Raw genomic sequence first — 184,734 nt, 5'->3', positions numbered from 1 at the left:
CGCGGCTCGCGGCTTACCAACCAATCATCAGGAGCGACATATGCACGCCAAACAACAACTGCTGATCGACGGCCGCTGGATCGAGGGCGCGGCGGCGTGTTTCGACAAGCGCGATCCCGTTTCGGGCGACTCGCTGTGGCAGGCCGCGGCGGCGTCGCCCGAGCAGGTCGACGAGGCGATCTCGGCCGCGCGGCGTGCGTTTCCTGGCTGGGCGCGCCGTCCCTTTGCCGAACGTCAGGTGATCGTCGAGCGTTTCCGCGATGAGCTGGAAAATCACCGCGAGCCGTTGGCCCGCAGCATTGCCCACGAGACCGGCAAGCCGATCTGGGAGGCGCGCACCGAAGTAGGCGCGATGATCGGCAAGGTGGCGATCTCGTTGACGGCCTATCACGAACGGACCGGCGAGCGCGCCCGGGACGCCGGTGGCACACGCGCCGTGCTGCGTCATCGTCCGCATGGCGTGCTGGCGGTCTTCGGCCCCTACAACTTTCCGGGCCATCTGCCCAACGGCCACATCGTGCCGGCGCTGCTGGCGGGCAACTGCGTGGTGTTCAAGCCCAGCGAACAGACGCCGATGACCGCCGATCTGACTCTGCAGTGCTGGGAGCGGGCGGGCCTGCCTGCCGGCGTGATCAACCTGGTCCAGGGTGCGGCGGAAGTGGGGCAGGCGCTGGCGGGCAACGCCGATATCGACGGGCTGCTGTTCACCGGCAGCGCCAAGGTCGGCGGGCTGTTGCACCGCCAGTTCGGCGGCCAGGTCGGCAAGATCCTGGCGCTGGAGCTGGGCGGCAACAACCCGCTGGTGGTGAAGGACGTGCGCGATCTCGACGCGGCGGTGCTGACCATCGTCCAGTCGGCGTTCCTCTCCGGCGGCCAGCGCTGTACCTGTGCGCGTCGCCTGATCGTGCCGGAAGGGGAAGCCGGTGATCGACTGATCGAGAAGCTGGCGCAGGTGCTGGCTGAACTGCGGGTGGCCGAGCCGTTCAGCGAGCCGGCGCCGTTCTATGCCGGGCTGGTCAGCCCGCAGGCGGCGGAAGGCCTGCTCGTGGCGCAGCGCGATCTCGAAACCCGTGGCGGACGCGTGCTGGTACGCATGCAGTCGCTGCAGGACGGCACCAGCCTGCTCTCGCCCGGGCTGGTCGATGTCACCGGCTGCGACGTGCCTGACGAAGAGCACTTCGGCCCGCTGCTCAAGGTCCATCGCTACCAGAACTGGGACGAGGCGATCAAGCTGGCCAACGACACCCGCTACGGCCTTTCCGCCGGCCTGATCGGTGGCGACCAGGCTGACTGGGACGACTTCCTGCTGCGGATTCGCGCCGGTATCGTCAACTGGAACCGCCAGACCACCGGCGCTTCCAGCGACGCGCCGTTCGGCGGCATCGGCGACAGCGGCAACCATCGCCCCAGCGCCTATTACGCGGCGGACTACTGCGCCTATCCGGTCGCCTCCATGGAGGCCGATACGCTGGCGATGCCCACGGAGCTGCCGCCGGGGGTGACCCTGTGAGCAGCGCAGCGGACATGACGGCCGAACAGGACGTGCGCGAGGTCAATTTCGACGGTCTGGTCGGCCCGACCCATAACTACGCCGGACTGGCCCACGGCAACGTGGCCTCGATGCGCCACGGCGGGCTCGCGTCCAACCCGCGCGAGGCCGCGCTGCAGGGTCTGGCCAAGATGAAGTCGCTGATGGACGCCGGCTACGCCCAGGGCGTGCTGCCACCACAGCAGCGCCCGGACCTGGGCGCCTTGCGGGCGCTTGGTTTCCAGGGGGACAACACCCAGGTGCTGGCGCGGGCCGCCAGGGAAGCGCCGCAGATCCTGCGGGCGGTGTGTTCGGCCTCGTCGATGTGGACCGCCAACGCCGCCACCATCACGCCGAGTCTCGATGCGCCCGACGGTCGCGTTCACTTCACGCCCGCCAACCTGCAGTCGAGCTTCCATCGCTATCTCGAGCCGGAAACCACGGGCCGCGTGCTCGCCTCGATCTTTCGCGACGAACGCCATTTCGCCCATCATCCCGTGCTGCCGGCGACGCCGGCGTTCTCCGACGAGGGTGCCGCCAATCACACGCGCCTTTGTGGCGAATACGGCGATGCCGGCGTGCATCTGTTCGTCTATGGCCGTCAGGCCTTCGGCGGCGAGCGCGCCCCCAGGCGCTATCCGGCCCGCCAGACGCTGGAAGCGAGTCAGGCGATCGCACGCCAGCATGGCCTCGAGGATGCCCGGGTCGTCTTCGCCCAGCAGCATCCCGACGCCATCGACGCCGGTGTCTTTCACAACGACGTGATCGCCGTAGGCAACGGGCCGGTGCTGCTCTATCACGAGATGGCGTTTCTCGACGAGGAGAAGACGCTGGACGCGCTGCGCGAACGAATGACGACGCCACTCATCCCGGTGCGGGTGCCCAGCGAAGCGATCAGTCTCGAAGACGCGGTATCGACCTACCTGTTCAACTCGCAGTTGCTGTCGAATCCGGATGGCAGCATGACGCTGGTGGTACCGGGGGAGTGTCAGGAAAACGAATCCGTCTGGCGGACGATTCAGGACCTGCTGCTGGCGGGCTACAACCCGATCAGCGAGGTAATGGTCAAGGACGTCAAGCAGAGCATGCGCAACGGCGGCGGCCCCGCCTGCCTGCGTCTGCGGATCGTGCTGTCCGCGGCCGAGCGTCAGGCGCTGAGCGGGCGGGTGCTGTTGAACGACGCGCTCCATGCCGATCTGGTGGGCTGGGTCGAGCGGCACTACCGCGACAGCCTGACTCCGGACGACCTGGCCGACCCCCGGCTCGCCGACGAGACGCTCACGGCGCTCGACGAGCTGACTCGGCTGCTCGGCATCGGCAACGTCTATCCGTTTCAGCGCGAGTCGACAGAACGCGCGTAACGAGACGCCTGCCTGGTCAGAACCGTCGACGCCGGCTCAGCGCCGCGAGGCCGAGCAGTGCCCCCGCAATGACCGTCGTGGTGATGACAGGGTGCATCGAGGCCTCGGTGTAGAGGCTGGTCTTGGAAACATGATGCGGGTAGTTCCCGCGCTCGCGCATCTCGGTGCCGGGTTCATGTAGCGCAAATGACTGGCGATGCTCCGTACGCCCGGACTTCTGCTGATCGATCATCATGCCGCCCATGAGGCGATCGGTCAGGCGCGGCGCGAAGTAGTCGAGCATTGCGATCGCCTTGCTGCCGCCCCCGGCACGAATGTCGCGTCGGGGATGAACGGCGCAGTGCAGGATCGCCTTGGCGACGATGCTCGGCTCGTAAAGCGGCGGCGGCAGGCTGGGCTCCTGCTCGAGCAGGTTGTGGGCATGTTCGGCATAGGGCGTGGCGATGCTGCCGGGTTTGACCAGGGTGACCGAAACCGGGGCGCCCAAGGCTTCCAGCTCCACGCGCAGCGAATCGGTGAAGCCCTTGACGGCATGCTTGGAGGCGGAATACATGCCCTGAATCGGAATCGCGCGATCGGACACCAGCGAACCCAGATTGATGATCGCGCCGCCATGGCCCGCAGTGCGTGTGGAGAGATAACGCGCCGCCTCCAGCGAGCCGTGAACGACGCCCCAGAAGTTGGTCTCGAACAGCTTGCGATGGTCTTCCAGCGGCACATCGAGCATATAGCCGTAAAGCGACGCGCCCGCATTGTTGATCCAGGTATCGAAGCCTCCGAAATGGTTGAAGGCGGTCTCGGCGATGCCGTGTACCTGAGCGGGATCGCCCACGTCAGCCACGGCATGAACCGCCTCCGCGCCACGTTGGCGAAGCTCCTCCACCAGTCGAACCAGCGTATTCTCGTTACGTGCCGATACCACGAGGCGCGCCCCCCGATCGGCGGCCATGCGCGCCGTGGAAAGCCCAATGCCGGAGGTCGCGCCGGTAATCACGACGACCTGATCTTCGAGCTGCTTCAGCCTGATACCCATGTCGCTCTCCTTGCCGGCCCTTGACGCATCGCGCTCGTGCCTGAGCGAAGTCCGTTTCGGGACCTGTTCCGAGGTCTGTTCCAGGGTCTATTTCGGGGTCTGTTCTGGAAAATAACTCTCTACAGCATAGAAGGCGGCAGGGGATTGCAAAGCCAAGGCATGCCCCGGCTTTACCGAGAGCAATGAAAGGGAGAAACCGTGCGTCAGTCGTCCGTCAGCTTGACCATCTTCGGCCGGCCGATCAGCACGCCGGCCACGCTCTGGCCGGCCAGCAGCACGATCAGGAAGATCAGCGACAGCTGCCAGTCGCCGCTCAGCCCGTGCAGCGCGCCGAACAGCAGCGGCCCGCTGGCGCCCATCAGGTAGCCGATACTCTGGGACATGCCCGACAGCATCGCGGCGTGCTGGGGCTGACGGGTGCGCAGCACGATCATGGTCAGCGCGAAGCTGAAACAGCCGCCCTGGCCGGCGCCCAGCAGCAGCGCCCACAGCAGCGGCGAGGCCGTGGGCGCAAGCAGCAGGCCGAACAGCGCCAGCGCCACCAGCGAGCAGAGCCCCAGCACCAGCAGGCTGTGATGGGTCAGCCGCGATGCCAGGCGAGCAACGATGTAGCTGCCCGGAATGCTGGTGAGGTTGATCAGCGACAGCATGATCCCGGCGGTCGCCACGGGAACGCCGGCCTGGATCGCCACCGCCGGTACCCAGGTCTGCAGCGTGTAGAAGCTGAGCGACTGGGCGCCCATGAACAGCGTCAACATCCACGCCACCGGACTTCTGAACAGCCGCGACATCGGCGGCCGGCGCGTGGCGGCCGGTTCTTCGGGCGCCAGCGTGAGCGCCACCCGCCACCACACGATGGCGGAGCCGATGCCGAAGGCGGCCCATAGCCAGATCGGCGTGGACCAGCTTCCGGAGAGATTCATCAGCGGAATGGCGCTACCGGCACTGATCGTGGCGCCGACGCCCATCATCACCGTGTAGAGCCCCATGGTGCGGCCCAGGCGGTCGCCGCGATCGCGCTTGACCAGGCTCGGCATGAACACATTGCCGAAGGCGATGCCCAGCCCCGCGCACAATGTCCCCAGCAGCATGACCGTCAGACTCTCGACGCCACGCAGCACGCCGCCGAGGGCGATCAGCGTGATCGCGCAGGCGATGGCGCGGTCGAGGCCGACGCGATCGGCGAAGCCCGGCGCCAACGGCGAGAGCAACCCGAAGCAGAGAATCATCCCGGTGGTGAACAGGCTCGCCGTTCCCGCGCCGATGGAGAGCGTCGACATGATCGGATCGAGTACCGGCCCGATGACGACGATCGGCGCACGCAGATTGATCGCCGCCAGACCGAAGGCGACGAGCCACAGCCAGGCCGGTAGCGGGGGACGAGAGATCGAGGCTGACGACACGGGGAATGATCCTTCGCTGAATGGGCCGGCATTTTACCATCGTTGATCGGCGTATCGGTGCTGACGAGGTTCACCACCCGTTGGCTGCGCGAGGCACGTCAAAGTCGAAGCGATTGGTGCTTGCGCGTGTAAAGTGATCGTTTTACATTGGGTGTCATGGATATTCGCACACGACTCATCTCGACTGCCGAGCAGCTGTTCGACCGGTACGGCTTCACCGCCACCGGGATGGACCGGCTGACGCAGGCCGCCGGGATCTCCAGCCGCACGCTCTACAAGCACGTCGGCAGCAAGAACGGCCTGATGGCCGTCGTCCTGAACGAGCGGGACCGTCGCTTCCATCGGCTCGTCGGCGCGGACAATATCGACGCGCTGTTCGATGCGCTGGAAATCTGGTTCGCCCAGGAGGGGGCGCGGGGCTGCCTGTTCCTGCGAGCCTGGGGCGAAACCGGCGGTAGCGTACCGGAGATCGCCGAGGCGATGGCGCGACACAAGCAGCGACTGCGGCAGCGAATCGACGAGATCGTGGTGGCGGAGATCGGCCGGCGCGACGACGAGCTGGCCGAAGCGATTCTGCTGCTTTTCGAGGGCGCGACCCATGCAGCGACCTATCGCGGCGGCGCGGCCGTCGACGGTGCGCGGCGTGCCGCCCATCGATTGGTCGAGACCGCACGGGCGCCTAGACGCCGCTAGCTGGTCATGTCGTTCGACGAACGGGCCGACGCCAGGGTCGGCGAATTTTTTACGCCCGTAATGAAAACGACCGTTTTACATCTGTTCGGACTTCGACTCCGGCAAGCCGGCTTCCCAGTCTCGCGACGGTGAATGCTCGAATGGAGAATGCCTCATGAATCGCTCGGAAATGCGCCTGGTCCTCGCCGGCACACTGCTGACCGGCGTCAGTTATGGTTTGGCTCGCTTTGCCTACGGACTCTTTCTGCCCAGCATGCGCGAGGATGTCGGTCTCGGTCCGGCCATTGCCGGGATCATCGGTAGCGGTGCCTACGTCGGCTACTGTCTCGCCATCGTGGCAAGCGCGCTGCTGGTGGAACGTCTCGGGGCGCGCCGGGTGGCGATCGCCGCGGCTCTGGTTGCCGCAGGTGGCATGACGATCGTCGCCATCAGCACCAGCGCGCTCTGGCTGGCCGGCGGCATCCTGTTCGCGGGGCTGAGCACCGGGCTGGCATCGCCGCCCATGGCCCAGGCCGTCTCGGCGTCGATCGCGCCCGCTCGGCAGGGGCGTGCCAATACCGTCATCAATGCCGGCACCAGCCTGGGTGTTGCCGTTTCCGGGCCGGTGGCCTTCATCGCCACGGGGCAGTGGCGACTCGCCTACGCTGCGTTCGTCGTCGCCGCACTGCTCAATGCGCTGCTGCTATTGATGACCATGCCGCGAGCGAATGCTGGCACCGGCCGCCAAGCCGATTCACCACAAGAAGAGCCTCGTGGCGGTCTCTGGCGCCCGCGTGCGCTGATGCTCGTGGTCGCGGCCACCAGTACGGGCCTGGCCAGCGCCGCCTACTGGACCTTCTCGAGCGAAGCCGTGGTCATGCTGGGCCACTTCGATCAAGCGATGACCAATATCGTCTGGATCCTGATCGGTGTCGCCGGGCTGATCGGTAGTTTGGCGGGGGATTTGGTCAAGCGCCTCGGCCTCAACGTCACTCATCGTGCAACGCTGGCCGCGCTTGCGCTCTCGCTGGGTTTGCTTGCGCTGATCCCATCCAGCCTGCCGGCGGTGCTCTTCTCGGCCGCACTTTTCGGTGGCGCCTACATCATGCTCACCGGTGTCTACCTGGTGTGGGGAATCCGGCTCTACGCGGACCGACCCGCCATCGGTCTTGGCCTGCCGTTTCTGATGATCGCCGTGGGCCAGATCGTCGGCTCGCCGCTGGCCGGCTATCTGATCGGCAGCCGGGGGTACGCCTTCTGCTTCATCGTCTTTGCGCTGATCGCTCTGGCGACGATGCTGGTCGGATATCGCCCGCACGAAAAGCAGGACAAGCGACAGGAGGAAGTCGTGGTTGCTCCAGGCGCTTGCCGGAAGCCCGTTTCGTCAGCAATGTCGGGCTCTCCGGTCCCTCGCTTCTACATGCCGGCCATGCCGCCGCTGGGGTTGATGGACAGGATCGGCCGCAGCGTCGGCGACTGGCTCCGTTCGGTCAGGCGCTGATGCCATCGCGGGAAGCCCGGGGGCTCCCCGAGGCGACTCACCCTTCCAGCATCGCCTCCACGATGCAGGCGTGCTGCAGCAGCGCCTCGTCGCCGCCCTGGGGGCGAGACAGCATCAGGCCGATAGGGAATTCCGCGCCTGAAGGGAAGTAGGGCAGCGAGATCGAGGTGGCGTCGAGATAGTTGAAGACGCTGGTGTTGCGCAGCGCCAGCCGATTCGCGCGCTGAAAAGCGGCGGCATCGTTCTCGAGTTCGGCTCGCTTGGGCGGCAGCGTCGCGACGGTGGGCAGCAGCACCGCGTCGAAGCCGGCCATCTCGACTTCGAAGCGGCGCTGCCAGCCCGCTCTCGGCCACAGGCGTTGGAGATAATCTGCGGCGCTGATGTCCCGACCGCCGTTCAGGCGCTCGGCGATCAGCGGATCGTAGTCCGCCTCGGCACGCGCGAGCTGTTCGCGGTGCAGCGCTGCCGCTTCCGGCACCACCAGACCGCCCTGCTGATTGATCGCCAGCGCGCCGTCGACGGCCGCGAACGGCAGGCGCTCGACGTGGCATCCCTTGGCTTCGAGGGCAGCCACGGCTGCCTCGAGACCGTCACGGACCGCATCGTCCAGTTCGCCAAGCAGGCCGCCTTCGGCAATCGCCAGCCGCAACGGTCGCGGCGTGGCATCCAGCGCCGGCATCGGCCGGTCGGCGAGTATCGACCACAGCCGCGCGCAGCAGTCGACGCTGGGCGCGATCGGGCCGACGCAATCGAGGCTCGGGGCGAGCGGGTAGGCGCCTTCGCCGGGAATGCTTTCCTGACTTGGCTTGAATCCGGTCAGGCCGCAGAACGCGGCAGGAATGCGCAGCGAACCGCCGGTATCGCTGCCCAGTGTCGCCGCGGCCAGGCCGAACGCCACCGACGCGGCGCCACCGGAGGTCGACCCACCGGTAATGCGCTCGGCATCGAAAGGATTGGGCGGCGTGCCATAGTGCTGATTGAGCCCGAGCCCCGAGAACGCGAACTCGCTCATGTTGGTGCGTCCGGTTAGCAGCGCCCCGGCGCGACGCAGACGGGCAACCGAGGGCGCGTCCCTCTCGGCCGGTGCGCTGTCACCCAGCACCCGTGAAGCGGCCATGGTCACCTCGCCGCGAACATCGAACAGATCCTTAATGCTGATCGGAGCGCCGCCCAGCGACTCGCTCGGGTCGACTCGCGTCAGCCGGTCGCGCAGCTTGTTGGCATCGAACTCGATGAAGGCAGAAGTGGCGACGTCGGTCTGCGACTGCGCCCGCTCGATCAACGCCTCGAGCGCCTGGGCGGGCGTGAAATCGCCAGCATCGACTGCCGCCTGCCAGTCATTCAAGCGGCGCTGATGCGGCGGGCGGGCCCAAAACGCGCTGGCGGCATCGAGCTGGCTCATTGCGCCACCTCGAGTTCGATGACGGTGTAGCTGTGGCCCAGACGACGATTCAGGACCGGATCGTTGAGCATCATCGAGAAGCGCGGGCTGGGTCGAATGCCACCGATGGCCGGCACCGTGCCGCACAGCAGCAGGGTGTTGGGCGCCAGCGACTGCCCCTGCTTGAGCGCGTCGGGCAGTTTGGCCAGCAGCGTATCGACATCCAGCAGCTCGGCGAGCGTGCCTTGTTGATAGGTGACGGTCTGGCCGTTTTCTTCGATCTCGCTTGCCAGTTCCAGCGAATCCCAATGATCGCGGACCTCGTCCAGTGCCCAGGCCTGTCTGGCGACCGGCTTGGCGCAGAGCTGCTTGGATTCGGCCACGCCGACGGCTTCCAGCTTGCGGTCGGTGTGATCGGAGGCGAGCGTTACCCACAGGCGGCCGTTGCTATCGCTGACCAGACAGACTTCGGCTTCACCGGAGCCTTCGCCGCCCAGCATCTCGACGTTCTCGGCCTGGGTCAGTAATTGCGCGCTGGCGCGGTAGAACAGCGGCACGCTCGACGGCGGCTTGACGCCGAGCTCGGCCAGCTCCTCGATGTGGTGCTGGACGCCGGCCTGGTCGCGGCCGGCCCAGCCGGCGATCGCCAGACGTTGTGGAGTGACGGTGAGCGTGTCTTCAGGCGTTTCGAAAGTCAGCATGAGATAGGTTTCCGGATTCGATGAATAAGGTTTACAGCGCGCGGATCATAGTGAGTCGGGCAGCCACAGCGCGATACTGGGGAAAGCCACCAGCAGGGCGGCCATCAGCAACATGGCACCGATGAACGGCAGGGTGCCGACGATCACGTCCGAGAACGGCTTGCCGCGCCGGGCGGCCTGGACGATATAGAGGTTGAGTCCCACCGGCGGCGTGATCAGCGCCATCTCGACGAACAGAATCATGACGATGCCGAACCACACCTTGTCGAAACCGGCGGCGGCGATCAGCGGCGTCACGATCGGAATGGTGATGACCATCAGCGACAGCGTTTCGATGAAGAAGCCCAGTACGATGAACAGCGCAATGACCGCCAGTAGCAGCCCATAGGGCGAGAGGTCGTAGGTGTTCAGCAGTGTCGTCAGTTTCTGGACCAGCCCCGACGAAGTCAGTGCGAAATTCAGAAACGAGGCCGCCAGAATGATGAATAGCAGCATCGAAGTCGTCTTGACCGTGCCGTCCAGCGCGGCCACCAGCATTCGACGATCCAGACGACGATTGGCCGCCGCCAGCCCCAGCGAGACGATGACGCCGACGGCGGCCGCTTCGGTGGGCGTGGCCCAGCCCAGGTAGATCGAGCCGACGATTACGATGAATAGAATCAGCAGCGGCGCCAGGAAGGCTAGGCTGCGCAGCCGTGCGTCCCAACTGGCGACGTTGCGCGGGCCGCCGAGGCTCGGCTTCCACCAGCACATTACCAGTGCCACGGCCATGAACAGCAGCGACAGGCCGAGGCCGGGAACCAGCCCCGCCATGAACAGCTTGGGAATCGACGTTTCGGTCAGGAACCCATAGACGATCAGGTTGATCGACGGTGGAATCAGAATTCCCAGCGTACCGCCGGCGGCGATGCTGCCGCAGAACAGACGGGGATCGTAGTTAAGCTTGTCGCCCTGTGGCAGCGCCACGGTGGAGATCGTCGCGGCGGTGGCGACCGAGGAACCCGAGGTGGCCGAGAACAGCGCGGCGGTGGTGATGTTGGCGTGGATCAGCCCGCCCGGCAGCCACGAAAGCCAGTGATCCATGGCGCGATAGGCCTTCTCGGCGATGCCGGCGCGGACGATGATCTCGCCCATCAGCACGAACAGCGGAATCGCGATCAGCAGGAATGAGTCCGCCGCCGACCACAGGTTCTGTCCCAGCGCCTTGGTCAGCGGAAAGAACGAGAAGAACTGGTCGACACCGAAGGCGAGCAGGAACAGCGTGACCGCGACCGGAATGCCGGCCAGCAGCAGCATCAGAATGCCGACCGAGAGAAATCCGAGCATCAGCGTGACTCCTCTGAAAGTGGCGCTTCGGAAAGTTCGCCGTTATCCATGCCGGCCAGCGCATCGAGCGTCGCCGTGTCCCGCTGGAACAGCGCGACCAGCACTCTCAGGCCCATGACGCTGGTGGTGAAGGCGAACCAGCAATAGCCCGCGGCCCACAGCAGTTGAGGAATCCACAGTGGTGTGGCCAGTGGGGTGTTGGCGGTCGAACCGTTGGCGAGGGACTTGGCCAGCACCGGATAGGCGTTCAGCGCGATCATCCAGGCCACCAGATTGAGTGCCAGCAGCGACACGATGTTGAGAGTGTGCTGCGACAATGGCGGCAACCGGCCGTGAACGACATCGATGCGGATGTGCGCCCGCTCGAGCAGCGTGTGGGAAATCCCCCAGGCCGAGAGCACGGCCAGCACGTAGCCCGAATACTCGTGGACGCCGGAGAGCGAATGGCCGGCCAGCTTGCGCAGCAGGATCTCCACACCAATGAAGATGACCACCGCCAGCAGCGCGAAGCCGATCACGCGGGCGGCGAGCCGCGACAGGCCGCGAGTGAAACGCACCAGCCCGTCCAGCCCCTGAATCAATGCAGACATGGGAAGTTCCTGTCCATCGAAGGTAACGATTCACACACACCGGCNNCGGTGTGTGTGAAAGCGGTCGTCAGGGCGTCTCGGCCTGCAGGCCGACGATCTTGCCGACGCCGGCGTTCCACTGCTCGAGCGTTTCGGCATCGACGCGACCGGCCCAGGCGGGCAGCACGACGTCTTCGAGAGCCTGGTGAGCACGATCGATATCGGCCTGGGTCGGCTTGACCAGCGTCATGCTGGCCGGCTTGCCGGATGCGCACTGGCCCTGTCCCGTCAGGCAGGCAATGCCACGTTGGGTTTCGGTCTTGGAATTCGCCCACACCGGCGCGGTGAACTGCTTGTCGACCTGCTCCTGGATCAGCTGCTGTTCGTCCGCGCTCAGGCTGTTCCACTTGTCCTGGTTGACCGCGGTGATGACGTAGTCCCAGCCGCCAATGGGCAGCGGCAGCATGTGGCTCGAGACGTCGTACCAGCCGGCGCTGTAGCCTGACATCGAACCGGTCACGGCGCAGTCGATCACGCCGCGCTCGAGCGATCCCGGCACTTCGTTGAACGCAATGTTCAGGCTCTGAGCGCCGAGGGCTTCGAGGAATTCACCGGTGGAGCGGCCGCTGCCACGTACCTTCTTGCCTTCGAGATCGGCAAGGCCCGAAATCGGCGTGTTGCAGAACAGGACCTGGGCGGGGTAGGGAACGATGGCCAACACGTGGCTGTTGAAACGCTCGTTCATCGTCTTCTCGGCGATGGGGCGGAAGGCATCCGCCACCGCCCGGGCCTTGTCGGTTTCGGTCGCCATCATCGGCAGGTCGAGACCTTCGAGCTCCGGCGCATCGCTGACGGTGTAATCGCCCACCGTCATGCCGACATCGAACAGTCCGTCGCCGAGATAACGGAAGACGTCGCCGCTGGCGATGCCCATCTGGTCGAAGCTGGTGACCTGGGTGGTGATATCGCCATCGCTGGCTTCCGGCAGCGTCTCGCTCCAGAACGGCTGCTCGAACTTCTGGTGCAGCTCCAGGCTGCCCCAGCTGCCGACGACATTGAGTGACGTTTCCGCCACTGCCGAGGTGGCAACGCTGGCGCTGAGTGCGGCGGCAATCACTGCGGCCGCGGTGCGGGTTCGACGGAGAGGTTTTGCAGGGTTGCAGATCATGATGGTGAGCCTCGCTATTGGCATTCGTTGTTGATGTTGTGTCGTACTATCGACGTTGCGTCGAGAATCGCCCGTTTGGCTCGGGCTAGCCGTACTTCCAGTTCTAGCCGTACTTCAGTCGATGGTTGGGAATGTCGGTGATCAGCATGTGTCCCGGGCTGTGCGTTATCACCAGCGGGAGTCTTGCCGCTTCGATGGCGGCCTGGGGCGTGACGCCGCAGGCCCAGAAAACCGGCAGCTCGTCGTCGTTGACGACCGGGGCGTCGCCGAAATCCGGCCGGGCAAGATCTGCGATCCCCAGCGATGCCGGCAGACCGATGTGAACCGGTGCCCCGTGAACCCGCGGCATGTCGGTCGTGATCTGGATGGCACGGATGGCATCGGCCGGCTTGAACGGACGCATCGAGACGACCAGGTTGCCGCCGAATGGACCGCTGGGCGCGAGCGGGACTCGTGTGCGGTACATCGGCACGTTGCGATCGAGCTGAATATGGCGGACTTCGAGCCCGTCGGCGATCAGGGCATCCTCGAACGAGAAGGAGCAGCCGATCGAAAAGGTGACCAGATCGTCCTGCCATAGATCGGCGATATCCGTGGGCTCTTCGCTCAACACCCCGTCGCGGTAAAGACGGTAACGCGGTACGTCGTGGCGCAGATCGATATCGTCACCCAGTGATCGCGGATGTGGATCGCCGGGATCGGTAACGTCGAGCAGCGGGCAGGCGCGCGGGTTGCGCTGACAGAAGCGGAGAAAATCTTCGGCGTAACGAGCGGGCAGGATTACCAAGTTGGCCTGGGCGTAACCTGGCGCGAGCCCGCTGGTATGACGTTGCCACTGGCCTTGGCGAATGGCCTGGCGGGCGGCGAACGGTCGGGATAAATCGGTCGAGGCGATCATGTCGATGACTCGGTTGTGATTATGGTCTCGACAATAAAAAGCGGCAATCGATAAGGCAAATCGATTTTTTTGATGTTAACGGATAGGAATAACCTTTCATTTGCTGGAATTGGCACCCGGAAGCGAGGATTGCTGATCGAGCCGAGCGATCTCGATCGCCAGTTCCGTGACGCCCTCGGCCAGCGATTTATCCAGATGTTGTGGCCAGGAGGCGGTGAATTCGAGTTCGGGCAATTCGATGGGCAGTTCGATCAGCTTGCCCTCGGCCAGCTCCTCCCGAACCAGCCGTGGGGGAATGGCACCGAGCCCGAGGCCATCCAGCGTCATTCGCACGATTGTCCATAGCGAACTCGAGCAGTGCAGCTTTAAGTGTTCGAGTTTCTGCTGGTGGAGCAGCGAGCCCAGTTCGCGATAGGGCCGGCTATCACGGGCGAAGGTGATCAGCGGCAGTCCGCGCACCCGATGAAGGGAGAAGTGCGCGGGATCGAGCCCGAGTCGCGGGCTCGCGATCAGGCCCATGGTGTAGTGGCAGAGAAACCGGTTGAACACTTCCTGGACGTTGACCGGCCCCATCAGGAAGGCCATGTCGACATCCCGGTTGTGCAGCTTGGCGGCCAGCCCCGGTGAGCTGTCCACCTCGAGTTCCAATGTCATCTCCGGAAAGCGCCGCGACAGTTCGGCCAGAAACTCGGGCAGCCAGCTGTGGGCGATCGACTCGACAACCCCCAGGCGCAGCGTGCCCTGGAACGGCGTTGCCAGTTCCAGCATGGTCATGGCTTCCTGGCGCGCTTCCATCAGCCGTAAGGCGTGACGGTGGAACTGGCGTCCCTTCGGCGTCGGCTTGATGGGACGCTGGGTTCGCTCCAGCAGCGGCTCGCCGACGATGGACTCGAGCCGCGCGATCCGATCGGAAACCGAGGGCTGGGTCAGGTGCAGGTGGCGCGCCGCGAGGCGGAACGATCCCAGCCGCACGATCCAGACGAAGGCTTCGATTTCCTTGAAGTCGAACATGACAGGCTCGCTCGGGTTGCGGTGGGGAACGGTGGCACAGGGCGCCCGCCAGTATTGCATAGACGATCGCGCAGGAGATGGGCGATTTCCGCCATGGTCGGATGTCCGTGCGCGCTTCGGGCCGCTACAATGGGTCACCCTTTCTGTATCGGACGCGGCCGATTCGCTTCACGAGAGCCGCTTCACAAGAGCCATCGCGTCCGTGCATTGTCATCTGACCGTGACACCACGACACAAGCCGACCGTCACCTTTCGCTGCATCATCCAGCCGGCCTGTGTCGCTCAACCTCTGCCCGACGTGGCAGCCAGACTGCCCTCGCGGCGAACAGACGAAAATGAGGAGTGCTTGATGAGCCAGGATTTCCCGGACGACAATTTTCCCGGCAATACGGACCACCGCCGTCGCCATTCCGCCAATGTGGTCGATGGTCCCGGCAAGGCGGCCAGCCGTGCGATGCTGCGCGCCGTCGGTTTCACCGATGAAGATTTCAAGAAGCCTCAGGTCGGTATCGCTTCGACCTGGAGCCGCGTCACCCCGTGCAACAGCCATATCAACGTCCTGGCGGAAGCGGCCAGCGACGGCGCCGATGCCGCTGGCGGCAAGGGCGTGATCTTCAACACCATCACGATTTCCGACGGCATCGCCAACGGCACCGAGGGCATGAAGTACTCGATGGCCTCGCGCGAGATCATCGCCGATTCCATCGAGGCGGTAGCCGGCTGCGAAGGATTCGACGGCGTGGTCGCCATCGGCGGCTGCGACAAGAACATGCCCGGCTGCATGATCGGCCTGGCGCGCCTCGACCGCCCCGGCATCTTCGTCTATGGCGGCACCATCCAGCCCGGCGCCGGCCACACCGATATCGTCTCGGTGTTCGAGGCGATGGGCGCCTACTCCCAGGGCAACAAGTCGCTGATCGAGGTCAAGCAGATCGAGGAGACCGCGATCCCCGGGCCGGGTTCCTGCGGCGGCATGTACACCGCCAACACCATGGCTTCGGCGATCGAGGCGATGGGCATGAGCCTGCCCAACTCCTCGGCCCAGGAAGCCGTCTCGCAGACCAAGCACGACGATTGCCGCGCCGCCGGCGAGGCCGTGCTCAAGCTGCTCGAGCTGGACCTGAAGCCGTCCGACATCATGACCCGCAAGGCGTTCGAGAACGCCATCACCGTAGTCATCGCCCTCGGCGGTTCCACCAATGCCGTGCTGCACCTGCTGGCGATCGCCAATACCGTCGGTGTCGAGCTCTCCCTCGATGACTTCACCGAGATCGGCAAGCGCGTTCCGGTACTGGCGGACGTGCGCCCCAGCGGCCACTACATGATGAGCGAGCTGGTGGCGATCGGCGGTATCCAGCCGCTGATGAAGATCCTGCTCGATGCCGGCATGCTGCATGGCGACTGCATCACCGTCACCGGCAAGACGCTGGCCGAGAACCTGGCGGACGTGAAGCCGTATCCGGTCGATCAGCAGATCATCAAGCCGCTGGACAAGCCGGTCAAGGCGACCAGCCACCTGCGCATTCTCTACGGCAATCTGGCGCCGGAAGGGGCGGTGGCGAAGATCACCGGCAAGGAAGGCACCCGCTTCACCGGCCGCGCTCGGGTATTCAATTCCGAAGAGGAAGCGCAGGCGCGGATCAACGATTTGACCGTGGTCGCCGGCGATGTCGTGGTGATTCGTTACGAAGGGCCGAAGGGCGGTCCCGGCATGCGCGAGATGCTGACGCCGACCTCGGCGATCATGGGCCGCGGCCTCGGCGACAAGGTGGCGTTGATCACCGACGGTCGCTTCTCCGGCGGCAGCCACGGCTTCGTGGTCGGCCATATCACGCCGGAAGCCTTCGTCGGCGGCCCGATCGGGCTGATCGAGGACGGCGACGAGATCACCATCGACGCCGAGAACGACGTGATGACGCTGCATATCGACGACGCCGAGATGGAGCGCCGCCGCGCGGCCTGGAAGCGTCCGGCACCGCGCTACACCCGTGGCACGCTGGCCAAGTACGCGCGTACGGTCAGCTCGGCGTCCAAGGGGGCGGTCACCGACCTGCCCGAAGCGCTGGACGACTGAACCGGCACCGGGCGATCGATGCCGTTTCGCATCGACGCTAGCCGTACGAACGCCTCGAGGTTTCGACCTCGGGGCGTTTTCGTTCGCGTACCGATTTTTTCCGCATGCTAATGAATTCAGTTCATGAAGTGGCTGCATAACTTTCATGCCGTCATGCGCTATCCTCATCGCCGCTTGGGTATCCTTGGCGGCCTGTGTTTTCGGCGGCGCTGCGCCTGCCAACCCTCTCGCCGCCTTCGAGCCGGCCAACAACGCCAAGGAAAGATCATGAAGACCAGTCGCGATCGCATCATCACCACGCATACCGGCAGCCTGCCGCGAACGCTCGAACTATCGAAGCTGCTGGTCATGCGCGAGCAGGGGAAGCCGGTGGACACCGCGGCTTTCGATAGCGAGGTCGCCCGCTGCCTGGACGGGGTGATCGCCGCGCAGCTCGACGCCGGGCTCGACAGCATCAACAACGGCGAGGCGCCGCGGGTCGGCTTCTCGACCTACGTCACCGAGCGCATGACCGGCTTCGGCGGGGAAGGGCGGCGCAAGCCGACGCTGGATATCCAGCGCTTCCCCGGCTACGCCGAGCACATGGCGCGTCAGATCGGGGTCTCCGACGATCTCGCCAAGGTCTGGAACACGCCGCTGGCCCAGCGCGCCGTCCAGTACGACCCGACGCTGGCCGGGGTCAAGGCGGAGCTCGCCTCGTTCGATGCCGCGCTCGCCAATCGCCCGCAACCGCTGGAAACCTTCATGACGGCGGCGTCTCCCGGCGTCGTGACCACGACCATGCTGCGGGCGGAGAACAACCCGGACTATCCCACCGACCGCGACTACGTACTGGCGGTGGCGCGGGAAATGAAGCAGGAGTACGAGGCCATCGTCGCGGCCGGTCACGTGCTGCAGCTCGATGCGCCGGATCTGGCCATGGAGCGGGTGATCATGTTCGGCGATGACGATCTGGGCACGTTCCTCGAACGGGTCGAGCTGCACATCGAAGCGATCAACCTGGCACTGGAAAACATTCCCGCTGACAAGGTGCGGCTGCACGTCTGCTGGGGCAACTGGCAGGGGCCGCACCAGGATGATGTGCCCGTGGCCGAGCTGCTGCCGATCCTCTACCGGGCCAAGGTCGGGGCGCTGAGCATTCCGCTGGGCAACCCGCGCCACGAGCACGAGACGGTGTCGTTCAAGACGCATCCGCTGCCGGATCACATGCTGCTGATGCCGGGCGTGATCGACGTTACCACCAACTATCTCGAGCACCCGGAGGTCGTCGCCAACCGTATCTGCGCCTCGGTGGCGGCCATCGGCGACCGTGAGCGTGTCGTCGCTGGCACCGACTGCGGCTTCGGCACCTTCGCCAGCTATGAGTTCGTCGCCCAGGACGTGGCCTGGGCCAAGCTCAAGGCGCTGAGCGAGGGCGCGGCGATCGCCACCCGTCGGCTGTGGGGCTGAGCGTTCATTGCAAAACGTAACCTTGCAGGCTGTGGCCTTCTCCTATACTGCGTGGGCAAGCGGCACAACAGGGAGAAGTGCAATGTCGATGAAAGGGATGAAGAATGCCGGTGTGGGGTTGGCGCTCGGCGCGCTGCTGTTCGGCGGCGGGGCAATGGCACAGGACAAGACGAGTGATCAGCCCAATCTGGACAAGCAGTCGGGAGATCAGACCAACGAGCAGGAGGACGCCCGCGAGACGGGGGTTCAGAAGAATGGGGTCCCCAAGCTCGCGCAGGAGTGCCGTGATCTTGCTGTGCAGAAGGATGAACAGTCCGAGGAGATAGATGGCAAGTCCATCTACGAGACCAACGCCAAGAATTACAAACAGGGAGAGGAGTTCGAGCTGCTCGTCGATCTGCTTGGCGCGGGTAACGCCAAGTACAACCTCACCTGCAAGATCGACGCCGACGGCAACATGAGTTACGAGGGTATGGAAAAAACCGCGACCGTCAAATCCAGCCCGGGTGGCGCTTGAGTCTATTCCTTTGGCTACGCCATGGCTTCGCTGCGACGCCATGGCGCGGTTGTTTTGTCCACACATCTGACGGGTTCGGACCAGGGTAGCGATGGCAGAGGCGATTCCCTCGGCAACGTTCGAGACCGACGCTCCTGTCGGCGTCATTTCGGATACTCACGGGCTGCTGCGAGACGAAGCGCTGGCGCTGCTGGCCGGTTGCTACCCGCTGTTCCACCTGGGTGACGTGGGCGATCCGGCCATTCTCGAGCGACTGGCCGAGCTCGCGCCCGTTCATGCCGTCCGCGGCAATATCGATATCGAAGGCGAATGTGCTTCCTTGCCGTTGCACCGGCGCCTGGTGATCAATGGCCGGGCCCTGCAGCTGGTTCACGATATCGCAGATATCGATCCCGGGATGAGCTGTGAGGCCGTGCTGCACGGCCATTCCCACAAGCCGCGCAACGAGTGGCGGGAGAGCGCCAGCGCACGCCAGCTGTGGTTCAACCCCGGCGCGGCGGGAAAGCGCCGCTTTCGCCTGCCCATCACGCTCGGCAAGCTATGGATCGACGAACGCGGCATTCGCGGCGCTATCGTTCACCTGCCGTTATGAACGGAATCACTCGTCTTCGGGCGTGATTCGAATCAGCGCGCCGTTGCTGGCATCCGTCAGCACCCATAGCGCGCCGTCCGGCCCTTCCGTCACGGCGCGCACGCGGCCGAGAGATTGTGCGAGACGCTGCTCGCCACTCACCCGTTCCCCATCGAGCGCGAGCCGAACCAGGCCGCCCGGCGAGAGCGAGGCGATGATAAGATTGCCCTGCCAGCCGGGGAAGCGTTCTCCCTGGTAGAAGGTCATGTCGCCCGGAGCAATGACCGGGTCCCAGTAGTAGATCGGCTGCTCCATGCCTTCCTTGGCGGTCAGACCCTCGCCGATGGGCGCGCCGTTGTAGTCCTCGCCGTAGGTGATGATCGGCCAGCCATAGTTCTTGCCGGGTTCCGGGACGTTGAGCTCGTCGCCGCCCTTCGGGCCGTGCTCGATCGTCCATAGTTTGCCGCTTTCCGGAGATAGCGCGGCACCTTGCACATTGCGATGGCCGTAGGACCAGATCTCGGCCAGCCCGTCTTTTGCGACACTGGCGTTCTGACCATCGGCGAACGGGTTGCCATCGGGAATGGAGCCGTCGGCGTGGATCCTCACGATCTTGCCGAGATGGGTGCTCAGATCCTGTGCCAGTTGCCGGGATTCGGGTAGCGAGCGCTCTCCCAGGGTCACGTAGAGCCTGCCTTCGTTGTCCCACACCAGCACGGAGCCGAAATGCTTGGTGGAGTCCCACGCCGGCGTCTGGCGGAAGATGACTTCCACGTCTTCCAGGCGGCCGTGGTCCTGGCCGAGAACGCCGCGAGCGACGGCAGTGCCGTTCTTGCCATCGCCTCGGGGCTCGGCGTAGCTGAAGTAGATCCGACGGTTATCGGCGAAGTCGGGATCGAGACTCACGTCGAACAGCCCGCCCTGGCCGCGGGCGTCGATCTCCGGCAACCCCTCGATCGGCTCGGACAGCGTGCCGCTCTGCAGGTCGACGGCGCGCAGGCGTCCGGAGCGCTCGGTCACCAGCGCCAGGTCGTTGTCGACAAAAGCCAGCCCCCACGGGTGGACCAGCCCCTCGGCCACGGGCGTCGTGGTCAGTGCGACATCATCCTCGAGCGCGGGGGCGCGGGTCTGGCGTTCGAATGCCGGCGTCTGATCCGGTGCGTTGGGCGGGCCGCCCTGTACCGGCTGCTGGGCCAGCGTCTCGCCGCAGAGCGATAGCAGCAGGGCAGTGCCGGACGAGGTCACGAGGCTTCGTATCATGTCAGTCTCCATGGGGTTGGCATCGCGCTTCCTTTCTGACTGTAGCAGCCTTCCGCGCGAGCGGGCGGCATGGCGAGTCGCATCGTGGCGCTAAGCGACATCCGAACGTGAGATTGTCGACAAACCCTGCCCGGTATTAGCCAAAGTTGATATCATTAGCCTTTTACCGGAGCTTGACCTTGTCTGCTGATTCCTCTCCGCCGCGCTTGTCTCCCCCGACATGGATGCGTTGGCTGCTGCTCGTCCTCGGCTGTGTCATCGCCAACCGCGCATTGAATGCGATCCATATGCCGGCTGGCGGCTTCATCGGGCCGATGGCGGTCTCGATCACCTATGGCGTCATGGTCGGTGGCCTGAGGCTGCCCCGCATCGGCTTCAAGCTCAGTCAGGGCGTCATCGGAGTGCTGATCGCCCAGACGCTGACCCTGTCGGTGCTGTTCAAGATTCTCGATGCCTGGCCGGTCATGCTGATCGCCACGGCGATTACCCTGCTGTTGAGCCTGATCGTGGGGATCGGGCTGGTTCGCTACGGCGGGCTTCCGGGATCGACGGCAGCCTGGGGCACGACGCCTGGCGCCGCCGCCGCCATGGTCGCGATGGCCGAGGAGAGCGATGCCGATCCGCGAATCGTGGCGGCGATGCAGTACGTGCGCGTGGTCTGCGTGGTACTGGTGGGAGCGCTGGTCAGTCATTATCTGGGTGTGACGGATAGCGGCAACGCTGGCCATGCGGCGGCTCTTCCCGTCGACCTGGGCTATCTGGGCAACCTCGTCGCGACGCTGGCGGTGGTTGCCATCGGCGTGTGGATCTTCGATCGACGGATGCCCGCCGGTGCGCTGCTGGGGCCGGTGGTGGTGGGGAGCGTGCTGCATCTGACCGGGGTGATCACCATCGTGTTGCCGCAGCCGCTGCTCGAACTGGCTTACGGCGTCATCGGTACCTACGTGGGGCTGCGCTTCGACCGCGAGACGGTCCACAACATTGCCCGTGCGTTGAGCAAGATGATCTTCGCCTCGCTGATGCTGATTGCGCTATGCGCCCTGTCCGCCTGGCTGATGACCCTTTTGATGCATACCGAGTTCATCACCGCTTATCTCGGCACCAGCCCCGGTGGCCTCGACTCGATGACGATCATCGCCATCGATACTCATGCCGATGTCGGACTGGTGGTAGCGTTGCAGACGCTGCGACTGTTCACGGTCGTGCTGGTGGGGCCGGGGATGGCGAGACTGGTGGCGCGTTTTGCCAGACCTTCGACGGCGTAGAACCGGTGTTGGTTTCGAGTGTTGGTTTCGAGTGTTGGTTTCGAGCCATTCGAGCCGCTCCGGCCCGGCTAATCGAAGCTCCACTGCCAGCGCTTGTGAGTGCGCTTCGAAGGCTTGGCCGGGGTATGGCTGCGTACCCGGCTGACCCAGGCCTGGCGCGCCTCCCAGCGGATCAGGTAGACGGTCTCGCCGTCGCGTAGCGGCGGGTTGGCGGGATCGATCAGCACCGCCTCGAACCAGCGCGACAGATGGTAGACCTGCAGTTTTCCACTAACCGGATGGGCGGCCACCTGAACGGCAATTTCCGCCCCTCTGCCATCGGTGGGAAGCATTGAGGTGGCGAGCCAAGCTGACAGGCCCGGGCGGGAGAGACGCCGATAAACCAGTACGAGAGAGGCCAGGCCCAGGCACAGTGCTATCTCTTCCGGCGTTTGATTGAACCATTGATCCATGGGGTCTCCCCTGCTTCTTGACGCGATAGCCTCTATCGGTGGGCAAAGTCGTTATTTCTTACGGTGCCTGCTTGGGCTCCTTTCTCTCTCAAATCCAGCATTGCTGGCAGACCCGACATGCCTAGCAGAATACGGATCGCCACTACCGCTCTCCACATTAGAACGGTAAACAATTGCTGTCTTACGTAGCGATCGATAAGGATTGCTATTGCCGATGCAGCGGGGAGGCCGTGCTGGCAAACCAGTCGTATCGGTGCGCATGAAGGCGGGCATGAAAACGCAAGGCCCCGATCNNGATCGGGGCCTTGCGCCTTGACGCGGCGAGTCTCGAAAGAAACCGCGCCTCGTCGGGCGTGCGGAATCACGCCCGGCGGGTGGTGACGATTACTTGACCTTGAAGTACTTGTCGTAGATCTCGTCGTAGGTGCCGTTCTGCTTCAGCGTGGCGAGGGCGTCGTCAAAGCGGTTGGCGAGCTCCTTGTCGCGCGGGCGGAAGGCGATACCGAAGCCTTCACCGAAATACTTCTCCGGCTCGCTGATCATGTCGCCGACAGTGACGTAGTTGCCCTCTTTGCTGTCCAGCAGGGTGGACTTGCCGACCGGGAAGTCGAGGAAGGCAATGTCGACGCGTCCGGCGTCCATGTCCAGCACCAGATCGTCGGCGGTGGAATAGCGGCTGATATCGGCATCGTCACCGTACATGTCGGTCACGTAGTTGTCCTGCAGCGTGCCGCGCTGGACGCCGATGGTCTTGCCTTTCAGCGACTCGGGATAGACCGTGTCGATACCGCTGTCGGCGGCGGCGAACCATGCAGAGGGCGGCTTGATGTACGGATCGGAGAACAGCACGGTCTGGCGGCGCTCGTCGTTGATCGTCATCGACGACATGATGGCGTCGTACTTGCGTGCCAGCAGGCCGGGGATGATGCCGTCCCAGGCTTGAACGACCCATTCGCACTCGGCCTTGATCTGCGCGCACAGGGCGTTGCCGAGTTCGATGTCGAAGCCGGTCAGCTCGCCTTCCGGGGTACGGTATTCCATCGGCTCGTAGGGAACGTCGACGCCGATGCGCAGCTGTTCGGTATCCTGGGCCTGGGCGACACCCGCGATCAGCGCGGCGCCGAGCAGGCTGGTAGTCAGCAGTTTCTTCATGGATCGCTTCTCTCTTGTGATGCGTGAGTTCTTGTGTGTTGCGACTCGGTCCCGGTCCGCTCACCGCCTTTTGAACGGTGAACGCTCCCTGACACTCGATGGGCGACAACCGCAGCATAACCAATGCTTGTACGGTTGAATATCGCCGCAATCAACGCCTGGTTCACGGCGCCAGCAGGTAGCCGCTCCGGTGGCTGTGATGGCCGGCGATATCGGCGACGATCATGCCGGCAGTGGCCATCCGACGCTGGCTGCGGGCGTAGAACATGCCGGCCTGAGTGGCATGGACCGGCTCGACGCGATCGCTGATCGGATCGATGATCTCGGCGATGAGCTGGCCGGCTTCCACTTCGATGCCGGGTTCGGCGTGGAATACCAGCAGGCCGCCGATCGGCGCATGCAGAAAGTCCATCGCCGCCAGTTCGGTGGCCGGATAGGCCAGCTCGGGCAATGCCGGGGCCTCGCCCGCGACGAGCCCTAGATGCCGCAGCCAGTCTATGATCGCCTGGGCATCGTGGCCGGCCAGAGCATGGTCGACGTCACACTGGCCGCGCAGCTCCAGCGTTACCGATTGGCAGCCGTAGTCGAGCGGGAAGCGCGCGCCGAACGTCTGCTGCAGCTGTTCCCACACCAGCGTGAAGCACTCGTCGAACGACTGCCCACCGGAATCGGTGGCCAGCATGCTGGCCTTGGCGCCGAAGTAGCGCGCCAGCGGCTCGAACACCGGCCAGGCCGCCGGCGTGGTGTAGAGATGTTCGACGGCATCGAAATCGCAGTGGAGGTCGAGCACGAAGTCGGCGCGGCAGGCCAGGCGCTGCAGCGTCAACCGCATCGACTCCAGCGTGGTGGTCGGTGTGATCGACGCCAGCGCGGCTTCGAAACGATCGCGAATCACCTGGCGATTGTGGGCGATGTCGTCGGTCAGCACTGTTTCCAGTCCGTCGGCAATGTTACCGGCGACGTTCACGTAGCGACGGTTGAAGTTGGTCAGACTCTCGAAATCGTAGCGCCCCAGCGGCGTATCCATCAGTTGCTGGTCCAGCCCCACCGGGTTGGCGACGGGCACGAGCGTCACGCGGCAGGCCAGCTGCCCCTGGGCCTCGAGCTCGGCGAGGCGCTGCTTGAGCGTCCAGGCGACCAGCATGCCCGGCAGTTCGTCGGCATGCAGCGCGCCCTGTACGTACAGATGCCGCTCGGCATCCGCCGGGCCGAAATGAAAGCTGTCGATGTAGCGTTCGGTGCCCGGCACCGGGCTGATCAAAGGGTGCTTCTGGTGTTCCACGACACTTCCTCGACTCGAGAATCATGAGCCCGGTCGCTGGCACTACGACCAGCGACCGGACAGGGCGGGTTTATTCGGCGCAGTCCTGCTCGCTCGGGCGTACCGACAGATCGTAGTCGAAGTACTTTTCCATCAGCTCGTCGAAGGTGCCATCGGCGTAAACCTCGCAGATCGCCTTGTCGAACTTGGCGGCCAGCGCCTTGTCACGCTGGCGGAACGCCATCGCCGCGCCTTCCCCGAAGATCGAGGTGGGCGTCTTGATGCTGTCGCCGAGCTGCTTGTAGGGGCTGTCGTCCTTACGGAAATCGATGGCGTCGTTGGCGATCGGGAAGTCTTCGAAGGTCAGGTCGAGCCGGCCGGACTTGAGGTCGTTGACCACATCCTGGGAAGAGCCGTAGCGGTGGATATCGAGAACGTCGCCGTATTCCTGGGTGACGTAGACGTCACGGATGGTGCCGCGCTGTACGCCGACGGAGAGCCCTTTCAGGGAGTCCTTGTCGCTGATATCGATATCGCGATCGCGTGCGGTAATCCAGACGCTGGGCGTGTTGTAGTAGGGCAGCGAGAACATCACTTGGCGCTCACGCTCCGGCGTGATCGCCATCGACGACAGGATGGCGTCGTACTTGCGCGCCAGCAGACCCGGAATGATGCCGTCCCAGCCCTGTTCCACCCAGCTGCACTCGAGGTTGGCGCGGGCGCACAGCTCGTTGCCGAGATCGATCTCGAAGCCTTCGAGATCGCCATCCGCGTTACGCACGACGAAGGGTTCGTAGGGCACGTCGATACCCAGGCGAATGGCATCCTGGCTTTCCTGGGCCATGGCCTGACTGAATGCCTGGCCCGAGACGAGGGCGCCCGCGATAAGCGCACTGGTGATCCACTTGTTCATGAGAAGCTCTCTTTTGTGTATGTGGTGGCTTGTGTGTGATGGCTCGTGATGGGTGGCGGATGACGTCGAGCGATGACTCGGTCTGCGGTCAGGCGCCGCGCGGGCGCAGGTGCGCCAGCAAGCGTTTTTCCAGCCTTCGGAACAAGAACATGATACTGAAGGTCAGGCAGAGGTAGATCAGCGCGACGAAGATGAAGGCATCGAACGGCGCGTAGAAGCGCGCGTAGACATAATAGGCCGCGCCGGTCAGATCCATGATCGTCACCACGCTGGCCACGGCGCTGGCATGCAGCATGAAGATCACCTCGTTGCCGTAGGCCGGCAGGGCACGGCGAAAGGCGCTGGGCAGAATGATGCGGCGCATCATCAACTTGCGCGACATGCCGTAGGCGCGGGCCGCCTCGATCTCGCCCTTGGCGGTGTTCTTGATCGCGCCGTGGAAGATCTCGGTGGTGTAGGCCGCCGTGTTGAGCGTGAACGCGATCAGCGCCGGGAAGAACGCCTCCTTGAACACCACCCAGAAGATGCTGTCTTGGATGCCGTCGAAGAAGACCACGCCATAGTAGACCAGGTAGAGCTGGATCAGCAGCGGCGTGCCCCGGAAGACATAGGTGTAGGCGTAGATCGGCAGCTTGATCCAGCGTCGCTTCGAACCGCGGCCGATGGCCAGCGGCACCGCCAGGATCACGCCGATCAGCAGCGACAGGAAGACCAGCTGTACCGTGGTGACGAGCCCGTCCCAGTAGAAGCCCAGCGTATTGGCGGTGAAGATCGCGTTGTTGGACAACAGGTCGGTGAACCAGCCGTTCAATTGTTCCATTCGCTGGACTCCCCGAAGCCGGTGTTGTAGCGCTTGGTCAATTTGGCGAAGCCCCACTCGGACAACGTCGCGATCAGCAGGTAGATCATCGCCACCGGAATCATGAACAGAAACGGTTCATGGGTTGCCTTGGTCGCTTCGGCAGCGACACGGACCATGTCGGTCAGGCCGATGATCGAGACCAGCGCGGTGGTCTTGAGCAGCACCATCCAGTTGTTGCCGATCCCCGGCAGGGCGTGACGCATCATCAGCGGGAAGCGAACGCGTCTGAACGCGAGCAGGGGGCTCATGCCATAGGCGCGCGCGGCCTCCATCTGGCCCTCTTCCACTGCCTGGAAGGCACCGCGGAAGGTTTCGCCCATATAGGCACCGAAGATCAGCCCGATGGTGATGACGCCCGCGACGAAGGCGTTGATGTTGATGAAGATATCGATGTCGAAGGCGTAATAGAGCTGATCGGTGAGCATGTTGATGCCGATCTGGCCGCCGTAGAACAGCAGCATCATCAGCACCAGATCCGGCACGCCGCGCACCAGCGTGGTGTAGAGCGTACCGATACCGTGGATCAGCCGATTGCGCGACAGCTTGGCGCTGGCGGTCAGCAATCCCAGGATGACTGCCAGTATCAGCGATAGCACGGCCAGTTCGATGGTGACCATGGCCCCCTCGAGCAGCCGCGGGCCGTAGCCTTGCAGGTCGATCATGATGGAGTCCGCCTCAGTGCTTGGGCGCCAGAAACTGGCGCAGGCGCTCGGAGCGCGGGTTGTCGAGGACGTCGGCCGGCGTGCCGGACTCTTCGACCACGCCCTGGTGCAGGTAGATCACCTGGCTGGAAACGTCCCGGGCAAAGGCGATCTCGTGAGTCACCAGGATCATGGTGCGGCCTTCGTCGGCGAGGCCGCGCATGACCTGAAGCACGTCGCCGACCAGTTCCGGATCGAGCGCCGAGGTCGGTTCGTCGAACAGCATTACTTCAGGATCCATCGCCAGGGCGCGGGCGATGGCGCCGCGCTGCTGCTGGCCGCCGGACATCTGGGTCGGAAAGTAGTCGGCACGATCGAGCAGGCCGACCCGATCGAGCAGGGCGCGGGCTTCGTCGATCGCCTGTTTCCTGGGCTTGCCGAGTACATGAACCGGCGCTTCGATGACGTTCTCGAGCAACGTCATGTGCGACCAGAGATTGAAGTTCTGGAACACCATCGAGAGCTTGGCACGAATCCGCTCGACCTGTTTCCAGTCCGCCGGCTCACGGCCGTGTTTGGTCTCGCGGAAATTGATCGTTTCGTTGTGAACGATCAGCTCGCCTTCGTCGGGCTGCTCCAGCAGGTTCATGCAGCGAAGAAAGGTACTTTTCCCGGAACCGGAAGCACCGATCAGGGTGATGACGTCACCCTTGTGTGCCTGGAGAGAGATCCCCTTGAGCACCTCATGATCGCCGAAGCGCTTCTTGATGCCCTTCGCTTCCAGGGGGATGGGGGTCGCGGCCATGATGTTGTCCACCGAGTGGGTTGGCTGGCGGGAAGCGGCACGGCGTCAGATGGCCCGTCATGCTGTCGATCGTGCCATCGTCGGATGGCATGGGCGACGCCGACTCCCCGGCGAAAAATCCGGCGATTCTAGCAGTTTCGCCGTTAGGTTCCAGACAACGCCTGCTCGGAGCGAGGGCGCGACGCGGCAAAAACCGGGTAAGCTAGCGGTAACTCATTGTTCATTTGGGAAAACTCCTGGTAAGTGTTGTCGTTGTTGGTTGAATCAAAAATCGCTGTGAACTGAGTCCAAGATCGTTGTAGTCGTGCCCCGGGGCGTCGTGGTCGAACCCCCGAGACGTAGTCGAGGGACGCAAAAGCACTACGACGAACCGGGGGGCGCGCAGGGGCGGACCAGCAAGGCCGCGCGCGCATGCAATTCTACCTGGGCGTTGGGGAAGACCACCGACAGCGGTGCCTCTTGCACGGTAAAGGCCCCGGTCGCGTCATCCTCGGCCAATGTCTCGCCGACCGCGAACTCGGTGAAGTTGGCGACGTCTTCGGCAAAGGTGAGACGGAAGGACTCGCTCGTACGCATCAATTCGTGGGCGACCTGAAAGAAGCGCAGGCCATCGAGGCTGTCCGCCGAAAACGGGCGACCTTCCGCGAGGGCGGCCAGCCAGGCCCGCATGCCGCCGAGGGCGTTTAGATCGTTTTCACCGAAGGGACGCACCTTGCCGAGTTCCAGCGTATAGGCTTCGGCCGCGTGGTAGTGACGCGAATAGTGGGAAAAGGTCCAGCTGTGCTGATGCTGCAGCAGTACGGCCTGCATGCCGGCCGCGGCCAACCCCGGCCAACGGGATTCGGGCTGCGTCTCCGTATAGGGAACGACGGCGAAGCGCGGGTAACGGCTGTCGCGAATGGCGGTATGCAGATCGAGATGCAGCGGTTGGTCGGGATGTTTCGCAAAGAAATCATCGACTGCGTGCATCAGCTCGCGCGCCCGCTGGGGCTCGTCGCCCGCCTGATCGAGATCGCGCCTGAACAGGCGGTTGAGATTGGTGGTGACGAAACGGGTCCGGGCGCGGATCGAGGGAATGTTGCCGAGAATGACCAGCAGCGGTGCGCCCAGCGCGAGGCGGCCGACCTCGAGTGCCGCGAGCAGCTCGCCGACCAGCTCGATCGGCGCCGTCTCGTTGCCGTGAATGCCGGCGGAAATCACCACGCTACGGGCGTCCGGCGCGGCGGTATCCGGCGTCAGTTCGAGGATGCCCTCGCCGAGGATTCGATAGCGCCCGCCGGGCAGGCGGCCTTGTTCTGCTGCGTTGCGGTCGGTGGAACCCGAGGCGCCGTCGCCCGGCTTCGATGCCTCGTCCAGTGTCGCCGAGAGCCACTTATCCAGCATGGCGCGACAGTCCAGCATGGCGCGCTCGCCACGGCGTAAGCATTCGAAGGGTGTCGGGCAGGGCGGGTATCGAGATCGGCACGGACATGGGCAGGATAGGCTCTCTCGCCAGCTTCGGCTGTTATCACGGTGAGATCAGCTTACCCCGTTCGCGATCTCCGGCAAGCCGCCGCGTCGATACGCTGAAAAAACGCGGCTCGATCATGAAAGCGCGGTTCTTGATAGTCTGGGCTGGAAAGCCCTCGTTCTCGTCGTCGCGCTGCCACGCTCCTGCAATGGAATCCAGAAGGCCCGCTTGCCGCGTGCCGTTCCGGATTCGTGTCCTGCGTCGCCAGACCGCACTCAGACCGCACTCAGACCGCGCCCAGGCCGCGCCCAGGCTACGCCCAGGTCTTCTACGCCAGGCTACGCCCAAGTCTACGCCAGACGCCGGTCGGGTCTTATACCAGCCCTCGGGTTCCGGTGTAGAGGGTGTAGATCGAACGGCTGGCGGTCATCAACAGCCGGTTGCGATGCTCGCCGACGAAGCAGAGGTTGGCGCAAACCTCCGGCAGCAGGATCCGGCCGATCCGGTCCCCGTTCGGGGCGAAGATCGATACGCCGTCATGCCCTTTGCCGCCGGATGTCGCCGCCCACAGGTTGTCGTCCTGGTCCAGCGTGATGCCATCGTAGGTTTCCGTATCCTGGCTCGATACCACGGTTTCGCGGCCGCTGAGCGACTGGCCATCCTGGGAGATCGCCCAGCGCGACACCGTTGCCGGTCGGTCGGGGAAGTGGGAGGGCGCGGTGTCGCTGACGTAGAGGCGGCGCTTGTCGCCGGACAGCGCGATGCCGTTGGGTTTGCCCAGCTCGTCGGTCAGCAGTTTGGGCGTGTCCATGGTGTCGTCGATGTAATAGATCGCCGGCTTGAGCGCCAGCGGCCGCTTCTCGCCTTCATAATCGACGTGGGCGCCGTAGCCGGGATCGGTGAAGATCACGCCATCGTTGTCCAGGATCACCAGGTCGTTGGGGGCATTCAGCGGTTTGCCCTGAAAACGGCTGGCCAACACGGTGGTGGTGCCATCCCACTCGTAACGCACGACCCGCGCCGGGGAATGCTCGCAGGCGACGAGGCGACCCTGATGGTCGAAGGCGTTGCCGTTGGAGTGGCCGACGCCTTCGCGCAGCACGCTGACCTGGCCGGTCACTTCGTCCCAGCGCATCTGCCGAGCGCGGGGGATATCGCTGAATACGGCGTAACGCCCGACCGCGTTCCAGGCCGGGCCTTCCAGCCACAGCCCGTCCGACCAGTGGCGTTCGAGCGGCGTGTTGAAGACGTAGTAGGGCTTGAAGCGATCGTCCAGCACCTGCCACGCTTCGTCCGGGTAGCGGGCGGGCGGTGCGCCGGTCGTCTGGGCCAGCAGGCCGGGGGAGAAGGCGAGGGAAGCACCGAGCAGCGCCGAATTGCGCAACAGCTGACGACGATCGAGGGTCATGGCAGGCTCCAGGTCGGAAGGGTGACTTCCACTATAGGACCTCAGCCGGATGGGGCGAGAAAGAGACCTTCGAACGTCGACCAAAGCATGAGCTTCAAGGCGGATGCGCCTCGAGGTGAGGGCTTCGGAACGGATCAGCCGGGCGCTTCGCCGACATCTCCGGTTCGCTGGCAGGCTTGCGGGTCCTGCGAGACCTGGATCAGCTCGTCGACCGGGAACTCCAGCTCACGCGCCCGGGATACCAGGGCGGTGTAGGTGGGGGCATCCAGGACCGGGTCCCGCGAAAGTATCCACAGGTAGTCTCGGTCCGGACCGGCGACGAGGGCATGTTGATAACTGTCGTCCAGCGCCAGCACGCTGTAGCCGGCATAGAACGGGCCGAAGAAACTGACCTTGAGATGGCCGACATCGGGGTCGCCGACAAAACTGGCCCGGCCCTCGGCGCTTTCCCAGCGCTGTTCGGCCGGATCGTAGCCACGATTGATGACCCGGATATCGCCATCGTCACGGCGGCTGTACTCCGCCGTGACGCATTCGAGCCCTTCCTCGAAGCCGTGATCGAGTCGAGCGATCTCGTACCACTGGCCCAGGTAGTGATCGATCCGGAAGTCGCTGACCGGCTGGGTGCCTTCGGGCACGCCCGTGCAACCGGCCAGCAACGTGAACGGCGCCAGCCAGGTCAGGCGCGGGTAATGCGGGAGTCTCGATGGCAACAACATGAAGGTCCTTCCTTTTTCGGCTGTTGCTGAGAGTTACCCGATGAGAAAAAGTTGCATTTGCTGTCGGTGTGACAGCGTCACGGCTTTCAAGTCTCGTCACGCGGTGGCGTCGGTCGAATCAGGATCTCGTTGACGTCGACGCGTTCCGGCTGGCTCAGCGCATAGAGCACGGCGTTGGCGATATCCTGGTCCTCGAGCACCTGCTCGGGCGGCGAGTCGAAGAACGGGGTGTCCACCATGCCGGGCTCGATCAGCGTGACGCGAATCCCCGAACCGCGCAGCTCCTCTCTGAGATTGTGGCCGATACCGGTGACTGCCCACTTGGTGGCGCTGTACATCGAGCCGGCGATGGTGGTGCGGCCAGCGGCCGAGCCCGTCAGCAGCACATGGCCGTGGCTTTTGCGCAGGGCCGGCAGCGCTGCCTGGATCGACAGGCCGACGCCGTAGATGTTGGTCAGTATCATCGACTTCCACACCTCCGCATCGGCCCCGCTGAATCCGCCCGGCGTGCCGCCCATGCCGGCATTGGCGAACAGCCCGTCGAGACGCCCGAAACGGGCAAGGGTCTGTTCGACGGCTCGGTGCTGATCCTCGACGGAGGTGACGTCGCAGCTCAGCGCCAGGGCGCGCTCCTCGCCGAGAGAAGCCACAAGGGTCTCGAGCTTGTCCGTACTACGCGCTGCCAGCGCAACGCGATATCCCGCCTCGACTGCCAGCCTGGCGGTCGCTGCGCCGATACCGCTCGAGGCGCCCGTGATCAAAATGACCTTGTCGTGAGACATCGTCGAATCCTTTCGTCCTGATCGAGAATGACCGCCCACCGATGGCCGAGGGGCGGTCGCGCTGGTTTGGTTGATACAGGTTGGTCGAGAAAGGCTGATTGAGAAAGATTGGCCGAGGAAGATTGGTCGAAATAGGGTAGTCGAGACAGGTTGGTCAAGACAGGTTCGAGACAGGCCGACCGACCTGCCGCGACGTCAGCTGGCTTCCCGGCTTTCCATTTCCTGGCGATAGGTCTTGGCCAGGGAGGCCTTTTCCGAATCCCCCAGGGCGCGCCCCGCCAGCTGGAAGACTTCCTGTTCTTCCTCGTCGAGATGGTGCGTGACCAGGTGCTGCAGCTTCTTGGCGCTGGCCAGCCAGCCGGGAGAGTCGTACTCGGTCGCTTCCAGCGTCTCCAGCAGCTCGTCGATCTCGTGATGCTCGGCCACGCTGTGGCGTGCCTTTTCCTGCGTCATGTCGTGCTCCATCATCGGAATGTAGAGCGCGCGCTCTTCCGCAGCGGCGTGGTTCTCCAGCTCGGCACGCAGACGTTTGTAAAGCTCATCGCGGCCTTCACTGTCGCCATGGGTCTTGACCAGCAGGTCGAGCAGGCGGCGCTGCTTGTCATGGCTTGCACGCAGGTCTTCGAAAAGCGTCATGGTTCTCATCCTTGTGTCACGGTCCTGTTAGCGTCGGCGAATGGACGTTGCATTAGCCTGGGTAAAGACTAGGCGATAAAAGCGGCATCTGCTAAATCCCTCCCCCTGCTGCCGGGCTCGTCCGCTTGTTGCCGCGCGACGATAGCCTGCGGCTTAAGTCGGATGTCATTACTTCGTCAACTGTGGTTACTTACGTCAATAATATTATCAATAATTATGGCGACGAGGACGACATGGCTAACGGCTCTCATGACGACAACCAGCACGGCAATCAACCCGACAATCGAAACGAAGGGCCGGACGACGAACGGCAGACGGGGCTCAACCAGGGGCTGGTGAACTACGGCGATGCCGGCTTCTCGCTGTTCCTGCGCAAGGCGTTCATCAAGGGCGCGGGCTACAGCGACGATGCGCTCAATCGCACCATCGTCGGTATCGTCAACACCGGCAGCGGTTACAACCCTTGCCACGGCAACGCGCCGCAGCTGATCGAAGCGGTCAAGCGCGGGGTGATGCTGGAAGGCGGGTTGCCGATCGAGTTTCCCACCATCTCGATCGCCGAGAGCTTCTCCACTCCGACGAGCATGTACCTGCGTAACCTGATGTCGATGGATACGGAGGAGATGATCCGCGCCCAGCCGATGGATTCGGTGGTGCTCATCGGCGGATGCGACAAGACGGTGCCTGCCCAGCTGATGGGCGCGGCCTCCGCCAACCTGCCCATGCTCGAGCTGGTGACCGGCGCCATGCTGACCAGCGGTCACCGTGGCGTCCGGGTGGGGGCGTGCACCGACTGTCGTCGCTACTGGGGTATGTATCGCGGCCAGGAGATCGACGACCAGGAGATCGAGGAGGTCAACGCCAAGCTGGTGGGCAGCGTCGGTACCTGTTCGGTGATGGGGACGGCCAGCACCATGGCGTGTATCAGCGAAGCGCTAGGTATCGCGTTGCCGGGCAGCGCCTCGCCGCCGGCGGTGACCGCGGATCGCATGCGCGTCGCCGAGGCGACGGGGCGTCAGGCCGTGATCAACGCGCGGGCAGGCGTGACCCCGGACAAGATCCTGACCGAGAAGGCATTCGAGAATGCCTTGCGGGTGCTGCTGGCGATCGGCGGCTCGACCAACGGCATCATTCATCTGACTGCCATCGCCGGGCGCATGGGTATCGACATCGATCTGGCCGCCTTCGATCGCATGAGCCGCGAGACGCCGGTGCTGGTCGATCTCAAGCCTTCGGGTCAGCACTACATGGAAGACCTGCATCGTGCCGGCGGGCTGCCGACCGTGCTGCGCGAGCTGAAGCCGCTGCTGCACCTGGATGCCATGACCGTGACCGGGCGCACGCTGGGGGAGGAGATCGACGCGGTGCCGGCGTTCGAGCAGCAGGTCGTGCACCGCTTCGATTCGCCGCTCTATCACGCCGGCGGGATCGCGTTCGTGCGCGGCAATCTGGCCCCCGATGGCGCGATCATCAAGCAGTCGGCCGCGGATGCCCGTCTGATGGAGCATGAAGGGCGCGCCGTCGTGTTCGAGGACGCCGAAGACATGGCGGCACGGATCGACGACCCGGAGCTGGACGTGACGGCGGAGGACGTTCTCGTGCTCAAGCGGATCGGCCCCGTCGGGGCGCCGGGGATGCCCGAGGCGGGCTACCTGCCGATCCCGCGCAAGCTGGCGCGGCAAGGCGTGCGGGACATGCTGCGAATCTCGGACGGGCGCATGAGCGGCACGGCGGCGGGCTCCATCGTGCTGCACGTGACGCCGGAAGCCGCCCTCGGCGGGCCGCTGGCGCTGGTCGAGAACGGCGACCGGATTCGCCTGAGCGTCAGCGAACGCCGGCTGGAACTGCTGGTCGACGACGAAGAGCTCGCCCGGCGCCGGGAAGGCTGGCGGCCGGTGGCGCTGACCGCCGAGCGCGGCTACCGCAAGCTGTTTCTCGAGCAGATTACCCAGGCGGACCAGGGCTGCGATTTCACCTTTCTGCGGCCGCCGAACATTCAGCGGCGCGTGCCGAAGTGACACCGGGCCGCTTCGCGGCCCCGTCGTGCCTATTGCCTGCGGTCATCGCGGCCGACTACCCGCCTCAGCCGCCTTCCCGGAGCCGGTAGAGGTGCAGGTAGCGCTCCTTGGACGGCTGCAGGTGCTGGTAGCAGAGGCGGTGTAGTTCGGCGCGGTCCTGCCGTTCGAGCGCGTCGATCATGGCGAGATGTTCGTCGCGGGCCAGCAGGATGGACTGGCGGTCGGTGGTGCCGATGAAACGGATGGCATGCGCCTTCTGGGCGAATTCGTTGATGGTGTCGGAGAGATACTCGTTGCCGCAGGCGGCGAACAGCGTGCGGTGAAAAGCGATGTTCTGATGGAACACCGCACGCAGGTCGCCGCTCTCCACGGCAGCGCTGTGTCGCGACTGGATGGCGGTCAGCGCCTCGATCAGCGCGGGCGGCGCCGGCATCGGGATGCGATCCGCGGCGGCCTCTTCCAGCAGTTCGCGCATGACGTAGATCCCTTCCACCTCTTCCGGCGTATAGGATTTGACGAAAGCGCCGCGATTCTTGATGCGTTCCACCAGGCCGGCATTCTCGAGCTGAAACAGCGCCTGGCGCACCACGTGGCGCTTGCCGGCGAAGCGCTGCATCAGGTCTTCCTCGACCAGCCGCTCCTTCGGATGCACGCGATTCAGCACGATGTCCTCTTCGATGGCCGACACGATATCGGTCACGCTGGCCGTTTCGGCGACCGTCTCAGCTTGCTCGTCGACGAGGTATCGGTCCGTGTCGGCGCTGCTCGGTTTGGCGTTGTCCCGTTTTGGCATGAATGTGTTCCCGTCACGATGTAGTTCCCGTCACCCGGTTGGCCATTGTCTTCAGCAGGGCAGGCATGGAGCAAGCGCCGCCGCTGGTCGGTCCGCCGGTTGCAGAATCGATTCTGCCACGCCTGTTCGCCGGATGATGGCGATTTCGCGGCCTTTAGGACCATTTTGTACGCCGTTACTGCTTTAGTCTCTATTGGCGGTAATATTATTGACAATCTGATCGATAAATTAATACGTTCTCTTTGGCACGACAAGAGTAGGTAAGACAAGAGTAGGCAAGACAAGGCTAGGTAAGACAACGACAAACAGACTCCGTCAGAGAGGAATCGATCATGCACGCCAAAGCCCTTCGCCACTGGCTGACGGCCACCGCCGTCGCCATCAGTCTGTCTCCCCTGGCGCAAGCCGCCGATTATGTGGGAGGCGATGAAGTCACCGTTCTGCAAGGATTCAAGCCGGGAGGCGGGAGTGATGCCCTGGCTCAGTTGGTGCAGCCGCGCCTGAGCGAGATCCTCGGCGTCGATTTCGTCAACGAATACATGCCCGGCGCCACCGGGGCCGTCGCCTGGACGCGGCTGGCCAAGCAGTCGCCCAACGATGGCAGCATCATCAGCATCACCAACACGCCGATGCTGATGACCAACTACATCATGAACGACGCCATCACCTACAACACCGACGAGATGACGCCGATCGCCAACGTAGTGACCGATCCGGGCATCGTCGTCGTCAATGCCGACAGCCCCTACCAGACCATCGAGGATCTCTTCGAAGCCGCCGAGCAGAGCCCGGGTACGGTGACCATCGGCAATTCCGGCGTCGGTGGTGACGATTTCTTCACTACCATCCTGCTCGAGCAGGCCAAGGGTCTCTCCTTCAAGAAGGTGCCTTTCCAGGGCGATGGCCCGTCCGCGACAGCGGCCATGGGCGGCAAGATCGATGCCAGCTTCAACAACGTGGGCAACGTCTACGGCCAGATCGAGTCCGGCAACCTTCGGGCGCTGGCGGTGTTCGCCGAGAAGCGGCTGCCCAGCCTGCCGGACGTGCCCACCATGAAGGAGAAGGGGGTCGACGTGGTGGCGGGTTCCTCGCGGGGTTACAGCGCGCCGGCGGGCATTCCGGATGAGGCCCGTCAGCAATTGATCGAGGCATTCGAGACGCTGGCGCAGGAGCCCGACTTCCAGGCCCAGGCGGAAAAGCGCGCCATGAACCTCGATGTCGTCACTGGCGATGACTACCGCGCCATGATCGACCAGATGGAGAGCGATTACCGCGACATCTGGGAATCGGTCAAGGACGAGGTCGGCCGCTGAGTGGCCGATCGATACCCGACGAGGAGGACGCCATGAACGTCAGTCGTTTGCTGCTGGGAGTGTTTGGCATCGTCGTGGCCGGCGTCTTCTTCTTCGACGCCAGCGATTACCCCCGCGCCGCCGCTCAGATGCCGATGATCTACGCAGTCGCCGTCGGGCTGCTGTCGCTGGCGATGGTGGCCAGCGAACTGCGGCTGCAGCGTCGCGCGCCGGCCACTGGCGGCACCGCCGCCGAGCCAGCCGGCCGGGAAGCGGACGAGGCATCACCGGCGCCCAAGCGCTGGGGGGCGGTCGTCGCCATCTTCCTGCTGGCGGTGGGGTATGTCGCGTCGATGACGACGCTCGGCTACGTGCTGGCCACGGCACTGTTCATGACCCTGGCGCTGGCGATCCTGCGCACCGTGAAGTGGACCTTCGCGCTGATCGCCGGTGCGATCCTGATCGCCATGGTGTGCCTGGTGTTCGTGCAGTTCCTGGGTCTGCCGATCCCGCTGCTGCCGAGCTTTCTTTAAGCCTTCGCCAGCACTGGTAAGCCCTCGCCAGCACTGGCGGCCACGACGCTCGGTTCGAGCGCAGGAGAGTAGACGCGCATGGATTCCTCTTTGGTAATGATCGGGCTGACCAATGTGCTCAGCTTCAACAACATTGCCTGCATTCTCGGCGGCACGCTGCTGGGGCTTTTCGTCGGGGCGATGCCGGGGCTGTCGGCGACAATGGCGCTGGCGCTGCTTTTGCCGCTGACGTTCAGCTTCGACCCGGCGACCGGGCTGAGCATGCTGGCTTCGCTCTACGTGGGGGCGTCCTACGGCGGCTCCATCGCCGCGATTCTGCTGCGTACTCCCGGCACGCCCTCGGCGGCGGCGACCGTTCTCGACGGCTTCCCGCTCTCGCAGCAGGGCAAGGCGGGCCAGGCGCTGGGGGTCTCGCTGTTCGCCTCGTTCTTCGGCGGGCTGATGAGCGGCATCGCGCTGCTGACGGCGGCACCGCTGCTCGGCACGCTGGTGCTCGAGTTCGGCCCGGTCGAGCTGTTCGCGATTGCCGTGCTGGGCATCACCATCATCGGTTCGCTGGCGCAGGGATCGGTGATCAGCGGTCTGCTTTCCGGCGGGCTGGGGCTGCTGCTCAGCACCGTGGGGATGGATCTGACCACCGGCACGCCACGCATGACCTTCGATCAGATCAACCTGTTCGCCGGGATCGATTTCACGGTGGCGCTGATCGGGCTGTTCTCGGTGCCCCAGGCGCTGACGCTGATCGAGAACTCCCATCGCGGCAACAAGGTGGCGAGCCGTATCACCGACCGCTTGATGCCACGTTGGAGCACCATCAAGCAGCTGATGCCCAATATCCTGCGTTCCAGTGGCATCGGCATCGTCGTGGGGCTGATCCCCGGCACCGGTGGCGATACCGCCAGCTGGTTCGCCTACAACGAGGCCAAGCGCTTCGCCAAGGACAAGAGCCGCTTCGGCAAGGGAGAGATCGCCGGCGTTGCCGCGCCGGAGGCCGCCAACAATGCGGTCGTCGGCGGTGCGTTGATTCCCACCATCGCCCTCGGGATTCCGGGGAGCTCTTCCACGGCGATCCTGCTGGGCGCGCTGATGGTGCAGGGCATCCTGCCCGGCCCCAATCTGCTCACCGACTACGGCGATGTCACCTATACCCTGATCTGGGCGGTAATTCTCGCCAACATCGCGCTGCTGGTGGTGGGGCTGGCGTTCACCAAGATGAGCGTCTCGGTGACCAAGATCCCCGACGGCTTCATCGCCTGCGCGATTCTGACGCTCTGCATCATCGGTGCCTTCGCGATCAATAACAGCCTGTTCGATGTGGGGCTGATGCTGGGCTTCGGGTTGTTCGGCTACTGGATGAGCAAGGCCGGCGTCTCCCCGGCGCCGATGGTGATCGGCCTGATCCTGGGGCCGGTGATGGAGACCAGCTTCCAGCAGTCGATGCTGATCGGCAACGACAGCTTCGGCGTTTTCCTGGAAAGCCCGATTGCCACCGTGCTGCTGATCCTGGCGCTGCTTTCGATCCTGCAGGCGACCCCGTTCTTCCGCTGGCTGCGTCTGCCGCTCAAGCGCCGCCTGAAACAGAGTTGATTCAGGACGCATGGATTCAAGACGCGTGGATTGATCACACCTGGGTTAGCCCCCTTTCTGGAGAGATGAACGATGACGAGAATTACCGATGTGCAGGCGCGAACGGTCAACGTCGCGCTGGATAATCCGACCAGCTTTTCCAACCGGCAGGTGCTCAAGCGCGACTACGCGCTGGTCAAGGTGACCGGCGACGACGGTATCAGCGGTATTGGCTTCTGCTACGGCGGCAACAACGCCGGCCATCTGGTGACGCAGGCGGTACGCGACCTGCTCAAGCCGGTGCTGATGGGGCAGGACGCGCATCGCGTCGAGGGGCTGTGGCAGGAGATGTACCAGGAAGGGCTGCTGCATGGCCGCACCGGCTCGGTGATGCGAGCGCTGAGTATCCTCGACGTGGCGCTGTGGGACCGCAACGCCCGCGCCGCCAACCTGCCGCTCTACAAGTTTCTCGGCGCCAGCGACGAGCACAGCGTGGCGGCCTACGCCAGCGGCGGCTATTACCTCGACGGCAAGACGCCGGCCAGGCTGGCGGAAGAGATGACCGGCTACGTCGAGAAGGGCTTCAAGGCGGTCAAGATGAAGGTGGGGCGCGAAGATCTGGCCGGCGAAGAGGCACGGCTGGCGGCGGTTCGCGAGGCGATCGGCCCCGACGTGCTGTTGATGATGGACGCCAACAACGCCTGGCGCGATCTTCCTTCGGCCCTGGCGTTCGCGCGCATGGCCGAGCCCTATTCGCCCTATTGGATCGAGGAGCCGTTCAGCCCCGACGATATCGACAACCATCGTCGCCTGGCCGAGCGCACGCCGATCCCGGTGGCAACCGGCGAGATCGAAGCCGGTCGCTGGCGCTTCAAGGAACTGCTGGACAAGGAAGCGGCGATGATCCTGCAGACCGATGCGGCAGTCTGCGGCGGGGTAACGGAATTCCGTCGTATCGCGGCCACGGCGGCCAGCTACGGCGTGGAGATCTGCCCACACTGGTTCCACGATCTTCACGTGCATCTGGTCGGTTCGACGCCGAATGCGCCTTTCGTCGAATTTTTCGCCGACGATCAAGTGCTTAACTTCCGTAGGCTGATCGATACGCAGTTGACCTTCAACGACGGACGGCTGAATCTACCCCAAACGCCGGGACTGGGATTCGACTTCGACGAGGAGGCGCTGTCGCGCTACGCCGTCGAGCCCTGGTCCTGAAGTTCGATAGCCGCGGGGTCATGACCGATCCCATCCACCATTCTCTTTCAAGAGGTCTGTGTTCATGTCGTCGAATGCGCCCTGCGGTACCGTACTCTCTCCGGTCATCACGCCGTTTGGCGAGGACCTTGCTCCCGATGCCGCGCGCTTCGTCGAGCACTGCCGCTGGCTGATGGCCAACGATGTCGGGCTAGCGATCTTCGGCACCAACTCCGAGGCCAACTCGCTGTCGGTGCAGGAGCGCCTCGACCTGCTCGATCATCTGGTCGCGGCGGGGCTCGACACGAGCCGTCTGATGCCGGGTACCGGCTGCTGTTCGATACCCGATAGCGTGACCCTGACACGCCATGCCGTTAACCAGGGCGTGGGTGGCGTGCTGATGCTGCCGCCGTTCTACTACAAGGGCGTCTCGGAGGAGGGGCTGTTCCGGTTCTACAGCGAGGTGATCGAGCGGGTCGGCGACGAGCGGCTGCGGCTCTATCTCTACCATATTCCGCCGGTGGCGCAGGTGCCGATCGGACTGGGACTGATCGAGCGCCTGTTGAAGCGCTATCCTGAGGTCGTGGCAGGAATCAAGGACAGCTCCGGCGACTGGGCCAACACCCAGTCCGTCATCGACGCCTTCGGCGCACAGGGGTTTCGCGTCTACGCGGGCAGCGAACGCTTCCTGCTGCCCACGCTGCGGGCCGGCGGCGCCGGTTGCATCAGCGCCACGGCCAACGTCAATCCCCGCGCGATCTCGGCGCTGGGTGCCAGCTGGCGCGAGGATGACGCCGACGCGCGCCAGCAGGCGTTGAACGAGATTCGCGATATTTTCGAGAGCGTGCCGATGATTCCGGCGCTCAAGGCCGCCACCGCCCATTTCAGCGGCGATCCCGCCTGGGACCGCCTGCGGCCGCCACTGGTCTCGCTCGACGACGGCCAGCGCGACAGGCTGCTGACGACGCTGGCGGGGGTCAACTTCGCGATGCCGGGACTGAAGGGATGACGGCTTGCCGGCATCGCTCGCCGACTTTTCTTGTAAAGCCTGACATCGCCGTAGGACTCTTTTCCCTTTTCCACGCGTAAGGATCATTCGTGACGCGCCAACAACGCCGCCTGTCCCGTATTCGCAACTTCCTTGATCTCGAACGCGCCGGCAAGCGCCATCTTCCCCGGCCGATCTACGGATACGTCGCCAACGCGGCGGAAGAGGGCAAGAGCCTGGCCGCCAACCGCGCGGCCTTCGATGACTACTGCTTCGTGCCGCGGGCGCTAAGGAATGTCTCCCGCGTCTCGCTCGAGACCGAACTGCTGGGCACGCGTTATGCCGCACCGTTCGGCATCGCCCCGATGGGGATCAGCGCGCTGTCGGCCTATCGCGGCGATCTGGCGCTGGCTCGCGCGGCGTCGCGGGCCGAGGTGCCGATGATCATGAGCGGGTCGTCGCTGATCCCGATGGAAGAAGTAGCGAAGATCGACGGCAGCGATTGGTTCCAGGCCTATCTGCCGGGGGACCGGCCCGGCATCGAGGCGCTGCTCGAGCGCATCGAGCGAGCGGGATTTCGTAACCTGGTCATCACCGTCGACTACGCGGTGCCGCCCAACCCCGACAACAACCGGCGCAGCGGCTTCTCGTCGCCGATTCGCCCCAGTGCCCGCCTGGTACTGGATGGGCTGCTCAAGCCCCGCTGGCTCTATGGCACCTTCTACAAGACGCTTCGTCATCACGGCATTCCCCACTTCGAGAACAATCACGCCACCCGAGGTATTCCGGTCATCTCGCGGAACGTCAATCGCGACTTCTCGGGACGCACCCATCTCGACTGGGACTATCTCGCACTGGTACGGGAACGCTGGCCGGGCAACCTGGTCGTCAAAGGCATCCTGCACCCCGAAGATGCGAAGCGCGCCAAGGATCACGGCGCCGATGGCATCATTGTCTCCAATCACGGCGGCAGGCAACTGGATGGCACGATCGCCCCGTTACGGGCACTGCCCGACATCGTCGAGGCTGTCGGCGACTATCCCGTCATGATCGACAGCGGATTCCGGCGCGGTACCGATGTGCTGAAAGCGCTCGCGCTGGGCGCGCGATTCGTTTTCTTCGGCAGGCCTTTCAACTACGCGGCGGCCTACGCCGGGGAAGCGGGCGTCGAACACGCGATTCATCTGATGCGGGAGGAAATTGCGCGGGATATGGCACTTCTCGGCATCACGGAAATCCAGCAGATGGACAAGAGCCGGCTGCGGGAAGTTCGTTAGCCGGCAATGTAGAAAGATCGTCTTTGATTACTAAAAATCACAATAACGTTTAAAAACATTACTCTGCGGCAAATTCTATCTATTGATCGGTTTTTACGTTATCTGGCCTTTATTCGCCCATTTAACAGGCAAATCTGAGATTTTCCTGGGTTTCCTATCTTTTTGGCGGGTTTCCGTAAATATCATCGATTAACAATGTCGGCGGGTAAGTTATGGCAATATGCTACGCTGCAAAAATATTTACCCGATAGGGCAATAGGGGAACATGAAGATAAAGGAATTGAAGATAAAGGAATGCTCGCCCGTCACAAGACGGTGGCAGGGAACGCCATGAGACTGAAATCGTAAGTCAGCTTACTTCGAAGCACATTAGCCCAATTGTAAAGTTCAGGGATCGCTCTTGATGCGATTATCGACATGCCAGGCTCTTCGATCAGTCACGCTGAGCGCTGCACCGAGATTTTGCCGCTCGGTATTTCCGAGATGGGACCGGGTTCGGATCGGAGGTCATCCTTGAAAACCTCAACGACAGCAGCAGAGTCAGGGAGTCATGACGCATGCGGAGGGGGTTGACCGGATGTCTGTTGCTCATGCTCACTCTCGTCTCTTTCTGCAGTCTCGCAGATGAGCCCGCAACTCTCGTTATCGCCAATCGAACCGTGCATCAGTCCGCTTTGCCGCTAGAGACGCTCAGAGCCATATTCGCGATGCGGCAAAGAACGTTGCCAGACGGACAAGCCGTCCATGTCTATGTATTACCCGACGACAATCCGGTCCACGAAGACTTTTCCAAGAAGGTACTGGGTGTCTATCCGCACCAGCTTCGTCTGGCCTGGGACCGTGCGGTGTTTTCCGGGACCGGGCAGGCCCCCAATGAAGTCGACGATGAAACCGAGATGCTCGAGGCTATCGGCTCCACACCTGGCAGCATCGGCTATATCCAACAATCAAGCCTGAATGATCAGGTTCGGGTGCTCGATATTGAATAGATTGAAGCGTGTCTTGATCGCCGCTCAGGCTGCCATAACCACGATAGGGGCCGCTGGCGCCCATGCGATGGAAACGGCGGATACCTTCCAGGTTCATGGCTTCATGAGCCAGGCGCTCATCGTGACCGATCACAACGATTTCTTCGGTTCCAGCAGTGACGATGGCGGCAGCCTGGAATATACCGAGCTGGGGCTCAATGCTTCCTTTCGCCCCTTCAGCCATGTCCTGGTTGCCGGTCAGGTGTTGAGCCGGAAAGCCGGCAACTACGGAGACGCCTGGCAGCCTGAGCTGGACTACGGCGTCGTGGATTATCAGCTGATCGCCAATGAAGAAAGAGCATTCGGAATACAGCTGGGAAGATTCAAGAATCCGTTTGGATTCTACAACCAGACGCGTGATGCGCCATCGACACGCCCCAGCATCCTGCTTCCCCAATCCATCTACTTCGATAGAAGCCGATCTTTAGGGCTGGCTTCGGATGGGCTGAGCATTTACAACGAGGAGCGGTTCTCCAACGGCACTCTCTATATTCAGGGCGGTGTCGGCATGCCTCAGGTCAATAGCGACGCCGAGATTTCCCTGTCTCCCGATAATCCGTCTCTGGACAGCAAGCTCTCTTCGATCGGGCAAGTGCTCTATGCCCATGATGGCGGTCGGATCAACGTGGCACTGAGCATGGCTCGGGTCAGGGCGGATTATCAGTCCAGACAGGAGCGGCAGGCGAAAGGCGAGTTTATTTTCCAGCCAATAATTCTGTCTTTCCAGTACAACGCGGAAAACTGGAGCCTGACGACGGAGTACGAATATCAGCGGAAGGAACTGAAGGACTTTGCGGTCTCTTCCTACAATGGAAGAGTGAATGGAGAAAGTGTCTATGTTCAATACTTGTACCGGCTCTCCAACCGCTGGCAATGGTTGTTGAGATACGACTATGCCGTCAGCGACAGAAACGACCGGGATGGCGAGCGCTTCGAGGCGTCCGGTAAAGGACAGGACTATTCACGATTTGCCAAGGACGTGACGACGGGCGTGCACTGGCGAGTGACTCCCAACTGGAATATTCAAGCGGAAATTCATCATGTCAATGGTACGGCCTGGCTGCCGAGGCAGGACAATGACGACGACAATACCGAACAGCACTGGAACATGCTGTTGCTGCAGACTTCGTTCAGTTTCTGATGTCACATCCTGATTCTCGTCCCTATCGACTCAGTCTGAAATGGCGGGCTTTCGCGCTGACCAGCCTGATACTGCTGGGGCTGGCGGTCCTCATCACGTGGATCAGCTACAAGAGCCTGATGGAGCAGTTTCAGACCCATCAGCAGGTCAACCAGCGCGAACAGCGCCACCAGATCGAGACGTCCCTGCAGAGCGCTGCCAACGAGTTGAAGCAGTTGGCCGCCGTCGCGGCTTCTTCTGAATCGCTCAATGACGCCCTGCTGTCGCTGAACCAGGCCGAAATTGCGGAATCTCTCCGAAACCAGTGGCCTACGCTGCAGCTGGATGCCGGGATCGACGAGCTGGTCATCTTCGGCCTGGACGGCGAGCTTCTAGCCTCCTATGGCGAAGACAACAACGGTAACGATAAACGGCCGTCGCGGGCGTGGCTGTCGAAAGTCGTCGAGTCGGAACAGCCGCAGGACCTCCTGCTGTGTGCCGGCTCCTGCCTTCAGTTTGCGGCGGTGCCCATTCTCGTCCAGGGGGAAAATGCCGGCGTATTGATGGTGTCCCGATCGCTCGTGGATGTGATGAGTTATTTCCAGAGGAGCTCGGGAGACGATATCGCGCTGCTCACTCGGCAGGAAAGCGGGGCAACCCACGGTAATTCGGAGCGCGTCATACCCGAATGGGACTCCTATTCCCTGGCGCTGACGCATCAGGATATCGTGCTGCCGGTCCTCAAGGAGATCTCGCGCCGGGTGTCGATCGAGGCCCTGATCGCCAGTCCGGAAGATATCGAATACGGCGGGCGCCAGTACGAGACGAGCATCATTCCCCTCGAAAGCGGAGAAGCGGGCAGCGCCAACCGTTCAGGCTATTTCGTCTCCGTCGAGGACGTCACCGCGCAGTTGGAGGGCATTCGGGAAACCACAGGAATGGTGTTCTTCGTTGCCCTGGCGGGATGGTTGTGTTCCGAGGCTTTCCTGCTCTTCCTTTTATGGAAACCCACGCTTCGAATACGAACGCTGAGTCAGGCCCTCCCCGGGCTGGCGAGAGGAAAATTCGCGGAACTGAGATCGCAGGTATCGCGTCATTCCGAAGGAAAGCCCAAGGATGAAATCGATGTCCTCGCGGATACTGCCGTCGAGCTCTCCTACCAGCTGGAGCGGCTGAAAGGCGAAGTCACTGCCCGCGGAGAGTTGCTCGAGCAGCAGGTCGTGGAGCTGGAGCGTGAACGGGATCTCGTCAGCGGCTTGATGAATACCGCCCAGGTTCTGGTCGTCGTCCATGGTGGCGACGAGATATTGATGGCGAATCGCTACGCCGCGGACATGCTCGATGCGTCCGAATCCAGACTGGTAGGCGGCTCCTTTGCGAAGACGTTTCAGCCCTTCGCAAGAGAGTTTCATAGTGGGCAGCAGGAGAGTGACCTGGTCACCCTGAAAGGAACGCGTCGAACGATTGCCTGGCACCATACGCCGCTGAATACCTGGGCCGATGGCAAACCCGCAACGATATCCGTAGGGCTGGACATTACCGACCGAAAAAGTGCGGCGCAGAGAATTTCCTGGCTGGCGAATCGAGACCCTCTTACAGCGCTCTACAATCGAAGCTATTTCGAGGGCGTACTGGCGCATGCCGTCGTTCGTGACATGCATGGTGCCATGCTCTACATGGATCTGGATCGCTTCAAGGAAATCAATGAACTGGGCGGTCATCAGGCGGGAGACGATCTATTGGTGCTCGTTTCCGAGATGTTCCAGAGACAACTCAGTCATGCCGGCACGATTGCCCGGTTAGGCGGCGATGAATTTGCCATTTTGATGGAAAATGCCTCCGCCGAGCAGGCCGTCATATTGGCAAATATCATTACCCAGAGTCTGGAAAAAATCAGTCTCGATGTGGATGGACAGAAGCACAGGGCCGTTGCGAGTATAGGTATCGCTTTGTATCCGGATCATGGCGCCACACCCAAGGAATTGATGGCGAGTGCCGATTTCGCCATGTATCGGGCCAAGGAAGATCCGGCGCAGCGATGGCATCTTTTGTCGGCGCAGGCGGACAAAGAGGTGCTGCAGGAACGGGTCTACTGGGAAGAGCGCATTCGCCACGCACTGGAGCATGAGGGCTTCGAACTCTGGGGCCAGCCCATTGCGAGTGTCGACGGTCTGAAGGTGAAGCATAACGAGGTCCTGCTGCGCATGCGTTCCTCCGATACGGGCGAGATCGTTTCGCCGGGATCGTTCATACCGGTGGCGGAGCGTAGCGGCCAGATCGTCAGTATCGATCGCTGGGTCATCTCGGAAAGCTTGAAAATGATGGGGTCCTGGGGCGACTCCGATCGGCGGCTGGCCCTCAACGTATCGGGCCAGTCACTGCACGATGAAGCGCTGACGGGGTTCCTCGAAAATGCGCTGAAGATGAGCGGCGTCTCCGCCCATCGGCTGGTCATCGAAGTCACGGAAACCGCTGCGGTCACCGACTTCGCCACGGCTCGCTGCATCCTGCAGAACATTCGGGACCTGGGATGTGCAATAGCCCTGGACGACTTCGGCGTTGGTTTCAGCAGTTTCTACTATCTGGACCAGCTGCCCATTGATTACATCAAGATCGACGGTTCCTTTATTCGGGACCTGCCGGAAAATAAACGTAGTCAAATGATCGTCAAGGCCATCGTCGAGATCGCGAAAGGGTTCGGCAAAAAGACCGTCGCGGAATTCGTCGATCGGGAACCTGTTTATAATATTTTGAAAGAGTACGGCGTGGATTATATACAGGGATACTGGTTGGGTAAGCCCCGACCTTTTAGCGAAAGCCTTGATGACTGACGACGCTCGCTTGAATACGGGACATTGGCTTGAACACGGGACATTGGGATGAGTCTGTACGATCAGTTTCATCAGCAGTTCGAATTCGTATTGGCAACCTCGGAAGCCGATAAACGGTACGTCTATCGCTTGCGCTATCAGGTCTATACGTCCGAGTTCGGCCATGTCATGCCGGGGGAGCCCGAGCGGCAGCTGGAATATGACGAATTCGATCGCTCGGCGCTGCACTGCTTCATCCGCCACCGTGCGACGCAGGAACCCGTCGCCTGCATCCGCGTCATCTACCCCGGCTCCGGTCACGGCCTTCGTGAACTGCCGATCGAATCGAACTCGCGCGGTGAATTCTGCCATGCCGAACTGAATCCGGATCTCCTTCCCCGGGATTTGACCTGCGAGGTCTCGCGCGCCGCCATTCTGGGGCGTTACCGAAAGCGGCAGTCGATGCCGGATCCCGTAGCCGAGAACGAAGGGCCGATCTACCCGCGCACCGACAACGACTACAAGGTGGCTTCGCTGCTGGGCGTTTCCGTCTATCTGGCCTCGACCGTGATGATCGGTCTGATGGAGCGCCGCCATGCGCTGGCACTGATGGAGCCGAGGCTGGCCAGGCTGCTGGGGCGATTCGGGCTTGCATTTCTGCGAGTCGGCAACATTCAGCAGTTCAACGGCGTCCGTGCGGCTTATTACATCGACCAGCACCAGGCGGAAGGGGCGCTGAAGCCGGAACTGCAATCGTTCTATCGCGATATCGTCGGGTCGCTGTCGGCACAGTTCGGCGAACCGGTCCACCGTGGCGTCCAGAGCCGTTCTGCCGTGGCCGAGTACGCCGGCTCCTGAACACGACCCGAGCCGGAATCTGGGGCCTACAGCTCCGGTCGGCATGATGCTTGTGCAACGGCGACGGCGATATGGATCGCCGTCGCCGTTTCGTTTCAACCGATGGCCGCGGCGATCTTCTCGCCCAGGCTGCGGGTCGTGCCCTGGCCTTTCAGGTCCGGCGTCAGCGCGGACTTGTCGTCGTTTGCCAGCACTGCCTCGATGGCGCTGACCATCGCGTCGCCGGCTTCCTTGTAGCCGAGATGTTCGAGCATCATCGCGCCGCACCAGATCTGGCCGATGGGGTTGGCGATGCCCTTGCCGGCGATATCCGGCGCGCTGCCGTGGACGGGTTCGAACAGACTCGGGAACTTGCCTTCCGGGTTGATGTTGGCCGATGGCGCGACGCCGATGGTGCCGGTACAGGCCGGGCCGAGATCGGAAAGAATGTCGCCGAAGAGATTGCTGGCGACGACGACGTCGAACCAGTCCGGATGCAGCACGAAGTTGGCGGTCAGGATATCGATATGGAACTGATCGACGCTGACGTCCGGATAGCCTTTCGCCATCGCTTTCACGCGCTCGTCCCAGTACGGCATGGTGATCGAGATACCGTTGGATTTGGTCGCCGAGGTCAGCTTCTTGCGCGGCCGGCTCTGGGCCAGTTCGAAGGCGTATTTCAGCACCCGGTCGACCCCGGTGCGGGTCATTACCGTCTCCTGCATCACCGTCTCGCGGTCGGTGCCTTCGAAGATCTTGCCGCCGATGCTCGAATACTCGCCCTCGGTGTTCTCGCGCACCACGTAGAAGTCGATATCGCCGGGCTCGCGGTCGGCCAGCGGGCTCTTGATCCCCGGCATCAGGCGGCACGGCCGCAGGTTGATGTACTGGTCGAAATGGCGCCGGAACTGCAAAAGCGAGCCCCACAGCGAGACATGATCCGGCACCTTGTCCGGCCAGCCCACCGCGCCGTAGAAGATCGCATCGAAGCGTGAAAGCGTCTCGAACCAGTCGTCCGGCAGCATCTTGCCGTGTTCCAGATAGTAGTCGCAGCTGCCGAACTCGAAGTGCTCGAACTCGAGATCGATATCGAAGCGTTTGGCAGCCGCCTCCAGCGCACGCAGGCCTTCCGGCACTACTTCGGTACCGATGCCGTCGCCGGGGATGACGGCGATCCTGTGAGTCTTGTTCTGGGCCATGGGGGATTTACCTCATGAAGTCGGTGATTGGCTGGAAGGCCGCACCCGGCGCTTCCCGAAAGATGACGCCCGTGTGATACACCGCTATCGCCATGAGAACGGCACGGTCAAGGCATCGTAGACGAACCCAGTGTAGTGGCTGAACGGTGCGGGATAATCCGGGTAGAATCGAATCGACTCTTGCTCTGAAGTGGAGAATCCGGTGGCTTCGATCGATGATCTCGCTTTTTTCCAGCGCATCGCCCAGGCCGGCAGCCTGACGGGCGCCGCCCGGGAGCTCGGGCTTTCCCTGTCGGCGGTGAGCAAGCGGCTGCAGCAACTGGAGGCGCGGCTGGGCGTATCGCTGGCGGCGAGAACGACGCGGCGTCTGGCGTTGACGGCGGAAGGGGAGCGCTACCTGCGGCGCGGGGCGATGATCCTCGATGATCTGGGCGATCTGGAAAACTCGCTGGGAGACCAGGACGCCATGCTCTCGGGGCGGCTGCGAATCAACGCCACCTTCGGCTTCGGCCGCCGACACGTGGCGCCGTTGATCTCGCGCTTTGCCGAGCGCCACCCGCGACTGGAACTGCTGCTGGAACTGACCAGCTTTCCGGTGGGACTCGACGAGCAGGGCTTCGATATCAACATTCGTGTTGGCGACCCGCCGGATTCGCGCTGGATCGCCCGGCGGCTGCTCGCCAATCGTCGGATACTCTGCGCCGCTCCCGGTTATCTGGCGCAGGCGCCCCGGCTCGAACGGCTGGAAGACCTGGCCCGTCATCGCTGCCTGATCGTGCGGGAAAACGATACCGACTATTCGCTGTGGCGGTTCGAGGCCACCGATGGCACGCGGCTCCAGCGCGCCATTCGGGTTCAGGGCCGGCTTGCCAGCAACGACGCCGAAGCCATGACGCGGATGGCACTGGACGGCCACGGCGTGCTGCTGCGCTCCTGGTGGGATGTTCACGAGCATCTGGCGAGCGGCGAGCTGGTGGCCCTGCTGCCCCAGTGGCGGGGAATCCGCGCGGACTTCCATCTGCTCTACAGCGAACGGGCCCGGGAGAGCACACGGATCCGGCAGTTCGTCGACTTCATGACCGCGGAAATGGCCGGCCGCGTGCCTGCGCTGCCCTGAAGGCGGCTACCGGATGAGGCGGTCGGCCGGGGCGGGCGCCAATCGCGGACAAAAAAATGCCCACCAGGGGATGGTGGGCAAGTAAGGGATCATTCAAGGGAACACCTATTCAGAGTGCCGGGTGTTCCGTTAGTTCCGAGAGACGGCAAAAAAATCGGCATGAATTTGTAACGGTTTTTTGCTAGCGCCGTCTCGCGTCTCGATGCCGGCGCTTGGATTCTGAAGGAGCCAGTCTTCTCGACTTCAGAAGGAGAAAGACTTCTCGACTTCAGGCCATGCGGGATCGCCGCCCTGGGTCTTCACGCCTTCCAGCATCTTTTCCACGCGCTCGGGATGCTGCTCGATCCACGCCTTGGCGACCTCTTCCATCGGCTTCTCTTCCTGTCCGTACTGCTTGATCATCCAGCTCTGCTCCTCGGCAGAGAACGAGAACTGATTGAAGAAGGTCACCAGATTCGGATGAGCATCGGCATAGTCGCTCGCCATCAACGTGCGCACGTCGCTGGCGCCGTTGCCTTCGCCGAACAGGTTCTTGGAATCGCTGAGATAGCGCATGGGGAGTTCGAGGTTCATCCAGTGCGGCGTCCAGCCGACCCAGACGATAGGCTCTTCGTTGGTGATGTGGCTCTTGGCGGCGCTCAGCATGCCGACCGTGCTGGTATCGACCAGCGTCCAGTCGCCCAGCCCCCAGGCGTCTTCATCGATCGCCTTGTTGAGGATTTCGCTGGCGGCGGAACCGGCGCCGAAGCCGTAGATCTCGCCCCGGAACTCGTCGCGATGGGCATCGAGATCGGCGAAGGAGGTGATGCCGCTATCGTAGACGTAGTCCGGCACGGCCAGCGTCATCTGCGCGCCGGTCACGTTGGTCGCCAGGCGGGTAATGCTGCCGTCGGCTTCCAGCGGCTCCAGCATTGGGTTCTGCGCTGGCAGCCAGGCGCCCAGGAAGACATCCACGTCGCCGGTATCGAGCCCCTGATAGATCACCTGCAGGCCGATGTCCTGCGTCTTGCCTTCATAACCCAGCGGCGCCAGCAGCTGCCGGGCGATTTCGGTCTTCACCGTGATGCCGGGCCAGGACGGCACGCCGAAGTTGATCTGCTGGTCTGCCGCCATGGCGGTGCTCGTGCCCATCAGGGCGAAACCGGTTCCTGCGATCAAACCGGTGGTCAGCGTCAGGGCGGAAATCGTCATCGGTCGTTTCATTTGTTGTCTCCTGTCGTTCCCTCAATTGGCGTATCCCGTTCCGCGAAGGCGGACAGCCTGGCAGAAATGCACCGGGATACACGCAGAAAAGCCGCCCGGTCATGAAGTTCACGACCTCGGGCGGCTCGTATCAACGTCGTGCCGCGCGTCGGTTCACCGCGACAGCACTCGTAGATGTGATTGCAACATGTCCAGATCGAGATAGGTACCCTGGAGATGGCGCTTGCCGGTGTTGGGGTCGAAGGCGTTGCGACCGTGCAGCACGCGGCGGTTGTCGAAGGCGACCATCTGGCCGGGGGCGAGCGTCAGCTCCACGCGCCCCTCCGGGCGGCGCAGAATCTGCCAGAAGGCGCGGTAGGCGTCGTACCAGGCCTCGATCCGATCCAGCGGCAGGCTCAGCGTGTCGCGAATCCAGTTGTTGAAGCGGATCTCGCGGGGGCGGCCTTCGGCATCGAGATCGATGACCGGCTCGCGCACGGCGATATCGTGGCCGTCGTCCTGAAAGCGGAAGTCGATGGGCGTCTCCGACAGCACCCGGAAGGCGTCCGGCTTCTCGGCGCGCAGGATCTCGGCGGCCGCAAAGCCGTCGGCAAAGCTGGATTCGCCGCCCTCGGCATCGTTCTCGAGGCAGTAGAGCAACTGGATGTCCGGCGGCTGCCGCCAGTTGGGCAGGTCGGTGTGCAGCTCGAGCCCGATCGCCGTGTAGGCCGCGTTGTTCGGGTTGGGGACCGAACGCACGTCGAACCGGCCACCGAAGTTGGTCGAGCGCATCGGGCCGATGCTCTCGGCAATGCGTGAGACTTCTTCCAGCTCGCACGGCCCCCGGTCGAGCATGACCAGGCCATCGCGCAACAGGGCGCTGACCCAGCGGCTGCGGCCCTCGCTGCCGCCGACGAAATCGGCATGTTCGACGTGCTCGGGGGCGAAGCCTTCGGGCCACGGCGTCGGGGTGGGCAGCAGTGTCGCCAGCTCCTCGCCGGGGCAGCGCTGATAGAGCCAGCCGGCATCGAAGCGCGACACGTGGCCGTCCTGCCAGACCAGCGTCAGGGAGCGCGCATCGAACTCGAGCGACGCCAGCGCCTCGTCTGCCTCGAAGCGCTCCCACAGCGGATCGTCGAGCAGCTTGTAGAGGCGTTCGCGCGTCATCGGGTGGCGGCACTGGTCGCAGGCGCAGTGATCGCGCAGCCACATCAGCGGAAACTGGCCGGACCGACCATCCGACCAGCTCAGCGTCACTCGACGCGCCTGCCCGAATGCGCTCTCGAGCTCGGCGGCCGGCGCGCCGGCGTCCTGGCGGTAGCGGCGCAGTTCGGCCATGTCGATGGGTTGATTACCGCGATGGGTATGGGTCTCGTTAAAGGCGTTTCCGGATGACAAAAGGCACTTCCTCGATGGCTGACAGCGCCATCTTTGTTAACAGCGTGTGTAGATGAGTGTCACAAGGATGCGGATTGCGCCGAGACATGACAAACGATTAATCTGACCGCAAAGGCCAAGCTGAGCTAATGGCCGACTTTGGCTATTAGACTTACGAACCACCGCTAGACGTACGGACCACCAGATCCGAGATCCATTCTGACGAGATTCATTCTGAAGAGAGCTTCGACGAAGACCATGTCCGAACTCCCCCCGGTATTGTGGCTGCAGGCGTTCGAAGCGGCGGCGAGAACGCTGAGCTTCACCGAGGCCGGCCGAGAACTCGGCGTCACCCAGTCGGCGATCAGCCAGCGCATCCGGCTGCTGGAAGATCGCGTCGGCCAGTCGCTGTTCGTGCGCTATCCGCGTAGCCTGGCGCTGACGCCGGCAGGGCAGGCCTGGTTGCCCAGCGTTCAGGGCGCGTTCACCCGCCTGGCCGAAGGCACGTCGGAAGTCTTCGGTCCCAGCCCCGGCGCGCCGGTGACGCTGCGGGCGACGCCGGCAATGCAGCAGACCTGGCTGGCGCCGAGATTGATGCGATTCCAGCAGATGCACCCAGAGATCACCCTGCGGCTGGTCAGCGCGATCTGGGCGGACGACTTCGGGGCGGAAGGGGCCGACCTGGAGATTCGCTACGGAGACGGCGAGTGGAACGACGTTACCGCGGAATGCCTGGGGGAAGAGCGGCTGTTGCCGGTCTGCTCCGCCGCGCTGGCGGCGGAACTGCATACGCCGGAAGATCTGGCGGGCAGGACGCTGCTGCATGCCGCGGGGTTCGCTGCCGGCTGGCCGCGCTGGCTGGCCGAGGCGGGCGTCGCCGGGCTCGAGCATCGCTGCCAGGCGATGATCTGCGACACCCACGTGACGACGCTGGCGCTGGCCTCCTACGGCGGCGGCGTCGCGCTTTCCCATCGCCGCCTGCTCGAAGCCAGCCGCGATCTGGTCGCGCCGTTCGAGCTCGACATGGCGACGGACGAAGCGTTCTGGCTGGTCCGGCCCAGCCGCCGCCAGTTGCGCCCGGCAGCCGCCGCGCTGTGGGAGTGGCTCTCCCGGACCCGCGAATCCGCACCCTGAACGCATCACGTATCCCGCGGCGAGCGCTACACTATGTCCATGGAATATGTCCATGGAACGTCATGCCCGGCTGACGCCGGGCGCAGGCAGCATTCCCGTAGGTGAGATACCCACCCGGAGGTGGATCATGCGCATCTCTATCATGCCCGTCAGCCGTCGCCGCACACTGGCCGTCACTTGTCTCGCGCTGGCGATTGCCGGCACGGCGCTGGGCAGCGCGCCCGCCGTTGCCGATGGCGTCACGGTGGTCGATCCCCAGACCGGCCACCGCGTGAGACTGCCGGACAACGACCGCGATGGCCGTGCCGACTACGTGCCCAGGCACATGGACATCAATGTCAGCCCCAACCTGATCTACCCACGGGAAACCCGCGAGCGGCTGCCCAGCGGCGGTGGTTCGATCTGCCGGGGCAACGATGGCGGCTCGACCATTTCCACCGCCCGCCGTACCTGCGATCCGAATGCGCCCGCCGGCGACGGCGGCCCCCAGGCGGCGCCGAACCCGGGCGCTTCCTCGACGCCGACCCGGCCGAACAATTCTTCATCCACCCGGCTCGACTGAGCCGGGCGGTCAGGCGGTGAAGTACTCGTCGAAAGCGGCGACGACGCGATCGATGTCGTCCATCGACACATCGCGATGGGTCACGAAGCGCGGCGCGTAGAGCGCACCGACCAGAATGTCGCGTTCCTTCAGCCAGGCGTGCAGCCGAGCCGGATCGAACGCCGAACGAGTGAACTCGACGAACACCATGTTGGTCGCCTGCGCCGTCACCGTGACGCCGTCGATACCGGCCAGCCCCGCAGCCAGCCGCTCGGCCTTGGCGTGATCCTCGGCGAGCGGTGCCAGATGATGCTCCAGCGCGTATTCGCAGGCCGCTGCCAGCATGCCGACCTGGCGCATGCCGCCGCCGACCACCTTGCGCCAGCGCCGTGCCGTCTCGATGAACGCCGCCGGCCCCACCAGCACCGAACCGGCCGGTGCGCCCAGCCCCTTCGAGCAGCAGATCGAGATCGTATCGAACGGGCTGCAGAGCGCTTCCAGGCTGGCCCCGGTAGCGGCCGCAGCGTTGCCGATCCGTGCGCCATCCAGATGGGTCGCCAGGCCATGACGCCGCGCCAGCGCAGTGGCCGCTTCGACATAATCGGCATCCAGCACCTGGCCGTGGAAAGTATTTTCCAGCGTCAGCAGGCGCGTGCGGGCAAAGTGCGGGTCGATCGGCTTCACCGCCGCCTCGATCTTCGCCAGCGGCAGCGTGCCGTCCGCCTCGTTCTCGATCGGCTGCGGCTGGATCCCGCCGAGTACTGCCGCGCCGCCGCCTTCCATGCGATAGGTGTGCGCCTGCTGGCCGACGATGTACTCGTCGCCGCGCTGGCAATGGCTCAACAGCGCCACCAGGTTGCTCTGCGTGCCGGAAGGGAAGAACAGCGCCGCCGCCTTGCCGGTACGCTCGGCGATATAGGTTTCCAGATGGGCCACGCTGGGATCGTCGCCCCATACGTCATCGCCCACTGGCGCATCGAACATCACCCGGCGCATCGCCTGGCTTGGCCGGGTGACGGTATCGCTGCGAAGATCGATCATGGAATCTGGCCTCTTCATGTCGTTGAACGGTGTCGAGAAGGATTGTACAGCCGACGGCCTTGTTCCCGCGCTGGTATCGACTCGATCCAGCACGGCATGGCACGGCAAGAAACGACGCGAACGACTCGCCCACCGAGCTTCGAATAGGGGCCGAATACCATCCGTAACGACAAGATATGACCACAAAAAGCCCCGGATCGGCATGGTCCGGGGCAGTAGCAAGGTCGCGATTTGCGGGCGGCGAGTCTAGCCGGTGTGGCGTCCCGTGAGCTTGTCACGGAGCCGGTCGATCATGCCGACGCCTGGCCCGACACTTTTATGGAACAGCTCGGAGTGGGGTGCGCTGGGGTGAGGGCGAGTCGGCGCCAGGTGCTTGGCCTTTTGCACCTTGTCGCCCATTTCCACGAGTTGTTCACTGGAGAGGTGAGCGCGCAGTTTGGGAAACTGGTCGGACTCCTCGTCATCGGCGTGGTGACGCAGCTGCTTGTCCAGTTCCTGCACCAGCTCCATGAACGCCGGATCGGCAGCATCGGCCTCTTCCAGCTTCTTCATCACCTGCACGATCTCGTCATGTTCCTGCTTGTCATGCTCGACCTCTTCCTTGCCGCCCGGCAGATCCTTTTCCATCACCGGGTAGACGTACATCTCTTCGGCAACGGCATGACGCATCACTTCCGCGATCGCCGTTTCGACCAGATCCCGGCGTTGCTCGACATCTTGAGTCTGCGTCGCCCTAGCCAGCAGCTCCGTCATCTCTCGGTGATCGGTCGTCAGGATGTCGACGACATCCTCGTTCGGTCTAGTCACGTTATCGGTCGTCATTATATTCCCTCCTTGGGATTTTCTTCCTGAGCGCCGATTCGAAGCCCGATTTTCCACCTCGATGCTCGACCTCAGTTCTCAAGATAGTCACGTTCCGATATCCGGTCCAAGCGGGGAACGACCCCATTGCCGGGCGCTGACCGTGCGATCGGGAGGCGGATTGTCTCTTCAGGCGGGCTGACGCATGATGCGAGTCGTCTTCGATGAACCACGAAACGACAGGAGCACCGCATGAAACAGTACGCCGTAGTGGCCTATGACTACACGGACGATGAAGCGCTCGAGCGCCGGCTGGCCCATCGCGAAGCGCATCTGGCAGGGGTTCGTGAGCTCGTCAGGCAGGGGAAGTTTCTCAGTGGCGGGGCGATCCTGAACGATGACGGCAAGATGATCGGTTCCAACACGCATTTTTGTTTCGACGACCGCGCCGATCTCGACGCCTGGCTCGAAACCGAGCCCTACATGACCGGCCGGGTCTGGGAGCGAGTCGACATTCGCGAAGTGAAGCTCTTCGATCCCGACGCCTGAGGGCAGCATGGCAGACAACTCCTCATTGCCCGCGCAGGTTCGCCACTACCTCGAGACAGTGCCTCGCGAAACCCTGCCGCTGACCTACCAGCAACTCGCCGAGGCGTTGGCGCTGCAACCACCGCGCACCATTCAGCGCGTGGCTCAGGCACTGGAGAACCTGATGCGCGAGGATGCCGAGCACGACCGACCCTTCATCGCTGCGCTGGTCGTCAGCCGGCGCGGGGAAGGGCTGCCCGCGCAAGGCTTCTTCGATCTGGCGGTGGAACTGGGGCGGTTTCCTGCCGATCCGGTGCAACATGCCGAGGCCTGGCGGCAGGAGTTCGAGCGGGTGCTGGCGGCGATGAATTAGCCTTCGAGGTCAAATGCCGACCCAAGCCGAAGCGCGGGTCATGCTTCCTTGGCGCCGATCGCCGGCAGTTCTGTCAGTAGCGGCCCACCGGCCAGCGCCTGCTGCAGGCGAGTGGCGAGGAGTTCCAGGATAGCGTCGTTCTCGCCCACCAGCCGGGTCGTCACGACGTTAAGGCCTGGGGCGCGAGACATCGCCTGCGCGCAGATCTCGGCAATGTCGCCATCTTCTCCGGCGTGACGGCCCGGGGAAAGAAACAGCATGGACAGGATCACATCACCTTCGGCCAGGGCCGGCGAGGCCAGCAACGTCTCCAGCAGCGGCTCGTTGAAGCGGTAGGCGTCGCCGTCACGGCGCTCCATGGAAGCGAAAGTGACGCAGTCGACCTCATCGGCCAGCAGCGCGCTCAGTTGCCCGGCGAGATAGTTGCGCACCGCCGTGACCTCCGGGATCGGGCTGCCGTGATCGACCAGCACGACCTTTGGCCGCGACAGATTGGTCATGCGCTCGCGCACGTTGTCTGCCAGCAGCCGGGCCAGACGCAGATCCGGCGCCAGCAGCGTGTCGACCAGCGGCGGGGCGACCTTTACCGAGAGCTGCGGATAGCTGGCCTGCACCTCGGCCAGTCGCTCCGGCAGATAGCGGGTCAATGCCTGACTGGGGCCGAAGAAGAAGGGCAGTATGATCAGTTCCGTGCCGCCCTCCGCTGCGTAGCGCTCGGCCAGTGGCCCCACCGTGGCGGCCTTGCGTCCGCCGAGCGCCTCGGGCGGAATCTTGAAGGAGTGCAGCAGCGATGCGGCCTCGACCGCCTCGCCCGTGGCCTGACTCAAGGCATCGGCAAGACGACGCAGATTGAGCGTCGCCTGGGGGCGCAGGGAACCGTTGTCGACGAGCAGTATCTTTCGCATGGGGCCTCAAAGCTGGCGCAGGTAGATGGCGAGTCAAGCCTTTCACGGCAAGACGAGTCGATACGAAGCCAGCATAAGCGACTTTTCCTGATAGGGAAAAATAGCTAAGAAATGGGCTGATGGCGCTCTGATTTTCCCTATCGGGAAAGTGGGCATCCTTTGGAACGGGGGATCAGGCGAGGTGAATATAATGCCACTGAGCACGCGCGGCTGCGTCATAATTGCGAAACCGCAATGCCGTTGCCGTGACTGGCCTTGTTAGGGCTTTTCAGACGGCATAGCATAACTTTATCGCTACTCGTGGAGGCGTCATGACTACCGAAACGCTGGATCACCTACGCTCCCAGATTTCGACTCTCTCCGAGTCGGAACGTGCGGCGTTGGCTCGCGAACTCATCATGAGCCTGGATGGCCCCCGTGACGACTCCGTTGAGCAGGCCTGGAGCGAGGAAATCGTTCGCCGTGCATCCAAGGCCAAAAGCGGCAAGGGCACAATGTTGAGTCGCGAAGAATTCCGAACCAAGATGCGGACGAGACTGGGCCAGTAAGTGCGAACGGTAAGAATACTTGAAGAAGCCTCGCATGAAGCGATAGAGGCAGCAGTCTGGTACGAATATGAGCAACCTGGACTCGGAGCAGAGTTTTTCATTGCCGTTGAAGCTGCTATCGACGTCATTGAAGAAAACTTCATTCCTTTATCCCCTCTCTCGGGAGAAGCTGGCGAAACCGGTGCAAAGCGGCTGATCCTGGAGCGCTTCCCGTTTGACGTTGTTGCGATTGAGTTGCCGGAAGAAACCGTCGTTATCGCCTTTGCCCATCATTCCCGAAAACCTGGCTATTGGCTGGGACGCAGTAGGTCCTAACTGACATGAGACCGCACATGGCGAATCAATCGGTCCAGCGGCTTCATGGATGGGCGTCGCGTGTGATGGCGGCACGATGTGAGCCTTACGCGCACCATCCAGCGCACCGCCCAAGCACTGGAGAACCTGATGCGCGAGGATGCCCAACAGCACCGGCCCTTCATCGCTGCGCTGGTCGTCAGCCGGCACGGGGAAGGGCTACCGACGCCAGGCTCTTCTATCTCGCGGTAGAGCTGGGGTGGTTTCCCGCCGCCCCGGCGCAGTATGTCGAGGCCTGGCAGTTTTCACGATTAATCTTCAATGAAAAAATCAGTATCCACTTTCTTGACTTCGTATGTCTCGGCAGAACTCACACCTACACCATGATCAATCATAAGTTGTACAAGGTCAGTGCCATCTAGAAGAACCACCTTCGGATCAATCTGGCCGACATAATCCAGCGCCTCTTCCGAGAAACGGCTGGTGGTAATAAACACGCCTTTCTTAGCTCGCTGTCCATGAAGAGCACCAACAAATTTTTGAATCTCCGGTCGGCCAACTACCGCTTCCCAGCGTTTAGCTTGAAGATATATTGTCTCCAGCCCGAGACGGTCTTCTTTGATAATGCCATCAATTCCTTCATCTGCCGTTTTTCGCGTAGCTTTCCCTGCTTCTTTTACGGAACCGCCATACCCCATCGAAACAATGAGGTGGATGACGAGCTTCTCAAAAAACTCTGGCGTATTAGCTTTAATTAAATGAAGAAGCTCATTCGCTACTTCGTCCCGAAGTTGTTGATATGCTTGCTCAAGCGTTTCTTCAGGCGTGGTAGAAGAAGTATCGTGGTCGCCCACGTGAGTCACTTTTTGAGTGCGATTCTTGCTGCTCGCCTGCCGAAACTCTTGAAACTCTTCGAACTGTTCCAAATACTTGATACTGATCCGATCAGGGGCTTCAATAAGGATCTGCTTGCCACGATTAGAGATATTAAATTTACCCCGTTTGGGAGATTCCAAAATCCCCGCTTGGGTCAGATAAACCTTTGCCCAAGCCACACGATTTGCGAACGTATATTGCCGGCCGCTCGGCAGTCTTTTTTCAAGATCCTCTTGGGAGAGCCTCATGACTTCTGCCAGCCCTTCTCGGGCTTCCTGCATCGAATGTTCTTCGCCGTCAGCGGAGAATTTTAGTAATGGCAGCATTAATGATTGAAAGTCAGGTACGGCCAAGTGGTACTCCCGTTTTCAACTATAACATTTGTTAGGTGGCGGGCTCGTTATACTCTTTTTAACGAGTATGCGTATTCAACATTTTTATGCAGCATCCTTATTTGTATGACTTTTCCAATTTTTAGTTGAGTCCATCCTATAACACCAAACATCGCGTCGGCTGCAAACTCTATTATATTGAACGACCTATCATTCCTGCCAATGTAAAACAATATTTGTCCCGAGTAACGTTGTGAGACCATTTCTCTAGTCAGGATTGGCTTAGGTGTTTTGGCCATTGGGGCCGATATGCGGCTACAGGGCAACGAGGGTCGATTCTATGAGCCATCATCCTCATCTTTCCGCCGCTGAAATCTCACCAACGGCTCCTGACGAAAGTAGCGGTTCAGCAGGTCGAGCAGGTCGGGGTAGACGGCGGCGAGTTGATCCGGGGCGCTGAAGAAGAGTTCGCAGCAGACGGCGAAGCATTCGCCGGGGTGGGTGGCGGCGTAGTCGTCGATGGGGGTGGGCTCGTCGTGGGCGATGTGGGCCTGCAGGTCGTCCCAGACGGCGGTGAAGACGCGGTGCCATTCTTTCGATGTGACATCGCTCGCGGCGGCGAGCGGCGGGAAGCCGTCGACATCCTGCGAGTTGCCCAGGTCGAGCTTGTGGGCGAATTCGTGAATGATGACGTTATAGCCGGTGTAGTCGCCGCTCTCGGCGACATCGGGAATCGCCAGCACCACCGGGCCGCGCCAGGAGGTTTCCCCGGCGCGCTCGTCCACGTATTCGTGCATCACGCCAAAGTCGTCCATCTCCTCGACGTGTCGATGAAAGGCGTCGGGCAGCAGGATGATCTCGGTGACGTTGTCGAAGGCGGCGCTGGCGTCGCGATCCGACCAGCCGAGGGTGAGCAACTGGGCCTGGGCGGCGATGGCGAGCAGGGCGGCATCGTCGAGCTCGACGCCGTCACCGGCGACCCAGCGCTTGCCGTGCAGCAGTTGCCAGGCGCGCGGGCCGAGACGTTCGGCATCAACGTCGTCGAGATCGGCCAGCAGCGGCAGGCCGTGGCGGATCGGCCGCCACGCCTCGGGGTCGAACGGGGGGCGCGAGCGTTGCCGGGCGTTGTGCCGGTTGCCTTTCCGATCCTGCCGCCAGGCTTTCCACCAGTCCTGCCACCTGCTCTTCCCCCCGCCTTTCAACAAGCTCATGTCCCGCTCAGCTCTCTTCCTGACGCGCCCCGGATTTCCACGACCAGTCGCGCAGGCGCAGGTCGAACAGGTCCAGGCGGCGGTCCTTGAGGTTGGTCACTGCGCCTTCGGAACGCACCAGCTTGAGTTTGGTCAGATCGAGATCCGAGAACATCACCATTTCGGTATTGGGCGTGGTCTCCGACAGCACGGCATCGTGGGGGAAGGCGAAGTCCGACGGCGAGAACACCGAGGACTGGGCGTACTGGATGTCCAGGTTCTCGATCGAAGGCACGTTGCCGACGCTGCCGCAGACGACCACGTAGCATTCGTTCTCGATGGCGCGGGCCTGGGCGCAGTGGCGCACGCGCAGGTAGCTGTTCTTGGTGTCGGTCCAGAACGGCACGATCAGGATGTCCATGTCCTGCTCGGCCAGCAGGCGCGGCAGCTCTGGGAATTCCACGTCGTAGCAGATCAGGATGCCGACGCGGCCGGCATCGGTCTCGAACACCTGCAGTTCGTCGCCGCCTTCGACCACCCAGTCGCGCCGCTCCTGCGGGGTGATGTGCAGCTTGGCCTGGCGGTCGATCTCGCCGTCGCGGTGGCAGAGATAGGAGACGTTGTAGAGCTTGCCGTCCTCGCCCAGCTCGACCATCGAACCGGCAACGATGTTGATGTTGTAGGAGACCGCCATGCGCGAGATTTCGGTCTTGAAGCGCTCGGTGAAACCGGCCAGGAACTGGATCGCGGCGACCTGGTCTGTCTGGTCGGTCAGCCCCATCAGCGGGGTGTTGAACAGCTCCGGGAAGACAGCGAAATCGCTCTGGTAGTCGGAGATGGCGTCGACATAGAACTCCACCTGCTGAAGCACGGCTTCGACCGAGTCGAATTCCCGCATCTGCCACTGCACGGCGCCCACGCGAACCTGGGTCCGGCGGGTCTCGATGATCCGGCTGGCCGGCTCGTAGAGGATGTTGTTCCACTCGAGCAGGGTGGCGTAGCCCATCGATTTCTCGTCTTCGGGCAGATACTTGGTCAGCAGGCGCTTGACCAGGAAGTCGTTGGCCAGCTGGAACGAGAGGATCGGGTCGTAGAACTCCTTGCGCGCCACGCGTTCGATGTACTCCGCGGGCGACATCTCGTCGGCGTGCTGGTGGTAGTTCGGGATCCGCCCGCCGGCGAGGATCGCCCGCAGGTTCATGGAGCGGCACAGGTCCTTGCGCGCTTCGTAGAGACGCCGGCCGAGACGGTAGCCGCGATAGGCCGGGTCGATCAGCACGTCGAGCCCGTAGAGCGCGTCGCCGTTGGCATCGTTGAGGATGATCTCGCGATGGCCGATCAGCTCGTCGTACTTGTGCGGGTTGGAGAAGTGGTCGTAGTCGACCAGCACCGTCAACGCCACGCCGACGATCTTGCCATCGTCCTCGACGATGATCTGGCCGTCGGCGAACTCGCCGATCAGCTTGTCGATCGTCAGCTTCGACCAGGCGCCACCGATGTCGTCATAGACGGCATCCATCAGCCGTTTGAGCTGCGGGTAGTCCTCGGGGGTGAGGTTGCGCAGGTTGAGATGCAGTTCTTCCAAAGACATTGAGCGCCGGACTCCATGAGAAAAATAGGAGGGAGATAGAGACAAAGTCTAACACGCCGTGGGACGCCGTTCGTGTGGCAAGGGGTGATCGCTCCGCTCGTCGTTGCCTTGCCGGGAGTGGTGTTCCGCGTCTTCACGGTTTACGGTTTGATTACTTTTGTAGACGTAACGTTGCGATCGCTTGGAGTCGAGCGCCGATGAAAAGCCGATTGCCGATGGAATCTGAGCTTGGAGATGGAATCGCGTGCAAGCGGTGCTCCTGAGAAAAATGGGGCGCGATACACGCCCAAGGATACTGGTTCGGGGCGACCACTACCGCTGGCGGCATTTGCGAGGCCCGAAAGGCCCGGAAGGCCGGCATACGCCCCTCGTCTCATCACCTCAACGTGAACCCGGAGTCACACGATGATGCGCCAACGCCCCATTCCCGAGCCGCTACTGGCACGGCTCTACAACGGCCCCAGCGATCCTGAACGGCTGGAAGCAGTGATCCGACCGCTGTTGACGCTGCTGGTCGAGATCACGGGGCTCGAATCCGCCTACTTCACGCATGTCGATGAAGCGCAAGGCACGCAGGCCGTGCTCTATGCCCGTAATACGGGAGACCTATGCATTCCCGAGGGGCTCAGCGTGGCGTGGGAGGACACTTTGTGCCGACGCGCGCTGACTTCGGGATGCACCTACATACAAGACGTCGCGAGCCATTGGGGCGACTCGCAAGCCGCCCAAGCGCAGGGCATACAAACCTATCTCAGTGAGCCGGTCAAACGTCTTGGCGGTCAGCTTTTAGGCACCTTGTGCGCGGCGAGCAACGTCTCGCAACACGTCACCGACGAGGCGCGCCACTATTTGACGATATTTGCCATCTTCATCGGCAAGTATCTCGAAAGCGAAGCCTTGCTCGATATCCTGCTCGACGAAAATCTGCGTCTCAGCGAGCAAGCCTATACCGATCCGTTGACGGGTATCGCCAATCGGCGCGCCATCGACCAGGCTCTGTCAACGCAGCTGGCGCAGGCCGAGCAGCAGGGTGGCGTGCTGCACGTGGCTTTCATCGACCTAGACGATTTCAAGGAAATCAATGACCGATACGGCCACGACGCCGGCGATCGCTTTCTGATTCAGATCGCGATGTCGCTGCGTGGGCGCTGCGAGGCCGGTGATATCGTGGGGCGTTACGGCGGAGACGAGTTCGTGGTAATACGTCCCGCTGTTGCAGGTGACGATCTTGCGGCCCAGCGTGACTCGTTCAGGCAGTGCCTGATGCAGATGACGTGTGGCACCTTCGAGCTCGAAGGTGCCACCTTCGAATACGCTGGCGCCAGTGTCGGGGCGATCACCACCGAGCTTGGTGAAACCGATGTGCAGGCAGTGCTGCAGCAATCGGACGACGCCATGTATCGCTGCAAGCGAGCACGTCGCAAGTGATGTGCGCGAGCACGCCTGAACGATATGCGTGAAAACCGAGATCAGCCGGGGCGGTACATCTTGAAGTTCTGGTCCGGGCTGATTTCGAAGTAGTCGGCCGGGCCGCCGCCACGCAGAATCGGCCGGGCAGCGGCGGTCTGGTAGATACCGTCCTTGAGCAGCGCCGAGTCGATATGCACGCCGACGACTTCGCCCAACACCAGCCAGTTGTCGATATCCTCGCCCGCGGCCGATTGCAGCCGAAGGGTCTGCGTCATCCGGCACTCGAACACGACCTGCGCTTCCTTGACGTGGGGAACGCCGATGACGCGGGATTCTTGCGGCGTCAGACCCGCCAGCTCGAACTCGTCGACCTCGGCCGCTACCGACGCCGAACTCTGGTTCATCGCCTCGGCGAGCGCCCGCGTCGACAGCTGCCAGCAGAACTCGCCAGTCGCCTCGATGTTGCGCACGCTGTCCTTATAGCCCGCGCTGGAGAAGCCGATGATGGGCGGCGTGTCGGCGAACGCGTTGAAGAAACTGTAGGGCGCCAGATTCAGCCGGCCTTCGCGATCCCGCGAGGAGATCCAGCCGATCGGCCGCGGCCCGACGATCGCCTTGAAAGGGTTGTGCGGTAGCTCGTGACCGCGACTCGGTTCATAGAAATGCGCGTTGCTCGGCATGCCGGATGATCCTGGAGGGAGTGTCGGAAGCGGGAGGATTTCTCGCGTACTGGCGAAGGGTATATCGACTGAAGAGGGAAGAGAAGCAGGCCACCGGCTCGGCGGACGGGCCGCCGAGCCGGGGCGATCGGTGATGGCGCTACTTGCGCACGACGCGATAGATGATCAGCAGCACGATTGCACCGAGGACGGCGATCAGGAAGCTGCCGATATTGAAGCCGGATACGTCACCAAACCCTAGCGCGGTCCCGATCCAGCCGCCGACGACGGCACCGAGAACCCCGATGATGATGGTGACGATAAAGCCACCCGGATCCTTGCCTGGCATGACCATCTTGGCGATGGCGCCAGCGATCAGGCCGAAGATGATCCACGCAATAATTCCCATGGTGTCTGTCCCTGTTTGGTTCATGCTGAACTTTCGCAACAAGTGCATGCCTTCCTGCATGCCCTTTGGACACTAGTCGCAGATCGGAAATACGACAAGCGCGGATCGGCGCTATCATCGTGCCTTGCGCCTTGTTTCCCGGGCATCGTGATTGGCGACGCGGCCCGGACGACAGCGCATCCCGATGTATCGGTCGAATGTTCAAGGAGGGGGCATGTCTGCTGGCGGAGCCGAACAGGCGATCGTTGGGCGCGTATTGGCACCGGATCGGCTGTCGATCGGATTGACGCTGCCGCTGATGCCGAGCGGTCAGGAAGGGGTCGATGTCACCGAACAGCGGCGTCTGGCGAAACTCGCCGATAGCGGCGGGTTTCGCGCGCTGTGGATTCGGGACGTGCCGCTCAACAGCCGCGACTACCCCGATCCGGTCGGCCATCTGGATCCCTGGAGCTGGCTGGGCGCCCTGGCGGTGGAAACGCGGCAGATCGCGCTGATCAGCGGCGCCATCGTGCTCACCCTGCGCCACCCGCTGCATATCGCCAAGGCGGCGGCTTCGGTCGCCACGCTCTCGGAAGGTCGTTTCATCCTCGGGCTGGGGTCCGGCGATCGGCCGCCAGAATTTGCCGCCTTCGGTGAGGACGTCGCCGAGCGGCGGCGGCTGTTCGCGGATCACTGGCAGGTGGTGGCAAAGGCGCTGGGTACGCCGCAGCAGGTCGTGCCGGATCGGCATGAGACGGATTCGCCGGATTTCCAGCTGCGGCCGCTAGCCCCGGAGCCCGTGCCGCTGCTGGCGGTCGGTTCGGGAGGGCAGAGCGTCAACTGGATTGCCCGCCACGCGATCGGCTGGATGACCTATCACCGCGAGCCGGCGCAGCAGCGCGATCGCTACCGGATGTGGCGTGCCGCCGTGGAGCAGAGCGTACCCGGCGAGTTCCGCGGGTTCGGCGAGGCGATGCGTCTCGACCTTGACGCCGATCCGGGCGCCCCGGCGACACCGATCGACCTGGGCTATCGCGCCGGCCGTGATGCCCTCATCGACGTGCTCGAGGCGCTCAGAGAGATGGGCGTTCATCACGTTTCCCTGAATCTGCGTCTCGAGGAGCGGCCAGCCGATGCCATCATCGAGGAGCTGGCCGCCCACGTCCTGCCGCATTTTCATCGGCCCTGATTCATCAACCCTGACCGTTCAGGACTCGCGCTGGAACGATCCTATCCGTTCCGGCACGAGCTCGACTCGCTCCTCACTCGGAGTGGCTGGCCAGGAACGTCAGCGTGCGGCCATGAGCCAGCGCGGAAGCATGCTGGTTGTAGCTCGCCCGCGCCCAGCAGTTGAAGCCGTGCTCGGCGCCGCCATACAGATGCACTTCGACATCCTTGTTGCCGGCAAACGCCTGGCGGGTCTGTTCGACCTGCTCGAGCGGGATATGGTCATCCTCGGCGCCGAAGTGGAACTGAACGGGCACCTTGAGCTCGTTGGCGCGCGGCAGGTATTCGGTCACGCCGCCGGCGTAGTAGCAGATCGCGGCGTCGACACCGGCATCCAGGGCGCAGAGGTAGGAAAAGACGCCGCCCATGCAGTAGCCCACGGAAGCGATGGGGCCGTCGCAGACGGGGCTTGCCCGCAGCGCCTTGGTGGCCGCACGGAGGTCGCTGACCGCCGTCGGATAATCGAGCGCCTGCTTGTGGGCGACCGCCGCTTTCCAGTCGTCGCCGTCATAGCCAAGTTCGACGCCCGGCTCGTCGCGCCAGAACATGTCGGGCACGATGACGCTATAGCCATCCATCGCATACTGTTCGGCGACGCCACGCATGTGGCCGTTGACGCCGAAGATCTCCTGGATCAGCAGGATGCCGGGCCCTTTGCCCTTGTGCGGCAGCGCCTGGTAGGCCTTGAACGTCTTGCCGTCCTCGGCGGTGATCTCGATCCATTCGGTCCTGATGTTCGTCTGGGAATCGCTCTGAGACATGGTCTCTCCTTGTGGGCGGTTGACTGAACCTGAAATTAAGCGCTTTGGGATAAACGCTTAGCGATAAAACGGTGAAGCCCGAGACGGGAAGTTTAGCAGGCAATGCAAAGACGAGAGTGCCACGTTTCCCGAACTCTCCAGTGGCAGTAAAGGCCGCGCCAAACGCCGGTTGCCGGCGCGCCGAGGCGGCTTTCAGCGATCGGGCGATCGGCCGCGCCCCTTGGCTTCCCCCAGAATCCTCGCGCTATCCCGGGCGGGAGGCAGCCCGAATACCCGGGCGTAATCTCGGCTGAACTGTGTCGCGCTTTCATAGCCGACCTCGAAGGCGGCGCGGGTGACGCTTCTGCCGCTGGCTACCATGAGTGTGCGCGCCTGGAGCAATCGAACCCGTTTCTGGTACTGCAACGGGCTCAGCGTGGTCACCGCCTTGAAGTGGCGGTGAAACGCGGACACGCTCATCGCCGCTTTCTGGGCCAGCGTCTCCACCCTGATCGGTTCGGCAAAGTCCCGACGGATCCATTGGATGGCCTGGCTGACGCGGGCCATGGCGGTATCCGGCGCCGCGATGTCACGCAGCATCCAGCCGTGGGGCCCTTGCAGGACCCGGTAGAGAATCTCCCGTTCGTATACCGGAGCGAGGGCCGAGATCTCCTCTGGGTTATTCATCAATCGCAGCATGCGTAGCCATGCGTCCATCAACGCCGGCGTGACCGCAGCCACCGAGAATCCTGCGTTGTCGTCGTTCTCGCTTTCGTCACGTCCGGCAGGCGTAGGCAGGTCGGTCAGCAGCGTCGAGAGTACGGCGGGGTCGAGTGTCAGGCTCAGCGCGAGGTAGGGCTCCCCCGAAGCCGCCGGATGAACCGTGCCCACCGCCGGCAATTCGATGGACATGACGAAATACGTCGCCGGGTCATAGCGCAGCGTGCGGTCGCCGACGGTCATCGTCTTGCTGCCCTGCAGGATCAGATTGACCATCGGCTCGTAGACGGCGGCCAGCATATGTTCCGGGATTTCGCCCTGAATCATCGCCACACGCGGAATACCCGTCTCCGTACGGCGATTCCCGGCCCCGGCAGCCAGGGAGCGAAGCTCGAGCAGTTGATCGTTCATGGCGGGCGGCTGGTCGTTCATGGCGAGCGGTTGGGTGGTTATGGCGAGCGGTTGGGTGGTTATGAAGAGATATGCTGATCCCGGGTGCGCACCCGCGCAAGCAAAAAGCAGAAACGGGCAGGTTTCGGGCAGGAACGGCTGAGCCCGCGATGACGGTAAGGGTTACGGTGGTTGCTGACGATAGCGTCCGAACAACGAGGCCACCACATGCTGGATCATCTCTTTTTATCCGTCAGCGACATCGAACGCTCGATTCGTTTCTACGAGGCCGTGCTCGCTCCGCTGGGGATCACGGCGCGGCTCGATTACGACGGCAAGGACGGCCCGCCGGGCCATCCGGATCTCAAGGGCTTCGGCGCCAATGGCCGAATGTTCTTCTGGCTACGTGAGGGCGTGGTCGAGGGACGGGCCGTTCACGTCGGTTTCGTGGCGAACAGCAAGGCGGAGGTCGAAGCGGCCTACGCCGCGGCCATCGAGAACGGGGCTATCGAGAACGATTCTGTCGACAAAGGCGCACCCGGGGCACGGCTGCATTACGACCCCGACTACTACGCCGCCAACGTTATGGACCCCGATGGTTACAGCCTCGAATTCGTCTACAAGAACTGGCAGCACGCCCGATGAAAACACTCCTGATCTACGGCGCGACCGGCTATACCGGTCGCATGGCGGCAGCGCGTGCCAAGGCGCTGGGGCTCGATTTCGAGATCGCCGGACGCAACCGGCAGACGTTGGCCGCCCTCGCTGACGCCCTGGCGGTGTCGTTTCGTGTGTTTGACGTCGATGGCGCTGCCAATGGCGGAGCAGAACAGTCCCTGACAGGTGTCGATGTGCTGCTGAACTTCGCCGGCCCTTTCGCGCAAACGGCGGAGCCATTGATGCGGGCGTGCCTGGAAGCTGGTGTCGATTACCTGGATATCACCGCCGAGATCAACGTCTACCGGCTGGCGGAACGGCTGGGCGCCGAAGCGGCCGAGGCCGGCATCATGCTGCTGCCTGGGGTCGGCTGGGACGTGGTGCCGACGGATTGCCTGGCAGTGCACGTCGCGCAGCGTGTGCAGGAGCCGCGGTCGCTAAGCGTTGCGCTTCAGGTGCCTGGCTCGATGTCGCGGGGCTCTGCCATGAGCGTCAGCGAGATCATTGGCGCGGGCCTGATGGCGAGGGTCGAGGGCCATCTCATCCCGACTCCCGATGCGCAGCCGCGACACTTCGATTTCGGTGACGGACCGGTGCTGTGCGCGCCGCTGTCGTTCGGTGATCTGGTGACCGCTTGGCACTCCGCCGGCATCCCCGATATCGCCATGTTCGTGCATGTCAGCGGAGAGGCGTTTCCCGAGGGGGATCTGTCGCAACTGCCCGACGGCCCGACAGCAGAACAACGCGATGCCCATCGCGCCCGTGCCGTAGCGGAGGTGACGGGAGCCGACGGCACGGTGGTCCGATCGATGATCGAAACCGTCAACGGCTACTCCTACACACCATTGGCTGCGATCGAGGCCGCGCGTCGGGTACTGGAAGGCGAACGGCGGCCGGGTTTCGAAACCCCGGCGCGGCTATTCGGTAAGGGGTTCGCCAAGACCATCACCGGCACAACCATCACGGATCGCTAGAGATCGAAGCCGCTGTGGACTCCTCGGTCTTCTCCGCCAGTTCATGGGCGATAAATCGACCGGCGGTCCGGGCGACTTGCATCAGGCGCTCGTAGGGCATGCCGTTGCAGGCCGAGGCCGAGAGTCCGCGCAGAGTGACCGCCATGTAGTCGGCCAGCGTCTGCGCCTCTTGCGGGCTAACCTGATCGAGGTAAGCCCGAATCGCCTGGATACCGCCATTGGCAAGATTCTCGGCCGTCTGGCGGGCGGCCGGGTCATCCGCTCGCAAGCCCTCCGTAATCATGCAGCCACGCAGCAGGCTGTCTCGCCCGTACTGTTCGGCAGCGGCGAGCAGCAGGGCGGGAAGTGCTTGAGCAGGGGGCCGGTCTGGCGCCAGAAGTTCGTCCAGCGGCAGGGCGTTTTCCTGCGCATAGCGCAGCATTGCTCGTTCGAACAGCGCTGCCTTGCTGCCGTAGGCGGCGTAAAAACTGGGCGGCTTGATGTTCATGGCTTCGGTCAGATCCGCAAGACTGACCGCGTCATAGCCACGTTCATGAAACAGTGCCTGGGCGATGGCGACTCCCGCTTCGCGATCGAAAGCAGGACGGCGTTGCCGAGTCTTTGCGTTCATGGGACCTCGCTGGATGAAAATTGCATTGTAGCGACTGCTATAACAGAGCTCGGACACTCGAGCAAGGGCCTCTATGTATCGACCACTAAATAAAGTACGTGACACGTCGCGATATGTAGCGTTCACTATATAGGTCATTTCCGTCTACTTCCTCGTACAGGGAAATCTCCATGTCATTCAAAGATAAGGTCGTGCTGGTTACCGGTGGGTCATCCGGTCTGGGGCTCGCGATTGCGCGGGAGTTCGTTGAACAGGGCGCTCGCGTGGTCATTACCGGACGCCGGCAGGAGGCGCTGGACGAGGCCTTGTCCAGCTTGGGCGACAACGCGGCCGCCATTACTGCCGATGTGTCGAATGCAGCCGATCTGGCAGCACTTTTTGGTCGTATCGAGTCGCTTCATGGCCGTATCGATGTCCTGATCGCCAACGCCGGGATGGGCGAAATCACCCCACTCGGCAAGATTACCGAGGCGGTTTTCGATCGCGTTTTCGATACCAACGTGAAAGGGGTGACGTTTACCGTCCAGGGCGCGCTGCCCCTTATGCCCCAAGGGTCCAATATCGTCATCATCGGCTCGACTGCCTCGATGAACCCCGGCCCGGGCTTGAGCGTCTACGGCGCCACCAAGGCCGCTCTGCGTGCCATGGTCAGAAGCTGGATTCTGGACATCAAGGGTTCCGGCGTTCGGATCAATCTTCTCAGTCCCGGCCCTGTCGATACGCAATCTCTGCGAAGCATGCTGGCCGATGACGCGGAGCAGATCATTCAAGCGTTCAGCGAAAAAAGTACGCTGGGGCGGATCGGCGAGGCGCACGAAATCGGCAAGGCTGCGGCATTCCTGGCAAGCGATGCCTCGAGCTATATCAACGGCGTCGAGCTGTTCGCCGATGGTGGCGCGTCGCAGGTCTGATCAGCCTTTGAGGCGTTCATCCATACCACTGGAACCACAGCGTACAACAACCATGACCATCCTCGATCACATCGAATTCGCCGTGCGCGACGCTGAAGCCTCGCGTCGCTTCTACGAACTGGCCCTCGCGCCGCTGGATATCGTCCGGGTCATCACCGTCGGGCCCGAGCGCACTCGCACCGGAGGCACACGCCACGGCTTCGGCAGGGACGGTTACCCCAGCCTCTGGATTCATGACAACGAATCCCCGGGCGCCGGCACACACATTGCCTTTGCAGCGCAGAGCCGCGCCATCGTCGATGCCTTCTATCAGGCCGCAGTGAAAGCGGGCGGGACCGATAACGGGCCGCCCGGCATCCGAACGCACTACCACGACCACTACTACGCGGCGTACGTATTGGACCCGGACGGTATCAATGTGGAAGTGGTGTGCCAGCATCATCGCCCGGATTAAGGTGCTGGCCCGCACGGTCAGATGACTTCGAACACGGCACGTTCATGAGAAAGTTCGCGGAATCCGTGGACGCTATGATAACGGCCGGGTCCGCTAGTGTTGATTCCACCAAACGGTAGATGGCTCTCTGGCCAGTTTCTTGCCCTGGCCTATTCGAGTTGGCAGTCATATGGACCGTAACGGCGCAACGTCGCGAATCGGTGGCGCACCGAACATCCGTCGGTATTCCCGGTTGAATTGGCTAATGCTTTCGTAGCCAACCCGGATACCTGCCGTTGCAGCATCGATATTTTCCGCGATCAACAGCCTTCTCGCCTCATAAAGGCGTAGGTGTTTCTGGTACCGAAGCGGGCTCATCGAGGTCACTTTACGGAAATGATGGTGAAGCGTAGACACGCCCATCTCGGCCAGTTCCGCTAGGGCTTCGATTTTCAGCGGCTGCGTATAGTGATCATGCAACCAGGTAACGGCCTTGGCGACACGCTGGCTTTGCGTTCCCGTCATGACGGTGTCGCGAAAACGACCGCCGGCAGAGCTGGTCAGTACCCGATAAAGAATCTCTCGCTGGACAAGACCGCCCAGGTGGAGCATGTCGTGTGGCTGGTCGAGCAGCCGAACCAGTCTGCTCGTCGCATCCATTAAATCGACTGTCGCGGGGCCGGTCGCCATGGCTTTGTGCTGTATCTCTGCTTTCGGGCCACGCGTCTCGACATCCGCAATCAACTGGCGAGCCATCTGTAAATCAATCTTCATCAGCAAAGAGAGATAGGGCCGCTCGGGCGATGCTTCGGTGACTTCGGTAATCGTGGGCAGATTCACTGCCGTCAGCAGAAACCGTGAGGCGTCGTAGATATACGTCGTGTTTCCTAGTACGACGCGCTTCCTTCCTCGAATGATGATGGCAAGGCTGGGCTCGTACAGGTAGGGCGTCGGTGGCTGTGGCGTCGTTACCTTGACAAAACTCAGGCCCGGCAGACGGGTTTCACGCTCCATCTGATTGCCGACAAAGGTGGAGATCTGTCTCGCCATCTGATCGCGGATGGCTGCCGTTTCCTCTCGCCGTGCCTGGTCGTCTATCCCGAGTTCGATGATCACTGTCCGCTCCTGCCTGTTCGAGCACTGCCATTCTAGATCGAGGACTGACCAGATTTCCGCTTTTCCCGGGTCAAGAGAATCAGGCAATCAATGGGAAGAAATGGCGTCACGTGTTCCCCCTCGAGGGTCCTAGCCTTTGGGTCGTCACTTGAATCAAGTATCTGGACACGGACGACGGCATCGAGCGTCCCGATCCAGGTCGACGCAAACGGAGGAACATCATGGAAAACGTCGAGAAGCTCAAAGGAACCGTAGCCCTCATCACCGGCGCATCCAGCGGTATCGGGCAGGCGACGGCCATTCGACTGGCCAATCTGGGAGCCAGCGTTGCGCTGGTGGCCAGACGCCAGGATAGGCTCGAATCACTTGCCAACAGGATCGCCGCCACTGGCGGCACCGCGTTGGTGATCGCAGCCGACATCACAGACAACCACGAAGCCGAGCGCGTGGTTGATCAGGTGCTCGAACGCTTCGGTCGTCTGGACACCTTGGTCAACGCAGCGGGGCTGATGCTCAATGGCCCCTCCGTGGAATCGCCGCTTGAAGAGTGGGATCGCATGGTGGACATCAACCTGCGGGGGTTGATGTACCTCACCAAGCAGGCGCTGCCGCATCTTCTTCAGGCCGTGACATCAAGCCCTCGCGCTGTGGCGGATGTCGTCAATATCTCCTCGGTTGCCGGGCGTATCGCTGCTCCCCAGGTCGCCATCTACAACGCCACCAAGTTTGCCGTCACGGCCGCCACCGAAGCCTGGCGCCAGGAGTTCACCAGGCAATCGCTACGCTTTTCGGTGATCGAACCCGGTGCGACCGCGACCGAACTCTTCGAGCAGAAAGACGGACAGTGGGAGGGTTTCACCAGCATGTTCGGCGAGGTGGAGCGCTTGCATGCGGAAGATATCGCCGAGGCCGCTGCCTTCATCGTGACCAATCCCCGACGAGTGGCGATCAACGAAATCGTCGTCAGACCCACGGATCAACCCTGATCCATTAGATACGACCTGCTCATGAGGAAGATCGCTATGTCTACAGCACAGGATTTCGCCCAGAAAGTCGTACTCGTGACCGGTGGGGGTACCGGGATCGGCAAGGCTGCGGCTATGCAGTTCGCCCGTCGGGGAGCGCGAGTGGCTATCGCGGCCCGACGGCCTGAAGCGCTCGAACAGACCGTTACCGAGATTCGCGCGGCCGGCGGGGATGCCACGGCGTTCCGAGCCGACATTGCCCTGGCTACGGATGTGGAATCGCTAATTGGCAGTGTCGTCGAGCGATACGGACAACTGGATATCGCCTTCAACAACGCAGGCGTCATGGGAAAGTGGGGGCTCAGTGAGTCACTGACGGCCGAGGATTTCGACCAGGCCATCGGCATCAATCTGCGAGGTACCTGGTTGTGTTGTCAGGCCGAGATCGCCCAGATGGCCAAACAGCAGACCGGGGGTGTCATCGTGAATACGTCATCATGGCTTGCGCATGGTGCGCTCGAGGGGTCGACCCTTTATTCGATCAGCAAGGCGGGTCTCGACAACATGGTACGGGCGCTGGCGCTGGAGACCAGCCGGCAGGGAATCCGGATCAACAATGTCAATCCAGGCGTCATCGACACGGATATGTATCGTCAGAATACCGACGAAGCCAGCCGCAAGCCGTTTATCGCTCATACACCCATGAGCCGGGTGGGTAGCCCCGATGAAGTCGCTGAAGCCGTGGTTTGGCTGAGCTCCGACGCGTCTCGCTTCGTGACCGGTCAGAACCTGCTGGTCGATGGCGGGTATACCATTCCGGGTAATCGGGTCTGACGGGAAAACCGCAACGCGGTCGCCGAGAGCAAGACGAGAACCCTCGGCCAACCCTTCCGCCAGACTCGGGTCACCGGCCAATCTCAGCTAGAAAGGGCACAAGAGTGGCTCTCGCGAGGATGTCGTTGTGTGAGCCGAACGCATCGCTGGACCAGCCGATGCATTGTCGGGCTTGAACAAGTCAGGTCTCGTCGGAAGCAACTCCGAACAGTTTGCCGGCAGCGGCCCAGTCGGAATGTGCCACGTCTTCGAAAATGACGTAGATGTAGTTGGGGTCGGTGCCGGTGTTCTTGACGATGCTTTCGGTGATGTCGGCCGCAACGGCTTCTTTGGTGGCGTGATCCTTACCTTCGAACCAACTGACACGTACTACGGGCATGAGGTGTTCCTCTTGAATGGAGGCAGAAATGAGCAGGGCGAGAAAACGATATGAGTAGAGCTTCCTCAAAAAGTGGTTGAGGTCTGAACGACCTTGGAGGCCAAACCACTTTTGCGGTGAACTCATGCTAGGGTAGAAATGGATGGCGATAAACAAGCCAAAATTCGCATCTGGGTAGAGATTTTATCTACAATAAAGGATGTTTATGCTTCCTCCTGATACCCTGCAAGGCGTGCTCACCTTTGTTGTCGCTGCCCGTGCCCATAGCTTCACCGAAGCTGCCGAGCGGCTCGGTGTGTCCAAGTCCGCCGTCGGTAAATCCATTGCACGCCTCGAAGAGCGACTGGACACCCAACTGTTTCATCGCTCGACCCGTCGCATCACCCTCACTGCCGACGGCGAGGCCTATTTCTCTGCGTGCTCGGCCGGCCTGGAAGAAATCAGCACCGCCGAACGCGGACTTGGCGTCGGAAGCCATGAACCGACCGGGCGCCTGCGAGTCGATATGCCGGTGGCCTTCGGCCGCCGCGTGGGCGCGCCGTTACTGTTCGGGATCGCTCGGAAATATCCAGCGTTGCAACTCAATATCACTTTTTCCGATCATTTGGTCGATCCGATCGAAGAGGGCATTGACCTGCTGGTGCGCTTTGGCGAACTGGAGGACACCAGCGAGCTGGTAGCGCGTCGACTGATGAGCCAGCGTTGGGCCATTTGCGCATCACCAAGCTACTTGGCCCAGGCAGGCGAACCGCAAGACCTCCAGGACCTGGACAACCACCATTGCATCGTCGGGCATCGACGAGGGCAACCGCTGAGTTGGCGAATCAGACGCGAGGGGGAAACGGTGCGATACGCGCCTCCTCTGGCGCATCGGATTGGCGACGGCGAGGTCATGATCACCGGTGCGGTTGCCGGGATAGGGCTGTGCCAGATGCCTCGCAGCCTGATGAAGAACGATATCGATGCCGGGCGATTGGTCGAAGTGTTACAGGACTTCGAGCCGGAGCCGGTCGACGTGCATGCGGTTTGGCCCAGGGTTTCGCATCTGCGCCCCAAGGTCAGATACGTGGTCGACGAACTGGTGAAGTGCTGCCAGGAGTGATGTCGATGGCCCCGAGTTTCTTGAAACTTCTTCTCGGGACCATCGACAACCTTCGATGTGACTACATCACTCCCGATTTTCGCCACTGGTGTGTTCTGGCGCCCGGCACAGCGTCATCGGCCGCTCGAGCTTGATCTCGACGTTCGCAAGCGTCCGTTTTGGCGCCGAGTGGGCTTAGCGGTTGCTTTTACGACATTGGGCTCATGGCGATAGCGGTTTTGAAATTCCGGCAAATGCATCGCTCATGGTCCGAACCGTCTAGGCTGAGGGCTTTCAAGCCAATCCTGCTCAGACATTGGGAGCCGCATGGACGCCTACAACCCAATCTGGATCGCCGCCCAACTGGGCGGGTTCGTCGCCCTCGGCTTCATCATCGCGGCTTTCGCCAGCCGTCAGGACGACCGGCTGCTGCTTTACCTCATCTTCGCCAACGTCGCCTTCGCCGTGCATTTTCTGCTGTTCGGCGAGGCAGTCGCCGCCGGCATGTCGGGTCTGGTGGTCGTCAGGATCTGGCTGGCACGGCGCTTCCCGCGTCGCCAGGGAATCATGTGGCTGGTGCTGATCGCAACGGTGGCGGTCGCCGTGGCGACCTGGCACTCCTGGTACGACATTTTCCCGCTGCTCGCCGCCATCTTTGGCACCCTGGCGATGTTTCTGCTGCGCGGCCTGCCCATGCGCTCGCTGCTGGCGGGTGCCGCGTTATGCTGGCTCGCGAATGCGCTGATCATCGGCTCGATCGGTGGCGCCATCGCCGAATTGCTGGCGCTGGGCACCAACCTGATCACCATGTGGCGAATACAGCGGTCGAAGCGGCGGCTTCAGGCTGGCTGACGGCGATCGGCAAGCACGCGCCGGTCACGAATGCAGTCGGCCTCGTGAGGCTCGTCGATCCACGGCTCGGCGATGCCCTGTTCGATCCATTCGGCGACCGCCGGATGCGCGAGCAAACGGTCGGCGTAGGCCATGGCGGCCATGCCGAGTTCGATGCCGTAGCCGCGCAGGCGTACCGCGACCGGGGCGAACATGGCATCCACCGCGGTGAAGGCGTCGCCGGCGAGCCAGGGGCCGCCGAAAGTCTCCAGCCCTTCCTGCCACAGGGCGTCGAGTCGAATCAGGTCCTTCTCTAGCGACTCGCTCGGGGTATCCAGATCGATGGTCAGCGAGCAGTTCATCGAACACTCGTCGCGCAGCGCGGCAAATCCGGAATGCATTTCGGCGCTGGCGCAGCGTGCCCAACTGCGGGCGGCACGATCGGCAGGCCAGACAGCCGGATGATCTTCGGCGGCGTATTCCAGAATCGCCAGCGAATCCCACACCACCTGATCGCCATCGTGCAGGCAAGGGACCTTGGCGGTGGGCGAGAAGTGCGTGAATGCCTGCTGCTGGCCGGCACCTTCGAACGGCGTCAGTACCTCCTCGAACAGGATTTCCAGCGCGCGCAGCAGCACCCAGGGCCGCATCGACCAGGAAGAGTAGTTCTTGTTGGCGATGAAGAGTCGATAGGTCATGGCTGCCTCCGCTGTCGGGGGAAAGCTCGAGTATGCGATTTCGGATTTGATACGCAAAGCCCTGAGTACTCGATCGAATAAGGACAGCGCCGATCGAACTTTTTGATTCTTTCACCTGCCCCAACATTCAACAATTAACCGACTAGGCTTTAGTCAATCGATTTCGAGAGCGCGTTTCGCGCCATTTCGTTCAATTACCGGTTTATCGGTTACCGGATATGCCGAGAGGTCATGGATGGCTCCCAACTCGCTGACCGACACCAATAGTCCCTTGAGTGCCGATCAGGCTAGGCGCGTGCAGCAGGCGCTGGCGGATCTGGATGCCGCCCAGCGGCAGTGGCTGAGCGGATATCTGGCCGGCCTCAACGCCCAGTCCGCAGGGGCGCCCCAGGGCGGTGATGCGCAGGCGGTGCCAACGCCTTCCGCGGCGTTGACCGTGCTCTACGGCAGCCAGACCGGCAATGCCGAAGGGGTGGCCGAGCTGGCCGCCGAGCGCGCTCGCGCTCAGGGGTTCGACGTCACGCTGGTGAGCATGGCGGACGCTGGCAAGAAGACCTTGAAGGCGACCGAGCGGCTGCTGGTTGTCGTCAGCACCCAGGGGGACGGCGACCCGCCCGATCCGGCACTCGAATTCCACGAGCTGATGATGGGCCGTAAGGCGCCGAAACTGGCGGGGCTGCGTTTCGCCGTGCTGGGCCTGGGCGACGCCAGCTACGAGCACTTTTGCCAGACCGGCAAGGAGTTCGACGCCCGGCTTGCCGAACTCGGGGGCGAGGCGATCCTCGAGCGGACGGATTGCGACGTGGACTACGAAGAGAAGGCCGAGGCCTGGATCGACCAGGTGCTCGAGTCGCTGGCCGGCGATCTCGCCACGCCGCCACCGGCCCAGGCCGTTGGCGGCGACGTGTCGCAGAGCGCCCAGCCGCGCTACTCCAAGAAGCATCCGTTCATGGCCGAGGTGCTGACCAGCCAGCCGCTCAACGGCCGCGGTTCTGACAAGCAGACGCTGCATCTCGAGCTGTCGCTGGAAGACTCCGGGCTTGAATACCTGCCGGGCGATGCCGTTGGCGTGGTGCCGCAGAACGATCCCGCCCACGTCGACGAGCTGATCGAGATGCTCAAGTTCGACGCCGAGTCGCCGCTGGAGGAAGGGCGCGTGCTGCGCGACGCGCTGCTGACGGACTTCGAGGTGACGACGCTGACGCGGCCGTTCCTGCAGCAGTGGGCGGAATGGTCGCAAGCGCCGGAACTGCGCCGGCTGCTGGGGGAAGACGCCCGCGACGAGTTGCGCGACTGGCTGCAGGGGCGCCATATCATCGACGTGATCGAACAGTTCCCGGTCGACGGGATCGACGCTGCCCAGTTTTCGGCGGCGCTGCGCAAGTTGCCGCCGCGACTCTACTCCATCGCCTCGAGCCAGGCCGCGGTTCCGGACGAAGTGCATCTCACCGTTGCCGTGGTGCGCTACGCGACTCACGGGCGTTCCCGCAACGGCGTGACCACGAGTTACCTGGCGGACCGAATCGAGCCCGGCGACCGCGTGCCGATCTACATCGACCGCAACAAGCAGTTCAAGCTGCCCGACGATGACGACGCGCCGCTGATCATGATCGGCCCTGGCACGGGCGTCGCCCCGTTTCGCGCCTTCCTGCAGGAGCGAGAGGAGCGTGGCGCCAGCGGCGACAACTGGCTGTTCTTCGGCGACCGTCATTTCCGCAGCGATTTCCTGTATCAGGCGGAGTGGCTCAAATGGCGCCAGCACGGGCTGCTCACGCGCCTCGATGTCGCCTTCTCCCGCGATCAGCCCGAGAAGATCTACGTTCAGGACCGGCTGCGCGAGCAGGCGGAAACGCTCTATGCCTGGCTGGAGGCGGGCGCGTATGTCTACGTCTGTGGCGATGCCGAATTCATGGCGCCGGACGTGCATCAGGCACTGCGCGACGTCATCCGCGAGCAGGGCGGGCACGGCGAAGCCGGCGCCGATGATTATCTGCGTCAGATGCAGCAGGAGAAGCGTTATCAGCGCGACATCTATTAGAAAACTGCCTGCACTTGCCCATACGTCGTTAAAAATCGGCGCTCAATGCTCATTAACGACCACGTTAACTCCGTGTGAGCGCCGATTTTTGCCTAGTCTGGCCTTCGTTCGATCAGTTTTCTGCGATTGCGGTACGACGATCAAATAGATACGACATCTAGCTCCAGTAGAGGAGGCTGACATGGACATCATCGCCAAACTACGTGACGTATCCTGGGACGAACTGCATCCCAACGAGCGACTCAAGGTGGAAAGCGATTACCTGCGGGGCTCGCTCGAGGAAGGGATGGCGGATCGCGCCACTGGCGCCGTCGCCGAGAGCGATACCCAACTGACCAAGTTCCACGGCTTCTACCAGCAGGACGACCGCGACCTGCGCGACGAGCGTCGGCATCAGAAGCTCGAACCGCTCTACAGCTTCATGGTGCGGTTGCGCCTGCCCGGCGGGCTGGTGACGCCCGCACAGTGGAGGACCCTCGACGACGTCGCTTCACGCTACGCCAACGGCACGCTGCGGATCACGACCCGCCAGACGTTCCAGTACCACGGCGTGCTCAAGGAGAACCTGCGTCCGCACCTGCAGACGATCCATCAGGCGATGGTGGATACCATCGCCGCCTGCGGCGACGTCAATCGCAACGTGATCTGTACCGCCAACCCGCACCGCTCGGCGGTGCACCGCCGGGTCTACGAGCTGAGTCACGAGATCAGCACTCGCCTGTTGCCTCGCACCCGGGCCTATCACGAGATCTTTCTGGGCGAGGAGCGCGTGGCCGGGGGCGCCGAGGAGCGCACGGATACGGCGGCAGAGGGCGATTCGCAGCCGCTCGATCCCAAGGAGCCGCTCTATACCCGCCATTACCTGCCGCGCAAGTTCAAGGTGGCGCTGGCGATCCCGCCGGAAAACGATGTCGATCTGTTCGCCCACGACGTCGGCTTCATTGCCGACGTGGTCGACGGAGAGCTTCACGGCTTTACCGTCTGTATCGGCGGCGGCATGGGCATGACCCATGGCGAGCCGACGACCTTCCCGCGGCTTTCCGATCCCATCGGCTACTGCACGCCGGAAGCGGTGCCGGCCGTGGCGGAAGCGATCATGCTGGTGCAGCGCGATAACGGCAATCGCCGCGACCGCAAGCAGGCACGATTGAAATATACCGTCGAGGAGATGGGACTCGACGCGTTCAAGTTGGATGTGGAGCAGCACCTGGGCGAACCACTGGCGCCGGCGCGCGAGTACCACTTCGAAAGCAACGGCGATCGGCTGGGCTGGGTGCAAGGGGACGACGGCCGCTGGCACTATGGCCTGTTCGTCCAGAACGGGCGCCTCGCCGACTTCCCGGATGGCCCGCAGCTGCGCACCGGCCTGCGGGAGATCGCCGAGCAGCATGACGGCGATCTTGTGCTCACCACCAATCAGAACGTGATCATCACCCAGGTCGACGAGTCCCGCCGCGAAGCCATCAATGCACTGCTGGATCGTCATCGGCTAGTCTCGGAGACCTCGCCGCTACGACGCAACGCCATGGCCTGCGTGGCATTCCCGACCTGCGGACTGGCAATGGCGGAAAGCGAGCGTTACCTACCATCGCTGATCGACAAGCTCGAAGCCGTGATGCGCGAAGCCGGGCTCGCCGACGATGCCATCATCGTGCGGATGACCGGCTGCCCCAACGGCTGCGCGCGACCGTATCTCGCCGAGATCGGCTTCGTCGGCAAGGCGCCGGGGCACTACAACCTCTACCTCGGCGGCGGCTTCAGCGGCCAACGGCTGAACAAGCTCTACCGCGAGAACATCAATGAAGCGACCATCCTCGAGGCGCTGACACCGCTGATCCAGCGCTACGCCGCCGAGCGTGAACCTGGAGAGCCCTTCGGCGACTTCGTGATTCGCACGGGAGTCATTGCAGAGACCAGGGCCGGGCGCGAGTTCCACGAGGTTTAAAAAGACGAGTACGTCAGCGCTCGCCCGGGGATTTCCATGTCGATCGTAAGAATGGACCCCGTCGCTGATTCGGTCATGTAGAGACGTTTGCGGTCCGGGCCGCCGAAGGCCAGATTGGTCAGAGTGCGGCCTGCTGTCGGCGATCGGAGTCGCCAGAGGGGAACTCCGTGCTGATCGAAAACCCAAACGCAGCCGTTGCCCGCATCACAGACGAACAGGTTGCCGGCCTCGTCCAGCGCCAGGCCATCGGCACCGGACACGCCGCCGGCGAGCTGAACGAACATTCCTACCTTTCCGGCTGGACCTTTGTCTTTCAGTGGTACTCGCCACACCCCATTGCCTCGGGTCATAGCGACGAAAAGGGCTTTCTCTTCCAGATCCGTGACGAGCCCATTGGGACTAATACCGTTGTCGATCAAGCGCTCCAGGCGCTGTGTTGCCGGTTCGTAGCGATAGACGCGCCCCGAGGGATCCTGCAGGCCGGTCTGACCCTGGTCGGTGAAGTAGAGTTGGCCACGGCTATCGAAGAACAGATCATTGATACCTTTGAACCGCTCGCTACCCACGTGGGTGAGGAAGGGTTGTGGTTCGCCACCAGAAGGGGCGAGCGTCATCAATCCGTGTCGGTAGTCAGCAATCCATAGTTGGCCATCGGGGCCGAAACGCATGCCATTAGGCCAGCCATCGTAATCGGCGACGACTTTCCACTCGCCTCGTCCGTCGATCCTGAATATACGACCGTGTGGGATATCGGTGACGAACAGGTTGCCGGCATCGTCGAAGACAGGTCCCTCCAGAAAACTGGGAATCGATTGCCCCGGCTTGTTGGCGGAGATCCACTCGGATGGCGCATCGTATCGCTTCAAGTGCTCGGGAATGGATGTGTAGACATCGCACCATCGCGTCTCGGGCGGCGGATAAAGGCTCATGAAACAGATTTCCTGGAGGACAATGAATGAAAGCCGCCGCGGGCATGGAGCATCAGGGCAACGATGACCAGCGATGCGACTACCGATAGCAGTAGCCCTTGGGTGAGGGCGACGATACCGGCCATCGCCATGATCAAACGCTCAACGGGATTCAATGACCGCCGATAGTGACCCACGTTGGCAGCGCTGATGCCAATGGTGGCTAGTATCATCATGAGGACCGTTGCCAGCAGTGCCGGTAGCGTCGCCCAGCTCACGGCTTCCAGATTAATCTCGGGATGATAGACCCAGGCAAACGGCAGCAGGAAGGCGACCAGGGAAAGACGCAGGGCACTCATGGCAATACTGAGCGTGGGAGCACCGGTAATGGCGGCGGCGGCGAAAACCGCAAGCGCCACCGGCGGAGTGATCGCCGAGAGCACGGCGTAATAGAACACGAAGAGGTGTGTCTGGAGCTTGTCGACACCTAGGTCGAGGATCGCCGGTCCGGCAACGAAGATCACCATGAGGTAAGAGGCTGCCGTCGGTAGTCCCATGCCCAGCAGAATGGAGCAGAAAGCGGCCAGAATGAGCGCCAGCAGTAGATTGCCTTCACCAAGGCTGACGATGGCCTGGTTCAGCGTGACACCGAGGCCGGTGACATTGACGGCACCGATGACGATACCGATGGCGGCGCAGGAGATAAGCACGGCAAGCCCGTCGCGGCCCCCATCGATGATGACGGAAGTCCAGCCTCGGACGTCCAGACGCGTACCGGGCAGCAGCATGGCGACGATCATCACGACGACTGCAGCCGACATACCGCACCAGGTCGGTGAGTAGCCCGCCAGCAGCAGCCCGATCAATGTCGCGAAGCCTGCAACGAGCACGAAGCCCTGGGAACGCCGTCGCGTATCGAACGGTTCATTCCCGGTGTCTTCGGGAGCCAGGTTCAGCCGGCCGGCCTCGAAGGCCACGGCGGCCGACAGCGCGAGCAGATAGAGAAATGCAGGAATGACCGCCGCCAGCACGATGGTGGGGTAGGGAATGCCCGTGACCTCAGCCATTATGAAAGCACCGACGCCCTGATGGGCGGCATCAACTGGCCCGAGCAGGAAGCGACGGCCTCGACTGCACCCGCGAACCGCGGCTGATAGCCGGCACGCTTCATCATCGGAATGGTCAGCACCCCGGTCGACATGACATTGGCCGGTGCCGAACCATTGACCGAGCCGAACAACGCCGACCCAATGATGGCTGCTTGTGCGGCACCGGAACGCCGACCCTTGGCGAGGCGTAGCGCCAGGAAGTTGAAGAAATCTCCGGCGCCGGTATGGCGCAATGCCGCGCCGAGAATGACGAACATGAGTACGACATCCACTACCGCGCCGAGGGCGATGCCATAGATACCTTGATAGCTGTAGCTGACCTCGAGAACCTGGTCGAACCACAGTTTGCGATGGCCGATAGCCCCCGGCAGGTAGTGTCCCCACACGAGATAGACAAGGGCGCCACCAGTGATCGCGACTAGTGTCCAGCCTTCGACTCGCCTTGCCGCTTCCAGTACCAAAAGCGTACCGACGCCATAGCAGAGCATGTCCCACTGGTTGGGGAGCCCTTCGCGGTAAGCGGCAATGGCATCGTACTCGACGAGGTAGTATCCGCTGGTGGCAAGCGCCAGCAGTATCAATACGGCACTGAGACCTTGGTCCAATACGGGAGCACGCTTGGCCAGCGGGCCAGGCTTCAGCGCGAAAGTCGCGATCAAGCCCAACAGCAAGGCGATGCCATACATGATCTGGGCCGGATAGCGTACGCCGAGCGTCGTCCAGATGATGAACAGCGTGAGCCCGGCGCACGCGGCCAGGCCGAACTTCTCGAGAGGCCGCCCCGGTGCGGATGACGTTATTTGTGACATCTTGCTTTCCCGTGAACGTTATTCGATCAATCCGATTTCTCGGAAATAACGTGCCGCGCCGGGATGCAGATCGGCAGTCAGGCCCATCGTCGCCTCGTCAAGTCGCAGCAAGTTGAGGGCGGCGCTGGTCTGCTTGATGGCGTCCAGGTTTTCCCATAGCGTTTTCGTCAGATCGTAGGCAGTGTCGTCGTCCATATCGCCGCTGACGACGAACATGTAGGGGAAGCTCCAGAAGTTGTTCGTGTCGCCCGAAGAGACACGATTTTCGTAGGCCTCGGTGATGTCCTGTTGTGAAATCGCTTTCAGACGATAATGCTCCCCCGCCGTAATATGTTCCCGAAACGCCTCCATATGGGCGTCATCTGGTGAGATGAAACGCAGTTTCATGGTGCGGGAGGCATTGTCGATGGCCGCTTGCGGCAGTCCGCCCCAGACGAAAGTGCCGTCCAGACGACCATTCGACATTTGATTGAAGGCGTCGGTGTAGTCGATGTACTGCGTATCGACATCTTCTCCGGGGCGCAGATCATACGCTTCGAGGAAGGCGCTGCTGACACGACCGGCATTACCGCCAGGGCGGCCGATGGCGAGGCTGTGCCCCTCGAGATCGGCGAAGGACTCAATACCGCTATCCTCCCGCACGACATACTGGCCGGCGCTCGTGCTGATGGCGAACAGGCTCTTCAGGTTGGCATAGGCCTCGGTCAGCCGATCGGGATCTTCGCTGAAGTTTCCACGTTTGTTGACGGCGTCCAGATAGTGGGGGGCGCCGATGACGGCGATGTCCAGCCTGCCAGCCGCCAGTTGTCGCAGGCCATTGACGCTGCCGTTGTCGACGACGGTCAGGCGGTTGTCATCGCTCTGCTTGGCCAATGTATTCGACCAGGCGACTGCCAGGGCGTAATCGTCGGACGTTTGCGAAGTGGCGCTGACGACGAGATCGTCCGCATGCGCAATCGCAGTAGACAGACTGACGGCAACGGCAGCGGCCATAAAGGAACGTAGAGTGAGCTTGGCGTTCATGAGTGCCTCTCTGATTTTGTATGCTGGTCACGGAGTGCTGCTTCGAACTTGTGCAGAAAAATGGTGCGATTTCAGGGCCGTCCCCTTTTCGGCACCGGGCGCTTGGCCGGGCCGCCGTAGGGCCATAGCCAGCCCTTGGGCATCGGTCCTTTGTTGCGTCCGCCCTGGCACTGCTGTTCCCAGGCGTGGGCGAGAATGCCCACCGAGCGCGAAAGACAAAACAGGCCGCGTGCCAGCGGGGCGGGGAAGCCCAGTTCGGCGTAGATCACGGCGGTGGCGCCATCGATGTTGAGCGGGATCGGCTTGCCTTTCATGGCGATCAGCTGACGTTCGACCTCGCGGGCGATGGCGACGAAGCCGCCTTCAACCTCGCCGCGCCCGGCGGCTTCTTCCACCAGCTGCAGCAGTCGCGGTCCGCGAGGATCGACGGGATGGAAGCGATGGCCGAAGCCGGGGATGATCTTCGTCCGGCTGCGCTGCCATTCGGCGATGCCTTCCTGAACGGCGGTTGCCAGTTCCGCTCCGCCGGCCTGGCGTTCCTGAATCGAACGGTACAGCTCGACGGCCTGCTCGCCGGCGCCGCCGTGAACGTCATCGAGCACGTTGACGGCGGAGGCCATGGCGTTGTTGAGGCTGCTGCCGCAGGTCACCGCCATCCGCGCGATGGCGATGCTCGGTGCCTGGGGGCCGTGGTCGACGGCACTCATCAGTGCCGCTTCCAGCAGGGTGGATTGTGGCCGGGTGGGCAGTTCGCCACGGGTCATCAGCCACACCATGTCGGCGAACCCGACGTTGCCGATCAGCTCCTCGATGGGATAGCCGCGATAGCGGATCTCGCCGGGGCGCATGTCGATGATGTCGGTCTTCCACCACTGCTGGGCCTGGTAGTCGGGCGAGCGAGTGTCGGTCATGGGGTTCTCCGTTATTCGTCGTTGGCGGCGTGCGCCGGTAGCAAGGTGGCGTTGTCCTGACCCAGGCGCGGTGGGGGGGACGCGACGCGGGGCGCCTGGCCGTCGAAGCGATAGCCGCCGCTGACCACTTCCAGCGGCCGGCCGATCGGGGAGGTCTCGAAACGCTCGATCAGCCCTCGATCGCGAACCTGCGGGTGTGCCAGCGCTTCGGCGACGCTGTAGACAGGGCCGGCCGGAATGCCGGCGTCGACCAGCCTTGGCCACCAGTATTCGGTCGTTTCCCGCTTCAATACCGCTTCGATGCAGTCGCTCAGTGCCCGGCGATTGTCCAGCCGCGCCTGGCGCTGGGCGAAGCGGGCGTCGGCCAGCCATTCCGGATGCTCGAGCAGGTGGCAGATCGCCTCGAACTGCTCCTGCTTGTTGGCGGCGATGTTGATCAGGCCATCGGCGGTCGCGAAGGTGCCGGACGGGCTGGCGGTGACGTTGTCGTTGCCCAGCGGCTGCGGCGGCTTGCCGGCGACGAGCAGGTTGGATACCGCCCAGCCCATGGTGGCGAGCACGGATTCGAGCATCGAGATGTCGACGAAATGCGCCTTGCGCGGCCGTTCGGCCAGAGCCGCGTTGATCGCCATCGCCGCGGTCAGGCCGCCGACGGTGTCGGCCAGCGGATAGCCGACCCGATAGGGCGCGTTTTCCGGCGCGCCGGTGATGCTCATCACGCCAGCCATGCCCTGGATGATCTGGTCGTAGGCCGGATAGTTCGCCAGCGGGCCGTCCTGGCCGAAGCCGGAAATCGCGCAGTAGACCAGCTCGGGATTGGCCTGGCGCAACGTCTCGAAACCGAGCCCGAGGCGCTCCATGACGCCGGGGCGGAAGTTCTCCACCACGACATCGGCGGTCGCGACCAGTTCGAGAAAGGCATCGCGGTCGTCCGGCTGCTTGAGATCCAGCGCCACCGAGCGCTTGCCGGCATTCTGGGCGAGAAAGGAAACGCCCATCAGCTCGCGGTTCAGGTCAGGGTCCGCGCCGAGCTGGCGAGCGAGATCGCCTCCCTGGGGGCGTTCGACCTTGATCACCTCGGCGCCGAGATGGGCAAGCTGGTGGCAGCAGAACGGCCCGGCCAGCACATTGGTCAGATCGAGTACCCGGTAACCGGTCAATGGCGACGACATCATTCCTCCTGATGAAACCTATTCTTTTAGAGAGAATATTGTTCGCCGGGGTGAGTTGCAATACCGTTTTGCCTGTCGCAACATTCGCCATTAGTCCAAGCTGCACCAGTAATCCAAACTAGCCAGTAATCCAGACTGTCCAGTAATCCAGACTGTCCAGTAATCCAGGCTATCCAGTAATCCAAACTACGATCACCAGAAACCAAGGAGCGTCCTATGGCCCAGCGGCGTGTCGAAGCCGTCGAGCGAGCGCTGACCCTACTCGAAGCGTTCTCCCAGGAGCGGCGCGAGTTTTCGTTGACCGAACTGGCCAATGCGACAGGGTTCTACAAGAGCACCATCCTGCGGCTGATGGCCTCGCTGGAACACTTCGGATATGTCACCCGTGACGAGCGGGGTATCTATCGGATCGGGCCGGCGGTGTCGCGCCTGGCGCCGCTGGCGGGCGAGGGGCCGCAACTCGAGAATCTGGTAAGGCCGATCCTGGAGTCGCTGCGCGATGCCAGCGAGGAGACCGCCTCCTTCTATGTGCGCGACGGTGACCACCGGATCTGCCGTCTGCGCGAGAACGGGCGGCTGGAAGTGCGCCATCACCTGGAAGAGGGCGTCAGGCTGCCTCTGGGACGCGGCGCGGCTGGCCGGGTGCTCAATTACGAGACGCCTCGAGGCCAGGTAGCGGTATCGAGCGGAGAGCGACAGGCCGGCCTGTCGGCGGCGGCCATCGGCATCTACAACGGCGAGGGCGAGTTGATGGGGGCGCTGGCGCTGTCCGGGCCCAGCGAGAGATTCAACCAGGCGGCGAAGGATCGTCACGTGCCTCTGCTGACGCAGTACGCGCCGCGCCTCGAGCGGCAGTGGCCGCGTTCGCTGCGCACTGCCTGACACCGCCGCCTGGAGTCATCGAGTCCAGTCGCCAAATCGGAACGATCGTCAAAACGGAACGATCGTCAAAACGGAACGAACGCGCCGGGCGGCTCTTGAGCGAGTCGTCCGGCGCGGTTGTCTTTCTTGGCGGCCAACAAGCCTACTGGATCAGGCCCACTTCCTTGGAGATATCCTCGATATCGGCGATCTGCTGCTCCACGTACGCCTTGAATTCTGCTCCGCTGCGATCGAACGGGATCAGCCCGTTCTGCTGCATGACGTCCTTCCACTCCTGGCTTTCGTAAACCTGGTGCAGCGCGTCTTCCCACCAGGCCACGTCCTCGTCGGAGAGCTTCGGCGGTAGGTAGAAACCGCGCCAGTTGATGCCTTCGACATCCACGCCCTGCTCCTTGGCGGTGGGGAAGTCGCTGAGCGCGCCGGGCAGTCGCCCGTCGGCAAGAACGGCGAGAATACGGAGATCACCGGATTCGACGAAGCCCAGCGTCTCGGAGGCGTCGCCGGAGAAGGCGTCGATATGACCGCCGACGACCTGGGTCATCGCCTCGCCACCGCCGTCGAACGGCAGGTACTTGATCTTGTTCAGCGCCTTGATGCCGTCGGCCCGCGCCATCATCAGCACCTTGAGATGATCCCAGCCGCCACTGGCACTGCCGCCGGCGAAACTCACGCTGGAGGGGTTTTCCTCCATTGCGTCGAGGAGTTCCTCGAGGCTCTGATAGGGCGAGTCCTTGCTCACTGCGATCACGCCGTAGTCGGCACCGACCGTGCCCGCCCAGTTGACCATGTCGGCGTTCAGGCCGGGAAACTGATGCTGGGCCAGGCGAGTGGTGGTCGATGTCGACGCCGAGACGATGACGTCATTCTGACCGGCCCGCTTGGTGACGACGTGGGAGAACGCGACGCCACCGCTGGCGCCCGGCATGTTGGTGGTCTGGACGCTGCCATCGATGGCAGCGATTTCACTCAGTACCTGGCCCACGCTGCGGCAGGTGAAATCCCAGCCGCCGCCGGGGTTGGCGGGGGCGATACAGTCGATCTTGCCGCTCGGGCCGGCCGCTTGCGTCACCAGAGGCAGTGCCGCCAGCGTGAGCGCGACACAGAGCGCGGCTGGTTTCAAGGACAACGATTTCATGGCGTCTCCGTTATTCTCTTTTGTAGAACCTGTTTCGATGAAGGAAATTAAAGCCGTCTGTGCGTCGGGGTCAATTGCCAGACGCCGAATTGCGACTAAAGGATATTGCCAGTGGTTACTAGATTCTCTCTGGTAGAACTTTATCGGCATGAAGCCGCAGGGTTGGGCGTGGCAGGGTAAGGAAGACAGGAGGGCAAGATTCGGTTGGCTATCGGCTCGACTTTCCTCGCCTGCCCGTCGCCTTTCGGGAATGACCGGTTTCCACTCCGGGGAAGAGGCGTCAAACTATCCGGATGCGTCGTTTCCGGTTCCACGGCCCGGTACCGCTCGGCAGCGCTGGCGAGATGCCGGCCCATTCTTCCTTGGCTAGACGGTCCTTTATGTCGTTACGCAAATCTACCCGCATCAACAAGTACATCAGCGAAAGCGGGATGTGTTCTCGCCGCGAAGCCGATCGCTTCGTGGAGCAGGGCAACGTGTGGATCAACGGCCGCCGGGCCACCACGGGGGATCAGGTGGTGGCGGGGGATCGGGTCAAGGTCAACGGCCAGGAGATCGAGCCTCAGGAAGAGGAGGATCTGATCCTGATCGCGCTGAACAAGCCGGTGGGGATCGTCAGCACGACCGAATCCAGCGAGAAGGACAATATCGTCGAGTTCGTGAAACACGGGGCGCGCATTTTCCCGATCGGCCGGCTCGACAAGGATTCGCAGGGGCTGATCTTTCTGACCAACAACGGCGATCTGGTCAACAAGATTCTGCGCGCCAACAATCACCACGAAAAAGAGTATCGGGTGACGGTCGACAAGCCGATCACCGACGAATTCGTCGAAGGCATGCAGAACGGCGTGCCGATCCTTGGCCAGATGACCAAGCGCTGCCAGGTGCGCAGGGAATCGACGTTCGTGTTCACCATCACGCTGGTGCAGGGGCTCAATCGCCAGATACGGCGCATGTGCGAATACTTCGGCTACGACGTCACCCAACTGATTCGTACCCGGATCATGAACGTCTCGCTCAAGGGTTTGGCGCTGGGTGACTGGCGGGACCTGACGCCAAAAGAGATCGATACCATCGTCGCTCTGACGGCGCAGTCCGACGGCGCGTCGGAGAAGCCGGCCGCCAAGCCCCGCTCGCGCTCGAACGCCGGCAAGGCAAGAACGCCTGCCGGCAGAGGCCAGCCGTCGACCCGGTCCGGCGCCAAGACCAAGGTGGGCAAGGCGGCGGGCAAGTCGACGTCGAACGGCAGGAAGGCAGCCGGCGGGAAGGCGTCTTCCAGCCCGAAGACCGGCCCGAAAAACAGTACCGGCGGGAAACCTCGATCCAAGGCGCGGGCGGCCAATGGCGGCAAGCCCGACGCCAGGGGAAAGACGGGCGCCAAGCCTGCGGGCAAGGGCCGTGGCGGCAAGCCCGCGAACCGGGGGAAGGGCGGCCCGCCCAGGAAGCGTTAACCGATGGCTTTCACGCCGGCTTTCGCGACTTGCACGTCCTGGTCCGGTTTGACGCCGGAGACGCCGACACTGCCGATCACGTGACCGTCGTGGATGACCGGGACACCGCCGGAGAGCAGCGCGGTCATCGGCGCGGTCACGAAGGCGGTGCGGCCATTGTTGATCATCTCCTCGAAGACCTGGGTCTCCTTGCGGCCGATCGCCGCGTTGCGCGCCTTCTCGGTGGCGACGCCGGCACTGAACGGTGCGGCGCCGTTCATCCGACGCAGGCCGAGCAGGTGGCCGCCATCATCGGCGACGGCGATGGTGACCGCCCAGCCCTGCGCTTCGGCTTCGGTCTGCGCGGCATCCAGAATGGCGTTGACGTCGTTGAGTTCGAGTGAGGCTTTGGTCTGCATGGTCGTGCTCCTGTCGAAAAGAAGATGATGCATGTTCATGATGGGAGGCGCTTCAATTCCTCGCGCCAGCTTGCCGAGGGGGAATCGCGCTCTGGTCGGTTTCCGCGGTTGCCAGTAGTTCGTCCACCAGCTCGATCCAGTGGCGTACCGGCGTACGCCCGGCACCGTTGAGATGGCTCTGACAGCCGATGTTGGCGGTAACGATGGTATCCGGCGACTGGGCTTCCAGTGCATCCATCTTGTTGTCGCGCAGGCGCTTGGCCAGCGTCGGTTGGGTGATCGAGTAGGTGCCGGCGGAGCCGCAGCAGAGGTGCGCGTCCTGAACCGGCGCGAGCGAGAATCCCAGCCGTGTGAGCACGCTTTCGACGGCGCCCCCCAGCTTCTGCGCATGTTGTAGCGTGCAGGGGCAGTGAAATGCCAGGCGCGCTGATGGATGAGCCGCGCCCAGCGCTTCGAGGTCTTCCTCCCGCAGAATCTCGACCAGATCCTTGGCCAGCTCGCTGACGCGCTTGGCCTTGACGGCATACTCGGGATCGTCTGCCAGCATCTCGCCATACTCCTTGACGAAGGCGCCGCAGCCGCTGGCGGTCTGGACGATCGCTTCCACGCCGGCTTTCCCGCTCTCGCCCCCGCTTTCGTCCACGCCTTCGATCAGGGGCCACCAGGCATCGATATTGGCGCGCATGCGCTCGCGGCCGGCCTGCTGGGCGTTGAGATGAAAATCGATGGCGCCGCAACAGCCCGCTTCCCGAGCCGATCTGGTACCAATCCCCAGCCGGTCGAGCACCCGGGCGGCGGCATCGTTGGTATTGGGCGCCAGCCCGGGCTGGACACAGCCTTCCAGAATCAGCATCTGGCGGGTGTGTCGGGCGGGGTCCGGGCGGTGCTGGCGATGCGGCACGCGTGCGGGGATCTTGTCGCGCAGGTCGTGCGGCACCAGTGGACGAAAAGTCTGACCCAGGGCCAGCAACGCCTTGAAGCGTCCGGGCTCGACCAGAGCCGTGCGCAGCCCCAGACGCATGGCGCGCTCGCTGGGCCGGCGTCCGACCCGGCGGTCGACTTCGGCGCGGCCGATATCCAGCAGCTTGTGATATTCGACGCCGGAAGGGCAGGTCGTTTCGCAGCTGCGGCAGCTCAGGCAGCGGTCGAGATGCAGCTGGGTCTCTTGGGTGATCTGCTCGTCGCCCTCGTCGCTCTCCAGCAGTTCCTTCATCAGATAGATGCGCCCGCGAGGGCCATCGCGCTCATCGCCCAGCAACTGATAGGTCGGGCAGGTGGCGTTGCAGAAGCCGCAATGCACACAGGTGCGCAGAATGCGATCGGCCTCGAGAATCTGGGGCTTGGCGCGTGCGGTTTCGGAGAAATGGGTCTGCATGGGATAAAGGTCTCCTCACCACTCGGCATAGAGCCGACCGGGATTGAAAATCGCCTGGGGATCGAGGCGCTGCTTGAGCTGGCGATGATATTTGGCCAGTACCGGCGGCAGCGGGGTGAAGGGTGAATCCTCGCCACCGTTCGGCGTGAAGCGCGTGGCGTGACCGCCGGCCGCGATGGCGGCTTCGCGGATGGCAACATCATGATGCAGATCCTGCCCTTCCGCGGCGTTTCCTGCCGGGCTTTGCAGCCAGCGCTGGGCACCGCCCCAGTCGATGAACCAGTCGCCATCGAGCGCCGGCGTGCGGGCGAGCGCCGGCAACGACAGACGCCACAGGGTCCTGTCGGCCGCGTCGTCGAAAGCCCCGTCGAAGAAGGGCAGGCGCAGCTCCCGCAACTGCGACCAGAACAGGGGCGCGTCCGACTCGCCGCCGAGGCGCTGACGCGTGGCCGACACCGAGCCTTCGCCGCCTTCGAGGCGTACGTGCAGCGCCTCGCCATCGTGGGCGGCGCCGGTGATCGGCAGCGGCTCGCGCCCCCACGCCGCCAGCCGGTCGAGCGCGTCGGGCAGTGGCAGTTCGAGCCGCAGGCAGGCGCTTGCCTGAGGCAGCGGCAGTACCTTGAACGAGACCTCGGTCAGCACGCCGAGCGTGCCCTGGGCACCGACCATCAAGCGGGAGAGATCGTAGCCGGCGACGTTTTTCATCACCTCGCCGCCGAAGCGCAGCAGCTTGCCTTCGAAGGTAATGACGCGAACGCCGAGCACGAAATCGCGCACCGCGCCTACCCACGGGCGCCGGGGGCCGGAAAGCCCGGAGGCGACCATGCCGCCTACGGTGGCGTTGTCGCCGAAGTAGGGCGGTTCGAAGGCGAGGCGCTGACCGTTGTCGGCGAGCGCCCGTTCGAGATCGCGCAGCCGCGTGCCGGCGCGTACGGTGACGACCAGCTCCACTGGATCGTAGTGGACGATGCCATGGTGACCGGTGGTGGAAAGTGACTGGGTGGCGTCGACACGGCGGCCATGGAACGCCTTGGTGTCGCCGCCGACGATGCGCAGCGTGGACCGCTCGGCCTGGGCGCGCGCAACCTGCTCGCACAGGGCTGCGCTATCGTCATTGCCAGGCGCCGGCGTGGCGCCTGGCTCGGCCGGCGGCGTGTATTCCGGCTGCTGATCCTGCAAGTGGGTCATAAATGTCTCCTTGCCCTTGACCGTTAGGGAAACACTGCATAAATGTCTGCGCAGGCGAATCGCTACGTTGCGCGGTGCTGGAGCGCCAGCCCGGTCGGAATCCTCACCTATACCCCATAGGCTCCGGTTCCTGCGCTCCGTGCGCCTTACGCTTCATCCTGCTCGCCGATTTATTCAGTGTTTCCTTAGAACCGGGGCAGCTCGGGGTGCGGCAGCTCACCGTGGTGGACATGCATCGCGCCGAACTCCGCACAGCGGGCCAGCGTCGGAATGTTCTTGCCGGGGTTGAGCAGCCGCTTCTCGTCGAAGGCGGACTTCACCGCGTGGAACAAGGTGATCTCGTCGGCGGCGAACTGGGTACACATCTGGTTGAGCTTCTCGCGACCGACGCCGTGCTCGCCGGTGATGCTGCCACCCGCTTCGACGCACAGCTCGAGAATCTTGCCGCCGAGCGTTTCGGTGGTCTCGAGCTCGCCCGGCTGGTTGGCGTCGAACAGGATCAGCGGATGCAGGTTGCCGTCGCCGGCGTGGAAGACGTTGGCCACCCGCAGCCCGTAGTGGGCGGAGAGATCATTGATGCCTTTGAGCACGCGTGGCAGTTCACGCCGCGGGATCGTGCCGTCGATACAGTAGTAGTCCGGCGACATCCGGCCCACGGCAGGGAAGGCGGCCTTGCGCCCGGCCCAGAACAGCTGGCGCTCGGCGTCGTCGCGGGCGAGCTGGATCTGGGTGGCGCCAGCCGCTTCCAGCAGATCGCGAACCCGGTCGCAGTCGGCCTGCACGTCGGCTTCGACACCATCGAGCTCGCATAGCAGGATCGCCTGGGCCTCGACGGGATAGCCGGCATGAATGAAATCTTCCGCGGCGCGAATCGCCAGGTTGTCCATCATTTCGAGGCCACCGGGGATGCAGCCGGCAGCGATGATATCGCCCACCGCCTTGCCGGCCCGTTCGACGTCGTCGAAGCAGGCCATCAGCACCTTGGCGACTTCCGGCTTGGGCAGCAGCCGTACCGTCACTTCGGTGATCACGCCCAGCATGCCTTCCGACCCCATGAACAGCGCCAGCAGATCGTAGCCCGGCGTATCCAGCGACTCACCGCCCAGCGTCATGCGCTCGCCTTCGATGGTGACGATATCCACGCTCAGCACGTTGTGGACGGTGAGGCCGTATTTCAGGCAGTGGACGCCGCCGGCGTTCTCGGCGACGTTACCGCCGATCGAGCAGGCGATCTGCGACGAGGGATCGGGGGCATAATATAGACCGTAGGGTGCGGCCGCCTCGCTGATCGCCAGATTGCGCACGCCGGGCTGGACACGGGCGATGCGGGCATCGGCATCGACGCTCAGGATCTTGTTGAAGCGCGACATCACCAGCAGCACGCCTTTTTCCAACGGCAACGCACCGCCGGAGAGGCCGGTGCCGGCGCCACGTGTCACCACGGGTACGGCGTGCTCGTAGCAGACCCGCATCAACCCCTCGACCTCGGCCAGCGATGTCGGCATGGCCACCAGCATCGGCAGCACGCGATAGGCCGACAACCCGTCGCACTCGAACGGGCGCAGATCCTCTTCGCGATCGAGCAGCGTCAGCTGGGGGGCGACCGCCAGGATCGCCGCCATCAGTGCCGGCTTGTCGACGCTGGCGATCTCGCCATCAATGCGCTCATCGTACAGCAGTTCCATGGCATCTCCTTGGCGTCGGTCGGTCAGGTACGGTTCAGGAAGCGATTTTATGGAAGCGTTTTCCACATTAGTGATGCGGACATTCTGTGGAAGGTCGTCGGCGTCGGCTATTAGCCAAAAGACCAACGAGTTGGAAAATGGTCAGACCAAAACGGTATCGATAAAGCGACTCCCGGCCATGACCGGGAGTCGTGAAGGAGGGCGAAGCCGATGTGATTTCCCCTCCTTTTTCTTCCTTGTCGTCGTGCTCGTCATCCGTCCATGAGCGGGTCGGTGAAGCCGAAGACATAGAACGTCAGCAGGCCGATGATGCCCGCGAACAGGCAATAGTAGAGCGTCGGCAGGATCGTCTTGCGCAGTGTCGTGCCTTCCCGGCCGAGCAGGCCGACGGTCGCCGAGGCCGCCACCACGTTGTGGATCGCGATCATGTTGCCTGCGGCGGCGCCCACGGCCTGGAGCGAAACCATCATCGCGGTGGAGACGCCCAGCACTTCGGCCACGTTGAACTGGAAGGCCGACAGCATCAGGTTGGAAACGGTGTTGGAGCCGGCAATGAAGGCGCCGAGCGCGCCGACCGCCGGCGCGAACAGCGGATAGATGTGGCCCACGCCGTCGGCCACCAGTTGCGCCATGGCGACCGGCATCGAGACCAGGTCTGACTCGTTGACGCCGGAGTTGATCAGGATTCGTACCATCGGAATCGTGAACAGCAGCACGAAGCCGGCGCCGAAAATGGTCTTCGAAGACTCGGCGAAGGCCGCCTTCACCTGCGGCGCGCGCATGCGATGCAGGAAGATCGTGCAGATCACCGCGATCAGAATGATGCCGCCGGGCAGATAGAGCCATTCGACGCTACCGGAGACGCCCGCCTCGCCGAGAATGTTGCTCCAGCCGGTGCTGATCGACGACAGCGCCGCCTTGACCGAGGGCACGGTGCGCGAGATGACCAGCAGAATCGCGACGATGACATAGGGCATCCAGCCGCGCAGGGTGGACATCGGCGCGCGGCCGGCCACGTCGTCGACCTTGATCTCGATCTTGCCCAGCCACTCTGCCGGCCATTTCGAACGTTCCGGAAAATCCCAGGTGTCCTTGGGCAGCAGGAAACCCTTGCGCGCCGCCGGTACCACGATCGCCAGCCCGATCAGACCGCCCAGCAGCGACGGGAATTCCGGCCCCAGGAACACGCCGACCAGCATCGAGGGCACCACGAAGCTGACGCCGACGAACAGCGCGAACGGCGTGATCGACAGCCCTTCGCTCCAGGAACGGTTCTCGCCGAAGAAGCGCACCATCACGATGACCAGGATCAGCGGCATGAACACACCGATGATGCCGTGGGTGATGACGACTTCGGAAGTGATCAGGCGGAAATAGGTTTCCCAGGTCGAGCCGTTGGCGGTGAGCTGCTCGGTGATCCCTGCCTGGTTCACGCCGCCGGTAACCCCGACCACGATCGGGGTGCCCACGGCGCCGAACGAGACCGGAGTCGACTGCAGCATCATCCCGACGACCACCGCGGCCAGCGCCGGGAAGCCCAGCGCCACCATCAGCGGCGCGGCCACGGCGGCGGGTGTGCCGAAGCCGGAGGCACCCTCGATGAAGCAGCCGAACAGCCAGGCGACGATCAACGCCTGGACGCGGCGGTCCGGGCTGATGCCGGAGAAGCCATTGCGGATCGCCATGATGCCGCCAGAGTGCTTCAGCGTGTTGAGCAGCAGGATCGCGCCGAAGATGATCCACAGCAGCGAGACGGTCATGATCAGCCCCTGCAGCGTGGAAGCCAGCACGCGGGTGCCGGTCATGTCCCAGGCCAGCAGCGCGATCAGCACCGCGACGACGAACACGATCGGCATCGCCGTACGCGCCGCCATGCGGAAGCCGATCAGCAAGACGCCCGCCAGCACCAGTGGCAGGAAGGCAAGCAACGAGAGCAGCGTTTGATCCATATCGAAAGCCCCTGAGTCGTTATTATGAGCGTCGGTTGTCGCCAGGGTGGCCGTCGCTGGGTAGCGATGGCGCCTGTCTATCGCCTGTCCAACGGGATATCGGCCTCCTCCGATATCCGGCCCGCGGCGACTGACTCGGAAGATAACCAGAGAAAGTGTTACTGCCAATCGTGGTTAATTGGTTTTACCAATTGAAGAGCAGGATCAGGGTTGTCTTTCAAACCACTGAAATCAAAGAACTTAAACGCTTGGCGGCAGGGCGGAAGCAGGGAGGCGGGCGGCGTTGCGATGCGACTAATGGACATCGCCGCCTGCCCGGGGGCAAGCGGCGATAGCGATACGGAAGGGAGAGAAAACGAAGCGGAGCATGGGTTAACCGGTGGCGAGCATGCCCGTCTCGGCTTCCACCTCTTCGGTGGTCATCAACGCGACCGTCACGGGGATCGACTTGCCGGCGATGGTATTGCTCTGCCGGTCCCGGCTGGCCAGGGGGATCAGGTCGTTGACCTCCGGATAGTAGGCGCCGAGACAGTTTTCGGGCAGGTCGTAAGCGATGATCCTGAATCCCGAGACCTGGCGTTCGATACCATCATCGCTGACCGTCTTCAGCGTGACCCGGTTGCCGGCTTCGAAACCGTGCTTCTCGATGTCGGCGGGGTTCATCATCAGCACCATGCGGGTGCCGTAGATGTCGCGATAGCGGTCATCAAACGAGTAGACCGTTGTATTGAACTGGTCGTGTCCGCGAATCGACAACAACTGAAAATGAGCGTCGCCCGGTTCGGATTCATCCTCGGTCAGGTGATCCTGCGGGAACAGGAAGTGGGCCTTGCCGGAATCGGTATTCCAGATCCGGTCGCGGGCGGCGATGTCGAGATGGAACACGCCTGTCTCGGCCAGCCGCCGGTTGAAGTCGTGAAACGTCTCCGGCTGGGTCGCCTCGATCTTGTCGCGGATACGGTCGTAGTCCTCGGCGAGCCACTCCCAGTCGACCTTGGGATTGGGCAAAAACGTCGCCTTGCCGAGACCGGCGACGATGGCGATTTCGGAACGCAGATGCTCCGATGCCGGCTCCAGCGCGCCCTTGGAGCCCTGAACGTTGCACATGCCATCCTCGATGGTGATGGTCTGTTCGACGCCGGCCTGGATGTCCTTCTCGGTACGCGCCAGTGGCGGCAGCAGATAGGCCGATTTGCCGTGAATCAGGTGGCTGCGGTTGAGCTTGGTCGCGATCTGTACGGTGAGCGGAATGTTGCCCACATGGGCGGCGACCCGCGCCTGGTCGGAAACGGCCCGGAAGAAGTTGCCGCCCAGACCAAGGAAGGCGTCCACCTCGTCGCGCAGTATCGCTTCGCAGCACAGCGCCACGTCGTGGCCATGGTCGCGCAGGCACTCGATGCCGAATACCTCGTCCATTTTCGACAGGAACGCCTCGCCGGACTTGTGAAAGATTCCCACGGTGCGGTCGCCCTGCACGTTGGAGTGGCCGCGAACCGGGCAGGCGCCGGCACCGCGACGGCCGATGTGCCCGCCCATCAGCAGCAGGTTGAGGATCTGGTGGACATTATCGCCGCCACGAATGTGCTGGGTGATGCCCATGCCCCAGCAGCAGATCACGCGTTCGGCCTTGATCCAGGCGTTGGCGGCTTCTTCGATCGCGGCTCGGGTAAGGCCGCTGTGCCGCTCGATCCGCTCCCACGGCAGGGCGCGGCAGTGGTCAGCGAACGCCGCGAAGCCGTCGGTGTGCATGGCGATGAAATCGTGATCGATGACTGGCTTGCCGCCGTTGGCGCGAGCCTCGTCGTCGGTGACGAGGATATGCTTGCACATGCCCTGGATCGCGGCGATGTCGCCGCCGATGCGCACCTGATGATACTGGGAACTGATCGGCACGCCGTGATTGGTCATCATGTCCCGAGGTGTCTGCGGATTGGCGAACTTGACCAGCGCCCGTTCGCGCAGCGGGTTGAACGTGACGACTTCGGCGCCGCGCAGACGCGCCTCGTGCAGCAGGCCCATCATTCGCGGGCTGTTGGTGCCGGCATTCTGGCCAAACAGGAAGATGCAGTCGGCGTGTTCGAAATCCTCCAGCACCGTGGTCGCCTTGCCCACGCCGATGCTCTGGGGCAGGGCCACGGTGGTGGTCTCGTGGCACATGTTGGAGCAGTCGGGGAAGTTGTGCGTGCCGAGCATGCGACCGTAGAGCTGCCAGAGGAACGCCGCTTCGTTGGAGGTGCGTCCCGAGGTGTAGAGCTCGACCCGTTTCGGGTCGCAGGATTTCACGCGCTCGCCGATCTCGCGAAAGGCGGTGTCCCAGTCGATGGGATCGTATTTGTCGGTGGTCGCGTTGTAGCGCATCGGGTGCGTCAGCCGGCCCTGCTTCTCGAGAGCGTGATCCGACCAGTCGCGCAGCTCCGAAACGGTATGGCCGGCAAAGAACTCCGGCGTGGTGCGGGCAGCCGTCGCCTCCCAGGCGACGGCCTTGGCACCGTTCTCGCAGAACTCCGCCGGGCCCGGCCTTTCCGGGTTGGGCCAGGCGCAGCTGGGGCATTCGAAGCCGCCATCGGGGTGGTTGATCTTGAACATCAGGCCGTTGCCCTTGAACGGCACCTTCTCACGCAGAAAATGCGATTCGGTGGCCTGAACCGACTGCCAGCCGCCGCCTGGCGCGTCGTGCTTTCCCTGCTTGCCGTGCAACTCGTCATCCTTGAGTCGGCGTCCCATGATCTACTCCTTCGTGACGGATCTGGGTGGTAAACCATCCGCGTTCCTGCCTGAAAAGATGACTCGCAGGCTCACGGTATGACTGCTATCGGTAACAGTATGGCAACAGTTTTCGATTTTTGCCGAATCCAGGCGGATCGAAAAAGCGCACATGCAGGGTTTGACGGCTTACCTTCCCTTGGACATGCTGCTTGAATCGCAACAGTGACAACCGTATTCGACGAGGAGTGTGACATGAGCCGCAAGATGTTCGATCTGTGCGGGCGTGACGAGCGCCTGCGATTCTCTCCCTACTGCTGGCGGGTCAAGTATGCGCTGGCCCACAAGGGGCTGGCGTGCGACTTCGTGCCGTGGAAGTTCACCGACAAGGAAGCGATCTCGTTCTCCGACCAGTCCAAGGTGCCGGTACTGGTGGATGGCGACGAGACGGTGGTCGATAGCTACGAGATCTTCCGCTATCTCGATCGCGTCTATCCGGACAAGCCGCTGCTGGGGGATGGCGTGGCCGAGGCGCGGGCGCGCTTCTTCAAGTTCTACGCCGAGCGTTCGCTGGCGCCGGGCATCATGCGCACCATCCTGATGGACGTCTTCAACGCCGTGCATCCCGATGACCGCGAGTATTTCCGCACGACCCGGGAAAAGGCGTTCGGCCGCACGCTCGAGGAGATGCATTCGCCGAGCCAGGGGCTGTCGATGCTCGACAAGGCGCTGGAGCCGATGCGCGGACGGCTGGAAGAGTCGCCGTTTCTGGAAGGCGACGAGGCCGGGGCTTCCGATTACCTGGTCGTGGGCGCGTTCATGTGGGCGCGGGTCACCTCCGCTGCCGATCTGATCTCCAATGCCGATCCGGTCTACGCCTGGTTCCAGCGCATGCTGGATCTGCACGGCGGTGTCGGCCGCGAGGCGACACGGATCGTCGATATCGAAGGGGCGTTCGCCGACTGAGCGCCGCTTTTGTCGAGTGTCGGGCGATGTCGAGCGAGACGTCGCCCGGCGCAAGGCCTATCCTGACAGCATCCGGCTTACCGCCGGTCGTCACGACAGGAGCCTGTGATGATCGATCTCTACTACTGGACGACCCCCAACGGTCACAAGATCACGCTTTTTCTCGAGGAAGCGGGGCTCGACTACCGGATTCATCCGGTCAATATCGGCAAGGGCGAGCAGTTCGCGCCCGAGTTTCTCGAGATCGCCCCCAACAACCGCATTCCCGCGATCGTCGATCGCGCCCCGGCCGACGGCGGCCAGCCGCTGTCGCTGTTCGAGTCCGGTGCGATTCTCGAATATCTCGCCGACAAGAGCGGCAAGTTTCTGCCCAAGAGCGGGCGCCAGCGCTATCGGGTGCTGCAGTGGCTCTACTGGCAGATGGGCGGGCTGGGGCCGATGGCGGGCCAGAACCACCACTTCCGCAACTACGCGCCGAAGAAGATCGATTACGCCATCGAGCGCTATATCAACGAGACCTCGCGGCTCTACCGCGTGCTCGACAAGCAGCTCGACGACAACGACTTCGTCGCCGGCGACGACTACTCCATCGCCGACATGGCGATCTGGCCGTGGATCAAGCCCTACGAGAAGCAGGGCCAGGATCTGGAGGATTATCCCAGCCTGCAGCGCTGGTTCGAGCGGGTCGGCGAGCGCGAAGCGGTCATTCGCGCCTACGAGAAGGCCGAGGAGATCAACCCGCAGAACAATGTGGAAATGACCGACGAGGCGCGCAAGCACCTGTTCGGGCGGCAGTAGCGCCAAGGCAATAACGCCAGCCTTGGCGACGTCTACGTATATGTCTACGTCTACGACAACGCCGGCTTCGGCCGGGGTTGTCGTTTTGCGTTCTAGGCGGTGAAAAACTCCCGAACCTGACGGAAGGCGGTGGAAAAGTAGAGCTCGTAGGTGTCCTTCTCGACGAAGCCGATATGCGGTGTCGCCAGTACGCGAGGGTGGGCCTGATAAGCGCTGGCGCCCTCGGGCTCGTTCTCGAACACGTCCAGCGCCGCCGCGCCGGGGCGGCCGGCATCCAGCGCGTCGAGCAGGGCGCCGGGGCGGATCAACTCGGCGCGGCTGGTGTTGACCAGCAGGGCATCGGCGCGCATCGCCGCCAGATCCGCCGGGGTGATCATGCCGCGGGTATCGCGGTTGAGCTTGAGATGCAGGCTGACCACATCGCAGCGGGCGAGAAAGGCGTGACGATCGGGCTCGAACGCCATGCCCAGCTCGAAGGCACGCCCGGCGCTGCCCTCTCTTCCGTGCGCGACGACTTCCATGCCGAACGCCTGGGCGTAGCCAGCGACCCGGCCGCCGATCTTGCCCAGCCCCCAGATCCCCAGCGTGCGTCCGTGAACGGCGTGGCCCAGCGACTCCGCTTCCAGACGTTCGTTGGTGCGCTGCCAGTCGCCCTCGGCCTGGCGTGCGAGATAACCGCCCAGACGCCGGCAGCCCGCCATGATCAGAAGCCAGGTGAGCTCCGCCGGCGCGATCGGCGAGCCGCCGCCATCGCGCACGGCGATGCCCAGCTCCTCGCAGGCGTCGATATCGATGGCCGAGGAGAGGCGCCCGGTCTGGACCACCAGCTTGAGCCTCGGCAGCTGCATCAGCAGCTCGCGGGCCAATGACGTGCGCTCGCGAATCAGGATGATCGCGTCGCTATCCGCCAGCCGGGCGGGCAGGGCGTCTTCATCGAGATGCTGATGCTCGATGTCCAGGCGCACGTCGCTGCCGTCGAGTTCGTGGGCCGCGTCGAGAAAGGCACAGCATCCCTGATAGTCGTCCAGCACCGTAACCGTTATCGACATGACAGCTCCTCGAGATGATGACGTCTGCGCATTGTTGGCACTTTCGCCATCGGCTGTCGAGTCGCTTTCACGGGCATCGGCTCAACTTTCGTCACGCTCCAGGAACTTGCGTACCCGCTCGGTGCTGGGGTTGGTGAAGAAGGTCTCCGGATCGGCCTTTTCGATGATCAACCCCTTCTCCAGAAACACCACCTGGTCGGAGACGGCGCGGGCGAAGGCCATCTCGTGGGTGACGATGACCATGGTGTAGCCCTCGGCGGAGAGATCCTTGATCACCGACAGCACCTCGCCGACAAGCTCCGGGTCCAGCGCCGAGGTCGGTTCGTCGAACAGCATCACCTGCGGTTGCATGGCCAGCGCCCGGGCGATCGCCACGCGCTGCTTCTGGCCGCCGGAGAGCGTATTGGGGTAGGCATCGGCCTTGGGCGACATGCCCACCTTCTCCAGCAGCTCCCGCGCGTGGGCTTCGGCCTCGGCCTTCGATTTGCCGAGCACGTGGATCGGCGCTTCGGTGACGTTGTGCAGCACGTTGAGGTGCGGCCACAGGTTGAAGCTCTGAAACACCATGCCGGTGCGAGCGCGCACCCTGGCCAGCTCGCGCACCGGCATCGGCCGACCTGCATCGTTGACGCCGATGCGCTGGCCGCCGATATGGATGCTGCCGCGGTCGGGCTGTTCCAGCCAGTTGATGCAACGCAGCAGTGTCGATTTGCCGGAGCCGGAAGAGCCCAGGATCGTCACCACGTCGCCCTCGCGCACCTCCAGGTCCACGTCGCGCAGGACCTCGACGCCGTCGAAGCTCTTCGAGAGATGGCGGATCGACACCGCGATCTGCTCGGGTGCGGTCGTCCGGGAGGCGGCGGTTTCAGGCATGGCTTTCTCGGACGCGTTTTTCTCAAACATGGTCGAATCCCCGTTTGGCGCTGAAGCGGCCACATTGCTTGATGATGATTTCCATGACCACGCTGACCGCCCAGTAGAAGCCGATGACCACGATGAAGGCTTCGGTGGGAATGAAATAGGTGCCCGACAGGCTGTTGGCGGCGGCGGTCAGCTCGCGCACGGTAATGATCACCAGGAAGGCGGTATCCTTGAGCGCATAGATCAACTGATTGCCCAGCAGCGGCCGGGTCTGCATCACGATCTGCGGCAGGATCAGGCGGAAGAACATCTTGCCCTTGGTGAAGCCGTGCGCCTTGGCCGCCTCGACCTGGCCGGGAGGAAAGGTCAGCCGCGCACCGCGGAATATCTCGGCGAAATAGCAGCCGTGGTAGACCGCGAGCGCACCAACGCCGGACCACCAGGCGTCGAGCCGGACATCGAAGGCCGGCAGACCGTAGTAGAGCAGATAGGCCAGAATCAGAAACGGCAGCATCCGCATGCCGTCGATGAATACCCGCAGCGGCACGGTCAGGCGGGGCCGGCTGCCCTCCAGCAGATAGAGCATCCCGCAGCCGATCACGAACGCGGCGCTGACCGACAGGCCGAAGATCTCCATCGTGCTCAGGAAGCCGCTCCAGAACTGATCGCGGGCGCTCCACAGAATTTCCCAGTTACTCATGACGCTTCCTCACCGTCCTTTTCTCACGTGGCCAGCCGGTTGGCGCGGCGTTCGGCGATTCGCTGCAGCCAGACCAGACAGCCGATCGCCGCCATGTAGAGCGCGCAGGCGACCAGAATCGGCGGCAGGGGCTCGTAGGTCACGGCCGAAATTCGGTTGGTGACGCGGGTCAGATCGACGATGCCGATCACCGCGATCGCCGGGCTGCCCTTGATCAGAAACGACATCTCGTTGATCAGGCCGGGGAGGCTCGTGATCATCATCTGCGGCAGCATGATGCGCCGGAAGGTGATCCAGGGCGTCATGCCGGCGGCCATGGCCGCTTCGCGCTGTTCGCGGGAGAAGTTGCGGAAGGCGCTGCGCCAGATCTCGGCGTTGAACGCCGTGGTATTGAGCGTCAGCGCCAGAATGCCGGCGACGTTGCGGTCGAGGTTGAGTCCAAAGGTCGGCGCGCTGAGGAAGATGAACAGCGCCAGGGTGACCAGCGGCGTGGCGCGGGCGAGGCTGATGTAAAGAACCAGAATCTGGTCGACGACAGGAATGCGGGCGATGCGGATCAGGGCCAGGATCAGGCCGGCCGTCACCCCCAGGGCGATCGATACGCCGGAGATCCAGACGGTCGTCCAGGCGCCTTCCTGCAGCATTTGCCAGGCACTGGCGTTCATGGGCGGCTCCCGAAAGCCTGAGAATGGGAATGGCGCCGCGTGGAGTCCGCGGCGCCGCTACCGATGTGGCGCGTCATGCGATGTGACGGGTCAGGCAGCCGGGATCAGTCGTCCAGGCCGGCCAGTTCGTGGAACTGATCGACGCTGGTCAGCGGCTCGGTGGGCAGGTCGGGGAAGCTCTCGCCGAACCATTTTTCCTGCAGTTCGGCCAGGCGTCCGGTCTCGCGCATGTGATCGAGGAAGCCGTTCATGTACTCGAGCAGTTCCGGGCTGTTCTTCGGAATCGGCCAGGAGACGTAGCCGGCACCGGAAACCGCCGGGCCCTTGGCGAAGACGTCCGGCTTGGAGGCGACCAGGGTGTTGACCGGCACGGCTGAATCGATGACGAAGTCGAGACGGCCATTGGCCAGATCGGCGAAGGCTTCGGGGTAGGATTCGTACTGCACCACCTCGCCCAGCTCGCCGCCGTCGTCCTCGAGCATCTTCTTCAGTTCCGGCAACCGCGACAGCAGCACGCTGCCTGCCTGTACGCCGAGCGTCTTGCCGCTCAGATCGGCAACGCTCTCGATACTGTCGTCGCCGGTACGCGTAATCGCAAAGTGCTGGGCGGAGGCGTAGGGCGCGGTGTAGTTGAACACCCGCAGGCGCTCATCGGAGACCGACGCGCCGGTCAGCGCCATGTCGTACTGGCCGGTAGAGACGGCGGCCAGCAGGCCGGTCCAGGGCAGGATGTCCTGGCGGACCTCGAAGTCGGCGTAGTTGCGCAGCTCCTCGAGCATGTCGGTGTTGAAGCCCTTGGCGTTGCCGTCCTCGATGAAGTTGAACGGCGCGTAGTTGTCCTCCGTCGCCACGCTCAGGTAGCCGCGGCTTTCGATCTCGGGCAGGTCGGCGGCGAAGGCCGTCAGCGACAGGGTCGACAACGACAGCGCCACCAGCGTACCGGCCATGGCCTTGGCAGCGAGGCTGGGCAGGTGGAAGGCGTTCGGTTTACGGGTCGGGAAGCGCATCATGGAATACACCCTCTCGTTATTGTTGGCGATGGTGATTGCGTACCGTGACCCCACCCTAAAGAATCCCGAAGCGGTTGCTATAGAGCCAGTTGACGAACTTCGGCTGGCCAGATCGCCGTTGCTGCCGGCAAATCAGTCGAGCGCCTTGAGCGCCGCGATCAGCGCGTCGAAGGGCTCGCCGACGAAGCCGATGCCCACCAGCTGGCCGGTGCCCGGACGCGGCGCGGTGGGCGTCCATTCGGCCCGACCGCCGCTCCATTGGAAGACGTAGTGTCGCCCGTCGGCCTTGAGGAATCCTTTGGCCCGCGCCAGCCCCCCGGCGTGGCGGGTCAGCAGGGTTTCCAGCGAGCGGCGCGTGATCGAAGGCGGGAGATCGATGGCAAAACGCTGCCAGTCCGGGTCGCGTTCATCCGTGCGGCGTAATGTCACCGGTTGCGCTGTCGCGGGTCGCGTTGGCGCGCCGGTGCGGGAAGCGCCGCCGGTAACGGTCGCCGCGAGGTTGAGCGTCTGAAGCCGGGTCATCAGGCGATCCCGTGCCTCGCTGTCGAGATCGTCGCCGCGGTTGACCGAGAGCGTATCGGCGCTGGCGATCTGCTCTTCCACCAGCGCGGCGACGCGGCCGTCGTCCAGCCGCTGCGCGAGACTCGCCAGGTCGACCAGAGTGACGATGCGCTCCAGGCGAAAGCGTCGCGCCACGCGAATCATGTCGGCAATCCGGCGCGGGCGGGCCACGCCACTGGTCTCGATGATCAACGCGGCGGGCGGCTCCGGCCAGCGCCCGATACGCGAGAGCTGGGTACCCAACTCGTCGCTCAGCGAGCAGCACAGGCAGCCGCTGCTGAGCTTTAGCAGGCGCTCTCCGGCGTAGTCGATCAGCTCCGCATCGACATTGATGGTGCCGAAGTCGTTGACCAGCACCAAGGTGCCGGGCGTCACGCTGTCCCGCAGGTGCGCGTTGAGCCAGGTGGTCTTGCCGGCGCCGAGGTAGCCGGCCACCACGATCACCGGGATCGGGCCGGCGTCGGGCTCAGGCATTGTCGAAGACACGGCCACCGACGACCGTCGCGGCGACGCCGATCGATGCCAGCCGCTCCAGCGGCACCTCGCGGGGGTCTTCGTCGAGCACCGCCATGTCGGCGAACTTGCCCACCTCCAGGCTGCCGACGCGATCGTCCAGCTTGAGGGTGTAGGCCGCGTCCAGCGTGATCAGGCGCAGCGCCCGTTCCACGCTCAGCGCCTCGTTGGGCCCCAGTATTTCGCCGCTGGCGGTCTGGCGGGCGACGGCGCACCACGCGGTGAACAGCGGCGCCAACGGCGTGACCGGGGCATCGCAGTGGGCGGCGATAGGGATGCCCAGCCGATCCGCCGAGGCCAGCGGTTCGAGACGCTGACAGCGCTCGAAACCCAACGTGCGCGAGCGGTGAATGTCGCCCCAGTAGTAGAGGTGGTTGGCGAACATGTTGAGACACACCCCGAGCCGCACCGCGCGTTTCAGTTGGACGTGGCTGATGATCTGGCAGTGCTGCAGGGTATGGCGATGATCGGCCCGCGGCCACAGCTCCAGCGCCGATTCGATGGCGTCCAGCATCAGCTCGACGGCCTCGTCGCCGTTGGTGTGGATATGCAGCTGCAGCCCGGCCTGGTGATAACGGTGGACGATCTCGGTCAGGCGTTCCGGCTCGGCGTTCCACATGCCGTTGGGCGAGCCGTCGTGATAGCCCGGCCACATGAGGCGCGCGGTGTAGCCCTGGATCGAGCCGTCGGTCATCAGCTTGACCAGCCCGAAATGCAGCTTGTCGCTGCTCTTGTCGCGACAGCCCAGCACTCGATCGATGCCGGCTTCCGGCGTATAGGTCAGCGCGCTCATGGCCGGCGCCAGGCGCATCGGTACGTCGTCCCGGTTGCAGGTGCGCTGCATGCTTTCGACGCCGGTCTCGCTCAGCGGGTTGTAGAGATCGGTCAGCGTGGTCACCCCATGGCGCTGGCCGATGCGCGCGTAGCGTTCCAGCGTCGCTTTCTCGCTGCCGCGATCGAATAGATCGAGGTCGAGGGTGTCGAAGATCGCGAACATCGCCGCCATCTCGCGCAGTTCGCCGTTGGGACGTCCATCGTCGAAGGTCATCACGCCTTCGATATCGGCCTGCGATTCGAGCCCGGAGGCGCGCAGTATCGCGCTGTTCACGGTCATCATGTGCAGGTTGGCATGGATGACGACGATAGGTCGTTCGTCGTCGACGGCGTCGAGATCGTCGCGGTCGAGCCGGCGCTGAGGGAAGTAGATCGGATCGAAGCCCCAGGCGATTAGCGGCGTGTCTGCCGGCAGCCCGGCCACCTGCTCGCCGAGGTGGCGCTGCAGGGAGACGATGTCGGTCAGTCCCGGCCATGTGTGACCGTCGGGGTCCTGGCGCGGGAAGAAGCCGGCGTAGGGATACTCCCATAGCACGCCTTCCAGCGCGTGGCTGTGGCCCTCGACGAAGCCGGGCAGGATGACCTTGTCGGCGAAACGCTCGTCGAGCTCGAAGTCTCCCAGGTCCGACAGCGTTTCCAGCGAGCCGACGCCGAGAATCCGGCCGTCGCACACCGCGATGTGGGTGGCCTCAGGCTGTGAGGGGTTCATGGTCAGAATGCGCCGTGCGGCGAAGATGCGATGGTTCATGAGGGATTGGGCTCCTGAATCGAGGCTATCCGGTTGCCTCGGCTACGCTGCCATTTCAGCAGCAGCGGGATGCAGACCAGCATCAGTATCACGTAGCCGCCGAAGATCGCCAGGTAGCTCCCGGCGCCGAGGGATGGCGCGATCGGGGCGACGAAGAACAGCGTCGGAATGTTGACCACGATGATCGCGATGTTGAAGAACGCCAGCTCCTTGGGAACGGAGGTACTGAAGTCGGCATCCAGCATACGCAACAGCAGTAGCCCCGTGCCGGTGGAGCCGCAGCAGCAGCCGAAGGCGGTGACGGCACGTTCCGGCCCGAGCCGGCCGCTGAGCTTGCCGATCGCCATTGCGCCGAAAAAGGTGACCAGCGTCACGGCGACCGCAATGAGCAGGATCGGCACCAGCAGGGCCGACAGTACGGCGATCTGGATGCTCATCAGGGTGGCCACGACCATGAAGTCGACGGACCCGCTGGTGATGCGCTTGAGCGTGTCGTCATCGACCTTGTCGGCCCAGCCGAACCGGTCGATCGCCATTCGCATCAGCACGCAGACCGTCAGCCCGTGGATGAAGAACAGGTTGTAGCTGAAGAACACCGACAGCACCTGATTGCCGGCCACCAGCGGTTGCATCGCGGTCAGCCATACGTAGGTGATGACATAGGCCACGCCCAGCAGGCCCAGATGCCAGGCCAGCGAGTCGACGGTGCCGGAATGCGAGACCTGTCTGCCGGCCGAAGGCTGTGTCTCGACGGTGTGGAAGCCGCGAACGAAGTCGTCGTCCAGCGTCGAATTGCGGTTGGTGTTGAGCCCTCGCTTGAGGAAATGGCGCGCGGCCGGCACGCCGACGACGAAGGCGGCCACGAAGCCCAGCGAGGCGAAGATGACGCCGACCTGCGCGGCGTTGGCGATGCCGTAATCGTTCTCCCAGATCGTGCCGTAGGTCAGCGCCTGGCCTGGCCCCTGGGTGAAACCGTGGGTGACGATGGCGCCGAGCAGCGGGCTGAGATCGCTGCCGGTGATCAGGTCGTAGCCCGCCATCAGACCGTAGCCGATCACGGCCTGGGCGCCGAGGCTGGCGGTCCAGATCAGTGTCAGCCACAGCCCGCCGCCGACGATGCCCTGGCGCTGTTCTCCGGCGGCCGGTTTGGGGCTGCCGGTCAGACACAGCGACATGAAGCTCAGGGTGAAGAAGTGGAAGGCGAGTGCGGTGAAGTCGGAAGGGCCATAGCCGGGAATCAGTCCCGAGGAGAGCCCGACGAAGCCGATGATGCCGGCGACGATACTGCCGGGAATCAGGCTGACCCGTAGCCACGGAAGGCGGCTGCGCAGCAGGCTGCCGACAACCAGCAGGGCGGCGATCAGCGCGAAGGCGATGACGCCATGGAAGGTGCTGCCCATGTTGTAGTCCTCGTGATTGACGTTGTTATGGTCGGGGCGAGTCGCGCCGGCGCCGTGCGACGGGGGCATATCCGAGCGCCGGTTCGTGCGAAACCGTCGGGTCATACTAAAGTTGAGAACGGACAGCGCTACAGGACAGATGCTCGTCGTGCTCGAGACAGTTTTCGAATCCGGCCGGTCGGTCACCGATGGTCTTGTCGATTGGGTCGTGCGGGGCGGCGCCGCGGTCGCGCCCAGGTCTCGCGGGGTCGATGGCCGGCGCGAGCGTCTGACGCCAGGGAACTGGCGCAAATCTTGCAGCGTACAGAGTTCAGCCATGAGGCGGGAACTCGGCATGCTCGATCACTATTTTCATCTCGACTTCGATGCCCGGCGCGGTTTGCAGGAACAGCTGCGCGAGGCGCTGCTGGATGCCATTCATACCGGGACGATTCCGACCGAGGAGGCGTTGCCCTCGTGTCGCAAGCTGTCTCTGCAACTGGGCATCTCGCGCAATACGGTAGCGCTGGTCTACGAAGGGTTGGTGGAAGACGGTTATCTGGTCAGCCGGCCGCGCAGCGGCTACTACCTGCACGATGCCTACCATGAACCCGATGCACTGGAAACGGGCCGCGGCATGCGCGACGAGGTGGTGGATGCACCATCCTGGGGCAGTCGATTCACCCATCGGCCGAGCCATCTGCAGGGCGTCTTGCGCCCCAGCAACTGGATGAACTACGAATTTCCCTTCGTCTACGGTCAACTGGATACCCGGCTGTTTCCTCTGGAGCAGTGGCGCGAGACGTCCCGCCGGTTGCTGGGCGGACGGCGCGAGCGCCATTGGCTGAGCGACCGCTACGACCAGGACGATCCGATGCTGGTCGAACAGCTGCGTACCCGGGTGCTGCCCAAGCGCGGCATTCATGCCCGTAGCGACGAAATCCTGATTACCCTCGGCTCGCAGAATGCCCTGTTTCTGATCGCCCAGCTGCTGTTCGACGCGCGGACGCGAGTGGCGATGGAAAACCCCGGCTACCGGGAAGCGGCCAACGTCTTCCTGCGTCAGGGCGCCCGGCTGAGCTACCAGTCTATCGATGGCGAGGGCATGTGCCTGGACGCGGCGGCGGCGAAGAGCGACTACCTCTACGTGACGCCCAGCCACCAGGGGCCGACCGGGGTGACCATGAGCCGCCGTCGGCGCGAGGCGCTGATCGAGCAGATCCAGCGCCGCGATCAGATCGTGCTGGAAGACGACTACGATGCCGAGGTCAATTTCGATCGCCATGCCCAGCCGGCACTGAAGGCGAGCCGGGCCGGCTCCCGCGTGATCTACATGAGCAGTCTGTCGAAGCCGCTGTCGCCGGGGCTGCGACTGGGCTACGTGGTGGCCGATGCCGAACTGATCGAGGAGCTGCGGGCATTGCGCCGGCTGATGTACCGCCACCCGCCTTCCGGGCTGCAGCAGCAGTTGGCGCAGTTTCTCTCCCAGGGCCATTACGATCGCTATCTGCGGCTCTTCGCCGACGAGATGCGCCATCGCTGGGAGATCATGGATGCCGCGATCGGCCGGGATCTGCCCGACTGCCGCCGGGTTGGTGGAGATCATGCCAGCGTGTTCTGGCTGGAAGCGCCTAAGTCGGTGGATACCCAGCGACTGGCCTGGCAGGCCGCGCAGCATGGTGTGCTGATCGAGCCCGGCTTCCAGCACTTCTTCGATCAGGCACCGCCGCGCAACTACATGCGGCTGGGATTCGGTGCCATCGACGCCGAGCGCATCGCGCCAGGGATCGCCCGGCTGGCCCGCGCGTTCGGCTAGGTTTCGTACGCCAACCCCTTGTACGCGTCCAGACGACAGCGACCGGCCAGAGCCGGTCGCTTATCCTGCCTTGCGAAGCTGCTCAGCCAGCCGAAAACTCGCCCAGCACCTGATCGAGAATGCCTAGACCCTCGGCGACTTCCGCTTCGCTGACGATGCACGGCGGCACGACGTGAATGCGGTTCTCGACCACGAACGGCAGCAGGCCCTTGGCGATCAGCGCGTTCTTGATCGCGCCCATCCGGTCCGCCGGCAGCGGCGCCCGGGTCTGGCGATCGCTGACCAGTTCCAGCGCGTGGAAGACGCCGAGACCGCGGGTTTCACCGACGATGGCATGATCCCGTGCCAGCTGCTGCAGCCCCGCAGCCAGCGGGCCATTGCCGACGCGCTCGGCGTTTTCCACCACGCCTTCCTCGGCCATCGCATCCAGTGTGGCGACGATGGCGGCCATGGCCAGCGGATGACCGGAATAGGTCAGGCCGCCAAAGAACATGTGATCATCGAAATGGCGGCTGATCTCGTCGGAGATGATCACGCCCCCGGCCGGCACGTAGCCGGAATTGACGCCCTTGGCGAACACGATCAGGTCCGGCCTGGCGTCGAAGTGCTCGAGGGCGAACCAGCGCCCGGTGCGGCCGAAGCCGGCCATGACTTCGTCGAAGATCAGCAGGATGCCGTACTGGTCGGCCAGCCGGCGGACACCCTCCATGTAGCCCTTGGGGGGAATCAGCACGCCGGCGGTGCCGGGAATCGACTCCAGCAGAATCGCGGCGATGGCGCTCGGCCCTTCGCATTCGATCACCCGCTTCAGATGCTGCAGCGCACGCTGGCACTCTTCTTCCTCGTTGCCGGCCCAGAAATCGCTGCGGTAGAGAAAGGGGTTGAAGAAGTGGGCGTGGCCGCGGGCGAATTCGTTGGGCACGCGGCGCGGATCGCCGGTGGCGACGATGGCCGAGCCGGTATTGCCGTGATAGGAGCGGTAGGCCGACAGGATCTTGTCGCGGCCGGTCACGCTGCGCGCCATGCGCATGGCGTTTTCGTTGGCATCGGCGCCGGCGTTGGTGAAGAACACCTTGCCGAAGCCGGAGGGCGCCCGATCGAGAATGCGCTTGGCCGCCTCGCCGCGTGCCAGGTTGGCGTGCGCCGGCGCGATGGTGGTCAGCTGCTCCGCCTGTGCCTGGATGGCGGCGATCACCTTGGGGTGTTGATGACCAATGTTGGTGTTGACCAGCTGACTGCTGAAGTCCAGGTACTCCTTGCCATCGTAGTCCCAAAGCCGGCATCCCTTGCCACCGGCGATCACCAGCGGCGACAGGTTGCCCTGCGACGACCAGGAGTGGAACACGTGCTGGCGGTCGAGCTGGTGGACATACGCGTTGGAAACATCGTCGTTGACGAGGGGAGCGGTCATGGCAGGGTTCCTGTTGTTTGGCGTTGCTGACGAGCGTCCACGGTGGCTGGCCGGCATCGATATCGACTTCGACGAGATGATGACTGGCGCATCCGGACGGCAGTTCGAACGATGGCGTTCACTGTCTCGATTCAAGACTAGGGGGCGATGGGCGGATCGCGTAGAGCCAGAATTCGGCGGCGCTCGTGACAGCGGTGGAAGATGTCCCGCTATGGAGACCGAACTGGCCCTACCCGGAGGCCGGGCGGCTGGGTATGGTGCTCGCTCGGCCTCGAACGGCCGAGCCGGTCGTGAACGGACGCCGGGCGATCTGGAAAGAGGAGGGCTGACCAGCGTGATCTCATCGATGCCGATGCTGTGGCCGGCCGTGGGTCTGGCCTGTTTTGCCGGTATAGTCCGGGGTTACTGCGGGTTCGGCTTCGCCATGTTGCTCGCGTTGGGGCTGATGCTGTTCCTTCCACCGATCGAGGCGGTGCCGCTGGCGCTGCTGCTGGATCTGGCCACCAGTATCGGGCTCTGGCGACGTGCCGGGCGGCTGGCCGATTGGCCCCGCCTCCGGCGGCTGTTAAGTGGCATGGTGGTGGCGACCGTCGTCGGCGTGAGCGTGATGGCGACGCTGCCGGCCACGCCGATGCGAATTGCGGTGGCTCTGCTGGCACTGGCCGGCGCCGTGGCGTTGTTGCTGCGGCGTGACGCGCATCCCGAGATTGGCGAGGGCGATCCGGAATCTGCCCGGCGCGAAGCGACGGGAGGCGGCTGGCCGAGCGTGGCGGCGGGGGGCGTTTCCGGGCTATGCATGACGCTGGCTTCTTCCGGCGGGCCGCCGCTGATGCTCTATCTGCTTCATCAGCGGCTGCGGCCGACGACGCTGCGGGCCACGGCGATCATGTTCTTCGCGGCCAGCAGCACGGCCTCGCTGATCGGGTTGGGGATGGCGGGAGAGCTCGGGCGGGAGACGCTGCTCCGCGGCGCCTGGCTGCTGGCGCCTGCCCTGATCGGCAATGCGCTGGGGCAGTGGACCTTCGAACGCTCGAAGCCACGTTCGATGAAAGTCACTGTGGCGCCGCTGCTGATCGCGCTGTCGGTGTGGGTGCTGGCCCGTGAAGCCGGCTATGGTTAGGCCCCGTTCCGCCAACGGGTACACAGTGTCGAGCGCTGACTGTCGCTCGGCCATCGAAGTCTGACGAGGAGAAATACTGTGAGCGATGTCGTTTTCATCACCGGGGCCACTTCCGGGTTCGGCCGTGCGGCTGCCCATCGTTTCGCCGAGGCCGGCTGGTCGCTGGTGCTGTCCGGCCGTCGGGGCGAGCGTCTGGAGGCGCTCAAGGCCGAGCTGACGGACAAGGTGGCAGTGCACACCATCGTGCTCGACGTGCGCGACGACGCGGCCGTGCAGCAGGCCGTCGATACGCTGCCGGAAGCCTTCAAGCGCGTGCGCACGCTGGTCAACAACGCCGGCCTGGCGCTGGCGCCGCAGCCGGCACAGAAGGTGGCGCTGAAGGATTGGCACACCATGATCGATACCAACGTAACTGGTCTGGTCAACGTGACCCATGCGCTGCTGCCGACGCTGATCGAGGTCGGCGAGGGCGCCACGATCATCAACGTGGGCTCCATTGCCGGACAGTGGCCCTATCCGGGCAGCCACGTCTACGGGGCTTCCAAGGCGTTTGTCCAGCAGTTCAGCTACAACCTGCGCTGCGACTTGCAGGGCACCGGCGTGCGGGTGACCGATCTGGCGCCGGGCATGGCCGAAACCGAGTTCACCCTGGTGCGCACCGGCGGCGATCAGACGGCATCCGACAATCTCTATCGCGGTACCACGGCGCTGACCGCCGAGGATATCGCCGAGCAGATGTTCTATATCTCGACATTGCCGGCGCACATCAACTTCAACCGCCTGGAAGTGATGCCGACGCGTCAGGCCTGGTCGGCCTTCGCGATCGATCGCGACGACTGATGGCTGTCCGAGCTCCGCAGCGATAGCGGTGGCGGCATGAAAAAGACCCNNGGGTCTTTTTCATGCAAGCGGACTTTGTCAGCGCTGGTCCCGGCGTCTTGGCGTCAGTCGTGCCGAGACGCCGGGTGCCAGCTCAGGTCGTGGGGTTCTGTTCGATCCCCTGAACGTACCAGGGCGCGCCGTCACGCAGGGAGCGCTTCAGGTGCCAGGTTTCGTTGAACTCGGTCTCTTCGCCGTTTTCGTCGAGCACGCCGTGGAACAGCACGGTCGCTTCGGCCTCGTCCTTGATCTCCTGCACGCTGCCCAGTTCGGCGAACAGGCGCACGATCTCGGTGCGGTTGTTGGCCGGCTGCGCCATGCGTTCCGCTTTCAGCAGGTTGTAGAGCTCCGGTGTGACGTACTCCTGGATCTGGCTGAGGTCATTGTTGTCCCAGGCGCGCTGGAGCGTGGTGAAATGCTCCTTGGCGCCGGTCAGGAAGCGCTCGCGATCGAACCAGGCTGGTTCGGTGGCGATGCCGCCGGTGTGCGTTCCCGTGGCATTGCCGCCCATGAACGGCGTCGGCTGGGCGCTGTTGTCTTCCCGCGTCGTGCCGTTGGGCTGGCCGCCGTCGCGATGGCCGGCCGTCGCATGCCGCCGGCGGGCAGCCAGCAGCCGGAAGGCGATGAAGGCCACCAGCGCGATCAGCAGGATGTCGAGCATCCGGAAGCCGTCGAAGGCGCCGCCGAAGAACAGCGATGCCAGCAGGCCGCCGGCCAGCATCCCGGCCAGCGGACCGGCGAAGCGGGAGAGTCCGGCGCTCGGCTGGCGTGGCGGTGCCGAGGCGTTGCTGCGCGTGGTGGTCGGCGTCGGTTGCTGGACCGAGCGCGAGTAGGAACCGAAACTCTTGCCGCCACCGAGGCGGCGCGCCTCGGCATGGTCGACCGCAGCGCTGAAGCCGAGCAGGCCGACCATAATCATGACGAGCAGATGTCGCATGGCATTCTCCTGAAATCGTTGTCCTGGACGAGTGACGGACCTGCGTTGGCACCGTTCGGGCGCACTCGTTGCTGCGAGCATTGTCGCAGATCGTCATGAATGGAAGCTGAACGCCCGGGCTTTCGGGCTGATTCTTTAGTCGCGTCTATCGGATCTGGTCGCCTGGTCTAGTCACGATCCTGCTCGCGGCGGCGGAATACCGGCTTGTCCGGCTTCGACTCTTCCGGCGAGTATCGATAGCCGGCCACGTCGAATTCGGTCAGCGCCGAAGGCTTGTCGATCCGTTCGCGTATCAGCCAGGCCGCCATCAACCCCCGGGCCTTCTTGGCATAGAAGCTGATGATCTTGAACTGGCCATTCTTCTCGTCTCTGAATACCGGAGAGACGACATCGGCCTCGAGCCGCTTGAAGTCGATGGCCTTGCTGTACTCGTTGGAGGCGAGGTTGACCAGCGTCGGACTGCCGCTGGCCGCGACCGCCGCGTCCAGATCCCGGGTCAGCCGGTCCTGCCAGTAGGCGTACAGGTCGTTGCCGGCGGCGTTCTTCAGCCGGATGCCCATTTCCAGGCGGTAGGGCTGGATCAGGTCCAGTGGCCGTAGCATGCCGTAGAGGCCGGACAGTATCCGCAGGTGATCCTGCGCGAAGGCGTTGTCGGCATCGCTGAAGGTGGCGGCTTCCAGGCCGACGTAGACGTCGCCCTGGAAGGCCTGTGCCGCAGGCTTGGCGTTGTCCAGCGAGAACGGCGTCTGCCACTCGGCATAGCGCGCCGCGTTGAGGCCGGCCAGCTTGTCGCTGATGCCCATCAACTCCGACAGCTGCTGGGGAGAGTAGCCGCGCAGGATATCGATCAGCGCCCGACTCTGGTCGAGATAGTCGGGTTGGGTGACGTCCCGTGTCGACGAGGGCGTTTCGAAGTCCAGCGTCTTGGCCGGAGAGATGATGCTGAGCATGGCGCGCTTATCCGTATGAGAAACGTTGCGTTACCGACCGCCGTCGCCGGCGGGCGTCAGGGGCAGGGGTTGGAGATTCTGCGATGCACCGCTTCGATCGCGTCGAGCACGTCATCGGAGAGCTCGAGCGAATCGCTGGCGATGTTGGCCTCGAGCTGTTCGAGTGTCGTCGCACCGATGATGTTGCTGGTCACGAACGGACGCGAGGTCACGTAGGCCAGCGCCATCTGGGCCGGGTCCAGGCCGTGCTCGCGGGCGATGTCGACGTAGGCTTGGGTCGCTTCCTCGGCCAGCTCTGAGGTGTAGCGGGAGAAGCGCTCGAACAGGGTCAGGCGGCCCTTGGCCGGTTTCTGGCCGTCGAGATATTTCCCCGAAAGCACGCCGAACGCCAGCGGCGAATAGGCCAGCAGGCCGACGTCCTCGCGGTGGGCGATTTCGGACAGGCCCACTTCGAAGCTGCGGTTGAGCAGGTTGTAGGGGTTCTGGACGCTGGCGACGCGTGGCAGGCCCTGGGTATCGGCCAGATGCAGACAGCGCATGACGCCCCAGGGGGTGTCGTTGGACAGTCCGATGGCGCGGATCTTGCCGGCATCGACGGCGTCCTTCAGCGCGCCGAGGGTCTCTTCCAGCGGCGTGGCATCGCTGTCGTCCCCCGGCAGATAGCCCAGTTGACCGAAACAGTTGACGTGGCGGTCGGGCCAGTGGAGCTGGTAGAGATCGAGGTAGTCCGTCTGCAGGCGTTTCAGGCTCGCGTCCAGCGCCTGGTGAATCTGCTCGCGGGTGTGACGCGGGCCACCGCGCAGGTGTTCCATGCCACGTCTGGCGCCCGCCGCCTTGCTGGCGATGATCAGATCGTCGCGCTTGCCACGCTTTTGCAGCCAGCTGCCGATATAGGCCTCGGTGCGGCCTTGCGTCTCGGGCTTCGGCGGCACCGGATACATCTCGGCGGCGTCGATGAAATTGATGTCGGCGGCGATGGCGCGGTCGAGCTGTTCATGCGCTTCGGCTTCGGTGTTCTGCTCACCGAACGTCATCGTGCCGAGACACAGGCGCGAAACCTGCATGTCGGTCTTGCCTAAGGGGCGTCGCTGCATGTTGCACTCCAAGTTGAAATGGCCCGATCGAGACAAACCATGGGGACGAAAAACGGGCTGAAAACCGTATGTTACTGGCGCCGTCGTGAGGCGGCAAACCGGGCCTGGAAACCGGGGGTTGAGTCGCTGGCCGGGCAGGCGTATTCTTGCGGCCTTTCGCCGCCCGGCCCCGGCCGAGTGCCTGTGAAAGGTCGATTCCGACGCGCCATAGAGCGTTGCCATGGTGTTGCAGCAAGTCATGGTGTTGCGGCAGATCATGGTGTTGCGGCAGATCATGGTGTTGCGGCAATGAAACGTTGCGGCAATAGAGAACAAGAGCGTCCAGATCGACACGGTAGTTCGGATCATCAACGGATCCCAGTTTCCAGGGTCACTGTCAGTTATGCCACAGACGTTTTCTTTCTTTACGCGTTTCGAGTTCCAACTGGCGACGCAGCTTAGCCATACGCGCTGGATGACACGTTCGCCGAGCAAGCAGCGCCTGATGCTGCGCTGGTTCAAGCGCTGTGCCGATGCCGGCCATGTACCGGCCCGCTCGCTGTACGGCCGGGTGCTGATGCATCGCGGGATATCCCCGCGGGACAAGTCGACAGGCGCGCGCTACGTACTGCAGGCGGCCCAGCAGGGCGACCGTCATGCCCAGTACCAGGCCGGGCGCATCTACGAGCTGGGTTGCTCGCAGTATCAGCCCAGCGTTCACCATGCGGTGACCTGGTACGCTCGCGCCGGCGAGAATGGCCATGTCCGCGCCGCGGAGCGCCTGGCCGATGCGTATCGTCGCGGCGAACTCGGCTTGCCGCACGACCCCGCCCGCGCGGACGAATGGCAGCGCTGGGCGCGCAATCTGGCTGAAGACGGTGCCAGCAGCGAGACGCCCGGCGCGCTCGCCACGCACTGAGAGCCCGCAACCGTCGGCGCATCCTGCGTACCCCGCCACCGGCCTGGTGGCGGGGTGAAGTTACGCCCCAACGCTGTCATGATGCCTCATCGGCGTCACAAGATGAGACGGCATCATGGAGAGGGAGCCCGCAACGTGTTGCTGCCCACCCTGCTAGACATCGAAGCTTCCGGTTTTGGCCGTGGCAGTTACCCCATCGAGATCGGCCTGGCCCGTGCCGATGGCAGCCGCTGCGCGTTCCTGATCCAGCCGCCAAGAGAGTGGACGCACTGGGATCCCAAGGCAGAACTGCTGCATGGCATCTCCCGGGCGCGCCTGGTGCGCGAAGGCCGGCCACCTGTCGAAGTCGTGCGCTGGCTCAATGACGAGCTGGCGGCGGCCGGTATCGCCTACAGCGACAGCTGGGGCTACGACAATACCTGGCTGTCGCTGCTGTTCGATCAGGCCGGGATGTTGCCGCGATTTCGACTGGAAGCGCTGCGGCGAATTCTGAGCGAGGCGCAGACCGAATGCTGGGCCAGGATCAAGGCGCGGATCGCCGAGCAGCACGATATCCGTCGCCATCGCGCCGGTGACGACGCCCGCCTGTTGCAGTTGACCTACAAGGCCACGCTGAACGTCGAATAGCGCTCCGGGACCTTACCGTGATCGTGGGCCGGACCGTGATCGAGCGTGGCCGGTCGACGCGGTTTTACCCCGCTCCGCTGACGCTGAGCAGAATCTTGCCGGTGTTGCGGTTGTCGGAAAGGTGCTGCATCGCGGTCTCCGCTTCCTGAATGGGCCAGGTGCCGGCAATCAACGGTTCGATCTCTCCGCTGGCCAACTTGGGCCAGACGTGCGCATACAGTGCGTCGAGAATCGCGCCCTTGGCCTTCGTCGAGCGGGAACGCAGGGTCGAGCCGATCAGGCGCTGGCGCTTGACCAGCATGCGCCCCAGGTTGATCTGCGCTTCCGCGCCGCCCATCAGGCCGATGAGAACCAGCCGGCCATCGGTGTTCAGCACGGCCAGATCCTGAGCGATGTAGTCGCCTCCCACCGGATCGAGAATCATGTCGGCGCCGCCCCAGTTCTTGACCGCCTCGACGAAGCTGCCATCGTGCCGGTTCCAGCCGGCATCGGCGCCTAGCCGGTAGCAGGTTTCCAGCTTGTCGGCGCTGCCGGCGGTCACGAAACAGGGGTTGCCGAACACGCGGCAGAGCTGAATCGCCGCCGTGCCCACGCCGCTGGCGGCAGCGTGCAGCAGGACGCGCTGGCCGGTCTGTACCGCCCCTTCCATGTAGAGGTTGAGCCAGGCGGTCGTGAAGACCTCCGGCAGTGCGGCGGCTTCACGCAGCCCCAGACCCTGGGGGATGGGCAGAACCTGCGCTTCGTTGACCACGACCTGCTCGGCATAGCCGCCGCCGGCCAGCAGGGCGCAGACTCGATCGCCCTTGCGGAAGCGCTCCACGCCCTTGCCGACTTCGCTGATGGTGCCACTGACTTCCAGTCCCGGAATCTCGGATTCTCCCGGCGGCGGCGGATAGTTGCCGCCGCGCTGCATCAGGTCGGCGCGATTCATTCCCGCCCAGGCCACATCGATCCGCACCTCGTTGGCACCCAGCGGGCCGAGGTCGTCGTGTTCGCGCCAGATCATTCGATTGTCTTCGATGGCGATGGCATGCATTCCCAATCCTCCTTGATGGATACGTTACCGGTGCTCGAACCGCGTCGTTCAAGCGTCGTGATTTCTCAGTCTGGCATCTTCGGCCAGGCGATCCAGCAGGGTTTCGATATCGGCCTCGGCGACCAGCGTGCGGCGGGTGGCGACATCGAGAAAGCCGTGTTCGACGGTGGTGTCGAGGAAGGTCAGCAGCGGCGAGTAGAAGTCGGCGACATTGAGCACGCCGATCGGCTTGCCGTGCAGGTCGAGGTAGCGCCAGGTCCAGATCTCGAACAGCTCCTCCAGCGTGCCGATACCGCCGGGTAGCGCGACGAAGGCATCGGCATGCGCGGCCATGGCAGCCTTGCGTTCGTGCATGTTGTCGACCCGGATCAGCCGGGTCAGGCCATGGTGCGAGACTTCGCGCTGGACGAGATGTTCAGGCATCACACCGATCACTTCACCGCCTTCGGCGAGACAGGCGTTGGCCAGCCGACCCATCAGGCCATTACGGGCGCCGCCGTAGACCAGCCCCCAGCCGCGACTGGCGATCGCCGCGCCGAGTGCGTCCGTCGCTGCGGCGAAACGCGGATCGTTACCTTCACGCGAGCCCAGATAAACACAGATTTGCACGCTATCGCTCCTGGAAAACGAATAATGAAAGAGAGGGATTCCCGACCATCACGGAATGCTGGCGGCGACATCATGCTCTGCATCGAGCCAGCGGCCGATGGCGTTGTCGCCGCAGAGATGGTGCGCATACTGCGTATGCAGGCAGCGCACCTGATCCCAGTTGGTGATCCCGCCGACGCCGCGCTCGCGCATCAGTTGGGTGTAGCCGCGCTGCTCCACCGCCTCGCGCTGTGCGTCGGTCATGAAATCCCAGCGCTGGCGCACGTAATCGGCATGGCTCTGGTGGTAACTGGCCATCCATTCCGGGTCCTGCTGCAGCCGGGCTTCCAGCTCCTTGATCACGCCACTGGCCTCCAGGCGCGACAGCACCACCTTGAGACGCTCGCAGGAGAGCCAGTAGAGCGTCGGGAAGGGCGCATCGTCGACGATCGGCGCCATGCGCAGGACCAGCGGGCGGCCACGACTGTCGGTGGCGGCGACCGCTTCGAGACCTCGGGGCGGGCGGCCCAGCTGTTCGGTGATGATCGCCAGTTGGGCGTCAGTCGGTGTCTGATTGGTGTGAATCACCATGGGAGGAATCCAGTATGACCTTGTTGGAACGAGCCACGGCGCGATAGAAGGCCTGGCTCAGTTGCATCGGCGTGGGCGAGTAGAAATAGTCGCGCAGCAGGTAGTCGCGGGCGCGTTCGACCAGCACGGCGTGCAGTCGATTGAACGGCGCATCATAGTCGTAGGGGTCGGGACCCGGCAAACGCAGATGCGGGTAGTCGGCCAGGCGCTCCATGAAGTAGTGCTCCAGCGCCCGCTCGACGGCACGATGGCGATCGAGATCGTCGGGATCGATCCACAGGTCGAAGTCTATCGACATGCGAAGGATCAACCGCGCCGGGCCAGCGCCGCAGTACGAGCTGCGGTCAGGGCGATCAGGTCGCCTGGTGCCAGCGACAGTTCCAGCCCGCGCCGGCCACCGCTGACGTGCATCGTCTCCATGGCGCTGGCGCTCTCGTCGATGAAGGTCGGCAGACGTTTCTTCTGGCCCAGCGGGCTGATGCCGCCCACCAGGTAGCCGGTGGTGCGCTCGGCCACCGGGGCTTCGGCCATGCGCGCCTTGCGCGCACCGGCGGCCTTGGCCAGCGCCTTGAGATCCAGCGTGGCATCGACAGGCACCAGGGCGACCACCAGACGCCCGTCGTCGAGCTGGGCGAGCAGTGTCTTGAATACACTGGCAGGCGGCAGCGACAGCGCCTGGGCGGCGTCGAGGCCATAGGAATTGCGGGAAGCCGCCTCCGATTCACTACCCAGTTCGTAGCTGGTGACCTCATGGGTAATTCCCCGGGATTCCAGCAGGCGGATCGCGGGCGTCATGGCGCGATTCCCGTGCCGGTCGAGGCAGGTTGCGGAAGACCCGGCGACGTTTCTAAGCTGACCACGCGATGGAGACTCCTTATCGATGGTGACTGACGACGAGATAGCGGACTACGAGGTAACCGAGCGTTGCGCGCTGTGCGGACGTGCCGCGCCGTTGACGCGTCATCATCTCATTCCCAGAACGTTGCACCGCAAACCGCGCTATCGCAAGCGCCTTGGGCGCGATCTGATGCAGACGGCCATTCTCCGGGTCTGCCGACCGTGCCATTCCCATCTTCACCGGACATTGGGCGAGCGCGAGCTGGCCGACCATTATGCAAGCCGCGAAGCACTGCTGTCGCATCCCGATATTCGCGCCTTTGTCGAGTGGCTGGCAACCAAGCCGGACGGCTTCATTCCCAAGCGTCAGGCTAGGCGTCGTCGTTCCTGAAACCCGCCTCAAACTTGTGCAATCGGTCAGGTTTGGAGAGATACCTGAATTGAAACAGTGCGTTAGAAAAACGCCCAAGTAACCAGGGCGCCTATGTTTCGCTGCGCGCCTGTTGTTTTGTATACAAAAACAACAGGCTGGCACACCTTTTGCTCCTGTTGCTTCCGGGTCTTCGTGACCTCGAGTTCAAGCGCCAGAGAGCGATCCATGAGAAAGGAGCAAGGTGGAATGAAAGGCTTGGGACGGAGCGCTGTCGCCATCGGCGTGATTGCAGGGGCGGCCCTTGGTGTGGCCGGTGAGGCTTCGGCCGATAGTCCGATTCTGTGGCAAGGCAACAGCCTGACCTACTTGTACGGGCAGAATTTCGAAGTCGATCCGTCGACGCAGCAGACGGTAACTTTCGAGCATGCCAGTAGCTGGACAGCAGGGGATCTGTTCATCTTCGTCGACAAGATTTTCTACAACGGCGAAGAATCCGCCACCAACGGCAGCAATACCTATTACGGCGAATTCACGCCACGTCTCTCTTTCAACAAGATATTCGACCAGTCCTTCCGACTGGGCCCCATCAGTGACGTGCTGCTGGCGGGGACCCGCGAGTTTGGCGAAGGAGACGTGGAAACGACCTTGCTGGGGCTGGGCGTGGATCTGACAATTCCCGGTTTCGACTATGCTCAGATCAACGTCTATCACCGCGACCCGGATGGGGATCGTGATGGCGATACCTGGCAGATCACGCCGGTATGGTCGGTGACGATCCCGGCGGGAGAATCGGATTTTCTGATCGATGGTTACATCGACTGGGTGGTGGACAACGACGATAGCTACCACGCCAACCTGCACGTCAACCCGCAGATCAAGTACGACCTTGGAAAGGCGATGCACTGGTCTCAGAAGAAGCTCTACGTCGGTCTGGAGTACGACTACTGGAGCGACAAGTACGGGATCGAGAACAGCACGGCTTTCGATACCGACCAGAACACCGCGAGTCTTCTCGTCAAGTACAACCTCTGACCTCCGTCTGTTCATGTCAGCGTGCCCTGCGGCCTGATACGGGCTGATACTGAACGGCTCCAGCGAGTCATGGCATGCCTCGCGCCGGGCCTGGCAGGTCAGACCAGGCGCAGCCCGCGATAGTCGTGCCACGCTTCGGCCAGCGGTGCGGCGAGGCGTTCGCGCAGATGTTCGGGCAGCGCGTCGCGCGCCGTCTCGAAGGCGTCGAAGTCCCGATTGTGCAGCCAGCAGTAAGCCCAGGCGCAGGCCTCGTCGTCGTCGCGGGGCAGGGGCCGGGCCGGCATCTGCACCAGCAGGAACAGTGCCGTTCTGGCAGCCCAGCGCGGCGGCGTGGCGTCACCGCTCCAGTGGGTCAGCGTGGCGCCGTCCGGTGTCGACTCCGGCTCTCCCAATTTGGCGATGCGCGCCGTATCGGCCAGAATCAGGGCCAGACGGTCGGGATCGGCCTGCCCCAGCATCAGCCAGTGGCCGACCAGCTTCGAATTGCCGGCCAGCACCCGAGCGTAGAACGGTCGGGGAGAAGCGTTGTCAGGCACGTCAGGCCGCTCGCACATATTCGTCCATCCATTTCGATGATGAGATCACTATCGTGAACTTCGATTTTGCCACGCGTATCGATCGCCGCCAGCACGCCACCAAGAAGTGGCTGCAATACGACGAAGACGTCCTGCCCCTGTGGGTTGCCGATATGGATTTTCGCTCGCCGCCGGCGGTCATATCGGCACTCGAGTCACGCGTCGCGCACGGTGTCTTCGGCTACGGTGACGTGTCCGCGGCGTTGAAGCAAACCCTTTGCGACTGGAGCCGTGACCACTACGACTGGCAGATCGAGAAAGCGTGGCAGCTATGGGTGCCCGGCGTGGTGCCGGCGCTCAATCTGGCGGCGATGGCATTCAGCGAACCGGGGCAGGGCGTGCTCACCGCCACCCCGATCTATCCGCCGTTTCTGAGTGTCGCCAGAAATACCGGACGTGAAGCACAGACATTCGCGCTGGCCGAGCCCGCCGCGCCTGGCGAGCCCTGGCGGCTCGATCTCGAGGCGCTGGAGGCGGCGATCCAGCCCAATACCCGCGTACTGCTGTGGTGCCATCCCCACAACCCCACCGGGCGCGTGTGGAATGCCGAGGAACTCAAGGGGCTGGCGGAGCTCGCCGTGCGTCACGATCTGATCGTGGTGTCCGACGAGCTGCACTGCGATCTGATCCTCGATCCTTCGGTCTCTCATCGGCCGCTGGGTCAGCTGTGTCCGGAATTGAAGGATCGTCTGATCACGCTGTGGGCGCCCTCCAAGACGTTCAACATCGCGGGGCTCTCCTCCGCCTGCGCCATCATCGCCGACGACGATCTGCGCCAGCGATTCCAGTCTGCCGCTGCCGGCCTGCTACCCAGCGTCAACGTGCTCGGCCTGAGCGCGTCGCAAGCCGCCTACGCCGAGTGCGAGGCGTGGCGCCAGGCGTTGCTGGGCGAGCTGCGGGACAACCTGGCCCTGGTGGAAGCGCATGTCTCGCGCTGGCCGGGCGTGACCCTGTCGACACCGGAAGCGACCTACCTGGCCTGGCTGGATCTGCGCCATAGCGCATTGGCCGAGTCGCCGCAGCAGCGTTTGCTGGAAGAGGCACGCGTGGCGCTTTCCGATGGTGCCGACTTCGGCTGGCCCGGTTTCGTCAGGCTCAACTTCGGCATGCCGCGAAGCTGGCTGGAAGAGGCATTGCTGCGTCTGGACCGGTTGCTGGCCGAGCCAGCCTGACGAAAACGCCCGGCACGAGCTTTCACTCGGCCGGGCGTTTGCGGCATCACGCGGATCGACGTCTATCAGTAGAGCATGGCGAACAGACGACGGCGGTAGGTGACGGTCAGCGGGTGTTCGGCGCCCAGCGCATCGAATACCCGCAGCAGCGTCTTGCGCGCCGCATCCTCGCCGTAGGCGCGATCGCGCTTCATGACGGCCAGTAGCGCTTCGAGTCCGGCCTCGTACTGGCCATCGGCGATCTGACGCATGGCGCGCTGATACTGCGCTTCGCTGTCGTCACGCTCGCCCAGGGCGTCGATATCGGCCTGGCTCAAGGCTTCCTCGCCGAACTCGATGCGTGCCCGCACGCCGCGTGCCTTGGCCGCATCGCGGTGTTCCGGCGGCAGGTTGTCGAGGATCTGTTTGGCGTCAGCGGTCTGGCCGGCAGCGACCCGCACCCCGGCCAGCTCGATCTGGTAGTCGTAGTGCTCCGGGTACTGCTGGATCAGTTCCTGATAGATCGCCTCGGCGGTCTCGGTATCGCCGGAGGCCAGCGCCGCCTCGGCCATCTCTTCCGGGCTCTGGGAGGCGTTCGCCGGTGCCTCGAGATACTTGCCCAGCCACTCGCGCACCTGCTTTTCCGGCAACGCGCCCTGGAACTGGTCGTAGAGCTGGCCCTGGGAGATCAGCTTGACGTCCGGCACCGAACGCACCCCGAGCTGCGAGGCGATCTGCGGGAAGGCTTCGATATCGAGCCGCGCCAGCACGAAGGCGCCAGCGTATTCCTGCGCCAGCTTCTCCAGTACCGGCTTCAGGTTCTTGCACGGCTCGCACCAGGAAGCCCAGCTCTGCAGCAGTACCGGATGCTGCATCGAGCCCTCGAGCACGACCTGCTGGAAGTTCTCCAGCGTGACGTCGACGATGACGTCCTCCGGGGCAACGTTGTTACCGGCGCCATTCTGGCTGCTTTCTTCCGGGCCGGTCAGCGGTTGTCCGGTGCGGGGATCGACGATAGCCATGTGAAAACCCTTGATGTTCGATTCGAGATTGATGAGTGTTATGTGGGCCATCGTACGCCGATTCAACCCGTCTCCCGACCAGAACGCCGGAATTCTCTGCCGATGAACCTGTCCCGCATGCTGACTCGCACGTTCAAGTTCGTGCTGGCCGCCATCACGCTGATTATCGTACTGCTGCTGGGGCCTGCCTACATGCTCGCTTCCCAGCAGGTGCCGATGTCCGCCAACTGGCAGGATGCGGATCGTTCTTCCAGTGGATTGGCGCCGGATCCGGCGGAGGTGCGCGAAGCAGTCGTTCAGGTCTATGCGGCGCGCACCTTCGAGTGGCGCGGGGCGTTCGGCGTGCACACCTGGATCGCGACCAAGGCCGAAGATGCCAGCCGTTATCGCGTCTATCAGGTGGTGAGCTGGCGTCGGCCCACGGTGGAGACCAGCTATGCGCAGCCGGATCGCCAATGGTATGGCAATTCGCCGACGCTGCTGGCCGAACTCCGGGGCGACAAGGCCACGCGGGCGATCAGCGGGATCGAGCGCGTCGTGCCCGACTATCCGTTTCCCGACCGTTACGGTATCTGGCCCGGCCCCAACAGCAATACGTTCATCGCCTGGGTGGTGCGACAGGTACCGGAGCTCTCGGTGGACTTCCCGCCCAATGCGATCGGCAAGAACTACCTGCCAGGAGAGTTCGTCGCCAGGACGCCGACGCAGACCGGCTATCAACTGTCGCTGGGCGGTCTGTTCGGCGTCATGCTGGCCTGGGACGAAGGATTCGAACTCGACGTGCTGGGACTGACCGTCGGAGTCGACTGGCAGTCTCCCGCACTCAAGCTGCCCGGCATCGGCCGGGTCGGCATGGCGCAACCGACCGGTAGCCACGGGGAAAGAGAGGTGGAGCAGGAGATTCCGTGAGGATCTGGCGATAAAGCGAAACAGGACCCAGATATCCGGGATAACCCATATGCATAATGTGGCGGAACCGGTATCTACACGCACGTGGGTAATGGATAACGCAAAACGGGTCGTGAGAGAAACGGATAAAGAAAAGAGAAAAGCGGATAGCGTTTGACGGAAAAAATAGGGACCAAAAAAAACCGGCGCCTGGGGAAGGCACCGGTCAAATAATTTGGTAGCGGGGACCGGATTTGAACCGATGACCTTCGGGTTATGAGCCCGACGAGCTACCAGACTGCTCCACCCCGCATCAACTTGAGGCGTATTATACGTATGGATTAGACGATGTCAATACTGTCGTCGCTGTGATGATGTCCTGTCTGGCTCAAATGCGTCATCACGCTATCGAAAGCGGGCTCGTAGCGCTCCCAGGTCTCGGTCGTAAGCGGGGCAACCGACAACAGCCGCAATAGCGTCTGATGCAGCTCCTCGGGCGGCGTGGGCGGCCGGCCCAGACCGTCGTTGAGCCGCGCGACCTGAACCTCGAGGCGCAGCGGTTCCAGCGCTTCGGGGATGGCGTCGCCGGCCAGCAGTGCCAATTGGACCAGGCAGCGCTGCAGATGCTCTTCGGCCTGCTGCGGTGACGACGCTTGGCGCTGAGTCTCGCGGGCTTCGAGCGCTCGTCGTACGTCGCTGTCGAGCCGGGCCATATCGAGCGCTTCGCCGTCGGCCTGACGCATCCACGCTCGGTAGTCGGGCCACTGCTTCGCTTCTTCCACCAGCGCAAGCCGATCCAGCGTGACTTCCCGCGCGTGAACGATACCTTGCCAGCGCTTTTCCATACCCTCGCTGCGCCGGCTGCGGGGCAGGGGCACCAGGCGTTGCGCTTCTGTCAGCGCCGACTCGAGAACATGGCGCTCTCCGGCGGACGCGGGCTGCCAGGCGTCCAGGCGGTCGATCAGTGCCTGCATGTCATCGAAGCGCTGCTGCTGTCGTGCCTGCTGTTCGCCACGCACGGTGTCGCGGGCCGCAAAAATGGTGTCGCAGTGGTTGCGGAACTGGCGCCACAGCGTCTGTTCGATGCCTTTCGGCGCTCGGCCCAGCTCGCGCCAGCGCTGTTGCAGCGACTTGGCCTGCTCGGCACGCTGCGCGGCGGGCGCGGTATCTTCCGCCAGTTGTCGGGCCTGTTCGACCAGTTCGCGCTTGTGGTCCGCGACATCACCGGCGCGCTCGTCGATCAGCGACTGCAGCTGGCGACGCAGGCGGGCGTAATGCCGACCGGTCGAGGCGGCCTGCCGCCGCGGAACCGGCCAGTGTCGATCCCACTGTTCCTGGGCGGCATCGCGAATCCGGCGCAGGCCATCCGGGTCGGCATCCTCGGAAGGGTGGGCCAGCAGCGCTTCGAGCTGTTCGCAAAGTGCCTGCCGGGCCGCGAGGTTGTCCTGCTCCCGCGATTCGAGCTCGGCCTCCCATTCGGCCAGCTGTTCATGGAGGGCGTCGGAGGCGGCGCGGAAGCGCTGGGCCAGCTCGCGGGTCGCTGCAGCGTCGCCAAGCTGGCGCCAGTCGCGAATCAGTTGCTGATGCCGACGATGACGCTCTGCATCCGGCTGCTCGCGGGCCTCGACCAGCGCTTCGATGTTCGCCAGCAGGGCTTCGCGCTTGGGCGCGGCGGCGAAACCGCGCCAGTCCTTCAATTCGGCCAGGCGGGCGGTCTGCTGCTTGTAGGCCTGCTCCTGGGCCGGCGACAACGACTGCCCGCTGGAATCCAGGTGCTGGCGCAGACGGCGATGCAGCTGCGAGGCCGGGCGGTAACGGCCCTGGTCGAGCTCCTCGGACAGAGCCTCGAGCTGTGCGCCGATCTCTGCGTCCGACCAATGGTTTTCGATCTTGGCGGCGGCTGCTGTGTCTTGCTGTCGCCTGCTGGCTGCTGCCTGGCGCTGGGCATCGAGCACCAGCTCGGTCGGCGGCAGCGTGCGCGGCCATGCCAGGCGCTCGAGGACCGGCGCCAGCGGCTCGTCTTTATCGAGCGCTTCGCGCAGGGCGGGGGCTTCGGCCTGCAGCCGCTCCCAAGCCTGCCAGATGGTCTGGGCCTGCTGGTCGAGCGCCGCGTACCGCTGCTGGAAGGACTCGCTGACCCCGTAGCGATCCGAGACCTCCTGCCACCGCTCTTCCTGCAGCCGCCACTTGCCTTGCAGCGCCTGCATGACCTCCGGGGTCAGTCGTTCGGTTTCAGCGACGATGTTCAGTGCCTGGTTCAGGGCATCGAGGATGCCTTCGCGCGTCGATTGCGCCTCGGACTTTTCGCGCTGGACGCGTTCGAGCTCGCGATGCTGATGCTCGTGTTCGGCGATGCGCTGGCGGCAGCGAGTCACCGCGGCATCGAAGCGGGCGTGCTGGGTTGGGTCTGCGTTGCTGGTCAACGCGTCCCATTGTTTGACCCAGTGCTTCAGGCGCGCCTCGAAGGTCGGCTCCCAGGGGCGGTTGGCCTGGGCTTCCAGGGTTGCCAGCAGCTGCTCGCGCTCCGCTGCTTCGCGGCTCTGCTGTTCGGCGTCGGCACGCAGGCGCGCCAGTCGTTCACGCGCCAGGCGGGCCACCTGCTTGTCCCGGCGTGCCTGCTTGGCCAGTTGCGCCAGGCCGTCGGGGGAGGTGACACGTTCCGCGGCGGCGTGGCGCACGGCGGTGATGCTGTTCTCGCTGGCGTGGTGAATCAGGCGCGCTTCGTCGTCGATGCGAGCCAGCGCGGCCAGACGCAGGGACTGGTTGTCACTCTGGCCGATCAGGGCGTCGATCAGTGCCAGATCCTCGAGCTGCTCGATCTTTGCCAGCCGCGTATTGAGATCGGGGCTGGGCGAAACGCGCCCGCCGAGAAGGTCGACGAGACGCTGGAACGACTCTTCGCTCGGCGACTGGCGATGCCACTGGAGCAGCGGATCGAGATCCTGTACCCGCGCCAGTGCCGCCTGGCGGACCTGGGGGGAATCGTCCTGGGCGAGCTGACGAAGCGTATCGAGCTCGTCCGAGCTCAGTTGAGAGGCGGCTTGGGCGCGGACAGCGGGATCCTTGTGCCGCCAGCGAGGGGAAAACAGACGTTGAAAGAGTCCTGGCATGGCCGGTGTGGCATCCTGAAAACGACGGGGCTGGCAGAGATCGACCCCGCAAATGCGCGGCGCCGACGGCAACTGTCTATCTAACCATTTGAAGGCCAGCGGTAAAAGCCCGATTCGTCGGTGATGAAAGCCCGATTCGCGGGTTGCGTCGGTTCGTGGCGACACCTGACAAAAGGTCTGAGGGGCCTTATGATCGGTTGCAGCGATGTCCGCCCTCGCCTAGCTTAACCCCATTCCCCCGCTGCGGAGTTCGGTCATGAGTCTCAACAGGGATCGGGCAGACACTGCCTTTACATTCAAAGGCGGCATGCTGCCGATGACAGTCATGGAGTTGGCCAGTGGCGACCCTGAGCGTATCCGCGCACAACTGGCCGGGAAGGTGAGTCAGGCACCGGCCTTCTTTCAGCATACGCCGGTGGTGCTGAGTGTCGAGCAGGTCGACGAGCCGCACCTTGCCCTCGAGCGCATCTGTGCCGTGTGTCGCGCGCACAAGTTGCTGCCAGTGGCCGTACGCGGCGGATCGGATCCGGTCAAGCAGTCGGCATGGGCGCTGGGGCTAGGGTGGTTCCCGCCGCAGGAGAATCGTCCGCGTGGGGTCGAGCCCCGGCCCGTCGAGGCACCGATCGAAGCGGAGCTGCCGGTGCCGCCGCCGGAGGTATCGATACAGGCTGGGGGGCGTATTTATCGCGGTACGGTGCGTTCGGGCCAGCAGGTTTCCGCCTCGGAAGGCGATCTGGTCGTGATCGGCGCCGTCAATCCCGGTGCCGAGGTGCTGGCCGCAGGCAGTGTGCATGTCTATGGGCCACTACGCGGACGGGCGCTGGCTGGTATTCATGGCGATCGCGAAGCCGGTATCTTCTGTCACGATCTGAAGGCCGAGTTGCTTTCCGTGGCAGGAACCTACAAGCGTCTTGAGGATATCGACCCCAAGATGCTGGGATGTTCGGTGCAAGTGCAGCTCAAGGAAGACCAGTTAAGGATCTCGGCGCTGACCTGAATGGCGCGAGAATGATCAACAGTTATCGGGTAACAGGAAGTTCATCTTGGCCAAGATCATCGTTGTAACGTCCGGTAAAGGTGGCGTCGGCAAGACGACCAGTGCGGCAGCCATTGCCACGGGGTTGGCCCTTCGCGGTAACAAGACCGTCGTCATCGACTTCGACGTGGGGCTGCGGAATCTGGACTTGATCATGGGGTGCGAGCGCCGGGTCGTCTATGACCTGGTCAACGTCATCCAGGGCGAGGCCGGACTCAAGCAGGCCATGATCCGCGACAAGCGCTCGGAGAACCTGCACATCCTTCCCGCGTCCCAGACGCGCGACAAGGATGCGCTGACGCTGGAAGGTGTCGAGAAGGTCCTGATGGATCTCTCCGAGGAGTTCGATTACATCATCTGCGACTCTCCCGCCGGTATCGAACGTGGCGCCCAACTGGCCCTCTACTTCGCCGACGAGGCCATCGTCGTGACCAATCCCGAGGTCTCCTCGGTGCGGGACTCGGACCGTATTCTCGGATTGCTGTCGTCCAAGTCGCGTCGCGCCGAACAGAACCGTGACCCGATCAAGGAACACCTGCTGGTAACCCGCTACAACCCGAGCCGGGTCGATGACGGGGACATGCTCAATCTGGAAGACATTCGGGAAATACTGGCGATCGACCTGGTCGGCCTGATTCCTGAATCGGAAGCCGTGTTACGCGCCTCCAACCAGGGGGTGCCGGTCATCCATGACGACAAGAGCGACGCTGGACAAGCGTATGTCGATACCGTATCGCGCCTGATGGGCGAAGACGTGCCGCTGCGTTTTCAATCGGTGCAGAAGCGCGGCCTGATCGCACGCATGTTCGGAGGAGGAGGCCGCCGGTGAGGCTACTCGATTTTCTCAAGGGTGAACGCAAGAAATCCGCATCCGTTGCCAAGGAGCGGTTGCAGATCATCGTTGCCCATCAACGCGGGCATCGGGGCCAGCCCGACTACATGCCGATGCTGGAGCAGGAGCTGCTCGAGGTCATTCGGCGGTACGTCAAGGTCGACCAGGATGCCATCAATATCAGCCTCGACAGCGACAACGACTGCTCGGTGCTCGAACTCAACGTGACACTGCCCAACGAAAGCGAAGCGGCCAAGACCTGATAAGCGGCCAAGACCTGAAGCGGCCAAGACCTGAAGCGGTCAGCGCCACGGCCAGCGACACATGAGTCGTGCTGCCGGCTATGCTAGGCTTGGCCTTTTGCGCAGGCGGAGAGCGGAATGGCCACGAGTGGAAGGGGCAACAGCAGGAATTCCCGGCCCCAGGCAGAGCTCACATTTCTCTGGCACGACTACGAAACCTTCGGTGCCGATCCGCGTCGGCACCGGGCTTCCCAGTTCGCCGCGATTCGTACCGATGCCGACTTCAACGAAATCGGCGAGCCGCTGACCCTGTACGCCCGCCCGGCGGACGACGACCTGCCCAACCCCCATGCCTGTCTGATTACCGGCATCACGCCCCAGGCCGCGCTGCGTCGTGGCGTGCCGGAGGCAGAGTTCGCCGCGTGCATCCAGGCGGAAATGAGCGTGCCGGGCACCTGTTCGCTGGGCTACAACAGCCTGCGCTTCGATGACGAAGTCAGCCGCCATCTGTTCTACCGCAACCTGTTCGACCCCTACGTTCGAGAGTGGCAGAACGGCAATTCCCGCTGGGATCTGATCGATGCCGTGCGCGCCTTCTACGCCGTGCGCCCCGAGGGCATCGAATGGCCGAAGCGCGACGATGGCGCCCCGAGCTTCAAGCTCGAGCACCTGACGGCAGCCAACGGTATCCCGCATGAAGGAGCCCACGACGCGCTGGCGGACGTGCGCGCCACGATCGGCATGGCTCGGCTTTTGCGCGCCCGGAATGCCAAGTTCTTCGATTACCTGCTGTCGTTGCGTCAGAAGCGTCGAGTGGCCGAGTTGCTCGATGTCGATGCCCGCAAGCCGATGCTGCATATCTCGCGGCGTTATCCCGCCAGTCGCGGCTGCAGCGCGCTGGTCGTGCCGCTGGCTGCGCACCCTTCGAACCCCAACGGGATCATCGTCTACGACCTGGCCGTCGACCCGGCGCCGCTGTTCTCGCTGACGCCCGAGGAGATCCGGTCACGCATCTTCGTCAGCGAAAGCGAACTGGCCGAGGGCGAAACGCGGATTCCGCTGAAAGTGGTCCATCTCAATCGCAGCCCGGTGCTGCTGCCGATCGCCACGGCCAATGATGCCGTCGCCAAGCGTCTGGGGCTCGACCGTGCCTTGTGCGAGCGACACTGGCAGGCGCTGGTGCAGAATCCGGAGTCCGCCAGCAAGGCAGCACTGGCCTTTGCCGACTCGCCGGCCGATCCGCCGCAGGATCCCGACCTGATGCTCTACTCTGGCGGCTTCTTTTCGCCGCACGACCGGCAGGCGATGGAACGCGTGCACGCGACACCGCCCGACGAGCTGGGCACGACGGGGTTTGCCTTCCAGGACCCGCGGCTCGAGGAGATGCTGTTCCGGATGCGTGCGCGCAGCTATCCCGACACGCTCGACAGCGAGGAAAAGGCGCAGTGGGACGCCTTCCGCTGGGCGCGCATGAACGACGCCAATAGTGGCGGAATGACGCTCAAGGATTTCGCCCGCGAGATCGAACGCCTCAACCAGACGCCGCTGGAAGACCGCGAACGTCAGGTGCTCGAAGAGCTGGTGATGTACGTCGAGTCGATCATGCCGGAACAGGCGTTCGACGCTTATTGAGCGACGAGCGACGAGCGACGAGCGGGTGACGAAAGCCGACTTCCCGAACCAGACAGCCAGAAAACAGACAGCCAGAAAACAGACAGCCAGAAAACAGACAGCCGCCCCGGACGATGCGTCCGGGGCGGCTTGCGTTGGAGGGTAATGTCTTCGGGTGCGCCGCTGCCGTTATCGCGCCAGCGTCGCGTAGTCGCGAGTCAGAGCATCGACATCGCTGGGCTGGTCGCCGGCATCGGAGGTGACATTGAGCGCCGGGCTCTGGCGCAGCGTCTGCCAGGCGCTGCGGACATCCGCTGCGCTCAGCTCGTCGACCTGGGCTGCCAGTTGCTCCCGACGATCGAAGTCGGCCTGGGGGTAGGCCAGCGTCTGCCACAGCCGATCGGCACGTGCCGAAAGTGACTGGTCGCGCTGCAGCAGTTGCTGGCGCACGGCCTGGCGATAGGGCGCCAGATCGGCATCGCTCAGGGCGGCTATGCGCTGATCGAACGTCTTCAGGAAGGCGTTCATGCGCTGTCCGATGGTCTCGCTGGAAACGCTGGGCGACTGCACCAGCATCATCAGGCCCGGGGCATTCATGAAGGGCGCGTAACCGGCGCTGACGACATAGCCGAGCTGTTCGTCGGTGCGCAGTTTGGCAAAGAACGGCGGGCCGATCAGTTGCCCGATCACGGCCAGGCTGGCCTGGCTCTGCAGCGCGCGATTGGGGCCCTGGAGATAGCGCAGGACTGCGGCGTCGTCCCGTGTCGTCGACGGATGCAGGGCCGGCGCATCTGCCGGGACGTCGAGCACGCGCAACGGCGGAATGTCGCTGGCGCGAAGCCTGGGCGACAGGGCGTTGGCGACCAGCAGCCCCTCGCGTCTGGCAAGGGTGGCGTCGAGATTGCCCACCGCCAGAGCCTGCACGTAGAGCTCGTCGAGGAATTGCCGGCGATAGTCGCGCACGTCCTGGGCATCGATGTCACCGATCGCCGCCAGCATGTTGGGGGTGCTGACCTGCGGCCGCATCAGAGCCTCGCCCAGGGTGCGCTGCATCTGCTGATAGAGGGCGTCCTGTGGCGCGTTCTCCCAGCTGCGTTCCAGCCCCTGCTTGACTCGGGCGATGCTGGCATCGGTGATCTCGCCCTGCCGCAGTTGCTCGACGACCGTCTGCATCAGGCGATCCTGATGATCGCGCCAGCCGGAGAAGGCGAGCGTGATGCCGCGACCGTGGGCGTAGGCGGTGAAGTTCTGGCCGGTCAGCGAGGCGGGGTAGAAGCGCTCGTTGAGACCATCGTTCAACCAGCCGGCCAGCAGCCGTGTCAGTACGGCATGGCGGGCATCCCGCGTGGCATCGGGGTTCTGCAGGCTGAAGCGCCATTCGACGCGCGGGGCGCCAAAGTCGCTGTCGGCCTGATGCCAGATCTCGACGCTGGGGGAGTCGACGAGGCGCGCCGGTTCGGCGCTATCGAACGGCTGTACGCTCAGGTCTTCGGCGATGTAGGGGTTGGCCTCGGGAAGCGCCAGTCCTTCGAGAGGCGTCCCGCGAGGCCAGTCGTCGCGGCGCGTCAGGGTGTAGGGGGTCGAGAAGTACTCGGTCGTCTTTTCCCCCGCGACGTCCGGGCCGCTGTAGACCCGCAGCAGGTTGTCGGGAGTCAGCCGTTCGAGGATGTCATTGATCGCCGCCGCGTCGAACTGATCCATGCGGTAGGGCGAGTACTGCACATCCTTGAGCGGATAATGGGCGAGGCTCATCGCCATGCCGCTGACGGTGGCGATCGGTTCGCTGCGCTGCTGAAAGCGGAAGCTCTGCTCGGCCAGTCTGGCCTGTTCCTCGTAACGCCAGGCGTTGACGCCGTGATCGCGGATCCGCCGGATCTGCTCGAACAGGCTCGCCTGGATGTCGTCGAGGTGGTTTTCGCCCTTCGGGGTCAGGCTGATCGAGATGTCGAACAGCGCGTTCCGACCATCGCCATGGCTCGTGCCGGCAGACAGGCCGTCGGCCCAGCCGGCCTGACGCAGGGCGGCCAGCAGGCTGCCTTCGCCTTCGTGGCCGAGCAGGTTGGCGAGGTAGTCGTCGGGCTTGTCGGCATATTCGAGGATCGGATCGTCGACGGGAAACAGGAACACCAGCTGGCGCCGGGCTTCGTTGGTCTTGATGCGCAGCGACGCCGGCAGGTCGCCGTCTCTTGCCAGCGGCTGTTCGACGACCGGCTTTTTCAGGTCGCGATCGGGTACGGCGTCGAAGCGCTGGCGCACCTGCTGCTCCAGGGTGTCCAGGGGCTCCGGCGCAAGCACGGCCAGATGCATCACGTTGGCGCCGTAATGGCGGTGATAGAAGTCGAGCAGCGCCTGGCGCAGCGGACGTTTTTCGCTGTTGAGCGTATCCAGACTGCCGACGGAGAAGTGGTTGATCGGATGATCGGGATTGAGCGCCTTGCCCAGCGCTTCGTTGATGCGGCGGGCGTCATCTTCTCGCCGCGCCTGGTACTCGGAGTTCACTGCATGGCGTTCGCGGTCGACGTACTCCGGATTGAACTGCGGAGAGACGAAGAACTGCGAGAAACGGTCCAGCGCCTCGGGAAAGGCCTCGGGATCGACATCGAAGAAGTAGTTGGTGTCCTGGTCCGCGGTGAAGGCGTTGTGAGATCCGCCGTTGCGGTTGATGAAGCGCTGGTAGCCGTCGGGATCGGGATAGCCCTCGGTGCCCAGAAACAGCATGTGCTCGAGGAAGTGCGCCAGGCCGGGCATGTCCGACGGGTCGTTGTCGCTGCCAACCGAGACATCCATCGCCGCTGCGGCCTTGTCGGCATCGGGGTCGCTGACCAGTAGCACCTGTAGGCCGTTATCCAGCGTGATGGCACGATACTGGCGGTCGTCATTAGGGCTTTGGATCAGAGGACTTTGGGTCAGAGGGTTTTGGGTCGGGGAGCTCTGGTTCAGGGAGCCCTGGATCGGCTGGACGGGATCCGGCGAGACAGGTTTGGCGGCGGCGATGGCTTCGCTGGGCAGCGAGCTGAATGTCAGTGCCAGACCGAGGGTCAGGTAGCCGGCAGCGAACCAGGCGCGGAGCCCGGAGCGCCGGGATATTGCGCTGCCAACGGCATGAGCGCGATGCGATGAAGCTCGTGAATGGGGTTCCTGCATACGGATTCTCTCGGTGATGATGAATCGGCTCGGTAATGAATCGACTTGGTAATGAATCGGCTCGAGGATGAACGGAGCTCGACGGTGAATGGTTCGATCGTGAACGCCGAGACGGAGCGTGGCTTGGCTTCAGGCCGTCCACACCCGCATGGGTCCGACCGGATAGCCACAGGCCCACTCCTGGTGCGCGGGATCGTTCACCTGTCTTGATACCGGAAAAGCGCCCAACAGTTCCCTGTCGGCCGGCCCGATGAGGTCACGAGCGGCTGTCGGCGAGGTTTCCACAGAGAGCCAGTCCTCGATCCGGGAGGGCGCGATGACGGCGGGCAGGCGGTCGCTCATGGGCGCGATGACCTCCGTGGTAGGCACGGTGATCAGCGCGAACGAGTCACGCGGGGTGCCGATATCCGGAGCGTAGCGGCTCCAGATGCCGGCCAGCATCAGCGGCGAGCGGTCGGTATGTGTGACCAGAAAGGGCTGCTTGCCGCGTAGCCCGGCCTGCCAGACATAGATGCCGGTCACGGGGACCAGGCAACGGCGCTCGGCCAGCGCTTCGCGAAACATCGGTCGCTCGTCGAGGGATTCGGCGCGGGCGCAGTGAGGCGCCTGATCGAGGACCTTCAGCCAGGTGGGCGTGAGTCCCCAGAAGGCGTCGCGCAGCACGATGTCGTCTGCTTCCCGGCGCAGGATCGACAGCCAGCGGCGAGGCGCCAGGTTGGGGCTGAACACGGGCGGGTCGATGCCACGAAAGGCGGGGCTCCGCGGATGACGTGTCCAGTCGTCGACATGCAGTCGACCAGCCATGGTCTCTCCTCGTGGGCATTCTGACGGCAGGGCCACAGCCTATGCCACCGGAAGGGCAGGGCCAAGATGTTATTGATCGAAAACGGGTGCGACCGGTGCAATCGATCGGCTTAAAACTCTCACGAAATCGTTACGTTAATGCCCCAGGTGCTTGCGTTTGCGCGGTATGGCGATATGCTGAGAAACGCTGTTCGATTTTAAGTCGACAACAATATTTTCCGGCTCCCGGACCATCGGCAGCGATTCGACACCATTCCGAGCGAGGAACTTCATGGCTCGACCGCGACAGCACGCTCCCGAGGCGCTCCATGCTCAGGTCATGGCGGCCTGTGATGCCTGGCTGCGAGACAATCCCGTGCATACGCTGTCGCTGCGCTCCCTGGCTCGCGATGTGGGCTGTGCACCGAGTACGCTGCTCAAGCTCTACGGCAGCTTCAGCAACCTGCTGCAGTACGTCAATATCGAGACGCTCGATCGCATGGGGGCCGCGGTCTCCTGGCTCGAGGATGCCGATCCGGAACCGCAGCTCAAGGCGCTGGCGACCGCCTACTGGCAGTTTGCCCAGCATGAACCCTACCGTTGGCAGATGCTGTTCGAATATCCGCTGGCGGACGAGGGGGAGCTGGACGAGCGCCAGAGCCATATCATCGAAGCGCTGTTCCTTCGTGTCGAGAGCGCGCTCAAGGCGCATCAGCCGGCGCTCGACGATGCCGGTGCCCGCCGCATGGCAAGAACCCTCTGGGGCAGTGTCCACGGTCTGGTCCAATTGGGTCTGAACGATCGTCTCGGCTATTGGCAGGAGCAGCCGATGGAAGTCGGCGAGCTGCTCGATCAGCTGCTGACGATGACCCTCAATGGCCTGCGTTATCAGCCGGACGCCACGTGATCTCGGGATTGCTGACCCAACGCCGTTTTGCCCCGTTCTTCTGGACTCAGGCGCTGGGGGCGTTCAACGACAACCTGTTCAAGAACGTTCTGCTGCTGCTGTTGACCTTCGTCGCCGTGCCTCGCTACGGCTGGGATACGGGGTTGCTCAACAATCTGGCAGCGGGGCTGTTCATCCTGCCTTTCTTTCTGTTCTCCGCCTGGGGCGGCACGCTCGCCGACCACCTCGACAAGCAGCGGCTGGTGCGCCGTCTCAAGCTGCTGGAGCTTGCGACGATGATCGCGGCGGCGGTGGCGGTCTGGTTCGAACTCTTTGGCCTGCTGCTGGCGCTGCTGTTCATGATGGGCACGCAGTCTGCGCTGTTCGGACCGGTCAAGTACGCCATCTTGCCGCAACATCTCGCTGCCACCGAACTGGTCAAGGGCAATGCCTGGGTCAATCTGGGCACCTTCGTGTCGATCCTGCTGGGAACGCTGCTGGCCGGCGTGCTGGCTTCGCTGGACGGCGCCCTGGAGCGGGCGGCGATCGCGGCCAGCCTGATCGTCATCGCGCTGATCGGCGTCGTCGCCAGCCTGGGCATTCCCGAGGCGCCACCGAGCGTGGCTGGCCGTGTGCCGTGGCGTCCGTTTTCGGGCACCTGGCAGGTGATGCGGGATGGCCTGAGTGAAAAGCGCGTGCGCCCCGCGCTGATCGGTATCAGCTTCTTCTGGTTTCTCGGGGCCTGTTATCTCACCCAACTGCCCGCCTGGGTGCGTGACGTGGTCCACGGCAGCGAAGGGGCGGTCAGCTTTCTGCTGGGGGCTTTCGCGGTCGGTGTCGGGCTCGGCGCGCTGCTCTGCTCGCGGTTGTCGGCAGGCCGCCTGGAACTGGGGCTGGTGCCGCTCGGGGCGTTGGTCATCGGGGTCTCGGGCATCGAGCTGGCATCGCAATCGGGCTTGGCCGGTGAACAGCTGGCGCTGGGTGAACTGCTGGCAATGACCGAGTTCTGGCAGATGAGCACGCTGCTGGCGCTGGTGGGGCTGGGCGGCGGTCTCTATAGCGTACCGCTCTACACCCTGATGCAGCTGGCCAGTCGCGAAGAGCGAAGGGCGCGCATGATCGCCGCCAACAATATTCTCAACGCGCTGTTCATGATCCTCTCCGCCGTGTTCGGGATCCTGGTGCTCAGCGTGATGAAGCTGTCGCTCTTCGTGCTGTTCGCCTGTCTCGGCTGGGCCGCTCTGCTGGTCGGCGTCGCGCTGCTGATGCGCAACCCGAGACCGGCGCTGCGGCTGTTGATCTTCGCCCTGGTCCAGGTGCTCTATCGGCTTCGCTGTCGCGGCCGTCATCATGTGCCGGCCACTGGCCCGGCGCTGGTGGTCTGCAACCATGTCAGCTTCATGGATGCGCTGGTACTCGGCGGCGCCTGCCCTCGTCCGCTGCGCTTCATGATGGATCGGCCGATCTACGAGAATCCCTGGATCAACTGGTTCTTTCGGATTGCCGGGGCGATTCCGGTGGACTCCGACCGGCGCGATCCGGGCGGCGTGCGGCGTGCGCTGGAAGAGGTCAGCCGGGCACTGCGCAACGGCGAGGTAGTGATGATCTTCCCGGAAGGGCGGCTGACGCCGGATGGCGAGGTGCAGGCTTTCCGGCGAGGGCTGGACCTGGTGCTGGCGCGAGACCCGGTGCCGGTGGTACCGGCGGCGCTGTCGGGCCTGTGGGGATCCTGGACCTCCAACAAGGATGGCAAGGCGCTGACCAAATGGCCGCGCCGTTTGCGGGCGCGGGTCCTGCTGGTCTTCGGCGAGCCGATACCGGCGGGCTATTCGCCGCGCCGAACCCTGGAGCGGCGCGTTCGCGGGCTCAAGCGCGCTGCCGATCAGAGCCTGGCCAGGAGGCTGGGCGGCCCGATCTAGCGCAGGAAATCACTCCCTGGCGGGGCATCGCCGCCAACGCCGCGTGGGAAGTCGGCGCACCGTGAGCCCCGGTCTATTCGGGGCTATTCGGGGGGCTACTCGGTAGTGCGGCGCCGGACGCCTTGCTGCCAGCAGCGTGCCGAGGTGATCAGGTTGTCGCCGATCTCAAGGATCTCCAGGCGGCTCGTGCCGATCTGCAGGCAGACCTGCGCGTCGGGAAAGGATTCCAGCTCCTCGAGGATCAGGCCGTTCAAGGTCTTGGGGCCATCCGTCGGCAACTGCCAGCCCAGTGCCTTGTTGACTTCGCGGATGTTGGCCGTGCCTTCGATCACGTAGCTGCCGTCGGCCTGCGGGTGGATATCGCGATAGGTGCCGGCGACATCGGTGGTGAACTCGCCCACGATCTCTTCCAGAATGTCCTCAAGCGTCGCCAGCCCCTGCACGTCGCCATACTCGTCGACCACCACTCCGATCCGACGCTTCTGCTGCTGGAAATTGAGCAACTGCGTATGTAGCGGGGTCGATTCCGGAATGAAGTAGGGTTCACGGGCTTCCTGAACGATCGCGGCTTTCTGGAGATCCGGTTTGGAGAGAAACCGCGAAGCGTTGCGCAGGTGCAGGATGCCGATGATGTTGTTGATGTCGCCCTTGAAGATCGGCAGGCGGGTGTGCTGGCTCTGGCGAATCTGGGCCAGCAGCGTTTCCAGGTCGTCGTCGAGGTCGAGGCCGACGATCTCGTGACGCGGCACCATGATGTCGTTGACGGTGACGTTTTCCAGATCGAGGATCGACAGCAGCATCGCCTGGTGACGGCTGGGGATCATCGGCCCCGCCTCGTGAACCACACTGCGCAGCTCGTCACGGGTGAGGCTGTCGGCACCGGCATCGAGGTGGCGAACGCCGATGAGGCGCAGAAGCCCGTTGGAGATGACGTTGACCAGCCAGACCACGGGATAGAAAAGTCTCAGCAATGGCGCAAGGATCAGCGAGGCGGGTAGGGCGATGCGGTCGGGCTTGATGGCGGCATAGGTCTTGGGGGTCACTTCGCCGAAAATCAGCACCACGATCGTCAGTGCCAGCGTGGCGATGGCGGGCCCCGACACATCGCCGAAGAAATGGATGGCGACGATAGTGGCGATCGAGGCCGCGAGGTTGTTGACCAGATTGTTGCCGATCAGTATCACGCCCAGCAGGCGATCGGGGCGCTTGAGCAGCTCGACGACGCGTCTGGCCGAGCGGGAACCGGCATTGGCCTGGTGATTCAACCGGTAGCGGTTGATCGACATCATGCTGGTTTCGGAACTGGAGAAGAAGGCTGACAGGCAAACCAGAATGAACAGCAGGCCCAGCATGAGGCCCAAGGGTATGTCATCGCTCAAGGCGGGGAATTCCTCAGGAGTTGTCAGGTTGTTGTAGGGCGTTAGCCGAACCCTGTCAACGCCGCCGACAGCCGCACCCGGCACGGCTGTCGACTCGGGGTACGTCTCAGGCGTTGTAGTGGAAGACGTATTCCAGCACGAACTTGGTGCCGAAGAAGGCCAGTATCAGCACGCCGACACCGGTCAGCGTCCAGCGCACCGCCTTCTGGCCACGCCAGCCCAAATAGTGGTGCCCGGCCAGCAGGCCGGCGAAGATCAGCCATGCCAGCAGCGACAGGATGGTCTTGTGGGCCAGGTGCTGGGCGAACAGGTTGTCCACGAACAGGAAGCCGCTGATGATGGCGAGCGTCAGCAGCAGCATGCCGCACCAGATCAGTTCGAACAGCAGCTGTTCCATGCGGGTCAGCGGTGGCAGTACCTGAACGATACCGCCGGTCTGACGGCGTTTGAGCGCGTGGTGCTGGAAGCCCAGCAGCGCTGCCTGCACGGCGGCAATGGCCAGGAAGGAGAACGCGGCGACCGAGCTCAGGATGTGGAAGTAGAGGCCCGGCGATACCCCGGACTCGATCATCCGGCTGGGCATGCCGACGACGCCGACGACGGTGACGGCAGCCAGCGGGAAGACACAGACTCCTGCGTTGAGCACGGGCTTGAACAGGCTGGCGATCAGCAGCAGTGCCACGACCAGCCAGCCCACCAGCGCTGCGCTCTGGGTCAGGCCCAGATGCAGTCCATGGGGGCCGACGATCGCCAGCGCGACGATGAGGGTATGACATGCCAGTGCGATCAGCCCGGCGCCGCGAACCCAGTTTGGACGTTCGCCGACGCGTCGGGCGAGGCTCAGGCTTTGCCACAGCCCGGCGGCGAGATAGCAGACAATAGCGACAAGGGCGAAAGGAAGCGCCGGCATCGGTGTTTTGGCCTCGTGAGCGGTTTCTGGCGACCGCCATGACGATGAAAAGAGTACGGGATGCGGATGTGCTAGATGATAGGCAATCGCGTTTCGCGGTTACTATACCCAATCACCGCCAACTCGCCCAGCCATAGCCGCATGCAGCCGAGCTGTGTCAATCAGGCCGCATGGAGCCCAGCCCTATCCATGCGTATAATGCTGGCCACATTCCTTCTAGCGGCGCCGCGAGCTTGAGTTCGAGCATCGGTGGCGCCAGGCATCGTTGCCCGGAGCGTTTCATGTTCGAAAGTCTCTCCAATCGCCTGTCGCAGACGCTCAAGTCGATTACCGGCCAGGCGCGTCTGACCGAAGACAACATCAAGGATACCCTGCGTGAAGTGCGCCGGGCCTTGCTCGAAGCCGACGTTGCCTTGCCCGCGGTCAAGGACTTCGTCGATCGCGTGCGCGAGCGTGCCGTGGGCCAGGAGGTCTCCAGGAGCCTCTCCCCGGGGCAGCAGTTCGTCAAGATCGTCCAGCAGGAGCTGGAGGCGATCATGGGTCAGGCCAACGAGGCGCTGACGCTGCGTGGCTCGCCCGCGGTCGTGCTCATGGCCGGTCTGCAGGGCGCGGGCAAGACCACCTCCGTGGCCAAGCTGGCGAAGTTCCTGCGCGAGCGCGAGAACAAGAAGGTGCTGGTGGTTTCCGCCGACGTCTACCGTCCGGCGGCCATCGATCAGCTCGAGACCCTGGCCCGGGAGGTCGAGGTCGATTTCTTCCCGTCGACCAGTGCCCAGCAGCCGGTGGCGATCGCCGAAGCGGCGATCAAGCACGCCAAGATCCAGTTCCATGACGTGGTGATCGTCGACACCGCCGGCCGCTTGGCGGTGGACGAGGCGATGATGGCGGAGATCCAGGCGCTGAACCAGGCGATTCAGCCGCAGGAGACGCTGTTCGTCGTCGACGCCATGACCGGCCAGGACGCCGCCAACACCGCCAAGGCGTTCCATGACGCGCTGCCGCTGACCGGGGTGATCCTGACCAAGGCCGATGGTGACGCGCGCGGCGGTGCGGCGCTGTCGGTACGCCATATCACCGGCAAGCCGATCAAGTTCATGGGGATGGGCGAAAAGGTCGATGCCCTCGAACCGTTCCACCCCGATCGCGTGGCGTCCCGCATTCTCGGCATGGGCGACGTGCTGTCGCTGATCGAGGAGGCGGAGCGCAATGTCGACAAGGGCAAGGCCGAGCGTCTGGCCAAAAAGGTCAAGAAGGGCCAGGGCTTCGATCTCGAGGATTTCCGCGACCAGCTCCAGCAGCTCAAGAAGATGGGCGGCATGGGCGGCCTCATGTCCAAGCTGCCGGGCATGGGGCAGATGGCGGAAATGGCCCAGAACAAGGGGGCAGAGCAGGAGTTCGGCAAGCTCGAGTCGCTGATCAACTCGATGACGCCCCAGGAGCGACGCAAGCCCGAAATCATCAACGGCTCTCGCAAGCGGCGCATTGCTGCCGGTGCCGGTCTGCAGGTGCCGGATCTCAATCGTCTGCTCAAGCAGCACAAGCAGATGCAGAAGATGATGAAGAAGGCCGGTCAGAAGGGCGGCATGCAGAAGATGATGCGCGGCATGTCCGGCATGATGGGCGGCGGGGGCCCGGGTGGTCCCGGCGGCATGGGCGGTATGGGAGGGATGGGCGGCGGCTTTCCCCGGCGCTGATTCGCCCGCGCATCGCAACAAAAGGTTCCCAAGACAGGGTGTTTTCCGTAGAATGCTGCGTCTTCGTCTCGGGCGAGTGTCCGAGAAGACTCGAATCCGTGGCGTAACGATTAACTTAACCGAAGGATTATCAACGCAATGGTAACCATTCGTCTGGCACGTGGTGGCGCCAAGAAGCGTCCCTTCTATCACCTGACCGTTAGCGATTCTCGCGTTTCCCGCGATGGCCGCTTCATCGAGCGCGTCGGCTTCTTCAACCCGGTCGCTCGCGGCCAGGAAGAACGCCTGCGTGTCGATCTGGACCGCATCACCCACTGGCAGTCCCAGGGTGCGCAGGTTTCCGATCGCGTGGCCGAGCTGGTCAAAGAAGCTCGCAAAGCTCAGGCCTGAGTTCGATCATCATGCCGCAAGCGGCTCGCGAAACGCTGTCGGGTGAACCCTTGCCGAAAGCCGAGCAGGACAAGCCCATGCAGAATGACGAGACGCAGCACGTGGTGCTGGGGCGTCTGACCAGCCCGCACGGTGTGAAGGGTTGGCTCAAGGTCTATTCGTACACCAGCCCGGCCCAAGGCATCTTCGACTATCCGGTTTGGATATTGTCGATGCAGGGGCAACGCCAGTCGCGACGTCTGCTCGACGCGCGGCCGCAGGGCAAGAGTCTGGTGGTACGACTGGAAGGTATCGACACGCGGGAGCTGGCAGAGCAATGGGCCGGCGCCGAGGTGTCGATCGAGAAAACGGCGCTACCCGAACTGGATAGCGGCGAATATTACTGGCATCAGCTGGAAGGGCTCGAGGTCGAGACTCGCGATGGCGTCAAGCTGGGGCGAATCGATCATCTCTTCGAGACGGGTGCCAACGATGTGCTGGTGGTCAAGCCCTCCGAGGGCAGCCTCGACGATCGCGAGCGATTGTTGCCGTTTCTGCCTGACGACGTGATCGTTCAGGTCGATCTGGCTGGACGACTCATGATCGTCGACTGGGACCCCGCTTTCTGAAGCGCTGTACGTCGACAGACATGACGCGGCGATTTCGGGAAGCGGCGAACGGCAAATAGTTGGCGGCGGGTAGGAGAAGCGTACCGTGTGGATTGGTGTCGTCTCCCTGTTCCCGGAGATGTTCGAGGCCATTACCCGGCATGGGGTTACCGGTCGCGCCGTCGAGCGTGGCCTGCTGGAAATGGCTTTCTGGAACCCCCGGGATTACGCCACGGACAGACATCGCACGGTCGACGATCGCCCCTATGGGGGCGGCCCCGGCATGCTGATGAAAGTCGATACCTTGCGCGGCGCATTGTCGGATGCGCGCGCCGGGGCGGAAGCCGCCGGTCATCGGCCCAGCGTGATCTACCTGTCGCCTCAGGGGCGCAGGCTGGATCAGGCCGGGGCGCGCGAGCTGGCTTCGCGCGATGGCCTGATCGTCGTGGCGGGCCGTTACGAAGGCATCGACGAGCGCGTGGTCGAAGCCGACATCGATGAGGAGTGGTCGATCGGCGACTACGTTCTCAGCGGTGGCGAGCTGCCGGCGATGGTGATGATCGATGCGCTGGCGCGCGAGGTGCCCGGTGTGCTGGGGCACAGCGCCTCGGCCAGCGAGGATTCGTTTGCCGATGGCCTGCTGGACTGCCCTCACTATACGCGGCCGGAAGTGATCGACGGCCATCGGGTGCCGGATGTCCTGCTCAGCGGCAATCACGAGTTGATCCGCCACTGGCGACTGAAGCAATCCCTCGGGCGCACCTGGCTTAGGCGCCCGGATCTGCTGGAGAGCCGAACGTTGGATCGTGAACAGCGCAAGCTGCTCGACGAATTCATCGACGAACACGTCGCGGGAAGCGCGTCTTCCGGCGACGGCGGTGCATGAGGCGACAGACCTTCGAACGGACCTCCGAATAGCGTGATGTTCGAATGCAATAGTCGTCGACATGCGTCATCCACGAGTCCGATTCCGCCCCGACCGCTTGTCGGACGGGCGTCGGGATCACGAAACGTCTTTCGAAGACGTTTCTTCAACGAGGAGCAAGACATGAGCAGCAAGAGTAAAGTGATCCAGGCGCTCGAAGACGAGCAGATGAGCAAGGAAGTCCCGGCGTTCGCGCCCGGTGACACCATCGTCGTCCAGGTCAAGGTCGTGGAAGGCAGCCGCGAGCGTCTCCAGGCTTTCGAAGGCGTCGTCATCGGCAAGCGTAACCGCGGTCTGAACTCCGCTTTCACCGTGCGCAAGATCTCTCACGGTGTCGGCGTCGAGCGTACTTTCCAGACCTACAGCCCGCTGGTGGCCGGTATCGAAGTCAAGCGTCGCGGTGACGTGCGTCAGGCCAAGCTCTACTACCTCCGCGAGCGCAGCGGCAAGTCTGCCCGCATCAAGGAAAAGCTGGGCTGAGTCGGCGCAAGCCGCTGACTTACACGCTCCCGGTCATCCTCGGGAGCGTGCCCGGCAGGAGCAACGGAAACCCCGCGAGTCGTTCGGCTCGCGGGGTTTCCGCGTTATGATGGAACTCTTTCTTTCCACAGCCGTTTTCGTCTCGGAGCTGCATGAACGATCACGACCGACGCGATGCCTTTCTCGATGCGCTATGGCTGGAGCGGGGCGTCAGCGAGCATACGCTGAGCGCCTACCGCCGCGATCTGACGGCGTGGATCGTTTATCTCGAGGCACAGGACGAGCGGCTGCTGGCGCCCGGCGAGACTACCCTGGCCGATTTCGTCGAGTCCTGTCGCGAGCGCTATCACACCCGTTCCATCGCACGGCAGCTCTCCTGCCTGCGACGCTTCTACCGCTGGGCGCTGGCCGAAGGGCTGATGAGTCACGACCCGCTGGCGGAGGTTCACTCGCCGCGAGTGCGGCCCGGGTTGCCCTCGACCCTCGAGGAGCACGACGTGGATCGGCTGTTGATGGCGCCGGACGTGGAGACCGCGCTGGGCCTGCGCGATCGCGCCATGCTGGAAGTGCTCTACGCCTGCGGTCTGCGCGTCTCCGAGCTGGTGGGGTTGACCGTATCGGCGGTCAATCTGCGCCAGGGCGTGGTGCTGATCCGCGGCAAGGGCGACAAGGAACGACTCGTGCCGCTGGGCGAAGAAGCCATGGCCTGGATCGAGCGTTATCTGCGCCAGGGCCGCAACGAGCTGATGCAGGACATTCGCCAGCCGCCGCTGTTTCCCGGGCGCCGTGATGGCTTCATGACTCGCCAGACCTTCTGGCACCGGCTCAAGCACTATGCGCAGCTCGCGGCCATCGACAAGCCGCTGTCGCCGCATACCCTTCGCCATGCCTTTGCGACCCATTTATTGAATCATGGGGCCAATTTGCGTGTCGTACAGTTGCTGCTGGGTCACAGCGACCTGTCGACCACGCAGATCTACACCCACGTGGCCCAGGCGCGTCTGGAAGCGCTGCACGCTCAACACCACCCGAGAGGTTGAACATGAGAAGTCGTCTACTGTTGTCCACCGTCGCCTTGCTGGCTGCCGTTCTGGCACCGGCTGTATCGGCCGAGCCGCCGGCCGATCTTGCCGACAAGCTCAACGCGCACGGGGGGCAGCCTCTGCCGATCGAAGCCATCGACGACTCTCCAGTACCCGGGCTCTATGAAGTCCGCCTGCGTGGCGGCAACACGCTCTACTCGGATGCCGAAGGCCAGTATCTGATCGTCGGCGATCTTTACCAGAATGCCGAGGACGGCATGGTCAACCTGACCGAACAGGCGGCCAACCAGCGACGCAAGGCCCTGGTCGACGCCGTGCCCGAGGAGCAGCGCGTGATCTACAAGCCGGCCGGCGAGGTCAAGGCCAGGCTCACCGTGTTCACCGATCCCACCTGCCCGTACTGCCACAAGCTGCACGCCGAGATGTCCCAGCTCAACGACATGGGCATTCAGGTCGACTATCTGGCCTTCCCCCGGATGGGGCCCAATTCGGATGCGGCGCGACAGCTCGCCGAGGTGTGGTGTGCCGACAATCGCTCGGAAGCGATGAGCGCGGCATTTCGCGGTGACAGCGTGGAAGCGTCTAAAAGTTGCCAGGCTCCCATCGCGTCGCAGTATCAACTGGGCGTCGAATCGGGGATCCAGGGCACGCCCGCGATCATTTTTCCCGATGGCAAGATGGTGCCGGGATACCTGCCGGCGAAGCGGTTGGCGGCCATGCTCGGCATCGATGCCAGCGGTGATAGCTGATACCCGGCAGGATACCCGCGAGTCCGCTTGACAAGGGGGGCTGGGCTTTCTACCGTGACCGCCCTTCAGGGCGCTTTGTGCCGGGAATCCGTACAGCAAAGAATGGGAAGCCGTGACAGCGGCTTCCGCTCCGGAGGGCGATGCGGCGAGTCAATATCAGCAGGGGAGAGCGACATCTTGGATCCGGTGAGAGTGGGTATCTGCGGGCTGGGCACCGTGGGCGGTGGCACCTTCGACGTTCTGACGCGCAACGCCGACGAGATCGCTCGTCGGGCGGGTCGCCCCATCGTCATCGAGCAGGTGGGTGCGCGGCGCGACAATCCTGACTGCGACACTTCCGGGGTCAAGGTGACACGCGACATTTTCGAAGTCGCGCGCAATCCCGACATCGATGTGCTGGTCGAGCTGATCGGCGGCTACGACGTCGCTCGCGAGCTGGTCATGACCGCGATCGAACATGGCAAGCACGTCGTGACCGCCAACAAGGCGCTGATCGCCGTTCACGGCAACGAAATCTTCCAGGCAGCCCACAAGAAGGGCGTCATCGTCGCCTTCGAGGCTGCCGTGGCCGGTGGCATCCCGGTGATCAAGTCGCTGCGCGAAGGCCTCGGCGCCAATCGCATCCAGTGGCTGGCCGGCATCATCAACGGCACCGGCAACTACATCCTGACCCACATGCGCGACGAGGGCCGGGCGTTCGAGGACGTCCTCGCCGAAGCCCAGGCGCTGGGCTATGCCGAGGCCGACCCAACCTTCGACGTCGAGGGCATCGATGCCGCCCACAAGCTGACGATCCTGGCCTCCATCGCTTACGGCGTGCCGCTGCAGTTCGATCGTGCCTACACCGAGGGCATCGCCCGGATCACTGCCGAAGACGTCGAGCAGGCCGATAACCTGGGCTACACCATCAAGCATCTGGGCATTACCCGGCGGGGCGACAACGGCGTCGAGCTGCGCGTCCACCCGACCCTGATTCCGAAGGAACGGCTGCTGGCCAACGTGCATGGCGTCAAGAATGCCATTGCCGTGATGGGCGACGCCGTCGGCCCGACGCTCTACTATGGTGCCGGTGCCGGCGCCGAACCCACGGCCTCGGCAGTGGTCGCCGACCTGCTGGACGTCGCGCGCAACATTGCCACCGCGCATCGCTACCGTGTGCCCTATCTTGCTTTCAGCGGCATCAACGACGAAGCCAACGCGCTGCCGATCCTGCCGATGGAAGAGATCGTCACGGCCTACTACCTGCGCCTGCTGGCGGTGGACCGCCCTGGCGTGCTGGCGCGAGTCGCGACGATCCTGTCCGAGCAGACCATCTCGATCGAGGCGATCATCCAGAAGGAAGCCACCGAAGGCGAGCTGGTGCCGATCATCCTGCTGACGCATCGCACCCGCGAGCAGCACATGAACGATGCGATTCGCCAACTGGAATCGCTGGCCGATATCGCCGGGCCGGTCACGCGGATTCGTGTCGAGTCGCTGGACGAGCAGTAATAACTTCAGTTCCGAGCTGTAAGCCGCGAGCCCCGAGCGGGTTGTGCTCGAAGCCCGCAGCTCGAAGCTCGTCACTCACGGAGTGAAATATGCGTTACATCAGTACGCGCGGCCAGGCGCCGGCGTTGAATTTCGAGGAAGTGGTACTGACCGGCATGGCCGTCGATGGTGGCCTCTACGTGCCGGAGACGGTGCCGCAGCTGTCGCGGGAGGAGCTGGCCTCGATGGCGGGGCTCTCCTACGCCGATATCGCTTTCCGGGTGATGAAGCCGTTCGTCGGCGGCGAGATCGACGATGAAACCTTCCGTGGGCTGGTGCGCGATGCCTACGCGACCTTCAGCCACGACGCCGTCGTCCCGCTCAACCAGCTCGATGCCAACCACTTCCTGCTCGAGCTGTTCCACGGCCCGACGCTGGCATTCAAGGATGTCGCGCTGCAGCTGCTGGGGCGCATTCTCGATCATTTCCTGGCCAAGCGCGGCGAGCGGGCGGTGATCATGGGAGCCACCTCCGGTGACACCGGCTCGGCGGCGATCGAAGGTTGCCGCCACTGCGATCATCTGGATATCTTCATCCTCCATCCGCACAACCGGGTTTCCGAGGTGCAGCGGCGCCAGATGACCACGGTGCTGGCGGACAACGTCTTCAACATCGCCATCGAGGGAAACTTCGACGATGCTCAAGCGATGGTCAAGGCGAGCTTCGCCGACCAGGCGTTCCTCGATGGCGCACGGCTGGTGGCGGTCAACTCGATCAATTGGGCGCGCATCATGGCCCAGATCGTCTACTACGTCGCTGCCGGCGTGGCGCTGGGCGCGCCGCATCGCGAGGTGAGTTTCTGCGTGCCGTCGGCCAACTTCGGCAACCTCTTCGCAGGCTACATGGCCTACAAGATGGGCCTGCCGGTCAAGCAGTTCATCATCGCCACCAACGCCAACGACATCCTGCACCGCACATTGGCCGACAACGACTTCTCCAAGCGCGACCTGGCGGCAACGTTGGCCCCGTCGATGGATATCGTCGTGTCGTCCAACTTCGAGCGGTTGCTGTTCGACGCCTACGATCGCGACGGCGATGCGGTGCGCGAGCTGCTCGAGCGCTTCCAGCAGGAGCCGGCCGTGCTGGCCGAGGCGCCGCTTGCCAGGCTGCGCGAGAAGTTCTCCAGTTTCAGCGTCGACGACGACGCCATTCTCGAGACCATTCGCGACGCGCATCATCGCACCAAGGAGCTGCTCGACCCGCACACTGCCACCGGGTACCGGGCGGCGGAGCAGGCACGCGCCGATGCGGTGACGCCGATGATCACGCTGGCGACGGCGCATCCGGCCAAGTTCGCCGAAGCCGTGGTCCGGGCCGGCTTCTCCGGCGTGCCGCTGCCGCCTCATATGGATGACCTGCTCGAGCGCGAAGAGCGTTACAGCGTGCTGCCCGCCGAGTTGAAAGCGGTACAGGCATTCGTCGCCGACAACCGTCGCTGAGCGTGACCAATGCTTGACGCCGCTGCCAAGCCAGATTACGCCCGCTGCCGCATCCAGCCGCGTCCGCGCGACGAGGATGTCTATCGGCGCGGGCTGGCCGCCGGGCTGAGCGAGCTGCAGGCACGGATTCTCGCCGGACGTCTGCCGGGACACGACGGCCCACTGGAGGCGCTGACCGCACCGGCGCTGCGCTATCTCAGCCATCCCGAGCAGCTGTGCGATGCCCGCCGTGGCGCCGAGCGCATCGTGCGGGCGGTGAGCGAGGGCGAGCATATCGGCATCCTGACCGACTACGATGTCGACGGCATCACCTCGCATGTGGTGATGCTGCGCTCGATGACCGAGCTGTTCGGCGTGCCGTCCGCGAAGCTGCACAGCCTGATCGGCCACCGCATCAACGACGGTTACGGCATCAGCCTACCGCTGGTCGAGCGCGCGCTGGCGCTGAAGCCGCGCCCCAGCCTGGTGATCACTGCCGACTGCGGCTCCTCCGACGAACCGCGGATCGCGCGCCTGCGCGAAGCGGGGATCGATGTCGTCGTCACCGATCACCACGCGCTGCCGATCGAAGGGCCGCCGGCTTCCGCCTACGCCACGATCAATCCCACGCGCTCGGACTGCGGGTATCCGGACAAGACCATCGCCGGCTGCATGGTGGCGTGGCTGATGATGTCGCTGACCCGCTCGGTCCTGATCGAGCAGGGCGTGCTGTCGTCGTCGACGCCCAAGCTTTCGCCCTGGCTCTCCTATGTGGCCCTGGGGACGGTGGCGGACTGCGTGTCGCTGGGGGCGAGCGCCGCCAATCGCGCGGTCGTGACCTACGGCCTGCGGCTGATCAATCGGATGGAGGCTGCCTGCTGGCGGGTCATGGCGGAACGCCTGGGTGCCGACAGCGTGCCGTTCAATGCCGAGACGCTGGCCTTCCAGATGGGGCCGCGAATCAATGCCCGCTCGCGGCTGGACGACCCCTACGCCGCGCTGCACTACATGCTGGCCGCCGAGGATGGCGTCGCCCGCCAGCATCTCCAGGTGCTGGATGATGACAACCAGGCCCGCAAGGCGCTCGAGGCCGACATGGTCGAAAGCGCCCGCGCGCTGGCCAAGCCGCAGCTGGCGGACAACCTGCCGGCGCTGGTGATCCATCTGCCGGAGGGGCACGCTGGCGTGCAGGGCATCGTCGCTTCCCGGCTGGTCCAATCCTACGGGCGTCCGGCGCTGGTGCTGACGCCCGCTACCGCGCCGGACATGCTGACCGGCTCCGGGCGCTCCATCGAGGCTCTGCATCTGCGCGACGCGCTGCAGCGGGCCCACGAGCTGTCGCCGTCGAGTCTGCCGCGTTTCGGGGGGCATCGCGGCGCTGCCGGCGTTGGTGTACCGCTCGCCGAGCTGGAGTCGTTTCGCCACGCTTTCCTGCAGGCCGTGCGGGAACAGCTCGGCGAGCGGGAGCTGTTCCCGATCGTATGGACCGATGGCAGTCTGAGTGCATCGCAATTGACCCTGGCGACGCTGGACGAGCTCGACGCGCTGGCGCCCTATGGCCGCGAATTCGACGCGCCGCTGTTCGAAGCGGAATTCTTTGTCGAGCAACTGCGCCCGGTCGGTGCCGAGGGCAATCATCTGATGCTCGAGCTTTCCTGCGACGCGGTGGTCAGCCGGGCGATCTGGTTCCGCGCGCTCAATCCGGGCGAGGCCGCGCCGATCTCGCTGGGCGACCGAGTGCGCTGCGCCTTCAAGCTTTCCCGCAATCGCTGGAAAGGGCGCGAGTCCCTGCAACTGATGGTCGAACACGCCGAGCGCCTGACGGCCTGACGTTTCCCGCCTCATTTCCCCATCCTTTCACGCACTTCATTGGCTGCCGCCACGACGCCTGTCGCCCCGAGTCGTCGGGATCGGGCGGGTTCGGGATCGCCTCGAGCGGACGTCTTGACGATATAATCGCCGGATTGCCGGCCGGCCCCGTTCTCGGGGCTTGTCCGGACAGGCGCCACAAGCGCCGACTCATGGATCCACTGCCTATCCGACAGTGACAAGACAACAAGGATTGCCCGATGGAAACGACGTACCGTCACCGTTCCTATGAAGACGTGCTGGCCATTCTGCTGGGATCGTCATGCGCGGCGCTGGGGTTGGCGCTCTATCACCATGCCGAGATTCTGATCGGCAGCACGGCGGGCCTGGCGCTGCTGGTGACCTACGTGACCGGCTGGAGTTTCGGGCTCGTCTTCTTCGTCATCAACCTGCCGTTCTACTGGCTGGCTTGGCGGCGGATCGGCCATCAGTTCACCTTCAAGACCTTCGGTGCGGTAGCGCTTTTGTCGTGGATCTCCTGGATGCTGCCGAGCTGGCTGGAGATCGGCGAGGTCGATCCGCTGTTCGCGGCGCTGGCGGGGGGCAGTCTGATCGGCCTGGGCGTGCTGTTTCTGTTACGCCACCGTGGCAGTCTCGGCGGGTTCAACATTCTCGCGGTCTATCTGCAGGACCGTTACGGTTGGCCGGCGGGCAAGGTGCAGATGGCGCTGGATGGCCTGATCATGCTGCTCGCGTTCTTCGTTCTGCCGGTAACCAATGTGCTCTATTCGATCGTCGGCACCGTAGTGCTGGGGGCGATTCTCACCATCAATCACCGCCCGGGGCTCTACGCCGGCATCAGCCAGAGTTGAAGGGCTGGGGCTGGGCCGGCACAGCTCAATAGTTGGGCCACAGCCCCGGCGTGACCAGCTCGAGCAGGTGGCCGTCCGGGTCACGAAAATAGAGACTCACGCTCCCTTTCGGCCAGCGGGTCCGGCCTTCGATCTCGATGCCCTGATCGGCGAGGTGCGCTTCCCAGTCGTCGAGGCTTTCGGCCGGAATCGCCAGCGCCAGGTGCTGGCGGCCGTCGCCGTCGTGAGGCGGGATGGTCCCCATGCCATTCGGCAGGCGGACCGTCTCGCCGGTCTGGCCCCGCTGGAACACCAGCAGCATGGTGTTACCGGTGGGATAGGCGGTGAAGCGCTCGTCCTCGAGATGGGGTTCGAGCCCGAGCACGCGCGTGAAGAAGTCCCGGGCCTGCTTCATGTCGGCCGTGTAGAGAACGCTTTCGATGACCCCGCCCAGCGGCGGGGCAGGTTGTGGTGAAGTCATCGCTTTCTCCTTGCTGGCTTCGTCCCTTTGCTGGCTTCGCTCTGGGGTGGCTGCCATCAACCGCTCAACCAGAACCACCAGACGATGAACAGAATCACGGCGATGCCCAAGGTGTTGAGCAGAAGTATCATGCCGTCGCTTCCTTTGCGCTTGCGTTGGTCTGGATTGTCGAACCTTGGCCGCTATCGGGCCGGAACAGCCGTAGCCGGTTGGCATTGCTGACCACCGTGACCGAGGAGAGCGACATCGCCAGGGCCGCGATCATCGGCGACAGCAGCATGCCGGTGAACGGGTAGAGTATACCGGCGGCAATCGGGATGCCCAACGCGTTGTAGCCGAAGGCGCCCCACAGGTTCTGCTTGATGTTGGAGAGCGTGGCACGGCTGATGGCGATGGCGTCGCCGACGCCGTGCAGCGAGTTTCGCATCAGCGTCATGCCGGCGCTTTCGATGGCGATATCGGTGCCCTGGCCGATGGCGAAGCCGACCTCGGCCTGTGCCAGCGCCGGTGCATCGTTGATGCCATCACCGACCATGCCGACACGTTCACCGCGTTGCTGCAGCTCGACAATGGCCTGTTGCTTGTCGCCGGGCATCAGTTCGGCGCGAACCTCGTCGATGCCCGCTTCCCGGGCGATGGCTTCGGCGGTGGCGCGATTGTCGCCGCTCAGCATTACCACGGTCAGACCCTCGGCCTTCAGCCGCGAGATCGCCGCGCGGCTGTCCGCCCTCAGCGCGTCACGAATACCGAACAGGGCAGCGAGTTCGCCGCCGATGGCGAGGTAGATCACGCTGCTCGCCTGTGCCTGCCACTTCTCGGCGTCGGACGAGCCAGTGGTCACATCGATGCCGTGCTCATGCATCAGCGCGGCGTTGCCCAGGAACACCTGGCTGCCATCATCCAGCGTCGCGCTGACGCCCCGGCCGGTCAGGCTCTGGAAATCACGGATCGTCACATCGTCCGCCGTATCGCCGACGTGTCTCAGCAAGGCGTCGGCCAGCGGATGCTCCGAGCCGCGCTCCAGGGCGGTCACCACGGCATCGACGCGCGCTTGCTCCAGCCAGTAGCGGCTGTCGGTGACCCGCGGTTTGCCCTCGGTCAGGGTACCGGTCTTGTCGACCACCAGGGTGGTCAACTGGCTTGCGGTCTGTAGCGCTTCGCCGTCGCGAATCAGGATGCCGTACTCGGCGGCCTTGCCGATGCCGATCATGGTCGAGATCGGTGTCGCCAGTCCCAGGGCGCAGGGGCAGGCGATGATCAGTACGGTGGTCGCCGCCACCAGCATGTGCACGAGCTGTGGCGCGGGGCCAAAGTTGAACCAGAGCAGCGCGGTGACGACGGCGACGATCATCACGCTGGGCACGAAGATCGCCGAGACCTTGTCCGCCAGTGCGCCGATCGGCGGCCGCGACTCCTGGGCGCGGGAGACCTGGTCGACGATACGTCCCAGCCGGGTGTCGTCGCCGACATGGCTCGTGCGATAGACGAGGGTTCCCTTGCCGTTGACGGTGCCGGCGCTGACCCGATCTCCGGCCGCCTTGCGTACCGGTTCCGGCTCCCCGGTGAGCATCGACTCGTCGATGAAGCTCTCTCCCTCCTCGACATCGCCATCGACCGGCAGGCGTTCGCCCGGGCGCACCCGGATTCGATCGTTCACCCGAACCTGCTCGATCTCGATATCGCGCTCTTGTCCGTCGCGAATCACCCGAGCCGTCTTGCTTTGCAGGTCGAGCAGACGGGACAGCGCCTGGCTGGTACGTCCCCGAGCCTTGAGCTCCAGCGTCTGGCCGATGCCGATCAGACCGATGATCATCAACGACGCTTCGAAATAGAGATGTCGGGATCCCTCGGGAATCGCCGTCGGGAACAGCACCACGGCCATCGAATAGAGCCAGGCGGCGGCACTGCCCAGGGCGATCAGGGTATCCATGTTGGCCTGATGATGACGGAACGCTTTCCAGGCGCCGTCGAAGAAGCGACGACCCGCGGTGGCCAGCACGCCCAGCGTGGCCAGCCCCAGGAGCAGCCAGATCCAGCGCTCGCCGCCCTCGAGCTGCGGCATATGGAAGAACATCGCCAGCATCATCGGTACGCCCAGCGCCAGGCTGACCGCCGATTCGATCGCATGGCGACGGGCCTGCCGGGAGGCGTTCTGCTGGCGCTTGGCGGATGCCTCGCGCAGATCCTCGATCGGCGAGGCGCCATAGCCGACGTTCTCGACCGCGGCGATCAGATCGGCGATGCTGGCCTGGCCGCTGACCTGGGCCGTCTCGCTGGCGAAGTTGACCTGGGCATGCTGGACGCCGGGGGTTTTCGAGAGCGCTTTCTGAACCGCGTTGACGCAACCGGCACAGGTCATGCCGCTGATCGATAGCCGTTGTAGCTCGCCGGCCTTCATCGTCTCGTCCGCCCGGCTATCGGATGGAGCGGCGGCGTCGGATGGCCGGGGGGCGTCGGTCCGGTCGGGCTTGCTCTCACGCGCCTCGGTCTCGGCAGCTGCCTCGTCTGCGGGCGGATAGCCGGCCTCGGTCAGCAGCTGAGCGACCCGATCCCGTGGCAGTGTGCTGTCGACTTGAAGTCGGTGATCGGCGGGTTCGCCGCTGGCTTCGGCCTTGGCGTCCTCGGCCTGAACGGCCTCGCGCATGCGCTTGACGCAGCCCTGGCAGCTCATCGCCGGGATGGTGAAAACGTGTGACCCATGCTCGGTGGCCGGGGGATAGCCGGCCTCGGTCAGCAACTGGGCTATCCGATCCCGTGGCAGCATGCTGTCGACTTGAAGTCGGTGATCGGACGGTTCGCCGCTGACTTCGGCCTTGGCGTCCTCGGCCTGAACGGCCTCGCGCATGCGCTTGACGCAGCCCTGGCAATGCATGGCATCGACGCGGTATTGGTAGCGGTTCATGCGTTCCTCCTTGCCGGAGCGCAGCACTCATCGTGGGTATCGGGCGTCTGCTCGATCAATCGGCAGATGCTGTGGCCATCGGGCGTGCCATCCGGCAACCGTGACCAGTCGCTCATCGCTCGCTCCATGCGATCCGCCAGCGCCTGGAGCTCGCGGATCCGGGCATGGATCTGCGGCAGGCGAGCGGCCAGCAGGTCGCGCACCAGCGGGCAGGGCGAGTCGCCCTGATCGGCCTGCTCGAGAATGTCGGCGATCTCCTTGAGGCTGAAGCCCAGCGTTCTCGCTCGCTGGATGAAACGTAGCCGGTCGAGATCCTGTTGATCGAACAGCTGATAGCCGTTGTCGGGGTCACGGCGCGGCTTCAACAGCGCCTGGCGCGTGTAGTGGCGCACCGTCTCGGCCGTGACGCCGGCAGTTCGGGCCAGTTCGGTTACCTTCATCGGATGTCCTCGCTGATCCATTGATAACATCAGTCTAAAACCTAGGTGTAGCCCAAGGGTCAAGCGCTGCCATCACGTAGCCCGATGCTGTAAATCGGCGCTTTAGCGGTTGGTCTTACGACTAAAGAAATTTCCAAAAAGCGATTAAAACGACCGTTTGCGCATTGACGCTAAATCGCCATTCCGTCAAAACGGATATCGAAAAGTCCAGTCTTCTTACCTTGGGGAATGGCTCAGATAACAATGGAATTACCGACCGCATTAACAGGCGGGCAAGACGCCGCGGCGGCTTCCTGAGTCCAGAGGGAATCAATCATGATGATTCGTTATCACCGTCTGTCGTTAGCCGTTGCTCTAGCGAGCGCCGCAGTATCAGGACAAGCGCTGGCGGGCGCATTTCAGTTGCAGGAACAGAGCGTCAGCGGTCAGGGCACGTCCTGGGCGGGGCGAGCTTCCAACGTTCAAGATGCCACCATTGTCTTCGGCAACCCGGCAGGGATGTCGTTTCTCGATCGGGCGCAGTTGACTGCGGGCACGCACTACATCGATGCCAGCAGTGACATCAGTAACGATACCGCCACCACGTTAGGCGCGCGTTCTGGTGGCAGCACTGATGGCGACATGATTCCCCAAAAGGCCATTCCTTTCGGCTATTACGTGCAGCCGATCAATGATCGCTGGAGCTTTGGTCTCGGTGTATACGCCCCCTTCGGATTGATTACCGATTACAACGATGATTTCAAGGGCCGCTACTTCGGTAATTACAGTGACGTGGAAGTGATCACCGCGCAGCCGACACTCTCCTATCGTTTCAATGACAAATTCTCGGTCGGTGTGGGTATTACCTACAACTCTATCAATGGAGAACTTGAGCAAAAAACGCCAAGCCTGACGGCACCTGGCGTGAGCCCGGACGGCACGGTCAACGTCGACGGCGACGATGAAGCCTGGGGGTACAACATCGGCCTGATCTATCGGCCGATCGAGTCCACCACGCTGGGTCTAACCTACCGGTCCAAGGTCGACTACACCCTCGATGGCGATATTACCGTCTCCAACCTCATTGTCCCGGGGGACGTGAAGCGCGATGCCTCGCTGGATATCACACTACCGGAAACCATCGACTTTTCGATCACTCATGAATTCAATGATCGTTGGACCATGATGGCCGCCGCGACTTATATCCGCTGGAGTCGCTTTGATGAGCTGAATGTGGAGAACGACCTACTACCGGTCAGCGAACAGCAGGATTACGAAGACGCCTGGCAGTATGCGTTGGGTCTGTCCTACCGCGTCAACGCACAGTGGCTGCTGCGGACGGGGATCGCCTATGATGAATCGCCGATCAGCGATAGCACGCGTACGGTCCGCGTGCCATCGGCCGATCGTACACTGTTTTCACTGGGCGCCGGCTGGACACCCACTCCCGATCTAACCATCGACGTAGCTTACACCTATATTCAGGAGGCTGACGCCGAGGTCAACCAGACCAGCGAACAATTCCCCGGTACTACTTACAGCGCGGATTACGATAACTCGCTCAATCTGTTTGGCTTGCAGGCGACCTATCGCTTCTGATTTCACGACCATAGCGTTAACACGACCCCGGCTCAGGCCGGGGTTTTTTTAGTAGTTTTGACGCCACTTCAGGATCGGACCACGAGTTGATAGTTGGTATGTAATAGATGTTAATGACGCCACCGCTGATAACAGAGATGCATAATTGTCGATGGGTGTTTCGTTTACAGAATAAAGAAATAAGTCACTCAGTAGCGCTCATTGGAAAATGAGTAGGCGAAATACTAAATCCAACCCGAGGCCGGTTTGCCTCTGTTGTCTTGCTCGACTCCTCAACACCCATGGCTTTCCGGATTGCGCCGACGACGGTTTGCTGGAGGTCAAGTTAGATGACGACAAGACCGTGGGCGCAATCTGCGACGGGATCGGCACCCGTGTGAGAGCGGGGTCTTCATGGGGGCCCGCGTGGCTGGCCCGGTACTGGGTGTAATCGGCACCATTTTCGGTATCACCGGGACGCTGATCGCCAAGATGATCGGCGCGCCTGAGATCGGACAGCCTCGACCCAAGCTGACGGACTCGCCCCCCGGCCATCTGGCTGGGGGGCGTCGTTCGGGCTGCTTTTCTTCCATCCGAACCGAGGCTACCAGATCACCACCCGCTCTTCCGGCGGCAGATAGAGATCGTCGCCAGGCGTGACATCGAAGGCGTTGTACCATGCATCCATGTTGCGCACGATGCCATTGACGCGGAACTGCGACGGCGAATGCGGATCGCTCTGCACACGATTGATCATCTCCTCCTCGCGCATCAGGCGCCGCCAGACCTGGCCCCAGGCCAGGAAGAAGCGTTGGTCACCGGAGAAGCCGTCGATGACCGGCGCGGATTCATCACCCAGTGAGCGATGATAGGCGCCCAGGGCGATGTTGAGGCCGCCGAGATCGCCGATGTTCTCGCCCATGGTCAGTTGCGGATTGAGCGAATATCCCAGCACCGGTTCGTACTCGGCGTACTGTTGCCCGAGACGCTTGGCCAGCTCGTCGAAATGCTCGGCGTCGGTCGGCGTCCACCAGTCGACCAACATCCCGCTACCGTCCGACTTGCGACCCTGGTCGTCGAACCCGTGGCTCATCTCGTGGCCGATCACCGAGCCGATGCCGCCGTAGTTGACCGCCGGGTCGGCGTTCGGATCGAAGAAGGGCGGCTGCAGAATCGCCGCGGGAAAGACGATCTCGTTGCGGGACGGAGAATAGTAGGCGTTGACCGTCTGCGGATTCATGAACCACTCGGTCTCGTCCACCGGGCCGCCGAGCTTGGCGAGATCGTCCTGCCAGTGCCACTGACGTGCGGCACCGATATCGCCGTAAAGATCGTCCGAACGAATGTCCATTCCGGCATAGGTTTCCCAATCGTCGGGATAGGCGATCTTGGCAGTGAAGGCGTCGAGCTTGTCCAGCGCGCGTTGACGAGTCTGGTCCGTCATCCAGCTCACCTGGTGCTGCAGACGGTCACGGTAAGCGTCCTCGAGATTGGCGACAAGCGTTTGCATCTCGCTCTTGGCGCGGGGTGAGAAGTGCAGCATCACGTAAAGCTTGCCGGCGGCCTGACCGAGAAACCCGTTGACCAGCGACACGCCGCGTTTCCAGCGCTCGCGCTGCTCCGGCTGGCCGGAGAGACGCTTGCCATGGAAATCGAAATGCGCCCGGCTGAAGTCGCTGGAGAGATACGGACTGTTGGCATCCAGCAGTCGGAACGTCGCATAGGTCTTGAGCGTCGAGAGCGGCGTTTCGTCATAAAGCCGTGCCAGCTCGCGAATGGCGGTATTCTCCGCCAGCACGACCTTGTCCTGCCCGGCAAGACCGCTGGCCGAGAGCCATGGCTGCCAGGGGAAACCGGGGGCATAGTCGCCGAGTCGATCCAACTGCAGCGGATTGTAGGTCAGATCGCGATCCCGCTGTTTGGCCGGTGCCCACTCGACCCTCGCCATGGCGGTCTCCAGCTCGAGGATACGCTGCGCACTCTGCCGGGGATGGGGCTGCCCTGCCAATGCGAGCAGCCTGTCGATGTAGCCGAGATAGGCCTGGCGAATCGTGTCGAAGCGCGGATCGTCGCCGAGGTAGTAGTCCCGGGTGGGCAGGATCAGCGGTATCTGCGACAGATACGCGGCGTAGCGATCCGGTGCCTTGACGTCGATATCGATCTCTGGCGTCGCGATAGCCGGCACGCCGAGACGACTGTCGGCGCTGAAGCGGGCCAGGTCCCCCTTGCTCCCGATCGCCGCCAAGCGCTCCAGGTCCGGCATCAGCGGCATTAGGCCCTTGGCCTCGATAGCGCCCTCGTCCATCCAGGCGTGGTAGAAATCGCCCAGTCGCTGCTGGGGCGAGTTCGGCGGGGTGTCGGCGCCATCGAGCTGGTGGAGAATATCGCGAACCTGCTGTTCGGCGCGCTCCGCCAGTTGGGTAAAGACGCCGTAGTTGCTGCGGTCGGCCGGAATCGGCGTGCGTGCCAGCCAGCCGCCGTTGACGTAGTGGTAGAAGTCGTCGCCGGGGTCGACGGCGGTATTTCTAGCACTTAGATCGACCCCCCACGTTCCCATGGTTGGGGTAGAGGCTGGCGTGTCGGCAAGGGCAAGTGAGCCCATTGTGCCGGCTATTGAAAGGATGGCGATGGCGCGTGCTGATGTCAGGGGTGAAAAGATGCGTCTGTGAGTCATAACTCCTAGGGCCTTTCTTTGAGCTGATAAAAAAGCCGCTGCCTCGGGCAGCGGCAATCGATCGATAAGGAACGCGTTGCCCGTCAGAAAGCGTAATTGAAGCGGGCGTAGACCGTGCGGCCCAGTGCATCGGCATAGCGGGCATCATAGCCGAGCTGACCAACTTCTGGCTGGTTGGAGAACGGCGGGTCGCGGTCGAACATGTTCCGTACGCCGACGGTAACTGTCGGGCCGGCCGTGAACGCGTACGAACCCAGTGCGTCCCAAGTCGTGTAGGAACCGACTTCACTGTGAGTAGAGGTGTCGTAGTCGTCATAGCCCGTCATGTAGTGATTGATGACACCGGCACCCCAGTGGCCCTTGTTCCAGTTGACAGAAAGTTTATGTTTCCAGCGGAAGACCGTGCCGTAACCGGCGCGGTAGTGCCCGACGCGACTGACGTAATCGCCATCTGGCGTTTCCTGGAAGTCATAGCGATCGACGTATGTGCCGGTGTAGCCCACGGTAAAGAAGCCGTAGCTTGTCGGCAGTCGATAGTTTGCCGACACGTCGACACCGTTGGTCTTGGTGGTACCAAGATTTTGATAGCGAACCGGAATGTAGTCGATTGACCCGTCATCGTTACGCACGATGTTGCCAGGCTCGTTGGCGATAACGTAATCGGAAGTCGGCAGGGCAACTTCGTTCTCGATCTCGACCCACCAGAAATCCAGACCCGCCGAGAAGCTCTGGAACGGCTGATAGACGAAGCCGAGTGTCCAGTTCTTGGCCTCTTCCGGTTTCAGGTCCTCGTTGCCTCCCTGCTCCTCCAGGAACTGAGTGTTACAGTCGCGGCTGGCAACGCCGCCGTTGGCAGGTGAGCCACCGGGGCAAAGTCTGGGATCATTGAGGCCGCCTGGCGAGAACGTCTGCGCTGCAGGATCGTAGAGCTCATACAGGGAAGGCGCGCGAAATCCTTCGCTATAGGCACCACGAACCAGCAGTTGCTGGAAGGGTTGCCAGCGGAAGGAAATCTTGGGGTTGGTGGTATCGCCCACATCGCTGTAATCGTCATAGCGCACTGCCGCCGTGACTTCGAGCCCGTCGATAATGGGTACGTTCAATTCACTGTAGATACCTTTGACATCACGACTCTCGTTGATCGAGGCATCCGGCGAGAGTCCGCCACTGGTCGCACGAGAGGCTACGTCGGGATCGGTCTCGAGCTTCAGTCGCTCGTGGCGGTAGTCGGCGCCGACGGCGATGGCCGAGGACCCGGCGCCAAACCAGTCGCCAATTTCACGACTGAGTTTACCGTCCCAGGCATAAACATCGTTCTGGGCGGTCCACACCAGCCCACTGGCCTCGGCATCCGCCAGGGCCTGTTGGCCGGCGGCGGTCAGCGGGTCGGTGGAGAAGGGATCGATCAGTCCGTTATTGAAAGCGTCTTGCAGATCATTATCATCGAGATAGCCGCTGCGATAGTTCAGGTCAGTATCACTGCGGTTCCAGGAAACGGCGCTATCGTAGTTGAAACCGGAAAAATCTCCGGTGAAATCTAGTACCAGACGCTGGGCGTCGATGGTGTTGTCGGTCACACGGGGGCCAGCGGGGATGCCGCGCCAACGTACGTCGATCGGTTGAGTTGGGTCGAGCGCGGGATCGTCCGGATAGAAGGGCGTCCCGGGCTGAATGACCGGACCACCAGAAGTCGGTGATGGCGCGCTCAGCGAGGTATTTTTATTTCGTGACCACAGGTAGGAGAGAGAGGCCGTATGGTTCTCCGCCAGCTTGGCCGCGGCTCGAGTGTAAAGCGACGTGTTCTCGGTCTTCTGCTGGATTTGCCCGTACCGACCGTAGTCATAGGTACAGGTGCCGCCACCCGTATCGACTAGCCCTTCACCGTCGCACCCCGAGCCTGCCAGCAGATTGCCCGCCACGTCTCCCTGATAGTAGTTTCCGGGATAGGCGTAGGAGGAGGTTCCATTGATACCACTGCCGGGATCATAGATCTGACGGATATTGTTGCGGTCGGTGTAATCAACGTCGTCCTGCTTGCGGTAGCGCATCGACCCCATAATATTAAAGCCGTCTGTCTCGAGATCGCCGTTGCCCCAGGTCGCGCTGATATCGCCGCTATCGCCACCGCCACTGTGGGTTGGCGAATCGTAGCCGAATTCGACGTTGCCACCGGTGAGATTCTTCTTGGTAATGAAGTTGATTACACCACCGATGGCATCGGTCCCGTAGATTGCCGAGGCGCCGTCACGCAACACCTCGACTCGCTCGATAGCACCGAATGGAATCGAGTTGAGGTCAACGGCGCTGCCGTCCAGCGAGTTGTTGGCCAGTCGGCGACCGTTCAGTAGCACCAGTGTCTTGTCTGTGCCGATACCGCGCAGGTTGGCAAAACTGGCTCCACCGGTAATGGCTGTGCCTGTGCCATAACCTGGCCCGTAGCTTGTGTCGTTGGCTGAAATTTGCGAGAGCAGCTGTGCGGTTGAAGTAATACCTTGCTGCCGCATCTCTTCAGCTTCGATGATCGTCACCGGGACCGCGGTCTCGGCATCGGTTCGGGCAATTGCCGAACCGGTCACTTCCATGCGACCGAGATCCTGCGTCGGCGCCGCTGCGGGTGCCGCGACGGCCGCAGCAGGGGCGGCAGCCGCAGCGGGTGCCGCTTCGGCTGGAGCCGGCTCGGCAATCTCGTCGGATGCACCGGCTGGCGGGGCGACGTAATCGTCGTCACTGCTCTGTGCCATGGCCAGTGGTGCCGCTGCCAGGATCAGGCAGGTCGACGCCAGTAGGGATGATTTACGCCACACACCGGGACGCAGGATCGAGCTTCGCCACTCGAATTTCGGGCAAAGCGGGTCCGTGGGATGCTTGGCATCCCAAATTTTTCTAGTTGTCATTACCTGATGTTCCTTGAATAGCAGTTGTTGGTATTCAGTAGTCAATAACTATTATTCGGATGTTCTAGCTTGTTGTTATGTGGTGGTGCCGTTTCTCCTTTTTGAATGAACTGGATCGTGAGGTGTAAGGTCTAATAACTCATGATCATTGCTGGGTCAGAACGGCCACTTTCTGAATGCCCGATCTCTCCAGTGCCGCCATCGCCTTGGCAACGATGCCGTATTCCACCCCCTCGTCCGCCTGAAGCTGTACGGCCTGATCGGGATTGTCATCATGTGCCTGGACGAGCGCCTGCTCTAGATCCTCGAAGCTGTACTCCTCCTTGCCGATGAAGTAAGCACCATCGGCATCCACGCTCACTACCATCGGCTCCTTGGTTTCAGGTGGGGCAACGGCCCCCGTCTTGGGCAAGTTGACGTGAACGGCATTGGTCATGAGCGGTGCGGTGACGATGAATACCACCAGCAGAACCAGCATCACATCGACCAACGGCGTGACGTTCATCTCGCTGAGAACTTCATCATCGTCGTGACTGGAAAAAGCCATGTCTCATTACCTTTTCATGTGCGGTTTGAGTGCAGTCTCGGTACGTCAAGCTCAACCCATTGCCGGTGAAGGCGACGGTACTTCGGGTGCGACAGGCCTGGGCGCGTGGCTTTGAAAGGCGTGCTGCTGGGCCAGGCTGTAGAAGTCGTGAGCGAAGTCATCCATCAGCGAAACGGTGAGTTTCAGGCGCCGCGTGAAGTAGTTGTAAACCAGTACCGCGGGAACTGCGGCGGCGATACCGACCCCTGTGGCAATCAGGGCATGACCGATAGGCCCGGCCACGGTATCCAGACCCGCCTCACCGGTTTCACCGATCGTCATCAACGCCTCCATGATCCCCCAAACCGTGCCGAATAGACCGATGAAAGGAGAGGTACTTCCGATACTGGCGAGGATCGCCAGGCCACCTTCGAGCGAGCGACGCTCGCGCTGAATCTGCTGTCTCAGACTGCGCTCGAGGCGGTCGGATCGATTGATCTTTTGCGCCAGAGCCTGATTCTTTGGCGCGATATCCCGCCCGGTGACTACCGCGAAGCCAGCACGGGCAATTGAAGCCATGGTACCCGGGCGCTTTTCACTAATGGATTCACCTTCCTCCATACTCTTGGCTTCCCAGAATACTTTCTGGAATCGCTTGTTCTCGATGCGATTCCTGGCGAACTGAAGACCCTTTATCAGAAGAATGGCCCAGGTCGCAATGGAGAAGACGATCAGCGTCCAGAGCACGCCGGGTACGATCATGGCGGTAATGCCGTTGGATTCCATCATGGTGTTTTTCCTTGCTGAAGGTGTTGCGTCATTGTTGTTCGTCAGTTGGGGAGCTGGAACGCGATGGTCTGCAGTGCCCAGCCTTTGATCGGGGTATCGCCACGTCTTGCCGGCTTGAACGTCCAGCCGCGAACCGTCTCGACGGCGGCTTCATCCAGTTCTCGATGTCCACTGGATTGAGTGACCTGTACCTGACCTGCCGTGCCATCGGGCATAACCAGTATCTTCAACTGCACATTGCCCTCGTAACCGCGGCGCAGTGCCAGCGAGGGGTAGCGTGGCGGCGGGTTGCCCAGGCTCTGCATGCCGGATACCGCGGGTGTGACCTCGTTGCTCGACGATGCGCTGGAGCTCTGTGTAGGCCGAGAGGTCTGAGCCTGTTTTTGTGTCGGCGCTGACTTCTGCGGGGCCGGTTTAGGCGCTGGCTCCGGCTGAGGCTCGGGTTCCGGCTGAGGTTCGGGCTCTGGCTCTGGCTCTGGCTCTGGCTCCGGCTGAGGCTCGGGTTCGGGCTCAGGTTCTGGCTGAGGCTCGGGTTCCGGCTCAGGGGCCACCTCTTCTTCGGCAGGCGTGACGGCGACGTCGTCCACGACCGGCGCTTCCTGCACGGGAGGTGGCGGTTCGACCGGAGGCGGGGGTTCCGGTGGAGGAGCGCTGGTCAACGAGACCGTGACTTCTGATGCCTGAGACGCCTGGTTGGGCAGCACTTCAGCGGCAATCATGGGTTGGCGATTCAACGACCACCATATCAACCCGTGAACTAACGCCGATATTGCTACCAGAACCCACATCTCCGGTCGGGATATCGAACGTTTGTTTTTCTGCGCAGCGTCCTGAATGGGAAGCGCGTTCTCGATCGCGGTCATATTATCTCGATTGTTCTGGTGACAGCTTGCTTGCGGCCCATTAATAGGTGCCGCATTCCCTTTTCTGGATTTGGAGCAATTTATGTGCCAGAAGCGGTGGGAGACATCAGTTTTTCAGGAAGTGGTCTAAATTCATGCGCCGAAATGATGGACAGAAAAATAGAATATTTTATACAAAACAAGAGGGCAGTATTCCGACCAAAATAAGCCCTTGTTTATATTGGTATATTTCATAGTACATTGAGCAAAAGAAAGCAATTTTGGGTGTGGTTGGAATGAGCGAAATGTCAGTCATTCGTTCGGAATTCGGATGTCATCGTTATCTTTTGTTTCTTTTTTTGAGTTGCTTATATCTATTGAGTGGTGCGCTTTGTGTTGCAGTTTATTTGCACTTTTTTTGTGCGATTTTTCTTCAATTGCACTTGCAAGGTACATGCGCTTTTTGAATGATAGGATAGAAATTTCGCATGAAAAATTGAATAATGGTCGCAGTGGTAAAGGTCGGTGTGCTCTGGAATACGTGATACCGAAAACAATAATGCCCTCCGGGAGGAGGACATTATTGTTTTCGGAAAAAAAGCGGTCTTTAGGATTTCTAGAACCCCACGACTAACGGCCTGATCGTCAGCCGGCCTGATCCAGAATTTCTTCGGCTTCGTCGATGAGATGATTCATGTTTTTATTCAAGTTGTCGTAGGGCGTCGGCGTGGCGAGATCCACGCCGGCTTTTTTCAACAGTTGATATCCACTCTGCGCGCCGCCCTGTGAAAGCACGTTGAGGTAGCGATCTCGCCATTTTTCTGGATTATTCTCGAGGCCATGCGCAAACATCTGCGCCGCGGTTATCGAAGTGGCGTATTGATAGACGTAAAAGTCGTAGTAGAAATGCGGAATGTAGGCCCACTCGGCGTAGTCCGTCTCGTCAATGGCGGTAATGCCCTGGTCGACGCCGTAGTACTTGCGCAGTATTTCGCCATACATCTGCGTCAGGCGATCACCGGATAGCTGTTCGCCATTCTCCGCCGCGCGATGAATGGCCAGCTCGAACTCTGCAAATTGCGCCTGGCGAAAGTAGGTCCCGCGAATCGCCTCGAGTGCCTGCCCGACGTAGAAGAGTTTCTCCTCTGGCGTCTTCGCCTTCCGGATCATACGATCGACCAGCAACTGTTCGTTGGTCGTCGAGGCGACCTCGGCAGTGAAGATCGAATAGTCCGACGTCGGGTAGGGCTGATTTTCCTCGGTCAGCATGCTGTGAATGCCGTGGCCCCATTCGTGGGCATAGGTCGAGACATCGCCGTAGGCGCCGTTGAAATTCATCAGCACGTAGGGGTGAACGTCGTAGGCCGAGTCGTTCATGTAGGCGCCGGAGCGTTTGCCCTGGCTCGGGTAGGCACTGGTCCAGGCCGAACCGGTGGCATGCGCGAGCAGCTTGGCGTAATGCGGACCCAACGGAGTCGTCGCTTCCCGGGTCAGCTGTCGCGCGTCGTCGAGATCGAAGGTCTTGTCGAGTTCCGCAAGGGGTGGATAGATATCGTAGTAGTGCAACTGATCGACGCCGAGAATGCGCTGACGCAGTTTGAGGTAGCGGTGCAGCGTGTCCAAGTGAGCGTTGGTCGACTCGATCAGTTGCCGATAGACCGCCGGAGGAATGTCGTCGCGGGAGACCGCGGCGGCCATCGCGCTGTCGTAGTGGCGCAGCCTCGACTCGGTGACGTGTTGCTGGACCTGAGCATTGAGCAGTGAGCCGAAGGTGGAAGTGAACTGTTGCCAGGCCGGCCAGTAAGCGTCGAACACTCGCTGGCGCACGTCGCGATCCTTGGATTCTCGCCAGTGGCTGTAACCGGCCGCGTCGAGCCGCACGCTCTTTCCTTCGATGGTAATGGTGGGCCAGTCGATATCGGAATTCGCCAGCAGCGAATAGGGCGTCTCATGGCTCATCACCGGGCCCAACGCGGCCAGCGCGGATTCGGTCTGTTTCGATAGCGTATGTGGCGCTTCGCGAATCACATCTTCCAGAAAGCGGCGATGATCCTTGAGCCCGGGACTCGACAGCCAACTCGACAGGGTATCGCGGTCCATCTGGATCAGCGTCGGACGCAGGTAACCGATAGCCGATTCGAAGCGCGCCATCAATTGCTCCGCTTGACCTTGGCGCTCCTGGGCCGGCCCGTCGCGTAGATCTTCGTCCGCCTGGAGAGAGGCATAGGTCTGAACGCGACTGGCGGATTTCTCGACCGAACGGATGGCGTCCAGTGCCGTGGCCAGCGCCTCCGGGCTTTCGGTCAGCGTCGTCTGAAAATCGTCGAGGCTTTCGATGCGCCGATCAACATCGTTCAGCGCCTGCTGCCAGTCGTCGAGTGAGGCGTAGAGATCGGTGAGATCCCATTCCCCCTTTTCGGCGGACGGCGGTTGTGACTGCGCCAACGCACCCGTGGATGCCACGACCGATGCGCCGGTCAGAAGTGTACCAAGGATCAATGATGTGACTGTCTTGTTAGGGATGAGTTTGCTGTAGAGCACGATGACCTCTTGAGTCGATTGTTGTTGATCGCTTTCTTCGCACGCTGGGCGGTAACCTCAGGCCGCGGCTTCGCTCTCCAGAAATGCCGCTTTCAGCAGCGCCTGGGTATAGGGTTCCCGGGGATTCGAGAATATCGCCTCCACCGAGCCGTGTTCGATGACGCGGCCCTCTTTCATCACCATCACGTCGTCGGAGAGTGCACGCACCACCGAGAGATCGTGGCTGATGAAGAGATAGGTCAGGCCGTGTTTCTTCTGCAGATCGCGAAGCAAGTCGATGACGCGGACCTGGACCGAGCGGTCGAGCGCCGAGGTCGGTTCGTCGAGCAGCAGCAGTTCCGGCTTGAGGATCAGCGCACGGGCGATGGCGATACGCTGGCGCTGGCCGCCGGAAAACTCGTGGGGGTAGCGGTTGCGCATGGCGGGGTCGAGGGCGACCTCTTCCAGCGCGGCGATGACTTCTGCCTCGCGCTGGCGGCGGTTCATTTCCGGATGATGCACCTTGAGACCTTCGCTGATGATGTCGCCCACCGTCATGCGCGGGGAGAGCGAACCGAAGGGGTCCTGGAACACGACCTGCAGACGCGAGCGCAGCGGACGCATGCCGGACTTGTCGAGTCCGGAGATGTCGGCCTCCTCGAAGCGAATGTCGCCTTCGGACTTCAGCAGCCGCAGCAGGGCGCGGCCGAGGGTCGACTTGCCGGAACCGGACTCGCCGACGATGCCCAGCGTCTCGCCGCGTCGAATCGACAGGTCGATGCCACGCACGGCCTCGAAGTACTCGCTCTTGCCGAACAGGCGCTTCTTGAGGGGGAAGCGCACCTTGATATCGCGCCCGCTCATCAGCACCGGTGCGTCTGCCGGGGCGGGCTCCTTGCGCCCGCGCGGAATGGCGTCCAGCAGCATGCGGGTGTAGTCGTGGCGGGGGTTGTCGAACACCTCGAGCGTGCGGCCGCTCTCGACCACTTCGCCATAGCGCATCACCGCGACGTGATCGGCAAAATGGCGAACGATGCTCAGGTCATGGGTGATGAACAGGATCGCCATGCCGTACTCGGCCTGCAGCGACTTGAGCAGCTCGAGGATCTGCGCCTGGACCGTGACATCGAGCGCCGTGGTCGGTTCGTCGGCGATCAGCAGCTTGGGTTCGCAGGCCAGCGCCATCGCAATCATCACGCGCTGACGCTGACCGCCGGAAAGTTCGTACGGATAGCTGTCGATGCGCCGCTCCGGCTCGGGGATGCCGACCTGGTTCAGCAGCTCCAGCACCCGCTGGCGATTGGCGTTGCCCGTCAGTTGCTTGTGCTTGACCAGCACCTCGCCGATCTGGCGACCGATACGGTGCAGCGGATTGAGCGAGGTCATCGGCTCCTGGAAGATCATCGAGATGTCATTGCCGCGGACACGGCGCATGCGCTTGGGCGTCACTTCGAGCAGGTCCTCGCCGTTGAAGCGGATGGCACCGGTGGTCTCGGCGAGCTCGGGCAGCAGGCGCATGGCGGCGGTGGAGGTCACCGACTTGCCGGAGCCGGATTCGCCGACCAGGGCCAGCGTCTCGCCCTCGGCAATGGTGAAGCTCACGTCCTTGACCGCGGTCACCGGGCCGGTGGGCAACCGGAACGTCACGCTGAGCTTGTCGATTTCGAGCAAAGAACTCATGAAACGGCTCCTTAGCGTGTGCGCGGGTCGAGGGCGTCTCTCAGCCCATCGCCCAGGAAGTTGAGACAGAACAGCGTCGCCGCGAGGAAGAACGACGGCACCAGCAGCATCCACGGCGCGCTTTCCATCATGTCCACGCCCTCTGAAATCAGCACGCCCCAGCTGGTCAGCGGCTCCTGCACGCCGAGTCCCAGAAACGACAGGAAGCTCTCGAGCAGGATCACCTTGGGTACGGTCAGGGTGACGTAGATGATCACCGGTCCGATGGCGTTGGGTATCAGGTGGCGGGTGACGATCTTGGTGTCGCGCACGCCGAGCGCATGGGCCGCCTCGATGAACTCGCGGCGTTTCAGCGCCAGGGTCTGGCCGCGCACGATACGTGCCATATCGAGCCACTCCACCGCGCCGATGGCGGCGTAGATCAGGAAGATGTTGCGGCCGAACACCACCATCAGCAGGATCACCAGGAACATGAACGGCAGCGAATACATGATGTCGACGAAGCGCATCATGTAGTTGTCGACGCGACCGCCCAGATACCCCGAGATGGCGCCGTAGAGAACGCCGATCACCAGGCTGACGAAAGAAGCGACCAGCGCCACCGACAGTGACACGCGCCCGCCATAAAGCACGCGGGTGAGCAGGTCGCGGCCGTTGGCATCGGTGCCGAGATAGTGCGCGCCTTCCAGCGTCGGACCGGTGCCGAAGGCGTTCCAGTCGACTTCGGCAAGCCCCCACGGCAGCAGCCACGGGCCGACGATGCAGACCACGATGATCGCGATCAGCAGGCCCAGGCTGGCCATGGCAGCGCGGTTCTGACTGAGACGACGCCAGGCGTCGCGAGCCAGGCTTTCACCCACCGGTGCCGCGCCAGCTTTGGGGTCTGGGGATCGGGGCGGATTGGGGCCGCCGGCGGGTAGCGGGGCGCCATCCGGCTGTTCGCCGCTATAGGGCTTGGATTCGGATGTCATCAGCGGCCTCCCTGTTCTTGGTCATGATCGTCATTGTCATGCTCGGATCGTCGTCACGGTCGAGTCGTTGTAGTGAATCAGTCGTCATAGCGGATCTGGGGATCGAGTGCCGAATAGAGCAGGTCGACGATCAGGTTCATCAGCACGATCAAAACGCCGTAGAAGACCACGGTACCCATCACCAGGGTGTAGTCGCGGTTGAGCGCGCCCTGCACGAAGTAGCGGCCGATGCCGGGAATGCCGAAGATCTGCTCGATGACCACGGAACCGGTGATGATCCCGGCGATGGCCGGGCCGAGGTAGGACATCACCGGCAGCAGCGCGGGCCGAATGGCATGGCGCCAGATCACCTCGCCCTCGTTGAGACCTTTGGCCCGGGCGGTGCGGATGAAGTGGCTACCCAGGACTTCGATCATGCTGGCGCGCATCATCCGCGCGATGTAGGCGATCTGCTGGATCGACAGCGCCACGACCGGGAGCACCAGATTGGGCAGGGCGCCGCCGTTCCAGCCGCCCGCCGGCAGCCACCCCAGCAGCACCCCGAACACCAGCGCGAAGATCGGCGCGATCACGAAGTTGGGAACCGCGATACCGGTCAGCGCCGTGCCCATGACCAGATAGTCGATCGTCGAGTTGCGCTTCAGCGCCGCCGCGATGCCCAGCGGCAGTCCGACGATCAGCGCCAGCAGTATCGCCAGCCCCCCGATTTCCAGACTGACCGGGAAGCCCTGCATGATCAGCTCGGTGACCGAGAAGTCCTTGTACTTGAACGACGGTCCGAAATCGCCCTGGAGCAGATTGCCCATGTAGCGCAGGTACTGCATCGGCAACGGCTCGTCGAGATGATAGGCCGCCATCAGATTGGCCTCGATCTCCGGCGGCAGCTGGCGTTCGCCGTCGAACGGGCCGCCCGGTGCCACCCGCATCAGGAAGAACGAAATCGTGATCACGATCAGCAGGGTGGGGATAGCCTGCAGCAGGCGCTTGAGGGTGTAGATCAGCATGTGTTGCGGCCTCTTCTCGGCTTGGCTGCGGTCATGAATAACTCTCTAGTCGGCATCGTCATTCGGCATCTTTGAAGTACATCCAGCGGCTCAGATGATCGTCCATCGGGCTCTCCTCCCAGCCGGAAAGCGACGGCGAGACCAGTGCCGGTCGAATGTAAAAATAGAGCGGCAACATGGCGTAGTCGTCCAGCAGAATGCCTTCCGCGTCGGCCATGAGCTGCGCGCGCTTGTCCAGATCCAGCTCGTTCGAGGCGCGCTCCATCATGGCGTCGTAGTCGGCGTTGCTATAGCCGGAGTGATTGTTGGGTACGCCGGTGCGGAACAGATCCAGGAAGTTGCTGGCGTCGTTGTAGTCGGCGTTCCACGGCGCCATGCCGATCTGGAAGTCGCCCTGGCGCAATTTCGAGTAATAGACGGCGGCGTCGCTGTTGGTGAGCGTGACCTCGACCCCGAGCGGTTTCCACATCGCGGCCATGGCAACCGGGATGCGCTTGGTGTCCTGGTTGGTGATGTAGTCGATCGTCAGATGCAGGGGGTGATCTGGGCTGTAGCCGGCGTCCTGCATGAGCGCTTTCGCTTCGGCAAGCCGCTCATCCGTCGGTTCCTGGGCAAAGTCGAACTCGGGGCCGTCATAATTGCTGATTGCGGTGGGCACCAGGCTGTAGGCGAGGGGCTGATTGAGTCGGGTAATTTTCGTCGTGATGATGTCACGCCGAACGGCAAGGTTGAGCGCCTCGCGGATACGGAGATCATCAAGAACGCTGCCCGGCCGCTGATTGAAAGCGAAATAGAACGTCGCCAGCGTCGGTGTTTCATGCAGCGCGTCGGGCAGGTTCTCGCGTGCCCACTCGATGCGATCGGTCGGCACACTGCTGGTCATGTCGACTTCGCCGGCGCGAAAGCGATTGAGGGCGGCTCGACCGTCGTCGATGGGCAGAAACCGGACCTCGTCGAGCGCGACATTGGCGGCGTCGTGGAAGTCGGGGTTCTTCACCGCTGCGATGTGGTCGTGGGAGATCCATTCGGTCAGCTCGAAGGCGCCGTTTGAAATCATGTGACCGGGCTTGGTCCAGTCGCTGCCGTACTGCTCGATGGCGGTGCGTGGAACCGGGTAAGTCGATGCGTGGCTTAGCATCTCCAGGAAATAGCCCGTGGGGCGGGCCAGCGTTACGCTCAGCGTGTGGTCGTCGCTGGCCTCGACGCCCAGCGCGTCGGCCGGCTGTTCGCCCTGGTTATAGGCGCGGGCGTTGAGAATCGGATACAGCATGTAGGCATAGGGGGCGGCGCGTTCCGGACTCAGGATTCGACGCCAGGCATAGACGAAATCGTCGGCGGTCAGCGGCGTTCCGTCCGACCATTTTGCATCGCCACGCAGGTGAAAGGTGTAGTGCAGTCCGTCGTCGGAGATGTGCCAGGACTCGGCGACGCCCGGGATCGAGCTGCCACCAGCGTCTCGTGTGAGCAATCCCTCGAACAGATCCGAGATGATGGCCGACTCCCAGGTCCCGGTCATCAACTGCGGATCCAGTGACGAGGGTTCTGCCCCATTGGCGCGGCGCAGGATCTGCTTGCCCCCTTCGATATCGGCTACTGCCATCGGCGGCGTCAGTGTGAGAATCGCGCAGCCCGCAATAACGAGCAGTTTTCTGACTGTTGTTTTCGTCATGCCTGATTCCGCCCTCGCTCCAGCGGTGTCTTTTGTTGTTGTCGTGAGTGCATCCTCTGCCGGCGCAGCTCGGGATGGGACTCAGTTTCCCTGCGGCAGCGAAAGCCAGCGCGACAGATGCCGATTGAGGGCGTTGTCTTCCCAGCCTTCCAGCTTGGGGTTGACCAGGTTGCGCGAGACGTCGACGTAGATCGGTGCCACCGCATAGTCTGAAAGCGCCTGTCGCTCGGCCTGCTGCAGCAGTTGCTGGCGGGCGGCCATGTCGGTCTCGCGACTGGCCTTGGCCATCAGCTCGTCGAACGCCTGACTGCGATAGCCGCCGTAATTCTTGGGCGAGTCGCTCTGCAGGATGCCGAGGAAGTTGCTGGCGTCGTCGAAGTCCGCGACCCAACTGCCACGCCCGACATCGAAGTTGCCGTTGGCTAGCTCGGCGTAGTGAACCGCGCCCTCGGCGTTGACCAGTTGCGTCTCGACGCCGAGCGGCTTCCACATCGCGGCCAGCGCCACGGCGATGCGCTTGTTGGCCTCGGTGGTGGAGTAGCGCAGCGTCAGCTCGAGTGGATGATCGGGGCCGTAGCCGGCGTCCGCGAGCAGGCCCTTGGCCTCGGCAACCCGCTCCTCCATCGTCCGATCCAGGCCGGGCATGGTCTGGGCCTCAAAATGACTGACCCCTTCCGGCACGAAGCCGCTGGCCGGGGAGACCACGCCGCCCATGATCTTGTCGGCGATGACGTCGCGGCGGATCGCCAGGTTGAGCGCTTCCCGCACCCGCTTGTCGGCGGTGGGGTGGCCATCGCGCTGGTTGAGCGCGAAGTAGTAGTTGGCCAGCTGCGGCGCGAGATGAACGGCGTCGGGCAGATTCTCCTGCAGCCACTGGTAACGATCCGGCGAGAAGTCTCGGACGATATCCAGACCGCCGGCGCGGAAGCGTTGCAGACCGGCGCTGCGATCCTCGACCGGGTAGTAGTCGACGCCATCCAGCGCGACATCGTCGGCGGCGTGGAACTCGACGTTCTTGCGCGCCGCGATATGATCGTGGGAGACCCAACTGGTCGGCGTGAAGGCGCCGTTGGTCGCGATATGGCCCATCTGCGTCCAGTCGTTGCCGAATTGCTCGATCAGATGTGACGGCACCGGAGACGCGGCGATATGGGCCAGCAGCGTCGGGAAGTAGGGCGTCGGCTGGTCGAGCGTGATCTTCAAGGTCTTGGCGTCGACGGCTTCGACGCCGAGTTCGGGGGCATCCTTCTCGCCCTTGGTATGCGCCTCGGCGCCGCGAATCGGATAGAACAGACTGGCATAGACGGCGCCATTGGCCGGATCGAACAGGCGCTGGAAGGCGAGCACGAAATCCTCGGCGACCACGGGTTCGCCATCCGACCAGTTGGCATCGTCGCGCAGCTTGAAGGTATAGACCTTGCCGTCGTCGCTGAGGTCCCAGCCGCTGGCGCCGCCGGGGATGTACTCGCCGGCCGGGTCCAGCGTGACCAGGCCTTCGAACAGATCTCCCAGGACGTCGTTCTCCCAGGTGCTGCCGCCGATCCGGGCGGTGTCCAGCGAGGCGGGCTCGCCTTGAATACCGATGCTCAGCGTGGCGGCCTGAACGGCGCCGGCCAGCAGGCTCAGCCCCAGCAGCAGGGGGAGGCCGAATCTGCCGGGCCGCCGATGGGATCCATGTTTGAGCGGTTGACGCATGATCGAGTCCATCCGTTATCAGACGATTGTTGTTACTGGCCTAGTTGCCGGGACTCTCGTCGGGCTTGTTGCCGGAAACGGGAATCCCGTCTCGATCGTATTCCATTCGTTGCCAATAGCGGCGCTTTTCTGCATTGCTGCCTTAATCTTGCCGGCGGTTCGACTCAGGACGCTTCCGGCGTGGACAGGTAGCGGCGCACCGCGCAGAGCTGTTCGGCATAGCGGCTGCCACGGAGTCGGCGGCATTCGACACGCGCGTTGTTGGTCGGCGAGTGCAGCATGCGGTCGTCGCCGAGATAGAGCGCGACGTGATCGACCACTAATCGGCCTTCGTCATCGGGCTTTTCGAAGAACAGCAGGTCGCCGGGTCGGCGCTCGCCACTCTCGACCGACTGCCCCGTCTCGATCTGATCGGAGGCGTCGCGGGGCAGCGCGATGCCGATGGCGGCGAACAGGCTGTGCACCAGCCCCGAGCAGTCGTAGCCGAAGCTCGAGTTGCCGGCCCACAGGTAGCGCAGGCCATCGAAACGTCTGCCGAGCCTTTCCAGCGTGGCGGCGGTTGCCGGGAAGCGTTCATCCGGCAGATGAACACAATTCCGTGGCAGCCAGCCCCGCCCCAGCGCACTCTCGACCCAGACGCGGTTGGCGTCTTTGGCGACCGGGTTAGCCAGTCTCAGCCGGGTCAGGAAGCTTAGCTTGAGCGCATGGTCCCCAGGCAGACCCTGCAGCCAGGCAATCGGTGAGATTACCGTTACCGCTTCGGCGCTCGCTGTACAGCCATCGTTCTCGGCGAGTTGCGCCTTCGGAACCCAGCCCGGATAACCGCGAGGATCGAGCGACGAGGGCTGGCTCGGGACTATCACTCGACACCAGTCGTTGCCCTGGCTGTCCCGATGGCGTTCGAGTATCTCGACTGGCGTATCCAGCAGCACCTGGGTGGCGAGCCGTTTCTCCTTGCACAGCGCGAGGCGGGTGTCGTCATCCAGCGCGGCCAGCCAGTGTTCCAGCAGAGCCGGGTTGCCCAGCGCCGGGGCATCGATGGCCCGCGGCGCTTCGGGAGAAGTCCATAAACCGGCGACGGTAACGCCTATACAGCTCACCTCGGCGTCTCCTGGCAGCGACTCAAGCCGTTACTCCGTGAAGTGGACCCAGCGCGACGGATGGTCGTCCTCGACGTTGTCTGCCCAGCCTTCCAGCTTGGGATTCACCAGGTTGCGCGTGACGTAGGTCAGCATGGGAATGAACGCATAGTCGTCCAGCGCCACGTTCTCGGCCTTCTCGAGAATGTCTTCCCGGGCGTCGAGATCCTGGGTCTGCGCCGCCTGATCCATCAGCTTGTCGTACTCGGGATTGGAGTAGGCGCCGTAGTTGTTGCCGACGCCGGTATGCAGCAGGGTGAGGAAGTTTTCGGCGTCGTTGTAATCGGCGATCCAGCCGGCCCGGGCGACATCGAAATCACCTTGCTGGATGGTCTGGTAATGGACGGTCGCTTCGGAATTGATCATCTGCACGTTGATGCCCAGCGGCTTCCACATCGCGGCCACGGCGATGGCGATCTTCTTGTGCTCGTCGCTGGTGTTGTAGCGCAGGCGCAGTTCGAGCGGATGATCCGGACCGTAGCCGGCTTCCTTCAGCAGCGCCTTGGCGCGGGCCATGCGATCGTTCATGTCGTCGCTGCCGAGGTCCATCTGCTGGGCGTCGTAGTGGCTGGTGCCGGGCGGAACCATGGCGGTGGAAGCCTTGAAGCTGCCGGCCATGATCTGCTCGGAGAGCACGTTGCGACGAATGGCCAGGTTGAGCGCTTCACGCACGCGCTTGTCGGCGGTGGGGTTGCCGTCGCGATTGTTGAGCACGTAGTAGTAGGAGCCGAGCATCGGGCTCATGTGGGTGGCATCGGGCAGATTGTCCTTCAGCCACTGATAGCGGCTGGAGGGATAGTCGGACAGTACATCGAGTTCGCCGGCGCGGAAACGGGAAATACCCGCGTTGCGGTCCTCGACGGTGTAGTAGTTGACGCCATCCAGCGAGACCTCGTCGGCATCGTAGTAGGCCGGGTTCTTCTCGACGCTGATGCGCGACTGCGAGACCCAGTCCACCGGCTTGAACGCTCCGTTGGAGGCGATATGGTCGAGCTTGACCCAATCCTTGCCGTACTCGTCGACCAGATGCTTGGGCACCGGATAAGAGGTGTAGTGGGTCAGCAACTGCAGGAAGTAGGGCGTCGGATGGTTGAGCGTGACCTTGAGCGTCTTGCCGCCGTCCAGCGATTCGGCGCCGAGGGTGTCGGCTTTCTTGTCGCCGGTATTGATCGCCTCGGCATTGACGATCGGATAGAGCATGTAGGCGTACTTGGAAGCGTTCTCCGGTGCCAGCAGATGCTGCCAGCCGAACACGAAATCTTCGGCGGTGACCGGCTCGCCGTCGGACCACTTTGCTCCCTCCCGCATGTGGAAGGTATAGGTCTTGCCGTCGTCGGAGACTTCCCACTCGGTGGCCATGCCCGGCAGCAGCTCGCCGTCCGGTGATTGCTTGACCAGACCCTCGTAGACGTCCATCAGCACCTGGGACTCCCATACCCCACCGGAAACCTGCGAGGTATCGAACGAGGCGAGCTCGCCCTGAACGCCGATGTTGAGCGTCTCTGCCAGTGCCGGGGAGGCTGCCAGGGAGGTGGCCAGCGCCAATGCGCTGAGCGGAAACAGTGCGCGGGGAAGATGCAGTTTGGACATCTGTTGAAACTCCGACTTGTTGTTGTGGCACATTCGCCAGGGGCTCGGGCCGAATGCGTTCCTGAACTATCGACTGGCGAGGACGCCCGCGAAATGGATGCGATACCTTCGCGTGAAGCTCATGCATCGTCTAATTCAAATGCTCGATAGTCCGTTTCATTTCATGCATATGGCCGAGCGAAGGCGGCAACGACGCCGCCTTCGTTGTGATTCTAGTCACAGATAGACGTTAGTCGAATCACTCTGGGCGTTCATCCCGTGACTCTGGAAGCTGCACCCAGCGCGATGCGTGCATATCCAGCGCGTTGTCGTTCCACCCATCGACGTCAGGGTTGACCAGATTGCGCGAGCTGTAGGTATAGATCGGTGTCAGGGGATAGTCGGCCAGCGCCAGGGCTTCGGCCTGCTGCATCAGCTGCGCGCGCTTCGCCGGATCCTGCTCGGCATCCGACTGGCTGATCAGGCCGTTGTAGTCCTCGTCCTGGTAGCCGCCATAGTTGTTGGTCTCTGCCGAGAGCAACTGCAGGAAATTCTGAGCGTCGTCGTAGCTCGAGATCCACGCGGCACGGGCGACCTGGAAATCGCCTTCCATCAGGTCGGCGTAATGCACGTTGGCTTCGGTATTTCTGAGTTCGACGTCGACCCCCAGCGGCTTCCACATGGCGGCGACCGCCACGGCAATCTGGCGGTGCTCGTCGCCGCTGTTGAAGCGCAGCGTCAGCTCGAGCGGCTTGTCCGGGCCGTAGCCGGCTTCCTGCATCAGCGACTTGGCACGAGCCAGACGGCTGTCCATGTCGTCATCGAGCCCCGGCTGGGACTGGGCCTCGTAGTCGCTGGTGCCCGGGGGCACGAGAGAGGTGGCCGGCTCGACGCCGCCCTTCAGCAGTTGCTTGGCGATCACGTCGCGACGAATCGCCAGGCTCAGCGCTTCGCGCACGCGCTTGTCCGCTACCGGCGAGCCGTCACGCAGGTTGAACACGTAGTAGTAGGTGCCCAATGACGGAAACAGGTGCGTGGCGTCCGGCAGATTCTCGGAGAGGCGCGGATACTGCGCCGCGGGGTAGTCGCGCAGGATGTCGAGCTCGCCGGCTCGGAAGCGCTGGATGCCGGCGTTCTTGTCCTCCAGCGGATAGTAGTCGACGCCGTCCAGACTGACGTTGTCGGCATCATGGAAGTTCGGGTTCTTGACCGTTTCCAGCTCGGTATTGGAGACCCACTTCACCGGCTTGAACGCGCCATTCACCGCAATGTGGGACGGATCGCTCCAGTCGTCGGCGAATTCGTCCACGACATGCTTCGGAATCGGATAGGCAAACGGCAGTACCAGCGTCTTGAGGAAATAGACGGTGGGCGCGTTCAACGTGATCCTGAGCGTCTTGCCGTCGTCCAGGGATTCGACGCCCAGCGACTCGAGCGGCTTTTCGCCGGCATTGATCGCCTGGGCGTTGACCACCGGGTAAAGCCGATGCGCGTAGTTGGAGGCAGTCTTGGGATCGACCTGATGGCGATAGGCGTAGACGAAGTCATCGGCGGTCAGCGGCTCGCCGTCGGACCATTCGAGACCATCACGCAGATGAAAGGTGTAGGTCTTGCCGTCGTCGGAGATCTCCCAGCTTTCGGCAGCGCCGGGGATGATCTGGCCGTCGGCATCGATGGCGATCGGGCCTTCGAAGATGTCCCGCAGGACGTCCTCTTCCCACACGCCGCCGGTGATCTTGGCCGGACTGAGCGAGGCGGGATCGCCGGAAATGCCTACCTGCAGCGTCGCGGCCTGGAGCGGCAGGGCAGTGAGTGTGGCAGCGAAACCGATGGCGGCAGCAAGGCGAGTCGGTGACATGGAAATGCTATCCCTGAAATGAGGGTCAAGACCGAGTGATCGATGACCGAATGGTTATTGGTAGATGGCTCATGATTTTCCAACCTTAGCGCATCGAGCCCGGCCGTACAGCGCTTTGCGCTTGCCCGCGTCTGACGGGATGACGCTATGCCGGCAGTTGGCTACAATGAGCGCCCTTTTGGGGCGTTCTCTCGATTCGTTTTTCCGGTTCAGCATTCGTCGAGCCGAGGGAGCGCCCGCGGCTACGTTGGCAGGAATCCCATGCAAGAGATCAACCCGATCAACAACCTCATCAAGGACCTGTCCGAACGGACAGACGTCCTGAGGGGGTATCTTTGACTATGCCGAGAAGAAAGACCGGCTAGAAGAAGTCTCCCGCGAGCTGGAAAACCCGGACGTCTGGAACGATCCCGACTATGCCCAGAAGCTGGGCAAGGAGCGGGCGTCGCTGGAAGCCGTGGTCGAGACCATCGATACTCTCGATGCGGGCCTCACCGACAATCGCGAGCTGCTCGAGCTGGCGGTGATGGAAGAGGACGACGCGACCATCGACGAGGTGCGCAAGGAGCTTGCGTATCTCGAAGGCCAGCTCGACAAGCTGGAATTCCGGCGCATGTTCTCCGGCGAGATGGACGAGAACAACGCCTATCTCGACATCCAGGCCGGCTCCGGCGGCACCGAAGCCCAGGACTGGGCCAACATGCTGCTGCGCATGTACCTGCGCTGGGCCGAGCATCATGGCTTCAAGGCCGAGCTGACCGAAGTCTCCGCGGGCGAAGTGGCCGGGATCAAGTCCGCCACCATTCACGTGCAGGGCGAATACGCCTTCGGCTGGCTGCGTACCGAGACCGGCGTTCACCGTCTGGTGCGCAAGAGCCCGTTCGATTCCGGCGGGCGTCGGCACACCTCGTTCGCGTCCGTGTTCCTTTCCCCCGAGGTGGACGACAGTTTCGAGGTCGAGATCAATCCGGCCGATCTGCGAACCGACACCTACCGCTCCAGCGGTGCCGGCGGTCAGCACGTCAATACCACCGATTCGGCGGTGCGTATCACCCACGAGCCGACGGGGATCGTGGTGGCCTGCCAGAGCCAGCGCAGCCAGCACGCCAACCGCGACTTCGCCATGAAGCAGTTGAAGGCGAAGCTGTGGGAGCACGAGATGCAGAAGCGCAACGCTGCCAAGCAGCAGGCCGAAGAGAGCAAGGCCGACATCGGCTGGGGCAGCCAGATTCGCTCCTACGTCCTCGACGACCAGCGGATCAAGGACTTGCGTACCGGCGTGCAGAGCAGCAACTGCGACAAGGTGCTCGACGGCGATCTGGATCAGTT

Annotated in this window: 166 protein-coding genes and 1 tRNA gene; 72 read left to right on the top strand and 95 right to left on the bottom strand. The window is 63.2% G+C overall.

Annotated features, from left to right (window positions below; all coding sequences use genetic code 11):
- Positions 1-40: 40 nt before the first annotated feature.
- Both astD and astB read left to right on the top strand, forming a co-directional pair.
- Positions 41-1,510, top strand: a complete 1,470-nt coding sequence (astD, locus tag DOM32_RS06215) for a succinylglutamate-semialdehyde dehydrogenase (protein ID WP_110632305.1) — start codon at positions 41-43, stop codon at positions 1,508-1,510.
- Positions 1,511-1,524: 14 nt separating this feature from the next.
- Positions 1,525-2,889 (top strand): N-succinylarginine dihydrolase, encoded by a 1,365-nt coding sequence (gene astB / locus DOM32_RS06210; protein WP_110632434.1) that lies wholly within the window; start codon positions 1,525-1,527, stop codon positions 2,887-2,889.
- Positions 2,890-2,905: 16 nt separating this feature from the next.
- Here the strand turns inward: astB and DOM32_RS06205 are convergent, their stop codons facing one another.
- Positions 2,906-3,922, bottom strand: coding sequence for an SDR family oxidoreductase (locus DOM32_RS06205; protein ID WP_110632302.1), 1,017 nt, complete (start codon positions 3,920-3,922; stop codon positions 2,906-2,908).
- Between the two features lie 203 nt (positions 3,923-4,125).
- Positions 4,126-5,325, bottom strand: a complete 1,200-nt coding sequence (locus DOM32_RS06200; protein WP_110632299.1) for an MFS transporter — start codon at positions 5,323-5,325, stop codon at positions 4,126-4,128.
- Positions 5,326-5,481: 156 nt separating this feature from the next.
- On the opposite strand from DOM32_RS06200, the gene DOM32_RS06195 reads away from it, so the two are divergent.
- Positions 5,482-6,018, top strand: a complete 537-nt coding sequence (locus tag DOM32_RS06195) for a TetR/AcrR family transcriptional regulator (RefSeq protein WP_110632296.1) — start codon at positions 5,482-5,484, stop codon at positions 6,016-6,018.
- A 154-nt stretch (positions 6,019-6,172) separates the two neighbouring features.
- Complete coding sequence (locus DOM32_RS06190) at positions 6,173-7,498, top strand: MFS transporter (protein WP_110632293.1); 1,326 nt, start codon at positions 6,173-6,175, stop codon at positions 7,496-7,498.
- 37 nt (positions 7,499-7,535) lie between these two features.
- Here DOM32_RS06190 and DOM32_RS06185 read toward each other — a convergent pair whose 3' ends face one another.
- The 7 genes from DOM32_RS06185 to DOM32_RS06155 all read right to left on the bottom strand — a co-directional run bounded on the left by DOM32_RS06185 (position 7,536) and on the right by DOM32_RS06155 (position 14,552).
- On the bottom strand, positions 7,536-8,900 hold the full coding sequence (locus DOM32_RS06185; protein WP_110632290.1) for an amidase: 1,365 nt from the start codon (positions 8,898-8,900) through the stop codon (positions 7,536-7,538).
- Positions 8,897-9,580: a DUF2848 domain-containing protein gene (locus tag DOM32_RS06180; protein WP_110632287.1), complete on the bottom strand. Its 684-nt coding sequence runs from the start codon at positions 9,578-9,580 to the stop codon at positions 8,897-8,899. The genes DOM32_RS06185 and DOM32_RS06180 overlap by 4 nt, the downstream gene beginning before the upstream one ends.
- A gap of 45 nt (positions 9,581-9,625) precedes the next feature.
- Positions 9,626-10,906 (bottom strand): TRAP transporter large permease, encoded by a 1,281-nt coding sequence (locus DOM32_RS06175; protein WP_110632285.1) that lies wholly within the window; start codon positions 10,904-10,906, stop codon positions 9,626-9,628.
- Positions 10,906-11,496 (bottom strand): TRAP transporter small permease subunit, encoded by a 591-nt coding sequence (locus DOM32_RS06170; RefSeq protein WP_071232774.1) that lies wholly within the window; start codon positions 11,494-11,496, stop codon positions 10,906-10,908. The genes DOM32_RS06175 and DOM32_RS06170 overlap by 1 nt, the downstream gene beginning before the upstream one ends.
- Positions 11,497-11,563: 67 nt before the next feature.
- Positions 11,564-12,592: a TRAP transporter substrate-binding protein gene (locus tag DOM32_RS06165; protein ID WP_244179824.1), complete on the bottom strand. Its 1,029-nt coding sequence runs from the start codon at positions 12,590-12,592 to the stop codon at positions 11,564-11,566.
- Between the two features lie 154 nt (positions 12,593-12,746).
- The gene (locus DOM32_RS06160; protein ID WP_071232776.1) at positions 12,747-13,541 is read right to left on the bottom strand and encodes a putative hydro-lyase; all 795 of its coding nucleotides are present in this window, start codon (positions 13,539-13,541) and stop codon (positions 12,747-12,749) included.
- Positions 13,542-13,637: 96 nt separating this feature from the next.
- Positions 13,638-14,552, bottom strand: a complete 915-nt coding sequence (locus DOM32_RS06155) for a LysR family transcriptional regulator (RefSeq protein ID WP_167400650.1) — start codon at positions 14,550-14,552, stop codon at positions 13,638-13,640.
- A gap of 349 nt (positions 14,553-14,901) precedes the next feature.
- Between DOM32_RS06155 and ilvD the strand changes: the two genes are divergently transcribed.
- From ilvD to DOM32_RS06135, 4 genes are all read left to right on the top strand, one after another.
- A complete protein-coding gene (gene ilvD, locus DOM32_RS06150) occupies positions 14,902-16,626 on the top strand; it encodes a dihydroxy-acid dehydratase (protein WP_071232778.1) in 1,725 nt (574 codons plus the stop codon).
- A gap of 267 nt (positions 16,627-16,893) precedes the next feature.
- Positions 16,894-18,075: a uroporphyrinogen decarboxylase/cobalamine-independent methonine synthase family protein gene (locus DOM32_RS06145; protein ID WP_071232779.1), complete on the top strand. Its 1,182-nt coding sequence runs from the start codon at positions 16,894-16,896 to the stop codon at positions 18,073-18,075.
- A gap of 82 nt (positions 18,076-18,157) precedes the next feature.
- Positions 18,158-18,592, top strand: a complete 435-nt coding sequence (locus DOM32_RS06140) for a hypothetical protein (protein ID WP_071232780.1) — start codon at positions 18,158-18,160, stop codon at positions 18,590-18,592.
- Between the two features lie 91 nt (positions 18,593-18,683).
- The gene (locus DOM32_RS06135; RefSeq protein WP_071232781.1) at positions 18,684-19,184 is read left to right on the top strand and encodes a metallophosphoesterase family protein; all 501 of its coding nucleotides are present in this window, start codon (positions 18,684-18,686) and stop codon (positions 19,182-19,184) included.
- 6 nt (positions 19,185-19,190) lie between these two features.
- Here the strand turns inward: DOM32_RS06135 and DOM32_RS06130 are convergent, their stop codons facing one another.
- Complete coding sequence (locus DOM32_RS06130) at positions 19,191-20,423, bottom strand: PQQ-dependent sugar dehydrogenase (protein WP_208625322.1); 1,233 nt, start codon at positions 20,421-20,423, stop codon at positions 19,191-19,193.
- 179 nt (positions 20,424-20,602) lie between these two features.
- Between DOM32_RS06130 and DOM32_RS06125 the strand changes: the two genes are divergently transcribed.
- Positions 20,603-21,688 (top strand): AbrB family transcriptional regulator, encoded by a 1,086-nt coding sequence (locus DOM32_RS06125; RefSeq protein ID WP_244179823.1) that lies wholly within the window; start codon positions 20,603-20,605, stop codon positions 21,686-21,688.
- A gap of 68 nt (positions 21,689-21,756) precedes the next feature.
- Here DOM32_RS06125 and DOM32_RS06120 read toward each other — a convergent pair whose 3' ends face one another.
- From DOM32_RS06120 to DOM32_RS06065, 12 genes are all read right to left on the bottom strand, one after another.
- The gene (locus DOM32_RS06120; RefSeq protein ID WP_071232784.1) at positions 21,757-22,140 is read right to left on the bottom strand and encodes a hypothetical protein; all 384 of its coding nucleotides are present in this window, start codon (positions 22,138-22,140) and stop codon (positions 21,757-21,759) included.
- 384 nt (positions 22,141-22,524) lie between these two features.
- Positions 22,525-23,292: an ABC transporter substrate-binding protein gene (locus DOM32_RS06115; protein ID WP_110632272.1), complete on the bottom strand. Its 768-nt coding sequence runs from the start codon at positions 23,290-23,292 to the stop codon at positions 22,525-22,527.
- A gap of 163 nt (positions 23,293-23,455) precedes the next feature.
- Positions 23,456-24,574, bottom strand: coding sequence for a succinylglutamate desuccinylase/aspartoacylase family protein (locus DOM32_RS06110; protein ID WP_071232786.1), 1,119 nt, complete (start codon positions 24,572-24,574; stop codon positions 23,456-23,458).
- A 70-nt stretch (positions 24,575-24,644) separates the two neighbouring features.
- Positions 24,645-25,466 carry a transporter substrate-binding domain-containing protein gene (locus tag DOM32_RS06105; RefSeq protein WP_110632269.1) on the bottom strand — a complete coding sequence of 274 codons (822 nt, stop codon included), beginning with the start codon at positions 25,464-25,466 and terminating at the stop codon, positions 24,645-24,647.
- Positions 25,467-25,554: 88 nt separating this feature from the next.
- Positions 25,555-26,286, bottom strand: coding sequence for an ABC transporter permease (locus tag DOM32_RS06100; RefSeq protein WP_110632266.1), 732 nt, complete (start codon positions 26,284-26,286; stop codon positions 25,555-25,557).
- Positions 26,274-26,990, bottom strand: a complete 717-nt coding sequence (locus DOM32_RS06095; protein WP_087719048.1) for an ABC transporter permease — start codon at positions 26,988-26,990, stop codon at positions 26,274-26,276. The genes DOM32_RS06100 and DOM32_RS06095 overlap by 13 nt, the downstream gene beginning before the upstream one ends.
- A 13-nt stretch (positions 26,991-27,003) precedes the next feature.
- Positions 27,004-27,774: an ABC transporter ATP-binding protein gene (locus DOM32_RS06090; protein ID WP_110632264.1), complete on the bottom strand. Its 771-nt coding sequence runs from the start codon at positions 27,772-27,774 to the stop codon at positions 27,004-27,006.
- Positions 27,775-28,134: 360 nt separating this feature from the next.
- A complete protein-coding gene (locus tag DOM32_RS06085; protein WP_244179822.1) occupies positions 28,135-29,175 on the bottom strand; it encodes a succinylglutamate desuccinylase in 1,041 nt (346 codons plus the stop codon).
- Positions 29,176-29,597: 422 nt separating this feature from the next.
- Positions 29,598-30,632, bottom strand: a complete 1,035-nt coding sequence (locus DOM32_RS06080; protein ID WP_110632261.1) for an SMP-30/gluconolactonase/LRE family protein — start codon at positions 30,630-30,632, stop codon at positions 29,598-29,600.
- 134 nt (positions 30,633-30,766) lie between these two features.
- Positions 30,767-31,351, bottom strand: coding sequence for a lipocalin family protein (locus DOM32_RS06075; protein ID WP_110632258.1), 585 nt, complete (start codon positions 31,349-31,351; stop codon positions 30,767-30,769).
- An 86-nt stretch (positions 31,352-31,437) separates the two neighbouring features.
- A complete protein-coding gene (locus DOM32_RS06070) occupies positions 31,438-32,133 on the bottom strand; it encodes an SDR family oxidoreductase (protein ID WP_110632254.1) in 696 nt (231 codons plus the stop codon).
- A 195-nt stretch (positions 32,134-32,328) separates the two neighbouring features.
- A complete protein-coding gene (locus DOM32_RS06065) occupies positions 32,329-32,769 on the bottom strand; it encodes a hemerythrin domain-containing protein (RefSeq protein WP_110632250.1) in 441 nt (146 codons plus the stop codon).
- Positions 32,770-33,002: 233 nt separating this feature from the next.
- Here DOM32_RS06065 and DOM32_RS06060 point away from each other — a divergent pair, with 233 nt between their 5' ends.
- Positions 33,003-34,787: an IlvD/Edd family dehydratase gene (locus DOM32_RS06060; RefSeq protein WP_110632247.1), complete on the top strand. Its 1,785-nt coding sequence runs from the start codon at positions 33,003-33,005 to the stop codon at positions 34,785-34,787.
- A 64-nt stretch (positions 34,788-34,851) separates the two neighbouring features.
- On the opposite strand, the gene DOM32_RS06055 is transcribed toward DOM32_RS06060, so the two are convergent.
- Positions 34,852-35,580, bottom strand: coding sequence for a GntR family transcriptional regulator (locus tag DOM32_RS06055; protein ID WP_110632244.1), 729 nt, complete (start codon positions 35,578-35,580; stop codon positions 34,852-34,854).
- Between the two features lie 332 nt (positions 35,581-35,912).
- Between DOM32_RS06055 and DOM32_RS06050 the strand changes: the two genes are divergently transcribed.
- From DOM32_RS06050 to DOM32_RS06005, 10 genes are all read left to right on the top strand, one after another.
- On the top strand, positions 35,913-36,893 hold the full coding sequence (locus DOM32_RS06050; RefSeq protein WP_083387464.1) for a Bug family tripartite tricarboxylate transporter substrate binding protein: 981 nt from the start codon (positions 35,913-35,915) through the stop codon (positions 36,891-36,893).
- Between the two features lie 32 nt (positions 36,894-36,925).
- A complete protein-coding gene (locus tag DOM32_RS06045; protein WP_110632241.1) occupies positions 36,926-37,405 on the top strand; it encodes a tripartite tricarboxylate transporter TctB family protein in 480 nt (159 codons plus the stop codon).
- Positions 37,406-37,483: 78 nt separating this feature from the next.
- Positions 37,484-38,992, top strand: coding sequence for a tripartite tricarboxylate transporter permease (locus DOM32_RS06040; RefSeq protein WP_110632238.1), 1,509 nt, complete (start codon positions 37,484-37,486; stop codon positions 38,990-38,992).
- Between the two features lie 72 nt (positions 38,993-39,064).
- A complete protein-coding gene (locus tag DOM32_RS06035; protein ID WP_110632235.1) occupies positions 39,065-40,186 on the top strand; it encodes a mandelate racemase/muconate lactonizing enzyme family protein in 1,122 nt (373 codons plus the stop codon).
- 64 nt (positions 40,187-40,250) lie between these two features.
- Positions 40,251-41,174, top strand: a complete 924-nt coding sequence (locus tag DOM32_RS06030) for a dihydrodipicolinate synthase family protein (RefSeq protein WP_110632232.1) — start codon at positions 40,251-40,253, stop codon at positions 41,172-41,174.
- An 89-nt stretch (positions 41,175-41,263) separates the two neighbouring features.
- The gene (locus tag DOM32_RS06025) at positions 41,264-42,430 is read left to right on the top strand and encodes an alpha-hydroxy acid oxidase (protein ID WP_110632229.1); all 1,167 of its coding nucleotides are present in this window, start codon (positions 41,264-41,266) and stop codon (positions 42,428-42,430) included.
- A gap of 590 nt (positions 42,431-43,020) precedes the next feature.
- Positions 43,021-43,419: a type 2 periplasmic-binding domain-containing protein gene (locus tag DOM32_RS06020; RefSeq protein WP_071232012.1), complete on the top strand. Its 399-nt coding sequence runs from the start codon at positions 43,021-43,023 to the stop codon at positions 43,417-43,419.
- A 13-nt stretch (positions 43,420-43,432) separates the two neighbouring features.
- Positions 43,433-44,599 (top strand): porin family protein, encoded by a 1,167-nt coding sequence (locus DOM32_RS06015; RefSeq protein WP_244179821.1) that lies wholly within the window; start codon positions 43,433-43,435, stop codon positions 44,597-44,599.
- Positions 44,599-47,409, top strand: coding sequence for a bifunctional diguanylate cyclase/phosphodiesterase (locus DOM32_RS06010; RefSeq protein WP_110632223.1), 2,811 nt, complete (start codon positions 44,599-44,601; stop codon positions 47,407-47,409). Before DOM32_RS06015 ends, DOM32_RS06010 begins: the two co-directional genes overlap by 1 nt.
- Positions 47,410-47,457: 48 nt before the next feature.
- On the top strand, positions 47,458-48,246 hold the full coding sequence (locus tag DOM32_RS06005; RefSeq protein WP_110632220.1) for a PEP-CTERM/exosortase system-associated acyltransferase: 789 nt from the start codon (positions 47,458-47,460) through the stop codon (positions 48,244-48,246).
- A gap of 95 nt (positions 48,247-48,341) precedes the next feature.
- Here DOM32_RS06005 and DOM32_RS06000 read toward each other — a convergent pair whose 3' ends face one another.
- Positions 48,342-49,424, bottom strand: coding sequence for a tartrate dehydrogenase (locus DOM32_RS06000; RefSeq protein WP_110632217.1), 1,083 nt, complete (start codon positions 49,422-49,424; stop codon positions 48,342-48,344).
- 202 nt (positions 49,425-49,626) lie between these two features.
- On the opposite strand from DOM32_RS06000, the gene DOM32_RS05995 reads away from it, so the two are divergent.
- Positions 49,627-50,541, top strand: a complete 915-nt coding sequence (locus DOM32_RS05995; protein ID WP_110632214.1) for a LysR family transcriptional regulator — start codon at positions 49,627-49,629, stop codon at positions 50,539-50,541.
- A gap of 243 nt (positions 50,542-50,784) precedes the next feature.
- Here DOM32_RS05995 and DOM32_RS05990 read toward each other — a convergent pair whose 3' ends face one another.
- A complete protein-coding gene (locus tag DOM32_RS05990; RefSeq protein ID WP_420855087.1) occupies positions 50,785-51,744 on the bottom strand; it encodes an ABC transporter substrate-binding protein in 960 nt (319 codons plus the stop codon).
- A gap of 153 nt (positions 51,745-51,897) precedes the next feature.
- Positions 51,898-53,121 (bottom strand): TauD/TfdA family dioxygenase, encoded by a 1,224-nt coding sequence (locus DOM32_RS05985; RefSeq protein ID WP_244179820.1) that lies wholly within the window; start codon positions 53,119-53,121, stop codon positions 51,898-51,900.
- A gap of 237 nt (positions 53,122-53,358) precedes the next feature.
- On the opposite strand from DOM32_RS05985, the gene DOM32_RS05980 reads away from it, so the two are divergent.
- Entirely contained in the window at positions 53,359-54,234 is an 876-nt protein-coding gene (locus tag DOM32_RS05980) for a LysR substrate-binding domain-containing protein (RefSeq protein WP_087720599.1), read from the top strand.
- A gap of 127 nt (positions 54,235-54,361) precedes the next feature.
- Positions 54,362-54,796 carry a hypothetical protein gene (locus DOM32_RS05975; RefSeq protein WP_110632207.1) on the top strand — a complete coding sequence of 145 codons (435 nt, stop codon included), beginning with the start codon at positions 54,362-54,364 and terminating at the stop codon, positions 54,794-54,796.
- A 9-nt stretch (positions 54,797-54,805) separates the two neighbouring features.
- On the opposite strand, the gene ltaE is transcribed toward DOM32_RS05975, so the two are convergent.
- Both ltaE and DOM32_RS05965 read right to left on the bottom strand, forming a co-directional pair.
- Positions 54,806-55,816 carry a low-specificity L-threonine aldolase gene (gene ltaE, locus DOM32_RS05970; protein WP_110632204.1) on the bottom strand — a complete coding sequence of 337 codons (1,011 nt, stop codon included), beginning with the start codon at positions 55,814-55,816 and terminating at the stop codon, positions 54,806-54,808.
- 246 nt (positions 55,817-56,062) lie between these two features.
- Positions 56,063-56,623 (bottom strand): hemerythrin domain-containing protein, encoded by a 561-nt coding sequence (locus DOM32_RS05965; protein WP_244179819.1) that lies wholly within the window; start codon positions 56,621-56,623, stop codon positions 56,063-56,065.
- Between the two features lie 246 nt (positions 56,624-56,869).
- Between DOM32_RS05965 and DOM32_RS05960 the strand changes: the two genes are divergently transcribed.
- Both DOM32_RS05960 and DOM32_RS05955 read left to right on the top strand, forming a co-directional pair.
- On the top strand, positions 56,870-57,166 hold the full coding sequence (locus DOM32_RS05960; protein WP_110632201.1) for a YciI family protein: 297 nt from the start codon (positions 56,870-56,872) through the stop codon (positions 57,164-57,166).
- Positions 57,167-57,173: 7 nt separating this feature from the next.
- Positions 57,174-57,518 carry a hypothetical protein gene (locus DOM32_RS05955; protein ID WP_110632196.1) on the top strand — a complete coding sequence of 115 codons (345 nt, stop codon included), beginning with the start codon at positions 57,174-57,176 and terminating at the stop codon, positions 57,516-57,518.
- A gap of 38 nt (positions 57,519-57,556) precedes the next feature.
- Here DOM32_RS05955 and DOM32_RS05950 read toward each other — a convergent pair whose 3' ends face one another.
- Positions 57,557-58,423, bottom strand: coding sequence for a sirohydrochlorin chelatase (locus tag DOM32_RS05950; protein WP_110632193.1), 867 nt, complete (start codon positions 58,421-58,423; stop codon positions 57,557-57,559).
- Positions 58,424-58,734: 311 nt separating this feature from the next.
- Here DOM32_RS05950 and DOM32_RS18220 point away from each other — a divergent pair, with 311 nt between their 5' ends.
- The 3 genes from DOM32_RS18220 to DOM32_RS05935 all read left to right on the top strand — a co-directional run bounded on the left by DOM32_RS18220 (position 58,735) and on the right by DOM32_RS05935 (position 59,517).
- On the top strand, positions 58,735-58,971 hold the full coding sequence (locus DOM32_RS18220) for an addiction module protein (RefSeq protein ID WP_110632190.1): 237 nt from the start codon (positions 58,735-58,737) through the stop codon (positions 58,969-58,971).
- Positions 58,972-59,286, top strand: a complete 315-nt coding sequence (locus tag DOM32_RS05940; RefSeq protein ID WP_110632188.1) for a hypothetical protein — start codon at positions 58,972-58,974, stop codon at positions 59,284-59,286.
- Positions 59,287-59,364: 78 nt separating this feature from the next.
- On the top strand, positions 59,365-59,517 hold the full coding sequence (locus DOM32_RS05935; RefSeq protein ID WP_208625320.1) for a hypothetical protein: 153 nt from the start codon (positions 59,365-59,367) through the stop codon (positions 59,515-59,517).
- A 59-nt stretch (positions 59,518-59,576) separates the two neighbouring features.
- Here DOM32_RS05935 and DOM32_RS05930 read toward each other — a convergent pair whose 3' ends face one another.
- The 3 genes from DOM32_RS05930 to DOM32_RS05920 form a co-directional block, all read right to left on the bottom strand.
- On the bottom strand, positions 59,577-60,494 hold the full coding sequence (locus DOM32_RS05930) for a restriction endonuclease (protein ID WP_110632185.1): 918 nt from the start codon (positions 60,492-60,494) through the stop codon (positions 59,577-59,579).
- 317 nt (positions 60,495-60,811) lie between these two features.
- Positions 60,812-61,684 (bottom strand): M90 family metallopeptidase, encoded by an 873-nt coding sequence (locus tag DOM32_RS05925; protein WP_110632182.1) that lies wholly within the window; start codon positions 61,682-61,684, stop codon positions 60,812-60,814.
- A 7-nt stretch (positions 61,685-61,691) separates the two neighbouring features.
- Positions 61,692-63,254, bottom strand: a complete 1,563-nt coding sequence (locus DOM32_RS05920) for a bifunctional GNAT family N-acetyltransferase/carbon-nitrogen hydrolase family protein (RefSeq protein ID WP_110632178.1) — start codon at positions 63,252-63,254, stop codon at positions 61,692-61,694.
- A gap of 405 nt (positions 63,255-63,659) precedes the next feature.
- Between DOM32_RS05920 and DOM32_RS05915 the strand changes: the two genes are divergently transcribed.
- Positions 63,660-64,682, top strand: coding sequence for a sensor domain-containing diguanylate cyclase (locus tag DOM32_RS05915; protein ID WP_208625319.1), 1,023 nt, complete (start codon positions 63,660-63,662; stop codon positions 64,680-64,682).
- A gap of 41 nt (positions 64,683-64,723) precedes the next feature.
- On the opposite strand, the gene DOM32_RS05910 is transcribed toward DOM32_RS05915, so the two are convergent.
- Both DOM32_RS05910 and DOM32_RS05905 read right to left on the bottom strand, forming a co-directional pair.
- Complete coding sequence (locus tag DOM32_RS05910) at positions 64,724-65,344, bottom strand: flavin reductase family protein (protein WP_110632175.1); 621 nt, start codon at positions 65,342-65,344, stop codon at positions 64,724-64,726.
- A gap of 139 nt (positions 65,345-65,483) precedes the next feature.
- Positions 65,484-65,732 (bottom strand): GlsB/YeaQ/YmgE family stress response membrane protein, encoded by a 249-nt coding sequence (locus DOM32_RS05905; protein ID WP_087720584.1) that lies wholly within the window; start codon positions 65,730-65,732, stop codon positions 65,484-65,486.
- 214 nt (positions 65,733-65,946) lie between these two features.
- Between DOM32_RS05905 and DOM32_RS05900 the strand changes: the two genes are divergently transcribed.
- Positions 65,947-66,900: a TIGR03571 family LLM class oxidoreductase gene (locus DOM32_RS05900; RefSeq protein WP_110632172.1), complete on the top strand. Its 954-nt coding sequence runs from the start codon at positions 65,947-65,949 to the stop codon at positions 66,898-66,900.
- Between the two features lie 73 nt (positions 66,901-66,973).
- Here the strand turns inward: DOM32_RS05900 and DOM32_RS05895 are convergent, their stop codons facing one another.
- Complete coding sequence (locus DOM32_RS05895) at positions 66,974-67,699, bottom strand: dienelactone hydrolase family protein (protein ID WP_071231678.1); 726 nt, start codon at positions 67,697-67,699, stop codon at positions 66,974-66,976.
- Positions 67,700-67,891: 192 nt separating this feature from the next.
- Complete coding sequence (locus DOM32_RS05890; RefSeq protein ID WP_208625318.1) at positions 67,892-68,809, bottom strand: AraC family transcriptional regulator; 918 nt, start codon at positions 68,807-68,809, stop codon at positions 67,892-67,894.
- 207 nt (positions 68,810-69,016) lie between these two features.
- Between DOM32_RS05890 and DOM32_RS05885 the strand changes: the two genes are divergently transcribed.
- Positions 69,017-69,433 (top strand): VOC family protein, encoded by a 417-nt coding sequence (locus tag DOM32_RS05885; protein WP_110632170.1) that lies wholly within the window; start codon positions 69,017-69,019, stop codon positions 69,431-69,433.
- Positions 69,430-70,419, top strand: a complete 990-nt coding sequence (locus tag DOM32_RS05880; protein WP_110632167.1) for a saccharopine dehydrogenase family protein — start codon at positions 69,430-69,432, stop codon at positions 70,417-70,419. Before DOM32_RS05885 ends, DOM32_RS05880 begins: the two co-directional genes overlap by 4 nt.
- Here the strand turns inward: DOM32_RS05880 and DOM32_RS05875 are convergent.
- Complete coding sequence (locus DOM32_RS05875; RefSeq protein WP_110632163.1) at positions 70,406-71,029, bottom strand: TetR/AcrR family transcriptional regulator; 624 nt, start codon at positions 71,027-71,029, stop codon at positions 70,406-70,408. The two genes, DOM32_RS05880 and DOM32_RS05875, sit on opposite strands and share 14 nt — an antisense overlap.
- Positions 71,030-71,199: 170 nt before the next feature.
- On the opposite strand from DOM32_RS05875, the gene DOM32_RS05870 reads away from it, so the two are divergent.
- Together DOM32_RS05870 and DOM32_RS05865 are read left to right on the top strand one after the other, a co-directional pair.
- Entirely contained in the window at positions 71,200-71,940 is a 741-nt protein-coding gene (locus DOM32_RS05870) for an SDR family NAD(P)-dependent oxidoreductase (protein WP_110632160.1), read from the top strand.
- A gap of 52 nt (positions 71,941-71,992) precedes the next feature.
- Positions 71,993-72,394, top strand: coding sequence for a VOC family protein (locus tag DOM32_RS05865; protein WP_110632157.1), 402 nt, complete (start codon positions 71,993-71,995; stop codon positions 72,392-72,394).
- Between the two features lie 165 nt (positions 72,395-72,559).
- Here DOM32_RS05865 and DOM32_RS05860 read toward each other — a convergent pair whose 3' ends face one another.
- Positions 72,560-73,489, bottom strand: coding sequence for an AraC family transcriptional regulator (locus DOM32_RS05860; RefSeq protein WP_208625317.1), 930 nt, complete (start codon positions 73,487-73,489; stop codon positions 72,560-72,562).
- A gap of 221 nt (positions 73,490-73,710) precedes the next feature.
- Here DOM32_RS05860 and DOM32_RS05855 point away from each other — a divergent pair, with 221 nt between their 5' ends.
- Together DOM32_RS05855 and DOM32_RS05850 are read left to right on the top strand one after the other, a co-directional pair.
- Positions 73,711-74,475 carry an SDR family NAD(P)-dependent oxidoreductase gene (locus DOM32_RS05855; protein ID WP_110632153.1) on the top strand — a complete coding sequence of 255 codons (765 nt, stop codon included), beginning with the start codon at positions 73,711-73,713 and terminating at the stop codon, positions 74,473-74,475.
- A gap of 36 nt (positions 74,476-74,511) precedes the next feature.
- Positions 74,512-75,288 (top strand): SDR family NAD(P)-dependent oxidoreductase, encoded by a 777-nt coding sequence (locus DOM32_RS05850; protein WP_110632150.1) that lies wholly within the window; start codon positions 74,512-74,514, stop codon positions 75,286-75,288.
- A gap of 181 nt (positions 75,289-75,469) precedes the next feature.
- Here DOM32_RS05850 and DOM32_RS05845 read toward each other — a convergent pair whose 3' ends face one another.
- On the bottom strand, positions 75,470-75,667 hold the full coding sequence (locus DOM32_RS05845) for a tautomerase family protein (protein WP_110632147.1): 198 nt from the start codon (positions 75,665-75,667) through the stop codon (positions 75,470-75,472).
- Between the two features lie 205 nt (positions 75,668-75,872).
- Between DOM32_RS05845 and DOM32_RS05840 the strand changes: the two genes are divergently transcribed.
- Together DOM32_RS05840 and DOM32_RS05835 are read left to right on the top strand one after the other, a co-directional pair.
- Complete coding sequence (locus DOM32_RS05840; RefSeq protein WP_110632145.1) at positions 75,873-76,769, top strand: LysR family transcriptional regulator; 897 nt, start codon at positions 75,873-75,875, stop codon at positions 76,767-76,769.
- Between the two features lie 306 nt (positions 76,770-77,075).
- Positions 77,076-77,600: a YgjV family protein gene (locus DOM32_RS05835; protein WP_110632142.1), complete on the top strand. Its 525-nt coding sequence runs from the start codon at positions 77,076-77,078 to the stop codon at positions 77,598-77,600.
- Here the strand turns inward: DOM32_RS05835 and DOM32_RS05830 are convergent.
- Positions 77,588-78,277 (bottom strand): glutathione S-transferase family protein, encoded by a 690-nt coding sequence (locus DOM32_RS05830; RefSeq protein ID WP_110632138.1) that lies wholly within the window; start codon positions 78,275-78,277, stop codon positions 77,588-77,590. The two genes, DOM32_RS05835 and DOM32_RS05830, sit on opposite strands and share 13 nt — an antisense overlap.
- Positions 78,278-78,512: 235 nt before the next feature.
- Here DOM32_RS05830 and DOM32_RS05825 point away from each other — a divergent pair, with 235 nt between their 5' ends.
- Positions 78,513-80,315: an assimilatory sulfite reductase (NADPH) flavoprotein subunit gene (locus DOM32_RS05825; RefSeq protein ID WP_110632136.1), complete on the top strand. Its 1,803-nt coding sequence runs from the start codon at positions 78,513-78,515 to the stop codon at positions 80,313-80,315.
- 181 nt (positions 80,316-80,496) lie between these two features.
- Positions 80,497-82,260, top strand: a complete 1,764-nt coding sequence (locus DOM32_RS05820) for an NADPH-dependent assimilatory sulfite reductase hemoprotein subunit (RefSeq protein ID WP_110632132.1) — start codon at positions 80,497-80,499, stop codon at positions 82,258-82,260.
- On the opposite strand, the gene DOM32_RS05815 is transcribed toward DOM32_RS05820, so the two are convergent.
- The 6 genes from DOM32_RS05815 to DOM32_RS05790 form a co-directional block, all read right to left on the bottom strand.
- Positions 82,257-83,189 (bottom strand): SMP-30/gluconolactonase/LRE family protein, encoded by a 933-nt coding sequence (locus tag DOM32_RS05815; protein WP_110632129.1) that lies wholly within the window; start codon positions 83,187-83,189, stop codon positions 82,257-82,259. The genes DOM32_RS05820 and DOM32_RS05815 overlap by 4 nt on opposite strands.
- Positions 83,186-84,235: a TRAP transporter large permease subunit gene (locus DOM32_RS05810; protein ID WP_110632126.1), complete on the bottom strand. Its 1,050-nt coding sequence runs from the start codon at positions 84,233-84,235 to the stop codon at positions 83,186-83,188. Before DOM32_RS05810 ends, DOM32_RS05815 begins: the two co-directional genes overlap by 4 nt.
- Positions 84,235-85,086 carry a TRAP transporter large permease subunit gene (locus DOM32_RS18215; RefSeq protein WP_110632123.1) on the bottom strand — a complete coding sequence of 284 codons (852 nt, stop codon included), beginning with the start codon at positions 85,084-85,086 and terminating at the stop codon, positions 84,235-84,237. Before DOM32_RS18215 ends, DOM32_RS05810 begins: the two co-directional genes overlap by 1 nt.
- Before the next feature lie 18 nt (positions 85,087-85,104).
- The gene (locus DOM32_RS05800; RefSeq protein WP_110632120.1) at positions 85,105-86,109 is read right to left on the bottom strand and encodes a TAXI family TRAP transporter solute-binding subunit; all 1,005 of its coding nucleotides are present in this window, start codon (positions 86,107-86,109) and stop codon (positions 85,105-85,107) included.
- A gap of 71 nt (positions 86,110-86,180) precedes the next feature.
- A complete protein-coding gene (locus tag DOM32_RS05795; RefSeq protein WP_110632117.1) occupies positions 86,181-87,020 on the bottom strand; it encodes a citryl-CoA lyase in 840 nt (279 codons plus the stop codon).
- Positions 87,021-87,031: 11 nt separating this feature from the next.
- The gene (locus DOM32_RS05790) at positions 87,032-88,192 is read right to left on the bottom strand and encodes a CaiB/BaiF CoA transferase family protein (RefSeq protein ID WP_208625316.1); all 1,161 of its coding nucleotides are present in this window, start codon (positions 88,190-88,192) and stop codon (positions 87,032-87,034) included.
- A gap of 216 nt (positions 88,193-88,408) precedes the next feature.
- Here DOM32_RS05790 and DOM32_RS05785 point away from each other — a divergent pair, with 216 nt between their 5' ends.
- Positions 88,409-89,074 (top strand): IclR family transcriptional regulator, encoded by a 666-nt coding sequence (locus DOM32_RS05785; protein WP_071231688.1) that lies wholly within the window; start codon positions 88,409-88,411, stop codon positions 89,072-89,074.
- A 142-nt stretch (positions 89,075-89,216) separates the two neighbouring features.
- On the opposite strand, the gene DOM32_RS05780 is transcribed toward DOM32_RS05785, so the two are convergent.
- Positions 89,217-90,209 (bottom strand): Bug family tripartite tricarboxylate transporter substrate binding protein, encoded by a 993-nt coding sequence (locus tag DOM32_RS05780; RefSeq protein WP_071231689.1) that lies wholly within the window; start codon positions 90,207-90,209, stop codon positions 89,217-89,219.
- A gap of 380 nt (positions 90,210-90,589) precedes the next feature.
- Between DOM32_RS05780 and rluF the strand changes: the two genes are divergently transcribed.
- Positions 90,590-91,660 carry a 23S rRNA pseudouridine(2604) synthase RluF gene (gene rluF / locus DOM32_RS05775; protein WP_110632111.1) on the top strand — a complete coding sequence of 357 codons (1,071 nt, stop codon included), beginning with the start codon at positions 90,590-90,592 and terminating at the stop codon, positions 91,658-91,660.
- Here the strand turns inward: rluF and DOM32_RS05770 are convergent.
- The 6 genes from DOM32_RS05770 to DOM32_RS05745 form a co-directional block, all read right to left on the bottom strand.
- Positions 91,657-92,058: a GlcG/HbpS family heme-binding protein gene (locus DOM32_RS05770; protein WP_071231691.1), complete on the bottom strand. Its 402-nt coding sequence runs from the start codon at positions 92,056-92,058 to the stop codon at positions 91,657-91,659. The two genes, rluF and DOM32_RS05770, sit on opposite strands and share 4 nt — an antisense overlap.
- A 52-nt stretch (positions 92,059-92,110) precedes the next feature.
- Positions 92,111-93,433 (bottom strand): glycolate oxidase subunit GlcF, encoded by a 1,323-nt coding sequence (glcF, locus tag DOM32_RS05765; RefSeq protein WP_110632108.1) that lies wholly within the window; start codon positions 93,431-93,433, stop codon positions 92,111-92,113.
- Positions 93,434-93,448: 15 nt separating this feature from the next.
- Complete coding sequence (gene glcE, locus DOM32_RS05760; RefSeq protein ID WP_083387320.1) at positions 93,449-94,621, bottom strand: glycolate oxidase subunit GlcE; 1,173 nt, start codon at positions 94,619-94,621, stop codon at positions 93,449-93,451.
- 185 nt (positions 94,622-94,806) lie between these two features.
- On the bottom strand, positions 94,807-96,306 hold the full coding sequence (gene glcD, locus DOM32_RS05755; protein ID WP_071231693.1) for a glycolate oxidase subunit GlcD: 1,500 nt from the start codon (positions 96,304-96,306) through the stop codon (positions 94,807-94,809).
- 251 nt (positions 96,307-96,557) lie between these two features.
- The gene (locus DOM32_RS05750; protein WP_110632105.1) at positions 96,558-98,255 is read right to left on the bottom strand and encodes an L-lactate permease; all 1,698 of its coding nucleotides are present in this window, start codon (positions 98,253-98,255) and stop codon (positions 96,558-96,560) included.
- A 372-nt stretch (positions 98,256-98,627) separates the two neighbouring features.
- The gene (locus DOM32_RS05745) at positions 98,628-100,979 is read right to left on the bottom strand and encodes an FdhF/YdeP family oxidoreductase (protein WP_110632102.1); all 2,352 of its coding nucleotides are present in this window, start codon (positions 100,977-100,979) and stop codon (positions 98,628-98,630) included.
- A 234-nt stretch (positions 100,980-101,213) separates the two neighbouring features.
- Between DOM32_RS05745 and DOM32_RS05740 the strand changes: the two genes are divergently transcribed.
- Both DOM32_RS05740 and DOM32_RS05735 read left to right on the top strand, forming a co-directional pair.
- A complete protein-coding gene (locus tag DOM32_RS05740) occupies positions 101,214-101,924 on the top strand; it encodes a glutathione S-transferase N-terminal domain-containing protein (RefSeq protein ID WP_110632099.1) in 711 nt (236 codons plus the stop codon).
- A gap of 108 nt (positions 101,925-102,032) precedes the next feature.
- Positions 102,033-102,722, top strand: coding sequence for a glutathione binding-like protein (locus DOM32_RS05735; RefSeq protein ID WP_071231698.1), 690 nt, complete (start codon positions 102,033-102,035; stop codon positions 102,720-102,722).
- 92 nt (positions 102,723-102,814) lie between these two features.
- Here DOM32_RS05735 and DOM32_RS05730 read toward each other — a convergent pair whose 3' ends face one another.
- From DOM32_RS05730 to DOM32_RS05695, 8 genes are all read right to left on the bottom strand, one after another.
- Positions 102,815-103,771 (bottom strand): D-2-hydroxyacid dehydrogenase family protein, encoded by a 957-nt coding sequence (locus DOM32_RS05730; RefSeq protein WP_244179818.1) that lies wholly within the window; start codon positions 103,769-103,771, stop codon positions 102,815-102,817.
- Between the two features lie 81 nt (positions 103,772-103,852).
- Positions 103,853-104,644: an amino acid ABC transporter ATP-binding protein gene (locus tag DOM32_RS05725; protein WP_110632414.1), complete on the bottom strand. Its 792-nt coding sequence runs from the start codon at positions 104,642-104,644 to the stop codon at positions 103,853-103,855.
- A gap of 22 nt (positions 104,645-104,666) precedes the next feature.
- Positions 104,667-105,332: an amino acid ABC transporter permease gene (locus DOM32_RS05720; RefSeq protein WP_110632096.1), complete on the bottom strand. Its 666-nt coding sequence runs from the start codon at positions 105,330-105,332 to the stop codon at positions 104,667-104,669.
- Between the two features lie 23 nt (positions 105,333-105,355).
- Positions 105,356-105,997, bottom strand: a complete 642-nt coding sequence (locus DOM32_RS05715) for an amino acid ABC transporter permease (RefSeq protein ID WP_110632093.1) — start codon at positions 105,995-105,997, stop codon at positions 105,356-105,358.
- Between the two features lie 104 nt (positions 105,998-106,101).
- Complete coding sequence (locus DOM32_RS05710) at positions 106,102-107,007, bottom strand: transporter substrate-binding domain-containing protein (RefSeq protein WP_244179817.1); 906 nt, start codon at positions 107,005-107,007, stop codon at positions 106,102-106,104.
- Positions 107,008-107,139: 132 nt separating this feature from the next.
- A complete protein-coding gene (locus tag DOM32_RS05705) occupies positions 107,140-108,042 on the bottom strand; it encodes a CobW family GTP-binding protein (RefSeq protein WP_110632090.1) in 903 nt (300 codons plus the stop codon).
- Positions 108,035-109,663, bottom strand: coding sequence for an amidohydrolase (locus DOM32_RS05700; RefSeq protein ID WP_110632086.1), 1,629 nt, complete (start codon positions 109,661-109,663; stop codon positions 108,035-108,037). The genes DOM32_RS05705 and DOM32_RS05700 overlap by 8 nt, the downstream gene beginning before the upstream one ends.
- Positions 109,660-111,132: a sodium/glutamate symporter gene (locus DOM32_RS05695; RefSeq protein ID WP_208625315.1), complete on the bottom strand. Its 1,473-nt coding sequence runs from the start codon at positions 111,130-111,132 to the stop codon at positions 109,660-109,662. Before DOM32_RS05695 ends, DOM32_RS05700 begins: the two co-directional genes overlap by 4 nt.
- A 79-nt stretch (positions 111,133-111,211) precedes the next feature.
- Here DOM32_RS05695 and pdxR point away from each other — a divergent pair, with 79 nt between their 5' ends.
- A complete protein-coding gene (pdxR, locus tag DOM32_RS05690; protein ID WP_244179816.1) occupies positions 111,212-112,858 on the top strand; it encodes a MocR-like pyridoxine biosynthesis transcription factor PdxR in 1,647 nt (548 codons plus the stop codon).
- Positions 112,859-112,940: 82 nt separating this feature from the next.
- Here pdxR and DOM32_RS05685 read toward each other — a convergent pair whose 3' ends face one another.
- Positions 112,941-114,269 (bottom strand): aspartate aminotransferase family protein, encoded by a 1,329-nt coding sequence (locus tag DOM32_RS05685; protein WP_110632083.1) that lies wholly within the window; start codon positions 114,267-114,269, stop codon positions 112,941-112,943.
- A 334-nt stretch (positions 114,270-114,603) separates the two neighbouring features.
- On the opposite strand from DOM32_RS05685, the gene DOM32_RS05680 reads away from it, so the two are divergent.
- Complete coding sequence (locus DOM32_RS05680) at positions 114,604-115,389, top strand: sulfite exporter TauE/SafE family protein (protein ID WP_208625314.1); 786 nt, start codon at positions 114,604-114,606, stop codon at positions 115,387-115,389.
- A 78-nt stretch (positions 115,390-115,467) separates the two neighbouring features.
- Positions 115,468-116,229 carry an SDR family NAD(P)-dependent oxidoreductase gene (locus tag DOM32_RS05675; protein WP_110632079.1) on the top strand — a complete coding sequence of 254 codons (762 nt, stop codon included), beginning with the start codon at positions 115,468-115,470 and terminating at the stop codon, positions 116,227-116,229.
- 133 nt (positions 116,230-116,362) lie between these two features.
- On the opposite strand, the gene DOM32_RS05670 is transcribed toward DOM32_RS05675, so the two are convergent.
- The 3 genes from DOM32_RS05670 to DOM32_RS05660 form a co-directional block, all read right to left on the bottom strand.
- Positions 116,363-117,205: a Tim44 domain-containing protein gene (locus DOM32_RS05670; protein ID WP_110632076.1), complete on the bottom strand. Its 843-nt coding sequence runs from the start codon at positions 117,203-117,205 to the stop codon at positions 116,363-116,365.
- A 167-nt stretch (positions 117,206-117,372) separates the two neighbouring features.
- Positions 117,373-118,155: a peroxide stress protein YaaA gene (gene yaaA, locus DOM32_RS05665; protein WP_110632073.1), complete on the bottom strand. Its 783-nt coding sequence runs from the start codon at positions 118,153-118,155 to the stop codon at positions 117,373-117,375.
- 56 nt (positions 118,156-118,211) lie between these two features.
- A complete protein-coding gene (locus tag DOM32_RS05660; protein WP_110632070.1) occupies positions 118,212-119,249 on the bottom strand; it encodes an NADP(H)-dependent aldo-keto reductase in 1,038 nt (345 codons plus the stop codon).
- Positions 119,250-119,631: 382 nt separating this feature from the next.
- On the opposite strand from DOM32_RS05660, the gene DOM32_RS05655 reads away from it, so the two are divergent.
- Positions 119,632-120,147 carry a tetratricopeptide repeat protein gene (locus tag DOM32_RS05655; protein WP_071231702.1) on the top strand — a complete coding sequence of 172 codons (516 nt, stop codon included), beginning with the start codon at positions 119,632-119,634 and terminating at the stop codon, positions 120,145-120,147.
- Positions 120,148-120,282: 135 nt separating this feature from the next.
- On the top strand, positions 120,283-120,774 hold the full coding sequence (locus DOM32_RS05650) for a 3'-5' exonuclease (RefSeq protein ID WP_244179815.1): 492 nt from the start codon (positions 120,283-120,285) through the stop codon (positions 120,772-120,774).
- 64 nt (positions 120,775-120,838) lie between these two features.
- On the opposite strand, the gene DOM32_RS05645 is transcribed toward DOM32_RS05650, so the two are convergent.
- From DOM32_RS05645 to ybaK, 5 genes are read right to left on the bottom strand one after another with little or no spacing between them, the layout of a single operon-like run.
- Positions 120,839-121,810 carry an NAD(P)H-quinone oxidoreductase gene (locus tag DOM32_RS05645; RefSeq protein WP_071231703.1) on the bottom strand — a complete coding sequence of 324 codons (972 nt, stop codon included), beginning with the start codon at positions 121,808-121,810 and terminating at the stop codon, positions 120,839-120,841.
- A 48-nt stretch (positions 121,811-121,858) separates the two neighbouring features.
- Positions 121,859-122,419 carry an LOG family protein gene (locus tag DOM32_RS05640; protein WP_071231704.1) on the bottom strand — a complete coding sequence of 187 codons (561 nt, stop codon included), beginning with the start codon at positions 122,417-122,419 and terminating at the stop codon, positions 121,859-121,861.
- Between the two features lie 48 nt (positions 122,420-122,467).
- Positions 122,468-122,989: a DUF501 domain-containing protein gene (locus DOM32_RS05635; RefSeq protein ID WP_110632068.1), complete on the bottom strand. Its 522-nt coding sequence runs from the start codon at positions 122,987-122,989 to the stop codon at positions 122,468-122,470.
- Positions 122,958-123,287 carry a hypothetical protein gene (locus DOM32_RS05630; protein ID WP_071231706.1) on the bottom strand — a complete coding sequence of 110 codons (330 nt, stop codon included), beginning with the start codon at positions 123,285-123,287 and terminating at the stop codon, positions 122,958-122,960. The genes DOM32_RS05635 and DOM32_RS05630 overlap by 32 nt, the downstream gene beginning before the upstream one ends.
- An 8-nt stretch (positions 123,288-123,295) precedes the next feature.
- Positions 123,296-123,784, bottom strand: a complete 489-nt coding sequence (gene ybaK, locus DOM32_RS05625; RefSeq protein WP_110632065.1) for a Cys-tRNA(Pro) deacylase — start codon at positions 123,782-123,784, stop codon at positions 123,296-123,298.
- Positions 123,785-123,869: 85 nt separating this feature from the next.
- Here ybaK and DOM32_RS05620 point away from each other — a divergent pair, with 85 nt between their 5' ends.
- Both DOM32_RS05620 and DOM32_RS05615 read left to right on the top strand, forming a co-directional pair.
- Positions 123,870-124,217, top strand: a complete 348-nt coding sequence (locus DOM32_RS05620; protein WP_071231708.1) for a hypothetical protein — start codon at positions 123,870-123,872, stop codon at positions 124,215-124,217.
- A gap of 228 nt (positions 124,218-124,445) precedes the next feature.
- Entirely contained in the window at positions 124,446-125,231 is a 786-nt protein-coding gene (locus DOM32_RS05615) for an outer membrane protein OmpK (protein WP_110632062.1), read from the top strand.
- A gap of 98 nt (positions 125,232-125,329) precedes the next feature.
- On the opposite strand, the gene DOM32_RS05610 is transcribed toward DOM32_RS05615, so the two are convergent.
- A complete protein-coding gene (locus DOM32_RS05610) occupies positions 125,330-125,689 on the bottom strand; it encodes a hypothetical protein (RefSeq protein ID WP_247643263.1) in 360 nt (119 codons plus the stop codon).
- A gap of 131 nt (positions 125,690-125,820) precedes the next feature.
- Between DOM32_RS05610 and DOM32_RS05605 the strand changes: the two genes are divergently transcribed.
- Positions 125,821-126,978, top strand: a complete 1,158-nt coding sequence (locus DOM32_RS05605; RefSeq protein ID WP_110632059.1) for a MalY/PatB family protein — start codon at positions 125,821-125,823, stop codon at positions 126,976-126,978.
- A gap of 65 nt (positions 126,979-127,043) precedes the next feature.
- Here DOM32_RS05605 and DOM32_RS05600 read toward each other — a convergent pair whose 3' ends face one another.
- Entirely contained in the window at positions 127,044-127,979 is a 936-nt protein-coding gene (locus tag DOM32_RS05600; protein WP_167400649.1) for a tetratricopeptide repeat protein, read from the bottom strand.
- A 117-nt stretch (positions 127,980-128,096) separates the two neighbouring features.
- On the opposite strand from DOM32_RS05600, the gene DOM32_RS05595 reads away from it, so the two are divergent.
- Positions 128,097-128,888 carry a DUF3750 domain-containing protein gene (locus DOM32_RS05595; RefSeq protein ID WP_110632399.1) on the top strand — a complete coding sequence of 264 codons (792 nt, stop codon included), beginning with the start codon at positions 128,097-128,099 and terminating at the stop codon, positions 128,886-128,888.
- Between the two features lie 215 nt (positions 128,889-129,103).
- Here the strand turns inward: DOM32_RS05595 and DOM32_RS05590 are convergent.
- Both DOM32_RS05590 and DOM32_RS05585 read right to left on the bottom strand, forming a co-directional pair.
- Positions 129,104-129,180, bottom strand: a tRNA-Met gene (locus DOM32_RS05590).
- A 28-nt stretch (positions 129,181-129,208) separates the two neighbouring features.
- Positions 129,209-131,977 carry a DUF349 domain-containing protein gene (locus DOM32_RS05585; protein ID WP_110632054.1) on the bottom strand — a complete coding sequence of 923 codons (2,769 nt, stop codon included), beginning with the start codon at positions 131,975-131,977 and terminating at the stop codon, positions 129,209-129,211.
- A 256-nt stretch (positions 131,978-132,233) separates the two neighbouring features.
- On the opposite strand from DOM32_RS05585, the gene minC reads away from it, so the two are divergent.
- The 4 genes from minC to sbcB all read left to right on the top strand — a co-directional run bounded on the left by minC (position 132,234) and on the right by sbcB (position 135,719).
- Positions 132,234-132,974: a septum site-determining protein MinC gene (gene minC / locus DOM32_RS05580; RefSeq protein ID WP_071231742.1), complete on the top strand. Its 741-nt coding sequence runs from the start codon at positions 132,234-132,236 to the stop codon at positions 132,972-132,974.
- Positions 132,975-133,020: 46 nt separating this feature from the next.
- A complete protein-coding gene (gene minD, locus DOM32_RS05575; protein ID WP_087717577.1) occupies positions 133,021-133,842 on the top strand; it encodes a septum site-determining protein MinD in 822 nt (273 codons plus the stop codon).
- Positions 133,839-134,108, top strand: a complete 270-nt coding sequence (gene minE, locus DOM32_RS05570) for a cell division topological specificity factor MinE (protein ID WP_071231744.1) — start codon at positions 133,839-133,841, stop codon at positions 134,106-134,108. The genes minD and minE overlap by 4 nt, the downstream gene beginning before the upstream one ends.
- 117 nt (positions 134,109-134,225) lie before the next feature.
- Positions 134,226-135,719: an exodeoxyribonuclease I gene (gene sbcB, locus DOM32_RS05565; protein WP_110632052.1), complete on the top strand. Its 1,494-nt coding sequence runs from the start codon at positions 134,226-134,228 to the stop codon at positions 135,717-135,719.
- A 168-nt stretch (positions 135,720-135,887) separates the two neighbouring features.
- On the opposite strand, the gene DOM32_RS05560 is transcribed toward sbcB, so the two are convergent.
- Both DOM32_RS05560 and DOM32_RS05555 read right to left on the bottom strand, forming a co-directional pair.
- Positions 135,888-138,842 carry an insulinase family protein gene (locus tag DOM32_RS05560; protein ID WP_110632048.1) on the bottom strand — a complete coding sequence of 985 codons (2,955 nt, stop codon included), beginning with the start codon at positions 138,840-138,842 and terminating at the stop codon, positions 135,888-135,890.
- Between the two features lie 129 nt (positions 138,843-138,971).
- Positions 138,972-139,646, bottom strand: coding sequence for an SOS response-associated peptidase (locus DOM32_RS05555; RefSeq protein WP_110632045.1), 675 nt, complete (start codon positions 139,644-139,646; stop codon positions 138,972-138,974).
- A 271-nt stretch (positions 139,647-139,917) separates the two neighbouring features.
- Between DOM32_RS05555 and DOM32_RS05550 the strand changes: the two genes are divergently transcribed.
- Together DOM32_RS05550 and DOM32_RS05545 are read left to right on the top strand one after the other, a co-directional pair.
- Complete coding sequence (locus tag DOM32_RS05550) at positions 139,918-140,532, top strand: TetR/AcrR family transcriptional regulator (RefSeq protein ID WP_071231747.1); 615 nt, start codon at positions 139,918-139,920, stop codon at positions 140,530-140,532.
- A complete protein-coding gene (locus DOM32_RS05545) occupies positions 140,529-142,430 on the top strand; it encodes an MFS transporter (RefSeq protein ID WP_071231748.1) in 1,902 nt (633 codons plus the stop codon). Before DOM32_RS05550 ends, DOM32_RS05545 begins: the two co-directional genes overlap by 4 nt.
- 95 nt (positions 142,431-142,525) lie before the next feature.
- Here the strand turns inward: DOM32_RS05545 and DOM32_RS05540 are convergent, their stop codons facing one another.
- Both DOM32_RS05540 and DOM32_RS05535 read right to left on the bottom strand, forming a co-directional pair.
- Positions 142,526-143,809, bottom strand: a complete 1,284-nt coding sequence (locus DOM32_RS05540; protein WP_110632041.1) for an HlyC/CorC family transporter — start codon at positions 143,807-143,809, stop codon at positions 142,526-142,528.
- A gap of 106 nt (positions 143,810-143,915) precedes the next feature.
- Positions 143,916-144,719, bottom strand: a complete 804-nt coding sequence (locus tag DOM32_RS05535; RefSeq protein ID WP_110632037.1) for a cytochrome C assembly family protein — start codon at positions 144,717-144,719, stop codon at positions 143,916-143,918.
- A gap of 281 nt (positions 144,720-145,000) precedes the next feature.
- Here DOM32_RS05535 and ffh point away from each other — a divergent pair, with 281 nt between their 5' ends.
- The 11 genes from ffh (at position 145,001) to DOM32_RS05480 (ending at position 156,216) form a co-directional block, all read left to right on the top strand.
- On the top strand, positions 145,001-146,413 hold the full coding sequence (gene ffh / locus DOM32_RS05530) for a signal recognition particle protein (protein ID WP_110632034.1): 1,413 nt from the start codon (positions 145,001-145,003) through the stop codon (positions 146,411-146,413).
- A 138-nt stretch (positions 146,414-146,551) separates the two neighbouring features.
- Positions 146,552-146,803, top strand: a complete 252-nt coding sequence (gene rpsP / locus DOM32_RS05525) for a 30S ribosomal protein S16 (RefSeq protein ID WP_071231752.1) — start codon at positions 146,552-146,554, stop codon at positions 146,801-146,803.
- A 77-nt stretch (positions 146,804-146,880) separates the two neighbouring features.
- Entirely contained in the window at positions 146,881-147,411 is a 531-nt protein-coding gene (gene rimM, locus DOM32_RS05520; protein WP_071231908.1) for a ribosome maturation factor RimM, read from the top strand.
- Positions 147,412-147,496: 85 nt separating this feature from the next.
- Positions 147,497-148,276, top strand: coding sequence for a tRNA (guanosine(37)-N1)-methyltransferase TrmD (gene trmD, locus DOM32_RS05515; protein ID WP_110632031.1), 780 nt, complete (start codon positions 147,497-147,499; stop codon positions 148,274-148,276).
- 162 nt (positions 148,277-148,438) lie between these two features.
- Positions 148,439-148,795 carry a 50S ribosomal protein L19 gene (gene rplS, locus DOM32_RS05510; protein ID WP_071231754.1) on the top strand — a complete coding sequence of 119 codons (357 nt, stop codon included), beginning with the start codon at positions 148,439-148,441 and terminating at the stop codon, positions 148,793-148,795.
- Positions 148,796-148,947: 152 nt separating this feature from the next.
- The gene (xerD, locus tag DOM32_RS05505; protein WP_110632028.1) at positions 148,948-149,835 is read left to right on the top strand and encodes a site-specific tyrosine recombinase XerD; all 888 of its coding nucleotides are present in this window, start codon (positions 148,948-148,950) and stop codon (positions 149,833-149,835) included.
- A 2-nt stretch (positions 149,836-149,837) separates the two neighbouring features.
- A complete protein-coding gene (locus tag DOM32_RS05500) occupies positions 149,838-150,587 on the top strand; it encodes a DsbC family protein (RefSeq protein WP_071231756.1) in 750 nt (249 codons plus the stop codon).
- A 177-nt stretch (positions 150,588-150,764) separates the two neighbouring features.
- A complete protein-coding gene (locus DOM32_RS05495) occupies positions 150,765-152,078 on the top strand; it encodes a homoserine dehydrogenase (RefSeq protein WP_071231757.1) in 1,314 nt (437 codons plus the stop codon).
- 89 nt (positions 152,079-152,167) lie between these two features.
- Complete coding sequence (thrC, locus tag DOM32_RS05490) at positions 152,168-153,556, top strand: threonine synthase (protein WP_110632025.1); 1,389 nt, start codon at positions 152,168-152,170, stop codon at positions 153,554-153,556.
- A 9-nt stretch (positions 153,557-153,565) separates the two neighbouring features.
- Positions 153,566-155,365, top strand: coding sequence for a single-stranded-DNA-specific exonuclease RecJ (locus DOM32_RS05485; protein ID WP_110632022.1), 1,800 nt, complete (start codon positions 153,566-153,568; stop codon positions 155,363-155,365).
- 239 nt (positions 155,366-155,604) lie between these two features.
- The gene (locus DOM32_RS05480; RefSeq protein WP_071231760.1) at positions 155,605-156,216 is read left to right on the top strand and encodes a YitT family protein; all 612 of its coding nucleotides are present in this window, start codon (positions 155,605-155,607) and stop codon (positions 156,214-156,216) included.
- A gap of 25 nt (positions 156,217-156,241) precedes the next feature.
- Here DOM32_RS05480 and DOM32_RS05475 read toward each other — a convergent pair whose 3' ends face one another.
- The 3 genes from DOM32_RS05475 to DOM32_RS05465 form a co-directional block, all read right to left on the bottom strand.
- Positions 156,242-156,676 (bottom strand): VOC family protein, encoded by a 435-nt coding sequence (locus tag DOM32_RS05475; protein WP_071231761.1) that lies wholly within the window; start codon positions 156,674-156,676, stop codon positions 156,242-156,244.
- A 127-nt stretch (positions 156,677-156,803) separates the two neighbouring features.
- Positions 156,804-159,578 (bottom strand): heavy metal translocating P-type ATPase, encoded by a 2,775-nt coding sequence (locus DOM32_RS05470; protein WP_420876611.1) that lies wholly within the window; start codon positions 159,576-159,578, stop codon positions 156,804-156,806.
- Positions 159,575-160,018, bottom strand: a complete 444-nt coding sequence (locus DOM32_RS05465) for a MerR family transcriptional regulator (protein ID WP_110632019.1) — start codon at positions 160,016-160,018, stop codon at positions 159,575-159,577. The genes DOM32_RS05470 and DOM32_RS05465 overlap by 4 nt, the downstream gene beginning before the upstream one ends.
- Before the next feature lie 315 nt (positions 160,019-160,333).
- Between DOM32_RS05465 and DOM32_RS05460 the strand changes: the two genes are divergently transcribed.
- Positions 160,334-161,596, top strand: a complete 1,263-nt coding sequence (locus DOM32_RS05460; protein WP_110632017.1) for an OmpP1/FadL family transporter — start codon at positions 160,334-160,336, stop codon at positions 161,594-161,596.
- Between the two features lie 583 nt (positions 161,597-162,179).
- On the opposite strand, the gene DOM32_RS05455 is transcribed toward DOM32_RS05460, so the two are convergent.
- From DOM32_RS05455 to DOM32_RS05390, 14 genes are all read right to left on the bottom strand, one after another.
- A complete protein-coding gene (locus DOM32_RS05455; protein ID WP_167400648.1) occupies positions 162,180-164,177 on the bottom strand; it encodes a M13 family metallopeptidase in 1,998 nt (665 codons plus the stop codon).
- Positions 164,178-164,332: 155 nt separating this feature from the next.
- Complete coding sequence (locus DOM32_RS05450) at positions 164,333-167,143, bottom strand: TonB-dependent receptor (RefSeq protein WP_208625313.1); 2,811 nt, start codon at positions 167,141-167,143, stop codon at positions 164,333-164,335.
- A gap of 145 nt (positions 167,144-167,288) precedes the next feature.
- The gene (locus DOM32_RS05445; protein WP_110632008.1) at positions 167,289-167,690 is read right to left on the bottom strand and encodes an ExbD/TolR family protein; all 402 of its coding nucleotides are present in this window, start codon (positions 167,688-167,690) and stop codon (positions 167,289-167,291) included.
- A gap of 51 nt (positions 167,691-167,741) precedes the next feature.
- A complete protein-coding gene (locus DOM32_RS05440; RefSeq protein WP_208625312.1) occupies positions 167,742-168,458 on the bottom strand; it encodes a MotA/TolQ/ExbB proton channel family protein in 717 nt (238 codons plus the stop codon).
- 41 nt (positions 168,459-168,499) lie between these two features.
- Complete coding sequence (locus DOM32_RS17710) at positions 168,500-168,763, bottom strand: energy transducer TonB (RefSeq protein WP_157957024.1); 264 nt, start codon at positions 168,761-168,763, stop codon at positions 168,500-168,502.
- Between the two features lie 1,182 nt (positions 168,764-169,945).
- Positions 169,946-171,763: an oligoendopeptidase F gene (gene pepF / locus DOM32_RS05430; protein ID WP_157957023.1), complete on the bottom strand. Its 1,818-nt coding sequence runs from the start codon at positions 171,761-171,763 to the stop codon at positions 169,946-169,948.
- 135 nt (positions 171,764-171,898) lie between these two features.
- Complete coding sequence (locus DOM32_RS05425; RefSeq protein ID WP_110631998.1) at positions 171,899-173,500, bottom strand: ABC transporter ATP-binding protein; 1,602 nt, start codon at positions 173,498-173,500, stop codon at positions 171,899-171,901.
- A gap of 11 nt (positions 173,501-173,511) precedes the next feature.
- Complete coding sequence (locus tag DOM32_RS05420; RefSeq protein ID WP_110631995.1) at positions 173,512-174,471, bottom strand: ABC transporter permease; 960 nt, start codon at positions 174,469-174,471, stop codon at positions 173,512-173,514.
- A 77-nt stretch (positions 174,472-174,548) separates the two neighbouring features.
- Positions 174,549-175,475 carry an oligopeptide ABC transporter permease OppB gene (gene oppB, locus DOM32_RS05415; protein ID WP_110631992.1) on the bottom strand — a complete coding sequence of 309 codons (927 nt, stop codon included), beginning with the start codon at positions 175,473-175,475 and terminating at the stop codon, positions 174,549-174,551.
- A 58-nt stretch (positions 175,476-175,533) separates the two neighbouring features.
- Complete coding sequence (locus DOM32_RS05410; protein WP_110631990.1) at positions 175,534-177,144, bottom strand: peptide ABC transporter substrate-binding protein; 1,611 nt, start codon at positions 177,142-177,144, stop codon at positions 175,534-175,536.
- Positions 177,145-177,225: 81 nt separating this feature from the next.
- On the bottom strand, positions 177,226-178,839 hold the full coding sequence (locus DOM32_RS05405) for a peptide ABC transporter substrate-binding protein (protein ID WP_110631988.1): 1,614 nt from the start codon (positions 178,837-178,839) through the stop codon (positions 177,226-177,228).
- Positions 178,840-179,003: 164 nt separating this feature from the next.
- Positions 179,004-179,939 (bottom strand): C40 family peptidase, encoded by a 936-nt coding sequence (locus DOM32_RS05400; protein WP_157957022.1) that lies wholly within the window; start codon positions 179,937-179,939, stop codon positions 179,004-179,006.
- Positions 179,940-179,969: 30 nt separating this feature from the next.
- Positions 179,970-181,568, bottom strand: a complete 1,599-nt coding sequence (locus DOM32_RS05395) for a peptide ABC transporter substrate-binding protein (protein WP_110632388.1) — start codon at positions 181,566-181,568, stop codon at positions 179,970-179,972.
- A gap of 238 nt (positions 181,569-181,806) precedes the next feature.
- Positions 181,807-183,405, bottom strand: coding sequence for a peptide ABC transporter substrate-binding protein (locus DOM32_RS05390; RefSeq protein ID WP_110631984.1), 1,599 nt, complete (start codon positions 183,403-183,405; stop codon positions 181,807-181,809).
- A 261-nt stretch (positions 183,406-183,666) separates the two neighbouring features.
- On the opposite strand from DOM32_RS05390, the gene prfB reads away from it, so the two are divergent.
- Positions 183,667-184,734, top strand: a protein-coding gene (gene prfB, locus DOM32_RS05385; RefSeq protein ID WP_110631982.1) for a peptide chain release factor 2 whose coding sequence is annotated in 2 segments (ribosomal slippage) — positions 183,667-183,741 and positions 183,743-184,734 — 1,067 coding nt annotated over the 2 segments. Because the reading frame shifts where the segments join, the coding sequence is not laid out codon by codon here. This gene is flagged as partial in the annotation.

This window comes from Salinicola salarius (genome assembly GCF_003206135.1).
Taxonomy (GTDB): domain Bacteria; phylum Pseudomonadota; class Gammaproteobacteria; order Pseudomonadales; family Halomonadaceae; genus Salinicola; species Salinicola salarius.
Note: the sequence above shows the minus strand (reverse complement) of the source record. Positions and strands in the feature narration are given on the sequence as shown.

Bases quoted from the DNA above. Each gene is read 5' to 3' on its own strand.
- DOM32_RS06095 (WP_087719048.1), bottom strand. From the start codon at position 26,990: ATGATCGACCTGCAAGGCTACGGCCCGCGGCTGCTCGAGGGGGCCATG.
- DOM32_RS05595 (WP_110632399.1), top strand. From the start codon at position 128,097: ATGCTGACTCGCACGTTCAAGTTCGTGCTGGCCGCCATCACGCTGATT.
- DOM32_RS05845 (WP_110632147.1), bottom strand. From the start codon at position 75,667: ATGCCCGTAGTACGTGTCAGTTGGTTCGAAGGTAAGGATCACGCCACC.
- DOM32_RS05485 (WP_110632022.1), top strand. From the start codon at position 153,566: ATGCTTGACGCCGCTGCCAAGCCAGATTACGCCCGCTGCCGCATCCAG.
- DOM32_RS05535 (WP_110632037.1), bottom strand. From the start codon at position 144,719: ATGCCGGCGCTTCCTTTCGCCCTTGTCGCTATTGTCTGCTATCTCGCC.
- DOM32_RS06055 (WP_110632244.1), bottom strand. From the start codon at position 35,580: ATGCCAAAACGGGACAACGCCAAACCGAGCAGCGCCGACACGGACCGA.
- DOM32_RS05890 (WP_208625318.1), bottom strand. From the start codon at position 68,809: ATGAACGATCAACTGCTCGAGCTTCGCTCCCTGGCTGCCGGGGCCGGG.
- DOM32_RS05480 (WP_071231760.1), top strand. From the start codon at position 155,605: ATGGAAACGACGTACCGTCACCGTTCCTATGAAGACGTGCTGGCCATT.
- DOM32_RS05700 (WP_110632086.1), bottom strand. From the start codon at position 109,663: ATGAACCATCGCATCTTCGCCGCACGGCGCATTCTGACCATGAACCCC.
- DOM32_RS05975 (WP_110632207.1), top strand. From the start codon at position 54,362: ATGCGCATCTCTATCATGCCCGTCAGCCGTCGCCGCACACTGGCCGTC.
- DOM32_RS05800 (WP_110632120.1), bottom strand. From the start codon at position 86,109: ATGAACGCCAAGCTCACTCTACGTTCCTTTATGGCCGCTGCCGTTGCC.
- DOM32_RS05685 (WP_110632083.1), bottom strand. From the start codon at position 114,269: ATGACCGCTCCCCTCGTCAACGACGATGTTTCCAACGCGTATGTCCAC.
- DOM32_RS05875 (WP_110632163.1), bottom strand. From the start codon at position 71,029: ATGAACGCAAAGACTCGGCAACGCCGTCCTGCTTTCGATCGCGAAGCG.
- DOM32_RS05750 (WP_110632105.1), bottom strand. From the start codon at position 98,255: ATGGATCAAACGCTGCTCTCGTTGCTTGCCTTCCTGCCACTGGTGCTG.
- DOM32_RS05855 (WP_110632153.1), top strand. From the start codon at position 73,711: ATGGAAAACGTCGAGAAGCTCAAAGGAACCGTAGCCCTCATCACCGGC.
- DOM32_RS06195 (WP_110632296.1), top strand. From the start codon at position 5,482: ATGGATATTCGCACACGACTCATCTCGACTGCCGAGCAGCTGTTCGAC.
- DOM32_RS05630 (WP_071231706.1), bottom strand. From the start codon at position 123,287: ATGTCGATAGACTTCGACCTGTGGATCGATCCCGACGATCTCGATCGC.
- DOM32_RS05585 (WP_110632054.1), bottom strand. From the start codon at position 131,977: ATGCCAGGACTCTTTCAACGTCTGTTTTCCCCTCGCTGGCGGCACAAG.
- DOM32_RS05720 (WP_110632096.1), bottom strand. From the start codon at position 105,332: ATGAGTAACTGGGAAATTCTGTGGAGCGCCCGCGATCAGTTCTGGAGC.
- DOM32_RS06010 (WP_110632223.1), top strand. From the start codon at position 44,599: ATGTCACATCCTGATTCTCGTCCCTATCGACTCAGTCTGAAATGGCGG.
- DOM32_RS05830 (WP_110632138.1), bottom strand. From the start codon at position 78,277: ATGACCTATCGACTCTTCATCGCCAACAAGAACTACTCTTCCTGGTCG.
- DOM32_RS05555 (WP_110632045.1), bottom strand. From the start codon at position 139,646: ATGGCTGGTCGACTGCATGTCGACGACTGGACACGTCATCCGCGGAGC.
- DOM32_RS06185 (WP_110632290.1), bottom strand. From the start codon at position 8,900: ATGAGCCAGCTCGATGCCGCCAGCGCGTTTTGGGCCCGCCCGCCGCAT.
- DOM32_RS05895 (WP_071231678.1), bottom strand. From the start codon at position 67,699: ATGTCTCAGAGCGATTCCCAGACGAACATCAGGACCGAATGGATCGAG.
- DOM32_RS06020 (WP_071232012.1), top strand. From the start codon at position 43,021: ATGCTCACTCTCGTCTCTTTCTGCAGTCTCGCAGATGAGCCCGCAACT.
- DOM32_RS06000 (WP_110632217.1), bottom strand. From the start codon at position 49,424: ATGGCCCAGAACAAGACTCACAGGATCGCCGTCATCCCCGGCGACGGC.
- DOM32_RS05620 (WP_071231708.1), top strand. From the start codon at position 123,870: ATGGTGACTGACGACGAGATAGCGGACTACGAGGTAACCGAGCGTTGC.
- DOM32_RS05915 (WP_208625319.1), top strand. From the start codon at position 63,660: ATGATGCGCCAACGCCCCATTCCCGAGCCGCTACTGGCACGGCTCTAC.
- DOM32_RS05950 (WP_110632193.1), bottom strand. From the start codon at position 58,423: ATGCGAAAGATACTGCTCGTCGACAACGGTTCCCTGCGCCCCCAGGCG.
- yaaA (WP_110632073.1), bottom strand. From the start codon at position 118,155: ATGCTCAGCATCATCTCTCCGGCCAAGACGCTGGACTTCGAAACGCCC.
- DOM32_RS05990 (WP_420855087.1), bottom strand. From the start codon at position 51,744: ATGAAACGACCGATGACGATTTCCGCCCTGACGCTGACCACCGGTTTG.
- DOM32_RS05955 (WP_110632196.1), top strand. From the start codon at position 57,174: ATGGCAGACAACTCCTCATTGCCCGCGCAGGTTCGCCACTACCTCGAG.
- DOM32_RS05825 (WP_110632136.1), top strand. From the start codon at position 78,513: ATGGCTCCCAACTCGCTGACCGACACCAATAGTCCCTTGAGTGCCGAT.
- DOM32_RS05870 (WP_110632160.1), top strand. From the start codon at position 71,200: ATGTCATTCAAAGATAAGGTCGTGCTGGTTACCGGTGGGTCATCCGGT.
- DOM32_RS06050 (WP_083387464.1), top strand. From the start codon at position 35,913: ATGCACGCCAAAGCCCTTCGCCACTGGCTGACGGCCACCGCCGTCGCC.
- DOM32_RS05745 (WP_110632102.1), bottom strand. From the start codon at position 100,979: ATGGGACGCCGACTCAAGGATGACGAGTTGCACGGCAAGCAGGGAAAG.
- DOM32_RS05960 (WP_110632201.1), top strand. From the start codon at position 56,870: ATGAAACAGTACGCCGTAGTGGCCTATGACTACACGGACGATGAAGCG.
- DOM32_RS06130 (WP_208625322.1), bottom strand. From the start codon at position 20,423: ATGATACGAAGCCTCGTGACCTCGTCCGGCACTGCCCTGCTGCTATCG.
- DOM32_RS05445 (WP_110632008.1), bottom strand. From the start codon at position 167,690: ATGGCTTTTTCCAGTCACGACGATGATGAAGTTCTCAGCGAGATGAAC.
- DOM32_RS06170 (WP_071232774.1), bottom strand. From the start codon at position 11,496: ATGTCTGCATTGATTCAGGGGCTGGACGGGCTGGTGCGTTTCACTCGC.
- DOM32_RS05885 (WP_110632170.1), top strand. From the start codon at position 69,017: ATGCTGGATCATCTCTTTTTATCCGTCAGCGACATCGAACGCTCGATT.
- DOM32_RS05670 (WP_110632076.1), bottom strand. From the start codon at position 117,205: ATGCGACATCTGCTCGTCATGATTATGGTCGGCCTGCTCGGCTTCAGC.
- DOM32_RS05820 (WP_110632132.1), top strand. From the start codon at position 80,497: ATGGACATCATCGCCAAACTACGTGACGTATCCTGGGACGAACTGCAT.
- DOM32_RS05420 (WP_110631995.1), bottom strand. From the start codon at position 174,471: ATGACATCCGAATCCAAGCCCTATAGCGGCGAACAGCCGGATGGCGCC.
- DOM32_RS05405 (WP_110631988.1), bottom strand. From the start codon at position 178,839: ATGCGTCAACCGCTCAAACATGGATCCCATCGGCGGCCCGGCAGATTC.
- DOM32_RS05925 (WP_110632182.1), bottom strand. From the start codon at position 61,684: ATGAGCTTGTTGAAAGGCGGGGGGAAGAGCAGGTGGCAGGACTGGTGG.
- DOM32_RS05795 (WP_110632117.1), bottom strand. From the start codon at position 87,020: ATGACCGACACTCGCTCGCCCGACTACCAGGCCCAGCAGTGGTGGAAG.
- DOM32_RS05880 (WP_110632167.1), top strand. From the start codon at position 69,430: ATGAAAACACTCCTGATCTACGGCGCGACCGGCTATACCGGTCGCATG.
- DOM32_RS05615 (WP_110632062.1), top strand. From the start codon at position 124,446: ATGAAAGGCTTGGGACGGAGCGCTGTCGCCATCGGCGTGATTGCAGGG.
- DOM32_RS05865 (WP_110632157.1), top strand. From the start codon at position 71,993: ATGACCATCCTCGATCACATCGAATTCGCCGTGCGCGACGCTGAAGCC.
- DOM32_RS06090 (WP_110632264.1), bottom strand. From the start codon at position 27,774: ATGGCCGCGACCCCCATCCCCCTGGAAGCGAAGGGCATCAAGAAGCGC.
- DOM32_RS05725 (WP_110632414.1), bottom strand. From the start codon at position 104,644: ATGCCTGAAACCGCCGCCTCCCGGACGACCGCACCCGAGCAGATCGCG.
- DOM32_RS06105 (WP_110632269.1), bottom strand. From the start codon at position 25,466: ATGAACAAGTGGATCACCAGTGCGCTTATCGCGGGCGCCCTCGTCTCG.
- DOM32_RS18215 (WP_110632123.1), bottom strand. From the start codon at position 85,086: ATGTCACAAATAACGTCATCCGCACCGGGGCGGCCTCTCGAGAAGTTC.
- minC (WP_071231742.1), top strand. From the start codon at position 132,234: ATGAGTCTCAACAGGGATCGGGCAGACACTGCCTTTACATTCAAAGGC.
- DOM32_RS05410 (WP_110631990.1), bottom strand. From the start codon at position 177,144: ATGACGAAAACAACAGTCAGAAAACTGCTCGTTATTGCGGGCTGCGCG.
- DOM32_RS05465 (WP_110632019.1), bottom strand. From the start codon at position 160,018: ATGAAGGTAACCGAACTGGCCCGAACTGCCGGCGTCACGGCCGAGACG.
- thrC (WP_110632025.1), top strand. From the start codon at position 152,168: ATGCGTTACATCAGTACGCGCGGCCAGGCGCCGGCGTTGAATTTCGAG.
- DOM32_RS05730 (WP_244179818.1), bottom strand. From the start codon at position 103,771: ATGTCGATAACGGTTACGGTGCTGGACGACTATCAGGGATGCTGTGCC.
- DOM32_RS05835 (WP_110632142.1), top strand. From the start codon at position 77,076: ATGGACGCCTACAACCCAATCTGGATCGCCGCCCAACTGGGCGGGTTC.
- DOM32_RS05780 (WP_071231689.1), bottom strand. From the start codon at position 90,209: ATGAAATCGTTGTCCTTGAAACCAGCCGCGCTCTGTGTCGCGCTCACG.
- DOM32_RS06005 (WP_110632220.1), top strand. From the start codon at position 47,458: ATGAGTCTGTACGATCAGTTTCATCAGCAGTTCGAATTCGTATTGGCA.
- DOM32_RS05785 (WP_071231688.1), top strand. From the start codon at position 88,409: ATGGCCCAGCGGCGTGTCGAAGCCGTCGAGCGAGCGCTGACCCTACTC.
- DOM32_RS05475 (WP_071231761.1), bottom strand. From the start codon at position 156,676: ATGACTTCACCACAACCTGCCCCGCCGCTGGGCGGGGTCATCGAAAGC.
- DOM32_RS06065 (WP_110632250.1), bottom strand. From the start codon at position 32,769: ATGACGCTTTTCGAAGACCTGCGTGCAAGCCATGACAAGCAGCGCCGC.
- rplS (WP_071231754.1), top strand. From the start codon at position 148,439: ATGAGCAGCAAGAGTAAAGTGATCCAGGCGCTCGAAGACGAGCAGATG.
- astB (WP_110632434.1), top strand. From the start codon at position 1,525: ATGACGGCCGAACAGGACGTGCGCGAGGTCAATTTCGACGGTCTGGTC.
- DOM32_RS06145 (WP_071232779.1), top strand. From the start codon at position 16,894: ATGAAGACCAGTCGCGATCGCATCATCACCACGCATACCGGCAGCCTG.
- DOM32_RS06035 (WP_110632235.1), top strand. From the start codon at position 39,065: ATGACGAGAATTACCGATGTGCAGGCGCGAACGGTCAACGTCGCGCTG.
- DOM32_RS06155 (WP_167400650.1), bottom strand. From the start codon at position 14,552: ATGTTCGACTTCAAGGAAATCGAAGCCTTCGTCTGGATCGTGCGGCTG.
- DOM32_RS05635 (WP_110632068.1), bottom strand. From the start codon at position 122,989: ATGGTGATTCACACCAATCAGACACCGACTGACGCCCAACTGGCGATC.
- DOM32_RS06045 (WP_110632241.1), top strand. From the start codon at position 36,926: ATGAACGTCAGTCGTTTGCTGCTGGGAGTGTTTGGCATCGTCGTGGCC.
- DOM32_RS18220 (WP_110632190.1), top strand. From the start codon at position 58,735: ATGACTACCGAAACGCTGGATCACCTACGCTCCCAGATTTCGACTCTC.
- DOM32_RS05695 (WP_208625315.1), bottom strand. From the start codon at position 111,132: ATGCCCCCGTCGCACGGCGCCGGCGCGACTCGCCCCGACCATAACAAC.
- DOM32_RS06075 (WP_110632258.1), bottom strand. From the start codon at position 31,351: ATGTTGTTGCCATCGAGACTCCCGCATTACCCGCGCCTGACCTGGCTG.
- DOM32_RS05715 (WP_110632093.1), bottom strand. From the start codon at position 105,997: ATGAACGCCAGTGCCTGGCAAATGCTGCAGGAAGGCGCCTGGACGACC.
- DOM32_RS06030 (WP_110632232.1), top strand. From the start codon at position 40,251: ATGTCGTCGAATGCGCCCTGCGGTACCGTACTCTCTCCGGTCATCACG.
- DOM32_RS05470 (WP_420876611.1), bottom strand. From the start codon at position 159,578: ATGAACCGCTACCAATACCGCGTCGATGCCATGCATTGCCAGGGCTGC.
- sbcB (WP_110632052.1), top strand. From the start codon at position 134,226: ATGGCCACGAGTGGAAGGGGCAACAGCAGGAATTCCCGGCCCCAGGCA.
- DOM32_RS06160 (WP_071232776.1), bottom strand. From the start codon at position 13,541: ATGATCGCCTCGACCGATTTATCCCGACCGTTCGCCGCCCGCCAGGCC.
- DOM32_RS05600 (WP_167400649.1), bottom strand. From the start codon at position 127,979: ATGGCTATCGTCGATCCCCGCACCGGACAACCGCTGACCGGCCCGGAA.
- DOM32_RS05850 (WP_110632150.1), top strand. From the start codon at position 74,512: ATGTCTACAGCACAGGATTTCGCCCAGAAAGTCGTACTCGTGACCGGT.
- DOM32_RS05395 (WP_110632388.1), bottom strand. From the start codon at position 181,568: ATGTCCAAACTGCATCTTCCCCGCGCACTGTTTCCGCTCAGCGCATTG.
- DOM32_RS05660 (WP_110632070.1), bottom strand. From the start codon at position 119,249: ATGCAGCGACGCCCCTTAGGCAAGACCGACATGCAGGTTTCGCGCCTG.
- DOM32_RS05735 (WP_071231698.1), top strand. From the start codon at position 102,033: ATGATCGATCTCTACTACTGGACGACCCCCAACGGTCACAAGATCACG.
- DOM32_RS05645 (WP_071231703.1), bottom strand. From the start codon at position 121,810: ATGCATGCCATCGCCATCGAAGACAATCGAATGATCTGGCGCGAACAC.
- DOM32_RS06180 (WP_110632287.1), bottom strand. From the start codon at position 9,580: ATGCTGACTTTCGAAACGCCTGAAGACACGCTCACCGTCACTCCACAA.
- DOM32_RS06135 (WP_071232781.1), top strand. From the start codon at position 18,684: ATGGCAGAGGCGATTCCCTCGGCAACGTTCGAGACCGACGCTCCTGTC.
- glcD (WP_071231693.1), bottom strand. From the start codon at position 96,306: ATGGAACTGCTGTACGATGAGCGCATTGATGGCGAGATCGCCAGCGTC.
- DOM32_RS17710 (WP_157957024.1), bottom strand. From the start codon at position 168,763: ATGCAGAGCCTGGGCAACCCGCCGCCACGCTACCCCTCGCTGGCACTG.
- DOM32_RS05450 (WP_208625313.1), bottom strand. From the start codon at position 167,143: ATGACAACTAGAAAAATTTGGGATGCCAAGCATCCCACGGACCCGCTT.
- DOM32_RS05770 (WP_071231691.1), bottom strand. From the start codon at position 92,058: ATGCAGACCAAAGCCTCACTCGAACTCAACGACGTCAACGCCATTCTG.
- rpsP (WP_071231752.1), top strand. From the start codon at position 146,552: ATGGTAACCATTCGTCTGGCACGTGGTGGCGCCAAGAAGCGTCCCTTC.
- DOM32_RS05705 (WP_110632090.1), bottom strand. From the start codon at position 108,042: ATGCCTGAGCCCGACGCCGGCCCGATCCCGGTGATCGTGGTGGCCGGC.
- DOM32_RS06175 (WP_110632285.1), bottom strand. From the start codon at position 10,906: ATGCTCGGATTTCTCTCGGTCGGCATTCTGATGCTGCTGCTGGCCGGC.
- DOM32_RS05455 (WP_167400648.1), bottom strand. From the start codon at position 164,177: ATGGGCTCACTTGCCCTTGCCGACACGCCAGCCTCTACCCCAACCATG.
- DOM32_RS05920 (WP_110632178.1), bottom strand. From the start codon at position 63,254: ATGTCTTTGGAAGAACTGCATCTCAACCTGCGCAACCTCACCCCCGAG.
- DOM32_RS06120 (WP_071232784.1), bottom strand. From the start codon at position 22,140: ATGGATCAATGGTTCAATCAAACGCCGGAAGAGATAGCACTGTGCCTG.
- DOM32_RS05840 (WP_110632145.1), top strand. From the start codon at position 75,873: ATGCTTCCTCCTGATACCCTGCAAGGCGTGCTCACCTTTGTTGTCGCT.
- DOM32_RS06060 (WP_110632247.1), top strand. From the start codon at position 33,003: ATGGCTAACGGCTCTCATGACGACAACCAGCACGGCAATCAACCCGAC.
- DOM32_RS05440 (WP_208625312.1), bottom strand. From the start codon at position 168,458: ATGATGGAATCCAACGGCATTACCGCCATGATCGTACCCGGCGTGCTC.
- DOM32_RS05500 (WP_071231756.1), top strand. From the start codon at position 149,838: ATGAGAAGTCGTCTACTGTTGTCCACCGTCGCCTTGCTGGCTGCCGTT.
- DOM32_RS05425 (WP_110631998.1), bottom strand. From the start codon at position 173,500: ATGAGTTCTTTGCTCGAAATCGACAAGCTCAGCGTGACGTTCCGGTTG.
- DOM32_RS05980 (WP_087720599.1), top strand. From the start codon at position 53,359: ATGTCCGAACTCCCCCCGGTATTGTGGCTGCAGGCGTTCGAAGCGGCG.
- DOM32_RS05610 (WP_247643263.1), bottom strand. From the start codon at position 125,689: ATGCTGGGGCAGGCCGATCCCGACCGTCTGGCCCTGATTCTGGCCGAT.
- ffh (WP_110632034.1), top strand. From the start codon at position 145,001: ATGTTCGAAAGTCTCTCCAATCGCCTGTCGCAGACGCTCAAGTCGATT.
- DOM32_RS06205 (WP_110632302.1), bottom strand. From the start codon at position 3,922: ATGGGTATCAGGCTGAAGCAGCTCGAAGATCAGGTCGTCGTGATTACC.
- glcE (WP_083387320.1), bottom strand. From the start codon at position 94,621: ATGACCCACTTGCAGGATCAGCAGCCGGAATACACGCCGCCGGCCGAG.
- DOM32_RS06190 (WP_110632293.1), top strand. From the start codon at position 6,173: ATGAATCGCTCGGAAATGCGCCTGGTCCTCGCCGGCACACTGCTGACC.
- DOM32_RS05740 (WP_110632099.1), top strand. From the start codon at position 101,214: ATGAGCCGCAAGATGTTCGATCTGTGCGGGCGTGACGAGCGCCTGCGA.
- DOM32_RS05560 (WP_110632048.1), bottom strand. From the start codon at position 138,842: ATGCAGGAACCCCATTCACGAGCTTCATCGCATCGCGCTCATGCCGTT.
- astD (WP_110632305.1), top strand. From the start codon at position 41: ATGCACGCCAAACAACAACTGCTGATCGACGGCCGCTGGATCGAGGGC.
- DOM32_RS06085 (WP_244179822.1), bottom strand. From the start codon at position 29,175: ATGCTGGACTGTCGCGCCATGCTGGATAAGTGGCTCTCGGCGACACTG.
- oppB (WP_110631992.1), bottom strand. From the start codon at position 175,475: ATGCTGATCTACACCCTCAAGCGCCTGCTGCAGGCTATCCCCACCCTG.
- DOM32_RS05460 (WP_110632017.1), top strand. From the start codon at position 160,334: ATGATGATTCGTTATCACCGTCTGTCGTTAGCCGTTGCTCTAGCGAGC.
- DOM32_RS05790 (WP_208625316.1), bottom strand. From the start codon at position 88,192: ATGTCGTCGCCATTGACCGGTTACCGGGTACTCGATCTGACCAATGTG.
- DOM32_RS06115 (WP_110632272.1), bottom strand. From the start codon at position 23,292: ATGAAGAAACTGCTGACTACCAGCCTGCTCGGCGCCGCGCTGATCGCG.
- ilvD (WP_071232778.1), top strand. From the start codon at position 14,902: ATGAGCCAGGATTTCCCGGACGACAATTTTCCCGGCAATACGGACCAC.
- xerD (WP_110632028.1), top strand. From the start codon at position 148,948: ATGAACGATCACGACCGACGCGATGCCTTTCTCGATGCGCTATGGCTG.
- DOM32_RS05905 (WP_087720584.1), bottom strand. From the start codon at position 65,732: ATGGGAATTATTGCGTGGATCATCTTCGGCCTGATCGCTGGCGCCATC.
- glcF (WP_110632108.1), bottom strand. From the start codon at position 93,433: ATGCAGACCCATTTCTCCGAAACCGCACGCGCCAAGCCCCAGATTCTC.
- DOM32_RS05655 (WP_071231702.1), top strand. From the start codon at position 119,632: ATGCCACAGACGTTTTCTTTCTTTACGCGTTTCGAGTTCCAACTGGCG.
- DOM32_RS06100 (WP_110632266.1), bottom strand. From the start codon at position 26,286: ATGGAACAATTGAACGGCTGGTTCACCGACCTGTTGTCCAACAACGCG.
- DOM32_RS06140 (WP_071232780.1), top strand. From the start codon at position 18,158: ATGTCGATGAAAGGGATGAAGAATGCCGGTGTGGGGTTGGCGCTCGGC.
- DOM32_RS06040 (WP_110632238.1), top strand. From the start codon at position 37,484: ATGGATTCCTCTTTGGTAATGATCGGGCTGACCAATGTGCTCAGCTTC.
- DOM32_RS06070 (WP_110632254.1), bottom strand. From the start codon at position 32,133: ATGTCTCACGACAAGGTCATTTTGATCACGGGCGCCTCGAGCGGTATC.
- DOM32_RS05910 (WP_110632175.1), bottom strand. From the start codon at position 65,344: ATGCCGAGCAACGCGCATTTCTATGAACCGAGTCGCGGTCACGAGCTA.
- DOM32_RS06080 (WP_110632261.1), bottom strand. From the start codon at position 30,632: ATGACCCTCGATCGTCGTCAGCTGTTGCGCAATTCGGCGCTGCTCGGT.
- DOM32_RS05815 (WP_110632129.1), bottom strand. From the start codon at position 83,189: ATGAGCCTTTATCCGCCGCCCGAGACGCGATGGTGCGATGTCTACACA.
- ltaE (WP_110632204.1), bottom strand. From the start codon at position 55,816: ATGATCGATCTTCGCAGCGATACCGTCACCCGGCCAAGCCAGGCGATG.
- rimM (WP_071231908.1), top strand. From the start codon at position 146,881: ATGCAGAATGACGAGACGCAGCACGTGGTGCTGGGGCGTCTGACCAGC.
- DOM32_RS05900 (WP_110632172.1), top strand. From the start codon at position 65,947: ATGTCTGCTGGCGGAGCCGAACAGGCGATCGTTGGGCGCGTATTGGCA.
- DOM32_RS05810 (WP_110632126.1), bottom strand. From the start codon at position 84,235: ATGGCTGAGGTCACGGGCATTCCCTACCCCACCATCGTGCTGGCGGCG.
- DOM32_RS05710 (WP_244179817.1), bottom strand. From the start codon at position 107,007: ATGATGCGCTTCCCGACCCGTAAACCGAACGCCTTCCACCTGCCCAGC.
- rluF (WP_110632111.1), top strand. From the start codon at position 90,590: ATGTCGTTACGCAAATCTACCCGCATCAACAAGTACATCAGCGAAAGC.
- DOM32_RS05390 (WP_110631984.1), bottom strand. From the start codon at position 183,405: ATGTCACCGACTCGCCTTGCTGCCGCCATCGGTTTCGCTGCCACACTC.
- ybaK (WP_110632065.1), bottom strand. From the start codon at position 123,784: ATGACGCCCGCGATCCGCCTGCTGGAATCCCGGGGAATTACCCATGAG.
- DOM32_RS05550 (WP_071231747.1), top strand. From the start codon at position 139,918: ATGGCTCGACCGCGACAGCACGCTCCCGAGGCGCTCCATGCTCAGGTC.